Annotated in this window: 162 protein-coding genes, 2 tRNA genes and 1 pseudogene (2 of these 165 cut by a window edge); 94 read left to right on the plus strand and 71 right to left on the minus strand. The window is 48.4% G+C overall.

Annotated elements, in window-relative coordinates:
* The 10 genes from AC0L4K_RS19215 to AC0L4K_RS19260 form a co-directional block, all read right to left on the minus strand.
* Positions 1-68 carry the beginning of an acyl-CoA thioesterase gene (locus tag AC0L4K_RS19215; protein ID WP_417225661.1) on the minus strand. Its footprint begins 370 nt before the window's first position, so the window shows 68 of its 438 coding nt (coding positions 1-68); its start codon is at positions 66-68; its stop codon lies off the left edge, out of view.
* 11 nt (positions 69-79) lie between these two features.
* A complete protein-coding gene (locus AC0L4K_RS19220) occupies positions 80-1,240 on the minus strand; it encodes an iron-containing alcohol dehydrogenase (protein ID WP_473267575.1) in 1,161 nt (386 codons plus the stop codon).
* A complete protein-coding gene (locus tag AC0L4K_RS19225; protein ID WP_417225665.1) occupies positions 1,237-1,905 on the minus strand; it encodes an ATP-binding cassette domain-containing protein in 669 nt (222 codons plus the stop codon). Before AC0L4K_RS19225 ends, AC0L4K_RS19220 begins: the two co-directional genes overlap by 4 nt.
* A complete protein-coding gene (locus AC0L4K_RS19230; RefSeq protein ID WP_417225667.1) occupies positions 1,898-2,680 on the minus strand; it encodes an ABC transporter ATP-binding protein in 783 nt (260 codons plus the stop codon). Before AC0L4K_RS19230 ends, AC0L4K_RS19225 begins: the two co-directional genes overlap by 8 nt.
* Positions 2,677-3,615: a branched-chain amino acid ABC transporter permease gene (locus tag AC0L4K_RS19235; RefSeq protein WP_473267576.1), complete on the minus strand. Its 939-nt coding sequence runs from the start codon at positions 3,613-3,615 to the stop codon at positions 2,677-2,679. Before AC0L4K_RS19235 ends, AC0L4K_RS19230 begins: the two co-directional genes overlap by 4 nt.
* Before the next feature lies 1 nt (position 3,616).
* Positions 3,617-4,513 carry a branched-chain amino acid ABC transporter permease gene (locus AC0L4K_RS19240; protein ID WP_417225671.1) on the minus strand — a complete coding sequence of 299 codons (897 nt, stop codon included), beginning with the start codon at positions 4,511-4,513 and terminating at the stop codon, positions 3,617-3,619.
* A 74-nt stretch (positions 4,514-4,587) separates the two neighbouring features.
* Positions 4,588-5,877, minus strand: a complete 1,290-nt coding sequence (locus tag AC0L4K_RS19245; protein WP_473267577.1) for an ABC transporter substrate-binding protein — start codon at positions 5,875-5,877, stop codon at positions 4,588-4,590.
* Between the two features lie 464 nt (positions 5,878-6,341).
* Entirely contained in the window at positions 6,342-7,568 is a 1,227-nt protein-coding gene (locus AC0L4K_RS19250; RefSeq protein WP_473267578.1) for an ABC transporter substrate-binding protein, read from the minus strand.
* Complete coding sequence (locus AC0L4K_RS19255; RefSeq protein WP_417225677.1) at positions 7,565-8,920, minus strand: sigma-54-dependent transcriptional regulator; 1,356 nt, start codon at positions 8,918-8,920, stop codon at positions 7,565-7,567. The genes AC0L4K_RS19250 and AC0L4K_RS19255 overlap by 4 nt, the downstream gene beginning before the upstream one ends.
* Positions 8,917-10,665 carry a sensor histidine kinase gene (locus AC0L4K_RS19260; RefSeq protein ID WP_473267579.1) on the minus strand — a complete coding sequence of 583 codons (1,749 nt, stop codon included), beginning with the start codon at positions 10,663-10,665 and terminating at the stop codon, positions 8,917-8,919. Before AC0L4K_RS19260 ends, AC0L4K_RS19255 begins: the two co-directional genes overlap by 4 nt.
* A gap of 888 nt (positions 10,666-11,553) precedes the next feature.
* On the opposite strand from AC0L4K_RS19260, the gene AC0L4K_RS19265 reads away from it, so the two are divergent.
* The 6 genes from AC0L4K_RS19265 to cydX all read left to right on the plus strand — a co-directional run bounded on the left by AC0L4K_RS19265 (position 11,554) and on the right by cydX (position 19,457).
* Complete coding sequence (locus AC0L4K_RS19265; RefSeq protein WP_473267580.1) at positions 11,554-13,518, plus strand: TonB-dependent receptor plug domain-containing protein; 1,965 nt, start codon at positions 11,554-11,556, stop codon at positions 13,516-13,518.
* Entirely contained in the window at positions 13,515-14,096 is a 582-nt protein-coding gene (locus AC0L4K_RS19270; RefSeq protein ID WP_417225683.1) for a YfiR family protein, read from the plus strand. The genes AC0L4K_RS19265 and AC0L4K_RS19270 overlap by 4 nt, the downstream gene beginning before the upstream one ends.
* Before the next feature lie 5 nt (positions 14,097-14,101).
* Complete coding sequence (locus tag AC0L4K_RS19275) at positions 14,102-16,177, plus strand: bifunctional diguanylate cyclase/phosphodiesterase (RefSeq protein ID WP_417225685.1); 2,076 nt, start codon at positions 14,102-14,104, stop codon at positions 16,175-16,177.
* A gap of 460 nt (positions 16,178-16,637) precedes the next feature.
* A complete protein-coding gene (locus tag AC0L4K_RS19280; RefSeq protein WP_417225687.1) occupies positions 16,638-18,206 on the plus strand; it encodes a cytochrome ubiquinol oxidase subunit I in 1,569 nt (522 codons plus the stop codon).
* Positions 18,199-19,335: a cytochrome d ubiquinol oxidase subunit II gene (gene cydB / locus AC0L4K_RS19285; protein ID WP_417225689.1), complete on the plus strand. Its 1,137-nt coding sequence runs from the start codon at positions 18,199-18,201 to the stop codon at positions 19,333-19,335. Before AC0L4K_RS19280 ends, cydB begins: the two co-directional genes overlap by 8 nt.
* A 17-nt stretch (positions 19,336-19,352) precedes the next feature.
* Positions 19,353-19,457 carry a cytochrome bd-I oxidase subunit CydX gene (gene cydX, locus AC0L4K_RS19290; protein ID WP_417225691.1) on the plus strand — a complete coding sequence of 35 codons (105 nt, stop codon included), beginning with the start codon at positions 19,353-19,355 and terminating at the stop codon, positions 19,455-19,457.
* A 39-nt stretch (positions 19,458-19,496) separates the two neighbouring features.
* Here the strand turns inward: cydX and AC0L4K_RS19295 are convergent, their stop codons facing one another.
* Positions 19,497-20,813: a sigma-54 interaction domain-containing protein gene (locus AC0L4K_RS19295; protein WP_473267582.1), complete on the minus strand. Its 1,317-nt coding sequence runs from the start codon at positions 20,811-20,813 to the stop codon at positions 19,497-19,499.
* Positions 20,814-20,910: 97 nt separating this feature from the next.
* On the opposite strand from AC0L4K_RS19295, the gene cydD reads away from it, so the two are divergent.
* Positions 20,911-22,620, plus strand: a complete 1,710-nt coding sequence (cydD, locus tag AC0L4K_RS19300; protein ID WP_473267583.1) for a thiol reductant ABC exporter subunit CydD — start codon at positions 20,911-20,913, stop codon at positions 22,618-22,620.
* On the plus strand, positions 22,613-24,250 hold the full coding sequence (locus tag AC0L4K_RS19305) for an amino acid ABC transporter ATP-binding/permease protein (protein ID WP_473267584.1): 1,638 nt from the start codon (positions 22,613-22,615) through the stop codon (positions 24,248-24,250). Before cydD ends, AC0L4K_RS19305 begins: the two co-directional genes overlap by 8 nt.
* A 126-nt stretch (positions 24,251-24,376) precedes the next feature.
* Here AC0L4K_RS19305 and fusA read toward each other — a convergent pair whose 3' ends face one another.
* The 6 genes from fusA to AC0L4K_RS19335 all read right to left on the minus strand — a co-directional run bounded on the left by fusA (position 24,377) and on the right by AC0L4K_RS19335 (position 29,076).
* Positions 24,377-26,461 (minus strand): elongation factor G, encoded by a 2,085-nt coding sequence (gene fusA, locus AC0L4K_RS19310; RefSeq protein ID WP_417225699.1) that lies wholly within the window; start codon positions 26,459-26,461, stop codon positions 24,377-24,379.
* A 156-nt stretch (positions 26,462-26,617) separates the two neighbouring features.
* The gene (locus AC0L4K_RS19315; protein ID WP_473267585.1) at positions 26,618-27,181 is read right to left on the minus strand and encodes a phosphoribosyltransferase; all 564 of its coding nucleotides are present in this window, start codon (positions 27,179-27,181) and stop codon (positions 26,618-26,620) included.
* A gap of 182 nt (positions 27,182-27,363) precedes the next feature.
* On the minus strand, positions 27,364-27,804 hold the full coding sequence (locus AC0L4K_RS19320; protein ID WP_417225703.1) for a c-type cytochrome: 441 nt from the start codon (positions 27,802-27,804) through the stop codon (positions 27,364-27,366).
* Positions 27,785-28,264: a DUF411 domain-containing protein gene (locus tag AC0L4K_RS19325; RefSeq protein WP_473267586.1), complete on the minus strand. Its 480-nt coding sequence runs from the start codon at positions 28,262-28,264 to the stop codon at positions 27,785-27,787. The genes AC0L4K_RS19320 and AC0L4K_RS19325 overlap by 20 nt, the downstream gene beginning before the upstream one ends.
* On the minus strand, positions 28,261-28,680 hold the full coding sequence (gene cueR / locus AC0L4K_RS19330; protein ID WP_473267587.1) for a Cu(I)-responsive transcriptional regulator: 420 nt from the start codon (positions 28,678-28,680) through the stop codon (positions 28,261-28,263). The genes AC0L4K_RS19325 and cueR overlap by 4 nt, the downstream gene beginning before the upstream one ends.
* Before the next feature lie 48 nt (positions 28,681-28,728).
* On the minus strand, positions 28,729-29,076 hold the full coding sequence (locus tag AC0L4K_RS19335; protein WP_417225709.1) for a hypothetical protein: 348 nt from the start codon (positions 29,074-29,076) through the stop codon (positions 28,729-28,731).
* A 145-nt stretch (positions 29,077-29,221) separates the two neighbouring features.
* Between AC0L4K_RS19335 and AC0L4K_RS19340 the strand changes: the two genes are divergently transcribed.
* Entirely contained in the window at positions 29,222-31,438 is a 2,217-nt protein-coding gene (locus AC0L4K_RS19340; protein WP_473267589.1) for a heavy metal translocating P-type ATPase, read from the plus strand.
* A gap of 325 nt (positions 31,439-31,763) precedes the next feature.
* Here the strand turns inward: AC0L4K_RS19340 and nhaB are convergent, their stop codons facing one another.
* Entirely contained in the window at positions 31,764-33,272 is a 1,509-nt protein-coding gene (gene nhaB / locus AC0L4K_RS19345) for a sodium/proton antiporter NhaB (RefSeq protein ID WP_473267590.1), read from the minus strand.
* 261 nt (positions 33,273-33,533) lie between these two features.
* On the opposite strand from nhaB, the gene AC0L4K_RS19350 reads away from it, so the two are divergent.
* The 6 genes from AC0L4K_RS19350 (at position 33,534) to AC0L4K_RS19375 (ending at position 40,594) form a co-directional block, all read left to right on the plus strand.
* Positions 33,534-34,265, plus strand: coding sequence for a glutathione peroxidase (locus tag AC0L4K_RS19350; RefSeq protein WP_473267591.1), 732 nt, complete (start codon positions 33,534-33,536; stop codon positions 34,263-34,265).
* Positions 34,266-34,412: 147 nt separating this feature from the next.
* A complete protein-coding gene (locus tag AC0L4K_RS19355; protein ID WP_473267592.1) occupies positions 34,413-35,690 on the plus strand; it encodes an imelysin family protein in 1,278 nt (425 codons plus the stop codon).
* A 58-nt stretch (positions 35,691-35,748) separates the two neighbouring features.
* Positions 35,749-37,191, plus strand: coding sequence for a di-heme oxidoreductase family protein (locus AC0L4K_RS19360; protein WP_473267594.1), 1,443 nt, complete (start codon positions 35,749-35,751; stop codon positions 37,189-37,191).
* Positions 37,188-38,279: an imelysin family protein gene (locus tag AC0L4K_RS19365; protein ID WP_417225720.1), complete on the plus strand. Its 1,092-nt coding sequence runs from the start codon at positions 37,188-37,190 to the stop codon at positions 38,277-38,279. The genes AC0L4K_RS19360 and AC0L4K_RS19365 overlap by 4 nt, the downstream gene beginning before the upstream one ends.
* A complete protein-coding gene (locus tag AC0L4K_RS19370) occupies positions 38,269-39,396 on the plus strand; it encodes a DUF1513 domain-containing protein (protein ID WP_473269253.1) in 1,128 nt (375 codons plus the stop codon). The genes AC0L4K_RS19365 and AC0L4K_RS19370 overlap by 11 nt, the downstream gene beginning before the upstream one ends.
* Positions 39,397-39,505: 109 nt before the next feature.
* Positions 39,506-40,594, plus strand: coding sequence for an LbtU family siderophore porin (locus AC0L4K_RS19375; protein ID WP_417225724.1), 1,089 nt, complete (start codon positions 39,506-39,508; stop codon positions 40,592-40,594).
* Positions 40,595-40,658: 64 nt separating this feature from the next.
* On the opposite strand, the gene gcvA is transcribed toward AC0L4K_RS19375, so the two are convergent.
* Positions 40,659-41,552: a transcriptional regulator GcvA gene (gene gcvA / locus AC0L4K_RS19380; RefSeq protein WP_417225726.1), complete on the minus strand. Its 894-nt coding sequence runs from the start codon at positions 41,550-41,552 to the stop codon at positions 40,659-40,661.
* A gap of 230 nt (positions 41,553-41,782) precedes the next feature.
* Between gcvA and AC0L4K_RS19385 the strand changes: the two genes are divergently transcribed.
* Complete coding sequence (locus AC0L4K_RS19385; RefSeq protein WP_473267595.1) at positions 41,783-41,980, plus strand: RSP_7527 family protein; 198 nt, start codon at positions 41,783-41,785, stop codon at positions 41,978-41,980.
* A 331-nt stretch (positions 41,981-42,311) separates the two neighbouring features.
* On the opposite strand, the gene AC0L4K_RS19390 is transcribed toward AC0L4K_RS19385, so the two are convergent.
* The 3 genes from AC0L4K_RS19390 to znuA all read right to left on the minus strand — a co-directional run bounded on the left by AC0L4K_RS19390 (position 42,312) and on the right by znuA (position 43,647).
* A tRNA-Leu gene (locus tag AC0L4K_RS19390) sits at positions 42,312-42,398 on the minus strand.
* Between the two features lie 80 nt (positions 42,399-42,478).
* Positions 42,479-42,565, minus strand: a tRNA-Leu gene (locus tag AC0L4K_RS19395).
* Between the two features lie 71 nt (positions 42,566-42,636).
* Positions 42,637-43,647 carry a zinc ABC transporter substrate-binding protein ZnuA gene (gene znuA / locus AC0L4K_RS19400; RefSeq protein ID WP_473267596.1) on the minus strand — a complete coding sequence of 337 codons (1,011 nt, stop codon included), beginning with the start codon at positions 43,645-43,647 and terminating at the stop codon, positions 42,637-42,639.
* A gap of 88 nt (positions 43,648-43,735) precedes the next feature.
* Between znuA and AC0L4K_RS19405 the strand changes: the two genes are divergently transcribed.
* The 5 genes from AC0L4K_RS19405 (at position 43,736) to AC0L4K_RS19425 (ending at position 48,475) form a co-directional block, all read left to right on the plus strand.
* A complete protein-coding gene (locus AC0L4K_RS19405) occupies positions 43,736-44,230 on the plus strand; it encodes a Fur family transcriptional regulator (protein WP_417225731.1) in 495 nt (164 codons plus the stop codon).
* The gene (gene znuC, locus AC0L4K_RS19410) at positions 44,227-45,021 is read left to right on the plus strand and encodes a zinc ABC transporter ATP-binding protein ZnuC (protein ID WP_473267597.1); all 795 of its coding nucleotides are present in this window, start codon (positions 44,227-44,229) and stop codon (positions 45,019-45,021) included. The genes AC0L4K_RS19405 and znuC overlap by 4 nt, the downstream gene beginning before the upstream one ends.
* On the plus strand, positions 45,021-45,812 hold the full coding sequence (gene znuB, locus AC0L4K_RS19415) for a zinc ABC transporter permease subunit ZnuB (protein WP_417225735.1): 792 nt from the start codon (positions 45,021-45,023) through the stop codon (positions 45,810-45,812). The genes znuC and znuB overlap by 1 nt, the downstream gene beginning before the upstream one ends.
* Before the next feature lie 41 nt (positions 45,813-45,853).
* The gene (locus AC0L4K_RS19420; protein ID WP_473267599.1) at positions 45,854-47,140 is read left to right on the plus strand and encodes an MATE family efflux transporter; all 1,287 of its coding nucleotides are present in this window, start codon (positions 45,854-45,856) and stop codon (positions 47,138-47,140) included.
* Between the two features lie 237 nt (positions 47,141-47,377).
* The gene (locus AC0L4K_RS19425; protein WP_473267600.1) at positions 47,378-48,475 is read left to right on the plus strand and encodes a PQQ-dependent sugar dehydrogenase; all 1,098 of its coding nucleotides are present in this window, start codon (positions 47,378-47,380) and stop codon (positions 48,473-48,475) included.
* Between the two features lie 9 nt (positions 48,476-48,484).
* Here the strand turns inward: AC0L4K_RS19425 and AC0L4K_RS19430 are convergent, their stop codons facing one another.
* The 3 genes from AC0L4K_RS19430 to prlC form a co-directional block, all read right to left on the minus strand.
* The gene (locus AC0L4K_RS19430; RefSeq protein ID WP_417225741.1) at positions 48,485-49,072 is read right to left on the minus strand and encodes a DNA-3-methyladenine glycosylase I; all 588 of its coding nucleotides are present in this window, start codon (positions 49,070-49,072) and stop codon (positions 48,485-48,487) included.
* A 29-nt stretch (positions 49,073-49,101) separates the two neighbouring features.
* A complete protein-coding gene (locus AC0L4K_RS19435; RefSeq protein ID WP_417225743.1) occupies positions 49,102-49,359 on the minus strand; it encodes a YheV family putative zinc ribbon protein in 258 nt (85 codons plus the stop codon).
* 131 nt (positions 49,360-49,490) lie between these two features.
* Positions 49,491-51,524, minus strand: coding sequence for an oligopeptidase A (gene prlC, locus AC0L4K_RS19440; RefSeq protein WP_473267601.1), 2,034 nt, complete (start codon positions 51,522-51,524; stop codon positions 49,491-49,493).
* Between the two features lie 127 nt (positions 51,525-51,651).
* Here prlC and AC0L4K_RS19445 point away from each other — a divergent pair, with 127 nt between their 5' ends.
* Positions 51,652-52,188 carry a gamma carbonic anhydrase family protein gene (locus AC0L4K_RS19445; RefSeq protein WP_417225747.1) on the plus strand — a complete coding sequence of 179 codons (537 nt, stop codon included), beginning with the start codon at positions 51,652-51,654 and terminating at the stop codon, positions 52,186-52,188.
* A gap of 85 nt (positions 52,189-52,273) precedes the next feature.
* Here AC0L4K_RS19445 and AC0L4K_RS19450 read toward each other — a convergent pair whose 3' ends face one another.
* The 8 genes from AC0L4K_RS19450 to AC0L4K_RS19485 form a co-directional block, all read right to left on the minus strand.
* On the minus strand, positions 52,274-53,920 hold the full coding sequence (locus AC0L4K_RS19450) for a phosphoethanolamine transferase (protein WP_473267602.1): 1,647 nt from the start codon (positions 53,918-53,920) through the stop codon (positions 52,274-52,276).
* Positions 53,921-54,169: 249 nt separating this feature from the next.
* Entirely contained in the window at positions 54,170-56,545 is a 2,376-nt protein-coding gene (locus AC0L4K_RS19455; protein ID WP_417225751.1) for a Lon protease family protein, read from the minus strand.
* A gap of 83 nt (positions 56,546-56,628) precedes the next feature.
* Positions 56,629-57,465 carry a shikimate dehydrogenase gene (gene aroE / locus AC0L4K_RS19460; RefSeq protein WP_417225753.1) on the minus strand — a complete coding sequence of 279 codons (837 nt, stop codon included), beginning with the start codon at positions 57,463-57,465 and terminating at the stop codon, positions 56,629-56,631.
* A gap of 1 nt (position 57,466) precedes the next feature.
* Positions 57,467-58,381 (minus strand): oxygen-dependent coproporphyrinogen oxidase, encoded by a 915-nt coding sequence (hemF, locus tag AC0L4K_RS19465; RefSeq protein ID WP_417225755.1) that lies wholly within the window; start codon positions 58,379-58,381, stop codon positions 57,467-57,469.
* A gap of 53 nt (positions 58,382-58,434) precedes the next feature.
* Positions 58,435-58,992, minus strand: coding sequence for an L-threonylcarbamoyladenylate synthase type 1 TsaC (gene tsaC, locus AC0L4K_RS19470; protein ID WP_417225757.1), 558 nt, complete (start codon positions 58,990-58,992; stop codon positions 58,435-58,437).
* A 5-nt stretch (positions 58,993-58,997) separates the two neighbouring features.
* On the minus strand, positions 58,998-59,510 hold the full coding sequence (gene purE / locus AC0L4K_RS19475; protein ID WP_417225759.1) for a 5-(carboxyamino)imidazole ribonucleotide mutase: 513 nt from the start codon (positions 59,508-59,510) through the stop codon (positions 58,998-59,000).
* A 108-nt stretch (positions 59,511-59,618) separates the two neighbouring features.
* The gene (gene dprA / locus AC0L4K_RS19480) at positions 59,619-60,746 is read right to left on the minus strand and encodes a DNA-processing protein DprA (protein ID WP_417225761.1); all 1,128 of its coding nucleotides are present in this window, start codon (positions 60,744-60,746) and stop codon (positions 59,619-59,621) included.
* Positions 60,747-60,793: 47 nt separating this feature from the next.
* Entirely contained in the window at positions 60,794-61,837 is a 1,044-nt protein-coding gene (locus AC0L4K_RS19485; protein ID WP_417225763.1) for a LysM peptidoglycan-binding domain-containing protein, read from the minus strand.
* Positions 61,838-61,978: 141 nt separating this feature from the next.
* Here AC0L4K_RS19485 and def point away from each other — a divergent pair, with 141 nt between their 5' ends.
* From def to AC0L4K_RS19510, 5 genes and pseudogenes are all read left to right on the plus strand, one after another.
* A complete protein-coding gene (gene def, locus AC0L4K_RS19490; RefSeq protein WP_417225765.1) occupies positions 61,979-62,485 on the plus strand; it encodes a peptide deformylase in 507 nt (168 codons plus the stop codon).
* A 3-nt stretch (positions 62,486-62,488) separates the two neighbouring features.
* Positions 62,489-63,452, plus strand: a pseudogene (fmt, locus tag AC0L4K_RS19495) (methionyl-tRNA formyltransferase).
* Entirely contained in the window at positions 63,449-64,747 is a 1,299-nt protein-coding gene (rsmB, locus tag AC0L4K_RS19500) for a 16S rRNA (cytosine(967)-C(5))-methyltransferase RsmB (protein WP_473267604.1), read from the plus strand. Before fmt ends, rsmB begins: the two are co-directional and overlap by 4 nt.
* Positions 64,748-64,788: 41 nt before the next feature.
* Positions 64,789-66,165 (plus strand): Trk system potassium transporter TrkA, encoded by a 1,377-nt coding sequence (gene trkA / locus AC0L4K_RS19505; protein ID WP_417225770.1) that lies wholly within the window; start codon positions 64,789-64,791, stop codon positions 66,163-66,165.
* A 12-nt stretch (positions 66,166-66,177) separates the two neighbouring features.
* Positions 66,178-67,626, plus strand: coding sequence for a TrkH family potassium uptake protein (locus AC0L4K_RS19510; protein WP_417225772.1), 1,449 nt, complete (start codon positions 66,178-66,180; stop codon positions 67,624-67,626).
* Positions 67,627-67,698: 72 nt separating this feature from the next.
* Here AC0L4K_RS19510 and AC0L4K_RS19515 read toward each other — a convergent pair whose 3' ends face one another.
* On the minus strand, positions 67,699-68,583 hold the full coding sequence (locus tag AC0L4K_RS19515; protein ID WP_473267606.1) for a lysophospholipid acyltransferase family protein: 885 nt from the start codon (positions 68,581-68,583) through the stop codon (positions 67,699-67,701).
* A 265-nt stretch (positions 68,584-68,848) separates the two neighbouring features.
* Between AC0L4K_RS19515 and glyQ the strand changes: the two genes are divergently transcribed.
* From glyQ to AC0L4K_RS19540, 5 genes are all read left to right on the plus strand, one after another.
* Positions 68,849-69,823, plus strand: coding sequence for a glycine--tRNA ligase subunit alpha (glyQ, locus tag AC0L4K_RS19520; protein WP_473267607.1), 975 nt, complete (start codon positions 68,849-68,851; stop codon positions 69,821-69,823).
* Positions 69,823-71,913 carry a glycine--tRNA ligase subunit beta gene (glyS, locus tag AC0L4K_RS19525; RefSeq protein ID WP_473267609.1) on the plus strand — a complete coding sequence of 697 codons (2,091 nt, stop codon included), beginning with the start codon at positions 69,823-69,825 and terminating at the stop codon, positions 71,911-71,913. Before glyQ ends, glyS begins: the two co-directional genes overlap by 1 nt.
* Before the next feature lie 98 nt (positions 71,914-72,011).
* Entirely contained in the window at positions 72,012-72,572 is a 561-nt protein-coding gene (gene gmhB / locus AC0L4K_RS19530) for a D-glycero-beta-D-manno-heptose 1,7-bisphosphate 7-phosphatase (RefSeq protein ID WP_417225780.1), read from the plus strand.
* A 25-nt stretch (positions 72,573-72,597) separates the two neighbouring features.
* A complete protein-coding gene (locus AC0L4K_RS19535; protein ID WP_417225782.1) occupies positions 72,598-72,897 on the plus strand; it encodes a hypothetical protein in 300 nt (99 codons plus the stop codon).
* 510 nt (positions 72,898-73,407) lie between these two features.
* Entirely contained in the window at positions 73,408-74,436 is a 1,029-nt protein-coding gene (locus tag AC0L4K_RS19540; RefSeq protein ID WP_417225784.1) for a zinc transporter ZntB, read from the plus strand.
* Here the strand turns inward: AC0L4K_RS19540 and AC0L4K_RS19545 are convergent.
* The gene (locus AC0L4K_RS19545; RefSeq protein ID WP_417225786.1) at positions 74,433-75,587 is read right to left on the minus strand and encodes a DUF3095 family protein; all 1,155 of its coding nucleotides are present in this window, start codon (positions 75,585-75,587) and stop codon (positions 74,433-74,435) included. The two genes, AC0L4K_RS19540 and AC0L4K_RS19545, sit on opposite strands and share 4 nt — an antisense overlap.
* A 241-nt stretch (positions 75,588-75,828) precedes the next feature.
* On the minus strand, positions 75,829-76,581 hold the full coding sequence (locus AC0L4K_RS19550; protein WP_417225788.1) for a zinc ribbon domain-containing protein: 753 nt from the start codon (positions 76,579-76,581) through the stop codon (positions 75,829-75,831).
* Between the two features lie 374 nt (positions 76,582-76,955).
* Here AC0L4K_RS19550 and AC0L4K_RS19555 point away from each other — a divergent pair, with 374 nt between their 5' ends.
* Positions 76,956-77,702, plus strand: coding sequence for an MBL fold metallo-hydrolase (locus AC0L4K_RS19555; protein ID WP_473267610.1), 747 nt, complete (start codon positions 76,956-76,958; stop codon positions 77,700-77,702).
* 1 nt (position 77,703) lies between these two features.
* Complete coding sequence (locus AC0L4K_RS19560; protein ID WP_473267611.1) at positions 77,704-78,336, plus strand: hypothetical protein; 633 nt, start codon at positions 77,704-77,706, stop codon at positions 78,334-78,336.
* A gap of 137 nt (positions 78,337-78,473) precedes the next feature.
* On the opposite strand, the gene gyrB is transcribed toward AC0L4K_RS19560, so the two are convergent.
* The 4 genes from gyrB to dnaA are packed head-to-tail and all read right to left on the minus strand — an operon-like array spanning position 78,474 to position 84,736.
* The gene (gene gyrB, locus AC0L4K_RS19565) at positions 78,474-80,900 is read right to left on the minus strand and encodes a DNA topoisomerase (ATP-hydrolyzing) subunit B (RefSeq protein WP_473267613.1); all 2,427 of its coding nucleotides are present in this window, start codon (positions 80,898-80,900) and stop codon (positions 78,474-78,476) included.
* 18 nt (positions 80,901-80,918) lie between these two features.
* Positions 80,919-82,007, minus strand: coding sequence for a DNA replication/repair protein RecF (gene recF, locus AC0L4K_RS19570; RefSeq protein ID WP_417225794.1), 1,089 nt, complete (start codon positions 82,005-82,007; stop codon positions 80,919-80,921).
* Positions 82,008-82,049: 42 nt separating this feature from the next.
* Positions 82,050-83,153 carry a DNA polymerase III subunit beta gene (dnaN, locus tag AC0L4K_RS19575; RefSeq protein ID WP_473267614.1) on the minus strand — a complete coding sequence of 368 codons (1,104 nt, stop codon included), beginning with the start codon at positions 83,151-83,153 and terminating at the stop codon, positions 82,050-82,052.
* 29 nt (positions 83,154-83,182) lie between these two features.
* Positions 83,183-84,736: a chromosomal replication initiator protein DnaA gene (gene dnaA, locus AC0L4K_RS19580; RefSeq protein WP_473267615.1), complete on the minus strand. Its 1,554-nt coding sequence runs from the start codon at positions 84,734-84,736 to the stop codon at positions 83,183-83,185.
* 533 nt (positions 84,737-85,269) lie between these two features.
* On the opposite strand from dnaA, the gene rpmH reads away from it, so the two are divergent.
* The 9 genes from rpmH (at position 85,270) to AC0L4K_RS19625 (ending at position 93,108) form a co-directional block, all read left to right on the plus strand.
* Positions 85,270-85,404 carry a 50S ribosomal protein L34 gene (gene rpmH / locus AC0L4K_RS19585; RefSeq protein WP_091354204.1) on the plus strand — a complete coding sequence of 45 codons (135 nt, stop codon included), beginning with the start codon at positions 85,270-85,272 and terminating at the stop codon, positions 85,402-85,404.
* 23 nt (positions 85,405-85,427) lie between these two features.
* Positions 85,428-85,814, plus strand: coding sequence for a ribonuclease P protein component (gene rnpA / locus AC0L4K_RS19590; protein ID WP_417225800.1), 387 nt, complete (start codon positions 85,428-85,430; stop codon positions 85,812-85,814).
* An 18-nt stretch (positions 85,815-85,832) separates the two neighbouring features.
* Positions 85,833-87,506, plus strand: a complete 1,674-nt coding sequence (yidC, locus tag AC0L4K_RS19595; RefSeq protein WP_417225802.1) for a membrane protein insertase YidC — start codon at positions 85,833-85,835, stop codon at positions 87,504-87,506.
* Between the two features lie 199 nt (positions 87,507-87,705).
* Positions 87,706-89,073 carry a tRNA uridine-5-carboxymethylaminomethyl(34) synthesis GTPase MnmE gene (gene mnmE, locus AC0L4K_RS19600; protein ID WP_473269254.1) on the plus strand — a complete coding sequence of 456 codons (1,368 nt, stop codon included), beginning with the start codon at positions 87,706-87,708 and terminating at the stop codon, positions 89,071-89,073.
* Between the two features lie 397 nt (positions 89,074-89,470).
* Positions 89,471-89,857 carry an IS66-like element accessory protein TnpA gene (gene tnpA / locus AC0L4K_RS19605; RefSeq protein WP_473266753.1) on the plus strand — a complete coding sequence of 129 codons (387 nt, stop codon included), beginning with the start codon at positions 89,471-89,473 and terminating at the stop codon, positions 89,855-89,857.
* Complete coding sequence (gene tnpB, locus AC0L4K_RS19610; protein ID WP_473266752.1) at positions 89,854-90,201, plus strand: IS66 family insertion sequence element accessory protein TnpB; 348 nt, start codon at positions 89,854-89,856, stop codon at positions 90,199-90,201. The genes tnpA and tnpB overlap by 4 nt, the downstream gene beginning before the upstream one ends.
* Positions 90,202-90,252: 51 nt before the next feature.
* Positions 90,253-91,785: an IS66 family transposase gene (gene tnpC, locus AC0L4K_RS19615; protein ID WP_473266751.1), complete on the plus strand. Its 1,533-nt coding sequence runs from the start codon at positions 90,253-90,255 to the stop codon at positions 91,783-91,785.
* A gap of 143 nt (positions 91,786-91,928) precedes the next feature.
* On the plus strand, positions 91,929-92,270 hold the full coding sequence (locus tag AC0L4K_RS19620; protein WP_473267616.1) for a gamma-butyrobetaine hydroxylase-like domain-containing protein: 342 nt from the start codon (positions 91,929-91,931) through the stop codon (positions 92,268-92,270).
* A 112-nt stretch (positions 92,271-92,382) separates the two neighbouring features.
* Positions 92,383-93,108: a TauD/TfdA family dioxygenase gene (locus tag AC0L4K_RS19625; protein ID WP_473269255.1), complete on the plus strand. Its 726-nt coding sequence runs from the start codon at positions 92,383-92,385 to the stop codon at positions 93,106-93,108.
* 63 nt (positions 93,109-93,171) lie between these two features.
* Here the strand turns inward: AC0L4K_RS19625 and AC0L4K_RS19630 are convergent, their stop codons facing one another.
* The 5 genes from AC0L4K_RS19630 to AC0L4K_RS19650 all read right to left on the minus strand — a co-directional run bounded on the left by AC0L4K_RS19630 (position 93,172) and on the right by AC0L4K_RS19650 (position 99,089).
* Positions 93,172-94,167 carry a GlxA family transcriptional regulator gene (locus AC0L4K_RS19630; protein ID WP_473267617.1) on the minus strand — a complete coding sequence of 332 codons (996 nt, stop codon included), beginning with the start codon at positions 94,165-94,167 and terminating at the stop codon, positions 93,172-93,174.
* Between the two features lie 78 nt (positions 94,168-94,245).
* A complete protein-coding gene (locus AC0L4K_RS19635) occupies positions 94,246-95,907 on the minus strand; it encodes a BCCT family transporter (protein WP_473267619.1) in 1,662 nt (553 codons plus the stop codon).
* Positions 95,908-96,027: 120 nt separating this feature from the next.
* A complete protein-coding gene (locus tag AC0L4K_RS19640; RefSeq protein ID WP_215954027.1) occupies positions 96,028-96,999 on the minus strand; it encodes a 3-hydroxyacyl-CoA dehydrogenase NAD-binding domain-containing protein in 972 nt (323 codons plus the stop codon).
* Between the two features lie 21 nt (positions 97,000-97,020).
* The gene (locus AC0L4K_RS19645; RefSeq protein ID WP_215954100.1) at positions 97,021-97,911 is read right to left on the minus strand and encodes a beta-keto acid cleavage family enzyme; all 891 of its coding nucleotides are present in this window, start codon (positions 97,909-97,911) and stop codon (positions 97,021-97,023) included.
* 221 nt (positions 97,912-98,132) lie between these two features.
* Positions 98,133-99,089: a GlxA family transcriptional regulator gene (locus AC0L4K_RS19650; protein ID WP_473267621.1), complete on the minus strand. Its 957-nt coding sequence runs from the start codon at positions 99,087-99,089 to the stop codon at positions 98,133-98,135.
* A gap of 139 nt (positions 99,090-99,228) precedes the next feature.
* Here AC0L4K_RS19650 and AC0L4K_RS19655 point away from each other — a divergent pair, with 139 nt between their 5' ends.
* The 15 genes from AC0L4K_RS19655 (at position 99,229) to AC0L4K_RS19725 (ending at position 113,046) form a co-directional block, all read left to right on the plus strand.
* The gene (locus tag AC0L4K_RS19655) at positions 99,229-99,705 is read left to right on the plus strand and encodes a thioesterase family protein (protein ID WP_473267622.1); all 477 of its coding nucleotides are present in this window, start codon (positions 99,229-99,231) and stop codon (positions 99,703-99,705) included.
* A 498-nt stretch (positions 99,706-100,203) separates the two neighbouring features.
* Positions 100,204-100,641, plus strand: coding sequence for a thioredoxin TrxC (gene trxC, locus AC0L4K_RS19660; protein ID WP_473267623.1), 438 nt, complete (start codon positions 100,204-100,206; stop codon positions 100,639-100,641).
* 944 nt (positions 100,642-101,585) lie between these two features.
* Positions 101,586-103,475 carry a tRNA uridine-5-carboxymethylaminomethyl(34) synthesis enzyme MnmG gene (mnmG, locus tag AC0L4K_RS19665; protein WP_473267624.1) on the plus strand — a complete coding sequence of 630 codons (1,890 nt, stop codon included), beginning with the start codon at positions 101,586-101,588 and terminating at the stop codon, positions 103,473-103,475.
* Positions 103,475-104,101: a 16S rRNA (guanine(527)-N(7))-methyltransferase RsmG gene (rsmG, locus tag AC0L4K_RS19670; protein ID WP_417225812.1), complete on the plus strand. Its 627-nt coding sequence runs from the start codon at positions 103,475-103,477 to the stop codon at positions 104,099-104,101. The genes mnmG and rsmG overlap by 1 nt, the downstream gene beginning before the upstream one ends.
* A 2-nt stretch (positions 104,102-104,103) precedes the next feature.
* Positions 104,104-104,910, plus strand: coding sequence for a ParA family protein (locus AC0L4K_RS19675; RefSeq protein ID WP_417225814.1), 807 nt, complete (start codon positions 104,104-104,106; stop codon positions 104,908-104,910).
* A 3-nt stretch (positions 104,911-104,913) separates the two neighbouring features.
* Positions 104,914-105,795: a ParB/RepB/Spo0J family partition protein gene (locus AC0L4K_RS19680; protein WP_417225816.1), complete on the plus strand. Its 882-nt coding sequence runs from the start codon at positions 104,914-104,916 to the stop codon at positions 105,793-105,795.
* Between the two features lie 207 nt (positions 105,796-106,002).
* Positions 106,003-106,419, plus strand: coding sequence for an ATP synthase subunit I (locus tag AC0L4K_RS19685; RefSeq protein WP_417225818.1), 417 nt, complete (start codon positions 106,003-106,005; stop codon positions 106,417-106,419).
* A 15-nt stretch (positions 106,420-106,434) separates the two neighbouring features.
* Positions 106,435-107,277: a F0F1 ATP synthase subunit A gene (gene atpB / locus AC0L4K_RS19690; protein ID WP_417225820.1), complete on the plus strand. Its 843-nt coding sequence runs from the start codon at positions 106,435-106,437 to the stop codon at positions 107,275-107,277.
* Between the two features lie 89 nt (positions 107,278-107,366).
* Positions 107,367-107,591 carry a F0F1 ATP synthase subunit C gene (gene atpE, locus AC0L4K_RS19695; protein ID WP_425424959.1) on the plus strand — a complete coding sequence of 75 codons (225 nt, stop codon included), beginning with the start codon at positions 107,367-107,369 and terminating at the stop codon, positions 107,589-107,591.
* 63 nt (positions 107,592-107,654) lie between these two features.
* Positions 107,655-108,125: a F0F1 ATP synthase subunit B gene (locus tag AC0L4K_RS19700; protein ID WP_417225823.1), complete on the plus strand. Its 471-nt coding sequence runs from the start codon at positions 107,655-107,657 to the stop codon at positions 108,123-108,125.
* 12 nt (positions 108,126-108,137) lie between these two features.
* Positions 108,138-108,674 carry a F0F1 ATP synthase subunit delta gene (locus tag AC0L4K_RS19705; RefSeq protein ID WP_417225825.1) on the plus strand — a complete coding sequence of 179 codons (537 nt, stop codon included), beginning with the start codon at positions 108,138-108,140 and terminating at the stop codon, positions 108,672-108,674.
* Between the two features lie 15 nt (positions 108,675-108,689).
* Complete coding sequence (gene atpA / locus AC0L4K_RS19710) at positions 108,690-110,234, plus strand: F0F1 ATP synthase subunit alpha (RefSeq protein WP_417225827.1); 1,545 nt, start codon at positions 108,690-108,692, stop codon at positions 110,232-110,234.
* Between the two features lie 74 nt (positions 110,235-110,308).
* Positions 110,309-111,172 carry a F0F1 ATP synthase subunit gamma gene (gene atpG, locus AC0L4K_RS19715; protein ID WP_417225829.1) on the plus strand — a complete coding sequence of 288 codons (864 nt, stop codon included), beginning with the start codon at positions 110,309-110,311 and terminating at the stop codon, positions 111,170-111,172.
* Positions 111,173-111,209: 37 nt separating this feature from the next.
* Entirely contained in the window at positions 111,210-112,586 is a 1,377-nt protein-coding gene (gene atpD / locus AC0L4K_RS19720; RefSeq protein ID WP_417225831.1) for a F0F1 ATP synthase subunit beta, read from the plus strand.
* Positions 112,587-112,620: 34 nt separating this feature from the next.
* Positions 112,621-113,046 (plus strand): F0F1 ATP synthase subunit epsilon, encoded by a 426-nt coding sequence (locus AC0L4K_RS19725; RefSeq protein ID WP_417225832.1) that lies wholly within the window; start codon positions 112,621-112,623, stop codon positions 113,044-113,046.
* 135 nt (positions 113,047-113,181) lie between these two features.
* Here AC0L4K_RS19725 and AC0L4K_RS19730 read toward each other — a convergent pair whose 3' ends face one another.
* Positions 113,182-113,922 (minus strand): TrmB family transcriptional regulator, encoded by a 741-nt coding sequence (locus AC0L4K_RS19730; RefSeq protein ID WP_473267627.1) that lies wholly within the window; start codon positions 113,920-113,922, stop codon positions 113,182-113,184.
* Between the two features lie 138 nt (positions 113,923-114,060).
* Between AC0L4K_RS19730 and glmU the strand changes: the two genes are divergently transcribed.
* From glmU to AC0L4K_RS19800, 14 genes are all read left to right on the plus strand, one after another.
* Positions 114,061-115,452, plus strand: coding sequence for a bifunctional UDP-N-acetylglucosamine diphosphorylase/glucosamine-1-phosphate N-acetyltransferase GlmU (glmU, locus tag AC0L4K_RS19735; RefSeq protein ID WP_473267628.1), 1,392 nt, complete (start codon positions 114,061-114,063; stop codon positions 115,450-115,452).
* The gene (gene glmS / locus AC0L4K_RS19740; RefSeq protein ID WP_473267629.1) at positions 115,440-117,269 is read left to right on the plus strand and encodes a glutamine--fructose-6-phosphate transaminase (isomerizing); all 1,830 of its coding nucleotides are present in this window, start codon (positions 115,440-115,442) and stop codon (positions 117,267-117,269) included. Before glmU ends, glmS begins: the two co-directional genes overlap by 13 nt.
* A 447-nt stretch (positions 117,270-117,716) precedes the next feature.
* Positions 117,717-119,411 carry a hypothetical protein gene (locus tag AC0L4K_RS19745; protein WP_473267630.1) on the plus strand — a complete coding sequence of 565 codons (1,695 nt, stop codon included), beginning with the start codon at positions 117,717-117,719 and terminating at the stop codon, positions 119,409-119,411.
* Between the two features lie 5 nt (positions 119,412-119,416).
* A complete protein-coding gene (locus AC0L4K_RS19750; RefSeq protein WP_473267632.1) occupies positions 119,417-120,661 on the plus strand; it encodes a hypothetical protein in 1,245 nt (414 codons plus the stop codon).
* A 1-nt stretch (position 120,662) separates the two neighbouring features.
* Positions 120,663-122,966, plus strand: a complete 2,304-nt coding sequence (locus AC0L4K_RS19755; protein ID WP_473267633.1) for a hypothetical protein — start codon at positions 120,663-120,665, stop codon at positions 122,964-122,966.
* Between the two features lies 1 nt (position 122,967).
* Positions 122,968-123,897 carry a hypothetical protein gene (locus AC0L4K_RS19760; RefSeq protein WP_473267634.1) on the plus strand — a complete coding sequence of 310 codons (930 nt, stop codon included), beginning with the start codon at positions 122,968-122,970 and terminating at the stop codon, positions 123,895-123,897.
* A 4-nt stretch (positions 123,898-123,901) separates the two neighbouring features.
* Entirely contained in the window at positions 123,902-126,181 is a 2,280-nt protein-coding gene (locus AC0L4K_RS19765; RefSeq protein ID WP_473267635.1) for a hypothetical protein, read from the plus strand.
* The gene (locus tag AC0L4K_RS19770; protein ID WP_473267636.1) at positions 126,181-127,386 is read left to right on the plus strand and encodes a sulfotransferase family 2 domain-containing protein; all 1,206 of its coding nucleotides are present in this window, start codon (positions 126,181-126,183) and stop codon (positions 127,384-127,386) included. Before AC0L4K_RS19765 ends, AC0L4K_RS19770 begins: the two co-directional genes overlap by 1 nt.
* Positions 127,362-128,087, plus strand: coding sequence for a hypothetical protein (locus tag AC0L4K_RS19775; protein WP_473267637.1), 726 nt, complete (start codon positions 127,362-127,364; stop codon positions 128,085-128,087). The genes AC0L4K_RS19770 and AC0L4K_RS19775 overlap by 25 nt, the downstream gene beginning before the upstream one ends.
* A gap of 4 nt (positions 128,088-128,091) precedes the next feature.
* The gene (gene gmd, locus AC0L4K_RS19780; RefSeq protein ID WP_473267639.1) at positions 128,092-129,207 is read left to right on the plus strand and encodes a GDP-mannose 4,6-dehydratase; all 1,116 of its coding nucleotides are present in this window, start codon (positions 128,092-128,094) and stop codon (positions 129,205-129,207) included.
* A 110-nt stretch (positions 129,208-129,317) separates the two neighbouring features.
* Positions 129,318-130,277, plus strand: a complete 960-nt coding sequence (gene fcl, locus AC0L4K_RS19785) for a GDP-L-fucose synthase (protein ID WP_417225864.1) — start codon at positions 129,318-129,320, stop codon at positions 130,275-130,277.
* 43 nt (positions 130,278-130,320) lie between these two features.
* Entirely contained in the window at positions 130,321-130,773 is a 453-nt protein-coding gene (locus AC0L4K_RS19790; RefSeq protein ID WP_473267640.1) for a GDP-mannose mannosyl hydrolase, read from the plus strand.
* 96 nt (positions 130,774-130,869) lie between these two features.
* The gene (locus tag AC0L4K_RS19795; RefSeq protein WP_473267641.1) at positions 130,870-131,766 is read left to right on the plus strand and encodes a hypothetical protein; all 897 of its coding nucleotides are present in this window, start codon (positions 130,870-130,872) and stop codon (positions 131,764-131,766) included.
* Positions 131,767-132,090: 324 nt separating this feature from the next.
* Positions 132,091-134,397 carry a glycosyltransferase gene (locus AC0L4K_RS19800; protein ID WP_473267642.1) on the plus strand — a complete coding sequence of 769 codons (2,307 nt, stop codon included), beginning with the start codon at positions 132,091-132,093 and terminating at the stop codon, positions 134,395-134,397.
* 48 nt (positions 134,398-134,445) lie between these two features.
* Here AC0L4K_RS19800 and AC0L4K_RS19805 read toward each other — a convergent pair whose 3' ends face one another.
* Genes AC0L4K_RS19805 through AC0L4K_RS19815 form a run of 3 tightly spaced genes read right to left on the minus strand, consistent with a single transcriptional unit; the run spans position 134,446 to position 137,023 of the window.
* Positions 134,446-135,639 carry a YbfB/YjiJ family MFS transporter gene (locus AC0L4K_RS19805; RefSeq protein WP_473267643.1) on the minus strand — a complete coding sequence of 398 codons (1,194 nt, stop codon included), beginning with the start codon at positions 135,637-135,639 and terminating at the stop codon, positions 134,446-134,448.
* A 40-nt stretch (positions 135,640-135,679) separates the two neighbouring features.
* Positions 135,680-136,264, minus strand: a complete 585-nt coding sequence (locus tag AC0L4K_RS19810; protein WP_417225873.1) for a 2-hydroxychromene-2-carboxylate isomerase — start codon at positions 136,262-136,264, stop codon at positions 135,680-135,682.
* A gap of 27 nt (positions 136,265-136,291) precedes the next feature.
* Positions 136,292-137,023 (minus strand): SDR family oxidoreductase, encoded by a 732-nt coding sequence (locus tag AC0L4K_RS19815; protein WP_473267644.1) that lies wholly within the window; start codon positions 137,021-137,023, stop codon positions 136,292-136,294.
* Positions 137,024-137,129: 106 nt separating this feature from the next.
* Between AC0L4K_RS19815 and AC0L4K_RS19820 the strand changes: the two genes are divergently transcribed.
* Both AC0L4K_RS19820 and AC0L4K_RS19825 read left to right on the plus strand, forming a co-directional pair.
* The gene (locus AC0L4K_RS19820) at positions 137,130-138,002 is read left to right on the plus strand and encodes a LysR family transcriptional regulator (RefSeq protein ID WP_473267645.1); all 873 of its coding nucleotides are present in this window, start codon (positions 137,130-137,132) and stop codon (positions 138,000-138,002) included.
* 74 nt (positions 138,003-138,076) lie between these two features.
* Positions 138,077-138,655, plus strand: coding sequence for a TetR/AcrR family transcriptional regulator (locus AC0L4K_RS19825; protein ID WP_417225879.1), 579 nt, complete (start codon positions 138,077-138,079; stop codon positions 138,653-138,655).
* A 26-nt stretch (positions 138,656-138,681) separates the two neighbouring features.
* Here AC0L4K_RS19825 and AC0L4K_RS19830 read toward each other — a convergent pair whose 3' ends face one another.
* From AC0L4K_RS19830 to AC0L4K_RS19840, 3 genes are read right to left on the minus strand one after another with little or no spacing between them, the layout of a single operon-like run.
* Complete coding sequence (locus AC0L4K_RS19830; protein WP_473267646.1) at positions 138,682-140,442, minus strand: FAD-binding protein; 1,761 nt, start codon at positions 140,440-140,442, stop codon at positions 138,682-138,684.
* A 4-nt stretch (positions 140,443-140,446) separates the two neighbouring features.
* Positions 140,447-140,662: a 4Fe-4S dicluster domain-containing protein gene (locus AC0L4K_RS19835; RefSeq protein ID WP_473267647.1), complete on the minus strand. Its 216-nt coding sequence runs from the start codon at positions 140,660-140,662 to the stop codon at positions 140,447-140,449.
* A 24-nt stretch (positions 140,663-140,686) separates the two neighbouring features.
* A complete protein-coding gene (locus AC0L4K_RS19840; protein ID WP_473267648.1) occupies positions 140,687-142,069 on the minus strand; it encodes a ferredoxin reductase family protein in 1,383 nt (460 codons plus the stop codon).
* 277 nt (positions 142,070-142,346) lie between these two features.
* Between AC0L4K_RS19840 and AC0L4K_RS19845 the strand changes: the two genes are divergently transcribed.
* Positions 142,347-143,837 (plus strand): FMN-binding glutamate synthase family protein, encoded by a 1,491-nt coding sequence (locus AC0L4K_RS19845; RefSeq protein ID WP_473267649.1) that lies wholly within the window; start codon positions 142,347-142,349, stop codon positions 143,835-143,837.
* A 65-nt stretch (positions 143,838-143,902) separates the two neighbouring features.
* Here the strand turns inward: AC0L4K_RS19845 and AC0L4K_RS19850 are convergent, their stop codons facing one another.
* Complete coding sequence (locus AC0L4K_RS19850; protein ID WP_417225889.1) at positions 143,903-144,124, minus strand: PA3496 family putative envelope integrity protein; 222 nt, start codon at positions 144,122-144,124, stop codon at positions 143,903-143,905.
* 210 nt (positions 144,125-144,334) lie between these two features.
* Positions 144,335-145,216, minus strand: a complete 882-nt coding sequence (locus AC0L4K_RS19855; RefSeq protein ID WP_417225967.1) for a MurR/RpiR family transcriptional regulator — start codon at positions 145,214-145,216, stop codon at positions 144,335-144,337.
* Positions 145,217-145,454: 238 nt separating this feature from the next.
* Here AC0L4K_RS19855 and AC0L4K_RS19860 point away from each other — a divergent pair, with 238 nt between their 5' ends.
* Positions 145,455-146,582, plus strand: coding sequence for a TRAP transporter substrate-binding protein (locus AC0L4K_RS19860; protein ID WP_417225891.1), 1,128 nt, complete (start codon positions 145,455-145,457; stop codon positions 146,580-146,582).
* A gap of 69 nt (positions 146,583-146,651) precedes the next feature.
* Here the strand turns inward: AC0L4K_RS19860 and AC0L4K_RS19865 are convergent, their stop codons facing one another.
* Positions 146,652-148,031: a TRAP transporter large permease gene (locus AC0L4K_RS19865; RefSeq protein ID WP_417225893.1), complete on the minus strand. Its 1,380-nt coding sequence runs from the start codon at positions 148,029-148,031 to the stop codon at positions 146,652-146,654.
* A complete protein-coding gene (locus tag AC0L4K_RS19870) occupies positions 148,028-148,582 on the minus strand; it encodes a TRAP transporter small permease subunit (protein WP_417225895.1) in 555 nt (184 codons plus the stop codon). Before AC0L4K_RS19870 ends, AC0L4K_RS19865 begins: the two co-directional genes overlap by 4 nt.
* 192 nt (positions 148,583-148,774) lie before the next feature.
* On the opposite strand from AC0L4K_RS19870, the gene AC0L4K_RS19875 reads away from it, so the two are divergent.
* Genes AC0L4K_RS19875 through AC0L4K_RS19885 form a run of 3 tightly spaced genes read left to right on the plus strand, consistent with a single transcriptional unit; the run spans position 148,775 to position 150,085 of the window.
* The gene (locus tag AC0L4K_RS19875; RefSeq protein ID WP_417225897.1) at positions 148,775-149,371 is read left to right on the plus strand and encodes a YjaG family protein; all 597 of its coding nucleotides are present in this window, start codon (positions 148,775-148,777) and stop codon (positions 149,369-149,371) included.
* Entirely contained in the window at positions 149,371-149,631 is a 261-nt protein-coding gene (locus AC0L4K_RS19880; RefSeq protein WP_417225899.1) for a hypothetical protein, read from the plus strand. Before AC0L4K_RS19875 ends, AC0L4K_RS19880 begins: the two co-directional genes overlap by 1 nt.
* Before the next feature lie 16 nt (positions 149,632-149,647).
* On the plus strand, positions 149,648-150,085 hold the full coding sequence (locus AC0L4K_RS19885) for a hypothetical protein (protein WP_417225901.1): 438 nt from the start codon (positions 149,648-149,650) through the stop codon (positions 150,083-150,085).
* A gap of 37 nt (positions 150,086-150,122) precedes the next feature.
* Here AC0L4K_RS19885 and AC0L4K_RS19890 read toward each other — a convergent pair whose 3' ends face one another.
* Positions 150,123-151,055, minus strand: a complete 933-nt coding sequence (locus AC0L4K_RS19890; RefSeq protein WP_473267650.1) for an NADP-dependent oxidoreductase — start codon at positions 151,053-151,055, stop codon at positions 150,123-150,125.
* A gap of 141 nt (positions 151,056-151,196) precedes the next feature.
* Here AC0L4K_RS19890 and AC0L4K_RS19895 point away from each other — a divergent pair, with 141 nt between their 5' ends.
* On the plus strand, positions 151,197-151,421 hold the full coding sequence (locus tag AC0L4K_RS19895) for a hypothetical protein (RefSeq protein ID WP_417225905.1): 225 nt from the start codon (positions 151,197-151,199) through the stop codon (positions 151,419-151,421).
* 28 nt (positions 151,422-151,449) lie between these two features.
* Complete coding sequence (cysZ, locus tag AC0L4K_RS19900) at positions 151,450-152,241, plus strand: sulfate transporter CysZ (protein WP_417225907.1); 792 nt, start codon at positions 151,450-151,452, stop codon at positions 152,239-152,241.
* Positions 152,242-152,373: 132 nt separating this feature from the next.
* Here cysZ and phoR read toward each other — a convergent pair whose 3' ends face one another.
* The 4 genes from phoR to AC0L4K_RS19920 form a co-directional block, all read right to left on the minus strand.
* The gene (gene phoR, locus AC0L4K_RS19905) at positions 152,374-153,687 is read right to left on the minus strand and encodes a phosphate regulon sensor histidine kinase PhoR (RefSeq protein ID WP_417225909.1); all 1,314 of its coding nucleotides are present in this window, start codon (positions 153,685-153,687) and stop codon (positions 152,374-152,376) included.
* A gap of 9 nt (positions 153,688-153,696) precedes the next feature.
* Positions 153,697-154,392 carry a phosphate regulon transcriptional regulator PhoB gene (gene phoB / locus AC0L4K_RS19910; protein WP_417225911.1) on the minus strand — a complete coding sequence of 232 codons (696 nt, stop codon included), beginning with the start codon at positions 154,390-154,392 and terminating at the stop codon, positions 153,697-153,699.
* Between the two features lie 103 nt (positions 154,393-154,495).
* On the minus strand, positions 154,496-155,383 hold the full coding sequence (ubiA, locus tag AC0L4K_RS19915; protein ID WP_473267651.1) for a 4-hydroxybenzoate octaprenyltransferase: 888 nt from the start codon (positions 155,381-155,383) through the stop codon (positions 154,496-154,498).
* 16 nt (positions 155,384-155,399) lie between these two features.
* Positions 155,400-155,942 (minus strand): chorismate--pyruvate lyase family protein, encoded by a 543-nt coding sequence (locus tag AC0L4K_RS19920; RefSeq protein ID WP_417225915.1) that lies wholly within the window; start codon positions 155,940-155,942, stop codon positions 155,400-155,402.
* A gap of 90 nt (positions 155,943-156,032) precedes the next feature.
* Between AC0L4K_RS19920 and AC0L4K_RS19925 the strand changes: the two genes are divergently transcribed.
* Together AC0L4K_RS19925 and AC0L4K_RS19930 are read left to right on the plus strand one after the other, a co-directional pair.
* Positions 156,033-156,608, plus strand: a complete 576-nt coding sequence (locus tag AC0L4K_RS19925; RefSeq protein ID WP_417225917.1) for a DUF1415 domain-containing protein — start codon at positions 156,033-156,035, stop codon at positions 156,606-156,608.
* 252 nt (positions 156,609-156,860) lie between these two features.
* Positions 156,861-157,151, plus strand: coding sequence for a hypothetical protein (locus tag AC0L4K_RS19930; RefSeq protein ID WP_473267652.1), 291 nt, complete (start codon positions 156,861-156,863; stop codon positions 157,149-157,151).
* Positions 157,152-157,227: 76 nt separating this feature from the next.
* Here the strand turns inward: AC0L4K_RS19930 and phoU are convergent, their stop codons facing one another.
* The 5 genes from phoU to AC0L4K_RS19955 all read right to left on the minus strand — a co-directional run bounded on the left by phoU (position 157,228) and on the right by AC0L4K_RS19955 (position 163,968).
* Positions 157,228-157,962: a phosphate signaling complex protein PhoU gene (gene phoU, locus AC0L4K_RS19935; protein WP_417225921.1), complete on the minus strand. Its 735-nt coding sequence runs from the start codon at positions 157,960-157,962 to the stop codon at positions 157,228-157,230.
* A gap of 16 nt (positions 157,963-157,978) precedes the next feature.
* Complete coding sequence (gene pstB / locus AC0L4K_RS19940; RefSeq protein WP_417225923.1) at positions 157,979-158,812, minus strand: phosphate ABC transporter ATP-binding protein PstB; 834 nt, start codon at positions 158,810-158,812, stop codon at positions 157,979-157,981.
* A 24-nt stretch (positions 158,813-158,836) separates the two neighbouring features.
* The gene (gene pstA, locus AC0L4K_RS19945; RefSeq protein ID WP_473267653.1) at positions 158,837-160,525 is read right to left on the minus strand and encodes a phosphate ABC transporter permease PstA; all 1,689 of its coding nucleotides are present in this window, start codon (positions 160,523-160,525) and stop codon (positions 158,837-158,839) included.
* 26 nt (positions 160,526-160,551) lie between these two features.
* Entirely contained in the window at positions 160,552-162,828 is a 2,277-nt protein-coding gene (locus tag AC0L4K_RS19950) for an ABC transporter permease subunit (RefSeq protein WP_417225927.1), read from the minus strand.
* A 168-nt stretch (positions 162,829-162,996) separates the two neighbouring features.
* Entirely contained in the window at positions 162,997-163,968 is a 972-nt protein-coding gene (locus AC0L4K_RS19955; protein WP_417225929.1) for a PstS family phosphate ABC transporter substrate-binding protein, read from the minus strand.
* 216 nt (positions 163,969-164,184) lie between these two features.
* Between AC0L4K_RS19955 and AC0L4K_RS19960 the strand changes: the two genes are divergently transcribed.
* Positions 164,185-164,583: an acyl-CoA thioesterase gene (locus AC0L4K_RS19960; protein WP_417225931.1), complete on the plus strand. Its 399-nt coding sequence runs from the start codon at positions 164,185-164,187 to the stop codon at positions 164,581-164,583.
* A 34-nt stretch (positions 164,584-164,617) separates the two neighbouring features.
* Here AC0L4K_RS19960 and AC0L4K_RS19965 read toward each other — a convergent pair whose 3' ends face one another.
* The 4 genes from AC0L4K_RS19965 to AC0L4K_RS19980 all read right to left on the minus strand — a co-directional run bounded on the left by AC0L4K_RS19965 (position 164,618) and on the right by AC0L4K_RS19980 (position 169,613).
* A complete protein-coding gene (locus AC0L4K_RS19965) occupies positions 164,618-165,847 on the minus strand; it encodes a nucleoside recognition domain-containing protein (RefSeq protein ID WP_417225933.1) in 1,230 nt (409 codons plus the stop codon).
* Between the two features lie 114 nt (positions 165,848-165,961).
* Positions 165,962-168,178, minus strand: a complete 2,217-nt coding sequence (gene uvrD / locus AC0L4K_RS19970; RefSeq protein WP_473267655.1) for a DNA helicase II — start codon at positions 168,176-168,178, stop codon at positions 165,962-165,964.
* Between the two features lie 160 nt (positions 168,179-168,338).
* Complete coding sequence (locus AC0L4K_RS19975) at positions 168,339-169,292, minus strand: homoserine kinase (RefSeq protein WP_473267656.1); 954 nt, start codon at positions 169,290-169,292, stop codon at positions 168,339-168,341.
* Positions 169,293-169,325: 33 nt separating this feature from the next.
* Positions 169,326-169,613 carry a DUF2782 domain-containing protein gene (locus AC0L4K_RS19980; protein ID WP_417225939.1) on the minus strand — a complete coding sequence of 96 codons (288 nt, stop codon included), beginning with the start codon at positions 169,611-169,613 and terminating at the stop codon, positions 169,326-169,328.
* 117 nt (positions 169,614-169,730) lie between these two features.
* Here AC0L4K_RS19980 and polA point away from each other — a divergent pair, with 117 nt between their 5' ends.
* Positions 169,731-172,472 (plus strand): DNA polymerase I, encoded by a 2,742-nt coding sequence (gene polA, locus AC0L4K_RS19985; RefSeq protein ID WP_473267657.1) that lies wholly within the window; start codon positions 169,731-169,733, stop codon positions 172,470-172,472.
* 49 nt (positions 172,473-172,521) lie between these two features.
* Here polA and yihA read toward each other — a convergent pair whose 3' ends face one another.
* Positions 172,522-173,157, minus strand: coding sequence for a ribosome biogenesis GTP-binding protein YihA/YsxC (gene yihA, locus AC0L4K_RS19990; RefSeq protein WP_473267659.1), 636 nt, complete (start codon positions 173,155-173,157; stop codon positions 172,522-172,524).
* Between the two features lie 205 nt (positions 173,158-173,362).
* Between yihA and AC0L4K_RS19995 the strand changes: the two genes are divergently transcribed.
* From AC0L4K_RS19995 to tatC, 9 genes are all read left to right on the plus strand, one after another.
* Complete coding sequence (locus tag AC0L4K_RS19995) at positions 173,363-173,965, plus strand: c-type cytochrome (protein WP_417225945.1); 603 nt, start codon at positions 173,363-173,365, stop codon at positions 173,963-173,965.
* Between the two features lie 135 nt (positions 173,966-174,100).
* Positions 174,101-174,724: a thiol:disulfide interchange protein DsbA/DsbL gene (locus AC0L4K_RS20000; RefSeq protein WP_473267660.1), complete on the plus strand. Its 624-nt coding sequence runs from the start codon at positions 174,101-174,103 to the stop codon at positions 174,722-174,724.
* Between the two features lie 150 nt (positions 174,725-174,874).
* Positions 174,875-176,410 carry a GGDEF domain-containing protein gene (locus tag AC0L4K_RS20005; RefSeq protein WP_473267661.1) on the plus strand — a complete coding sequence of 512 codons (1,536 nt, stop codon included), beginning with the start codon at positions 174,875-174,877 and terminating at the stop codon, positions 176,408-176,410.
* A gap of 99 nt (positions 176,411-176,509) precedes the next feature.
* Positions 176,510-178,147 (plus strand): ubiquinone biosynthesis regulatory protein kinase UbiB, encoded by a 1,638-nt coding sequence (gene ubiB, locus AC0L4K_RS20010; protein WP_417225951.1) that lies wholly within the window; start codon positions 176,510-176,512, stop codon positions 178,145-178,147.
* Between the two features lie 104 nt (positions 178,148-178,251).
* Positions 178,252-178,641 carry a phosphoribosyl-AMP cyclohydrolase gene (gene hisI, locus AC0L4K_RS20015; RefSeq protein ID WP_473267663.1) on the plus strand — a complete coding sequence of 130 codons (390 nt, stop codon included), beginning with the start codon at positions 178,252-178,254 and terminating at the stop codon, positions 178,639-178,641.
* A gap of 8 nt (positions 178,642-178,649) precedes the next feature.
* Positions 178,650-178,985 (plus strand): phosphoribosyl-ATP diphosphatase, encoded by a 336-nt coding sequence (locus tag AC0L4K_RS20020; protein ID WP_473267665.1) that lies wholly within the window; start codon positions 178,650-178,652, stop codon positions 178,983-178,985.
* A 94-nt stretch (positions 178,986-179,079) separates the two neighbouring features.
* Positions 179,080-179,325 carry a Sec-independent protein translocase subunit TatA gene (tatA, locus tag AC0L4K_RS20025; protein WP_417225956.1) on the plus strand — a complete coding sequence of 82 codons (246 nt, stop codon included), beginning with the start codon at positions 179,080-179,082 and terminating at the stop codon, positions 179,323-179,325.
* Between the two features lie 17 nt (positions 179,326-179,342).
* Positions 179,343-179,720, plus strand: coding sequence for a Sec-independent protein translocase protein TatB (tatB, locus tag AC0L4K_RS20030; RefSeq protein WP_417225958.1), 378 nt, complete (start codon positions 179,343-179,345; stop codon positions 179,718-179,720).
* Positions 179,713-180,221 carry the 5' portion of a twin-arginine translocase subunit TatC gene (gene tatC / locus AC0L4K_RS20035; RefSeq protein ID WP_417225960.1) on the plus strand. It continues 244 nt past the right edge of the window, so 509 of the gene's 753 nt are visible here — the first part of the coding sequence; its start codon is at positions 179,713-179,715; the stop codon falls past the right edge of the window. The genes tatB and tatC overlap by 8 nt, the downstream gene beginning before the upstream one ends.

Consider the following 180,221-nt stretch of genomic DNA (forward strand, 5'->3'; position numbering starts at 1 on the left):
CAGCGAGTCGGAATGGTAATCATATGTGGATAATCACTACGGCTTTCTAACTTCGTTAAATCAGACATGTTATGTGCTCCTACCAAGCCGCTTGATAAATCGCCAAGGCATCATCGATGCTGACATTACGTGGATTATTGACCAGTAAGCGGGTCTGCTTCATTGCGTCCTCGGCTAATTGAGACAAGGCCGTTTGTGGAATATCGTAATCTCGCAAACGATCCTTAATACCCAGCGAGCGATTTAACTCAGTCAGTGCATCGATAAAGGCATTGCTTCTAGCCACACCGTCTTCTATCGCCCCTAGAGCAGGGAACACGAGTGGCGCCAAGGTCGCATAAAGATCCGCGCATACCGTCTGGTTAAAGCGCATCACGTGAGGTAACACCAGCGCATTGGTCAGCCCGTGAGAGAGGTGATAGATCCCGCCCAACGGATACGCCAGAGCATGTACCGCTGCCACCGGCGAGTTAGCAAATGCCTGACCGGCCAGCATCGAGCCCAGCAACATATTGGAACGGACCTCAAGATTACGGCCATCACTCACCGCCGCTTGGATATTACCGCCCAATAAGATCAACGCCTCTTTCGCCAGCGCATCGGAAATCAAGTTATGGTTGGGGTTATGTGAGGTATAAGCTTCTATTGCATGCACCATCGCATCCACGCCAGTGGTCGCCGTCACGATAGGCGGTAAGCCGAGCGTTAGCTCCGCATCCAGCAACGCTAGATCAGGCAACAGTTGATCCGATACAACTCCCTTCTTCTGGCCTTCACCCACAGTAATAATGGCCACCGCAGTCACTTCAGAACCCGTGCCCGCCGTGGTCGGAATCTGGATCAGCGGTAAGCGACGCCCCTTCACGAGGTTAACCCCATAAATAGCCGCTAGCTCTTCCTCGCCTTTAGCCAACAGGGCCACCAATTTAGCGACGTCCATAGATGAGCCACCACCTAACCCAATCACCCCATCAACACCGGCCGCCACGGCCTGAGCAGTCGCCGCCAAGACAATCGATTCAGCCGGATCAGCTTCCACCTCAGCGAAAATAACCGGCTCAACCCCGGCACTTTTAAGAGTGTCGATCACCGGCTGCAACAAACCCGCATTAACAATGCCCTGATCCGTCACCACCAACACGCGCGCACCAATCACCCGTTGGCAGATTTCGCCTAACTCGCTCGCGGCACCCGGTTGGCAAATAAACTGCTTAGGAAAATTAAACACAAAACTATTCATGCGACCGCTCCTTTAACCTGTTTCGGTGCTGACACGGCACCCCGTTCAATGGTGTAAACCTGATCCACTAGATCTGCCGAATGGCTGTAATCTGATTCGGAAAGCAACACCGTCAGCCCTTCATCTTTGAGGGTGTGTAAAACACTGGCTAAACGCCGAGATAACGCCGGCGCAACCCCTTCAAAGGGCTCATCTAAGAGCAACAGATGACTACCGCTCATCATCGCCCGCGCTAACGCCACCAGCTTCTGCTGTCCACCCGAAAGCTGCAGCGCTTTGCGATCCGCAAAAGCTTCGACTTCGGGCATCAGCTCATACACCCAAGCCAGGCGGGCTTGTGCTTCTGGTAGTTGGTTGGCCCAAGCAGGGATAAGGATATTTTCTTCAACCGTCAGAGTCGGCACTAGCTGGCGATCTTCGGGCATATAGCCCACTTTGGAACGAGCGCGAAAATGCGGTGCCAACGAGGTCATATCCTGACCCGCAATGGTGATGCTGCCGGAAGACGGCTGCAGCAGCCCCATCACCGTTCGCATCAACGTCGTTTTACCGGCACCATTGCGGCCAATCAGGCCAACGAGAACACCAGGTTCTATCGCCAGGCTCACATCACGTAAGATCGGTGTGCCGGCAATATAGGTATTGATAGATGAGAGCTTAAGCATGGGAGACCTCCCGCTGATAATCGATTTCCAGATGATGCCCAGTGACCAGTTCTTGCACTTTGGCATCGTCCATCACCTCGACCACCGGCCCATCTGCCAGCACTCGACCATCATAAAACGCGATTAAACGGGTCGAATAACGCGCGATGACCTCCATATCGTGCTCGACAAACAGCACCGCCGCGCCGGACTTGCGTACCGCACGCATAACGGTGTCCATCAGGTCGAACTTGTCGTCGATCGCCACCCCGGAGGTCGGTTCATCCAACAGCAGCACTTGCGGCTCTCGCAGCATCGCCAACGCGATATCCAGCAACTTGCGAACCCCTTGGGGAAGAGTGACAACCTTTTCGCTCAGATAATCGGCAATGCCATATTCCTGCAGCAACACTTGTGCCTGTTGAATGTTTTGTGTCGTCGCCAATGGCCGAATCATCGGCAGTACCGGATGCTGCATAATGCCGTAAGCGATCAAGACGTTATCCAGCACTGTCAATTCAGGGAACAACTGCGCCACCTGAAACGAACGGCAGATACCCGCTCGCATCACCTGTCGAGGATTTTTACCGACGATGCTTTTGCCCTTAAACAGGATGTCGCCACTGCTAGGCTGCAAATAACCGGTCACCATGTTAATAAAGGTCGTTTTACCCGCCCCGTTAGAGCCGATAACACCGACAATTTCACCGGGGTTGATACTGACATCAATATCCGCCGCAGCCGTTACCGCACCGAAGTTACGCGCCAAGGAGCGTGTTTCTAATAAAGCACTCATGAGGTTTTCCCCTTCGTCACCCGTTCAATCAGTGACCAAACACCCTTAGGCAAATAAAGAATGATCGCCAACAGCGCGATACCCAGAATCATCTGCCAGGTATACGGCGATATCTGGAACGCATAGGTGCGAATCAGCTCAAACAGCACCGCCCCCAGTACGGGCCCGGCAACATGTCCGGTGCCACCCATCAGCGCGATAAAGACAAACTCACCCGAGGTGGTCCAATAGGCCATTTCAGGATCGATATGACCGGCCGCCAGTGCGGTGATCGCACCTCCTAACCCCGCCATGGCGGCAGCGAGCAGGTATTTGATATAGATAATGCGTTTAACCGATGCGCCCAGATATTCAACCCGGATCTCATTCTCACGCACCGCCTCACCGACATAACCCATAGGTGAACGCAGGTAGTTCCACACAAACACGCCAACAATGGTCACCGCAACCACGGCCAAGCCGTAGGCCATCAAGGGTCCACTCTCACCGGTCGGCGTCCAGCCAAATAACAAAGGCGGCTTCACGTTGAAACCATCTGAGGATCCAAATGCCGAGCTCTTAACCAGCACCCCATAGAGAATCATTGAGAACGCCATCGAAAACATGGCAAAGAAAATATCCCGATAACGGCACAGTAGCAGGCCGATCACCGCCGCTAAGGCGACACAAACGATGACCGCAATGATCATCAGAAACAGGGCATTTTGCGTTTCCAGATACTCTCCTGCGATACCGACACAGTAAGCGCCGAGGCAGTAATAAAGCCCCTGTCCAAAGGACACTAGTCCCGCCTTCATTAGCAGTAGTAAACCCAGCACCACCAACCCTTTAGCTAATGCGAGGGTGAGCAAAAAAGTCAGCCAGCCGGGCATAAACATGCCCGCAGCTAAAGCCGCAGCACTGACACCCAGCACAAGCAACGTTGAATTTCTCATGTTAAATTTTCCTTGCAGTCGCGATGGCAAATAAGCCTTGAGGCCGGAAGGCAAGCACTAAGCCCATAACACCGTAGATAACGAACAACTCCGCATCGGGATACAGGTGAACCGCCGCAGAACGGGCCAGTCCGACAATCAATGCGCCGAGCAACGCGCCGCCGATACTGCCTAAACCACCAATAACCACCACGGCAAAGGCTAAAATAATGACCTCGACACCAATACCCGGCATGACTGAAATACCTGGCGCGGTAAGAGAGCCGGCCAGTGCACCCAGCACGGCACCGATCACAAAGGTAACGGAAAACATACGGGTCACATTAATGCCGAGAAAAGCAGCGGTATCGCGGTCATGGATGACGGCTTTTAACAGTTTTCCCTGACGGGTTTGATTTAACCCCCACCACAATAGGAAACCGATAGAAGCGGAAACAACGATCAGGGCAATGTCATAATTTGCGAATGAGATACCCGCCATTTTGGTGCGTCCCAACAACGTATAAGGTTGATAGGCAAAGTAAGCATCGACGCCCCAAATCAGCTTAATCACATCTTCCAACACCAGCAGAATGGCGTAAGTCACCAGAATCATGACCACTTCATCCCGACCATACATAATGCGCAGTAAACCCCGTTCAATAAGAATGCCCACCAGCATACCGCTGACAATGGCAGCGCCGAGCAGCATTAAATAAGCGCCCCAAGGGGGATAGCCACCGGCTAAATAGAAGCCGACTAAAGAAGCGCCAGCATAGGCACCGATGGCATAAAAACTACCATGGGCCATATTAAGAATTCGCATCACACCATAGATGAGCGTAAGGCCTGCTGCGATTACAAAAAGCCAGGAGGCGTAGATAACGCCATCCATCAACATCGCAATTACCAGTTTCATGGATATCGCTCCTGATTTACGAAAAGAACAAGAAAAGTGACCCAACAGCACAACGCTGCCGGGTCATAAGAAACTCAGTCACACTGAGCGCCAGGCATTCCTTTTTCGATCCATTCAATCGAAGACTCACCTTCCGGTGGATTCACACAGCTAGCCGCATAATGACGAACATCCGTTACCGCAGGTTGACCGTCTTTCTGCATATAGCGTCCATATACCATCTCCATGGTAGCCTGATGACCCTTACCCAGATTCATAGAGACAGTGCCGCCCGGACCTTCATATTCGAGGTATTCAAAAGCCGACACGACCTGTTCCGTTGTCGGTTTACCCTGCGCCTTTTCTGCCGCTTTCTCGGTCGCTAGCTTAAGGCCCAGAATACCCTGCACCATTTTGTAAGCCGGATAGGTCGGCGCGGTGTTAAAGCGCGCGATATACGCCTCACGGAACCAACGATTCAACGCCGTATCTGGCGCATAAATGCCGAATGGTCCACGACCACCCAAAATAGTGCCGTCCGGAATCTGATCCGCCAGACGATACATAGCGCTTTCACCGGTGGTCAGCAGTGCGGTCTGATCTTCAAACAGCCCCCGTGCCGAGCCTTGCAGTAAGAAGGCTTCCATATCACCGCCCCAGAAAGAGGAGTGAATCACCTCGGCAGAATTAACCATCAAGGCGGAAATTTCTGCACCATACTGGCCGGCATAAATTTTCGGAAACTGCTTGGTACTCACTTCAACGCCGGGGATTAGCTTATTCAATGAACCATTAAAATCGGCCCATGATTCATGACCAAATGAATAGTTCTGATTGATCCCAGAAACACTACTCAGCTCCGGATACATCTCTTTGATATAGAGCGAGGCAGCCACGTTATCCATCGTCGCGGTCGGCCCGGTACGGAACACATATTTGTAACTGTTCTCTTCAAATACCCGTGGGGTACCACAATCGAATAACACGGTTAACGTTTTTAACTCTTCCGCCACTGCCGGCACCGCCAAGCAATCGCCAGAGGAGATATACCCGATAACCGATTCAACGCCTTGGCGCTCAACTAAGTTACGCAGTTCAGAGGCTTGTTTGGTGGCTCCGCCCGCTTCATCGACATACACCGGTGCGATCGCACGACCGTTGATGCCCTTGAGGTTGTAAGGCGCCGGTAACTGACCCGCATTCAGCGTTTCTAACAACAGATCCGCCGCATTCTTCGCCGGGACCCCGAACGGCCCCGCAGCACCGCCCGACAGGAAGGTCACCAGACCTAACTTATATTCATCAGCCGCTAACACCGGCTGAGCCATAGCCGACGCGACAATTAATCCTGCCAGCGTGGACTTTTTAACAAAGGATGTGATCATTGAGTTTCGCCTTCTCTTGTTTTTATCAATTTCAGTAAGGGCTCTGTACAGACCATCAAAGAAAGGGTCATGAGCGCTGCCTGCACAGATTCGTTGTCTCGCCCTAACCATAGATAGCAAGCCATATGCCAAGAGAATTTATTTCTATAACACACTGTTTTAATTGAATTTTTTACACACTCAATTAACACTCTATCAAACGATGATCGAATGCCGCTCCAACGTGAGCGCAGCTGTTGAGCTGGAACCGATCAACGGCCGATCCACGCCAAGGGCACATAAATGAGGTGTAGAAGACTGTATTAAGAGCGCCTTAAAAAGCCGTTCAGACGTTTCATTGAAGTATCACGCTGAGGAGACAAACGTTAAGTGGGAGAGTTGATATAGCGCTATCAGGCAACACTCATCAGGCCCGCGAAGACTGCCCTGATGTAGGTAATAATGGTTTGGAGGGCAAACCCCGCCTAATCAACACTCTCTGGACGATAGATGACCCACTTACCCAACATCATCCGAGCGGGGGGATAGCGATCATCGGGGACGGTTTCGCCGATAGCAATAACCTGTTGTAATTGATGGTTGTCCGGATTCATAAACGAGCTAAACCCTGCCGGATCTTCCGGCAAACTAAGAGTCAGTTGGGTTAGTTTTTCTCGCACCACATCATCGCTGGCATCGGGACCGGCCAAACGTAACGCTTCTGAGATCGCCAGAATACCGGAGTAAGCCCCCTCGGCTGCATAAGAGGGGTAACGCCCCGTCAGTTCATAAAAACGCTTCACAAACCAACGATTATGCTCTGTCTCTGGCCAGTTATTGTGATGGCGGGAGGATAGAATCAGACCGGCGGGCATATTTTCCCCCAGCGCTGACAACACCTCATAATTACCACCAGTATCAAAATTGGCAAAACGAGCATGTTTAAAAAGCGAGGTCTGATTAGCTTGCTGGATAAACGCCACAAGATCCCCGCCCCAAAGGGAGTTCACCACTAAATCGACCTTTTTTTCGACCAGTGCTTCAAGATAATGAGAATAATCCGATTCATACAGCTTCGGCCAGAGCACCGTTTCAACGCGGTAACGCACCCTTTCCTTATCCAGCCATAAACGCAGATCTTTCCACGCCTGATAACCATAATCATAATCTGGGCCGATATAGGCTAAACGTATCGGTCTTTTGGCGCTTCCCCGGCCAAACGTTTTGCGGATATAGTTCGCCCCCGCCCGCATCGATTGTGCGGTGTTATTATTTACCCGAAAGTAAAATCGGTTCTGCTCGCCCTCGGTCAATCGCGATGAGGCATGATCCGTCCCAATAAAGAAAACCCCTTCCTCCTGTGCGACTTGTGCCACCTGCAAGGCAATCGATGAGTTAACCACCCCACAGATAAACCGCACCTTATTCTGACGGACAAAATTTTTCACTTGCCGCGCCGCTTTAGATGCCTTCGAGCTAGTATCGGAAAACAGCACCCGCAGAGGTGGACTCGCATATGGTTGCTGCTGTAGATGCTCAAACGCCAACTCAATGCCGGTGACACTATCCCGACCATATAACCCCCCTCGGCCACTCATAGGAAACAGACAGCCAACGGTTTCCTGCGCCTCAGCTTCGGACGCCCCAACCGATAACTCGGCGGCATCAACCGTGGCACTGAGTAACAGCAACATTAGCAGCCGAACGATCATGCCTCATTCTCCAGATTGAGCCGTTGTATCCGCCGCTTCAATGCATGCCGAGAGATCCCCAGCTTCTCGGCGGCGAGTCCTTTGCGCCAGTCAGACTCTTTCAGTGCATCTAAGATCAACTGTCGCTCATGATCTTCGACAGCTTCTCGATAATCCTCTTTAACATGTTGAATCCCCCGCTGCCCGCCATGAAACTCCACCGGCAACATCTCCACATCGATCCGTTTGCCTGGATAGAGAATCGTTAAACGCTCCATCAAATTCTTCAGTTCGCGAATATTGCCGGGCCAATCATACTTTTCTAGCAAGCCTAACACCGACTCATCCAACTGAATCGGCTCGCAGCCCTCCTGCTGGGCAAACAGCTCGCTAAAGTGCGTAACCAGCAAAGTAACGTCCCGATCCCGCTGTGACAGCCCGGGAATATCCACCGGCAGTACATTAAGCCGGTAAAATAGATCCGCACGAAAATGCCCATCATCGACATCCTCCTTGAGATTGCGATTGGTCGCCGCCACCACAAACACATTCGCTTGGCGTTCGCGCCCAGCCCCCACGGGCCGATAGTTTCGGTTCTCAAGAAAACTCAGCAACTTAGCCTGTAGATGCAGAGGAATCTCCCCGATTTCATCCAAAAACAACGTGCCGCCATCAGCTAGATCGATTAATCCAGCTCGGCGCTGATTCGCCCCGGTATAAGCTCCCCGTTCGGCGCCAAATAGCTCCGCTTCGATCAGCTGTTCCGGCAACGCCGCACAGTTCACCTCAATAAAGGGCGCGTTAGTGAAACGAATATCATGCAGTGCCCGGGCAACCAGCGCTTTGCCGGTGCCAGAGGGACCGGTAATCAACACGGTTTTACCCGAACTCTGGCCCACCCGCTCGATAGCCGTGCGCAATAGCGTCATCTCTTTACTGCTACCTACCAGTGGGCCAGTTTCAGTATTACGCTCTCGCAGAAAGCGAATCTCACGCAACATCCGAATGCGCTCGGTGCTTCGACGGATCAGCAACACCAACTCATCAACATCAAACGGCTTGGTAATGTAATCAATCGCCCCCTCTTTAACGGCCTTAACCGCCGAGCGGGTATCACCGTGGGCAGAGATCATGATCACCGGCAAATCGGGATACTGTGCTTTTAACTGCACCAGCACTTTAATACCGGAAATATCCGGCAACCCCAGATCCAGCAACACCACATCTGGCCCCAAGATTTTTGCCTGTTCAAGCCCTTCACTGCCACTGTACGCTCCGGTGACAACCATCCCTTCATCCCGTAATGAAAAGCCAATGCTGCGCACCAAGTTTCGCTCATCATCGATTACCAGAACCGAAATCGCATTGTTCATTCGTACTTCTCCTCAGAAGATGCCGTGGGCAGAAACACCGTCACCGTGGTGCCACTGGTATCAAGACTTTCGATGGTCATTCGCCCACCATTACTTTTAGCTAAAGTTGCACAGATCGCTAAACCTAAGCCGGTGCCGGCGGGTTTGGTCGTATAAAAAGGCTCCATAATATGTGCCTGAATCTCTTCTGGCATTCCCTGGCCATCATCACTAACAGATAATGCAACCTCATTGGCTAGTCGCAGCGCTCGCAACTGGATCGCGCTCCCCTTCACCGACATCGCCTCTAGGGCATTGATAATAAGGTTCATCAATACCTGACGGATATGGCCTTCATCGGCCCAAACAGCCAGCCCTTCAGGGCAGTCAACGGTTAATTGGATACCCTGATTACGGGCCGAGGCGCCAACCAGAATAACAATACTATTGAGCAGTTCTGCCGTGTCGATGCGACTCGCTAATGGATCTCGGGGGCGGGCAAAATTCAACAGATTCTCCAACACATCATTAACTCTGTCGATTTCCTCCTCGACGAGCGCCATCATCTCTTGATTTTCAGGGTCTTTTTCACGCCGAGACAACGCTGCAATAGTGGTACGAATAGTGGTTAGCGGGTTGCGAATATCGTGGGCAAGACCCGCCGCTAACTGGCCCAGTGTCGCTTGACGTTCGATGGCCAGTGTCGAGCGAATAAACGCCTTCAACTGAAGCCGCATTCGCTCGATAGCCTGCGTCAGACGCTGCATCTCAACCCCTTTAACAATTGTTACTGGGGTTTCTAGATTCCCTCGTGCCACTTTTTCAACGCTATCAATCAGACTTTCAACCTGTCGATTCAAGCGGCGGGAGATACTCATATGCAACCACAGGAGCCCGGCCACAGTGCACGCCATCAACAGCAGCAACCAATAGCGCATACCCTCCATTGGCGTCATCACTAGCTCAGGATCTTCTATGACATGCAGAATCCAGCCGGGCAAGAGTGTCCGTTGCTGTGTCGAACGATGGGTTATCGATACCGGCTGACCCACCACGTCGTAGACCTGATGATTACCCGCCTGCAGCAGCACCCGTACCGAACTGCCCTGCCCCAAGCCGCGAAACACCTCAGTCAGTGAATTGAAACGCAGCATCAGGCCGATACTGCCTTGGTTTTTTGTCTGTCGGTCGGCATTACTTGGCTGACGAAGAATCACCGCCGAGGGCCGTTCAATAGAGTAAGCCGATGGCCCAACCAACTCGACGTCTTCGAACTTATTTACATGCTTCAATGAGGCTTGCATCACCCGCTGCTCTTCAGGAAACGTCCAAGCGATCCGCCCCTGAGGATCAAAAAACACCACACCGTAAACACTTCCTGTATCAACCTGCAGGCGCAATAACCCCTCTAGCTCAGCCGAAATCGAGTGTCGGCCATCAAGGGTATAAAATTCAGGATTATCAAACTGGTCGGCCAACGCCTGTAGTTCAAACTTACGTTCGCGCAAGAAGACTCGAAATTCGTTTTGCTTCGCGGCAATCGGTGTGGATAGCTGCTCTTCTGTTAATCGTGTCACCAACTGTGAAAAGTAGGCGTCATATAGACCGGCAAAACCAACAAGGGGAACCAACGCCACCAGCAATGACAACCAGAGATATTTAGTCGCCAGACGGTTTTTGGACGTGCCCGGATGTGGCAGGTCATCGGCACTGCCACTACTGTCCTGTGACCCGATATGGCGGATCGAAAAATGATTATCACTCAAATGAGTTGCCTGTTGTCTGAACACTATTATTTTTATTAATAAAACACTTAAGCAAGAATGGAACCACACTCGAGCAATGTATAAAACACGCCTTAAATGGTACTTGAATAACCCATTAAGAGCGATAAACGCTCACAGAGAAGAATATCGTGATCGGAAGCCGCTCATAAACGTGGCCCATACGGCTCTCCTAAGCAAGCCCCATAAGTGATGTGCAAGATCTTCAATTTTAGCTCTTGTTACGCCATTTTCTTTGTTGCCCCATAAGTGATGTGCAAGATCTTCAATTCATATTCATCACCCTCTTCAGTGAGGGCCTCTGAGAAAATGGCGCGATGTACAAAAACGCGCTACTTGAACCCGTTAAGGAGATCAAGACTAAGACTATTGACCCCTAGGCTATCGATATTTACATCTCTCCTCTCGCCACTAAAAATATGGCGTAAAGAGCCCCATTAACAACGTGCCAGAGCAGCATTTAAAGTTAATAAGAATTATTCGCAAAAGTTAATAATAATCATAAGCCAACATAACCATCTGTTTTTAATGGATAAAATGATATAAAAAATTCTAAAACAAAGAGACAAAAAGGCGACACATAAAAGATATATCTGTGTATAGTTATAGAATCATAAAGACATATAAATATATGTAGCTTGCAGCCCATCAACTTCAAACGAGAGAGTTGGGCTGACCTAACGGATAATTGAAATCTAAGTGCAGAAATAATATTGGTATAGCGGTTCGTAACGGTACCTGCACCATCAGATTGACATTGTCATGATGTGTTCTGACAGTTTCACGAGAAAGGAGTCTCACGATCAACCAGCTACCTTAAAATAATAATATTGCCACCGCTTGAAGCTGGCTGCCTGTCCGGAAGTATACATGTCGAGAAACAGTGCGATACCACTGCTTATTTACTCAGCATTTTTGATCCCCAATCCTGCCTCTGCAGCTGCGCAAGACTTTAGTGACATGTCACTAAAGGAGCTGATGGCAATGGATGTTTTCACCTCAGCCTCACTAGTACCTACTCAGGCCAGCAAAGCCCCGGGAACGGTATACAACTTTAACCGGGATGATTTCCGCCGCTTTGGGGTTCGTCGTTTAGATGACCTCTTGCAGTTTGTGCCGGGGTTACAGCTTAACCAGTATCGTAAACGCCATCGTTCCATCTGGACCCGAGGCGTGCTGAATCGCTATAACGACAAGATGGTACTGATGGTTGATGGCGTCAGAAAACGCCACCTCTATTACAACGATTTCAGTCTGGGTGACAACCTCCCTCTCGATTACATCGACTCGGTTGAAATCATTCTCGGCCCGGCCTCTAGCCTCTACGGAGCCAACGCCTTCGCGGGAATTATCTCGGTAACCACCCGTGAGTTCAGTGACACGGAATACCTCGAGGCGGGTGTCGAAGTTGGCAACCATCAACGGCGTAAAGGTGGCGTACTCTATAACAGCAACAATCTACAGATATTCGCTAGCCAGCTACAACAAGATGCGCCCTTTAGTGCCGACAGAAAAACCTTTATTGGTGAGGATTCACTGCAGCCGCTCGATGAGGATTACACGAATATTCATATCAAAGCGCAGCCCTTCGCGGGATTAACCCTGCAACTGGATTACAACCGTAGTGAAACCCCCTTTCTCTTTATACCCAACAGTCAGAATGCATTTATCGATAGCGATAACCTCAGTCTCTCGGCGCATTATGAAATGGGCTCACTAGATGAGGGGCAGCTGCAAAGCACCTTTTACTATCAACAGAATAACGCCCGAGAATACGAACAGGAGAGACAAACACAAACGCTGGGATATGAGGAATATCAAAACGCCACCATGGCGGGCGCATCCCTGACGCTACTCCAGCAGTTTGAGCCTCACACCCTCGCTGGCGGCATCAGCTGGCAGTATGAGAAAGCAGAGCGCACCGATTACGCCCGACGTTTTCATTACAGCAGCTATTTTCTCGCCTTACCTGAAAACAACAACCTGCTCTCTGAACCCGGCATCACCAATAATGATGGCGCTCTATTTATCCAAGATATCTGGACTATCCACCCCAACCTCAGCCTAACCGCCGGCGTGCGATATGATTACTTCGAAAGATTTGGTGGTTATGTTAATCACCGGGAAGCCTTGGTCTACAGCGACAACCAGCATACTTGGAAGTTTCAATACGGCACGGCGATCCGCACGCCGGGGTTCCGCGAATACCTCAAAGTCTTGGAGCACACCAACTTTAAGCCTCCGGCACTCAATGCCGAACGTATCACACAAACAGAACTGGGTTATCTCTATCAGTGGGATCAGGCCAGCTTAAATATCAATCTGTTCAAAAGCCATATCGATGATTTTATTCAGGAGGAACCCACCCCGGACACTTTCGATGAGTACTTTATCAACAGCAGCTCGGTTTACCGAATGCAGGGCGTGGAATGGCTTCTCAACCTACGTCCAAGCCATAAACTCAATACCCGCTTAGGTCTCAGCTATCTCGAAACTGACATCGACGACGGTTCATTACCCTATTTAGCCAGTTGGAGTGGCAGCCTACAGGCCGATTATCAATTAACACCTAACCATCTTATCGGCGCCAGCATGATCTATAGCAGCAGCCGTAGCGATACGAATGGCTTTGCGGATAATGCCCAGAGCTTTACCACGGTTAACCTGTTTGGCTCTGGACGGCTGACCCACCAACTAGATTATTCACTGGGCATCGATAATCTGTTTAACAAGCACATTATGGACCCTGCAGCCGACTTCGGCGGCCATTACAACACTGAGCGAAGCGAAAGAGAGCTTTGGATTCGTCTCCAATGGAATCACGACCTCTTATGATCAACGCACTCCTAAGACTCAGGCTCAATCCCCGCTACGCGCTGTCGGCGACGCTACTGTTCACCTGTTTATTGTCGCCCGACCTAACCGCCGCCCCTAGCGACCCGCGGTTACAGCAGGTTAAAGCGGCTATCCTGTTCAATATCGCCCGCTTTGTCCGCTGGCCTGAACCGACTCTCGGCGACCCAAATTCAACGGCACTGACCCTATGCCATTATCATGAGAACACGCTCGCCTCAGCATCATCGGCCCTGATCGGCAAGCCTGTTCAACATCGTCACTTCGCCGAACGACACATCGAGTCATTAGATCAAGTTCAAGGCTGTGCTATTCTCTTTATTCCTTGGCATCAACTGAGTAGCTTTTCTGTCGATCAGGCGCACCATTCAGCGCTCCCGGTACTCACCGTTGCCGACCTCACAGAGGTCAGTGCCAGCCAAGTGGTCACATCAACGGCGGCGGTCAACCTAATCCGCCAAGATGCACGGATAAGTCTCGATATCTTTCTACCTGAATTACAACGTAGCGGGCTGACCATCAGCTCCGAAGTACTTAAATTAGCCAAAGTTAGGCGGTAATAACGGTGCCATTCTTTAAAACCCTCCCACTGCGTAAAAAGCTGATTTTACTATTACTGTTAATCAGTAGTACCGTACTCACCCTTGCCACGGCGGGCTTCGCCATCAATGATTGGTATGATTCCAAGCGGCAGGTAATCGAAAATCTCCGCTCGCAAGCCGATATCATCAGTAATAACTCCACCGCGGCGCTCACTTTCGGAGACTCCGATTCCGTTCGGATGACCCTTGAGTCACTGGAGAATGTCAAAAGTATCGTGCTGGCCGTCGTCTACGATGCTGATAAACAGATATTTGCCCAATACTCGCCCAATAATGCACCGATCCCGGCTCTGCCGGACGACCTCGAAGGTGACATCGACGGCGCACTTTACATTATTCGCCCAGTCAGCCTCGATCAGGAAACGGTCGGCTTCACCCTACTACTAACCGATCTTAGCTATCTAAAAAATCGGCAATTTGACCAGATCGGCATCGCCTTTGTGGTCTTCCTATTATCCCTGATCGTCGCCTTGCTGCTTTCCAGCGTGGCACAAAATATCATCACCCGACCGATTACCGAGCTCGCCAGTACCGCACGCAAAATCACCCGTACGCGAAACTATAAGCTTCGAGTCCGTAACCGCTCAGAAGACGAGATAGGCAGTCTCGCCACCGACTTCAACCGTATGCTGGAGCAGATTCAATCACGGGAGAACGAGCTCCAAGATGCCCGGCAACTCTTAGAAAATAAAGTCCGCCAACGTACCGCCGAACTACTGCGGCTCACAGAACAGCTGGAACACCAAGCATTTCACGACAACCTGACCGGCCTACCTAACCGTTCAACCTTCGATGACAAGCTCAACACGGCGATTAGTTATGCCAACCGTCAAGATGAACAACTGGCGGTCATGTTTCTCGATCTCGATCGTTTTAAGGATATTAATGACACCCTCGGCCACGATATGGGCGACCAGCTATTAATAGAGCTGTCATCACGACTGAAAAAATGCCTGCGAGGCAGCGACACTCTCGCCCGCTTTGGCGGCGATGAATTTGCAGTACTGACCCTTAACACTTCACAAAACCATGCCGCGGATATTGCCGCCAAGCTTATCGAAGAGATCAAAGAACCGGTTGTGATTGATGGTTTAAACCTACAGGTCACCACCAGTATCGGGGTCAGTATTTATCCACAAGACGGTCGGGATGCAACCACCCTTGTAAAGCATGCCGATACCGCTATGTATTCATCCAAGGCCGCTGGCCGAAACCAGTTTAGCTTCTTCGATAAGCAGATGAATATTCGCTCTGAACGACGCATACAGTTGGCGCAAAAACTCAGACACGCCATCGATAACAAGCTGTTTAAGGTTTACTACCAGCCCAAATGGTGTACTCGACGCTCGGCGATTGTCGGGGTCGAGGCACTGATTCGCTGGTTCGATGCAGAAGAAGGCGCGATCTCGCCCGAAGAGTTTATTCCGTTAGCCGAAGATCAGGGGCTGATCGGTCAGGTGGATCAATGGGTGATGAATAGATCCTGTGAGGATATTCTGCAGTTACGGCAGCGCTTCGGTAAAGAGATTCAGCTATCGGTTAACTTCTCTCCAGCCCACTTTATCCGCCGCGATCTATACAACCGTATTGCTAACGTTCTAAGCAACACCGGCTTTCCCGGCACGGCACTGGATCTTGAAGTGACCGAAACCGTGATGGCGACAGAGAATGATTCGCTGCTCGAACAACTCGATCAGATTCGCACCCTTGGAATAGAGATCTCCATCGATGACTTTGGCATCGCGTACTCCTCCCTCAGCCGATTAAAGCGGCTACCCCTGAACACCCTTAAAATAGATCGCTCTTTCATTCGCGATATCGGCAGTGACCAAGACGATGAGATGATCGTTAAAACCATTATCGATATGGCCCATAACCTTAATCTGAAAGTCGTTGCAGAGGGGGTCGAAACGGAAGAGCAGCTAGCCTTTGTGACCCAATATAACTGTGATCAGGTACAGGGGTTTCTCTTTAGCCGGCCGCTACCGTTAGATGAGCTTATCCAACTGATGGAAAAGCAAAATAGCGCCGAAGCATAAGAACCCACGTCAAAATGACAATAAAGTCATGCCCTGTGACAAATTGAAGCAGTTCCTTTATCAAGGCCTAAAAAGTGTCTATAGGCATACTGCTTTAGGGTTCTTTATGCTATATATGAAACATTAAGGCAGATTCTCAGCGTCGCTTTCTCCTCATTGAAGGCCGCTGATAAAACATTCACTGTCATATTTGTCTTAAAGCAACCTGCGACGCTATGCCACAGTCTTTTTTGTCATTTTTTGCGACATAATGACAAAAGTTGCGTAAACAGGCCTCTGCAATAGTTGGCCCCTTCATAATAAAAACATACAAAACAATATGTTAATTTATTTTTAGTCACTTGGTACAGCTTTTGCTGTAATTGACGCTATAGCTTGAGCGCTTAGGCCCTGACCTGATGTCCAGGACACTTAACGCTCTATTCGGCCGGGATGCCGAACTGATGAAGGTATTAACACTATGGTTTCTGAAACAGTTGTCGAACTATCGCGCTGGCAATTCGCCCTCACCGCGATGTATCACTTCCTCTTTGTACCCCTAACACTGGGGCTCTCATTCATGCTTGCGATCATGGAGTCGGTCTATGTTATGACCGGTAAACAGGTCTATAAAGACATGACGCGCTTCTGGGGCAAGTTGTTTGGTATCAACTTTGCGCTGGGCGTTACCACCGGACTCACAATGGAGTTTCAGTTTGGCACCAACTGGGCCTATTACTCCCATTATGTCGGCGATATCTTCGGTGCACCACTGGCCATTGAGGGGCTGATGGCTTTCTTTCTTGAGTCTACCTTTATCGGCCTGTTTTTCTTCGGCTGGGATCGACTCAACAAGGTTCAACACTTGGGGGTTACTTGGCTGGTCGCGATCGGTTCAAACTTCTCCGCCCTATGGATTTTGATCGCCAACGGCTGGATGCAAAACCCTGTGGGAGCCTACTTTAACTTTGAAACCATGCGCATGGAGATGGACAGCTTTGCTGATGTTATCTTCAACCCCGTCGCCCAGGTTAAGTTCGTCCACACCGTGTCTGCCGGTTATGTTACTGGAGCCATGTTCGTCCTCTCGATCAGCGCACTCTACCTACTGCGCAACCGTGATGTCGGCTTTGCCCGCCGCTCTTTTGCCATCGCGTCTGCATTCGGCTTAGCCTCCATTTTGTCAGTGATCCTTCTGGGTGACGAAAGTGGTTATGAAGTCGGTGAAGTACAGCAGGTTAAACTGGCGGCTATCGAAGCCGAGTGGGACACTCATCCAGCCCCTGCCCCGTTCACTCTGATTGGCCTGCCTAATCAGGAAGAACAAGTCACTGATTATGCGATACGCATCCCTTGGGTACTCGGCCTGATCGCCACCCGCTCATTGGACGAAGAGGTCACCGGGATAAAAGACCTGATAGCGATGAATGAAACACGTATCCGTAGCGGCATGGACGCTTACGACTTGCTGCAAGAGCTGCGTAACGGTAATGATACTCCGGCTAACCGGGAAGCCTTCAGCGCCATCAGTGATGATCTCGGCTATGGTCTATTACTGACTCGCTTTACCCCGAATGTCAGTGACGCTACAGAAGAACAGATCAAAGCTGCTGCACGGGATACCATCCCACAGGTTGCACCGATGTTCTGGACCTTCCGTATTATGGTGGCAGCCGGCGTTATTATGCTGTTCACCTTTGCCGCGGCCTTCTACTACACCGCCCGCCGTCGTGAGTATAAAACTCGCTGGCTGCTTAAACTGGCACTGTTCTGCCTACCGCTGCCGTGGATCGGCGTGGAAACCGGCTGGTTTATTGCCGAATTTGGCCGTCAGCCTTGGGCTATTGGTGAGATTCTACCCACCTATGTTGCGACATCAACACTCAGTGAAACAGATCTATGGCTTAGCATCGCTGGCTTTGCAGCACTTTACACCTTCTTCCTTTGTATTGAAGTTTTCCTGATGATCAAATATATACGCAAAGGCCCGAGTTCCTTGGAAACTGGCCGCTATCATCATGAACAACTAGGAGAAACTCAGCATGTTTGATTATGAAACTTTGCGCCTAGTCTGGTGGCTTTTAGTTGGCATCCTGCTGATCGGTTTTGCCGTCACCGATGGGTTTGATCTTGGGGTAGCGATGCTGCTGCCATTCTTAGGTAAAAGCGATACTGAACGACGGGTGATTATCAACACCATTGGACCACACTGGGATGGTAATCAAGTTTGGCTCATCACCGCAGGTGGTGCCATTTTTGCCGCTTGGCCACTGGTCTATGCAACTGCCTTCTCCGGCTTTTACTGGGCGATGTTATTAGTATTGTTCGCCCTGTTCTTTCGCCCTGTCGGTTTTGAGTACCGAAGCAAAATGCCGAGTGCTCGGTGGCGCAATAACTGGGATCTAGGTATCTGCTTGGGCTCCTTCGTACCCGCATTGGTCTTTGGTGTCGCTTTCGGCAACCTGTTCCAAGGTGTACCGTTCAGCTTTGACGAGTTGACCCGCTCCACCTATACCGGCTCGTTTTGGGCCTTGCTGAATCCCTTTGCCATCGTCTGTGGTTTGGTGAGTGTTGTGATGCTAGTACAACACGGTGCGGTCTGGTTGCAAATGCGCGCGGGTGGCGCTGTTCAGCAGCGTAGCCAATCCGTTGCAGCGCTATCGGGCGTGCTCCTCAGCGTTCTACTGTTAGTTGCCGGTTTCTGGTTATACACCGCGATCCCAGGCTTTAGCATTAGCAGCGAAGTGATCGGTGATGCTAGCTCAAATCCATTGAGTAAAACCGTTGTACAAAGTGCCAACTGGTTCGGTAATTTTGCCCAGTACCCACTGCTGTGGTGCTTACCATTGGCGGCCGTACTGCTGCCTTTAGTGACTAGTATGCTGGCCCGTGGTGGACGCTTTGGTGTGGCCTTCCTGAGTAGCTCACTGGGTATCTCGGCGATCATTCTATTAGCCGGGGTAACAATGTTTCCGTTTGTTATGCCATCGTCTACCGACATGGCAAGCAGCTTGACCCTCTGGGATGCAACATCAAGCAAGCTAACACTGGAAATTATGCTCTGGGTAGCACTGTTCTTCGTCCCCATCATTCTGATCTACACCACTTGGTGTTATGTCAAAATGTGGCGTCGAGTAGAACCTGAGTTTATTGAGCAGAACAATGTTTCTAACTACTAGTCTTAACGGAGAATAATATGTGGTATTTCGCCTGGATTCTCGGTGTTCTTCTGGCCTGCAGCTTCGGCATCATTAATGCGATGTGGCTAGAACACCAAGACGACACTGAAGAATCATCCTGATCAGTCAGCGTCATAAACGTCATGACTGGGGCAGTGACATCACTGCTCCAGTTTGCGATATAAGGTTCGTAAACTACAACCCGCAATCTCAGCAACCCGGCTCTTATCCGGATAGGTTTGCAGCAAGGTTTTAAGATATTGTTGTTCAACTTGCTCAATACTAAGACCCTTTAATGCCAGTTGAGTCAGCCCTTCGGATTTATGCGAGGTTGCCTCAGAAACCACCATTAAATTCAGACTACGCTGAATCACATCAACCCCGATCAGGTCATCATGACGCAAGACAACGGCCCGTTCGAGGATGTTTTTCAGCTCACGTATATTGCCCTTAAAGGGCTGCTGCGCCAGCAACTGCAAAGCCTCATCAGTGAGCCGCAGCGGGGTTTTATCCTCGATACGCAAGAGAATACTTTCCACCAACAACGGCAAATCTTCGCGGCGTTCAGACAGCGATGGCAAACGAATCGGAAAGGTACTAATACGATGAAACAGATCCTCCCGAAACTCGCCTCGCTCGACCATCAATTGCAGATCTTTATGAGTAGCGCACACCAGCCGGAAATCGGCAGCAACGGCCTTACTATCACCCACAGGACGGAAGGTTTTTGTCTCGATCAGGCGCAGCAATTTAACCTGCTGATGCAACGGTACATCGCCGACCTCATCGAGAAACAGGGTGCCACCGTGGGCCGATTGAACCAATCCGGTACGCGAATGGATCGCCCCCGTAAACGCCCCTTTCATATGACCAAACAGCTCGCTTTCAAACAGGCTGTCGGTGAGACCAGAACACTCCACGGTGACAAATGGCTTGCTCGCCCTTGGACTCGACGCATGCAGCGCCTGAGCGGCCAGCTCTTTACCTGCCCCGGAAGAGCCCATCAGCAGCACATTGGTATCGGTCTTACCAACCCGCTGAATCAAATCCACCAGCTCGTTAAATGCCCGGCTCCGGCCAATCATTTTATTGGCAATCGGTTCCGCGCTCACTTCCCGAATGGGCGTCATCAACTCGATAAAGTAGGCTTGCTCCTCATCATCGGTGATCGGAATGGTTTCAATGCCGACATGCTCTTTGCCCTGCGGCGTGTTATGAATATGCAGTACACTGGCCCGGTGACCGCTGTCACGGGCTTCCTGCATCGGACAGGTTTCACCTTCCAAATCACAGGGCCGTTGATAGCCATGGGAAAGAAAAAAACATTTGGCGGAGCTACGACCGTTCAAACTACCAAAACGAAAGTCATAGCTGGTATTGGTCGCCACCACATTGTAATCGGCATCGATCAAAACCGCAGGAGAACTGTAGCTATCCAACACATTACGCATGGTCCTCAACCAACTCGCTTTGGTCATCGCTATACTCCTTTTCCGTCAATTATGGCTAAAATATGCCAATAATGACAAGCACCTTCACACAATACCAGCTCCTTCGTAACAGAGGCCGCCATTGATGAGCCAGATCAATATCTCAATGCTACAGCAGTGTAGCGATGGTCAGCAGCTACTGCGACTGGCCGGAAAAATCAGCCGCCGAGAGAACCGTGGTTTAACTCTATTAGGCATGCTGCAAACCGCCACTACCATCGGCATCACCGCCCTGGTAGCCCTGCTGATCAACAGTGCCGTCTATGCCGCCGAGCCTATCACTTGGCAACCTCAGGCATGGCTATCACTGGCACTGTTATTAACGCTACGGGCACTGCTGCCGCTCTGGCAAACCCGCTTAGCGGATCGCGCCAGCATTAATGTGCGCAACCAATTACGCGGCCTCGTATTGCAGCACTGTGAGAGCTTACAGCTGCATGTTGAGCAACACTTCAGTCATGCCGAACTCAGCAATCTATTGAGCAATGAGATCGACAGTACCCGGGATTATTTTGCTGAATTTTTGCCCCAGCAACGGCTGGCAATGCTGGCACCCATCATGATTATACTGGCCTGCTTTTGGAGTGGCTGGCTCGTGCCGTTATTGTTAGCGCTTTCCGCCCCTTTGATTCCCCTGTTCATGATTATTGTGGGCCACAAAGCCGCCGATGCCAGCCGTCGCAACCTGACAGAGCTGACCCGGCTCGGTAATTTACTCTCAGACCGCATCAAAGGTATTTCTGCGTTACAACTCGCCAATCGCTGCCCAGAAGAGCAGCACAACCTCTTTCGCCAGTCAGAACAGTTTCGTCGCTCAACCATGCAAGTACTGCGGCTAGCATTCCTCTCCGGCACACTATTAGAATTCTTCAGCGCGATCAGCATCGCTATGGTAGCGGTGTATCTCGGATTACTTTATCTCGATAAATACCAAATCGGCATGTGGCAAGACAATCTCAACCTTAGCCACGGCATCTTCTTACTGATGTTAGCGCCGGAATTTTATCTACCGCTACGTCGTCTCGGCGCGCTCTATCATGCCCGCGCCGATGCCAGCAGTGTTGCCGACCATCTACTCAGACTGATGCAACTGCAACCGCCAGCCCAGCCTAACGACATAAGCACCTTACCCAGCGAAACGATCGATCAGATCGATCTTAAACAGCTGCACGTTGGCTACGGTGATATTGTTATTGGCAGCCACAGCTTTAGCCTTAAACGGGGACAGATGACGCTCTTAAACGGGCCATCCGGGGTGGGTAAAAGCACGCTCTTGGACACCCTTGCGGGCTTGCAACCTGCAATTAGCGGGCAGCTAGAGGTGAACCACAAGGCGCTCAATATTTTCAACAACCGTCACTGGCAACAGCACATCGGCTATATGACCCAACAGCCTGAGCTGCTGTTTGACAGCATTCGCAACAACCTCTGCCTAGGCCGACGCTTTACCGACGAACAGCTGTTCACGGCCCTTAGGCAGGCCCGTGCCGAGCATCTAGTGACGGCCCTAGCAACACAACTAGATTACCAAATCAGTGACAGCGGTGGTTTCCTCTCTGGCGGACAAGCACAGCGGATTGCCCTTGCACGGGTCTTTCTACATCAACCTGACCTCTTACTGCTAGACGAACCCACCGCGAATCTCGATCATGACAACGCCGTCGTCTTTATGGCTGGCTTGCGTCAATTCACTGATAACGGTGGCATCGTTCTTATCAGTAGCCACCGGGATGCAGCGGCGCAGTTTGATCAAATCATCAGTCTGACAGCAACTCCGGAGGCAACCCATGCCTAAACTCGTCAACCGTTACTTTCAGTTGCTATGGCAACAGCGCGGCATGGCTTCGCTGGGGCTGCTACTAGCGACCGTTACCGCCCTCTCGGGAATCGCCTTACTAGCGGTATCCGGCTGGTTTATCAGCGCCACCGCTTTAGCCGGCTTATCGCTAACCGCCGCCCATGGTTTTAACTATTTTGCCCCCGGAGCTGTCGTGCGCGGCTTATCGATTAGCCGCACCTTTGGTCGCTACGGTGAACGATTGGCCACCCATGAGGCCACTTTTCGGGTTATTTCGCACTTACGTAGCGATATGTTCGCCACTCTGGCTCAGCATAACTGGCAAGAACAGCCACTCAACAGTCATGAGGCCAGCGGTCGACTACTAGACGATATTCGTCATGCCGAAGCACTCTATCTCTCAGCATTAGTGCCGGGACTAGTGATGCTGCTCAGCAGTTTGCTTTATCTGGCCACCATTATGCTCTTTTTACCCACATTAGCGCTCTGGCTAACCCTGCCACTGCTGGTCTCAGTCGTGCTAGTGCCGCTGCTCTATCTACGCCGAGTGTTGCAGCCACAAAACAGCCTACATCAGCAACGCAATCAGCAATGGAGCGATGCTCACTCGCTGTTTAGCAATCTGCGGACCCTCATTCTATTTGATCGGCTCTCCCATCAGGGCGAGGCGCTAACCCACAGCGCTCATATTGCCGATACCACTGAGCAGCAAACCAGCCATGCCCGACAGCAAGTTCTGGTTATCAACCAGTTAGTCCATGCAGCTATGCTGTTATTAGTTTTATGGCAGGGACTCATCGGCTTAGCCGCTGGGCAATTAGAGGGGGCACTGGTGTTTATGCTGCTGTTACTGACTCTTGGCCTACAAGAAGTCCTCGTCACCGGTAGCAGCGCGCTGGCAGCCTTTGCACTGGGTTATAAAGCCTTGCAACGGATCGGCCAACTCAGTCCAAGTACGCCCCAGGCCGACCAACGTCAGTTCGTTGAGCCCCAAAGCACGCAAAAGAGCATCGCAGTAACAGCATTAGAATACCGCTACCCATCACGCCAAACTGCCACTCTATCGGGGCTTAACACCACGCTGAAGGCAAATAATTGGTATTGGCTGACGAGTCCTAGCGGGCATGGTAAAACCACCCTATTGCAGCTGCTAGCAGGGCAGCTACAGCCACAACAGGGGGAACTCCTCTATACCGGCTTAGCTCCTGAGCAGGTCGGTTTAATGCCGCAACAGATAAGTCTGCTACAAGGCTCACTGCGCTTTAATCTTTGCCTACACCATGACTTTAGTGAAGCGGCACTATGGCAGGCGCTGCAACTTGTGGAACTGGATAGCTGGGCCGAACAATTGCCAGATAAATTAGATACCTGGTTAGGTACAGGCGCTCAGCTGCCTTCCGGGGGTGAATTAAAACGTTTGGGGCTGGCCCGTTTGATCTTGCTTGATCCGCAGGTGCTGTTACTAGATGAACCGACCGCCGGGATTGATAGCGCGCGCAGTCGTCGAATTCTGCAGCGACTCCGACCGCGCTGGGCCAACCGTATTATTGTCATCAGCAGTCATGAGACGCAGCTGATGGCCGCCGAGGACCAGCCTTTAAGTCTTCCAGCCACTCACATCAGCTAACAAAAAAACCCGCCACGGCGGGTTTAGAGAAGCAAGCAGATCGCTTATTTTTACCGTATTTCAGATATCGCAGACACAAAAAAGGCCCGCACAATGCGGGCCTTCTCATATAACGCTCAGCAACAATTACTTGTTAGCTTTGCGCTCTTTCTCTTCAGCGATAACCTTATCAGCAACAGATGCTGGGCAAGCTGAGTAGTGCGCGAACTCCATAGAGAACTGACCACGACCAGAAGTCATAGTACGCAGGTGTCCGATATAACCGAACATCTCAGACAGAGGCACGTCAGCTTTAATACGTACGCCTGAACCCGCTGCTTCTTGACCAGAGATCATGCCGCGACGACGGTTAAGGTCACCGATAACATCACCTACGTGATCTTCAGGAGTGAACACGTCAACCTTCATGACAGGTTCCAGCAACTGTGGACCCGCTTTAGGCATAGACTGACGGAAAGCACCTTTAGCGGCGATTTCAAAGGCAATCGCAGAGGAGTCAACCGCGTGGAAGCCACCGTCATACAGTTCGATTTCAACGTCCAACACAGGGAAACCAGCCAGTGGGCCTGTTTCCATCATACTCTTGAAGCCCTTCTCGATAGCCGGGAAGAATTCTTTTGGTACGTTACCACCCACAACAGTCGATGCGAAGGTGAAGCCAGTGTTCTGCTCGCCCGGCTTGATGCGGTAATCAATCTTACCGTATTGACCTGAACCACCAGACTGTTTCTTGTGCGTGTAGCTGTCTTCGATCGCCTGAGTGATAGTCTCGCGGTAAGCAACCTGTGGCTGACCTACGATCAGTTCAACGCCGTATGTACGCTTCAGGATATCAACTTTGATATCCAAGTGCAGCTCGCCCATACCTTTCAGGATGGTTTCGCCAGAGTCTTCGTCAGTTTCAACGATGAAGGTAGGATCTTCTGCAACCATTTTACCGATCGCGATACCCATCTTCTCAGCACCACCTTTATCTTTAGGTGTTACTGCGATAGAGATTACTGGCTCAGGGAAGACCATCGCTTCAAGTGTACATTCGTGCTTAGGATCACACAGTGTGTGGCCTGTCTGTACGTTTTTCATACCAACAATCGCGATGATGTCACCGGCTTGAGCAGAATCAAGTTCTTTACGCTCATCGGCTTCCATTTCACACATACGACCAACACGTTCAGTTTTACCTGTGAACGAGTTCAGTATGGTGTCGCCTTTCTTCAATTTACCAGAGTAAATACGAATAAAGGTCAGAGCACCGAAACGGTCATCCATGATTTTGAATGCCAGTGCGCGGAAAGGCTCATCAACAGAAACAGTCGCAACTTCACCTGTTGGCTCACCGAACTCATCGGTCAGATCTTGTGGAATAACGTCAGTTGGGCTCGGCAGGTAATCAACAACCGCATCCAGAATCAGCTGGATACCTTTGTTCTTGAATGCAGAACCACAGTAAGTTGGGAAGAACGCCAGTTCACGAGTACCGGTACGGATGCAACGCTTGATATCTTCCATAGCAGGCTCTTCGCCGTCCATGTAAGCCATCATCAGGTCATCGTCTTGCTCTACAGCCGTTTCGATTAACTGTTCACGGTACATTTCAACATCTTCTACCATGTCGGCAGGTACGTCAGTAACTTCGAAGTTCTCTGGCAGGCCAGTATCATCCCAAACGTAAGCTTTACGTGTTAGCAGGTCAACCACACCCACGAAGTCTTCTTCACGGCCAATAGGCAGAACCATGATCAGTGGCTTAGCCGCCAATACATTTTCAACCTGGTCGACAACTTTATGGAAGTCAGCGCCCATACGGTCTAGCTTGTTAACGAAGATGATACGGGAAACGCCCGATTCATCAGCATAACGCCAGTTAGTTTCTGATTGAGGCTCAACACCACCAGAACCACAGAATACGCCGATGCCGCCATCCAGAACTTTCAGTGAACGATATACTTCAACCGTGAAGTCAACGTGCCCTGGGGTATCGATGATGTTCATGCGGTGATCTTTCCAGAAAGTGGTGATCGCCGCTGACTGGATAGTAATCCCCCGCTCAGCTTCTTGTTCCATGAAGTCAGTCGTGGACTCACCATCGTGAACCTCACCTGTCTTATGGATTTTACCTGTCAGCTTCAGGATACGTTCGGTCGTAGTAGTTTTACCCGCGTCTACGTGGGCGAAAATACCGATGTTACGGTAGTGTGATAAGTCAGACATTTCTTCACTCGAATGTTAGGGGCGTAAAATGCGCGGCATTATACCGCATATCATTGGCATTTGTAGATATTTTAAGCAAAGAATAATCCTCGCTGTGATATCAACGCTCAGGGTTTATTTTTGGGCATACGGATACTCTCTTCACAGCAAAGGCTGTCAGATGCCGTATTCCTCATAAATCTCTTTCAGACCCGGCTTATTGGCCAGTATCTCTTCCTTGTCCAACCCCTTAAGTTCATGGGGGAAAACCAGCCAACGGTCTGATTTATGCAGATAATAATCGGGTTCTAAATCGGTTCGATTATTAACTGGCTTGAACCAAGGTGTCGCAATCCGAATATCATGGGGTGCATTCAGACGGGCCTTGTCTTTTAGCGTATCGATAACCGCTTTAATACTCAGGCCTGTATCGAACACATCATCAACAATCAGCAATGAATCTGATTGATTGATGTTACGCACTAGATAATCCAACCCATGCACCCGCACCTCTTTTTCCCGGGTACCAATACCCGAATATGAAGAAGTACGAATAGCGATATGATCGGTATCGACACCCAGATGATCTAACAGTTCCTGTACTGCGATACCGACCGGAGTACCTCCGCGCCAAACACCCACAATAAAATCAGGACGGAAGCCACTATTATAGACCTCCAGAGCCAACCGGAAAGAATCTTCAAGCAGATCCTGTGCGCTCAGATATACTTTTTCAACCATCTCTTTATTCCATTTACCGGCCGATACGGACCTATGTATACAGGCCTATCAAAGCACCCGTTAAAAGTACCGAATTGTCGGCAAGACCCGCTACTGTACGTATTCTGACCAGTCCACGCAAGATCAACAGGGCGTTTTTATGTAAAAAGCAGGGGCCATTGAGATGGCCCTGCAGAATAGTGTTACCTCAACCCACCACGATCAAGCCATGCCTGATAGGTCGTTGTCGGCCATTGACTCTGGAAGAAGCTAATCAACGCTTCAATATCCGCATCTGACAGCTGGCCTGCAAAGCCGGGCATCGAACCGCCCAACGGCACACCGCCTTGCTGAATAGAGCGTTTTAGACCTTTAAGAGGATGATGCCACGCATGCCCCAAACCATTTAACGGCGGAGGCGGGTAGGTGCCATCCGCACCGAGTGTCTGCCAGTTCTGCGTGCCCTGGGCGCTAGCGCCATGACATTCGGCGCAATTATCGGCAAATAATGCTTTGCCAGTTGCGACCTGTGACGGGCTATACCAGCGTCCATCAACGGTGGCTTCCGTTTCACCACAACCGGTCAACAACGCCATACTCAACAGCAAAGCGGCCACGGTTCTATTAGTAATCGGCATATTCATGATAACTCCCGGCCCGGTTTTGCTCATCAATAGCGTAAACTGTAAAGGCATCTTTACGCGCTCCATCACTATCCATACCGGGACCTCCCGACGGCATTCCCGGCACTGTTAATAGGCGAATATGATTCTCCGTCGCCAGCAAACGTTTAATATCCTGTGCAGGCACATGCCCCTCAATCACCTTGCCATTCACTTCGGCGGTATGACAGGAGGCGCCATTGGCGGGCACCCCTAAACGTTGTTTATGGGGAGTCACATTACTGACAACCACATCATTGGCGGTAAAATTGTGCGCTTTTAAATGACTAATCCAGCCCTTGCAGCAACCACAACTGGCACTACGATAGACGTTAATAGAATAAGACTGCTCGGTTTTATCCTTCAGCCATACCGGATCAGCCCCATAAGCATGAACAGACAATCCCAGAAAACCAACCAAGGCCCATTGCATATAGTTCATGCTTTACCCCCACAGACAGGCTCGTCCGTCATACCATTCAATTGATTCAGAATCGGACATTCCGCTTGTTCATCGCCACGACACTCACTAACAGCAGTTTTCAATAAAGCCCGCATCTGCTGCAATGACTCAATCTGCTGATCGATCCGCTGGATCTGCTGCTCAGCTTTCTGCTTAACGCTAGCACTGGTGCGAGTGGGATCTTGAGACAGCGCAAACAGCGCGCGACTCTCATCGAGTGAGAACCCCAAATCCCGAGATCGCTTGATAAAACGGAGCATATCCAGTTGCTGCTCACTATAGATACGATAGCCGTTCGCGGCACGCGCAGCGGGAGGAATAACCCCCTGTTGTTCGTAAAAACGGATGGTTTTACTGGTCAGCCCCGTTGCCTCGGCTGCCTGAGAAATATTCATAATGCACTCCAACGATATTTAACCAAAAACGATTAACCTTACGGTGTATCAAGCAGGTAAAAGCATCGCGCGGGGAGGATGGTAGGGCGGAGGAGAAATAGCGGAAAAGTAGACCTCTGGTGCCCAGACAGGCACCGCGGTCATAAAGCGAGGCAGTTCAGTGGGCAAAACAAACACTGCAGCCGAAAATGCGCCACAGCAGTGTGACAGTGGTTCACAACAGCTCAGCTCATGCATGCCACAATCTTGTTCATCGTGGCGGCTTTGCTCATCCATCTCGACAGACATATGACAATCCGCTGATGCTTCAGCGACCATCCACACGGACGCCGTTGAGCCCGTCTGATTAAAGACCAGCACACTGAACAACAGAATTATGAACGCTCGATAGATCATCAATACAGACCGGTGTTTATCCAGATATCATGAATTTAAAATACAGATTCGCGCGTTCTTATAAAAAATGCAACTTCCGGTTGACCTTACAGTGACTGGAAGCTCTAACCTTAATGTTAGGTAAACACTGTGATGAGAGAACATCATGACGACAACACTGTTATTAGAGAACGTCACCTGTGCCGGGTGCGTTAAAAAAATTGAAAAAGGCATCAATGCACTTCCTAACGTCGAACAAGCCAGCGTCGACTTTCCCCAACGCCGCCTAAATGTCGAAGGCAGTATCAGCGGCCCGCAACTGATCGAGGTGCTGTCTGACATCGGCTATCGTGGCCGACTCGCCAGCAATGACGCGGATGACAGGGCCCGTCAAAAAGCCCAACAAGCGGCGCAATATAAGCAGTATATCCGCAATACGCTATTGGCATTAGGGCTTGGGGTTCCGCTAATGGTCGCCGGTTTGTTAATGGATGAAATGAGTGTCCGAACCCTTCAAGATCAACTGATTTGGGGCGTTGTCGGGCTACTAACGCTGATGATTTTACTGTTTCCTGGCCGACATTTCTTTACTGGCGCGTGGCACTCTCTGAAAAACGCCTCGGCCACCATGGACAGCCTGATCGCACTCGGTATCGGCTCTGCCTGGTTATTCTCAACCGCCGTGGTGCTGCTACCCGAGATGTTTCCAGAGGGTTCACGCCATCTGTATTACGAAGCCAGCGCCATGATTATTGGCTTGATCAATTTCGGCTTGGCGATGGAAATACGCGCCCGGGGCAAAACCTCTGAAGCGGTCGAGCGGCTGCTCAACCTACAGCCCAAAACGGCCCGAGTTATCCGTAACGAAAAAGAGATAGATCTACCGTTAGAACTGGTCGAAAGTGGCGACCGGCTGCGTATCCGCCCCGGTGAGCAGATCCCCGTCGATGCCATTGTAGAGGAGGGCAGTAGCCTGATTGATGAATCCATGCTCAGCGGAGAACCGCTACCGGTAAGCAAATCCAACGGCGATCAGGTCAGTGCCGGCACGTTAAATAAATCCGGCGCGCTCATTGTCAAAGCAGAGAAAGTCGGCAGCGACACCGCCTTAAGCCGCATTATTGAGATGGTAAAACAGGCTCAGGCGAGTAAACCGGCAATATCCCGACTCGCAGACACCGTGGCATCGATCTTTGTGCCGGTGGTGATACTCTGCAGCCTCGCCACCGCGCTTATCTGGTATATCTGGGGCCCACAACCCCCTCTAGCCTATATGTTGGTCACCTCGATGACCGTACTCATTATCGCCTGTCCCTGTGCTTTGGGTTTGGCGACACCGATGTCGGTCATGGTCGGAGTAGGGAAGGCTGCTGAATACGGTATTCTCATCCGCAATGGACAGGCCCTGCAGAGCGCTTCCCAACTGGATACGCTGGTGCTGGATAAAACCGGCACCATTACCGAAGGCGCACCGCAGGTGACCGATATTCTGACCGACCGAGCCGATATGCTGCAGCTAGCCGCGTCATTGGAAAGCACATCAGAGCATCCGCTAGCGGAGGCGATTGTACGCCACGCCAACGAGCAACAGATCCCCCTATTAGCGGTGGATAACTTTCAAGCCACCAGCGGTCGGGGAGCGATCGCCGATATCAATGGTATTAGCGTCAGCCTCGGCAATCAGGCTTGGATGCACCAACAGGACATCGGCTGTGCCAGCTACGAGCAGCAAGCAACGGCTTTCGCGGAACAAGCAAAAACACCGGTGTACGTTGCTCTTGATGGACAGATCGCGGGACTCTTAGCCATTGCCGACCCATTAAGAAAGGATTCTATTGCCGCCATTGCTCGCCTAAAAAAAGCCGGGTTGAAAGTCATTATGCTCACTGGCGATAATCCGCATACTGCCGCAGCGGTAGCCCGACAAGTAGGTGTGGATAACTTTATTGCTGGCGTTTTGCCACAAGATAAGGCCATCGAGATTGAGAAACTACAGCAAAACGATAATACCGTGGGCATGTGCGGCGATGGTATCAACGATGCGCCCGCTTTAGCACGGGCTGATGTTGGCTTTGCGATCGGTAATGGCACCGATGTCGCGATAGAAAGCGCCGATATGGTACTGCTTCGCAATAGCCTACACTCGGTAGCCGATGCCATTGAGCTCTCTCGGGCGACCCTGGGTAATATTCGTCAAAACCTGTTTGGTGCCTTTATCTACAACACTCTAGGCATTCCTATCGCCGCCGGTATTTTATTCCCCTTTACGGGTTTGCTGCTCAGCCCGGTTATCGCTGGGGCCGCTATGGCCTTCTCATCCGTCACCGTAGTGAGTAATGCCAACCGACTGCGCCTGTTCAAACCCTCTTCGGCCAAAACATAGAGAGATAAAACAGTCGCTAGCCTGTGCAACAAGACGATTTTCCACTTGTGCACAGGCTTTCAGGCTGATTTCAGCTAATCATTCGATAATGGTGACATAATGTCGGAGGATAGCCCCATGTGCAGCTCACCCAAAGCCAGTCACCAAAGCCATAGCAACACCACGTTGAGACCCATACAGTTAAACGGTCATCAGCAGGCAAATTTTGCCGCAAAAGCCAATGCGGCCTTCGAGCGTAGAGAACATCGACGTCTACAGCGTAACCAATCTCACAGCGTACCGGTGGATCAATCCTCTCGGCTGCAGCGACTGTGGCGTAAGTTATTCAGAGCAGATACCACACCGCCAACAGCCCGGTCACACTCAACACAATAGTGTAGGGCAGGGCCATGATGACCATTCGCATATAAGACAACCTAATCAGCGGCGCAACCGCCGAGGTTAACAGAAACAGAAACGCCGCCTGCCCATTCGGAGTGGCGACACTTGGTAGGTTGGTGCCGGTATTAATCGCCACTGCCAACGAATTAAAATGTGCCTGGCTGATACGCCCTGCAGCAAAGGCATCCGCCACCTCATTGATATAAACCGTAGCGACAAAAACATTATCGCTAATCGCCGACAGCAACCCATTCGCAATAAAAAACATCACCGGTTGATAACGCAAGTCTTGGGCTAATACGGCTTCAATCACCGGCGTAAACAAGTGCTGATCGTGAATCACCGACACAATGGTAAAAAACACCACCAGCAATGCGGTAAAGGGCAACGACTCTTCAAAAGCGTGCCCCAACTGATGCTCTTCCGTAATACCATTAAGACTGGTGAGCAAAACAATCACCGTTAAGCCAATTACCCCCACCTCCGCCAAATGGAAGGCTAGCGCTACAATCAGAAAGATAGCGACCGCAAACTGCATATAGAGTGCCGCTCGCTCTTTCATCCCCCAACGGGCATGGGCCTCATGATCATACTGTTTCAAAATATCGAACACCGGCTGGGGAATCCGTCCACCGTAACCAAACCAGCCGGTCTTTTCTAATATGACAGTCGTAAGTAAGCCGCAAAACAGAACTGGCATCGAAACAGGCGCCACATTAATGAAGAATTCGTTGAAGTACCAACCCATCTTCTCCCCAATCAACAGATTCTGTGGCTCACCCACCAAGGTGCTGACGCCTCCCAGCGCTGTACCCACGGCACCATGCATTAACAGGCTACGCAGAAACGCCCGAAACTCATCAAGTTCTAAGCGATGCTCTTCATGCAAAGCATCATCGTTCGATCGATCGCACTCCATACCGGGATGGCAACCAGAGACAACCCGATGGTAGATAGCATAAAAACCCACCGCCGAACTAATCAGCACGGCAGTTACGGTGAGCGCGTCCAGAAAGGCTGACAGTGCAGCACCCATCAGGGTAAATAACAGCGCCAAAGACGTTTTATTGCGTACATTCAGCAACAACTTAGTAAACACAAACAGCAGCATCCCTTTCATAAAATAGATGCCTGCCACCATAAACATCAACAACAAAATAACTGGTAGATTAGCGCTGATCTCCCGGTACACATGGGCAGGCTCTGATAGGTGTATCACCACCGCTTCTAGCGCCAACAACCCTCCCGGCTGCAGGGGGTAACACCTAAGCGCCATGGTTAGCGTAAAAATAAATTCAAAAATTAGCACCCAGCCACTGACGGCCGGCCCCATCAGCTCATTAATCAATGGATTAATGAAGAGAAAAATAACGATTAAATTTTTATACCATTCTGGTGAATTACCCAAAAAGTTGCTGTAAACCGCCGGTAGAAAAGAGCGTAAACTGTGCATAAATCTATAGCAGCATGACGAAGACCTGCTGCTCTCCCATGTCCATCTAAATTTTGTGGATATAGCTTAAATCAGCCGTACAGTGAATCGCCATGACAGAAAGCAGCTATCGGCTTATATTACCTGTCGCTTAACGTGTGAACGCTACGACAATTAGCTTTTAACTATCAGCTCTCTAAAATTAATTAATTTTATTAACTGAACGTCATTTGGCATTATCACCCTATTGAAAATTACTACCCCATTAGAGGAATGAAACACATGCTAACCAATAAAGAAGGCCAGAAAATCCCTCAGGTTACGTTCCACACCCAGCAGAACAATCAGTGGGTAGATGTCACCACTGACGAATTGTTCGCCGGTAAAAAAGTCATTATTTTTGCACTGCCGGGTGCCTTTACCCCGACTTGCTCAACCACACACTTACCCCGTTATAACGAGCTGCTTCCAGTATTTAAGCAGCAGGGTATCGACAGCATTATCTGTATCTCAGTCAACGACACCTTTGTTATGAATGCATGGCAGGCCGACCAAGGTGCTGAAAATATTACCTTTATTCCAGACGGTAATGGTGAGTTTGCTGCCGGTATGGATATGCTGGTCGATAAAGAAGAGATAGGCTTTGGCAAACGCAGCTGGCGCTATTCGATGCTAGTCGTTGACGGCGTCGTGGAAAAACAGTTTATCGAACCCGATCTGCCCGGCGATCCGTTCACCGTATCCGATGCCGACACCATGCTTAACTACATCAACCCAACCGCAGAACAGCCAAAACGGGTGAGTGTATTGACCAAACCGGGATGCCCACACTGCATCCGCGCGAAAAAGCTCTTGCAAGAAAAAGGCTTCCACTATGAGGAAGTAGAACTCGGTAGCCACGGTCTGAGCTACAGTTCATTAGCCGCCATCAGCGGTCAGGGAACGACACCGCAAATATTTATTGATGGCCAACGTATCGGCGGGGCCGATGAGCTGGAACAATACTTCGCGTAATTAAACCCCATATACCTAAGGTTAAAAGCCGGTGAATGCCGGCTTTTTTGCTCTTTATTTAAAATTTATTATCGCGCACGCCAACTTACTATTGCGAATCATTCTTATTTGCATTAGCATCCCCGCATCACGTAACGGAGTAACGTCATGCACCTTAAATCTTTTATCTCTGCCGCTATCGTCGCCGGGACGCTGTATTCCCCGATCGCCTTTTCTGCCGCGCCTGCACCCGCAGCCATCATTAACAACTATGCAGATATTGCCCTCGCTACCTATGAAGACGCGTTGTACAGTGCCCAAAACCTAAAACAGCGCATCAATGCTCTGCTGAAAGACCCTACGCCTGCTAGCCTAGCAGACGCCCGCACCGCTTGGGTTGCTGCGCGCGTACCTTATCAACAATCAGAGGCGTTCCGTTTTGGTAATAGCATCGTCGATGACTGGGAAGGCCGGGTCAATGCTTGGCCACTGGATGAAGGGTTAATCGACTATGTCGATACCAGCAAATACGGCAGCGAATCCGATGAAAATGAGCAATTCCGAGCCAATGTCATCGCCAATACCTCGTTACGTGTCGCCGGCGTTGATATTGATGCCACCCATATCACGCCCAAATTTATTGCTGAAACCCTGCATGAAGCCGATGGCATCGAAGCCAATGTTGCCAGTGGTTACCATGCGATTGAGTTTTTACTCTGGGGCCAAGATCTAAATGGCACAAACCCCGGCGCAGGTAATCGGCCAGCCAGCGACTATAGCCTAGACAACTGTACCGGCGGGCATTGCGATAGACGCCGCGACTACCTACAAGCTGCCACGGACCTTTTGATTACCGACCTGCAAGAGATGGTCGACAACTGGCAAGCCAATGGCGCAGCGCGTCAAGAACTGGCAACCAAAGAAGATAATGCCGCCATCGCCACCATTCTCACCGGCATTGGCAGTCTCGCTTATGGCGAACTGGCCGGCGAGCGTACCAAGCTAGGATTGATGCTCCATGACCCGGAAGAGGAGCATGATTGCTTCTCAGATAACACTCACTGGTCTCATTTTTATGATGCCAAAGGGATTCGCAACGTCTATCAGGGTCAATACTCCCGTATCGACGGCTCGGTGGTTTCCGGTCCAAGCCTGTCAGACTATGTTGCCGCCACCGCCGCGGTTGCCGATCAAAATATGCAAAACAAATTAGCCGCCACCGAAGCCGCCGCCCAAGCGATGGTCGATGCCGCCAGCCAAGGACAAACCTTTGATGTGCTGATTGGAGAAAATAATCCACAAGGTAATCAACTGGTGCAAGACTTCGTCGATTCGCTGACCGATGAGACCAAGGCCATTGAAAACATCATCGCCGTGTTAGAACTCGATGATATTGAACTGGAAGGATCGGATAGCCTAGACAACCCTGAAAAGGTAATGGAATAAGTCGATGGGGACAGCCTTTCCTCGACGCCGGCTAATCACCGCTGCGCTGATAATACCAATGCTAACGACGGCTTTACTAGCTGTCGCAGCAACGGCTAACGCAGGCACAGCAACCGAGCAGCCGGCAGTTTATAGCCCAGGAGAGGAGCGTCCCGGTGGGGACACCAGCCATAACAAGCCCCGTAACCGTCACGCTTTTAGTCAACCTTCAGCTAATATGAGCTTTGCCCAGCGGTTAAACTTTGGCCTCGGGGATAGCCTGTTCGATAAGGTCTGGGTGCCTTCCCCATCATCCACCACCGCCAGCGACGGCCTTGGGCCACTCTATAACGCTCGCTCATGCGATCAATGTCACCGACGCGACGGACGTGGACTTCCTCCCAGCGCCAACTGGCCGCAAGAACACGCAGTATCGCTGTTTCTACGCTTAAGCATTCCCCCGCAAACCCCGGAGCAACGCCAACAACTCGCACAGGGCACACTCGGAGTTATCCCCGAGCCTAACTACGGCGAGCAATTACAAAACCGAGCGATCAACGGACTCGATGGCGAAGGGCATATGCAGATTAGCTATCACGAAACCACCGTTACCCTAGCAGACGGAACACAGGTTAACCTGCGGCAGCCCAGCTATAGTATCGATGAACTGAGCTATGGGCCACTGCATCCACAGGTAATGTTGTCGCCTAGATTAGCCCCGCCGATGCTTGGTTTAGGGCTACTGGAAGCGATTCCTGCCAGTGCCATCCTCGCCAACAGTGACCCTGATGATCTAAACGATGATGGTATCTCCGGGCGCCCCAACTGGGTCTGGGATGAACAACAACAGCAAACGGTTATCGGTCGATTTGGCTGGAAAGCAGGTAACCCAAGTGTACTGCAACAAACCGTTAGCGCCTTGAGCGGTGATATCGGCATTGCCACGCCCTATCGACCATCCCCCTTCGGCGACTGCACACAGCATCAAAGCCGGTGCTTGCAACAGGCCGATGGTAATACTCCACAGCAGGATAATAGCGAAGCCTCAGCCGAACTGGTACAACACTTGGTGTTCTACACCCGTAACCTCGCACCACCGGTTCGCCCTACGGCCAAACAGCCTGAAATACTCAGGGGAAAAGCGATCTTTCAACGTAGCGGCTGCAGCAGCTGTCACCAGCCTCACTTTAATACCGGCCATCGAAGCGATCTTCAAGAACAATCTAATCAGCTTATCTGGCCTTACACCGACCTACTGTTACACGATATGGGTGAAGGTTTAGCCGATCACCGACCGGAATATAAAGCCACCGGACAAGAATGGAAAACCCCGCCTTTATGGGGCCTAGGACTGACAAAAGCCGTCAATGGCCATCGCTTCCTGCTCCATGACGGCCGCGCCCGGTCACTGCTGGAGGCCATTCTTTGGCACGGCGGTGAAGCCAGCCCCGCGCGACAGCAGGTCATTAATTTAGCAACATCAGAGCGACATGCGCTTATCACTTTTTTGGAGTCATTATGAACCAAGCCTCTTCTCCTTTGTGGCCAACCCTTTTAGGTGCTGCCGTTTTGCTAACATTTACCGGCGTACTGCACGCGGCACCGACCGAGCAACAGTGGCAAACGGTTAACCATGCGCTAGTCGATGAGCATATTATCCCTCGTTATCAACACCTCGCAGAGAGCAGCGCAGCACTGGCCACCCGTACTGAGCAACTGTGCCAACAACCGGATCAAGCGCACCTCAACGCCGCACAACAAGCCTTTCATCACACCATGGATGATTGGCAAGCTGTACAACATATTCAATTTGGCCCGATAGAAAACCTGATGCGTAATTTCAGTATGCAGTTCTGGCCGGATAAGAAAAACCTGATCGGCAAACAGTTAAACATACTCCTCGCCGAGCAAGATCCAGCCACTCTGAAAACCGATGCCCTATACAAAGCCAGTATCGGTGTTAAGGGGCTTCCGGCACTGGAACGCTTACTCTTTACGGGCCAACTGAGTGAGCTTGAGAACAACAGTTATCGCTGTCAGTTGACCAGCACCATTGCCGCCTATGTCGCAGAAAATAGCGCCGCGACAGTGACCGAATGGCAACAAGAGTACAGTGCTTCGGTGTTTAATGCCGGCAGTGAAGACAGCTACTATGACAACCATCAAGAAGCCGCCGTTGATATGCTCAAATCATTGGTTGAGCCGGTTGAAGCGATCCGCGACCAGAAAATACTTCGGCCACTGGATAACGGCGAAAAAGTGCGTCCCCGCCGCAGTGAATCTTGGCGCAGTGAACGTTCAATACGCAATATTCAGCTGAATATGGCTAGCCTGCAAAATCTCTATGCGGGTAACTCCCATAGCGTCGATAGCTTATTGCGCGAACAGGGTGCCGCCGCACAAGCCGACCAGATTAGCGCACTATTTAGCCATATCATCGGCCAACTGAAGAACGTTAAGGGGCCTTTAGCCACCAGCCTTTACCAAGCGGAAACCGTCACCCAGCTGCAACAGATCAGCACCGCTTTGAAACAACTGGATGCAGAGCTGAATGCCGCTATGCAAACACTCGATATTCAACTGGGATTCAATAGCCGTGATGGAGACTAATCGTCGTCGTTTCTGCCAACTGCTCGGCAGTGCGCTGTTATTGCCGTCACTACTACCGGCCGCGGCGCTGGCCGGTAATGCTGCGCCAACGGCCAAACCACTGTTCGCCTCAGCGGCACAAGACCGTGCCGGTGAATATCATCTTTATCTGATAAGCGAGCAGGGCGAAGTGCTATTCGACCATCTGCTACCGGGACGTGCACACCATACCGAAGCACACCCGAATCAGCCTTTGCTGGCCAGTATCGCCCGTCGCCCCGGCCGCTTTATCGATATTATCGATTATCAACAGCAGCGCTTGGTAAAACGTATTCTGGCAGAAGAGGGTCGACACTTTTTCGGCCACGGTATTTTCTCAGAAGATGGCCGCTGGTTAATCACCACCGAGAACGAGCTAAGTACAGGACAGGGTAGGGTGGTGATCCGCTCTTTAGTAGGCGATTATGCCGTGATTGCCGACTATCCCAGCCACGGAATCGGCCCCCATGAACTCGTTCAGCAACCTGGCAGCTCGGTATTGGTCGTTGCCAACGGCGGCATCTTGACCCACCCGGATCATGGCCGAGAAAAGCTTAATCTCGACAGCATGCAGCCCTCACTCGTGCGCCTAAACCTCAATACCGGCGAATTACTGGAACAACAGATGTTACCAGCCCAGCAGCATCAATTGAGTATCCGCCATATCGATACCACGGCACAGGGAAGCACCGCCATTGCGCTGCAATATCAAGGTAATATCGGCGATAACCCAGCGTTGGTGGCGATTCATCATCCGAACCAACCCATAACTCTGCTGCAAGCACCGGACGCGATCAATATAGCGATGAAAGGCTACTGTGGCAGCGTCCGCTGTGATCTTAGCGGTCGTTATGCGGCGGTATCCGCGCCACGGGGCGATCTGATTTCATTCTGGGATCTAGATCAACAAACATTTATCTCCTCGGTCAAGAGTCGAGATGGTTGTGGTCTGACCGCTACCACCAACCCGGCTGAGTTCATTATCAGTGCGGGTACCGGCCGCTGCATCCGCCATAACCTTGAAACCGGGAGTACCACCCGTATGCCACAGACCCTCAAGACCGCTTGGGATAATCACCTGACGACCGTGCAGCTCTGACGCTCCAGCACTAGCTAAACAAACCCAACTAACGCCTGCAAACAGACCAGAACTCAGCTTCTGTGTCTGTCTGCGGGTGCCTTTTAGCGCGCTGAATAAAGGAAACACCATGAAAAAGACATTACTAGCCTCACTAATCACCGTCGCAATCGCCACGGCTCCCAACGCACAGGCCGATGATATGCAGGCGGAACTAGCCATACTGAAACAACGTATTGCTCAACTGGAATCCCAATTGAGTAACACCATGGCCGAGCAAGCGACGGTCAAAAAAACCGTCCAGCAAGCTAGCGACAGCCCTATCACGGTCAGCGGAAGCGCCGAGTTTCTCGCCACCGGCTCTAACCTGCCTGATGACAGTACCGAAAGTGATCTGGATGTCGACAGTGTCGAACTGACCATCAATGCGGCAGTGAATGAATATATGACCTTGTCTACCACCCTGAAGTATGAAGATGACGGTGAAGATCAGGATTTTTTTGTCGATGAAGCGATTATCTCCATCAGCACTGCCGATAACCCTTGGTCACTGATCGCAGGACGTACCGCCACCCCATTCGCCGTAGTCAACGGCAATGCTTGGACAGACCCGCTGACAGATGATCTGACCGACAACACTGACGATTTGCTTTATATTGGCTTCGGTCAAGGTATTTTCAGTGCCGGCGGCTATCTGTTTAAAGGGCAGAGTGATGAAAGCAATGTCGAGAACCTAGGCCTAAACGCCGCCCTAACACTCGATAACGGCCTTGCCGTGGGTGTGGGCTACCTGAACAATATCCGCAACACCGACCCGTTCCAAGCAGATAGCTTAACCGATGGCGACAAAGTCAGCGCTTCACGTATTAACCTAAGTTATGAAATCGAAACCTTAGCGCTGTCTGCTGAATACCTAAAAACTGAGAGTTTTAAAGAGCTAGCAGGGCGCCCACAGGTGGCTGTTTGGCACCTCAGTGCCGATTATGGCACTCATATATTCGGTGCGCCGGGTAATCTATCATTGGGGTACAGTAAAACAGACGATGCCGAGCTATTGACCGACGGAGGGGACGCCCTCTTTGCCCAATCAAGAGTGACCTTGGGCGCATCCCGCGAGCTACACGAGAATGCCGAACTGATTGTCGAGTTGGTTAAAGAAGAGGATTACGCCGGTGACGATATCGATACACTGAACTTAGTGTTATCCACAAGCTTCTAAACATTATTAATCAACCTATCGCCCGGTGACATCAGCACCGGGCTTTTAGAGCCGGCCCCTACTTTTAGAAGGCGTCCTCGGTTAGCTCCATCACCTCAAGTAACCATTCGCGAAACATCCGCATTCCATAGGTTAATTGACGATCTTTCGGATATACCAGATAAAACGCCTTACCAGTCAATAATTCAATATCCACCGGCGCCACTAGCTGGCCATACTGCAGTTCACGGGTGATCAACGCCTTATCCGACAAGGCAATGCCTAATCCTTCCAACGCCGCGCCGAGAGCTAGCTGAGTACTGGAGAATGACAAGCCTTTCTCCTCCCCAGTCATGGCAATACCGGCCTTCTGCAATAGGCGCTGCCACTCATTCCTGCGACTGGTCACATGAATCAGGGTCTGCTTTTTCAAATCCGCGAGGGTCTCTATCTGATGCTCTTCCAACTTTCGAGGACTACAGACCGGCACCACAATCGAGCGATGTACTAGATGAACTTCAATATCGTCATCATCCGGTGGATCACCAAAGTAGACCGCCATATCCAGATCGGTATGGTCAAAATCGATACGGTTAACCGCGCCGGTACTCAGGCGCAACTCTACGTCGGGGTAAAGGGCTTGAAAGTCCTTAATACGGGGCATCAACCAACGGCTTAAAAAGGCCGGCGGGGCTTCAAAGGTGAGCGAACTGGTATTCGGCGCCGAGATTAAGCGTCGGGTGGCGGCATCCAATTCATCCAATGCGTGGGACACGGCGACCAAATATTTCTCACCGGCAACCGTAATCTGTACCTGACGTTTTTCACGCTGAAACAGCTTTAATCCAAGAAACTCTTCTAAGGATTTTATCTGATGACTAACCGCCGATGGCGTGACAAATAACTCATCAGCAGCCTTATTAAAACTGCCTAAACGCGCGGCAGACTCAAAACTACGTAAAGCATTTAAAGGGGGCAAGCGTCTGATAGGCACCTCAATAGGTGAATTTAATTCACACTTAAGCTGAAAAACTGTCGTTTGTTCTTTGGTCACTGCGACCTTAGTATAACCATCAACGCAATGATGATCCAACCGCAACACACTATATACATTGAATACGGATAAATACGAAAGCCTATTCAACAATGTCCAAGGTTGGAAAATCGAGTCACCAAGGTGACACATAAATGAATTTTATTGGTGATAATATGAAGACGACAGAATACGGTTTTAAAGTTGATACATTAGGTGATGTCGATACTGCATACTACATCCAGCAGGGTCGTGATGCTCGCAATGAATACATTGCTGAGCGTATGAACGCTTTGACTACTTGGCTAAAAAGCCTGAAGCCAGCGCGTCAGCAAAAGAGTTTTAACAGCACTCGTTCATTCGGGACCGTCTAGGTCTAAACGAGACTCCTTTGGGGCCACTTTATGTGGCCTTTTTTTATGCCTGCCAAATAGCCCCTCAATCTGATCGAATCCAATCGTAAATTACGATCACCTCCTATCGAGGCACTTACGCAAAACCAGCGCGAGCAGCAATAAGCCATCAGCTAACAACAGAGCAATAGCGTTGTACACATCGCGATTATGTGCGCCTTAGGCACGTTAACGCCAAGGGGGCAAGACAGAAATAGAGATAGCATTAATAACGTATAGCAGATATGTCTTTAATGACTGGATGAAGAACGATTGAAAGATAAAAGGAACAACATAAGGTCAGGTCATACGTTGGTGCAGATGGGGAGACTCGAACTCCCACGCCCTTTCGAGCACTAGCACCTGAAGCTAGCGTGTCTACCAATTCCACCACATCTGCAAATCAACTTACTACGTATAAGAGCGCCCTCTTGCTATGTGTATAGCGATCTCTTTCGAAGCTCAACTGCCCAAAGCAATTGGTGCAGATGGGGAGACTCGAACTCCCACGCCCTTGCGAGCACTAGCACCTGAAGCTAGCGTGTCTACCAATTCCACCACATCTGCTCCGAAAGAGGAGCGCATTATAAAGATGCCTTTTTCATTTGTGAAGTGCTCAACCCCACTTTTTTATGTTTTTATTGCTCTGACAGGCAGTTAGAGAAGCTATCCGCTAATGAATGCAGGTAATCGATGTATCCACCATGCTGTACTTCAATATCTATCGCCAAAGGATCGAGACGACCTACACGAATATCCAAGCCACGAATCAGGCTATCCACCACGGGGGCTTTAAACTGCGGCTCAACAAAAATACAACGGCCTTTGTCTGTTTCCAACGCTGAGCGAATCTCCGCCAACCGCCGAGCACCGGGCTTACGACCAGGATCAACGGTAAAATAGCCTAATTGGTTCAGATCATAGTGCTCGACGAACCCCGAAAAGGCATCATGAAAAACATAGAAACCAGCGTTATGAACGGGCTTAAGCTGCTGCTGTAATTGCTCATCAGCCTGCGCCAGACGGGCGGCAAAATCCTGATAAGCCTGCTCAAACAGCTCCGCTTTCTGTGGATACAGCACAGCTAATCGATCTTTAATTTTTTCCGCCGCTTCCAAGGCCAACTCCGGTGTCATCCAGAAATGCGGATCACCATCATGATGATGTTCATGCTCATCAGCGTGCTCACCTTCATGCTCATGAGCATCGTCATGGCTGTCTTCGTGTTCATGCTCGGCCATAAGATCGTGGTCATCATCGTGCTCGTCACCCTCCTCATGTTCGTGCTCTTTCCCATGTTCATCATGCTCACTCGGTTCTAGCAATGCGAGGGCAGGGCGTTCAAGCTGACTAACGGTTTTGGTTAAAAACAACTCCAGATCTTCACCACCCCAGATAAAGAGATCAGCCTCATGGATATCGGAGACGGAAGAGGGTTTTAAAGAGTAGTGATGTGGTGAACTACCCGGTGGCAAGAGCACACCAACTTCAGCCAAATCGCCTAACATATCCACGGCAATTAACTGAATCGGTTTAATGCTGGCGAGTACCTTGACTGGCTCGGCCTGTAGGGCAGGCATCCAACCAATTAAAAAACTGAATAAAAAGAGTGAGCTATAGCGAGCTAATCGGCTAAACAAAGAGGCCATGTGAATGCATTCCGGTTATAAAATTAAGCTGTCATTTAATGAGCGCAAAGTTATAATATAACAATTAATAGATCAACTGGTATTTTTTATGGCGTCTCAACACAGCCCCAATGTTGCCTATCAAACCAATCATGACCATAACCACTGCATCACAACAGCCCTCGAACACGCCCAGCAGGTGTGTAAGAACAATGGTCAACGGCTGACAAAAATTCGTGAACTGGTGCTGAAACTAATCTGGCAAAGCCACAAGCCTCTGGGGGCATATGACCTTTTGCCGGCACTGGCCAAAGCGGGCTTTAACTCTGCACCACCCACGGTTTACCGTGCCCTCGATTTTCTACAGGAGCAGGGGTTGGTTCACCGGCTAGCATCATTGAACAGCTTTATCGGCTGTACTCACCCAGGTCAGCAGCATCATGGTTACTTCCTCATCTGTTCCCTATGTGGCAATACCGCTGAAATGGAATCCCAAGAGTTACAGAGTAGTATTCTGCACTGCGCTAACGCGGCTGGTTTTTCAGTAGAACAAGAACAGGTCGAAATTTTAGGGCGCTGCCCCAACTGTCAGGAGTCCGCATGAGTCTGGTTGATGTCAACAACCTCAGTATTATCTACGGCGAGAATAGCGTTGTTAGCAATGTTTCCATGCAGCTAAGGCGTGGCGAGATCACCACCTTGATCGGCCCTAACGGCGCCGGTAAAACCACCTTAATCAAAGCTATTTTGGGATTAATTACCCCGAGTTCAGGTCAGATTACCCGTTCCGAAAGTTTGCAGATCGGTTATATGCCCCAGAAGCTACATATCGACCCAACCTTTCCGTTAACAGTAGAACGCTTCTTGAAAACCGCCGCGTTTTCCAGCACTCAAGACCGTTTACAAGCCCTAGAAGCGGTCGGTGCAGAGAAGTTACTAAAACAATCGGTACACAGCCTGTCCGGCGGAGAAACTCAACGTGTCATGTTGGCCCGCTCACTGCTACGCAAGCCAGACCTACTCGTACTCGACGAACCCGCACAGGGTGTCGATGTTAACGGGCAGATAGAGCTATATAACCTAATCGCTCAGATCCGTGATCGGTATGGCTGTGCCGTGCTGATGATCTCCCACGACCTGCATTTGGTTATGGCAGCCACCGATCAAGTGGTCTGCCTCAATCATCATATCTGCTGTTCAGGCCACCCGGCTCAGGTCAGTAACGACCCCTCCTATATTGAGTTATTTGGCATCCCCGGCGCTGAAAATTTAGCGTTTTATAGCCATCACCATAACCACCAGCATGATCGACGCGGTGAAATCATTAATGCTAAAACCGACATCTCAGAAATACCCGGAGAAAACCATTCGAGCCACTGCGGAGGTGATCACTGATGCCTGATTTTCTGCTCTTTGCTCTCGTTGGCGGCCTAGGTGTGGCTATGATTGCCGGCCCCCTCGGCGCATTTGTGGTTTGGCGCAGGATGGCCTATTTCGGCGATACCTTGGCGCATTCCGCACTGCTCGGCGTTGCCATGGGCGTTCTATTTGATCTTAATGTGAACCTTGCCGTGGTCAGTTGCTGCCTGCTGCTAGCCTTGATTCTTGTCAGCCTGCAACGACAGCATCTAGTGGCCACCGATACCCTGCTGGGTATTATGGCCCACAGCAGCCTATCTCTCGGTTTAGTGGCGATTGCATTGTTGGATGATGTGCGAGTGGACCTGATGGACTATCTGTTTGGTGACTTGCTCGCCATTTCACCGACCGATCTGTACTGGATCTACGGCGGGGGCTGTATCGTATTATTGCTGATCTGGCGACTCTGGAACTCACTCTTAGCCATCACCATCAATGAAGAGCTCGCTCAGGTCGAGGGGGTTCCCGTAGCACGCGTACGGCTGACCTTGATGCTCCTAATCGGCGTCGTCATTGCTATCGCCATGAAGGTCGTCGGGATTCTGCTGATCACATCGTTGCTGATTATTCCGGCGGCGAGCGCCAGACGGCTAGCTAACTCTCCGGAACAGATGGCCATCATTGCCAGCTTGCTAGGGATGGTTGCCGTGGTGCTGGGGCTATACGCGTCTTATCAATTTGATACCCCAGCAGGCCCCTCAGTGGTAGTCGCAGCACTGATTCAGTTTCTGCTGCTGTATTCGTTACCTTTTCGCCGTACCGTATGATTCACTACCTACAACGGGCACGCAAACAGGATCATCAACAGGTGTGGGCACTTGCCTGGCCAATGATTCTGTCCAACATTACCGTTCCCTTGCTTGGGTTAGTAGATACCGCCGTGATCGGCCATCTACCCGATCCGAAATATCTCGCCGCCGTGGCCGTTGGAGCGATGATCTTCTCGATTCTTTACTGGTCATTCGGTTTCCTACGCATGGGCACCACGGGGCTTACCGCTCAGGCTCTAGGTAATGAAGCACATGATCAAAGCCGGCTAGTATTGGCTCAATCGCTGGTGCTCGCAGGCCTAATCGGCCTAACCATTTTCATCCTGCAATACCCGCTGCTGGAAATTGCCCTTAATCTAATCGGCGCAGAACCTGCAGTCACCGTAGAAGCCCGTCTCTATGCTGAAATCAGAATCTTCGGTGCGCCCGCTGTTCTGGCTAATTACGCCTTATTAGGCTGGTTTTTAGGCAATCAAAACACCCGCATCCCGTTAATACTGCTCGTCATCACCAATCTGCTCAATATGTTGTTGGATCTGGTTGCCGTCTACGGACTTGATATGCATACCGATGGGGTCGCCTTGGCCACGGTTATCTCTGAATATGCCAGTCTACTGCTAGGCTGCTTTTTTATGCTGCGAATGCAGGCCCGATTGCCCGGCAAAACACCTTGGCTAAAGCTCAAGTTTGTTAGCAATTACTATCGCCTTATCAGCCTTAATCGCTATCTTTTTGTACGGACGCTAGCACTGTTATTAACTTTAGCGTTCTTTACCTCTCAAGGCGCTAAGCAGGGCAGCACCATACTCTCAGCTAACGCGGTATTACTGAACTTCTTTATGCTTATTTCGAATGGGCTGGATGGCTTTGCCCACGCAGCCGAAGCGCTCAGCGGTAAGTTTTATGGCGCCAAAGATAACCGCGGCTTTCACCGGATTATCTCGGCGACCCTTAGCTGGTCACTGATCACGGCGCTACTGTTCACGCTGTTCTTTTGGGTCGGCGGCAATTTTATTATCGCCTTACTAACGGATATTCCAGAGGTTAGGCAAACAGCCGCCATCTACCTACCCTGGGTGATCATACTCCCCTTGGTCGCAGTATGGAGCTTTCTGATCGATGGTGTATTTGTCGGCACCACTCAGGTTAAAGCAATGCAAAATACCATGTTAATCTCTGTGTTTCTGGTATTCGCACCGGTCTGGTACTTCTCTCAATCTTGGGGCAATAATGGCCTATGGCTGGCGTTTCTAAGCTTATTTGTGGCCAGAGGCGTAACCGGTGGCTATGTCTTTTTAAAAGAGTTTAAACCTGAGGATAAATAATGAAAGGCTGAACCGCTCGATACCTGTCATACATTAGATATACCTCCTTCTATCCCGTTCTTCTAATACCACCGAGTAACAAAGGTAAACATTCGACCTGAAGAACGGAATGATAAAAATGATCTTTCTAATAGGAAGATGTTGGCCATCTGCCTTTACGACTCTGATAAAGATGGCTAACGCCCTAATCCACGGCTATGTTTTCTTTGATGGATTAAACCTTCAAGGACTCATACCATGCGTCAGCTCGTCTCACTAGGCAGTCTAATACTCAGCCTAACGCTCTCTGCACCCAGCACTGCACTTCCTCTCGACCGCCTCAAGCTCGCCGAAGGCTATCAGCTGTCGGTCGTTGCAAAGATAAGTAACGCACGTCAGATGGCACTGGGAGAGCCTGGCAGTCTATTTGTAGGCAGTCGCCGAGCGGGCAAGGTTTACCGGCTGCGTGATACCGATGGGGATGGCATCTATGAGCAACGAGACGTTCTGCTGCAGGGCTTAAATATGCCCAGCGGCATCGCTTATCGTGACAGTCGCTTGTACATTGCCGCGGTTAACCAGTTATTACGCTTAAATAATGCCGATCGCGTCACGGCGCAAACGGCCAACACCGAGCTGATCACTAATCAATTACCCAACATTAGCCATCACGGCTGGAAATACCTCAAGTTTGGCCCTGACGGCGATCTCTACTTCAATCTGGGCGCCCCCTGTAATATCTGTCTCAGTGACGATCCGCGCTTTGCCTCCATTATGAAACTTAACCTCAGTAACAACACTCAAGCTATCGTCGCCCATGGCGTGCGTAATTCGGTTGGTTTTGCTTGGCACCCTGATACCCAGGAACTCTGGTTTACTGACAATGGTCGAGATAATCTCGGAGATGACCGCCCGGATGATGAGCTGAATCGGCTGACCGCACTTGGGCAGCATTTTGGCTACCCCTTTATCCATGCGGGAGACATTCCCGACCCTGACCTCTATCAGCAACAATCATTCAGTGCTTTTCAGCCGCCAGCATTAAAGCTCGGGGCACATGTTGCGCCCCTTGGTTTGACATTCTACCAAGGCGATCAATTTCCAAATAGCGATCAGAATACTCTATTTATCGCACAACACGGCTCATGGAACCGTAGCCAAAAAGTCGGTTACCGAGTGATAAAAGTGGATACATCGGTGACACCGCCCACTCAACAGGTCTTTATTGATGGTTGGCTAAACGGAGAGCAGGCTTGGGGGCGACCGGTCGATGTTCTGACCGATCGAGACGGCAGTCTATTGATTTCAGATGATGCTGCCGGGGTGATCTACCGGGTCAAATATCAACCCGAATGAGTCTCAATTTTAGAGTGAAAAGCCTTCCGCTAGCTCGCGGCAAGGCTGATAACGTAAGCAGTCGACCTCATGGTCATTGACCATCCCGGTCGCCTGCATATAGGCATAACAGATCGTCGGCCCAACAAATTTCATACCCGCTTTTTTTAGCGCTTTGCTCATCGCGCGTGACTGGTCAGTTTCTGCGGGCACCTCGGCATGACTGCGCCAGCTGTTCTGCAGCGGTTTGCCGTCAACAAACTGCCAAATGTAATTGGCAAAACTGCCATGCTTGGCGACCAGTTCAACAAACACCTGCGCGCTTTTGATAGAAGCCTCAACCTTCAAGCGATTACGTACAATACTAGGATCGAGCAACATCTGGTCGATCTTCGCCGCGGAAAATGCCGCCACCGTAGCGGGATCAAAGCCCTCATACTGACGACTATAACCCTCACGTTTTTGTAGAATGGTGCGCCAGCTTAAACCCGCCTGTGCGCCTTCGAGCACCAAAAACTCAAACAACGACTGATCATCGGTCTGTGGCACACCCCAGACTTCATCATGATAATGTTTTTCTAACTCGGTGGATGTTGCCCATGCACAGCGGTGACACATACCCACCTCCTTAGCTAATAACAAACGATTTAATGTTTAGTGGAACTCGGGTTCGATACGAAATTTAGCGGTTGTGCAGGTTCAAGCTCAACCTTACCACCCCGATTAACCCGGGTATCCAACTCACCTTTCGGCTGATCGGACCCATCCAGTGCCATCGTATCGCTAAAATCACACTGTACACATTCACGGTATTCATGGCTGTCATCGCGATACATTTTCAGCGTATCCATCTTGCCACAACGGGGACAAACCGCACCGGCAATAAAGCGTTTTACAATCGTCATATCTTTCTCACAGACTGGCTTAGCACAAAGGCATAGGGACGCCCCTATGCCTTGCATTATGGCCTTGATTATACCCTAAACGACAGCAGCGTCAGCCAAGTGCACTCACAACCCATTTATGGTTCACGGATCTAAGCGGTAATGCCCGAATGACGCAACAACGCCTCGACACTAGGCTCGCGCCCACGGAAGGCGACAAATAGCGCCATTGGTTCTTTAGAGCCGCCCATTTCGAGAATGTTTTCACGGAATGACTGACCCGTTTGCGGGTTAAAGACCCCTTCTTCCTCAAAGCGAGAGAACGCATCGGCAGACAAAACCTCCGCCCATTTATAACTGTAGTAGCCCGCCGCATAACCACCGGCAAAGATATGGCTAAAGCTATGCTGGAAGCGATTAAATTCAGGCGGTGTCACCACCGCCACTTGGCGGCGAATACGATCGAGTACGGTCTGAACTTTAGTGACACCCGCTTTATATTCCCGGTGTAGCTCAAAATCAAACAGTGACAGTTCAAGCTGTCGGACCATCATCATGCCCGATTGAAAGTTTTTCGCGGCCAGCATTTTATCCAACAGGACCTTAGGTAGGGTGTCGCCGGTCTTATAATGCCCGGAAATTAACGCCAACGCTTCAGGCTCATAACACCAGTTTTCGAGGAACTGACTAGGCAGCTCGACCGCATCCCAAGCAACCCCATTAATACCGCTCACATCGGCGTACTCGATGCGGGTAAGCATATGGTGCAAACCATGACCAAACTCGTGGAAGAGGGTAGTCACCTCATTATGCGTTAACAGTGCTGGCTCATCACCCACCGGTGGATTGAAGTTACATACCAGATAAGCGGCCGGCAGCTGTAAGACACCCTGATCGATCCGCCGCACACGGCAATCATCCATCCAAGCACCACCGCGCTTTTTCGCCCGGGCGAATGGATCCAAGAAGAAACGAGCGATCACCTCACCTGCACGACTCACACTGAATAAGCGAGCATCTTTATGCCAACGGTCAAACTCTGTTACTTCTTCAATCTCGATATCAAACAATTTACCAGTGATCTGGAACAGCCCTTCTAGCACCTTCGGCATCGGGAAGTAGGGACGCAACTCCTCCTGCGAAATCGCATAACGGGCCTGTTTTAGCTTCTCGCCATAGTAGGTAAGATCCCAAGATTGCAGCTCCGGTTCACCGAACTCTTCTAGGGCAAAATCCTGTAGTTCTTGATACTCTTTTTCCGCCTGCGGTTTACTCATCTGAGCAAGATCATTCAAGAAGCTAACCACCTGTTCCGGCGTATCGGCCATTTTGGTTGCCAGGCTGTAAGCTGCATAGTTATCAAAACCAAGCAACTGGGCCAGCTCAGCCCGCAATGCCAAAATGTCCGTCATTATCTGGCTATTATCCCACTGACCCGCATTGGGCCCTCTGTCAGATGCGCGGGTGGCGAAGGCTTCATACAACTCACGGCGCAGCTCACGGTTATCCGCGTAGGTAATCACGGCAAAATAGGAGGGGAAATCTAAAGTGACCAACCAACCCTCTTCACCTTTCGTCTGGGCTAACTGCTTAGCCGCCGCTAAGGCACTATCGGGTAATCCGGCCAACTCTGTCTCATCACTGATCAATTTACTCCAGCCATCGGTAGCATCCATGACGTTTTCAGAGAACTTCGTGGTCAGCTCGGACAGTTTTTGCTGCAACTCGCCATACCGCTGCTTCTCGTCCGCGCCAAGCGCGATACCCGACAGACGAAAGTCCCTCAGAGTATTGTCGATAACCTTGCGTTGAGCCTCATCCAAATCACCATACGCATCACTGTTCGCTAGGGCTTCATAGGCTTCAAATAGCCCCTGATGCTGACCCATTTCGGTCCAGAACTGAGATAGCTTCGGCAAACAGGCATTGTAAGCGTCACGCAGCTCATCACTGTTGACCACCGCATTCAAATGGGACACCGGCGACCACGCTTTAGCCAGCCGATCATGGCTTTCTTCCAATGGCACCACTAAATTATTCCAATCGGGTGCGCCCTGATTGTCCAACACCTCGGCTACCACCGCGCGACAATCGGCCAATAACTGATCGACTGCGGGCTCAACATGTTCCGGCTTTATCTCAGAAAATGGCGGCAACAGATGGTTTTGCAGCAACGGGTTAGACATAGAAAACTCCTGTACAGGGATATAAATAACAACACTAGTTACTAAATGGGGGAGCAATTAGCTATTTTCAATCACTCAACAGCGTTTATTATATAAGCCACACAACGCATCCGACGGAGAGAAGCAGATGAGTATCCGAAGCTATCAGGGCATCACCCCACAACTGGGTCATAACACCTTTGTCGATCCAACGGCGATCGTACTCGGGGATGTCGTGCTCGGTGATGATGTTTCAGTCTGGCCCTTAACGGTGATTCGCGGAGATATGCACCGTATTCGCATCGGCGATCGCACCAGTGTTCAAGACGGTTCGGTGCTACATATTACCCATGCGGGCCCCTTTAACCCTGATGGTTTCCCGCTACTGATTGGCGATGATGTCACCATCGGCCATCAGGCGATGCTCCACGGCTGCACCATCGGCAACCGTGTTCTGGTTGGTATGGGCGCGATGGTCATGGACGGCGCGATCGTCGAAGATGAGGTCATCATTGGGGCGGGCAGCCTAGTGCCGCCAGGTAAAACCCTCAAAAGTGGTCATCTGTACGTTGGCCGCCCCGTCAAAGAGGTGAGACCGCTCACCGAAAAAGAGCTGAGTTTCTTTACCTATACCGCGGGGAACTATGTAAAACTTAAAGATAAACATCTGGCAGAAAAGTATTAACCGGTAACTCGGTTGCCTTGCTCGAAAAAGATAGGCGAGGTATCTGCTTTTCTTTTTCGAGCCACGCCTGTAAGCCTTAGCCTACTTATTGATCCGGGCGATGCGCCGCACTTTTTAACTGTTCATAATCAAGCCCATAAATAATACGCGGCCTAGGCTTATATTGATCAGAGAAAAGGCTTTTCGTGTTATCGATAAGATCACTCTCAATGCCCATCATATCGAGGGCAAAATAAAAGAAACTATCCAGCATTGCCGGCGCAGATTCATTCTGTTTGAGCTGATTCACTCGGCCGCTACGGCTAGAGCTAAAATGATCTGACAGCCATATAACGAACGGTACTTCCACCATGTTCGAGGTGACATTATCAGGGCCGTGGCCTTTGAAGTCGGTAGTGTCGAACACCTCTTCACCATGATCCGCCGTGTACGTCAGGCTATAAAACCCGTTCTCAAGCTGTGCTTGCTCGGTAAGCTTCTCGATAGCGGAATCGATAATCCAATCATTGAATAGAATGGAGTTATCGTAACTGTCGATATAACCTTTCTGGGCGTCAGAAAGCGCATCTTGATAGCCAAAATAGGGGGCGCTATTAAATAGGGAAAAACCTTCAGGGTAGCGTTTGTCATATCTTAAATGGCTACCCATCAGATGAATAAATATGGCTTTTTTCGGTGCTTTTGACGCAATAGCCTGATCGAGCTTGGGCAATACATGGCTATCGAAGCGGTCGATTTCATTGCCATAAAACTCATTACTGATAAATATCGTATGTTTAGCCTGGTGCCCAATGGCCGAGTATGTGCCTCTAAGGGGCTGTTGGTTTGAGATCCACCAAGTTTCGAACCCAGCCAGATTTGCGGCATCAACCACACTCAGAGAGTCAGTATAATCTTGATGATCTAAGCTATCGGCGCTGGTAAGCGTCATTCTTAATGAGGGCAGCGTCTGGGCATAATTAGACACCACATTATCGAAGAGAAGCAGATCGTCTCTTCGGCCCAGCGCGGGGTTTGTTTCCCTTGGATAGCCATAGAGAGACATATGGGTACGACTAGCAGATTCGCCAATAATAAACACATAGGTCTGCGGCAGATCTTCATTATTGGTAAAGGTATATGGCGTATCCTTAGCTAACTGCTCACGCTGCTTAATTTGGTTGTCTAGCGACAAACTGCCCTTCAAAAACTCAGGATAGGCCCCGACAATACCGGGTAAACGCTTAGAATACTTATGCTTTATAACGATGCCATCAACAATCAAAACGCCAAACAGAATAAAAAAACCAACGGCTAGCAACTTATGTTTTTTCTTCTCGCTTAAACCAGGAGCAATAAAATGTTTTAGCAGCAAAAAACTAATGACCAGATAAGTAAGAATGATCACCAGTGAAAAGATCGAGAAGTATGACTGGATAAATTCAAACGCTTCTGAGGCATTCGTTTGGGCTATTGCCTCTACCGAAGTTGTGGTGAATATACCTTTAAATTCAATAGCATAAGAAATATCAACGATTCCGGTGAGAGTAAATAAACCACCCAATAAGATAAACGGAAGGCGAAAAGTGATCAGGTACGCCAGCGCCCACAGCATGATTAGCCAACCAACACGGTTTATTAGCTCTCTTTCACTGTATTCGACAAAGATAAATTCGATGACAAACGGAAAAACCAGAATAAAAAGAAAAGTAATCGCGGGATGCGAAGACCACCCTTTTAACTTTACGTCCATGAGTTAAAGCCTAGAGAATATATGTGCGAGGGGTCGTATTCTAATAACGTAGAGTTGACCCATAATGGGCTGATTTTATTTTGATTACAGTAATATTACAACATCGTTAAGGAACGATATTCATCGTTTATGCGCGAAAACGCAGGCTTCATTAACTAAGTCGCTATGGACTATTTTGCTTAGTCACACCATTCACACCGAGGAATTGGGTAGCGCGACGGCTGGCCATCAACGCCCCCTTTACCGAAGTTACGCCTTAGCTTTGGCGATCTCACGAAGGCGTTTAACCACCTGAGCATTAACCGAACGCTGGGTGAAAGAGCCATCTTCTTTCAATTGACCCGCCTTGCGGCCCATAAGTAGTTCTAAGCATTGATCCACCGTGGCAACCCCGTGAATACAGAATTGACCTTCCGCCACCGCATCAACGACTTCACGCTTAAGCATCAGGTTGCGAATGTTGGCTTTGGGAATAATAACCCCTTGAGTACCACTGAGACCTCGGGTTTTACATAGATTGAAAAAGCCCTCAATCTTCTCGTTTACACCACCGATGGCTTGTACTTCACCGTATTGGTTGATCGAGCCGGTAATGGCGAACTGTTGTTTGATAGGAATATCAGTAAGCGCAGAGATCAGTGTACAAACCTCGGCCATTGAAGCGCTGTCGCCATCAACATAACCATAGGACTGTTCCAATGCGATACTCGCAGACAAAGTTAACGGAAAATCTTTGGCGTATTTATGCCCCAAATAACCGGACAGAATCAGCACTCCTTTTGAGTGTATCGGCTGGCCCAGCGTGACTTCCCGTTCAATATCAACAATCCCCCGATTGCCCGGATGTACGGTAACGGTAATCCGCGCCGGAAAACCGAATGACACATCACCCACGCCCAGTACCGTCAAACCGTTGGTGCGACCGGAAGCCTCACCATCAGTATCGATCAAGACCGTTTTATTAAGAATGCTGTCGAGAATCTTCGATGAGATACGGCTGGTACGGCGCTCTTTCGCCTGCAACGCCATTTCTACGTGCTGGTCATTGATGATATCGTCTCGATTGCGAATACGCTTGTAATCCGCCTCACAGAGCAGGTCCACCAGCTCGCCAACGTGAGCCGATAACAGTTCCTGATCTTCAGTCAATCGCGAGCTATGCTCCACCAAGCGGGCGACCGCCTGCCGATTCAACGGTGCCAACCCCTCTTCATCCGCGAGGGTTTTCATCAACCGAGCATAATTACGGATAGTCGCGGGTTCACGTTTTACATCCTCATCGAAATCCACCACCACCCGGAACATTTTCTCAAAATCGTGATCCAGTTCCTGCAACAGGTAGTAGGTTTCCCGAGTACCGATCAACACCACTTTAACGTTCAAAGGAATCGGCTGGGGCGCCAGTGTAATAGTGCCCATACCGGTCATCTCTGACATCGGGTTTTCAATGCGGATCTCATGGGATTTTAACGCCCGCTTGAGGGCCCCGTAGACAAAGGGCTGTTCCAGAAGTTTTTCTGACTCCAACACCAGGTAGCCGCCATTAGCATGGTGCAGAGCACCGGCACGAATCAACTGAAAGTTTGTGCTTAATGCCCCCATCTCAGAGTTGTATTCGATACGGCCAAACAGATTATCGTAGGTCGGATGGGTTTCATAAACCACCGGAGCGCCTTTGGTTTTCTGGTTGTCCACCAGCATATTAACGCCAAAGGTATTTTCCATATATTGCCGTCGGGCAAGATCGGTGCGCGCCTCATTAGGCTTATCTTCTTCGATAATATCCAGGGCATTTTTTACTAAATTAGATTCCAACTGACTTAGATAATCAGGCACCCCAGAAAAATTATGGTATTTCTCACGTAATGGCTGAATCAGAGGGGCCACTGCATTACGGGCAGTTTCACGGTCTAACACCTTCATTTTATCACCGGCTTCGCGACGCCATTTCGGCATGCTTGCCAGCTCTTCATTGAGGTATTCTTCTAGCTTGGCGATATTACGAGTAAATTCATCACGAATATCTTCCGGCAATTGAGAAAAAGCCGCTTCATCCATCCCTTGGCCTTCAGACACCGGCGTGAAGCCGATGCTACCCGCATCCCGATACACGGCGATACTGTGTTCGCGGGCTTGGCTATCGACCTTTTCTATTGCTTGATCATAGAGACGATTAAAATCACGCTCGACCTTACTTTTCTTACGCTGATAGGCAGGGCTTTCAAAGGCCGCAGGCAGCTCAGTGAGAATACCTTCAATAAGATGTTTGATATCCCGCTTAATGATCCAACCCTTACCTGCAGGTAGCTGAATCACCAGTGGATTACGGTTTTCTTCAAAATTATTGAGATAGCACCAATCACTGGTTTTTTTCACTTCTTTTTTAGCAATCGCACGGATGCTTTCGATAGCAAAGGAAAACCGGCCGGTATGAGGATTGCCCATGACAAACATATTATAACCGGGGCGCTTCATGCCGATGCCGAACTCCATCGCTTCGACGGCACGTTCTTGGCCAAAAAAGCCAGCATAGGGTTCAAGGGTTTCAGTTGTTTTGAAAGGCAGCAACTCAGTGTTGCAGTGCCGATACAGCTGGTCGGGGGAGAGGCGGGTCTCTTTTTCCATAACGGATCATTCCTGCGACTGGAGTTGACACCTCTGTTATAACCCGATGAGAAACTCCGCGCAAGGAACGATTGTCATACGACTTACTTCGCTAGGAGCTGATGTCTAAGCTCTTGAATTAATTCGGAAGTATCAGGACGTACACCGCGCCATATGGAAAATGACTCGGCCGCTTGCTCTACCAGCATCCCCAAACCGTCGATCGCTTTTGCCGCGCCATGGGCCTTAGCCCAACGATTGAAAGGGGTAATCTCCGCGCCGTACATCATATCGTAGCACCAAGCACCATCACGTAGCAGATCATCAGGCAACGGAGGCACTTCACCCTGTAAGCTAGCCGCGGTACCGTTAATAACGAGATCAAACTGCTGCCCCTGTAATTCGGCAAAGCTGCACACCTCGATATGACCTAGAGCGCCAAACAGTTCAGCTAATGCCTCTGCCCGGGCAACGGTGCGGTTGGCGATAACTAATCGTGCGGGTTGATGAGCAAGAATAGGCTCTAAGACACCCCGTACAGCCCCACCAGCGCCGAGGATCAGTAGGTCTTTGCCACGAATCTCGCCACCGTTATTACGCCTGATATCCGCCACTAAACCAAGCCCGTCAGTGTTATCACCACACAATTGACCAGCAGCATTACGGTAAAGTGTATTAACAGCACCCGCCAATTTGGCCCGCTCAGAATGCCACTCGGCTTTTTGCCAAGCCTGCTCCTTAAATGGGACGGTGATATTCAAGCCTTTGCCATCACTTTCTGGTGATAAAAAGTTATCCACAGCCTGATTGAAGCCATCTTCCGGCACCAGCACAGAGTGGTACTCTAAATCCTGATCCAGCTGTTGCGCAAAAGCCTTGTGGATAAGTGGCGACTTAGAGTGTTTGATCGGATTACCAAATACCGCATAACGATCCGTCATATTAATCCTCCAACCAGTTCTGCGGTTTAAGGTAATAGGTATAGAGTTCTGCTTCTTCGGAGTCAGGCTCCGGTTTCCAATCATAACCCCAACGCACTTCGGGAGGCATCGACATCAGAATAGACTCCGTCCGCCCACCGGATTGCAGACCGAACAGTGTTCCGCGGTCAAAGACCAAATTGAATTCAACATAACGACCCCGACGGTGCAGCTGAAAGTCTCGCTGAGGTTCGCCATAAGGTATATTTTTACGTTTTTCGACAATCGGACAATAGGCAGGAGCGTAAGCATCGCCAATCGAGCGCATCAACGCAAAGCAGGTGTCAAAATCCGGCTCGCTCAGATCATCAAAGAATAAACCGCCAATACCGCGGGGCTCATCACGGTGCTTAAGATAGAAATAGTCATCGCACCATGCTTTATAACGGGGATAAACATCTGCGCCAAAGGGATCACAGGCATCTTTGGCGGCCTGATGCCAAGCGCGACAATCTTCTTTATAACCGTAATAGGGGGTTAAATCAAAACCGCCACCAAACCACCAAACCGGCTCTTCACCCTCTTTTTCAGCAATAAAAAAGCGCACATTAGCGTGTGATGTTGGTACATAGGGATTATGAGGATGAATAACGAGGGAAACGCCCATCGCCTGAAAAGTACGACCCGCTAATTCAGGACGGTGTGCCGTCGCAGAACCGGGAAGTTTATCGCCAAACACATGAGAGAAGTTAACACCGCCTTTTTCAACAACAGCACCATCCACCATCACCCGTGTCCGACCACCGCCGCCAGCTTCACGCTGCCAACTATCTTCGACAAAGCTAGCCAGACCATCGACTTTTTCTAGCTGCGCACAAATGTTATCCTGCAGGTTCAGCAGATACTCTTTTACCGCACTGATATCAGGTGCTGACATACTCTCTCCTTTTACTTAACAACAGAGTTAGTCATCACCTACTGCTGCTCGAATTAACGTCTTACGGGCTTATCGCTGTCCAAACGGAAAATCTTTGTTGGCCGGCTGAGGGCACCGAGTTTACCTGGCACGATAACATCCACTTTATCTTTAAAGTGAATACTCACTTTTATTTTATCCCTTGCAGGATCTCGATCTGAATAATTTGCCGATGTCGACACAATAACTGATCCGAAGGCATCACAAAGATTTTTCACTTGATAGTGATCACTTACTCTCACGGCAACTGAGGCATGATCACCCTTAACCCAGTAGGGAATAAGATTATCAGGGTCGGGCAAAATCCACGTCACCGGGCCAGGCCAAGAAGCCACCACGCGCGCGTGCTCTTCTGGCGTAAGATTGTCCAGCAAAGGCTTAATCTGATCAACCGTAGAGGCGACCAAAATTAAGCCTTTCTGAACGGGCCGACGTTTAATTGCCAGTAACCGATACACGGCCGACTCATTGAAAGGGTCACAACCGAGCCCCCAAACCGCTTCGGTCGGGTAGGCGATAACACCTCCTTGATGCATCGCCCTGACGGCCTGACGAATATGCCACCAGCCCATATCGATCAGATCTCGCCGTTAGCCAGTCTTTCTTGCAACGCCTTATCTTTTGCAATGACGGCATCGGTATTAGCTTGACGATCGGCTTTAATTCGCTCGGCCAGCGCGGGATCTTGCACCGCAACGATCTGAGACGCCAAATAAGCTGCATTTTTAGCGCCCGCTTTACCGATTGCTACGGTTGCAACGGGAATGCCACCTGGCATCTGTACCGTCGACAACAGCGCATCGAGACCGTCGAGTGAAGATTCAATTGGCACACCAATAACAGGCTTGGTGGTATTCGCCGCAACCGCACCGGCGAGGTGAGCAGCCATACCGGCAGCGCAGATAAAGGCAACCGCGCCACGTTGATCAGCATCCTTGACATAATCATGGGTTTGTATTGGTGTACGGTGAGCTGAGCTTACCTTCATTTCAAAGGGAACTTCCAGCGCACGCAGCACATCAGCCGCAGCCTTCATAGTTGGTAGATCGGAGTCAGACCCCATTAAAATAGCAACAAATGGTTTAGTCATGATTACCTTCGGAATTTATTAAATTAGTCGGGAAACGTGGCAAATTACGCTAAAAGTTTAGAACATTCAACCACGTAAAAAGACAGGTTTTACGTAGCTAACGGGGATTCAGATCAACCGTTGATAACCATCAGGGGTATTTTCAATATAACCCACTAATTCCATGGCCACCAGCTGTGGTAATAGGGTCGCTGCAGGTATTCCCGTGATACCGATTAACTGCTCCAGCGACACTAACTGATAACCCATTTGATCCAATAACTTAGCCTCGCTATCATTCAATTTTATCGACTCAGCCTCCGGCCGTTTTTCAGCATAACAGTAGCTACCTAGCAGGCTCGCCAGTGGCTCAATAATCTGCGCACTGGTTTCAACCAACGTAGCGCCTTCACGAATTAAATCGTGGCAACCGTGGCTCTGAGGGTTATTCAACGCCCCCGGAAGGGCAAATACTTCCCGCCCTTGCTCTAGCGCCAACCGGGCGGTAATCAACGAACCACTACGACGAGCGGCCTCAATGACTAACACGCCGGCACTCAGACCACTAATAATGCGATTGCGGCGGGGGAAATTATGCGCCAATGGAGGCATCTCTAAAGGGTATTCTGAGACCAGTGCGCCCCCTTGCTTAACAAGGTCCATCGCTAAGGCTTGATGCTGGCGTGGATAGATATTACTTAACCCTGAACCGAGTACCGCCACCGTTGGTTTTGCTAAATCGACCGCCGCTTGGTGGGCCGCCCCATCAATACCCCGAGCCAGACCACTGGTAATGGTAATACCCGCCGCGGTTAAATCCCGAGCGAAAGCACCACTCAACGCTATGCCATTACGGCTAGCAGAACGGCTGCCGACAATTGCTAACTGAGGAAGGTGTAAAACGGTTGGATCACCGCTGACATAAAGTAGTAACGGCGGGTCTGCAATCTCTTTAAGCAGTTGAGGGTAATTCTCACAACGATAACTGATTACGTGGTTTTCGGATGGCTCCAACCAGCGATCGATGCTCTGTAGATATTCAGGATCGGGCCAGTCACCTGCCTGGAAGGCTTTGATATGTTGGAAGGTTTTGGCGGGTAATTTTAATGATCTTAGCTGTTCATGCGGCCAATACAGCAGTGAGCGATCGCCTGCTGCACACTCAGGCGTACGTTGCTGTAACAACCGATGCAAAACCCCGGCACCAACGCCGGGAAGTTCTGCTAAGGCAATCCACTCTCTAAAATATTCCTGCATGGACACTCCTTGTCCAGCGGCACATCTACGATGTTAACGGCCTAGAATTACTCTGGGCTGTGAACCTCGTCACCGATAGAGACCACATCGGTCGCTTTCAGTATCAGTGCATAGCTGACCTTGTCATACGCTTTGAAAATCATCATCAAGCCTGATTTTTCCGATGGCAGGGTGATCACCTCTTTGGTGAGCGGGTCTTTCAACACCTCACCAGCACGGAAAATAGTTAACACATGGCCTGGGGAAAGCCCTTCACGAGCCCCTTGGTTAATAGCAACCACATCAAATTGTCCCGCCTGACGCACACCGCGTAACACGGCAAGAATACGTCCATTGATATCTTCTTCAGGGGCTTTAGGGTAGAAGATCGACTGAATCGATTCTTTCGGGCTAGGGTAAACACGATCCAATGCTGAAACTTCTTCTCTGGTTTTACGCAGATCCAGCGTGATGATGTCGGCTTTCTTGTTCGCCACCACCGCATCGCCAATTTTAAACATCTCGTATCCTAGGTGCTCTTGCGTCACAGGATCGATATATTCCTTGGCTGGGCGATAAATATTCTGACGCGTATAATCACCGACGAGCGCTCCTCGAGCATACACCCGATCGCCTGCACCGGCGACAATACGCTGCGTTGTGCCACCCACAATATAGGGTGCCGCCGTCAGCTCATCACTATCCATCACGATATTATCGGACAGAAAGCTAATGATGTCTTTAAGGGGAATTGCCGGAATCGCGTCTTTGAGGCGGGTCACCTTAGCTTTAGGGCTCAACCGGGTGATGCCATCATTAATGACGAGGCGGGGCTGTCCATCAACCCATTTCAGGGTTAGCACATCGCCAGGGTAGATAAGGTGTGGATTCTCAATCTGCTGATTGTAACCCCACAGCTGGGGCCACTTCCAAGGAGTCTTCAGGAACATCCCTGAAATATCCCAAAGCGTATCACCCTTAACGACCACATAAGTTTTCGGATAATTGTCCTGCAACGCTAGGGTATCTTTACGAACCTCGGCCTGAACCGGGGTTACTAATGCAATACATACCACCAGAGCGCCCAGAAAACCTGCTACCAGTTGTTTCATTATTTAATCCTTGTCTCCAGACCGCCATGTTTTTGAAAGTCTATAACAGTATCGGCAATACATTGTGTATCTATATCAGTATAATAGGAAGATTATTGATTCTAGCGCTCTTTTTTTCAACCTTTTTGTTTTCAAGCGACCATGTCATTACTTCCAATACTCGAATTTCCTGATCCACGCCTGCGCACAATTGCTGAGCCGGTTACCGAATTTAACGATGAACTGCGCATACTGGTCAAAGATATGTTTGAAACCATGTATGACGCACCCGGTATCGGCCTAGCTGCAACGCAGGTTAACGTTCACCAGCGTATCATTACTATAGATACCTCTGAAGAGAAAGATAACCCTCTGGTGGTTATTAATCCGCAAATAGAGGTGCTGGCTGAAGAAACAGAACGCATGCAAGAGGGCTGCCTATCAGTGCCAGGCTTCTATGAAGATGTTGTTCGGCCTAATAAAATTCGTCTGATTGCTCAGAACGAGTTCGGTGAAGAATACACCCTCGAAGCCGATGATTTGCTGGCGGTCTGTATTCAACACGAGATAGACCACCTTGAAGGCAAGCTGTTTGTCGATTACCTCTCTCCCTTGAAACGTAATCGAATCCGCAGCAAACTGGATAAACTTCACCGTCAGAAGGTCTGAAGTATGTCAGATACAGCCAAACCACTGCGTATCCTGTTTGCCGGTACGCCAGATTTCGCCGCGTCAAGTTTACAGGCACTACTCGATGCCGGTCATAACGTCATCGGCGTCTACACCCAGCCCGACCGACCTGCCGGACGTGGCCGAAAGCTAACCCCTAGCCCGGTAAAAAAAGTCGCGCTCGAAAATAATCTTCCTGTTTATCAACCACTTAATTTCAAACAAGAAGATGACCGACAACAGCTGGCCTCATTGCAGGCCGACCTAATGGTGGTTGTGGCTTACGGGCTATTACTACCTAAAGCAGTGCTTGAAGCGCCCTCGCTAGGCTGTATCAACGTACACGCATCATTGCTGCCGCGCTGGCGGGGCGCCGCACCTATTCACCGCGCACTCTTGGCGGGCGATCAGGAAACAGGCGTCACCATTATGCAGATGGATGAAGGACTGGATACCGGTGCGATGCTCCTGAAACGCACCTGCCCAATCCATTCAACCGACACCAGCGGTGAACTACATGACCGTTTGGCCAACATCGGTGCACAGGCTTTATTAGAAAGCCTGCCGAGTATTGCTGACCGCACTATCGAGCATGAAGTGCAGGATAATAGCCTGGCCTGCTATGCCCATAAGCTGGAAAAAGCCGAAGGGCTGATCGACTGGCAGAAACCGGCCAGCGAGATCGCCCGACAGGTGAAGGGGCTTTCTCCATGGCCCGTTGCGTTCACCACCCTAAACGGTGAGACGCTGCGCGTTTGGTATGCCGAAACCAGTGAAGCAACCAGCGACGCCCCCCGGCACAGTGGTTGGCTGTGATAAAAAAGCGATTATGGTCGCCAGCGGTAACGGCATTGTACGACTACTAAAGATCCAACTACCCGGCAGTAAAGCGATGGACACCAGCGCTGTACTGAACTCGAAGAAAGAACTCTTCAGTAACGGAACGGCGCTAGGTCTCAGCGAATGAACATCCGTGCCATTGCTGCTCGCGCCCTAGGGCCTGTTATCGGCCGTAAAGAGTCGCTGAATACTGCACTCCCCAGAGCACTACAGCAGTGCTTAGAGGGCGATAGAGCGCTACTACAACAGATCTGTTATGGCACAATGCGCTCACTCCCTCGACTATCCTGCCTCGCCCAGCAACTGCTCAAGAAACCTTTCAAACCTCAAGATCAAGATCTTCACGCGTTGGTATTACTGGGTTTCTATCAGCTACTCGAGATGCGGGTGCCGGCCCATGCCGCGATCAGCGAAACCGTGGAAGCCGCAGCGCAGCTCAACAAAGGCTGGGCAAAAGGGTTGCTAAATGCACTACTGCGCAACCTACAGCGGGAACAGGAAACGCTTTTTGAACAATTAGCCGAGCAGCCTGAATTTCATTACAACCATCCCCAGTGGATGATCTCCAAGCTAGAGCATAATTGGCCGGACAATTGGCAAGATATTCTGATTCAGAATAACCAACAGCCACCGATGACGCTCAGGGTTAATCAGCAGAAAACCAGCCGCGACGCCTATCTTCAAGAGCTGCATGATGCCGATATAACCGCATCCGCCACCCCTTATTCTGCGGTTGGCATACAGTTGGATAGCCCGGTTGATGTCGCCATACTCCCAGGCTTTGCCTACGGCTATGTCAGCGTTCAGGATGAAGCCGCGCAGCTCAGTAGCGCACTGCTGGACCTGCAACCCGGTCAACGGGTTCTAGACGCCTGCGCCGCACCAGGCGGGAAACTTTGCCATATTCTTGAGCACCAAGCATCGCTCGAACAGGTTACTGCGATCGAACTGGAGGCCAACAGAGCCACGCGTATCGAAGAAAACCTCAGCCGTCTTAATCTTGATGCTCAGGTGATTATTGCAGATGCTGCTACCAATTCATGGTGGGATGGGATTCAATATGACCGCATACTGGTTGATGCCCCTTGCTCAGCAGCGGGCGTCATCCGTCGCAACCCAGATATCAAGCACTTACGTCAAAGCGAAGATATTAAAGCGCTGGCGGAGATACAGTTATCGATTTTAAAAAACTGCTGGCAGCTACTAAAACCCGGCGGTCGACTACTGTATGCTACGTGCTCAGTCTTTCCTCAGGAAAATGAACGGGTCGTGGAACGTTTTAGCAAGATACACATGGATGCACGCCACCTTCCGATTGATGCGGAATGGGGCACCGAGCGGCCATTTGGCCGCCAGCTTTTCCCACAGCCGCAAGGACATGATGGCTTTTATTATGCAGTACTGTTAAAAGATCAGAATTAGGACGGGCGATCCCTGCCATCTGATCGGAGAGTTATTAATATATGAAAATTATTATTCTTGGAGCAGGGCAGGTCGGCGGCACACTCGCCGAAAATCTTGCCAGTGAAGCGAACGACATAACGATTGTCGATACTGACTTTACCCGGCTAAGGGAACTCCAAGACCGCTTGGATATCCGCACGGTCGAAGGCAAAGCCTCACACCCCTCTATTCTTGAGCAGGCTGGGGCGCGCGATGCCGATATGCTGATCGCCGTGACCAATAGCGATGAAGTCAATATGATCGCCTGCCAAATAGCCCAAACCCTTTATAACACACCGACTAAAATAGCCCGTGTTCGAGAGCATGATTATCTGCTTAAAAACAAAGCAATCTTCACGGACAAATCGATCCCTATCGATGTTTTGATTAGTCCGGAAGAACTCGTCACCAAACATGTACGTCGCCTAATCGAACACCCAGGCGCACTACAGGTGCTCGACTTCACCGACGGTATCGCTCAGCTCGTGGCGGTTAAAGCCTATTACGGTGGCCCACTGGTTGGTCGGGAAATATCTTATCTTCGCTCCCATATGCCCGCCGTAGAAACCCGTGTAGCAGCAATCTTCCGCAAAGATAGGCCGATCATTCCGAAGGGCGAAACCGTTATTGAGGCGGATGATGAGGTCTTCTTTATCGCCGCTAAGAAAGATATTCGTTCCGTGATGAGCGAGCTACGCCGACTCGATCGCCCCTATAAACGGATCATCATTGCCGGCGGCGGTAATATTGGCGCACGGTTAGCGCAAAACATCGAAGATAAATATCAGGTTAAAATCATTGAACGTGATATTCGCCGTTGCAACAGCCTAGCCAAACGATTGGATAACACCATCGTGCTGCAAGGTAGCGCTTCTGATAAAGAGCTGTTGCTGGAAGAGAATATCGAAGACACCGATGTATTCTGCGCACTAACCAATGATGATGAAGCCAACATCATGGCGTCAATGCTCGCCAAACGACTTGGCGCACGCACCGTCATGACCCTGATTAACAATCCAGCCTATGTCGACCTTGTGCAGGGCGGGGTTATTGATATCGCCATATCTCCCCAACAAACCACCATCGGCAGCCTACTCACCCACGTTCGCCGAGGCGATGTCGCAGCGGTTCACTCATTGCGACGCGGTGCTGCAGAGGCTCTTGAAGCGGTTGCTCATGGCGATAAGCGCACCTCAAAAGTTGTCGGCAAAACGATCGAAGAAATCGATCTTCCTGCCGGCACCACCATCGGCGCCATCGTCCGTAACGATGAGTTCCTTATCGCCCACGACGATATTGTCGTTGAAAATGGCGACCACGTGATTCTATTCCTAGTTGATAAACGTAAGATTAGTGAAGTCGAGCGCCTGTTCCAGGTTGGCCTTGGCTTCTTCTGATCGGAGACAATCATGCATTACCGGGTAATCCTCCGAATCCTCGGCCTGCTGCTGATGATATTCAGCATCACCATGCTGCCACCGCTAGCCATCTCTTATGGCTATCAGGACGGCTCTCACACGGCCTTTATCTTCGGTTTTATCATCACACTACTCACCGGCTTCATCATTTGGGCGCCGGTTTATCGGGTGCGAGAAGACCTCAGAACCCGTGACGGCTTTCTCATCACGGTATTATTCTGGGTGGTGCTCGGGCTCTTTGGTGCGATCCCTTTTATGCTCTCGGAAGACCCAGGGCTATCGGTGGTCGATTCGGTCTTTGAATCACTTTCGGGGTTAACGACCACCGGGGCGACGGTGATGACCGGTATTGATGCGCTGCCAAAATCGATCCTATTTTATCGCCAACAACTGCAGTGGCTTGGTGGTATGGGGATTATCGTCTTAGCAGTGGCCATTCTGCCAATGCTCGGCATCGGCGGCATGCAGCTCTACCGTGCCGAAACACCGGGGCCGGTAAAAGACCGCAAGCTCACCCCGCGGATCACAGAAACCGCCAAAGCGCTCTGGTATATCTATCTCTCACTTACCGTCGCTTGCGCACTGGGATATTGGCTGGCAGGTATGACCCTGTTTGATGCGGTGGCCCATAGCTTCTCCACCGTCGCTATCGGAGGCTTCTCGACCCATGATGCCAGCATCGGCTATTTTGACAGCCCCCTAATAGAGGCTATCTGTACCTTCTTTATGGTGATGTCTGCAGTTAACTTCGGACTGCATTTCTTTGCTTGGCGACAACGCTCGATCAGTCACTACTTCCAAGATCCGGAGTTCAAACTCTACCTCACCATCCTCTTTAGCATTACCTGCCTATCGGCCATCGTGTTAATAACAACCCAAACTTATCCGCCCGGCGAGTCAATTCGCAAAGCGATATTTGAGGTTGTTTCGATTGCTACCACCACCGGATTTGCTACAGCAGACTTTGCTAAATGGCCCGTCATGTTACCATTCTTACTCTTTATGGCAGCTTTCGCGGGCGGCTGTGCAGCCTCCACCGGCGGCGGCATGAAGGTAATACGAGTGTTACTGATTCTGAAACAGGGCCAACGAGAGATACGCCGCCTCATACATCCAAATGCGGTGATCCCGGTTAAGCTCGGCCGCGAACCGATTCCCGATAGAATCCTTGAAGCCGTATGGGGGTTCTTTTCGGTGTATATGATAGTCTTCGTGTTAATGCTGATCATCCTGCTCGGCACAGGTCTCGATCAGGTAACCGCATGGTCAGCGGTAGGCGCCACACTGAATAACTTAGGCCCAGGACTGGGTGAAGTAGAAACCCATTACGGCGATATCAATGAGCCCGCCAAGTGGGTGCTGACCTTTGCCATGCTACTGGGTCGACTAGAAGTATTCACCTTACTCGTACTCTTCACGCCCGCTTTCTGGAAACGTTAGCGGTTGATAACTTAAATTAACGCAACAAAAAAGGGGCTTTCAATACGCCCCTTTTTTACACTCCACGCTCTATCAATAGCGCCTAGAACCATCAGCACAATGCTGGAAGCGTTTATATTCCCACTGATACTGCTCGGGTATTTGACGCACACAGGACTCAACAGCTGCATTCATTGCCGTCGCGGAAACCAATAGATCCTTATCATTTATCTGTTCCGGGGCGCGCTGGAAAAAGATCTCGAAGCCCTCACCATTCGGCAATCGTTTAGCATAGGCCGAGATCACAACGGCACCTGTCTGTGCTGCCAGTTGCGGCAACAATTTCATTGAGTAAGCCTCTTGACCAAAGAAGGGGGCAAATACTCCACTACCGCTATCAGCTTCTTGGTCTGGGAGTACGCCCAGTAACTCACCCGCCTTTAATGCTTTCATCGCCATACGCACGCCACGAACATTGGCAGGGGCAAGCTTTGAGCCTACCCGCGCACGCTTCTTCTTAATCAACCGATCCATCAACTCAATTTTAGGTGGGCGATACATCGATGTCATCGGTGATTGAGTGCTCAGATAAAGCCCTAGCACTTCCCAGTTACCCAGATGAGGCGCAATCAGAATAACGCCTTTACCTGTCGCCAACGCCTCCGTCAAAATCTCTTTATCATGTATCTTACGAATTTTCTTAATGACACGATCAGGGCTCCAGATCCAAGCCATTCCCATCTCACCCGCAAGCCGACCGGTTTCGATAAGGCTCTGCTCCACCAAAGCATTTTTAGCCGCACTGTCTAATTCAGGAAAGCAGAGATCAATATTCGTTTGAGTAATTTTATAACTCTTACCCTGCTTGCTATAGGCTCGCCGCCCCAGCCATTTACCAATCTTTTGCGCTAACGAGAAGGGCAGAACAGCAAGCAGATATAACACAGCAACAGAGAGCCAACCTTTAAGATGTTTCACGTGGAACCCTTCTATACATCAAAACAACAGACACACCCCAAAGCAGAGCACCTAACGCTGCAATTATATAATAGCGCCTCGACAAATGACCAACCCTGAGAGCAACGCAAGACAGATACCCGCAAACTTAAGATAAAGATTCACTCAAGGCCCGCTGAGGACTCCACAATAAGGCAGAAAAACAGCCCCATTGTTACATGCGCCCGATCCTACTGCCGCTATTTCGTGTATAATTCCGCTCTATTTTTGTACAAACAGATTCATAATGGTGATCTCAGTGACAGATAAAGCGAGACCGGATGCCAGCACCTTTCAAGGGCTGATCCTGGCACTGCAAGAGTATTGGTCAGAGCAGGGCTGTGTAATAGTGCAACCACTGGATATGGAAGTTGGCGCAGGCACCTTCCATCCATCAACTTTTCTGCGCGCTATCGGTCCCGAAACTTGGAACTCCGCATACGTGCAACCAAGTCGCCGTCCTACCGATGGACGCTATGGCGAAAACCCAAACAGACTACAGCACTACTATCAATTCCAAGTAGTCATGAAACCCTCTCCCGACAACATCCAGGAACTATACCTTGGCTCGCTCGAGCGCATGGGTCTGGACCTGAATATCCACGATGTTCGTTTCGTCGAAGACAACTGGGAATCACCAACACTGGGCGCTTGGGGTCTAGGCTGGGAAGTATGGCTCAACGGCATGGAAGTGACACAGTTCACTTACTTCCAACAGGCGGGTGGTATTGAATGCTACCCAGTCACCGGCGAAATCACTTACGGCCTAGAACGTATCGCGATGTACCTTCAGGATGTCGAAAGCGTTTACGATCTGGTCTGGTCTTACAATCCTGATGGCACGCCTGCTACCTACGGCGATGTTTTCCATCAGAATGAAGTTGAGCAATCCACCTACAACTTTGAACACGCCGATGTGCCCCAGCTATTCAAAAGCTTTGATCACCACGAAGCTGAATGCAATAAGTTACTGGCGCTGGACACACCACTGCCACTGCCTGCCTATGAGCAGGTACTGAAGGCATCCCACACCTTTAACCTGCTAGATGCACGACACGCCATCTCAGTCACCGAACGTCAGCGTTACATCCTTCGGGTACGCACACTGGCACGCGGCGTTGCACTGGCGTATTTCAATACTCGAAAAGGGCTTGGTTTCCCACTGGCCGAAGAGAGCATCCGCAACGAAGTATTAGCCGCCTGCGAAGAGGAGAGCAAGTAATGACTGATTCCGTTAACCGTCAGGACTTTCTGTTCGAACTCGGCACCGAAGAGCTTCCACCGAAGGCGCTGAAAACCCTTTCAGCCGCCTTAGAAAAAGAAGTGGTCGCTGGCATTAAAGAGCTATTTGGCAAACAAGCCGAAACACTTTTTACCGATACTCGAGTCAATTCCTACGCAGCACCACGCCGCCTTGCATTGCTGATCAACAACCTGGCCGACGAAATCCCTAGCAGCACTTTTCAGATGCAAGGGCCGCCAGCACGTATCGCCTTTGACGAGCAGGGCGCTCCATCAAAAGCGCTGTCAGGCTTCGCGCGCAAGTGTGGCACTGAGGTCGAAAACCTAAAAGAGGTCGACGGCAAAATGTGCTTCAGCCAATCCTTACCGGCCAAAGCCATTGCCAACGAACTGCCTGCGATCATCGAAACCGCGCTCGGCAAGCTACCAATTCCAAAACGGATGCGCTGGGGTGCTTCACGCACAGAGTTCGTTCGCCCTGTTAAATGGCTAGTTATGCTCATGGGCGATCAGGTAATTGAGTGTGAGATTCTCGGGCTCAAAGCGGATCGCAATACTCGAGGCCATCGCTTCCATCACAACCACCAAATCGAACTCAATCAAGCCAACGAATATCTAGAAAATCTAGAAAGCGTGGGCATGGTGATTGCTGACTTCCAAGAGCGTCGCGAAAAAATTCGCGCCCAAGTCGAAGCAGAAGGTGCCTCCGTGCACGGTATCGCTCAGATTGATGAAGACCTGCTGGACGAAGTTACTGCGCTTAATGAGTGGCCTGTTGCACTGACAGGGCGCTTCGACGAACGCTTCCTAGAAGTGCCCGCCGAAGCACTGATTTCATCCATGAAAGAGCATCAAAAATATTTCCACCTGACCGACAACAACGGTCAACTGATGCCATTCTTCATTACCATAGCCAACATCGAATCCACCGATCCAGCGCAAGTAATCTCGGGTAACGAGAAGGTTATTCGACCTCGTCTTGCCGACGCAGCCTTCTTCTTTGAAACGGATAAGAAGCGCACCCTCGAGTCACGCATCGAAGATCTGAAGTCTATCGTCTTCCAAAAAGAGCTTGGCACACTGCATGACAAAGCGGTTCGCGTTGCCGTGCTCGCCAAACATATTGCCGCTCAGCTAGGGCAAGATGAAGCCAAAGCAGAACGTGCCGCGATGCTGGCGAAGACCGATCTGATGACCGACATGGTCTATGAGTTCACCGATCTTCAGGGGTTAATGGGTTATCACTACGCCCTAAACGATGGCGAAGACGAGGGCGTTGCTCTGGCACAAAACGAGCAATATATGCCTCGCTTTGCTGGCGACGAACTGCCACAAAGCGAGCCAGGCATCGCCGTTGCGTTAGCCGATCGCCTAGATACGCTAACCGGCTTGTTCGGTATTAACCAACCACCGACAGGATCAAAAGACCCCTTTGCACTGCGTCGCGCATCACTGGGTGTCTTGCGTATTATTGTCGAACGCCAACTAAATCTGGATCTAGAAGATCTGATTCAAGTAGCCGCCAACAACTATCAAAACCTGCCTGCAGAAGAAGGGCTGGTCACGCGCATCACCGACTTTATGTTGGAACGCTTCCGTGCTTGGTATGACGATGAAGGCATCGCCATTGAAGCCTACTTGGCCGTTCATGCTCTACGCCCAACTCGACCACTAGAGTTTAATCAGCGGGTACAGGCTGTTAGTCACTTCCGCACGCTAAGCGAAGCTGACGCCCTTGCAGCCGCCAACAAACGCGTCTCCAACATCTTGAGCAAGCAAGACGCTAGCGTCGCTGACAAAGTGTCTGATGCGCTGCTACAGGAAGATGCCGAGAAAGCATTGGCTAAAGCCGTAGCTGAAAAGACCGTTCAATTGGCGCCGTTGTTTGCACAAGGCAACTTCAAAGAAGTGCTTGAGCAACTGGCGGAGCTACGTCCCGTTGTCGATAAGTTCTTTGACGAAGTGATGGTAATGGCGGATGATGAAGCAGTCAGAAATAACCGCCTGGCTCTGCTTAAGCAGCTACGCAATCTGTTCCTCGGGGTTGCCGATATATCTGCCCTTAGCTAAACACTAAGGATCGTTTAGCGCAGCCAGAAAAGCCGGTTATCAAACCGGCTTTTTTATATCTGATATTTATCAATCTAAGCAACGAGATTACTCAGCCAGTGAACAAGTTAGTCATCTTAGATCGCGACGGCGTGATCAACTACGATTCCGATAACTACATCAAAACAGCCGGAGAGTGGCGACCACTTCCCGGTAGCATCGAAGCTATCGCCAGACTCACCAAAGCCGGATTCGATGTCTGTATAGCCACAAACCAGTCCGGCCTTGCCCGGGGATATTTTGATATTACTGAGCTCCATAAGATGCATCGCAAGATGACTCAGTTAGTAGAAGAGCAGGGCGGGCGCATCATTAAGATTGAGTTTTGCCCGCACTCGCCAGAAGACAATTGCTATTGCCGCAAACCCAAGCCTGGCCTTTATCAGCATATCCTTAGCTGCTATCCCGATATTAACCCCGCCCATGTTTTTACGGTAGGGGATTCTCTACGCGATTTGCAGGCATCGATAGAAGCGGGCTGCCCACCCATTTTAGTACGTACCGGCAAAGGCGAACGCACAATTAGCAAGGGCGGAATTCCAGACAACACGATCATCGTGGATGATCTGGAAGCCGCTGCACTCCATATTATCTACTCAAAAAACGCCATTGCAGACTAAAACGTTTCACGTGGAACATTGAGATATGGCAAACAAACCTGACGCTCAAACAGCAATGCGCATACTGATTTCGGACATCCGTGCAGGCATCCCTTTCGATACTCCAATGGAAGAACTATGTAATGGCCCCTGCACGGGCTGCTCGAAAAAGTTGCTAGATTTTCTCGATACCCAACTCGAAGAAAAAGAAACCGAGATCAACAGCGGACATATTCCAGCCCTCGGGGAGCTCAATCGACTGAAGAAAACCGCGCTAAAGGTGCGCACAACGCTGATTAAAAACGGACTGATAAAGGACGTTATCATCGACACCAAGCAGACATGAAATTGGCGCAATAGGCTGCTCATCCATTAGAGCATGGCTGAACAATCCGCCTCGCCAATCTGACAGACAAGGGTAATTAAGCATCACGCACTAAGCGATAAGGAACCGCTTAAACATACCAGCCTGCCATACTCGTCGACACTGAGATCAAGTTTGCTGGGATGGCTTTAACGCGAATATCAGACAATTCCCAACCCGTTAGCGAGGAACCTAGGAGAACGGCCGAATGGGACGTGAGCGGCTTGTGATGTTGCTGAAACGATGCAGTTCATACACCAAGTCAATGCATCAATCCGAACAACAGTGCCAAGCTAACATAGCCCAGCATTGCCCCCTAAAAAAGCGCCTAACCAACCCGGTGCTTTAATAACGAAATCGTTTATGCCGTCGCCATCTATAGTGATTTTTAGCAAGCCCCTTAACCTGAGCGGGAAGGGCATGCCCTCGGAGAACTGAGATCGAGCCAAGCAATATTATATTACTGCTCTCTGAAACCACCTTGGTGGTGCTATGCTGTTAACGGTCGGGCTAACCGATTTTTTATCACAGTTAAGGGCCTATATAGATATGGGATGTTCCGGATTAGTTTATGGTTATTGTTTGGATGGTCAGGGTGGCGGCCAGGTTATTAAGCCGGAAGATGTGGCCGATACCTTACCGACAGATCAGCTAACATGGCTTCATTTTGATTACACCCACGCGGATACCCAACAATGGATAACCGAACACAGCCAGCTCGATCAGGTGGTCATTGATGCCCTGCTAACCGAGGAGAGTCGGCCACGTTCAACACAGGTAGGTGACGGGCTGCTAATCGCGTTACGAGGAGTCAACGTTAGCCCCGATTCCGACCCTGAAGACATGGTCGGCATTCGCATCTGGATCGATAAACAGCGCATTATCAGCACCCGCCGTCGTCATATGCTGGCGGCAAAAGATATGGTTGAAGCGTTGGCCGCAGGCATTGGCCCAACCAGCCCCGGTGATTTTCTGGCGATGCTTTCAGCCGCGCTCATGGTGCGTATGCAGGACACGATTAACGACACTGAAGACGCCGTCGACTCCATCGAAGAAGAGCTAGTTAGCTCCAGTAGCTATGACCTAAGAAACAAAATTTCGGCTGTACGGCGAGTAGTCATCTCGTTGCGTCGCTATCTTGCACCACAAAGAGATGCGCTATTACAGATGCATCAAACTCGAGTACCCTGGATAACCGAGGGAGACCGACAGCAATTACGAGAAGTCACCGATACGCTTATCCGCTATATCGAAGATCTCGATTCAGCTCGGGATCGTGCGGCGGTGGCTCAAGAAGAACTATCCAACCGCCTGGCGGAACAGATGAATAGTCGTATGTATCTGCTGTCGTTAGTGGCAGCGGTATTTCTACCGCTGGGATTCTTCACCGGCTTACTGGGGATCAATGTTGGAGGAATGCCCGGAGCAGAAAACCCCTGGGCTTTCTGGATCGTCAGCGGCTTTATGTCAATCACCGTGGCGATTCAGGTTTGGCTCTTTAAACGTAAAAATTGGTTTTAAACGGCTACTCTAGCCAGCCTAGCGCTAAGGGCTTTCTTTAGCATCTTAGCCGCTAGGGCATAACCACCATCCGTCCCATCAACAAAATGTAGATGGCCACCATCAGTCATACTTTCAACATAACAGGTCATCTGCGCAGCGTCAGACACCTGTATGCCATAGAAAACCTGGCCTGCTAGACTAGCCGAATGCAAATACTGCTCTATTGCCTGATACTCATCCATGGAACAGTTCAGCACCATTCTCAACGTGTCATCAAACTTTTTGAAATCACAATGCAGCGGCGTGTGTTCGATATATTGCTTGGCGCTGGGTATCAGCTTAAATAGACCCAAATTGAAGAATGGCACCGCCATAAAGATGGCTAAAACCTCTTTAATAAAAGCGCGGTTAAAGCCAACATCAGAGATCTTAATCTGCCGTTTTAGGTTTGCTAGCACAGAATAGTAACGGGCATTTTCCATCCGTACTGGGTTCGCATTTTCAAAAGAACCGAGAATACGCTTAAGCTGAGTAATGACTTCAGGCAGCACCCGATTATCGTCCTCAACCGGCTGGATCAAGATCGACAACGTCACCCCCTTACCCGAAGGAATCGGTTTCCAACGACAGGTCAAACCCGAAAAAACCTCCGCACTCTCAAACCGTGCTGCCGGCTCACAACGAAACTCAAGCTCCGTTTTCACCAAGGTCTCGGCCAAGGAAATACCACCCCCTTTAAACATGGCCTGTGCAAACCCAATGCCCGACACATACTTAGCAACCTGTAACTCTTTACCCCTCGAACGCAGCTCTTTTACCGACACCATCCCCGTATGAAGTTCTAAATTAAAAATCTCTTTGGCGTAATAACTCAGTGACTGCAACACCTTAAGTGTTGCCTCGCGCAGGCTTTTGTTAATTAACACCACCGCGCCATCACCGCCAAAAATAAACGGCAGGTCATGATCAACTAAATTGAGATGAGCCGTAATCGCCGCCGCACCAATAAAATTAACATCGCGATAATTACCTTGCTCTATCGCTTCGGTTGACCCGCGCACATCGACTACTGATACATACCAATCATCGGGCACAGAACAATAGACGCTGTCATCAACAAGCTGAGAGATATCCGTAAAGCCGGATAACTGACAATAAAAGTCTTCCATCGGTGAGCGCCATTACATCATGAGAAGGCACCATCTTCGGTGAGAAGAGCAGGGCAGACAAGCGCTATACCCACCACTTTGTTGATTGCCGATAACGAATTGATAAAGAACTTAGACTAGATGGGAATAACTTGAGGGGTATAAATGCAGCTAAATGAATCGCTGACTGACATACGCGTAACGAAAAAACGCATACTCAAACTACTAGGCTAGGTATGCGCTTAGATACATTTAATCGATGTTAGCAGTTTTCAATCGCACTAGTTAGCTGCTGAATGACCTTTTTAATATCACCCGCTTTCGTATATAGCACCATCTTCGCACCACCCACTCCCGTAATGGTGAGTGCAGCCTTACGAGATAAAAAGCCGAAACACAGCAGTGCGCCTCCGACGATATAGAGTACAGGAACGTTGTACTGATCTGCTGCCACAAGCGCGCCGACGCCAATTAAATAGAGCCATATATGGCTGAAATATGACGCTTGGCTAAACTCAGCAATCCTTACTGGGTTAATAGAGAAGTGCATATCCTGGAAAAAATTGCGGCCTTGATACACCACTAATTTGTTAGGATCGACGACCTGATGATAACGCTGAGTCACCTTATCCATATCTTCATCAACGTCTGTTACATTACCCGTGCTCGCAATTCTTCCGGCATCCGTGTGAATAAAGGCCAGCACAAAGAAACCCACAACGGTAACCCCAACAGCTAAAGGCCACTCCATCTTTAACCAAGCATAAACAACCACAGCGAGTATCGGTACGCCAATTAAAAGATAAACCCAGTTACGGGTTTTTAAACAAGAGAGTGCGGCAATTTCAGCCAGCACTAAATTAGCGCCACCGGCTTTAAAGATCTCCGCTTTTTCTGTTTTAACCGCTTCAGTAACAACAGCCTGAGTGGCCGTTAGCGGATGACCGCAGGATGGACACGCAACAGCAGCATCTGAAATCTGTTTACCGCACTCGTAACAAGCGACTAAAGCCATAACTTTTCCTTAAAATAATGTTACCCAATGATGGGGATATAAACCTCATCAACGTAGCAGTTTGTGCACTGCGGAACAATATCCCATGAAGGGGAGAACAAGATAAATTAGGAAGACTTACGCCTACTTGCGTTACGTCACTGTTTTTATAAGATCAAACCAAACAGGAGCAAAGGATAGCAGCAATAGCTGCCAGCGATTAAGTCATAACTTAACCGGACCGGCAGCCACCAATCTATGTTCGTTATTGCAATCAAAGCACCGATAGCGATAATCAAGTACAGATCTGACTGACTTAGGGCGGCCTCGATCTGCAGCTAAGTGCCTCTTTTCCTAATAGCCTCACCCATATAATTTCATAAACAGAAAAATAGATGACCAAGCAATCAGGATCAAACACACCGAATAGTTTCAGTCTACTGGTGCTAGGCGTTGCCGGCGGGGCAGGCCATGTTTACAACGGCAGTTGCAGCAGTAGTTTTGTTATTCTAAAAAATGACCAGCCTATCTGCCTTGTCGATCTAGGCTTGGGGGTTACCCGCACACTCAGTAGCTATGGCTACACACTGCCCGACACTCTCATTATCACCCATAACCACACCGACCATGCCGGTGAGTTACCCGTGGTTCTGCGAGTTGAAGCGGCACAACAACGACTACTTAATATTGTCGCCGCCGCGCCGGTATCAGAAAGACTTCAACAGCACCGTATGGCCGAACACGCCGAACTTTTTCAACCGGCCGAGCTGGCCAACTGGTTAACGGCTCAAGTCGATACCCCGATGCCACTGACCGATGAACTGGATATCACCTTTCATACCGCCAAGCACTCGGAGCTCTGTTATGGTTTCGTGATCTATCGTGATGGCGCTCCGCTAATCGGCTATACCGGCGACAGTGGTTATTGCGCCGAGTTATATGAAACAGTGGCGGGTTGTCGCGTTTCAATCTTTGATGCTCGCCCCAAAGGAAATCTCTGGCACGCAGGCCTTGATGAGGTAGCACCTTTTTTGACCGAACAGGCTTATATTATCGGCCATGATCTCGATGCCGAGCAGATCCCAACAGACAGTCAACTGTTAAAGCCCGGCCAGCTAATTACAATCCCAGAGAGCGATTAAGATGCCATTTGCAGAGCTTGCTAAGCTAATTATTCAAGGCATCTATATGTTGTCCCCTTATTGTTGGGCCGACAGTTATCTCAAAAAGCGAGAGTTCCGTTTTCAGCAGGGCAGCGAAGAACAGAAAAAGTGGCGCCGTTGGCGGTTATTGATATCTGAAAAATACATTGTCTACTGGTTATTCGCCGCCATCGCACTGTTTATTTTAACCCCGATATTGCCTCAGTGGACGGCGGGGTTATTGCTGCTCAGAGCCTTGGGCATCATCAACAAGGAGCTCGGCGTCATTCTATTTGGCACCTGTAAGATAACCGAAGGCACAATGGTGGCTGCCTCGGGCAGAGTGATCGTGCTGGGATTGGTCAACTTTCTAACCGGCATGTTCCTCTTTGTTAGCGCCTATGCGCTGATCTGTTCCTTTGAAGCGATACCTGCCTACACCGAACGCAGTCTACCTCTGTGGGCATTGATACAGGGAATGAGTGTGCAATTTACCCTCTCCAACGCCTTCCCACCGGCCGATCTATTAACCTGGTTTATCACCCTGTTCCACAGCGGTTTCTGCTTTATGTTTGGCACCATCGTAATCTCGATGTTTGTTTCACTGCTAAATATTCAGCCGTTGCACAAATAAACATACGGTCTAGAGTTAGGTTAGGAATTAGTCGCTAGCGATGTAAGAAGACATCGGTAAGCTCCTTAAACACAGCAGGTACAAAAAAGCAGCCATTTGGCTGCTTTTTTATTCACGCTAAATCAGAAACCCATCCATCAAATATCCAAGTTAGACACGTTCAGGGCGTTGGTTTCGATGAAATCACGACGCGGTTCTACTTCATCGCCCATCAGGGTAGTGAAGAGTAGATCGGCGGCGATAGCATCATCGATGGTAACCCGCAGCATACGACGCTGCTCAGGGTCCATGGTGGTTTCCCAAAGCTGTTCCGGGTTCATTTCACCCAGTCCTTTATAACGCTGGATGTAGTAGCCACGCTTGGACTGTTCCATCAGCCAGTTAAGGCCGGTGGTGAACTCAGTGGTAGCCAGTGTCCGTTCGCCACGTTTAAAGTAGGCGGTTTCTTCTAGCAGACCGTCAAGCGTGTCACCTAGGTTAGTCAGCGCAGCATAGTCTTTCGATTCAAAGAAAGACTGATCGAAGGTGTAGTTATGGCTCACACCGTGCTGAACTACGTTGACGTTCGGCAGATAGATACCTTGGCGCTCCGGATCTTCCGCGGCGGAAGAGGTGAACACATCACCACCGTCTAAGGTGTCTCCTAGGCCATCACAGACCTTATCGATCCACTCGGCAACGGTTTGTTCATCACTTAGATCAGCTAAAGATAGACGCGGGGTATAAACCATCTGACGCAAAATCTGTTCTGGATAGAGACGTGACAAGCGCGCTAGCATCTTATCGACGGCACGATAGCGATTGACGATCTCTTCAAGGCCCGTACCGCTAATGGGGGGAGCATCGGCATTGACGTGCATGGAGGCGCCTTCTAGCGCGCCCTGAAGCAGGTAGTTTTCCAGCGCATCATCATCTTTCAGATATTGCTCTTGCTTACCTTTCTTGATCTTGTAGAGCGGTGGCTGAGCAATAAATACATGCCCACGTTCGATGATCTCAGGCATCTGCCGGAAGAAGAAGGTCAGCAGCAGGGTACGGATGTGTGATCCATCTACGTCGGCATCGGTCATGATGATAATAGAATGATAACGCAGCTTATCCGGATTGAACTCTTCTCGGCCAATACCCGTGCCGAGCGCCGTGATCAGTGTGCCAACTTCGGCAGACGCCAGCATCTTATCGAAGCGGGCTTTTTCGACGTTGAGGATTTTACCTTTGAGCGGCAGAATCGCTTGAGATTTACGGTTACGACCTTGCTTGGCAGAACCGCCAGCGGAGTCACCCTCCACCAAGTATATTTCAGAAAGCGCGGGGTCTTTCTCTTGGCAATCGGCGAGTTTTCCGGGTAAGCCGGCAATATCCAGCGCGCCTTTACGGCGGGTCATTTCACGGGCTTTACGGGCCGCTTCACGGGCGCGGGCGGCATCGATCATCTTCGAGACAACCGCTTTAGCATCCTGTGGGTTTTCTTGCAGGTAGTCGTTTAACTGCTCATACATCGCTTGCTCAACCGCGGTTTTCACCTCGGATGACACCAATTTATCCTTGGTTTGCGATGAGAACTTAGGATCGGGTACTTTTACTGAAACGATCGCGGTCAAACCTTCACGGCAGTCATCGCCGGTGGTTGACGCTTTACCGTTTTTATTGAGCTTTTCCGCTTCAATATAGTTGTTCAACGCACGGGTAAGGGCGGTTCGGAAACCCGCCAGGTGAGTACCACCATCCCGTTGGGGAATATTGTTGGTAAAGGCGTGGATACTTTCTTGATAGCTATCATTCCACTGCATCGCCACTTCAACGCCGACACCATTGTCGTGCATAACGTTAACGTGGAACATCTTGTTCGCTGGGGTTTTGTTGGTATTCAGGTAATCAACAAATGAACTCAGGCCGCCTTCATAGGCAAACAGCTCTTCATCACCGCTGCGCTCATCCTTCAAGCGAATAGCAACACCGGAGTTGAGGAAGGAGAGTTCCCGCAGGCGTTTCGCGAGGATATCGAACTTAAATTCTAACTGGTTGTGGAAGGTATCTTCAGACGGCCAAAAACGCACTGAGGTACCGGAGGTTTCGGTTTGACCAACAACTTTCAACGGCTCATCTGGCACACCGTGACGGTAGGTTTGTTCAAACATTTCACCACGACGGCGAATCGTCAACCTAAGTTCAGCGGAGAGGGCGTTAACCACCGATACACCCACACCGTGCAAACCACCGGATACTTTGTAGGAATTATCATCAAACTTACCGCCGGCATGCAAGACGGTCATGATCACTTCGGCAGCGGAAACGCCTTCCTCTTCGTGCAACTCGGTGGGAATACCCCGGCCATTATCCGAAACCGTCACACTGTTATCCGGGTGGATAACGACTTTGATTTCGCTACAGTGGCCAGCCAGGGCTTCATCGATTGAGTTATCCACAATCTCGAAAACCATATGATGCAGACCAGTACCATCGTCGGTGTCGCCTATATACATTCCCGGGCGTTTACGAACCGCATCCAGCCCTTTTAGGACTTTAATACTGGAAGAATCGTATTCCTGATTTTCGCCGCTCATTCAGATCTCCTGGCTGTATTACTGAGTGCTAAACGCACCCTCTTGTATATTGAAAAAACGTAACTCGGCCTGGTCTGACCAGTAACCGGTGAGCGCATCTTTATCAACACTGGTGATAAAACATTGGCTCGACGTCTTTTCTAAATAATTACAGAACAGTCGGCTATGTTGCTGATCAAGCTCTGACGGAAGGTCATCAATCAGATAGATGCAGGCACGACTATTCAACTTGTAAAATAAAACGCCCTGCGCCAACTTGAGGCTGCTCACCACTATTTTCTTTTGGCCCCGTGAGAGGCGTTCTGAAGCGGTGTGGCCATCAACTTTAAGACGCAGGTCAGCCCGTTGTGGTCCGGCACTGGTATAACCCTGACGCAGGTCGCGTTCAAAATTATCATCCAACACCTGATCCAGGCCGCGTTTTTTATCCCATCCGGGACTAAAACTTAGATCGATGCTGACGCCTTCAAGCAGGTCAGCAAGGATCAGATCAAATTCAGGTTTTAACGCTTCAATATACAGTTCGCGAAGCGTATTTAACTGTTCGGCATAGGTTATAAATTCTTGGTCCCAGACCGCCCGAATGCGTTGCTCGATTTTACCATATTTCAGCAAAGAATTTCGTTGTTTTAATACCCGCCTAAATCCCCGCCAAAGCCTTATAAATTCTGGATTTGAATGGAACGAGCCCCAGTCTAAAAACTGCCGTCTAACGGCGGGGCTACCCTCCAAAATCATAAAGGTTTCGGCGTTAATCACTTGGATCGGTAATAGCTCTGCCAAGGTGGTGATATCGATGTTATTTCCGGCATAGCGGATACGACAATCACTCTCTAGATTGCGTTCGACACCTAACGGCTGACTGGCACCACTGCCCATCGCATCCACCTGAGCAAACACGGTACATTGCTGCTCACCACTCTGAATCAAGTGGTTTAGCTTATTGGTACGAAATGAGCGGCATAGCCCGAGCATATGGATCGCTTCAAGCACACTGCTTTTGCCGCTGCCATTGGGGCCGTGAATGATATTAATACCGGATGACGGGCGCAGGCTAAGCTCGCTCAGGTTGCGAACCGCGCGAATATTCAGTTGGGTTATTGGCATATAAGGAGGGTATAAGAAGGGGCCTGAGGCCCCCTGACAGGATTACATCCGCATCGGCATAACAACATAGAGAGAGTTGGCATCATCGAGCCCCTCAATCAACGCGCTGCTGTTTGAGTCGGCTAGGGTGAAACGTACCACCTCAGAGCTAACGATCGATAACACATCCAACAGATAGTTAACGTTAAAACCAATTTCCAGAGTATCGCCTTCATAATCGACGGCAACGGTTTCTTCCGCTTCTTCCTGTTCTGGGTTATTCGCCATCACCTGCAGGTAGCCGCTGGTCAGCGATAAACGCACACCACGGTATTTCTCATTGGATAGAATCGCGATACGGCTAAAAACCTGACGCAGTTCTTGACGGGTGCCCAACATAAACTTGTCGCCACCTTGAGGAATAACCCGCTGATAATCCGGAAACTTGCCGTCAACCAGCTTAGAGGTAAAGGTAAAATCACCGGCATGGGCACGGATATGATTAGCACCCACCACCAGTTTTACCTGATCATCACCACTCTGCAGCAGGCGAGCCAGCTCAAGGATACCTTTACGTGGCACGATAAACTGATGATTCGCCGGACCGTTAGTGTCGACTTCAGCCACACTGGTCGCCAGACGGTGACCATCGGTTGAAACCGCCCGCAGGCTATTTTCGGTAATCTCTAGCAACATACCGTTAAGGTAGTAACGTACGTCCTGCTGCGCCATCGAGAAGCCGGTCTGGTCAATCAGATGACGTAACTGGCTTTGCAGTACATTAAGCTCGAATGACTCAGGGCTATCCTCAACATTCGGAAACTCAGCCGCGGGCAGGGTAGAGAGAGTAAAACGGCTGCGTCCCGCCTTGATGACCATTTTCTGGCCTGTCAGTGTCAGCTCTATTTGGGCTGAATCTGGCAGAGATTTACAGATATCCATCAGCTTGCGGGCTGGAACGGTGATCGAACCCGCTTCAGCTGGCTCATCCAACTGTACCCGGCCAACCAGCTCAACTTCCAGATCGGTACCGGTCATCGACAACTGATCACCTTCAGCGACCAGCAGGATATTGGAAAGCACTGGCAGAGTCTGACGACGTTCCACAACCCCTGCAACCAACTGCAACGGCTTAATTAGCGCTTCTCGCGAAATAACAAATTTCATCTTTTGCTACCCTTAATTGATCAGACTGTTTACGCCGTCAGATGACGCAATAAGTTCTGATAATCCTCTCTTATATCCGTATCGGTCTCACGCAGCGAAGCTACTTTACGACAACCATGCAGAACTGTTGTGTGATCTCGCCCACCAAAAGCGTCGCCAATCTCAGGTAAACTGTGATTGGTCAGCTCTTTCGACAGGGTCATAGCAACCTGCCTTGGCCGGGCCACAGAACGACTACGTCGTTTCGAAAGCAGGTCCGATACTTTGATCTTATAATAATCGGCGACAACCCGCTGAATATTATCAATACTAACCTGTTTATCCTGCAATGCCAGCAGGTCTTTCAGTGATTCTTTAATAAAAGGCGTGGTTATTGCGTTTCCGGTGAAGTGAGCATTCGCAATCACTCGCTTCAGCGCCCCTTCAAGCTCCCGCACGTTGGAGCGAATCTTTTGTGCCAAGAAGAAAGCCGCATCATCCGGTAAACGCACCTGAGCTTCTTCGGCTTTTTTCATCAAAATCGCCACCCGGGTTTCCAGCTCCGGTGGTTCAATCGCCACCGTTAAGCCCCAACCAAAGCGGGATTTAAGCCGTTCTTCAACACCGTTAATCTCTTTCGGATAACGGTCACTGGTCAGGATCATCTGCTGACCACCCTCTAACAGTGCGTTAAAGGTGTGGAAAAACTCTTCTTGCGAACGCTCTTTACCGGCAAAGAACTGAATATCATCGATCAATAATGCATCGACCGAGCGGTAATAACGTTTAAAGTCATTGATAGCGTTCAACTGCAACGCCTTCACCATATCGGCAACAAAACGTTCAGAGTGTAGATAAACGATCTTCGCCTTAGGATTACGCTGCAACATCTCCATACCCACCGCATGCATCAAGTGGGTTTTACCCAAACCAACGCCTCCGTAGATAAACAGTGGGTTATAAGAACCACCAGGGTTATCCGCCACCTGTTGCGCCGCCGCCAGTGCTAACTGGTTCGACTTACCCTGAACAAAGGAGTTAAAGGTAAATGACTGATTAAGATTTGATTGGTGACGCACACTGCCTTCAACGTCCACATTACGTGAAGGTGAGCCAGACATAGTCGTCGGCGCAACCGGTTCACGGTGGTTAATCGGTTGAAAGCTGCTGTCATCTATCGCCAGCTGATAGGGTGGGTTTTCTTCGATCGGTGCAGGGTTGGCCGGTTGAGCCGCGCGGGTATTGCGGGCCGGAGGCGCTGATGAGAAAGATTCTGCATCGGCAAAATGACTATCAGCACGACGCGCTGGCGCTGGCGGCGGTGCAGGGCGAACCGGTCGTTGTGAAAAACCACCGGCCCGACCAGCAATATCAATACTGACCGAGCCAGCAATATCACCACTAACCGCATTGACTACTTCAGTGATCCGTTTAAGGTATTTATCGCTCACCCAATCTTTAACAAAACGATTAGGCGCCAGCAGTACCAAACCGGTCTCAGACTCTGAAGACACCTTCAGCGGTCTAATCCAAGTATTGTATTGTTGTGAGGGGAACTCAGCCTGTAGATTTTGAAGACACTGTTCCCACAACTCAGCCGGCATAGCTAGTCCTTAAACATTCTCTAGTTTCACCCGATGAGAGTGAACGAGAATAAGATCGAATACGTAAAAAATATCAGCAGATAATACCTTGTAACAGCCCGCTTATCCACAGTTAGAATCAATCTGTTGCTAATTCTTTTTTCGTCTGTTTTTCAATCAGTTAGCCTACAATCCAGATATTATGCGGGAAACAGAGCGATCGTTTAAAAACTATCCAGATCTTAAATACAGTTAATATTCAGACCTATCAACAAGCTATATGTTTAATTTAAAACAATTTTATCGACTTAATCACAAATTATTGTGCATATCTGAATAAATTCATAAGCCGCTTATAACCCTCTATGCCTACTTATATATAGATAACTTCTATTTAGCCTTGAATAGCGATTTAGATCAGCTTTTTTAACTTTATTGCCAGTTATGGTTTGCAATGCAGAAATGTTTTCCCTATAATTTCGCGTCTGTTTTTGACCGTGGGATTCAGCCAACCTTACTGATACCACCACACTGTATGTTAGTAGGACTGACCAATGAAAAGAACATTTCAACCAAGTAACCTTAAGCGTAAACGCACTCACGGTTTTCGTGCTCGTATGGCAACTAAAAACGGCCGCGCTGTGATTAACCGTCGTCGTGCAAAAGGCCGTAAGCGTCTGTCAGCATAATTTTTGCCTGTCAGGCTCTCTGAATGAATGAATTCAGCTATCCCCGCCAGTTGAGACTTTTGACTGGTGGGGATTTTAAACAGGTATTCAGCCGAGCCAGCCTCAAGGTGTCAGATAAGCATCTGTTGATCCTTGCACGTCCAAACGAGCTAGAGCATTCCCGCGTTGGCTTTGTCTTCTCCAAAAAAAATATCCGTTTAGCTGTTAATCGTAACCGCGTTCGGCGTATTATTCGCGAGTCTTTCCGTCTTAATCAGCATAAGCTACCCAATGTTGATATCGTCATCCTGGCCAGACCAGGTCTTGGAGATATTGATAACAGCGAAGTTCAAGCGCTTATTACACGCAGCTGGAACAGACTGATTGGCCGGGCCAAGGCAAAATCCGATAAAACAAAATCAAACTCATAACTGAATGGTCCAGAAACCATGGATGTACAGCGCATTATATTGATCGCAGCACTGGCAATAATCTCTTATATGCTAGTGCTTCAGTGGAACCAGGACTACGGGGTTAAACCTGTACCGGTTGCTCAGGCCGAATCTGTTTCAGCTTACCAATCAAAAGCTGAAACAGTCGCCAGTAATGAAGGCAGTGATCTGCCAACAACAGAAAGTGCAGTGTCTGCCAATACTGATCTGCCCGAAGCAAAAGCGCTCGCAACCACAGCACAACAGCAACTGGTTTCTATTAAGACCGATGTGCTTGAACTGCTGATCGATACCAAAGGTGGCGACATCATTGAACTGGCTCTGCCAAAACACAAAGCAGCGCTGGATAATGATCAACCGTTTGTCTTGCTAGAGCAGAACGGTAACCGTACCTATGTTTCTCAAAGCGGCTTGATTGGTAAGAATGGCCTCGATGCTAGCCCTGAGGGTCGCCCACAGTACACTACCGCGGAAAACAGTTATCAACTTGATGGTGAAGAACTGGTTGTTGATCTGGTGCATACCGGTGATGATGGCGTTGTGGTCACTAAGCGCTTCCGTTTCACTGCGGGTAGCTACAAGATTGAACAGGATTTTCTGGTCACCAACGGCTCTAGCGAAAGCTGGCAGGCAAAACTGTTTGGCCAGATCAAACGCGACGGTTCAAAAGACCCTTCTCAAACTACCAGTATGGGTATGCAAGCCTTCCTCGGTGCTGTTTTCTCAACCGCTGATGAGCATTATGAGAAAGTAACTTTCGATGATATGCAGGAAGCCAACATCAAGAAAGTCAGCCAAGATGGTTGGGTCGCCATGTCACAGCATTACTTCCTGAGTGCTTGGATTCCAGATGCTGGTGCTGAATACAGCTATAGTAGCCGCGTTAGTAACGGTAACTATATTGCCGGTTTTGTTTCACCTGAGTTTAGCGTTGCACCAGGCGAAAGCAAAACAGTTAAAGCCAACTTTTATGCCGGTCCTAAAGATACTGACCTATTAGAACAGGCCGCTCCTAACCTAGAGTTGACCGTTGATTATGGCATTCTCTGGTTTATCGCTACACCGCTAGCCTGGTTGCTAAAAGCCATTCATGGGTTTGTAGGCAACTGGGGTGTCGCCATCATCTTTATCACTATCGTTGTTAAAGCGCTGTTGTTCCAAGTGAACGCCAAAGCCTTTAAATCGATGGCGAAGATGCGTAAGTTTGGTCCTGAGATGACCCGTCTGAAAGAGCTTCACGGTGATGACCGTCAGAAGATGTCTCAGGCGATGATGGAGCTATACAAGAAAGAGAAGATCAACCCGCTTGGCGGCTGTCTTCCTATCGTGGCGCAGATGCCGGTGTTTATCGCTCTGTATTGGGTATTGATGGAATCGGTTGAGCTACGTCATGCGCCATTCGCATTGTGGATCAATGACCTGTCGGTAATGGACCCTTACTTCATGCTGCCTATCCTGATGGGGGCGACTATGTTTATTCAGCAGTTGCTGAACCCAACGCCTCCGGACCCTATGCAGGCGAAGATTATGAAGATGCTACCGATCGTCTTCACCTTCTTCTTCCTATGGTTCCCAGCAGGTTTGGTTCTGTACTGGTTGGTAAACAACATTCTGTCGATCACTCAGCAGTATATAATCAACAAGCAAATTGAAGGTGAAGGCACTAAGTGAGTCTTCACTAACAAATAGAAAAGGTCTCTTCGGAGGCCTTTTTTTATGCTCGTCGCTGACGATTATTGCTGCTATCAAACCACTAAGCTGGCTTTTTCGAGCTACACAAGTCACATTTTTGTGACGTTCGAGCTAGGGCGCTTATATGCTAAAATCCCTAGCTGCGAATATACTGCTTAATCATTTTTCCGAGGTTCCGATGACGCTGATTAACCAAGACACCATTGCCGCTCAGGCGACTCCTCCCGGACGCGGAGGCGTGGGTATTGTGCGCGTCTCAGGCAAACTGGCCGCGACAATTGCAGAGCAGGTAGTCGGCTTCATCCCCAAACCTCGATATGCCCATTACGGGCCATTTTATGATGCCGATAAGCATGAGTTGGATCAGGGCCTAGCGCTCTATTTTCCCGGACCTAACTCCTTTACGGGGGAAGATGTACTCGAACTACAGGGCCATGGCGGCCCGATTATTATGGATTTTATCCTCCGTCGCGTCGTCGAATGTGGTGCCCGACTAGCCAACCCCGGTGAGTTTTCCGAACGTGCCTTCCTCAATGACAAACTCGACCTCACTCAGGCGGAAGCGATCGCCGATTTGATCGATTCGAGCTCAGAACAGGCCGCCCGTTGTGCCCTTAAATCACTTCAGGGAGCCTTCTCCGAGCGTATTCATCAACTTGTGGAAGCGCTGACACAACTGCGTATCTATGTTGAAGCGGCAATCGATTTTCCCGAAGAGGAGATCGATTTTCTCGCCGATGGCAAAGTGGCGGGGGATCTACAACAGATCATCGATAAACTATTGGAAGTTAAACAGGAAGCTCGTCAAGGTAGTCTTATCCGTGAAGGGATGAATGTGGTCATTGCAGGCCGGCCTAATGCGGGTAAATCCAGCCTATTAAACGCTCTAGCGGGTAAAGAATCGGCCATCGTCACCGATATTGCCGGCACCACTCGGGATGTCTTACGCGAACATATTCATATCGACGGTATGCCACTGCATATCATCGATACCGCCGGTTTACGGGATTCCCCTGATGAAGTAGAGCGGATCGGTATCAGCCGTGCTTGGGATGAAATTCAGAAAGCCGACCGCGTACTGTTAATGGTCGATGGCAGTACCACGGCTACCGATGATCCACAACAGATCTGGCCCGAGTTCGTCAGTCGCTTAGACAATCAAAGCAAAATCACCGTTATCCGCAATAAATGCGACCTAACGTCAGAAGATCCAGTTATCGGTGAGCATGATGGACATACTTTGATATCACTATCAGCCAAGGCCGATATCGGGGTTAACAACCTACGCCAGCACCTCAAAGACTGCATGGGTTATGCAAGCACGACAGAGGGAGGCTTCCTCGCTAGACGCCGCCATATCGATGCGCTCAACCGCGCAGAGAGCCTATTATTAACCGGACAAGAGCAGCTTATCTATGGCGGTGCAGGGGAGTTATTAGCAGAAGATCTACGCGAGGCTCAGCACCATCTGAGTGAGATTACCGGCGAATTTAGCTCTGATGACCTTTTAGGTAGGATTTTCAGTTCGTTTTGTATCGGGAAGTAAACCGAACCAAGGCTTGTTTTAACGATCGATAACAAGCCTTGGGCTTTAAAAACGGACCTTTCAATAACGACCAACAGCAGTACGCAAAAATATTACTTATCAACGATTTTCTGACTTAAAAACCCTATTAACCCACTCAATATCGTTATTTTTTATCTACTCTGCGCAGCTGAATCTCTATTGATAATCGATAAGAAGAGGGTCGTTAACAGCGATAGACTAATCAATATTATCTGTGGCCAACTAAAAACAGGGAAAAGCATCACTTAGCTTTTCTGCATAAGTACATTAAGCATTAATACGTAACTTTGATTAAAAGTAAGCGTCGACTGCTCACACGTTGCCTGAAAATAAGTGAGATGCGAAGTTCCCATTTAAAAATAGATGGGAACGTAACATGCATAAATCCACACTACCGCCACGACGTCGATATTCCCCCGAACTGAAACTCAAGATAGTTCATGAAGCGATTACAGGCCCTGAGTCTAAGGCGGCGATTGCGCGTGAATATGACATCAACGCAAATATGTTGTCGAACTGGATTAGAGAGTTTCGGAACGAGGCTCGCTGGGTTAAGAAAGCAAACTCGCCCATGATACCTATGATTGTTGTTGATGATTCAACTGATCAGCACGCGCCAAATCACCAACCATGTGCGCAGACACCAGAGTCGACACGGCCCTCTATGTCAGTTATGAGTATCCGGTTTAACTCAGGCCATCAGCTCAATTTGAGTAATCCGACGGATACCCAGCTCGGTCAGATCTTGAGGGCACTGGTATGATGGGGTTACCTTCAGGTACACGTGTTTGGCTGATCGCCGGTCATACGGATATGCGCAAAGGCTTTGATGGTCTTGCTGGTGTTGTCCAATATCAGATTGATAAAGATCCCTTTTCAGGGCAGCTCTTTGTGTTCAGAGGAAGGCGTGGTGACCGGATCAAAGTGCTCTGGTGGGACGGTCAAGGACTCTGCCTGTTTTATAAGCGTCTTGAACAGGGCCGATTCGTTTGGCCTCAGGCGAAAAATGGCGTTATTCACCTATCGACTGCGCAGCTCTCTATGCTGCTCGAAGGGATAGACTGGAGAGCTCCCAAACGTACTAATCGACCACATTTGTCTGCTTGAAAATCTAATAAATACGCGGATTTCAGAGGGTATTCTGATAAAATATACCTCATGAAAATGACCGCTGATTCCCTGCCCAATGATCCTGAACTGCTCAAGCAGATAGTGCTTTCTATGCAGCAGAATCTGACGGTGGAGCGGACCCGAAATGAGCATCTTGAGCTACGTCTTGCTGCGCTGCTTCGGAACCGTTTTGGCCGTTCCAGTGAACGCACGGATAGTACTGATCAGCTTGATCTTCTGATCGAAGATACCGAAACAGCGATCGCTCAGATATCGCCAAACTCCACAGTGTCTGCGCGGTCATCTTCCACCTCGCGCGGCCGTAAACGCTTTAGCGAATCACTCCCGCGTGAAGAGCGCCGTCATGAACCCGCAAGCTGTCACTGTCCTGACTGTGGAGGGAAGATGAAACTAATCGGGGAAGACCTCTCTGAGATGCTGCACGTGGTGCCGGAACAGTATGTGGTTCTGCAACAGGTTCGCCCTAAGTATGGCTGTAGTGCTTGCGATCAGATCGCTCAAGCACCTGCGCAAGAACGCGTCATTGATAAAGGGATCGCCTCGGCTGCACTGATCGCTCAGGTCATCGTTGATAAATACGCAGATCACTTGCCACTCTATCGTCAGGAAGGACGCTTCAAGCGTTCAGATATCGAACTGGATCGTTCGACGTTAGCGGGTTGGGTTGGCCGTGCCGGTGCGCTGTTAGAGCCCTTGGTGCAGGCCATCCGCACGCATGTGATGTCAGCACACAAACTCCATGCGGATGATACAACGGCACCAACGCTCAAGCCCGGAAATAACAAAACCCTAACGGGGCGCTACTGGAACTACGTACGAGATGATCGTCCCTGGGGAGGCGATGCAGCGCCTGCTGTTTGGTTCCAGTACAGTACCACCCGGTCAGGAAAAGAACCTGCCGCTCACTTGAAGGGTTATCGCGGGATCATCCAGACTGATGCTTATGCGGGTTATAACCTTGCCGTTCAGTCCGGCATCACGCGAGCGGGTTGCTGGGCTCATGTCCGCAGAAAGTTCTTCGAGCTTGCTGAATCGACAAAAAGCCCTGTTGCGCTGGAAGCCGTTGAACGAATAAACGCGTTGTATCAGGTTGAAAAACAGATCAAGGGTAAGCCGCCGGATGAACGGCAATATGATAGGCAGAAAAATGCCAAACCTTTGATGGATGATCTGTATACCTGGTTAGATCAGACCCTTCGACAATGCTCTAAAGGCTCGGCTTTGGGACGAGCGATCAACTATGCTCGCAAACAATGGGATAGCCTGACGCGGTATCTTGATGATGGCCGTATAGAAATAGACAACAACGCCGCTGAGCGGGCTATTCGCCCACTAGCGCTGGGGCGGAAGAATCACCTATTCGCCGGTTCTGAGGATGGAGGGCATTATGGTGCTGCGCTTTATAGCATCATGGGCACAGCGAAGCTCAACGGTATCGACCCAAAGGCTTACCTGACAGCCGTGCTAAAACGGATCAACAATACCAAGACCACAGATATTGAAAGTCTGCTGCCTTGGAATATCAATCTCAATGACTCTCAGGTAACCGAAGCGATCTAGGGTGTGAGCAGTCTACGCTTACGATTAAAACGCCGTTTATATATAAAAACAAGTCGATTGCGTATCACAGACAATGCTTTACCTCGGTATAAGATAATTCCACGATTACATAAAAAAACGTCGAATCTTATTAGGATAGTCTAATGCAGTCACTTGATAACACTTTAGAAATAGCATCCTTTACCCCCTATCATATTAAACAACTCCCTATCGACGTGAGCCTCAATGATGCGTCACTGACGATTACATGGGATGATGATCATAAGAGTGAGTTTCACTATTTATGGTTACGTGATAATTGTCATTGCTCCAAATGCATTGCTCAACTCACCAGAGAGCAAATGTTTGAAATCTGTGATGTCCCTCTAGAGATAAAACCGGCTGAAGCCTATATATCTGATGAACATCGGTTAGTTATTACATGGGATCATCAAGCACATATCAGCCACTTCCACCCTGGTTGGTTACGAGAGCCATTGCTATAGTGAAGCGAGTCTACAAGCCAAACAGTGGCAGCCAAAGATATGGGACAAAGCGCGTATTCAGGCAGAACTGCCTAAGCATCAAGCCAAAGAGATCCTAGAAGATGACCCATCGCTGCTTAACTGGTTAAGAGAGCTAAGAGATTACGGCCTTACGCTTGTCGAACAAGTCTCAACCGAACCCAATTCTTTAGTTAACGTGGCTAACCGAATTTCATTTATTCGTGAAACTAATTTTGGCACCATTTTTAATGTGCAAGCAAAGGCCGATGCCAACAGTGCAGCTTATACCGATTTACGACTTCCCCTGCACACCGACTTACCAACGAGAGAACTACAACCCGGCCTACAGTTTCTGCATTGCTTAGTGAATGATGCTGAAGGAGGGGAGTCCATTCTGATTGATGGCTTCAAAATTGCTCAACACATGAAAGAACATTACCCAGATGACTTTCACAGCCTGAGCACCTTCCCGATGTCGTTTTACAATAAAGACAAGCTCACTGACTATCGCTTTCGAGGCACGGCCATCGTGACAGATAGTAATAATGAAGTCGTAGAGGTCCGCTTAGCCAACTTTTTGAGAGGCCCTATCGATGTGCCTGCCCATCAAACAGTTCCTCTCTATCAAGCTTACCGACGCTTCATTGCCTTAACTCGAGACCCTCAGTTTCAATTCTTTTACCGCCTGAATGCCGGTGACCTCATTGTGTTTGATAACCGTCGTGTATTGCACGCGCGCAACGCCTTTAATTTAGAAAAAGGGCACCGACATCTGCAAGGTTGTTATATTGATCGCGATGAATTGCTCTCGCGTATCCGTGTGCTAGAAAGAGAATAACGGCCACTTAATAGCAATCAATCTTCAAGGTTGTTCCCAATTCTGGGAGCTCAACCTTGAAGATTATTTAATCATCGAACGATATTTAGACGCGGTCATGCCGTAATGCTCTTTGTAACGACAACTAAAGTGAGCCGTTGAACTAAAACCTGTGGCCAACGCAATTTCTGTCACGCTTAAACTGCTGTCTGACAATAAATGTTTACCATGTTCAACACGTAAACCTAAATAGTAAGCAGCAGGGGTGCACTTAAAATATTGCATAAACAGACGCTCTAACTGCCGACTGGAAATACAGAGAAGAATCGATATCTCTTTCGTCGTCAGCGGGTTTTCAATATTTTCAGACATTAGTTTCAATGCCTTAAGAACTTTTGGATGATGAATATTCATTCTTTTCATCCAATCCATTTTTTGGTTATCCGAGCGGTTGCGCATGCCATTCTTAATCAATTGATCGCATACTAATTTAGCTAAATCAGAGCCGCCGTATTCAGCAATAAGATAGAGCACCATATCGCTGGCCGCCGTACCTCCCGCACAGGTCATGTAATTTCCATCGATCTCAAATAACTCATGGGTTACCTCAATTTGGGGATACCTTTCCTGAAACGAGGGTAGCGCCTCCCAATGGAGAGTGACTTTGCGATGATCTAGCAATCTAGCCTTTGCTAATAGATAACAACCGGTATCTAAAGCGCCAATGATGCCACCTTGATGCTGTAGCGTTCTGAGCCATTGAATCGTTCTCTCATTGATATGGCGTTCCGGGTGAAAACTGGCATTAACAAACAGATTACGGGGTGCGCTAACTTGCTGAAAATGATGACTCGGTTGCAACGCCATACCGTTGCTGGCCGTCACTAATTCGCCATCATCACTTAAGCATTGCCAACGAAAAACCTCTTTTTCGAGTAAACGGTTAGCAATACGTAACGGCTCAATCGCCGATAATAAGGACACCATTGCGTACTCTGGTAAGAGCAAAAACGATAATGTAAAAGCACCGTCATCATCAGCCACTAATGTCGATAATGCGATTGGAGAATCACTATCCATACCTTTATCTCACATCAAAAAATACGACACGCGAAAATCACGTGTCGTATTGGCTAAAACCGATCAAGCTCGATCCAATCAATCTAATACAGCTTGCGATTCCACTAGTTTTTTTGGCTCAGTCAGTAAGGATTTTAAGACCCCTAACGTCATGATAATGATGATAAAACTTAAGGGTAGAGCAGCCGCTATATTAGCCGTTTGCAGGGCGCTTAGCCCTCCCGCCACCAGCAAGGCAGCAGCCACAAAACCAATGACGATACCCCAAAAAATACGGAATGCTTTGGGTGGCTCTTCATTACCTAAAGACAGAATAGTCGTTAATACCAATGTACCGGAATCTGATGACGTTACGAACCAGCTCATTAACAAGAAGACCATCATAGCTGAGACAAGCCAACCCACCGATCCATCACCGAAAATACCATCGGAACTAGCAAATAAAGCCGCAGGCAAGTTCCACGCATTTACCAGATCAATAATCCCAGCGGTACCAACACCGTTATCGGCAGCCAACTCTTGATAGAGCGCTGTGCCGCCAAAAATACCTAACCAGACAAAGATAATAACGGTCGGCACTAACAACACACCGATCACAAACTCTCTCATGGTACGGCCACGTGAAATACGCGCAATAAACAAACCAACAAAAGGAGCCCAAGCTAGCCACCAGCCCCAATAAAAGACAGTCCAGCCATTTTGCCACTTCGCTGGGCCTTCTTCTTCAGGAAACCAAAGCCCCATAGGCACAAAGTTAACTAAATAATCACCCAAAGAATCCATAAAGATGCCGACTAACCAACTCGTTGGTCCTCCGAATAAGAAGAATGCGACCACCACAAGGGAGATAATAATGTTCCATTGGGAAATAATGCGAATACCTTTACCCACACCCGATAAAGCAGACAGGATCGAGATAATGGAAATGATAACAATTAAAACCAACTGTGTGGTCAAGCCAGAATCAATGCCAATCAGTCGCTCTAAACCAACCGACATTTGACTGACGCCTAAGCCCAAGGATGTCGCGACACCAAAGACACAGCCTAACACGCCGAATATATCCACCGCATGGCCTATGGGCCCATAAATACGATCGCCAATAAAGGGATACAAAGAAGAACGTAATGCGAGCGGTAGTTTTTTACGGTAGGCAAAGTAGGCTAACGACATTCCAACAATCACATAGACGGCCCAACCATGGAACCCCCAGTGAAAGAATGTCACTCTTAATGCATCGACAGCACGTTCATAACCCATTTCCCCAGCACCGGCTAGGTCGGCATAAGGATTATTGGGATAACCAAAAGCGCCGCTGTTATCGAGGTAAAAAATAGGTTCAGCGACACCAAAAAACAAGATACCGATACCGATACCCGCTGAAAACAACATTGAAAACCAAGCAAAATTACTAAAATCTGGACGACTGTCGTCGTCTCCTAAGCGAACACTACCGAAACGACTAAAGACAACAAACGCACACATGGCAATCAAGAAGACGATGGTTACCATGTAATACCAACCAAAAGTCACTTCAATCCATGTTCGAATCGTGCCAAAAAGCGATCCCGCTAGCTCCGTATTCGTTCCAGTAAACAGTACAAATAGCAGGACTAGCAGGGTAGACGAAATTGTCATACCTTTATGCATGCCTTTAAAAAGGCCATGTTTTGCTAATGTATCCGATTTAAACACCCCTGATTCAGATGATTCAAAACCGGATTTAAGATTAGACGACATAAGCGTATTCTCCGTTTTTATAGTGAGGCTTTTTGTGATTTATTTTCTGTTTATAACAACGTACCTTTGTCGAGAGCATCCTTGCTTGTAAAACATCCCATAACGGAAAAGTCCGCTAACTTAACGCTTAATACCTTTTTCTTCGCGGTATTCGTTGAGTGTCTGCATAATGCGAATTAAACAATCATCTCGTTCTTGAATAAGCTCATTAATCGAGGCACCGTTTGCCTGCGTTAAACAACCTTCAACCATGTCATCTTTAAGTTTTTGTGTTAATTTCGGCGCTTTCAGACGGGTCCAAGGCTCTTCTAAGGACTCTTCAAAATGATCCAATAAATGTGCCATTCCCCCCTGTCCACCGCCGAGATGATACGTCAAACAATGACCCATGATTGCCCAACGTAAGCCAGGTCCATAAGCGATCGCCTTATCGATGTCTTCCACAGAACATTCGTTATTCGCCACCATATGTAGCGCTTCTCGCCACAACGCTTCCTGTAGGCGGTTACCAATGAAGCCCGGCAGCTCTTTATCCATTTTAGCGACTTGTTTTTCAGTGAATTCATAAAATTCAGCCGTCCAATCCACGACGTCCTGACTGGTGCGTTCGCCACCACAGACTTCACAAAAAGGCACTAAGTAGGGCGGGTTAAACGGGTGTCCAACCACAAAACGTTCTGGTTGAAGTTCAAGATTAACCGCCATATCCGTCATAGCAAAACCCGAGGTGCTCGAAATAATAACCACCTCCGGTGGCGCAATTCGATCAAGCTCGGCGAATAATTGCCGTTTCGCATCCAATTTTTCTGGCGTACTTTCTTGAATCACTTGGACGCTGTTAGCCAGCTCTTCTAGTGAATCAACAAAGCGTAAATTCTGTTTGCTGGCACCTTCTCGAAGGCCTAATTTGGTGATGGTAGGCCAGATATGGTCAACCATCGCTAATAGCTTTTCTTCGGAATTTGGGCCTGGATCATAAGCAACAACTTCCATGCCCATGCGTAAGTAATGCAGTGCCCACGCACCACCGATCACTCCCGTACCAATGACGCCTACTTTTGTTACTTCGTTTGGATTAGGACGAGCCATCATTCATCTCCTACACTTTAAATATTATTGAATGCCACTTAGGCCAAGTTTTTCACGAGCTTCGGTCGGATTAAGAATACGAGCACCCATGTTTTCAATAATATTGACTGAACGTTCAACCAACTGACCGTTGGTCGCAAGCACGCCTTTTCCTAGATACAAATTATCTTCTAACCCAACGCGTACATGGCCACCTAATAACGCCGATTGTGCAACCCAAGGCAATTGGTTGCGGCCTAATGCAAAGGCGGTCCAATTTGTATTCGCCGGTAGCATATCAACCATCCCTTTTAGCAAAGCAAAGTTGGGTGGTGTTCCCCAAGGAATGCCTTGGCACAACTGGAACATAGCATTGTCGTCCAATAGGCCTTCTTTCATCATTTGTAGGGCGAACCAAAGGTTGCCGGTATCAAAAATTTCTAGCTCAACGGTGACCCCTAATTCTTGAATACGAGCGGCACCAATGCGCAGCATCTCGGGCGTCGACACATAGACTAGATTGCTATCACCAAAATTTAAGGAACCACAATCTAAGGTACAAATTTCAGGTTTCAACTGTTCAATATGTACCAAACGTTCATGAGCACCGACTAAATCAGTATCCTGAGTAAAAGCCGTCGGGTTCTCATCTGGGCCGATATAGAGATCACCACCCATGCCTGCCGTTAAGTTAATAACGATGTCGCAGCTAGAGGCTCTTAATCGCTCACAAACTTCGGCGTACAGCTCAACACGTCTAGAGCCTTGAGTCGTCTCAGGATCTCGTACATGGATATGAGCAATAGCCGCTCCGGCATTCCAAGCTTCAATAGCAGAATTGGCTATTTGCTCAGGCGTCACAGGGACATGTTTATTACGTTCTGCGGTATCCGCTGCACCATTTATAGCGCAAGTGATAATGACGTCTTGATTCATCATTCAAAGCTCTTTTATAAGTTCAATACACACTAAAGCGACGCTACTGTGATCGCTCTAACCATCAACAGGTATAAAAGTTACAGATTAAATGAGTTCAACTTTGTCTAAAGACGATGATTCTTAGCTGAAAAAAACAGCATTGACCAAGTAACACGCTAAATAACACCTAAAGATAAAGCCCGAAGATCTAGCAGCTGAATAGGTGAATGAACAAACCGTTAGCGTTCATCGCTGGGTTTTTTACAAAAGGTCTGTTGATAGCTACGGGTAAAATGGGACAGCGAAATGAAGCCACATGCCATCGCAATCGAGGTCACACTGCTTCTGGTTTGCTGTAACATCCAACGGGCTTTTTCTAGTCTTAGGTTGCGATAGAAAGACTTTGGCGTCTGCTGTAGATGACTCTTAAATAGACGCTCTAACTCCCGGCCCGAAATGCCGAGATGGTCGGCAAGCTCCGTTATTAACAGGGGCTCTTCAATATTTTGCTCCATTAGCTGCACGGCTTCGATTAAATGAGGATTGCGAGTATCTAATCGTAATTGCATCGAACGGCGCTGCGGCTCCGTATGAGCTCTTTCATGGGTATAGACCAACGCATCCGCGACCTGTGAGGCTAATGCTTTACCATACTGGGTCGAGACCAAATAAAGCATCATATCTAATCCAGACAGCGCCCCAGGGCAAGAAAAGCGTTTTCGATCTATGACGAGTAACTCTTGAATAAAAGTTACTTTTGGAAAAGTCTGCGATGCACTTTCATGGTTCTCCCAATGTATGGTGGTTCGGTAACCATCTAATACGCCCGCAGCCGCGGCAATATAAGCTCCCGTATCTTGGCAGCCAATGTCCGCACCAAAGTTATTCTGCTGTCGAATAAAACCGAGTAAAGCCGCCGTTTTCGACAACCAAGGATCACGTCCCGAGCAAATAATCAGCGTTTCACATTTATCGACGTCCTTAATGCTCACATTGGTCATAATCTCTATATTGTCACTGCTACGAATCAAGCCTCCGGATTCAGACACGAGAAACCATTCGTACAGATCATCATCACTAGTCCCGTTCGCATGCCGTAAAGGACCTAACATGGAGGTTAGGCCAAACAATGAAAAACCCGGAAGCAATAAAAAATGGATTTTTTGTGGCCCAGCCTTTAATCGATCACCAAACACCTAGCCCCCTCGTATTTACAGACTGAGCTTAATTTCAGTCTATAAAAATCAATTAGTATGCGATTTTAGTCAATTCTATTTAACATTACATTTTATGATTGGCCACTGAACTCCCACTTCTTACTGTTTAGGAATCATAATGTCGCAACTGATAAATTTATTTGAAAGTGATGTACTCACGGATTGGATAGACTATAACGGTCATATGAACGATGCCTACTATGTCGTCGCTTTTAGTCAAGCTATTGACGCTTTTATGGTTCACATTGGCCTAGATGAACCTTTTCGAGCAGAGCATCAGGTTTCTATCTACACCCTACAAAGCATGGTGCAGTATTTAAAGGAAGTGAGTGAAGGTGAACCTCTTATCATCAAAGGCCAGTTGCTCGAGAGTGACAACAAAAAATTACGTCTCTATATGACCATATTCCATGGTCAAACCCATGACGAACTAGCCACAATGGAAACCTTACTGCTTCACATGAATATGGAACTTCATCGAGCGGCACCGTTTCTACCTGTCACCCAGGCCATTGTCGATAACATTCAAGCATCTCATAATGAACTGGAAACACCCGTCACAGCGGGCAAAGGAATTAGCTTAAAACGTAAGTGAGACCTCGGTATTAAAAGCGCTCCAAACACGAATGAGCGCTTTACTTGCTACACCGCTGAACAGTATCAGCTCTGAAACGCATACAATATTTCGCCTAAAACAGGTAAACCCTTTTTTACCTACTCGTCGAATGCAGCCGCTCAAGCTCAAATGACACCGATATCACTAACCATAAGCCGTCTATGACTAGGGAATAACCTCTAGACTCAGCTGTCCATATCGCTAATGCAAGCTGGTGGCTAATCCCGTCCACCTCTGATAGAAACAGAGTAAACTCACACAAAATAATCCAAAACGTTAACACTAATGCCAAGCAAACCGGTTGAACCCGATGCTTAGCATTTCTACGTTGGCTCTTTATCGATAAGAAATACGCTACCCTGACATGTGATTTCGGAGTAAAGTCTTATATAGCACATTGCTAATATGAGTAACCTATTGAGAAAAACCGCTCGATAGGCTAGATCACTAAGTACGTTTAGTTAGTAAGGACTCACCATGACTACCAGTATCTGCTGTCCCAACTGTTCAGCCACCAATAATGTTCCCACCGCCAGGCTCAGTGATGGTCCCAAATGTGGTAAGTGTAAACAACCGCTGTTTAAAGGAGCCACCACGGCGCTAACCGCCGCTAATTATCAAAGCATGATTAGCCGTAATGATATCCCTGTTTTAGTCGATTGCTGGGCCAGTTGGTGTGGACCCTGTCAGCAATTTGGACCGGTATTTGAACAGGCGGCAGGGCAGTTTGAACCTAAACTGAGGCTCGTTAAACTCGATACCGAAGCCGAGCAAAGCATCGGTGCTCAACTACAGATTCGTTCGATCCCGACCCTAATCCTGTTTCGCCAGGGTAAAGAGGTCGCTAGAGTCAGTGGCGCACTCCCGTTAGGGCAGCTTAAACAGTGGTTAATACAAAATGGGGTCGATCTTTGATCGCCCCTAAAAAAATCCACTTATCCACCATAAATCCGGCGCAACCAGATTCGCTTCGTACACGGCTAGTTACCCACAGCTTATAGCCATCTTCATCCCGGCACTCGTCTAAGCACCTTCCCCTAAAGTTACAAACAGTTCTAAAAAACAGAATATTGACTATTTATCTATATTTATCAATAAGTTATATATAACACTTTATTAACACTTTATAATTACTCACAGCGAACTGTGGATAGCCTATGGATTAAGGGTCAATAAAGTGTGTAGATCCGGTGCTTATCTAATAACAATATTCACAATACTTTTTATACTGAATCGATCAAGCCTAAGTGCCGATACCTGGATTCAAGTATCTAGATTAAAGTAAGCTATTGTTACTAAAGATATTTATCTTCAAAAAGGGCAAGTTAATGTCATTGATCAACTTTAAGAAGCTTTATTAGTTATCCGCAACAAAGATATCCTTACTTAAGAAGTTAACAGTGGATCTGATGGATTTAACAGCCCCTCAATTTTATCCACTAAACCCTGTGTGTAATCTGTATAACTACCGGGGAGTAACCGGTTGATGAAGCTGTGCATAATATCCCCTGTGCATAAAGAGCCTAGTTACGCACAGCTCTGTGACACCCTATCCAGCGGTTAATCGCAGTTATACAACAGGGTTTTATTGACTTTAAGTATTTGAAATATATATAGATATACTGGTTATCAACTGAAAGTAGCCTGCTTAATAATAACCATAAAAATAAAAAACATATCTTAAGAACATATTTAATTAATATATAAAAAAGCGTTAAAAAAGAAACTGATTAAAAGGTGTTCAAAGTTTAACCATTTCTATATTGACCCCTTAGGTTTATACTTAGCGCCTTTTTCTGAGCCACTGCCTATCGGCATAAAAATTCAGGCTCTCTTTAATTAAATGATGAGGTTAAGCAGTGGACTATCCTGACCACTTTGATGTGATTGTAATTGGTGGTGGCCATGCCGGAACGGAGGCCGCTCTCGCAGCTGCACGCACAGGTGTTAAAACACTTCTGTTAACCCACAACATAGAAACCCTGGGACAGATGTCTTGTAATCCAGCCATTGGTGGCATTGGTAAAAGTCATCTGGTTAAAGAGATTGATGCGTTAGGTGGAGCGATGGCCATCGCCACTGACAAAGGTGGCATTCAATTTCGGACCCTTAACTCCCGTAAAGGACCAGCCGTACGAGCGACCCGTGCTCAAGCTGACCGTATTCTGTATAAAGCGGCGATTCGCGAGATTCTCGAAAATCAGCCCAATCTGCAATTGTTCCAACAAGCAGCGGATGATCTGATTGTCGAAGGTGATACCGTCAAAGGGGTTGTCACTCAAGCGGGGCTGCGTTTCTTTGCCAAAAGCATTGTTTTAACCGTGGGTACCTTCCTCGGTGGTAAAATTCATATCGGCTTAGATAATTACTCCGGTGGTCGGGCAGGTGATCCACCATCAATTGCCTTAGCAGATCGTTTACGAGAACTGCCTTTACGGGTCGACCGATTAAAAACCGGAACGCCACCACGTATTGATGCTCGCAGTGTTGATTTTAGTTTGTTGCAAGAGCAGCCCGGCGATACACCCACACCGGTTATGTCGTTTATGGGATCACTGACGGATCATCCACGGCAGATTAGCTGTTTTATTACTCACACCAATGAACGCACCCATGACATTCTGCGTTCAGGATTAGATCGCTCACCGATGTACACAGGTGTTATCGATGGTGTTGGCCCACGCTACTGTCCTTCGGTCGAAGATAAGATTGTTCGCTTTGCGGATAAGACCAGTCATCAGGTCTTTGTCGAACCAGAAGGCTTAACGACCCATGAGCTTTACCCGAATGGTATATCGACCAGTTTGCCCTTTGATATTCAGCTGGCGGCGGTGCGGTCGATCAAAGGGTTTGAACATGCTTTTATCACCCGACCAGGCTATGCGATTGAATATGATTTCTTTAATCCGCAGGATCTAAAGCACACCTTAGAGACCAAAGTGATCAATGGTCTCTATTTTGCCGGTCAGATCAACGGTACAACCGGTTATGAAGAAGCCGGTGCTCAGGGGTTACTCGCGGGTGTTAACGCCTCCCTGCGTGCTCAGGAGAAGGATCAGTGGTATCCACGACGTGATGAAGCCTATCTCGGAGTGCTGGTTGATGATCTGATTACCATGGGCACCTCAGAACCTTATCGTATGTTTACCAGCCGGGCGGAATATCGATTGATTCTGCGGGAAGACAATGCGGATTTACGCTTGACCGAAAAAGGCCGCGAATTGGGCTTGGTCAATGATGAGCGCTGGCAGCGTTTCTGCGATAAGCGTGAAGCGGTTGAATTGGAGAACCAGCGTCTCAAGGAAACGTGGATACAACCAGGCACTCCCGAAGCGGCAGTGTTGAATGCCAAGTTACAGCAGCCGATTAACCGTGAATATAATCTTAAAGACTTGGTTAAGCGTCCAGAGCTGAACTATACCTCGGTAGCAGGTTTAAAAGGCACACCGGTAGCGGATCCTCAAGTGGCTGAGCAGGTTGAGATTCAGATCAAGTATGCCGGCTACATCGATCGACAAAAAGAGGACATCGAAAAGGTACGGCGTCAGGAAGATACGCTGTTGCCGCTCGATTTTGATTATGCCTCGGTTGGTGGTTTGTCCAACGAGTTGACCTCCAAGCTCGAGCAAGTCAGGCCCGAAAGTATTGCGCAAGCAGCACGGATTCAGGGTATGACACCTGCAGCGATCTCGTTGTTATTGATTCACTTGAAGAAAAAGCAGATGACCCAGAAGAAGGCGCTGAATTGATGCCGCAGTACCGTAATCTACTCGAACAACAGTGCCAACAGATCGATCTTCAACTCAGCGATGAGCAATACGAGCAATTGCTGAAATACCATGCGTTGCTGGTTAAATGGAATAAAACCTTTAACCTTACGGCGGTGCGTTCACCTGAAGAGATGATTAGCCGACATCTGATCGATAGTCTCAGTGTGTTGCCCTATATCGATGTTGAACGTTTGATTGATGTTGGCAGTGGACCTGGCTTGCCGGGAATTCCGTTGGCGATTTGTCGTCCCGATCTACCGATTACACTGCTTGACAGTAATATCAAAAAAAGTCGGTTTCAATTTCAGGCCAAAGCCGAACTCGGTTTAGACAATGTCGATGTAATTCATGAACGGGTTGAAAAATATACGCCAGATGTTCTCTTTGACGGGGTGATATCAAGGGCGTTTGCGTCATTGCAGGATATGCTGCATTGGACCTCACATCTATGTGCCAGTGAAGGTGTTTTTCTTGCAATGAAAGGGATGTATCCTGTTGAGGAGATCGAGTTATTACCCGAGTCTATTAATCTGCGTCAGAGTGTACGGCTGAATGTGCCGGGTACCGAAGGCGAGCGACATCTGCTGATGTTAGGGAGAACTTGAACGTGACCAAAATATTAACCATCACCAACCAAAAAGGTGGCGTGGGCAAAACGACGACCTGCGTTAACTTGGCCGCTTCGTTAGCGGTCACCAAGAAACGGGTGCTGATGATTGATATGGACCCTCAGGGTAACGCGACAATGGGGAGCGGTGTCGATAAGCATAATCTGAAAAATTCAGTTTATGAGGTGCTTATCGGTGAAGCGACCATGGAAGAATCCATTATCAAGGGCGCACCCGCCGGCTATGACTTGGTCGGCGCGAATGGCGATCTGACGGCCGCTGAAGTGGAACTGTTACAGTTACCACGGCGTGAATTCAGAATGAAGATGGCGTTAGAAAAAGTTAAAGCGAATTACGATTTTATTCTGATTGATAATCCGCCTTCGCTTAATCTACTCACCGTTAACGCGTTGGCAGCATCGAGTGGCGTAATTATTCCGATGCAATGTGAATATTATGCCCTGGAAGGTATCAGTTCGTTGGTCGGCACCATCAATAAGATTAATAAACGCTTAAACCCCTCATTGAAAATCGAGGGCATTCTACGCACCATGTTCGACCCGCGGATGAGTCTGACTAAAGATGTTTCTGATCACTTGGTCGAATATTTTGGTGATCAGGTTTACCGCACGGTTATTCCCCGTAACGTTCGCTTGGCCGAAGCCCCCAGCCATGGGTTGCCGGCGTTGATGTACGATAAAAACTCGCGGGGCTCAATCGCTTATCTGGCATTGGCGGGTGAACTGATTCGTAAGTCGAATCAAAATGATAAAAAACAGGCAGATACACAGGAACAGGAAGACTGATTGATGGCGGCTAAAAAGCGTGGTTTAGGACGGGGGCTGGATGCTCTGTTATCAACCGGTACTAATTATGCAGAGGAAGCTGTAACAGAGGCCACACAGAACGGTACCGATGGTTATTGCTTGATGTCGGTTGATCAGATTCAGCGGGGTAAATATCAACCACGTCGCGATCTAGAACCTCAGGCACTGGAAGAGTTGGCGAATTCTATTCGTGCCCAAGGGGTTATGCAGCCGATAGTGGTGCGTCCTATCGCCGATAACCTCTATGAAATTATTGCGGGCGAACGTCGCTGGCGTGCGAGTCAGATGGCTGGCTTAGAGACGATTCCTGCGATTATTCGTGATGTGCCTGATGAAGCGGCGATTGCGATGGCGCTGATTGAAAACATTCAGCGGGAAAATCTGAATCCCATGGAAGAAGCGATCGCCCTCGATCGCCTGAAAATGGAATTTGAACTGACCCAGCAAGAAGTCGCGGATGCGGTTGGTAAATCCCGTTCGTCGGTGACTAACCTGTTACGTTTGATGCATCTCACCGATGAGGTGAAGAAGATGCTAGAGTACGGTGATCTGGAAATGGGTCATGCGCGTGCGCTGTTGGGTATGGATGGCGAAGATCAAATTGTGGCGGCGAAAGAAGTCGTTGGTAAAAATATGTCGGTTCGGCAGACGGAAGATCTGGTGCGCAAGCTGCAGCAGAAGAAAACCGAACCAGCCCAAACACCCAAAAAACCAGATCCTCTGCTGAAAGACCTATCAGATTCTCTTTCGAGTCGACTGAACAGCAAAGTTTCCATCAGTGAAAACGCGGCAGGCAAAGGTAAAATTACCATCGCTTATGAAAACCGTGAAAAATTTGATGCAATCATGAAAGCCCTTAAATAAAAAAGGTTTTTTTGACCGGTATTGTGCCTAGAGATACCGATATTAGGGTATTTACTTAGTTCTTCGTCTCTGCCGGTCTAATACAAAAGTGCAAATCGAGCTGAATCGTGTTGAAGCAGAGGCATTAAGCCCCTATAATGCGCTGGCTGTTGAGGGTATCTATCAAGGCCCTGAACTGCAGATGACGGAAACTGAGGTTGTATTGATATGAGAAACGGGCACCGGAAACCTGGCGTTCATGCTCGTATCGCCTTGCAACAATTTAGAAAAGTCTTCTTGATTCAAGTAGTTAGTATGATAGTGATTGCTGGAGTATCACTATCGCATAGCGTGAGTGCAGCATACTCATCCCTTTGTGGAGGTATGATTTTTTTACTGCCCAGTTATGTGTTCGCTTGGCGAGCACTGATTGCGAAACAAGCAAAAAATACTCCTGGCGCTGTTATTGCACAGCTATATACGAGTGAAATATGGAAAATGGGCTTATCCATCGCACTCTTCTCTGCGGTGTTTATCCTGATTCAACCTCTGAATCCATTTTCCTTATTTGGCACTTATATATGGCTTCAGCTGGCCGGTTTTGTCGCCCAGTTGAAGTTAAATAACAGATTCTTAAAACTTTGAATGAGAGAGATAGTAATGGCTAGTGAAATGACTTCCTCAGCCTATATTTCCCACCACCTGACGAACTGGACGTTTGGTGTGCACCCTGAAAGTGGTTTGGGCTTTGCTCATACTGCTCAGGAAGCAGCAGAAATGGGATTTTGGGCAATTCACGTAGATACAATGCTGTGGTCTGTAGGTTTGGGCCTGTTTTTTATCTGGATGTTCCGCAAAGTTGCTAAAACAGTAACCTCCGGTGTTCCAGGCAGCACACAGAACTTCGTTGAAGTGATCATCGAGTTCGTTGAAGATAATGTAAGCAGTATTTTCCACTACAAAAATGCGTTAATTGCCCCGTTGGCACTGACTATTTTTGTTTGGGTCTTCCTGATGAATACCATGGATTTGATCCCCGTTGACTGGATTCCTTTCCTGACTCAGAAGATCGGTGAAGCGTTTGGCGCGGATCCACATCACGTCTATATGAAGGTCGTACCGACTACGGACATCAACGCTACCTTAGGTATGGCGATTGCAGTGTTCGGTTTGATTCTGTTCTACAGTATCAAAATGAAGGGTTTAGGTGGTTTCCTTGGCGAACTGGCTTTCCAGCCGCTGGGTAAATGGATGCTACCTTTCAACTTGTTCCTGGAGATCGTAGGCCTGTTGGCTAAGCCAGTATCACTGGCGCTGCGACTGTTCGGTAACATGTATGCAGGTGAGATGATCTTTATCCTGATCGCTCTGCTGCCGTTCTGGGCGCAATGGCTGCTGTCTGTGCCATGGGCGATCTTCCACATTCTGGTAATTACGCTGCAGGCGTTCATCTTCATGGTTCTGACGATTGTCTATCTGGCCATGGCGCATGAAGACCACTAAGTAGTTGTAATAACTGAATAATTAAACGATTTCTTTTTAAATATTAACTTAAACTTTAGCAATTAAAAATCGGAGAAAAACTGATGGAAATGGCATTGCTGTACATCGCTGGTGCACTGATGATGGGTCTGGGGGCTGTAGGCGCCGCTGTAGGTATCGGCATCTTAGGTGGTAAGTTCCTTGAAGGTGCTGCTCGTCAGCCTGAACTGATCCCACTGTTACGTACTCAATTCTTCATCGTAATGGGTCTGGTTGATGCCGTACCTATGATCGGTGTTGGTCTGGGTCTGTACGTACTGTTCGCTGTTGCATAAGTAGAGCTACATACGTCCCTTTATGGGTAACTACTTTTTAAGACAACCGCGAGAGGTAATGGCGTGAATATCAATCTAACCATCTTTGGTCAGATCATTGCATTTGCCTTCTTCGTTGTATTTTGTATGAAATACGTTTGGCCACCAATTACTGGTGCGCTGGCAGAACGTAAGAAGAAAATTGCAGAAGGTCTGGACGCTGCCGACCGCGCTCAACGTGATTTAGAACTGGCTCAAGAAAAAGCCATGTCTGATATGCGTAAGAGCAAGGAAGAAGCAGCCGCCATCATTGAACAGGCTAATAAGCGAGCTAACCAGATCGTTGATGAAGCTAAAGAGAAAGCACGTGAAGAGGCAGCTCGCCTTGTCACAGCTGCTCAAGCTGAAATCGATCAGGAAGCAAATCGTGCCAAAGAAGTTCTACGTGCTGAGGTTGCTGCTCTTGTAGTAGCTGGTGCTGAGAAAATTCTTGAAGCGTCTGTTGACGCTAATGCGCACGCACAGCTTGTTGAAAAACTAGCTGCTGAGCTTTAAGCGAGGTTTACGATGGCTGAACTCAATACAGTCGCTCGGCCTTATACCAAAGCCGCTTTCGAGTACGCTGTGGATAAGGGTAATCTTGACCTGTGGTCTACCATGCTAGCAACTGCTTCTGCAGTCGCTCAGCATGAGACGATGAAACTGGTTCTGGGTAACCCTGGTCTTACTAGCGAACAGAAAGCTGAAGCAATGAACTCTGTCTGCGAAGAGCAGATGGATCAGTCAACGAAGAACTTTATCTCTTTGTTGGCCGAAAATCAGCGCTTGGCTTTGTTACCAGAGATCTCTGCGCAGTTTGAACAGTTGAAAGCTAATCAACAGCATTCTGTTGAAGTAAGCGTGACAACTGCCTTTGATCTGGGCGAGCAGCAGCAACAAAAATTAACTCAGGCACTGAGCTCCAAGCTGGGCCGCGAAGTGAGTCTGACTTCCGAAGTGGACAAGTCCATTATCGGCGGTGTGATCGTTCGAACCGATGATATGGTTATCGACGGCTCTATTCGTGCTCGACTGGCTAAGCTAGCCGAAGCAATGAACTCCTGAGTGTGAGGATTAAACATGCAGCAACTGAATCCATCTGAGATCAGCGAGATTCTTAAGAGCCGCATCGAGAAACTTGATGTCTCTTCTGAAGCCCGTAATGAAGGTACTATCGTCAGCGTTTCTGACGGTATTATCTTGATTCACGGCCTGGCTGACGTAATGTACGGGGAAATGATCGAATTCCCTGGCGGTATCTACGGTATGGCGCTCAACCTTGAGCGTGACTCTGTAGGTGCTGTAGTACTGGGTGACTATCAGGGTCTGGTAGAAGGTATGACCGCGCGTTGTACTGGCCGTATCCTGGAAGTACCTGTTGGTCCGGAACTGCAGGGTCGTGTAGTAGACGCCCTGGGTAACCCGATCGACGGTAAAGGCCCAATTGAAACTAAACTGACTGAGCCTGTAGAAAAGGTTGCACCTGGTGTAATCGAACGTCAATCAGTTGATCAGCCAGTGCAAACTGGTCTGAAATCTATTGATGCCATGGTGCCAATCGGCCGTGGTCAGCGTGAGCTGATCATCGGTGACCGTCAGATTGGTAAATCTGCGATCGCGATTGACGCTATCATCAACCAAAAAGGCACTGGTGTTAAATGTGTCTACGTTGCGATCGGACAGAAGCAGTCCACTATTGCCAACGTAGTACGTAAGCTGGAAGAGCACGGCGCAATGGAACATACCATTGTTGTTGCTGCTGGTGCATCTGATCCTGCAGCAATGCAGTTTCTGGCGCCTTATGCTGGTTGTTCTATGGGTGAATATTACCGTGACCGCGGTGAAGACGCTCTGATCGTATACGATGATTTGACTAAACAAGCTTGGGCTTACCGTCAAATCTCCCTGCTGCTGCGCCGCCCACCAGGCCGTGAAGCATACCCAGGTGACGTATTCTATCTTCACTCCCGTTTGCTGGAACGTGCTGCGCGCGTTAACCCAACTTATGTTGAGAAATTTACCAACGGTGAAGTTAAGGGCAAAACTGGTTCCTTGACTGCACTGCCAGTAATCGAGACACAAGGTGGTGACGTATCTGCATTCGTACCAACTAACGTTATCTCCATCACTGATGGTCAGATCTTCCTGGAAGCGGACCTGTTTAACTCAGGTGTTCGTCCAGCGATCAACGCTGGTCTGTCTGTATCCCGTGTAGGTGGTGCAGCTCAGACTAAGATCATCAAGAAGCTGGGTGGTGGTGTTCGTTTGGCTCTGGCTCAGTATCGTGAGCTGGCGGCATTCGCTCAGTTTGCATCGGATCTGGATGATGCGACCCGTGCTCAACTTGAGCATGGTCAGCGCGTAACCGAGCTGATGAAGCAGATGCAGTACTCCCCAATGTCAGTTGCTGACATGGGTCTGAGTCTGTTCGCTGCGAACGAAGGCTTCCTGAACGATATCGACCTGAACAAGATCCTTGATTTTGAAGCGTCCCTGATCGCTTATTTCAACAGCGAGTATGCTGATGTAATGGGTAAGATCAACGAAAGTGGCGATTACAATGATGAGATCGCGTCTCAGTTCAAGGCTGGTATCGAAAAGTTCAAATCTACCCAAACTTGGTAATAGCTCATTAGAGTGGGGGTCTGTGTAAGCAATTATGCAGGCCTGAACTAAGTAAAGGTTTAATAGGTGGAACTATGGCAGCCGGAAAAGAGATAAAGACGCAGATAAGCAGTATTCAGGGCACACGTAAGATTACCAGCGCTATGGAAATGGTGGCTGCATCTAAAATGCGTAAAGCTCAGGATCGCATGCAGGAAAGCCGTCCTTACGCCCGGAATATCCGCAGCGTAATTCAGCACCTGGCGAAATCCAATCCTGAATATAAGCATCTGTATCTGCAACAGCGCGAAGTAAAGCGTGTCGGTTTCATTGTTGTAGCAACCGACCGTGGTCTCTGCGGTGGCTTGAACATTAATGCGTTCAAAGCAGCGATTGCCAAGATGCAAGAGTTCAAAAACCAGAATGTCGAAATGGACATCTGTGCATTGGGCTCTAAGTCTGTAAGCTTCTTTAAAACCTATGGCGGTAATGTAACCGCAGCGAAATCTGGATTGGGTGATAAGCCTGAAATAGCTGAGCTGATTGGTACCGTCAAAGTGATGCTAGATGCTTACGACGAAGGCAAGCTGGATATGCTGTTTGTTGTATCTAACGAATTCGTTAATACGATGACACAGCAGCCACAAGTAGAGCAGATTCTTCCGCTGAAAGCAGAAGACGATGATGACCGTCTTAACCATCACTGGGATTACATCTACGAACCTGATGCACGCGAGTTGTTGAACGGCTTGCTGGTTCGTTATATTGAGTCCCTGGTCTATCAGGCGGTGGTTGAGAACAATGCCTGTGAACAGGCAGCACGAATGCTGGCGATGAAGAATGCAACCGACAACGCCGGTGACCTAATCGATGAGCTGCAAATGGTTTATAACAAGGCTCGTCAAGCGGCGATTACTCAGGAAATCTCTGAAATCGTAAGTGGTGCTGCTGCTGTATAAGGCAGTTAACAGGTTTAAATGTTAAGAGGATCCGAACATGAGTAGCGGACGTATTGTTCAGATTATCGGCGCAGTTGTCGACGTGGAATTCCCACGTGACAGCGTACCGAAAATCTATGATGCACTGACTGTTGAGTCTAAAGGACTCACACTTGAAGTTCAGCAGCAGCTGGGTGATGGTGTTGTACGTGCAATCGCTATGGGTCAGACGGAAGGCGTGAGCCGTGGTCTGGACGTAGTTAACACTGGTGCGCCAGTTTCTGTACCTGTTGGTACAGCAACACTGGGTCGTATCATGGATGTATTGGGTAACCCAATCGATGAGTGTGGACCTATTGGTGAAGAAGAGCGTATGCCTATTCACCGTAAGGCACCTTCTTATGCTGACCAAGCGGCTTCTAACGAGCTGCTGGAAACCGGCATCAAGGTAATCGATCTGGTATGCCCATTTGCGAAGGGCGGTAAAGTTGGTCTGTTTGGTGGTGCCGGTGTAGGTAAAACCGTAAACATGATGGAACTGATCCGTAACATCGCGATCGAGCACTCTGGCTTCTCCGTATTTGCGGGTGTAGGTGAGCGTACTCGTGAAGGTAACGATTTCTACTACGAGATGAAAGAATCCAACGTATTGGATAAAGTATCTCTGGTATATGGTCAGATGAATGAGCCTCCAGGTAACCGTCTGCGTGTAGCGCTGACAGGCCTGACAATGGCAGAAAAATTCCGTGACGAAGGTCGTGACGTACTGTTGTTTGTTGACAACATCTATCGTTACACACTGGCAGGAACAGAAGTATCTGCACTGCTGGGTCGTATGCCTTCAGCGGTAGGTTATCAGCCAACACTGGCGGAAGAGATGGGTGTTCTTCAGGAACGTATCACCTCGACTAAGACGGGTTCTATCACGTCTATCCAAGCGGTATACGTACCTGCGGATGACTTGACCGATCCATCACCAGCAACGACGTTCTCACACCTTGATGCAACAGTTGTACTGTCTCGTCAAATTGCTGAGCTGGGTATCTATCCTGCGGTTGATCCATTGGATTCTACCTCACGTCAGCTGGATCCACTGGTTATCGGCCAAGAGCATTATGATACTGCTCGTCAGGTTCAGGGTGTACTGCAGCGCTATAAAGAGCTGAAAGACATCATTGCGATCCTGGGTATGGACGAACTGTCTGAAGAAGATAAGCAGGTAGTAACGCGCGCTCGTAAGATTCAGCGCTTCCTGTCTCAGCCATTCTTCGTAGCTGAAGTATTCACCGGTTCTCCAGGTAAGTACGTTTCCCTGAAAGACACCATCAGCGCGTTCAAGGGCATCCTTGCAGGCGACTATGATAGTCTGCCAGAGCAAGCGTTCTACATGGTTGGCGGAATCGACGAAGTGGTTGAAAAAGCTAAGAGCATGTAAATGCGCTTAGTTAACCTTTTAAAAGGATAACAACATGGCTATGACTGTTCATTGTGACATCGTAAGTGCTGAAGAAGAGATCTTCTCTGGTCTTATCGAGTTCGTTTCAGTGACAGGTAGCCTGGGTGATCTGGGTATTTACCCAGGTCACGCTCCGCTTCTGTCGGAACTGAAACCAGGTCCTGTAGAGCTAAGGAAACAGGGTGGTGAGCAGGAGATTTTCTACGTTTCTGGTGGGTTCATCGAAGTTCAGCCACACAAAGTCTCTGTCCTAGCGGACGTTGCACTGCGTGCGGGTGACATCAATGAAGCCGCTGCAGAAGAAGCGAAGAAACATGCTGAACATGTGATGGCTGATAAGAGTAGCGAACTGGATTATTCCCGTGCGACTGCTCAGTTGGCCGAAGCTGCAGCTCAACTGCGTACTATTCAGCAGATTCGTAAGAAGATGGGTAAATAACCCCGCCTTACTTAACTGCTACTCGAATAAAAAAGCGACCTTAGGGTCGCTTTTTTTTGCCAAGAATTGAGTAGCGTTACTCATCGCTTGAACGCCATACAACAGTGTTAATAAGCACAGATTTTGCACTATCCCTTAAAGTAGACTCCACAAGGTATCAAAGATAATCTTTTGGGCGGTGGCTACCTCTTTGGATTCAATCACCACGGCAGTGGGGTAGTTGGCTGAAGCTAGGGAAATAATCGCACACTTGGGCGGATAAACAGCGATATAAGCCGCATCGACTTTACCCTCAGTTTTAATCCACTTTCGTTCACTCAGTTCAGCGTCTTCGCCACCTTCGCCAATGGCGATCACTTTTACCTCGATACCTTTCAAAATTCGTTGAGAGGTAAAGTTAGGGAAAGGCCGGTACAGGTGATTACGAATAGGCTTTGACGAAAACACGGAATAGCGTTTGGGTTGCTGAGTTTCAACGGTATTGAGAATATCCCGGAGTACCTGTTCGATACCACTATCGCCTTCATAATAACTAACATTAGCGGTGTTAAAGTCAGGCATCAGATGATGCAACTCAGGCACAACCTTGGTTTTCAACTGATCAATCGCTGAATTTAGGGAATGACGGCGCTCTTCCGCTAATTGTAATAGCACCTCGGGCTCTCGAGCGCTGAATAAGCGACGTTTACCTTTGGGGAGATAGGTGACAATACCTTTCTGCTGCATCTCTTTCAGGCAGTCGTAGGAGGTGCCTCGGTTAATGCCTGCTTTTTCGGCTATTGTCCGGATGGCACTTGGCCCAAGCGAGAGCAATGCTCGGTAAAGAGTGATTTCGCGCTTACTCAGACCAAGCAATTCAAACAGTTCATCATTCATAATTGTCAATTTTTCTCTGACATTTTATATTGCATATAAGACCAGTTAGATTAAAGTTCTGTTAAATCACCTTTTGTGTCAACAGCTACAGAGCATCATATTGGATTGCGGCTGTAATTAACTAGGGAAGTCACCGCTTTGAACACCCTTGATATCGTTATTCTGGCTGCAGGTCAGGGTAGCCGGATGAAGTCATCTTTACCAAAAGTACTACATAGCATTGGTGGAAAGTCGATGTTACAGCATGTGATCGATAATAGCCGGTCACTAAATAATGCGAACATCCATGTTGTGGTCGGACATGGTGCAGAGCACGTTAAGACTGCTTTGTCAGGTCAAAATGTACAGTTTGCCTTGCAGGCAGAACAGCTAGGCACGGGACATGCGGTTGCTCAAGCGATGCCTAATATCACCGATCATGGGGTGGTGCTGGTGCTTTATGGTGATGTGCCGCTTACCCAAACAGAAACCATGGCTGAGTTAGTTAAGATTGCTGAACGTGGTCAGTTTGGTTTATTGACAGTTAATCTCGATGATCCGACCGGTTATGGTCGTATTGTGCGCAGTGATGCTGGCGATGTGGTTGCCATTGTTGAGCATAAGGATGCCAGTGAAGCACAACGGGCCATCCGTGAAGTGAATACTGGAATTTTGGCGTTACCAGCAGCGTTGCTGAACGACTGGATACCTCAATTGTCCTCTAATAATGCTCAAGGGGAGTACTACCTAACCGATATTATTGCGATGGCTGCTGAACAAGGCGTGCGCATTCAGGCGATTCAACCGGCGACCGAGCAAGAGGTTCAAGGTGTTAATAACCGCCTGCAACAGGCTGCACTTGAGCGTTGGTACCAGCGGGGCCGGGCTGAAGCGCTAATGCTAGAAGGGGTTTCTCTGGCAGATCCGGCGCGGCTTGATGTGCGTGGTGAAGTGAGTGTTGGCCATGATGTAACTATCGATATCAATGTCATTCTCGAAGGCAAAGTGGCTATTGGCGATAACGTCACCATTGAAGCTAACTGCATCATAAAAGATTCCATTATTGGCTCCGGTAGCCATATCAAAGCGAACTCAATGCTGGAGCAAGCGGTGGTTGCTGATCACTGTGATATAGGCCCTTTTGCTCGGTTACGGCCCGGTAGTCAGCTAGCAAATTACGCTAAAGTGGGTAATTTTGTTGAAACCAAAAAAGCCTTTATCGGCGAAGGCAGTAAAGTGAGTCATCTGAGCTATATCGGTGATGCGCAAATTGGAGCCGAGGTGAATATTGGTGCGGGCACGATTACCTGTAACTATGACGGGGTGAATAAGTCGATTACCGAGATTGGCGATGGGGCTTTTATCGGTTCAAATAGCGCATTAGTGGCGCCAGTTAAAATTGGCCCAGGTGCTACGGTGGGCGCTGGATCAACTATCACCAAAACGGTCGAAGCTGACCAGTTGGCACTGACCCGGGCAAAACAGTCAAATCTGAATAACTGGCAGCGTCCGGTTAAAAAGCGTAAGGAAGCAGAATTATGTGTGGAATAGTAGGGGCTATCGCTGGCCGGAACATTTCAGCGATTCTGCTGGAAGGTCTTAAACGACTAGAATATCGGGGTTATGATTCTGCCGGTATGGCGGTATTAAACAGTACAACGGGACAGCTCGATCACCTCAAACGGGTGGGCAAAGTTGCACAGTTGGAAGCTGCGTTAGCGACTTCATCATTGCCGGGCTATCTGGGAATAGCCCATACTCGCTGGGCAACTCATGGCAAACCCGAGCAGCGCAATGCCCACCCGCACCTGTCTGACAATCGTATCGCGGTGGTTCATAACGGTATTATCGAAAACTATACGGCACTGAAAGATGAGCTGAGTGCAGCCGGCTATGAGTTTCTGTCTGATACCGATACCGAGGTGGTCACCCATCTGATTCATCGAGAAGTCGCCGCTGGTAAAGCGCTAAAAGAAGCGTTACAGATAAGCTTAACTCGTTTAGATGGCGCCTATGCCCTCGCAGTGATTGACCAACAGCAACCGGATCTATTATTGGCAACCCGTATGGGCAGCCCATTAGTCATTGGTGTAGGTGTCGAGGAAAACTTTATTGCTTCAGACCCTTTAGCACTGCTGCAGGTGACCGATCGTTTTATCTATCTGGAAGAGGGGGATCTAGCTGTTATCAGCCGTTCCGAAATTGATATCGAAAATGCCGCTGGTGAAGTGGTACAGCGCGATATACAGCGCTTTGAACACGGCCATGACGCTGCCGATAAAGGTGAATATCGTCACTATATGCTCAAAGAGATCTATGAGCAGCCTAAAGTCATCCGCAATGCTCTTGAAGGGCGTATCCACCAAGGGCATGTGTTGGAGCAGGTGTTTGGTAGTGATGCTTCAGCATTATTTGATCAGGTGAAAATGGTACAGATCGTCGCTTGCGGCACCAGTTATAACGCTGGTGTTGTCGCGCGTTACTGGATCGAAAAATTGGTCGGTATTCCCTGCATGGTCGAGGTTGCCAGTGAATTTCGTTATCGTAAAACCGTCTGCATGCCCGGCACACTATTTATTACGATCTCCCAGTCCGGTGAAACGGCCGATACACTGTCAGCTTTAAGAGAAGCAAAAGAACAGGATTATGTTGGCTTTCTGGCTATTTGTAATGTTGCTGGTAGCTCTTTGGTGCGCGAATCCGATCTGGCGATTATGACCAATGCGGGCCCTGAGATCGGTGTGGCCTCAACCAAAGCCTTCACCAGTCAGTTAGTGGTGTTGATGCTGACGACCTTAGTCTTGGGACGTCGCTATGGCTTAGAGGGGGAAACCGATTTTGTAACGCAACTGGAGCAGTTGGCCGGATTGACAGAACAGGTGCTAGCGCTAGATGGACAGATCCAGAAGATGGCTGAGCACTTTGTCGATAAACACCATGCCCTGTTTTTAGGGCGGGGAACCATTTATCCTGTGGCAGTTGAAGGCGCTCTAAAGCTTAAAGAGATCTCCTATATTCATGCCGAAGCTTATCCTGCGGGTGAGCTAAAACACGGCCCTCTGGCGCTGGTAGACGAAGATATGCCGGTGGTTGCTGTAGCTCCGAATAACTCATTACTCGAAAAACTGCAGGCGAACCTAGAAGAGGTACGCGCACGGGGTGGCAAATTGTTCCTCTTTGCCGATTCCAAAGCCCAGGTAAAACCGGGGAATGACCTAGAACTAATCACCCTACCGGATGTTCCGACCGTCATGGCACCGATCATCTATTCAATCCCGTTACAGTTACTGGCATACTATGTTGCCGTGCTGAAAGGCACCGATGTGGATCAGCCTCGTAACTTGGCTAAGTCAGTAACGGTGGAGTAAGAACAAGCGTGATGGTTTGTTAGCGAAAACCTGTGACAGTCATCACGCATCTGTTTATGTATGAACTAACACCTTCACACCCTGACCATCACCTAGGGTGACTTAAGCCGAAGTGTCTATCGGCTCTTATCAATCGACGCCAAAAGAGCTAAAAGTTAGCGAGATGTCAATTTAATGAGCAATAGCTGTGTTTTCTGTGGCTAAATTTTGTTTAAATTAGCATCATATAGTCTAAATTTTGGCAGCAGACTTTTTTGAAAGTCGTACTTAATCCAAGCTACATGGTACGAGTTAGGTGTTTCTTTTACTGTAAAGTTTATTACTGACATCAATAGTCGGGTTAAATCATCGCCGATGTGAATGAAAAATACAGTTTTCGTTTTCTTGTATACAGGGCAGTATAGAGGCAGCTAAGCCTTTTAGTTTGATTAATGTAGGAAGCAATAGATGAAAGAACTGGTTTTAAACACGATTAGTACCCTCCATTACGAAATGCTGGCACAAGCTTTTAGTTCTCAGGGCCTTACAGTTGTTGAACGTGATAACAAACGTTCCCGAACGAAAGAATTAGTGTTCTATTGCTCACCTGAAGCCTACCTCTTAGCGTCTAAGCTCAGCGTGGCTGAACCAAAGTCTGATGATGAGCTTCTAGCTGAATGGCAAGAGCAAACAGAAGAGCAGATGGACTATGTTCTATCTAACGCTAAAGAATGCTATTTGATTGATTTCGACTACGCTCTGAGTGATCAAGACTCATTTATTCAGTTTTTAAAATGCAGTGTAGATATTGAAATTTCAGCTTTTTCTGCTTTGGTTACAGATAAGCCTGCACTTGTAGAGCAGTGCTTGCTGCTGATTGATGACGATATACAGCAAGAAACGTACGAAGATATAATTTCCGCGGCTGATTTCTACAAAAAAACTGAAGATTCAACTCCTAAAGCTAGATTGCATGCGCTCATTGGCGAGTTACAGCAGCAAAACGAAGATGTTTTATTAAAAAATAAAGAGCACATAGCAGTAAGCCATCTTCTTCAAGAAGAAAATGCAAAGCTGCACGAGGAGTTGGAAACAAGTGTTGAGCGCATAACAGAATTAGATAGAGATAAAATAGCACTGCTAGCTGAAAATGAAGCGTTGTTATCTCAGTATGAAAGTCTTAAAAATCAATACGATCAACAAGAAAAAGATAACGCCAAGCTGCAAGCACTGCATCAACAGCTAAAAAGTAATACTGAATTGAGCTTATTACAGATAGCGCAATTGCAAGAGGAGCTGGAAGCGAGCACTAGCAGTAATACAGAATTAAAGGGTGCCAACGAAAGAGCGTTGGCTGAGAAAGCCACGCTGTTATCTCAGTATGAAAGCCTTAAAGAGCAACACGCCCAGCAACAAACGGAAAATAAAAAGCTTCACGACCTGCAGCAGCAACTTGAAAGTGATAATGAGTTGGGGTTGTTGCAGATAACACAACTACAAGAAGAACTGGAAATAAGCTTTGTCAGTAATAAAGGGTTGGAAGAGCAGAATAAAGCGCTATTGTCAGAAAAAGAAAAGCTTGAAACTCAGCTTCATCAACAAAAAGAAAACAACAGTCGTTTAGATAAAGAATTAAAAACGATCGCTTCTAATAATGTCGATCTAAAAGGTATCAATGAAATAGCGTTGTCCGAGAAAGCGTCGCTGTTATCTCAGTATGAGAGTCTTAAAAAACAATACGATCAGCAACAGGCGAACAATACTAAGCTGCAAATTCTGAAGCAACAGCAGGAAAGTAATACGGAGTTGGATTTGCTGCAGATAACGCAGCTGCAAGAAGAGTTAGAAGTTTATGTGACTAAAGATTCAGAGGTTAGGGCGAGCAATAAAGAGCTTGTTATTGAAAAAGAACAGATAAAAGCAGCGCTAGATCAAAAGCAAGATGAATTAATGCAGCTATATAATAAATACGCTGCGCTGGAAACAGATAATGAACTAGGATTGCTACAAATAGCGCAACTGCAAGAAGAGCTCGAATTTTATTATATGAAACTACAAGGAAGTGGTACTGCTCAGTTTAGAGACAAAAGTGCTCAACCTCGTGTATCAGTAATACAGCAAAGCCTTCAGTTAGCCCAGCACTTAAAAAATAAATGTGCTTAATACTGATGAATACAAGTGTTAAGCAAGAACTGGTTATTCTTGATCCGGGCTTAAGAGAGTTTGGTGGACATCATCCTGCCATGATAGAAGAGCTTGGGTCTTCCTCTGCAATAGCACAAAAAAATATAAAAATTACCGTATATGCGAACCAAGAGTGCGGTGAAGATTTGCGCGTTAGACTGACTAAAAATAAAGTCAATATAATACCCTTTTTTAAAAGTGACTTTTATCATTATTTTTATACTAATGAAAAACTTTCATATTACAATCATTATATAAAGACACTAGCGAACGAATATTATCAGGCAATGTGCTGTTTCGAATGTAAAACAGTTACTTTTTTATATCACACACTAAATTGGGAGCATGCTTCAGCACTTTCTTTAGCTATCGGTTTATATCAAAAAAGAGGTGGCCAGAATCATCAACATATTGTTTGCTTAATGTATAACCCTTCCTTTATGGGTGATTATGGTGATATAGATAAAAGTCGATACTTGAAATTCCACCTTGGTTTTAGCGCATTATCTAAACTTTCTAATGTGTCATTACATGCGGCTGAATATGAGCTGACAAAAAATTATCAAGCGATGCTTGCCCAAGTGATAGATTGGCATCCTTGTGGTTTATTATCAGCTCAATATATTGAAGAGATTAACGATAATAGAAATACTAAAAATAAAATCTTAATTTATATTGGTGATGCAAAGCAAAATAAAGGTTTTTTAGTGTTGCCTAACTTACTTAAACAATTGATGGAAACCATCTCTGATCCTAATAGCCAGTTTGTAATACAATATACCATTACGAATGATAGTAAAGAACTAGCAGATGCTGATGCAGCACTTTTAACACTGCAGAAAAAAGACAGTAGAGTTGCTTTATATAGGCATTTCTTAAGTGCTGAAGAGATGCATCAGTTATGGCTTAATACCGCTCATATAGTACTCAATTATGATGAGTCAGCTTATCGGTATCAGAGTTCTGGCGTGTTATGGTTGGCCGCTGCATATAAAGTTAATTTATATTTAATGACCAATACCTGGTTAAACAGAGAAGCCAAAAGATTAGATTGTAATTATTACGAATGTAAAAATATAAAGCAATTAACGCAATGTTTAAGCGATAACATTAAATATATTAAACATAAAAATATTGAAATACATGATGGTAGTGAATATTCACAAAGATTATTTTCAGATTTAGGTGAGTGGCTAGTAGAAAAATTAACCACTACGAGAGGCAACTAACGTGAAACAGTTAATCAATACTTATTTAAACGGTACGCTCGGGCAAATTATATATGCGGGTGTCGGTAAAGCCTCGACATTAGAATGGTTACTGGCTTTAGATTTCAAATCACTTAAGCTGATAGAGCCCATAGCGGTCACGGCGAAAAGACGTGAAAAAAGGTACGGTGGTAAAAAAGTAGAAGTGATACATGCCGCTTTAAGTTCAGTAACAGGTAGCGCTGATTTCACTGTTATGCAGCCTGAAAAATATAGTTCGTTAAAGCAAGAGATAAATCTTCGGCATATATTAAAAAATAGTCAAGTTAAAGCGGTTCAGCCAATTAAAACAATCGGATTATCTAACCTTATCGAACAGACTCAACTGTCTAAAGATGAGAATAATGTCTTGATCCTAAACATTAATGGTTTAGAGCGTGAATGTTTAGAAAGTACGGCTGTGGAAGCTATCACTCAGTTTTCTACATTGATTATTCAAATAGAAACTCAAGGAATATATACACAAGATAGTCATATTGATAGGCAGTTAAAAGCTTTATTGAGGCCGTTAGGCTTTTATTTTGAAGATATTAAGCCAGAAAATACAATTTTTACAAACTTAGTATTTAAAAGAGATGATTTGTTTTTAAAACAGACCGCTAGGATACAAGATGAGCTTCATCAGACGGTAAGTGCTAATCAAGCGTTAAAAGTTCAGTTTGATCAGTTGAGTGCTGAGCGTGAATCATTAGTAGCCAGTCTTAAAGCACAGAAACATACACTTGAAGATAGTGAAGGCAAGCAGGCGCAGCAACAGGCAGAAACTGAGAAGCGACAAGCGGAACTATCGGCACAAGTTACTGAAGCAACAGCTAAGACTAAGCAGTTGGAAGTTCAATTAGCCGAACGCACTCAGCAACGTGATGAGCAAAACAAGCAGCGACAAGAGCATAAGGCACAAGCGGAAAGCATTAAGTCCCAGTTAGACCAAGTAAGTGCTGAATGTGAATCGCTAACTGCTAGCCTTAATCACCAACAGGCGGAAGCGGATAAGCAAAATGCGGAACTGTCGGCACAAGTTGCCGAAGCAGACGCTAAGGCTAAGCTGCTGGAAGCTCAATTAGCCGAACGCACTCAGCAGCGTGATGAGCAAAACAAGCATCATCAAGAGTATAAGAAGCGAGCAGAAAGCTTTAAGGCTCAGTTAGAGGAAGTGAGCGCTGAACGTGAATCGTTGGTAGCCAGCCTTAATACCAGAGAACAAGAGTTAGAAGAAAGTAAAACTAAACTAGCGCATCAACAAGCAGAAGCTGATAAGCATAAAGCGGAACTGTCGGTACAAGTTGCTGAAGCAGCGGCTAAGGCTAAGCAGTTTGAAGCCCAATTAGCCGAACGAACACAACAGCGTGACCAGCAAGCTGAATACCAACAGAAAAACAAACAGTGGGCAGAAAGCCTAAAAGTCCAACTTGAAAAAGTTCAATCAGAACACGGCAACGCCATTGCTGAGAAAATGGGTAAGCTAGAAGAAACACAAGCCGTATTAGAAGAAAAAGAGTCGCAACTCAATACTCTACAAGCCGAGCTAGAAAAGCAAAAGGCTGAGCATACAGCAGTACAAGCGGCTCTGACTGATGCGCAAAAGGCTCTAGAAGAAAACCAGGCTAGGTTGAACAACAAACAAGGTGAGTTAGACAAGTGTATTCAGCAGCGTGATGAGCAAAACAAGCAGCGAGAAGAGCATAAGGCACAAGCGGAAAGCTTAAAGGCCCAGTTAGATCAAGTGAGCGCTGAACGTGAATCGTTGACGGCAAGTCTTAGTACAAGCCAACAAGCGCTAGAAGAAGATAAAGTTAAACTAGCTCAGCAACAGGCAGAAGCAGATAAGCAAAAAGCCGAACTATCTGCACAAGTTACTGAAGCAACAGCTAAGACTAAACAGTTGGAGGCTCAATTAGCCGAACGCACTCAGCAGTGTGATGAGCAAGCCGGGCAATACCAAAATCACAAAAAATTGGCCGAAAGCCTCAAGGTACAGCTAGAACAAGCGCAACTGAACTTTGAAGAAGAAAGTAAAGAGCTAAAAGTAGATCTAAAGGAGATGAAACGGTCGGCTAGTCTTGGTCAGAAAATGTTGGCAAAAGCCCAAATAGACCTAGATGATCTGAGAGAAAAGTACGCGGTTAAAGTCACGTCAGAGCAAGAGTTAATCAGCTTGGTTAAGGAGCTTAAAGAAAAGCTCACGTTAGCGTCTAAATACTACTTTCAGCTGCAAAAAGAGCACCCGGAATTGTTAGCCTCACAAAGTAATACTGAGGTGTTATAACATGCCTTCTAGTTTTGAGCTTTTTAAGCAACAAATTGACGGTGCCGTGGCACTGATAGAGCAAACAGATACGTTTGAGCTAAATGACATTAATGTCCCTACTTCTTTTGAAGGATTAGTAGATACTCAATCTTTATTATCCCGTTGTGAAGCTGTATGCAAAGAATATGAGGAGGAAAAACCCACTATCCGCATTATTCATCATTTGGCCTGCAGTGGTGGAAGTTTAATTTCAAAGTGTTTATCTGCACTGCCAAATGTGTATCTGTTAAGTGAGGTTCACCCTTTTACTGAATTGGGGCTTGATAAAGAAAAGCCTAAATATTCACCAACGGATTTAATATCACTTAGTCATTATGGTGGTGTACCGCAGCATAAGGAATTAGCAGGTCAGTTATTTAAACAGTCTATTGATACTATTTATGAGCATGTTGAAAAGCGTGGCGGGGTTTTGGTTCTAAGAGATCACACTCACGCAGATTACTGCACAAATGTTGAGATACCAGAGAAAAGCACTTTAGTGAGCTTGCTTGAAGACGATTATAATGTTGAGTCTATATTGACTATTCGAGATCCTATTGATTCGTATAATTCACTGATCAAAAACGGTTGGGTACACTTTTCACCTGGGGATTTTGATGAGTACTGCCGACGTATTCTCGTTATGCTTGAGCGGTTTGAATCAGATCAAATTTTTATGTATGAGGAATTTGTTGCGCAACCTCAAGACATCACTAAAAAAATAGCTGAACGCTTAGTTTTGACTTTCGATGATAGTTTTGAAGATATTTTTAGTTGTTTTAAAGTCACTGGAGATAGCGGGAGAAGTGCTGATGTTATAAGTAAAAGAGATCGAGTTGATAATTTATCCAGAGATATGGTTAAGTCTTCTCATTATAAAACTATTTCGTCAATCTTAGGTATCGGTTAAGTTTATGTTATATAAAAAATTTAGTTTAATAAAAACAGCGATTGATGATGAGAACTATCAGCTCGCTAATAGTAAAATTCAAAGTCTAAAGACGGAAAATTTTAGTCAAAGCGCTACCGCTCTTTATCAAGCACTATTAAGTCGAATTCCAAAAGAGTTTTCCATATTACCTGCTGATACTAACCATAAAATAAATGAATTTTATGATGTTGATCACCAAGAAATATTGCCTGGTATCAGTATAGTTAGTTGTTGTATGAATCGTAATGAGAATCTAGTTAAGTCACTGGAAACTTGGATTAAATTAGATGTTGATGAAATAATTATTGTTGATTGGTCTTCAGATATACCCGTTCTCGAAAGTATTAAGCACTTCGATGATCCTAGAATCAAAGTGTTACGCGTAAACGATGAAGATAAATGGATTTTAACTTACGGCTTTAATGTTGGTTTACGCTTTGCTAAATATTCCAAGATTTATAAGTTTGATGCTGATATTTCTGTTCAGTCTGACTTTTTAGAGCTAAATAATATAAAAAGTAATCAATATATAAGAGGCTTCTGGAAACTTGCTATTGATGAAGGCCTTGATTCTCAAGTTTATGTTAATGGTTCTTTTGGTGCCTATAAAGATAACTTAAAGTCAATTGGTTATTATAATGAACTAATTCGAACTTATGGTTGGGATGATTCTGATCTTTATGAAAGATTGTCTACGCAGTGTGGGTTAGAAACAGTATATCTAAAATTTAACTCTCTTGTTCACTTAGAGCAGAAAGAGGAGGAGCGTACGGCACATCAAAGTATTATAAATGAAAATTTCTTAGGTGTTATAAAATCTACGGAGTTTAATAATCATAAAAATAAATTTATTGGTAGAAATACAGACTACTGGAATATCGATCGACTACAAAATTATAAGTTAAATAGAGTCGATGATACTTATTATGAGCTTAGTCGTGTTAGTCAACATATATCACTAGCTCCTCATATACTAGAAAATGCAAACAACTATGCTTCTTTACATTATTTATGGAATCGAAAGCCTGAAATTATATCAAAATCGACAAATCAGATTGATCTGGCAGATTTTGTTTATCAAGAATATCTTAATAAAGTTAATTTTTCTGTCACAGAAAATGCGCTGATTGACAAAGGTGTTTTTTATAGTGGAATATACGGAAGTTATGATGAGTTTATAGAGGATAAGCTGAAATCAGCAGAAAAAGTACATCGTAATATTTATACGTTTGCAGTTGGCTCAGTGTTTGAACATAAACGAGTAGGGCATTATGGGCAATACGTAGAGATGATCATAGCTCCATTTAATATAATCGAAGAGATTGTTAATTATCAATATAAGCTAGGCTATGAGGTTGATCTAGGTAATCTTAAATCGGTTACCGTACATGAATTTAATGAAGCCTTTAATGCACACTCTAAGCCTATGGTGTATGTTGATGCACAGCATGGTTTAGGGAATAGACTTCGTGCAATTGGCTCAGCAGCAGCCATTGCAAAATCATTAGGACGTGAATTAGTGATTGTATGGCAAGCTGATCATCATTGTGAGTGTGAATTTAGTGATCTTTTTGACTACAGTGGCCTTGTTATTTCACAATCCTTCACAAGTGAAGCCTATCAATATATGGATGTTTATAACTATATGGAGATTGAGCCTGGAGCTTGTAAAGATAAACCGGTAACACCAACTCAAGGACAAGACCTTTATCTCAGAGCCGCCTATACCTTTGTCCATACAGCTAGCCATTGGGAGGCAGAAAATGAATTTATTAAATCTTTGACGCCTTCTAAAGAAGTACAAAGTTTGATAGAGGAGTTCGAAGTTGATGGATACATAGCCGCTCATATTCGTATGGAGGCGGGTGAAGGGCTTGATCATAATACATATGACTCAGTAGAAAATTGGACGCAAGAAGGCCATGACAAGCTTCACTACTGGCGTGAGAAAAGCCACTACTCTGCCTTTTTGAAACGCATAGACCAATTAATTGAAGAGGATAGTGATGTACAACTATTTGTGGCCACAGACCTTCAAGAAACCTATGATATATTCCAAAAATACTATGGTGATCGGCTGGTATACTTAAAACGCAATGTATTTGATCGATCAAAAGAGCAGATTATCTACGCACTGGCAGATGTGCTTATTTTAAGTAGATGCAGCAAGTTGCTTGGTAGTTCATGGAGTTCTTTTAGTGAGATTGCGATGCGTATTTCAGAAAATTATTCATCTATTGAGATGAGTGGAGAGGATTTTTGATGAGTGTTTTGTATTCAAATTTTATCGTGAATGAAAAGAATAAAGTGATATTTTCATATATTCCTAAAGTGGCATGCAGCAATTGGAAAGGGATTATGCGTTCACTAAATGGGGCGGAAAATTATTTAGAATCAACTTTTGCTCACGACAGAGAAAAAAGTGGTTTGATTTATTTGTCTAATATCAGTAAAAAAGAACCTTACTTATTAGGTGATGAGTATACTCGAGTCGCTTTTGTACGTGATCCATATACTAGAGTTTTATCGGCTTATTTAAATAAAGTAGAGTCTCGAATTGGAAAGGTATTAGATGAAAGTGATCATTTCTCAAGGGTTTATAAAGATATTGATGATTTCAGGAGGGAGAATTTAGACATTAAGAAATATCCAGTAGTTTCTTTCTTAGTCTTTCTTAAATGGCTTAAATTTTCAAATTCAATTTATATATATGATGAGCATTGGAAACTACAGTCGCTTTTATTAGATATTGATAATGTAAAATTTCATAGAATAGGGAAGTTTGAAGATTTAAGTGATATTGCTGATGAGTTTATCAAGGTTTTGGGTGCTAAAGTTCCATTTCCGTCACAAAAGGATATTAAATTTTCGCCTACCAAAGCAGGATCTAAAATTGAAAAATACTATAACGGAGAATGTTATGCTTTAGTTAATGATATTTATAAGGCAGATTTTTACAATTTTGATTATAGTTTAAGTTTGGAAACTAGTAGGCCTGAAATTACAGATTTTAAATTTAATGATGTAAATGCAAGAAAAATATATTTTGGTGAAGGTACTCATGTGCTTGATTGCCCAATAGAGCTTGATAGTTTTGAAGAAATCTCTGGCGCAGGCAAAAACCAAACTATACTAAAAGTAGTGGGATCGTTTGTTGGGCCTTTTATTCGTACTAAAAGACTGGATGAGAATATAGATAAAGCATCCTGGTTTTATGAAGATGGTGTACCTGTTCGTTTTACAATTTCTAATATAACGATAGACTTATCTGATTGGAATCCACCAGAAGATCTTGATAATAAATTAAAGTTTTCGCGATATAAAATGGCTAGTATAGGGTTGTATGGTAAATGTTATTCAGTCAATAATGTTTCAATAATAAACTCTCCTGGTGATGCTTTTCTATCTTTATGTTCTCTACAGGGAGGAAAAAAGATTTTTATATGGACTCTCCCGAGTCACACATAGATAGACTCGAAATTGTAGGGGCTAAAGGTAACGGTTTTGTTTTTGCAGGTCCACATGACTCCTTAATTAAGGAGGTCATCACATCTCATACAAAACAAAAAGGGGTATATATTTTAAGTGATGAAAGGTTTTCAGGCGCTTGTGATATTGACTTTATCCATGCATATGCTTCTGATGATATTGCGATTGATGTTAGCACGAAAATAAAGGCTCGTTTCTTGCAAGGCGATACTGGTCGTAATGCTGGGGTGAGACTTTCAGGCTCTAATAAAACAATTGTAGGGACGATTGAGTCTTTTAAAACACGTGGAAATGAAAATGACTTTTCTGTTAATATAGCATGTTCTGAAGCTCAGATTGGTGTTGTTAGAATTCGAGCGGATGCAGGTGCGAGTGGTCTAAAATTGAGTGGCAGTGGTAATCATATCGGCTCTCTTCATTTGGATTCATCTAAAAAACATAATGATTTTCGTCATCTTTCTATTTCTGACACATGTCTACCTATTCTAGTTTCAGGCAATCAAAATACGATAGAAAACGGTAGGATTTTTTATGGCTCTTTGCCTGTCTTAGATACATTAGTAGAAAATACTAAAAGATTTACGTGTAGTTTAACTGCTATTGGAAAAAAATCTGAGGTTTTCTACGATGATAGAAAATTTGAATTTTCAGATATTAAAATAAAACATTATGGAGTTTAAGTTAGTGAAAAAAGCACTTATTACCGGTGTAACCGGCCAGGATGGCTCCTATTTAGCGGAGCTTTTGTTAGAAAAAGGTTATGAGGTTCACGGTATTAAGCGTCGTGCTTCCTCATTTAATACGCAGCGTGTCGATCATATCTACGAAGATGTGCATATTGAAAATGCTCGCTTTAAGCTGCATTACGGTGATTTAACGGATTCGTCTAATCTGATTCGTATTATGCGTGAAGTAGAGCCTGATGAGGTTTATAACCTGGGAGCGCAGTCTCATGTTGCCGTTTCTTTTGAGGCGCCTGAGTACACAGCTGATGTCGATGCGATGGGCACATTGCGACTCTTAGAAGCGATTCGTTTTTTAGGTTTAGAGAAAAAAACCAAGTTTTATCAAGCGTCTACCTCAGAACTTTACGGTGAAGTGCAGGAAATTCCGCAGAAAGAAACCACGCCTTTTCACCCTCGTTCCCCTTATGCTGTGGCTAAAATGTATGCCTACTGGATTGCGGTTAACTACCGTGAATCCTATGGTATCTATGCCTGTAACGGTATTTTGTTTAACCATGAATCTCCTCGTCGTGGTGAAACATTCGTAACTCGTAAGATCACCCGTGCGATTGCCAATATTGCTCAAGGTATCGAAAGCTGCCTCTACTTAGGCAACATGGATGCTCTGCGTGACTGGGGCCATGCGAAGGACTATGTCCGCATGCAATGGTTGATGTTACAACAGGATCAGCCTGAAGATTTTGTTATTGCGACCGGTAAACAGATCTCTGTACGTGAATTTGTGCGTATGTCTGCAGCTGAAGCGGGTATTACCCTTGAATTCTCTGGCGAAGGAATTGACGAAATCGCTACGGTTACCGCTGTGTCAGGCGATAACGCGCCGGGTGTGACTGTTGGGGATGTTATCGTTAAGGTTGACCCTCGTTACTTCCGTCCTGCAGAGGTTGAAACACTGCTAGGTGACCCTACTAAGGCAAAAGAAAAGCTTGGTTGGGTACCCGAAATTACGGTTGAAGAGATGTGTGCTGAAATGGTTCAACATGACCTTGGTAAAGCTAAGCAGCACGCTTTGCTTAAGAAGCACGGATTTGATGTTGCTTTAGCGAAAGAGTGATTCCGTATTAGGTTTTCACTGGTATTGCACATAGCTAAATAGGTTATGTGCTTTTTTGCATTCTGTTGTAGTGGAACTCTTTGCTGTAATAAGCGTTTTTAGAGGTTTTTATGAAGAAAATATTTGTCGCTGGCCATCGTGGTATGGTCGGTTCTGCCATTGTTCGACAGTTACAAGCCCGCGGTGATGTAACAGTGGTCACACGTACGCGTTCTGAACTTGATTTAACCTCTCAGGCCGATGTCGCAGCGTTTTTTTCCGAGGAGAGTATCGATCAGGTGTACCTTGCTGCGGCTAAGGTGGGTGGTATCCATGCGAATAACACTTATCCTGCCGAGTTTATTTATGAAAACCTGATGATGGAGTGCAATATTATTAACTCAGCGTATCAGGCTGGGGTTAAGAAGTTGCTGTTTTTAGGGTCGAGCTGTATTTATCCTAAATTAGCTGAGCAACCGATGCGCGAGACAGCGTTACTAACGGGCACCTTGGAAGAAACCAATGAACCCTATGCTATTGCTAAAATTGCCGGTATTAAGTTGTGTGAATCCTACAACCGTCAGTATGGTGTTGATTATCGTAGTGTGATGCCGACTAATTTGTATGGTCCACAAGATAATTTCCACCCCGAAAACTCCCATGTTATTCCTGCTTTATTGCGCCGTTTTCATGAAGCTAAGTTGCGTGGTGATAGCGAAGTGGTTGCGTGGGGTAGTGGTAAGCCAATGCGAGAGTTTTTGCATGTCGATGATATGGCGGCGGCGTCTATTCATGTGATGGAGCTGGATAAAACGACCTACGATGCGAATACTGAGCCGATGTTGAGTCATATCAATGTGGGAACAGGTGTTGACTGTACTATTCGTGAGTTGGTTGAAACTGTTGCCAAGGTTACCGGTTTTAGTGGTGCTATTACCTTTGACGCCACTAAACCTGATGGTGCTCCACGTAAACTGATGAATGTTGATCGTCTGGCATCCCTAGGTTGGAAGTATAGCTATAACCTTGAAGATGGCTTAACAGATGCCTATCAATGGTTTTTAGATAATCAAGATAACTTCCGCGGCTAGTTGTTTTCTCGCTAGCTCATGTATTCGTTTACTTAGGCGTGTTATGTATTTAGATCAAGCAACTTTTACGACTATTATTGAATCTACCCCGTTAATTTCTATCGATTTAGTTGTGGAAAATGCGGCTGGCGAGGTGCTTCTTGGGTTACGTAATAACAAGCCTGCTCAGGGGTTTTGGTTCGTTCCTGGTGGACGCGTCCTGAAGAATGAAACCCTAGACTGTGCGTTTCACCGGCTGTGTCAAGAAGAGCTGGGTATTGAGCTAGCGCGTCAGCAAGCCGATTTTTTAGGCCCATTTGAGCATTTTTACGACGATTGTGTGTTTGATGACGCGATATCGACACATTATGTGGTACTAGGTTACAGGTTACACTTAGATCTTGTTATCGATGCTTTGCCACAACAGCAGCATAATCAGTATGCTTGGTTTGCTCAGGATGAGATGCTGCAGAGTGACAAAGTACATGTGCACAGCAAATGGTACTTGGATAAATAAAGAGTAAAACTATAGAGAGTTTTATTAAAGCTCTTCTTTTATTGATATTATAGTGTCTATGTGAGTGATTTAAGGTAGGGATAGACCGGAATTGTTATGCTGAAAAAATTCGCAAAAAAAATAGTCAACAATCGAGATAGACTTGACGGCTACCGTTATCACTTTGATGTGCTGAGTTCCGATCTTATTGCTGGCTGGGCATTTAAACAAGGCAACGAAAGCCATACACCCGCTATTGAAGTGCGTTCCGGAAATACTGTTTTATGGACGGCGGAAGCAAATACCTTTCGAGAAGACCTTCTTCAAGCGGGTTTTGGCTCTGGGCAGTATGGTTTTTCCATTGTACCTAACTTATCCGCTGTTTCGTCATCGGTGACGAGTGTTGATCTGTATATTGATGGTCATTGTGTTCACAAGGGGGTTCCTTTAGAGGTAGCTTCTAGCGGATTAGAGCGTTATCAAGTCAGTCTCGATGAGGCTTCGGTTGACGAGATTCGAGGCTGGGTGTTTAAAGAAGGTGAGCAGAACTACCGGGCAAAGGTCGAGGCACGTTGTGGTGATGTGGTGGTGGCTTCTGGTTTGGCGGGTGATTTTCGTCAGGACCTTTTAGATGCCAACATCGGCGATGGCCATTATGCTTTCTCGCTTATTCCTCGTTTAGATAAGTTCCCAAGTGCAGAGTGTGAGTGCAGGCTCTTTATCGATGGGGAGAAAGCGAAAGTTGAACCCTTTAGCTTGTCAGCAGACCCTGATGTCATTGCTGAAGCGTTACATAAAGCCAAGTTTGCTGATGAAATCACCGACTTCACTGATAATGTTGATGCAACACTGTCTAAGTTAAAACAGGACGTTATTGCGATTAATCATGCTGCTGAAAATGATGATTTCGCTGTTAGTGGGCAGTTGCAGGTTGCGATGCAGAGTATTGCAGAGCTCTCGGTGAGAGTTAAAACGATTGAGCAAGTGCTGATTAAACACTTTCCTGCAAAATAACGGGCTTGATCAGCCGCTATATGGATATTGCCTGTGCCTTCTCCTCAGGAACACCAAGCAACAATAACAGGGGCTATCGATGATTTCACATCGGGCATCTTATCGGGTTGGGTATTAGACTCCTCTTCTCCGTTACAGCCACAGCCTTTTTTTGTTGAAGTTGATGGCCAGATTGTCACCGATGCGATAGCACACTGCCATCGTGCAGATCTTATTGATCAGGGCTTTGAGAGTGGTAAGCATGGTTTTTCGATTGACCTGGAACTTACTTATGATCAAGTAAGCGGTAAGTTAATTCGGTTATTAGATAAAAACCATCAGCCGGTGAGTGGTGCTGAGTATCAGGTTACTCAAGGAGGCCTGGTCACTTTTGAGTTTATCTCACTGCATGCACACTGCTTTGAATACCGCGTTAGTTGCGAACAGGACATCCCTGAAACGCAACTGTCTCTTCGCTATGGTGATGCCTGTATTGCACTAATGACTGTTACTTTATGTAAAGGTAGCAATTCAATACAGCTATCCGCTCCTTTAGGGGTCCTTGACGGCTTTAATGACAGTTTTTCTATAGAGCTTGCCGGCTTTCCTGCACCGGTTTGGCGGGCGAAACGGTTAGAACCATTAATAGAATCTCATGTACCAGCCGTTTCCCACGTCGACTCATCGGCGTCTTCTTTTCTCGAGCGAATGCGGCATGAAGCATTATATTTACACTGTAAAAATAGCACTGACAAAAATCGTTTAGATAGCGCTTTATCGGCATATCGTTTCTTGCTCGGTGAAGTTGCTGATATCTGTTTGAGCCATTCCCGTCAGGCAAATATTGACGTGAGTGTCTTTATTGTTGCTGCCGACGGTTCAAGTGTTGACCGTATTCTTCACTCCCTTGCGTCAATGATATTTTCATACAGCGAATGTGCATTCGAGTTTATTTTTGTTACGACTGCAAAGCAGAAAACAGTGCTCGTTGATCGCTTGGCGTGCCATCAGGTTGAGTGCAGTTACCTGTGCGTGACAGATTTTAAGTCATTTGGTGCGTTATATTCGCGCCTCGGCTGTCTGGCTCGTGGTAAGTATTCAGTGATAGTGAACCAACCTGTAGAAGTTCTTTCTTCTTGGCTTGATGAGTTAATCGAGCCTTTTGAGCAGTCAACAAGTTCGCCTGATGTGACGACGGTTCAGACTATTTCAGCCACTGGTGATGTATTAATACCGGCCTCTTTTTTGGATATCAATGGTCAATATTGGAGTACCGAACAGCGGGTTAGTTTTTCCCATCCTGCGGTCAGTTTTCGCCGTAAAATGAGCAGTAACGTCACGTCCGTTTGGTGTGTGAGGTCATCTCTTTTAGCTGATGCGGATTGTTCGTCCAATGAGACTAGTGCATTGACATCATTGGATGTTAATAGCTTATCCTCGACGAGGAGTAAGGGCTTAAATATTGCTTATATTCCTCAGTCGAAGGTGATATCAATTGCACCGTTAGATAAAACAATATCTGTTATGGGCTCTAAGCAGGAGGCGAAAAAAAGAGTTTTATTGATTGATCATGCACTGCCTTCAGTCAACGAAGATGCTGGCTCTTATGCTGCGGTTCAAGAGATAAAGCTGATTCAGTCATTAGGCTATGAGGTGATCTTTGCTGTTGCTAAGACGGCCTCTTACAATGATAAAGCATCGTCTTTGCAGCGTTTAGGGGTGGAGGTTGTTTACCGTCCATTCTTCACTACCTTCGAAGCTGTTCTCCATCATTATGTGGATGATATCTGTGCTGTTTATATTACTCGATATAGTGTGGCAGAGCAGGTTCTACCGCTGCTTAAACGAATCAACGCCTTACTACCGGTTATCTTTAATAACGCAGATCTACACTTTTTGCGTGAGCTGCGTGAAGCATTGAACCTGAGTGACCCACAAAAGATTCAGCAAGCAATGTTAACTCGGGATGCTGAATTAGCGGTCATGGATAAAGTAGATGCCATACTGTCTTATAATGATACCGAGCATGCGGTAATTACTTCTCACCTTTTAGAGTCTCAAAAAATACATACCTGCCCTTGGGTGTTAGAAGAGAAAAGTGAAGGGTTACCCTTTGCAAGCAGGCAGGGGATCGCGTTTCTTGGCGGCTATCGGCATACCCCTAATGTTGAAGCCGTTACTTTCTTTGTCGAAAAAGTCATACCCTTGTTAGCAAAAAAAGCCCCAGATATTGTTTTTTATGTGTATGGCAGTCATATGCCAGAAGGTTTTGAGCCGTTGGCGTGCGCTAATGTTCGGTTGATTGGTTTTGTTGAGAATCTCGATGATCTATATCACCAGCATCGAATTTTTGTCGCGCCACTACTATCTGGAGCAGGCATTAAAGGTAAAGTGTTAGAGTCTTTAGCTTATGGCTTGCCAACGGTCTTATCTTCCGTGGCTGCCGAGGGAATAGGTTTAACGCATAATATAACCACGCTATTGGCTGAAACGGCCGAAGAGTGGTGCGATGAAATTATTCGGTTATATCATGACGAGCCCCTGTGGCAGCGTATCTCAGCAAACCAGAAAATAGTCGCACAGGATCAGTTTTCATTTTCAGCGGGGCAAAAGAAAATGCAGTCGATCTTTTCGTCCGTCGGATTGGTATAACCGTCGTTAACGCATCCGACTAAAATCTGCATTCCCTCCTTCTATATCTTAGCTAACTACTTTGAGTTGTGGCTGCTGCATGGGGTCTCGTGTCTTGAGCATCCATAAAAGTAGGCTGCCAAATGCCATAATCAGTGCCGCTAAATACACCGCGTGGGTATAGTCTCCACTTTGCTCCGCTAAGATGCCGGCCATTGCGGGGGCGATGATCTGTGCACTACCGAAGGATAGCGTCATCTTGCCCATCATTTTTGCCGGTTGGGTGGGGTAATAGCGCCCGGCCATGGTGAGTACGAGACAGACCATGCCGACAAAGGTGCCACCAAACAGCACTGCACCAATCATGGTGAAGAGTAAGTTGGCTTCGATGACGGGCAGCAATATACCAATGACTTGAAGTATGCTGGCGCAGACCAGCGCATTTAATATGCCGATCCGCCGTGCCAGCATATCCCAGGCGATGGCGCTGGGGGTTGCGGCTAGCCCTATGACAAGGAAAGCCCAGGTTCCTTGACCTTCTAGACCGGGTAAGCGATTGATAATGGCGACGATAAAGGTCGCGCTGATCACATAGCCAACACCGGCACAAAAGTAGGCGATCTGAAATATGCGCATAAATGATTGACTAGGTGGTGTATCGACCAGTGCTTGGCCGCTATTGGTTTGCGTGGTTTGGTCCGCAGGAGGTAACCAAAGCCATGCGGGTATGATGACCAGTGTGCCGATCAGTGTAAGCAGGAGCCACTGCTGGCTCCAGTCGAAGTAGGGATGCATCAGTTCGACCGCGATTGAGCAGAGAACGATGCCTAGACCGACACCGCAAAAATGGATGCCGAGCTCGCTACGATAATTGTGACGCATTAACCAGTTGAGGATCAGTCCGGCACTGAAGAGTATGCCACCAGCGCAACTTAATCCGGCAATAAACCTAAATAGCGCCCAGAGCCAGATATTTTCAGTTAAGCCCATACCCGCCGTTGTGATTAAGGCGACCACTAAGCTGATGCGGTAGAGGCGATCCCTTAACACTAAGTTGCTGATCATTGCGGTGACGAGGGCGCCACATAGATACCCCAAGTAATTGATCGCCGCTAACCAGCCACCAGCCGCTATTCCAAGCCCGGCTTGTTCCTGCATGAGAGGGAGCAGCGGAGTAAATGAGAAGCGGCCTATCCCCATGGTCAGTATCAGGCCGAGGATGCCGGCACAGAGTACTTTGATACGTTGTGTTTGGGTGCTCATGATACTTCCTTAGGGATAATGGCGCTGTTTAGTGGTGCGATTAAGAGAGGGCTTTTTCGACCCATTCCAGCCGGTCTTGGCCGAAAAACAGCTCATCTTCAACATATAGGCTGGGTGCGCCAAAGACGCCGCGATCGGTTGCTGCGCTAGTGGCGTCGATTAAGGCGGTTTTGCATGTCGGCTCGGCAATCGCAGCCATGACGACGGAGGCATCAAAACCGGCGCTGCTTAATACCTCTGCTAGCACCTCCTTCGAGGATAAATCTTTACCTTCCACCCAAGCGGCGGTAAACATCGCCTGGTTGTACGCTTCAATAGCGTTATTGGCGAGCGCCCAGAAGGCGCCGCGCATTGCATTCACGGTGCTGAACGGGAAATGGGGATTGAGTTGATAGGGCACCTGATAATGATCGGCATAGCGTTGCATATCTTTTTTCACCCAAGCCCACTTAGCGGGGATAGTGATTGGGCTGATATTCTCGCTGGTTTTAAAGACGCCGCCTAAGAGGATGGGCTTGTAATTAACCTGGGCGCCGGTGCGTTCACAGAGTCCTTCAAGCTGGCTCCAAGCAAGGTAGGAGGCTACGCTGATATAGTCATAATAAAAATCGATGGTTTTAGTCATGTTGTCTGCCTTTTTAGTTTAGTGTGCTTACCAGGATTCAGCGAACGGACGGGCATCCTGTTCGAAAGTCCAAGCGCTAGGTGGTTGGTTGTGTAGTTGCCAGTATATTTCTGCTAAATCATCTGGTTGGATGATGCCGTCATCGCCTTTACTGGCATAGAGGTCCGGCAAGTATTGCGCCGTGGCTGGATTTTTTATCAGGCCGTCGATAATGATATGGGCGACATGGATCCCCTGAGGCCCCAGTTCTCTGGCCATACTCTGTGCGAGGGCGCGCAGTGCATGTTTGCCTCCGGCAAAGGCCGCAAAACCACTGTTACCACGAACGCTGGCGGATGCGCCGGTGAATAGAATCGTACCCTGTTGGCGGAGCAGCATTTTTTTCGCCAGTTCACGGCCGAAAAGAAAACCAGCAAAGGCGCACATCTCCCACACTTTGCGATAGATACGGCTGCTAGTTTCGGTAATGCCATAACGCACATTACCGCCAACATTAAACACGGCAACCCGAATTGGACCGAGTTCAGACTCTATTTGCTCGACGAGCGCGATAACCTGTTGCTCGTCGCGGGCATCGGAATGGAATGCGGTGGCGCTACTACCTAGAGCCTCAAGCTCGGCGAGTAAAGGGTTTAGATCACCTCGACGACGGGTCACGACTAGGTGAAAGCCTTCTCGGGCAAAACGTCGGGCAATTGCTGACCCTAAATGATCGCCGGCACCCACAATCAGTGCGATAGGTCTGTCGGTTGTGGTCATCGTTAGCCTCTGATGAGTGTGATGATGGGATAGTAAAAGCCTAGTCGTTCTCGTATGATAAATAAAATCGATTATATCTATAGTTATCATAATTAGAGGTTATGTTATGGAGCTGCAACAGCTGCGCTGTTTTCTCGCGGTAGCCGAGTTAGAGAGTTTTACTCGTGGGGCAAAACGGGCTTTTGTGTCTCAACCGGCGCTATCCGCTTCGATTTCAAAGTTAGAAGCAGAGCTGGGGTTGAAGTTATTTACCCGGAATAAGCGCAATGTGGTGTTAACACCGGCGGGCCATGTATTGTTGAAACGGGCGAAGCGCATTGTCGAGGAGTGTGCCCGGGCGAAAGATGAGTTGAAACACCATGATGTGCAACGGATGTTGCGATTAGGTGTGGTGAATACCTTATCGATCAGCCATGTTGCCCGTTTAATCGAACAATACCGCCGGCAAAACCCCAATTTACGATTGACGGTGTTTGATGCTACCGATGTCGAGATGGAGCAGTTAGCGCAGGCTGGGCGTATCGATATGGCGCTGACATTGTTACAGGAGCGGCCTGATAGTCGGCCAATATTTAAGTATTCGACGGCTTTGTTTTCCGAGCCTTACCGGGTGGCAATGGCGAGTGACCATCACCTGAGCCAATCACCTTCGATTAGCTTCGCCGATTTAGAGAATGAACCCTTTATTGCACGCTCTCATTGTGAGTATCGGCGGGTTTTTCAACAACTGATTAAAGCCAGTGGTGTACGCTTGAATATTGCTTATGTGACCAATCAGGATGATCGGGCGCTAAAGCTGGTGGAAGAGGGGGTGGGTGTAGCGCTAATCCCTGAGCACTATAGCTCCCCCGGTATTGTTAAACGGCCCTTGAGTGATGTCGCGGCGCTAAGGACCGTTGGTTTTGAGTGGGGAGAGTCCGATAATCTCGATGAAGTTGATCAGTTGGTTGCATTTGCGAGTACGGCGCGCTGGCCATGAACGATCGCTCAGATTGTGTTGAACGACCGCTCAGGTTATAATCGACAGCATACTCAACAGAGGTCGTAACCCCGGTGACAAACTTAAAATATGATCGTCAGGACGCTATCGAAAAAGCGACTGATCTGTTTTGGGCAAAAGGTTTTCATGCCACGTCTATGCGTAATATCCAGCAAGCGATCGATATGCGGCCGGGCAGCATTTACGCCTGCTTCGGCAGTAAAGAAGGTTTGTTTAAGGATACTCTGCACCACTATGCACAGATGAGCCGACAGCGACTGCAAGAGTGCGTTGCGGCGTCATCCTCACCCTTGGAGGGCTTGAAACGCTTTGTTCGGGATGCAGTCACCGGGTGTAATATCTCGGCCCCAAGCGGCATGTGTATGTTGGCGAAAACGATCTCGGAGCTGTCCAGCGATAACGCCGAATTGCTGCTCGAGGCAAAACAGTTGCTGCAGAGCGTTGAAGCGGCTTTAGCCGCGCTATTGCGAGAGGCTCAAGTTCAGGGCGAAGTCAGTCGTTTGAAAACCCCTGAGAGTATGGCTCGTTACCTGCAAGTGCAATTGATGGGCTTACGGGTTTATAGCAGTGCCAACAAGGATCAGCAGCAGATAGAAATACTTATCGAGGATGTATTTGATAGTCTGCGTTAAACCCCGTTAGCAATGGCTAGCCTGAATTAGGCAAATTCAGGCCATTTATCAAAGTGTTGTTTTTCCAGCTGCATTTCACCTTTATCGTCTTTATAAAGATTGATCCAAGCTTGCCAATGCTCGTTATCAATTTCAGGATAGTCCAGCCGGTAATGGCTACAGCGGCTTTCGGTGCGCATGAGTGATGCTTTCAGCTTCATCTCCGCCGTGATGATCATATTCATGGTTTCATGGGCAAGGCGTAGATGATGTCGGTCAGCGGCCATCAGCATTGGGCCGTGATGTTCTTTCAGTTCTTCAATATAAGCCAGCGCTGCCTGCATCATGCGCTCTTTTTTAATGTACAACACAAAGTTAGGAATCATCACGCTTTGTAGTACTTGGGTGACCCATGCAGGACTATAGCCCGTTTCGCGTTTTAACGGCGCGAGAATCTCCGCTTTGGTTTGTGCTATTTTTTCTGCGGGTATTGATATCGGAGTCACCGACTGACTCGCCTTCGCCGCCGCTTCACCCGCGATTGCCCCTTGGATAGCCGAGCCTGCCATCGAACTACCGATTTGCGTATAGATACCGCCGGACATATAGGAGCCTAAGGCATCGCCTGCCGCCCATAAACCGGGAATAGAGCTTAAGCCAGTTGCATCGATCGGCACGAGACCTTCAGATTTGTGAATCGCCATCCCTGCTGTTGAGCCACCTACCGATTCACTCCCCATGCCGGGCGGGCCCTTGGGTTTATCACTACCAAATAGGGCTGACAGGCCTCTGGTTTTTGGCGCTTCAGGCGGCGGACCTGCTTGGCGGAAGGCTTCGGGTACGTATGGGCCTGCAGGAACATTCGTTGTTTTTTCTTCTGATTTATTCCCTGGCCCCATACTCACCGGCCCACCATTAACATGGGCGCTGTAGTTCATATCGACGCCTAGGTGGTGATTAACCTGTTCTGAAGTGGTGCTGGGTAACTCTTCTATCTGCCCATGCCAATTATCATAAGAAGAGCCTGAGTTTTTAGCCGAGGCGGGGTGACCATCATTCCACTCCTTCCCAGTGATCCTCGCGCCAATGTTGTAAGCCATAATAGTGCCATCATGGGTGAGATCACATAAAGGGAAACCGTTGGCCTTAAAACCGCCAGAACCGGTGCAGAGCACGATGGTCTTGGCGGAAAAAGTGAAAATCTTATTTTCATCCAGACTAAACCCGGATGCACCAACAACCCGGCCCTGCTGTTTGTGCAGGTGGGTCATCATGATGCGTTCCATGGTTGGAATCTGGCGTTCACGCATGGGTTTGGAAAAACTTTCAAAACATAGCGGTGAGTCGAAGAAGCCCCACTCTTTTAGCTCGGCGACCCGGTCGGCTGAATGTTCTAAAAGCTGACGAGTAAAGACCGGATTATTGGTACCAATCGCTGAATCAGCTACTTTAGCGAGGTATTCATCCGGCGTCATGGTGGCGTTATCTTTATCATAACTAAAAACGCCTTTACCGAAAGGAGTGAGTCCTGAGCTACCTAAACGGCCTTTTGAAACCATTAACACTCGGGCACCGGCATCATGGGCTTTAACCGCCGCAAAGAGCCCAGCAATACCGCTGCCAATGACTAACACATCGGTTTCTAGTTGCTCTTCTGTAAAGCTGTCGGCATCAATGTTGGGCTGATTTCTGGTGGGAGGTTCCAGCGGTGGCATGCTGGGTATATTACCCGCGAAAGCTGCAGCACCAAGCGTCGTGCCGGCGATACCGATAAATGCTCGGCGGCTAAGTTGAGTCGTATCTGACACGGGATTACCTCCAAGAAACAACGACAGGGATCGATTTTTCCGGTGTAATGCTAATCGCATCGACCGGGCAGTAAAGGCGGCATAAATGACAGATCTGACAATCTTCAGGGTAAGCGATGTAAGCCTTTTGCTGTTCATGATCGAACTGTATAACGTCGGTTGGACAGGTCTGAACACAGGTCTTACAGCCTATGCAGCCTGCTATTTCACTAATGGGCATATTGGTGCGCTCCTAAACCTATGGTTAAAACGACAGCTGCTCGTAATGGATAGTGGCGCGGGGTATCTGTAATGCCTTGAGGCTCTTATTGACCGCGGTAATCATCGGTTTTGGCCCGCATAAATAGACGCCCCAGTCGCGCGGCACTGCGATATTGATGACTTGTTCAATACAGGCCTGATCGATAACGCCTTGGTAGATATCACCGTCACCTGTTGTTGTGGCACAAGCTAACTGTTGTTTGAAGTTAGGCATGGTTTGTTCTAAGCGTTTGATCTCGTTCTGTAGCACCATTTGATCCGGGCGGTTATTGCCGTAGATTAATCGAATCGGTCGCGGATCGTTTGCTTGGGCTAAACCGCGTAACAGGCTTAACATGGGACCGATACCCGCACCGCCTGCGATTAATACGATCGCTTTTGCGTTAGCAGATTCTGCCAAACTAATGCTGCCGTAAGGGCCATCGACATAGACATCTTGGCCCACCTTGAGGGTATTCAGTTTTGAGGTGTAGTCACCTAAATTACGAATAATAAAGGAGACTTTCGGGAGATCTGCCTGACATGAAGCAATCGAAAATGGATGCTCATTGACGCCGCCACTGTGCTGGCTGGTGTTTAACCAAACAAATTGACCCGGGGAAAAGCTAAAATCTGCCGCACCTTTTTTCTCGATGGTGACCTGCCAATCGGTACGGCTAAGCTGAGTGACATCAAGTAGTTTAAAAGGCTGAGCCCGCAGTGCTAAGGGTTTAATAAAATAGTTGTGCAATACCATCACCACCGATAGACCACAGAGCACCCACCAAATAAGTTTAAAACTTGCCTGAAACTGACCATGACTGCCGATGGTTGTTACATGCAGTGTGGCGAGTATGGCGATGGCCACAAAACCTAACATATGGGTAAAACGCCAAGTTTCGTAACGCATCTGCAGGCTATCTTTACAGATTGCGGTCAGTATCCAGATAAGCAGACCGACCCAAGCAATAATGCCGGTTAGCATGGCGGGCGCAGTGACAACGGAAATAAGGCTGTGCATGCCATCAGCGAAAGACAGGCTAAAGCGGGGCGCCAGAATCAGTATTGGATGCAGCAGAAAAATAATGCCCAGCCATTGGCCGACCTGTTTATGCCGCGAGATGTTCCAGTCAATATTTGTAAACAGGGTTATTTGCTTTAGGCGGCTGGCTAACGGAAATTGCAGATAAAAGGCCATCATCGCCAACATATTGATGACCATCAGTGTGGTCGCATAGATCCCTTGCTGCGCCATATTCAGGCTGAAGGTGGCTAAAAATGGCAGGGACATTAAGCAAAGGTAGCCTAAGGCTAGCCGACGCTGACGGCTCAATTTTAAGGGTAGCCGTTGGCTAGGCTTGCCGAGTAGGGTTGATTGAAGGCTCATAATGGTTATCCAACGGATGATCAGGACGTCTATTAGGTGTTACACCGGGTTGTTGTTCGCATTGGGTGCTGTTGCTGTACTGCTTTATCTTGATGGTAAGGTGCAAAAGCGCTAAAACCATGCACATAATGTGGATAAAGTAAGGATGTTGGCAGCGCCAAGCGTTTGTTCGCATTAGAAAATGCCCGTTGCTGCCATAGGCAATGCCGGCGGAACAGGATAGGATTGGCGCGGTGGCATCTCGGTATGCCGACAGAGACTAACAAGGAGTGCAAACATGATTGATCCCGTCAGTAGCTTTGCGATTAATTTCGTAGCAATTCTGGGCGGCATCCTGCTGTTGATTGTCGTTGGAGGGCTGATTACAGGGCTGGTTATTTATCAGATTGATAAAAATCAGACGAAGCAGACCATCCGCCGAAACTATCCGCTGTTTGGCCGTTTCCGTTATGTATTTGAACATCTAGGCGAGTTCTTTCGGCAGTATTTCTTTGCGATGGATCGCGAAGAGATGCCATTTAATCGGGCGCAGCGCAGCTGGTGTTACCGGGCGGCGAAGAATATTGATAACACCATCGCCTTTGGTTCTAGTCGTGATTTGCGCACCCCCGGAACGTACTACTTTCTTAACTGTCCATTTCCGACCTTGGAAGAGGATGCCGTCAAGAACCAGCCATTGCAGATCGGGCCTTTTTGTCGCGAACCATACGATGCCAAGTCCTTTTTTAATATTTCCGGGATGAGCTTTGGGGCGATTTCTAAGCCTGCGATTCAGGCGCTTTCGAATGGCGCGCGGGAAGCCGGCTGTTGGATGAACACCGGCGAAGGAGGCTTGTCGCCTTACCACCTCGAAGGAGGCTGTGACATCGTCTGTCAGATTGGTACCGCTAAATATGGTATGCGTGATGACAAAGGCTTTTTGAGCGACGAAAAGCTCAGAGAGAAGGCCGCCTATAAGCAGGTGCGGATGTTTGAGATTAAGCTCAGCCAAGGCGCTAAACCCGGTAAAGGCGGAATGCTACCGGGGGCCAAAGTCACGGCTGAAATCGGTGCTATTCGCGGCATACCCGAAGGGGTCGCTTCGATCAGCCCAAACCGTCATGTCGAGGTTGATTCCGCCGACGACCTGCTGGATATGGTTAGCCATATTCGCGAAGTCACCGGTAAACCGGTCGGCTTTAAGTTAGTGCTAGGATCTACCGCTTGGTTAGATGAGTTTTGTCAACGGGTGGTTGCCCGGGGGCTGGAGCAAGCGCCGGATTTTATCACTCTCGATAGCAGTGATGGTGGCACCGGTGCGGCACCGATGCCGTTGATGGACAGTGTTGGTCTGCCATTACGAGAGAGTCTGCCAATTTTGGTGGATAAATTGGTTAAGTATGGCTTGCGTGAACGTGTGCGAGTGATCGCGTCAGGTAAGTGTATTAACCCGACAGATGTGGCCGCGGCCCTATGTATGGGCGCGGATTTCTGTGTCAGTGCTCGAGGCTTTATGTTTGCCCTCGGTTGTATTCAAGCATTACAGTGTAATAAGAATACCTGCCCGACAGGGATTACCACCCATAATAAAGATCTGCAGCGGGGCTTAGTGCCCGAAGATAAAGCGGTGCGAGTGACTCACTATCATAATAATATGGTTAAAGAGTTGGAGATGATCGCGCACTCCTGTGGCGTGCCAGAGCCGCGCAAGCTAAAACGTAAGCATGCAGCGATGGTGGTCGACAGTGGCCGGTCAGTACCGTTAGATGTTCTCTACCCGGAGATCTAAATCTCAAGCGCTTAAAAAAGCCTGCACTCATGTTGCGGGCTTTTTTATAGCGTGTCTATGTGAGGTTAGCGCTCGTCAAATCCTAGGTCATCAAACCAACGTTCGTCGTTAATTTGATATTCGAGTTCTTTTCGTTGTTTGCGTTCTTCGATGGCGCGTCTAACGGATAAGCTTTTTTCGCTGGCTTTTTTTTGTTGAGCTTGTCGCTCTGTTTCTTCAATACCGACGATGATATCGAAGATTTTAGTTTGAATTTCGTTTAAGTCCTGATCTTTTCGTATAAGCATCGCAATGACTCCTACACCTTCTGCAAAGCTTACCTGAAAGCCGTTTAAGCAAAGAGGCTAACAGGCCTTTGAGCAATTCTGATTAACAGGGAATCTCTTTTTTATAACACTGAAAAGAGAATATCAATAAATTATAGGCCTAAGGGTAGGCACTAACGGATACTGATTTTGCCGTACAACTGTTACAGAAATAGGAAAAAGCGGGCCGATTTATTCTTCAGGTTTGCGCAGTGGCAGGCGTTTATCGTTCTGGCGCAGGCTTTTAAGGCTGCGTTTGATGGTCTTGAGGTGATCCAGCAAGCCCGGTCCGAGCTTCATCGCAACACCGACGGCCAGCACATCAATGACCACTAGATGAACCACGCGGGATGACATCAGGGTACTGAGGTCTTTATCTTCTTCTAGGTCAATATGGATAGCGATGCTAGCTAAGTCAGACAGCGGGGTGTTACTCGGGCAGAGGGTGATGACGGTGACGCCAGCATCTTTGACGAGTTTGACCGCGTGCAGTAGATCTTTTGTCCGACCTGTTTGGGAGATGGCGATTACCACATCACTTTCGGTCAGTGTTGTGGCTGAGATCATCTGCATATGTGGATCTGAATAGGCGGATGCGGCAATTTTTAATCGGTGAAACTTATGTTGTGCATCATTACAGACTGGGGCCGAGGCGCCGAAGCCGTAGAGTTCTAACCGGTTAGTGCTGGCAATAGCGTTAATAGCTTCTTCTAGGGTGTTCGCATCGAGTTCTTCTCTGACCCGCATCATATTGCCGACGGTCGAGTCGAAAATCTTCTGCTTAAACTCACTGACCGTATCTTTCGTATTAAGAGAGAATTGCTCAAAGTTAGCGTTGCTCGCAAGCCCCTGGGCCAGAGTCAGTTTGAAATCCTGAAAACCGTCGTAATTCAGCGCACGACAAAAACGTACCACGGTCGGCTCACTCACATTCGCTTCTGAGGCTAGATCGACAATCCGCATATGAATAACGTCGGAAGGGTTCTCCAAGACGTAATCAGCAACTTTTTGTTCTGATTTTCGCAGGCTGGATTTAGCATCAGCGATAGATTTAAGTAGATTAAGCGACTGCAAGCTGGTTTCCGTTTTCTGGTTAGGCATAACGGCACGAGTATATCAGTAAATCCGTTCAATAGAATAAATGCTGTTGTCATTCGTACAGCATTTTGAATTTGGTAAACATTTACAGGGGGTTGCTTACTATTTGAAATTGCAGCAGATATCACTTGATGCTATGTTCAGAGGGTTATAAATATAAATACAATAATTATCGACAGCTATATAGCTACAATGACGAATAGGGAGAAGCCTTGTGAAACGTCGTGAGATTGTCAAAGTCCTCGGTCTTGGGGTTGCTGCTGCAGGCCTAGCCGCGTGCACGGAAGAGAAAAAAACGGAGGCTGCGGATTGTGCTCAGCCCGCAGCGTCAGCTGCACCGGAAAAGCCGGAAACCATTGAGTGGAAAATGGTAACGACTTGGCCGAAAAACTTCCCAGGTTTGGGAACAGGCGCTAATTACCTCGCTGATCTGATTGATCAGATGAGTGGCGGCCGGATTAAAGTTAAAGTTTATGGCGCCAAAGAGCTGGTGGGCGCACTGGAAATCTTCGATGCGGTTTCCCGTGGTACGGCAGAGATGGGCCACGGTGCTTCCTATTATTGGAAAGGTAAGACACGTGCCGCGCAATTCTTTGCGGCGGTACCTTTCGGCCTGACTGCTCAAGAGATGAACTCTTGGTTGTATCATGGCGGGGGTATGGAACTCTGGGAAGAAGTCTATGCTGAGTTTGGCCTGATCCCGGGTGCTGCGGGTAATACTGGGGTACAGATGGGTGGCTGGTTTAACCGTGAGATCAATGGTGTAGAAGATCTGAAAGGTCTGAAAATGCGGATGCCAGGTCTTGGTGGCGAAGTGCTTAAGCGTGCTGGTGGTACACCAGTACTGCTACCCGGTGGCGAGATTTTCCCATCGCTGCAATCGGGTGCGATTGATGCAACTGAGTGGGTAGGCCCTTACAACGATTTGGCCTTCGGTTTGCACAAAGCGGCTAAGTATTACTACTATCCTGGCTGGCATGAGCCTGGCACCACATTGGAGTGCTTCCTTAATAAAGAAGCCTTTGAAAAACTGCCAGCCGATCTGCAGGTTATTGTACGTAATGCGCTGCGGATTGCTAACCAAGATATGCTGGCTGACTTCACGGCCAAGAACAACCAGGCCTTGCAGCAGTTGGTCAATGAGCACGGTGTTGAACTGCGCCAGTTCCCTGACGACGTGCTTAAAGAGATCAGAGCGCTGTCTGATCAGGTTGTTTCTGAAGAAGCCGCTAAAGATCCGATGTCACAGAAAGTATTCGACTCTTTCGTTAAGTTCCGTGAACAGGCGATTAAGTGGCATGCAGTATCTGAGCAGTCTTACCTGAACGCCCGTACGTTGTAACTATTGGGTAAAGGTTAGGTAATAAAAAAACCCGCAATTTGCGGGTTTTTTTGGTTTTGAATTTACGGTTTAACCGTAAACCAGCGTTGGCAACCAAGTTGCGAGGGCTGGCCATTGCGCCAGTGCCATCAAGGCCACCAGTTGGATCATGATAAAGGGTATAACCCCTTTGTAGATCTGCATGGTTGAAATGCTTTCTGGTGCGACTCCTCGGAGGTAGAACAGAGCAAAACCAAACGGCGGCGTCAGGAATGACGTTTGCAGGTTAAGCGCGATCATTACGCCGAGCCAGACAGGATCGAGTCCCATAGCTAGCAGGATAGGAGCCACGATAGGCACAACCACGAAGGTGATCTCGATAAAGTCGAGGAAGAAACCTAGTAGGAAGATAACCAACATCACCAGTGCGACTGCGCCAAATATGCCACCCGGCAAGTCGGTTAGGAAGTCACGCACTAGGTCGTCACCGCCAAAACCACGGAACACTAGCGAAAAGATCGAAGCACCGACCAAGATGATAAACACCATGGAGCTCACTTGAGTGGTGGTGCGCATCACTTGCTTTAAAATTGATAGCGTAAAGCAGCGTCGTGCCATCGCCAGCAGTATGGCACCTAGTGCCCCCACGGAAGCGGCTTCTGTTGGCGTTGCCCAACCACCAAGAATCGATCCCAACACTAAGCCAACGAGAAACACGGGTGGCAGTAGCGCAAAGATGACTCGCTGAAACATGTTGTCGACTTTGTCCCGTTCTTCTTTTGGAATAGCGGGGACGGTCTCAGGGTGAAAGATCGCTTTGAAGACCAGATACGCAATATAAGCACAGACCAGTAAAAGGCCGGGGATCAGCGCACCGAGGAACAGATCGCCGACCGTAACGGTCTTGGGTGAGTAAATACCTTGCTCTAGCTGTGCCTGTTGGTAAGCCGAGGAGATAACATCACCTAACAGCACCAGCACGATAGAAGGGGGGATTATCTGCCCAAGCGTACCAGAGGCGCAGATAGTGCCGGTAGCGACACCGGGATCATATCCACGGCGGAGCATGGTCGGCAACGAGAGCAGCCCCATTGTTACCACGGTTGCACCGACAATACCGGTACTGGCAGCGAGCAACATGCCAACAACGGTCACGGAGATGCCTAAGCCGCCACGAATAGGGCCAAACAATGTGGCCATGGTATCGAGTAAGTCTTCTGCGATTTTAGATTTCTCTAGCATCACGCCCATGAAGACAAACAGTGGCACGGCGATCAGCACCGAGTTATTCATAATGCCGAACAGACGGTTAGGTACCGCCTCTAGGAAGCTGGCTTCAAAGTGGCCGGTCATAATGCCGATTGCCGCAAAGATCAGACCGGTGCCGGCGAGTGAATAGGCAACGGAGTAGCCAAGTAGCAAAACAAAGATTGCGCCTAAAAACAGCAGTAATGGCAGAAATTCAATCATATTGGATGCTCCTGAGAATCCACTTCGGTCAGATGTGCTTGTCCGGTCAGTACCAGAATATTACGCCCGAGTTCAGCGGTTCCTTGTAGGATCATCAGTACAGGCATGAGGAGTAGGGTTGTTTTCAGAAGGTATACCGCTTCAATACCCCCCGCTTCTTGTGAGCCTTCGAGGGTATGCCAAGAGAACGTTACGTAATCCCAGGAGATCCAGAAGATAAACACCGAAACCGGCAAGAGCAGCACGAGAACACCGATGATATTGATCACTGCTTTGCCACGTTCACCCAATGGCCGATAGAAAATATCGACACGAACATGTCCATCATGTTTGAGGGTGTAGCCTGCCCCGAGCAGAAAAACGAGGCTGTGCATGTAGATGATTGATTCTTGTAACGGGATGTTGCCAACATTTAAAACATAACGCATCACCACGACGATGAAGGTCACCAGGACCATCAGCAATGTTAGCCAGGCAATACTGCGCCCGGTCCATTCGCTGAAACAGTCTAGGCCCTTGACGAGGGTCGCGAGAGGATTCTTATTATTCATGGTTTGTCTTCCACTAAGAACTTGCTTTTCAGGAGTGAGTATACAATAAAAAAACGAATTGAATCAGAGGATTAATATTTGTTCGTTGGAATAAAATCTCCATGCCTTTGGCGAGGGGGAATCCTGCATAACTGCTGCAAAATGATTTCGGCGCTGTACAATAGGAAGAAATTTAGTTCTGGAGTTTATCTGATGTCACAATGGTCACTGGAAAATGAGCTTAAAGCACTCGACGGTTGGCAGTTGAGCGCTTTTTCGGTTGCTGTCACAGAGCGCATGTTTCCTAACTTTGCGCTGTTTTCAACCTTGCTTGATTTTGGTGATCGTCATCAGGTGCGTAGCATCCTCGATGGGGTGTGGAATAAGCTGGGTAATACCGGTGCGGCGATGAATTTTGAGGTTCAGCAGAGCAATGTTGAAGCCAATATGCCAGATCTTGATGTCTTTGATATGTATGGCGCCTCACCGGCATTGGATGCGATGGTGGCCTTGTATTCCACGATTAACTGTCTGTTAGAACCTAATCGCACTGAAGCGGCTAACGTAGGTAATTTGTCACTGGAATGTGTTGCTACCTTTATTGAGGTGACTGCCGATGCGGATATGTCCGATGAAGAGTTGCTTCGGTATATCAGCCACCACGATATGATGCTGCAGGAAGAGAGCTTTCAAGAAGATGTGATTAACCGTCTTAGCGCCGCTAAAAATGCGAATGCGGGATTGATCAGCGAGTTGAAAAAACTTGCGGCGAATGACGGCGTTAGTAACATTGGGGTCAGTGAAGAATAATGCTGCGCTTGGGTTTATTGCTATTGATTCTGCCGGGGGTGGTGTTGATGGGGGTTTTTTGGTCGGAGCTGAGCGAGGTTAATGCTTGTTTATCCGCCGGAGGTTCCTATGATTATTTGGCCGCTGTCTGCGATATGAGTCATCAACATCCGTTTGTCCCTTTTGCTGCTCGTAACCCTCTGTTTGTTAATTTAACCATGCTGGCTTCGGCGGCCGGTTTTTGTTGCTGTCTGTTTGGGCTATATGTCCGGGGCCGCTAAATAAAAGGATTTTCCGATGATGCGACGTTTTTGGTTAGGCCTGTTGCTGGCCATTATTGTGGGTATTTTCTATAGCTGGCTGAATGCACCTGAATGGCTAGAAGGCTGGAACCAAGAGCATCAAGAGATGGTCAATCAACAGCGTCAGGCAGGCATCGCGGCCAGTGAGCAGACCGATCAGCAGGGCTGTGTTGAAAAAGCTCTGCAGCGGGTTGAGCATTGTGATGATTCTGAATACCGCTGTACTGTTGGCGGCGGTACCTTCTTTAAAGCCTGCTGGCAAAACAGTCAGCCTTCGGCGGTTGTTTGCGAGGGCATCCCTCCTTACCACGAAAAGGCCACTGAGGATGATAAAGCCTGGGTAAAAGACCGCTGTATAGAACAGGGTTTGTTAGCGAAGGGTTGTCGGTTGATCTTGCGTCAGCAACAGCAGCTTTGTAGTGCTCAACAATAGTGCCAAGGCGGGGTAAACCGCCTTAGCCTAGCATACCTTAGAAGGTTAGAATCAGCTTGCCGCACACATGGCCGCTTTGACTCAGGGCAAAGGCTTCGGCGGCTTTTTCCAGTGGAAAACTTTCACCGATGTGCAACTTGAGGTGTTCATCGGCCACCAGCTCCCCAATTTTAGTCAACTGTTCAGCGGACGGCTCGCAGCGGATCGGTTCAACCCGACGTCGTTGTGCAGTGCCTGCTGCGATCACTTGATCTTTAGTGACTGAAGGCAGGGTTACCAGTACCCCATCGGGCTTGAGACAGGGCAGGGCTTCAATACCCGTTTCTCCGCCAACACAGTCGATAATCAAATCCATACTGTTGGTATAGTCACTCAGGCTTTGATGATGGTAATCAATGGCCCGCCCGCAGCCCAGTGCCGCGAGAAATTCATGATTACGTAAGGACGCCGTGCCGGACACATGAGCGCCAGCCCACTTAGCCAGCTGTACTGCGAGATGGCCAACGCCTCCGGCGGCGCCTAATATCAATACCTGCTGGCCCGCTTTTAGGTCGCCTTTATCAAACAGTGCTTGCCATGCGGTTAGGCTGGCGGTTGGCAAACCTCCTGCGGTTGTGAGATCAACGGCATCGGGTAGCCTCGCTATCTGCTCTGCCGGGGCGGCAATATATTCGGCATAGCAGCCGGCCGGTTGCGGGAAACGGATCATGCCAAACACCGCTTCACCCTCTTTGAAATCAGTATCGCTAGGGTCTGCGATAACGCCCGAGAACTCCCAGCCGGGAATAAAGGGCAACTCCCCAATAAAACTACTGGCACCGCCACCGGAGCAGGTTTTCCAGTCAATTGGGTTAACGCCAGCCGCTGCTGTTTTAATCAGTACTTCGCCAGAAGCGGGCTGTGGTCGGGATTGTTTACTGTAAATAAGCTCATCAAGGCCGCCAAACTGATGTATTGATATCGTATGCATAAGGTCTCCGGTGAGTGTTAGGTATTCAATGCTTACAGCAGGTTTTTGTATTCACATAAAGTTATAGGCTAAAGCCGCCACTAATGCAGTCTATTTCTGTTAATCTTAGCGCCTCGGATAGCAATTTATGGTGATAAGAAAATGACTCTGGCGGTGTTGGAACAGCTGTTAATGATGGTTGGTCTTGGTGTGTTTCTGGTGTCACTGATACTCTATGTACTGCGAACCAGCGATATTAAATCGATACTGGTGTTCTGGCAGGCAACCATCAAGTTTACTAAACGAGAGTTTATGATTAACCGTATCGGTTTATCATTGATGTTGCTGGCGGTGATTGTGCGTTTTTATAACCACTTTTTTGCCTGATTCGGATGTTTAAGTCATAGAGGAAAAGATGAAAGGAAATCCGTTACGTGGCGCAAACTTTTTATTGCGTGGGTTGGCGATGTTGCCACAAAAGGGGATTCGACACTTTGTCCTGATCCCTTTATTAATCAATATTTTTCTTTTTACCGGCGCGATCTGGCTGTTATTTGATCAGATGGGCTATTGGATCGATTATCTGCTCAGTGCGATCTTACCGGATTGGGATTGGCTGCAGTTTTTGCGCTATTTGTTATGGCCATTGATTGCCGGGCTGGTACTGATCTTGGTGTATTACAGCTTTAGCGTGGTGGCGAATATTATAGCGGCACCGTTTAATGGCATCTTGTCAGAGAAGGTCGAGCAACAGCTACGCGGTGTGACCGTGACTGACTCAGGGTGGCAAGAGATCTTAGCGCTAATACCGCGCACGGTTGCCCGAGAACTTTCTAAGCTACTCTATTACCTGCCGCGGTTACTGTTTTTGATTATCTTGGCCTTTATTCCCGTACTGGGTATGGTTGCGCCTATTTTGTTATTTTTGTTTGGCTGCTGGATGATGGCGATTCAGTATTGCGATTACCCAATGGATAACAATAAAGTGAGCTTTCGGGCGATGAAAGATTCCCTTAAACAGCGTCGTCTAACGTCAGTAGGATTCGGTGGATTGGTTTCTTTTGGCATGATGATCCCTCTGCTTAACTTGCTGATTATGCCTGCGGCGGTGGTGGGGGCGACTATTTTCTGGGTTGAAGAATATACCAACGGTAGTGAAATAGACCTGAGTGGTCTGACGGGCCAAGAGCGATTAGGTAAACGCTAATCCGTTGGGTTGATGACTGCTTTTAACTGGGGCTGAAGCACTTATCTTGGGTGCTGAAGTCGACGGATGCTTTAACTAAAAACGCACTTCATTTTGAAGTGCGTTTTTAGTTTCTGGCAGATAAATGGAGTGTTAATCGGTTTCAACTGCTTCAGCATTAGCGGGAATGATCAGTTCGTTCGGGAAGTGGCAAGTGAAGGTGCTGCCTTTACCTAATTGGCTGCTAATGGTGAGCTTACCACCATGCCTAAGCATCACGTGTTTGACGATCGCGAGGCCTAAGCCGGTGCCGCCACTGTCGGATGAGCGACTTTCATCTACCCGGTAAAAGCGTTCCTGTAATCGAGGCAGGTGGATGCTGTCGATACCGGGGCCATTATCCTGCACGGTGAAGTGGCCACCCTCTTTATCGGTCCACCAGCGCAGTTTAATCGCGCCTTTCGCCGGAGTGTAGCGCACCGCATTGAAGACCAAATTAGAGATCGCGCTATAAACCTCGGACTCCTGACCTAACAGTGTGCTGCTGTGTTCTAACTCCAGAGTGATGGATTGATCTTTCTCCTGTCCGAGGGCCAGCGCATCTTCCCGAATACGGGTGACGATAGCATGGAGAGGGATCGGTAATTCATCGGCTACATGGGCGCTAGTTTCCAAGCGCGATAACAGCAGCAGATCCGCGACGAGGTTTTCCATCCGCCGAGATTGGCTCTCCATCTGGCTCAGGCCGCGCTGTAGTGGGCGTGGTAGGTCTTGATCGAGAAAGGTCTCAAGATAGCCACGGATAACAGTGAGGGGTGTGCGCAGCTCGTGAGAGGCGTTGGCGACGAAATCTTGACGGGTTTGTTCCAGCTGTTTAAGGCGGGTGATATCCCGAGCAACGAGTATACGATCCCCGGCACCGAAACGAGTAATGCGATATTCGAGCACCATATCTTTCTGAATCGGCGACGTTAGCTGCAGCGGATCGTCGTACATGTTTTTACGGTAATAACGCACAAAACGCGGATCGCGTAATAGGTTCATCACCGAGCGGCCTCGATCGGTTTGAGCTTTCATACCGAGTAGCTTTTCGGCGGCTCGGTTCCACCATTCTAAGTGGTTTTGCGCATCGATAATCACGATGGCATCACTCAGGGCGGCGGATGATTGTTGGAAGCGGTGGATGACGTTGCGTAGCGCTTGGGTCCGTGACAGCTGACGCTTTTGGTCTCTGGACAGCTCATCGAACAGTTCGCCCCAGTAACCTCGGCTTTCGGGGACATCGGTATGGTCGATGCGCATGAGCCACTGCTGTAGGCGATTAAACTGTTTAACCTGATAGAGGCCCCAGCCTAGCAGCGCCACTGCGAGTGTCCATCCTGGGTAACCGATAACAAAGCCAACCACTAAGCTAACCGTTGCGGTGAGCGCAAGATTGCTGGCTATTGAATGGCTGGAATTGTACATCAGTCAGTCTCAGGCGGTCTGTGATGAAAAACGATAACCCGTGCCGCGAACGGTTTGGATTAGATAATCATGGCGTTCGCTGAGCGCCTTACGCAGCCGACGGATATGAACATCAACGGTACGCTCTTCGACATAGACGTTGCCACCCCACACCAGATCAAGTAGTTGGCTACGAGTGTAGGCGCGATCTTGATGGGTCATGAAAAACTGTAGTAAACGGAATTCCGTTGGCCCAAGTTCCAGTGGTTTAAGTTCGGAGCTGACGCGATGGGACACCGGATCTAGGGTGAGATCATCAACCGTAATCGGCTCTTCGATACCTTTTGGCGTGGTGCGGCGCAGGACGGTTTTTAGCCGGGCAACCAGTTCCCGGGGAGAGAACGGCTTGGTGATATAGTCATCGATGCCGGTTTCCAGTCCTTGGATCTTATTATCTTCATCGGTTTTAGCGGTCAGCATGATGATGGGAATATCCGCCGTCATCTCATCTTTACGCAGTCGCCGTGCGAATTCGATCCCGCTAATACCGGGCATCATCCAATCCAGCAATACCATATCTGGCTTACAATCGACGATCATTGGATGCGCGGCTTGCGCAGAATCCGCTTCGACACAATCGTATCCAGCCATTTCGAGTGCAACAGCGATCATCTCGCGAATCGGAGCCTCGTCATCAACAATCAGAACGCGTTTACCCGACGTCATGACCAATCACCTCATTTATTTATAATGTATTAAGACGGTCATTAGATTATGAAACTGTTACAGAAATATGACAAAGTCGCCTAGGTGGCAAGAGTATTTGTTTTTAAATGGTTAGATAATGCAGAAATAGACCGATAAAAACTGCCATCCCAGCGTAATTATTGTTGAGAAAGGCGGTAAAACAAGCTTCCCGCTGACGCTCTCTGATGAGGTATTGTTGATAGACAAATAGTCCCGCCATCACCATCACTCCGAGATAAAACCAGATCGATAGCTGTAATTGCGCCCCTAGCATAAGTAAAATAGTGAGGGTGAGTAGCTGCAATATGCCGATAATCACTTTATCCATATCACCGAATAAGACGGCGGTGGATTTAACCCCGATTCGAACATCATCGTCCCTATCGACCATGGCATACATGGTGTCATAGACCACGGTCCAGATAACCGCTGCGGTATAAATCAGCCAACTGATAACGGGTACTTCTCCGAGGGTCGCGCTAAAGGCCATGGGCACCGCCCACGAAAACGCCATACCCAAAACCACCTGCGGTAGATGGGTATAGCGTTTCATAAAGGGATAGCAAAACGCTAGGAAAACGGCGCCTACCGATAGATAGATAGTGATGGTATTGGTAAACAGCACCAGTGCAAAAGACGCCAGCAGTAGCGCAACAAACAGTATCAAGGCTTCTTTGGCAGAGATTCGCCCGGCAGGTAGCGGGCGTTGTGCGGTACGCTTTACGTGAGCATCAATATTGCGGTCGGCAAAATCATTAATGACACAGCCTGCTGAACGCATCAGGAAGGTTCCCAAGATAAAAATAAACAGCAAACTGTATGAAGGAACCCCCTCAGCGGCAATCCACAGAGCCCAGAGAGCCGGCCACAGCAGCAGAAAGCTGCCGATCGGTTTGCTAATTCGCATAAGGTCGCCACAGGCTTTCAGCTTCTGCCAAGTGAGGCGGGTGTTTTGAGTACCGGGTTGCATCGTTAATGATCCATCGTTATTTGTGCTGATAGTTTACCTGTTGTAGGGCGGGCAGGAAAACCTCGGCCACCAGAAGTGGCTTATTTGACAGATAAAACACTGAACGGCGTGCCCAAGCTATTTCGCCATCACTGAGTTGTAGGCGACTGATCTCCAAAGGATCTCGTTTCATGGTGGGGTCACGAAATAAGACGCTACCCAACGACCGAGACCCCAGGGTGTGAAGTTTGCGCTGTTTACCGGTGAGAGTGGAGGCCGGGATAATCGTGCGGGCAAACACCCAGGGGTGGTTATGACCGAGTAATTGCACTTCGCGAATCAAGACTTTCTGCCGCGTGGAGATCTTTAATGCAAGTGCTTCCATACGGCTAGGACGCCCCCAATATTGGCGTAGCACATTGACTTTAAAATCGCCGTCACTGGCGTGAATTAGATGCTGTGTCAATGATCCCCGGTCTAGTAACCATTTACGCCAGATACGAGGCGCAGCGGTCGTTGCAGGGCGATTAAATGCATACCAGCGAGTATCAAAACGGTTTTGATTGAGAGCAACGGGCACGATAATTTCTCAGCAAAAAAATTGGCCGTATAGTACCCTAACAGGATGTAAAAGTATCGGTTTCACATGGCTCAGGATTAAATGAAAGGTATGGTTAAAACGCCCCCGCGTTATTCAGCAGAACAGGTAGAACAGATGACCCGTGAGTGGGTTGAGAGCATGGTTGTCGGTTTAAACCTTTGCCCCTTCGCCGCTCCAGTGGTGAAAGATAACTCGCTGCGATATGCGGTAACGGCAGCCCAGGAAGGGGAGGCGCTAGTAGCGGCTTTCTTAGCTGAAGTCGAACAGCTACAGGCGAGCGATGAGCAAACGATTTCTACGACGCTGTTCATCGTCCCTGAGGGGCTAGGCGATTTTTATCAGTACCTAGATCATCTTCACCTGTTTGAAGACTTATTGCAGCAGGCAGGCTTAGAAGGCGTGTTACAGCTGGCGAGCTTTCATCCGGGCTATCTGTTTGCCGGTGTGCCTGAAGACGACTTAAGCCATTGGAGTAACCGCTCACCTTGGCCAACCTTCCATATTATTCGAGAAGCGGAGATGAGCCGGGCATTGGCCCACTATCCTAACCCCGAGCAGATTCCTGAACGTAATATCAAACGTCTAAGGGCGTTAGGGCGGGAGGCGCTGATCGAGCGTTTTCCCCCGTTTGCTGATTATTGTTAGTCTCTGCGTTGGTTTACTTTTCGCTGTTTCAGATGAGGGTGCAGCGCCCTCATTGGGCATCTTTCTCGCCCCGGAACTAGGTTCACTTTCTTCTTAGCTAATAACCACATTATTAGTACAACAACTATATCAATTACGTTAGAATTTCTAATTAGCCACTGCACCTGATATTAGGTGCGGTGGTTATAAATAATAAAGCTCTGCGAGATAAGTTGTACGCTGAATAATTGATAATAAGTATAGGGTGAAGGCGTGCCAATTGATCTAAAGCGGGGACCCCAGGGAAAGCTGGGGAAGCGTCCTTATTCGCGTAAAGCGGGTGAAGCTGTTTGTGATATGAAGGGTGATCTATGGGATTTAGATGCTGTTTTTTTAAGTTTAATGAAGCAGCTGATACCCGGGTGGTGTGGCGGAGGCGTTCCGTCTGAGGTCATGTCTGAGTTAAAAAATACCGGTAAACTGCAGGCAAAAGGATTGTTGCTCACCGCTGCGCCGATTCATGGTGGCAAGATCGGTTTGCGTATATGTGCCTTCGAGGACTAAGCGCAGATCAGGTAGCGGCAGGTAGAAGGGAAAGGCAGCCGGTCGGCTGCCTTTTTAGTTTTTCGTCTGGTCGAATTTATTTTTTCTGCTCGACTTCACGTACCGTACGTTTAATCTCTTTCAAGCTGCTATGGCGCACATCCGTGCCGCTTACCAGATAGATGAGATGTTCAGCCATATTGCGGGCATGATCGCCAATCCGTTCAATACTGCGCAAGATCCACATGACATTCATGATGCTGGTGATGTAACGGGGGTCTTCCATCATGTAGGTCATCAGCGAGCGCATCGCGGTGCGATATTCTGAATCAACCTCTTTATCCTGCTTAGCAACCTTATAGGCCATCTCCGCGTCGCTGCGAGCAAAGGCTGTGAGGCAGTTTTGTAACATATCACGCACCAAGTTGCCGATATGTCGGACTTCTTGGAAACCGCGAACATTTTTGCCATCGTTGGCCAGCTCTATCGCATAACGACAGATGCGACTGGTTTCGTCGCCGATGCGTTCTAGATCGCTAACCGCCTTACTGACGGAGATAATCAGCCGTAGATCGGCTGCTGCGGGTTGGCGACGTGCGATGATCAAGGTGCACTGCTCATCGATCATCATCTCCATATCATTGATCGCTTGGTCGCTTTTACGGGCTTGCTCTGCCTGTTCGGTATCGCCCGATACTAATGCGTTGACGGCATCGCTCAACTGACGTTCAACGAGGCCTCCCATGGTTAGCAATTCGGTGCGGATCTGCTCCAGCTCTTCATTGAAGCTCTGGGAGATGTGATTGCTATGACGGTCCTGTTCGTAACTCACTATACTTCTCCCCTAATTAACCGTAACGACCAGTAATATAGTCTTCTGTTTGTTTCTTTTCTGGATTGGTAAACAGACGGTCTGTTACCCCAAATTCGATCAGATCGCCCATATACATGAAGGCGGTGTAATCGGATACCCGTGCCGCCTGCTGCATGTTGTGGGTAACGATCACGATGGTGAAGTCTTTCTTCAGCTCATTGATCAGCTCTTCGATCTTCAGTGTGGAGATCGGGTCCAGTGCGGATGCCGGCTCATCGAGCAACAATACTTCTGGCTTCACCGCGATAGTACGGGCGATCACCAGACGTTGCTGCTGGCCACCGGACATCCCGAGGGCGCTCTCGTGTAGGCGGTCTTTGACCTCGTCCCACAGAGCGGCTGATTTCAATGCCCATTCAACGGTTTCATCGATGACGCGTTTTTTGTTAATACCCTGAATACGCAAGCCGTAGGCAACATTTTCGTAGATGCTTTTCGGGAACGGATTGGGCTTTTGAAACACCATACCGACACGCCGGCGAAGATCAGCAACATCGACGCCACGTTCATAGATGTTTTGTCCATATAGGCTCATCTGGCCTTCGATACGACAGCTATCAACCAGATCGTTCATCCGGTTAAAGCAGCGTAGCAGGGTGGATTTACCACAACCGGATGGGCCGATAAAGGCGGTCACTCGGTTTTTAGGGATATCCATCGATACACCGTGCAGGGCACGCTTCTCGCCATAGAAAAGCTCGAGATCGCGTACTGTCAGGGCAATGGTCTCATCTTCAAGACGCAAACTCTGATTCTGGCGCTGCAGCGCGGAAATATCGATTGAATGGGTCTTAGCTTCCATAGTCATCATTAAACCTATCTAGTATTCGGCTTACATCTCAAGCGCTTTGTATTTTTCGCGTAAATGGTTACGGATCGCAATAGCTGACATATTCAGCAGCGCAATAACCAAAACCAGTAGCATGGCGGTGGCATATACCAACGGTCGTGCTGCCTCAACATTGGGGCTCTGGAAACCAACATCATAGATGTGGAAACCCAGGTGCATAAATTTCTGATCCAAGTGGATGAATGGGTAGTTACCATCCAGTGGTAGGCTAGGTGCTAGTTTCACAACCCCTACCAGCATTAACGGAGCCACTTCACCGGCGGCGCGGGCAATCGCCAAGATAACACCGGTCATCATCGCAGGGCTTGCCATTGGCAACACCACTTTCATCAGTGTTTCAAACTTGGTGGCGCCGAGCGCTAAGCTGCCTTCTCGGAGCGCTCTAGGGATACGGCTGAGGCCCTCTTCTGTTGCCACAATGACCACCGGCACGGTTAGTAGTGCGAGGGTCAGTGAGGCCCACATCAAGCCCGGTGTACCAAAGGTTGGCGCAGGTTTGGCGGCGGCGAAAAATAGGTCATCAATATTGCCACCCAAGAAGTAGACAAAGAAGCCTAGACCAAATACACCATAGACGATTGATGGGACGCCGGCTAGGTTGTTGACCGCAATGCGGATGAGTCGGGTGATAAAGCCCTGTTTGGCATATTCGCGCAGATAAACCGCCGCGATCACACCAAATGGGGTCACTAGCAAGGACATCAGCAACACCATCATTACGGTGCCGAAGATCGCCGGGAAGATGCCACCTTCGGTATTGGCTTCGCGGGGCTCATCACTGACAAACTCCCACAACTTAGACGCATAATGGGCGATTTTCTGTCCCGTATGCATGGCGTTCGGACGGAAGATTCGCACGATCTTAGCCAATTGAACCTCAACCACCTTGCCGCCGGCTACTTCAGCGGTTAAGGAGTCTCGGTTAATCTGTGCATACAGATCCAACAAGCGCTGTTGCATGCCTTCATAGGCCACATCTAACTCTTTACGGCGCTTATTAATAACATCGTAAGGGGCTTGGTCAGTCACATTATCGAGCTGTAGGCCTCGCTCTTTCAGGCGCAGTCGCTCTAACTCATAGTTGATCGCACCGATTTCGTGCTTCTCAATGGCGAGAATATCTTCATGAATCTGCAGCGCCCGTGCAACGCGCTTATCCAACTCATCCCACAGAGCGAGATATTCAGCCGATTGGTCATAGCCATCGAAACGTACAACCTCTTCCCCGGACTCTTTGAGTGAACGTAAGTAACCATAGAGGTTACCCCACTCGCGACGCTCGGCGGTGAATAGCATTTCCGGCTTCGATTGATCAGATAGGAAGTGTTCCAGCGCCCAACTAAAATCAGAGCCGTAGATATCACGGTTACCGACTTTCAGTAGATGGCGGGTCGAAAACTCACTGTCGTCCGGGATTTTAATACCCGCTTCAATCAGCTGTTTGGTGAGTACTTCATTGGTTTCGACAACCTCACCGATGATGGTTTTTGATTGGCCATCGACGGTATAAGTCGCTTGAACAATGTTAGCCGGCCAGAAGTGACTTAGGCCACGCACGGCAATCAGCCCCAGCAGACCGACCACCATAATAAGACAGATGGCAACCGCTCCGGCATTCATCCATACCCAGGGTGAACCGGATTTAAACCATTCTTTTACTGAGATGTTCATATCTGTTATTTCCTCAACAGCTCAGGTTACAGGGAGCCATATTTATTGCGTAGCCGCTGACGTATCACTTCTGCCATGGTGTTGACGGCAAAGGTGAACATAAACAGCACAAAGGCGGCTAAGAAGAGAATGCGGTAGTGAGTACTGCCGACCTCTGACTCGGGCATTTCAACGGCGATATTGGCCGCTAGGGTACGCATCCCTTCAAATATATTGGCATCCATAATAGGCGTGTTACCGGTGGCCATCAGTACGATCATGGTTTCACCAACGGCTCGGCCCATACCGATCATCACGGCAGAGAAGATACCAGGACTGGCGGTTGGCATGACCACTCGTGTCAGGGTTTGCCACGGTGTCGCTCCCAGTGCCAGTGAGCCGTAGCTCAGGTGTTTCGGCACTGCAAAGATGGCATCTTCGGTGATAGAGAAGATCGTCGGGATGACGGCAAAGCCCATGGCGATACCGATAACCAGAGCATTACGCTGGTCATAGGCGATACCGAGATCATTGGTTAGCCAGTGACGCATGTTGCCGTCAAAGAGCGCGAGTTCTATCGAGGGACTAATGGAGATACTCAGCCATGTGGCCAGCATGATCACCGGGATCAATAGCAGAGCATCCCAGCCGTCTGGTACTAGCCAGCGAAGCTTTTTCGGCATCTGTGCCCAGCCGTAGGCAAAGGCCAGCACAGCGATGGGTATCAGCAAGATAGTGACAAAGATGCCGGGTAGGTTCTCCTCCATAAAAGGTGCTAGCCAGAGGCCCGCCAAAAAGCCGAGGATGACCGTAGGCAGTGCTTCCATCAATTCGATGAACGGTTTTACCTTACGGCGCAGTGACGGCACCATGAAGTAAGCGGTATAGATAGCGCCACAGATCGCCAGCGGGGTGGCCAGAATCATCGCATAGAAGGCGGCTTTCAGGGTGCCGAAGGCCAATGGCATCAAGCTGAATTTGGGTTCGAAGTCATTGTTGGCGGCAGAAGATTGCCATACATATTTCGGCTCTTCGTAGCCTTCATACCAGACCTTACCCCACAGCGAACTCCAAGAAACCTCTGGATGTTCGTTGTCGATATGCAGCAGTGTTAGCTTGCCATCCTCTTCGATCAGCGCCGCATTGGCGCGGGGCGCGAGGGTGATCATGGAGGTGTTGGCTTGGGCTACTTTCTCGGCTAGTACATTGACGTTGGCGGTGGTGTTATAGAGTCGCAGTTCACCGGCCGCATCAATGGTAGCGAAACCCTTGCGGCGGTGCTCGATGGCAAGATCTATGACGGCGCTACTACCGGTGTCGAAGGAGCGGATTTTAGTCATCTGCCATTCGCCCGTGTCATCACGTACCAGAAACCATTGTGAAACGTGTCCTTCCGCATTACCTAGCAGCAGTGCGTTCCCACCGAGCAGCAGATCAAAGGTCGTGATCTTGCTAGATGAGGCTTGCAATACCTGAGTAATAATGGGGGCATCTTGATTGCGCAGGCTTACGACGGCCATCTTGCCGCTTTCTCCGGCCACGAATAACCAAGCAAGGTCTGGCATAAGCAGCATCTTTTTGATCTTAATACCGAGGTCGGGCAGTTTCGTGGTGGATTGTTCTAGTTCGACATCACCGGTAAACATATTCTCGGTTTGTGAGATAAAGACCGCTTGTAGGTTTTCTTGATTACCGCCGATGAGTGCATAGCTACCTTCGCTACCGCTCACGGTGAGCTGTTCCAGTGCCGTTGATGCCACATCGATAGGCTGCTCACCCAGAGGGTAGGTAATATTTGGCAGAATAACGCGCTTACCATCGGGGTAGGTCGACTTGTAGGTGTGCTTGAAGACCAGTGCTTGACCATTACTCAGTCCTAGCGCAAACATATGGCTGTTCTCTGAGACCATAGCAAAGCTAGTAATGCTGGTGTTGGCCGGTAGGGGGGCGGGGATGTTTTTAATCACCTCACCGGAAGTGGTACTGAAAAATACCATCTCACCCAGGTCGGTCACCCGTAGGCCGATCTCAGCTTGCTCCTCCATGGCCATATACAGGGTTTTACCTGCGCCTGGCACTGCATAGGGTTCGACAACTTGATCGTTATGTTTCCATGGCTGAACTTCTGCCGAACGAAACATCGGAACTACTTCATAGAGAAGATAGAAAAAGATCAAAAGGATTGCGATGATGACACTGACGCCACCTAGACCGATGCCAACGCTGGCCACCTTGTCCTTGAGTGCCCGGAGTTTGCGTCCACGGCGGGCAGCCGGGGTATCAAAATCCAGATCAGGAATAACGGAGCTGTTCTCTATACTCATGACAAATTTCTACAATGATAAAAGTGATGGCGTCAAGATAAACGCAATTGATGACAGAAATGTTACAGGGCTGTAATAAAACCTGTAGACATAAAAAAGGAGCCCCAAAGGACTCCTGTTTAGATGGCTTCAAGCGGGCCCACTGTTAGGCCCGGAACCAAGACTGTTTTATAGGCCGAGGTCTTTCATCTGCTTTTCAACCAGAGAGGCTGGCAGAGGGATGTAACCGTCTTTAACAACCACTTCTTGACCGACTTTAGCCAGAACCATTTTCAGGAACTCACGCTCGAGTGGTGCCAGATCTTGGCCAGGCTTCTTGTTAACGTAAACATACAGAGCACGTGCCAGTGGGTAAGAACCGTTCAGTGCGTTTTCTGGTGAGGCATCAACGAAAGGCATACCGGCTTTCTTAGTCAGTGGTACAGCGCGAACAGATGATGTTTTATAACCGATACCTGAGTAACCAATACCGTTCAGTGAGGTTGAAACAGACTGTACAACAGAGGCTGACCCTGGCTGTTCGTTAACGTTGTCGCGGTAATCACCTTTACACAGGGCTTTCTTCTTGAAGTAACCGTAAGTACCGGATACTGAGTTACGACCGAAGATCTGGAAGCCTTGCGTGGCGATCGAACCGGTAGCACCAACGTCACCCCATTTGTTCACTTCTTGAGGCAGACCACATTTGCGGGTAGAGGAGAAAATAGCATCTACCTGAGGGATCGTCAGACCTGCGATAGCGTTATCTTTGTTGACGAAAACGGCCAGCGCATCGATAGCAACAGCAACAGGGGTTGGCTTATAACCAAATTTCTTTTCAAATGCGCCCAGTTCTTTGTCTTTCATCTTACGAGACATTGGACCGATGTTTGAAGTGCCTTCAGTCAGCGCTGGTGGTGCAGTAGAAGAGCCTGCAGCCTGAATCTGAACATTGACGTTAGGGTAGTTACGTTTGAACTCTTCAGCCCACATGGTCATCAGGTTAGCCAGTGTATCTGAACCAACAGAAGACAGGTTACCGGAAACGCCAGATGCTTTAGTGTAAGTTGGCAGGTTCGGATCCAGCAGGTCAGATGCGGATGCAGTCATGCATGTTGTTGCTAGGGCAACGGCTGCAAAAATTTTCTTCATTGGTTTCATTACAAGCTCCACAGAGTATGGTTTGAATTCGCTTTTAAAACGTTCAGTGTTAATTCGATGATGGAAATATAAGCGGCTTGTGTGACAGAGATGTGACAACGGCAAACATTTTCGCCATCGGAAACGTAATCGGGCATATTTTAGCTAGACCTATGTCGGGTAGTTAATAGTAAAATACGCGCTGATAAAAATAACCTGATCCGGAACTGACCTGATATGAATACCAATAAGACATTGCTCAAACCCGAAGGCGAACTAAGCCTGCGCTGCCCTGCCTCGGGTGCGGCGGCTAACATGTTTGGCGATGTATATGGTGGCTGGGTTGCATCTCAGGCGGTGCTAGCGGCTGAAATTCGCGCGGCTGAAGCGGCCGAAGGGCGGGTCGCAACGGTTTCTATTGGTGCCATGAGTTTTATGGCCCCGGTGCTTGAGGGCACTATTCTGAGTTTTTACACCCGGATCAAAGAGCAGGGCACTAGCTCATTACGTATCAATGTTGAGGTGTGGGGCTGTTGTCCTGATGGCCGCGACCTGCGTAAAGTGTCTGAAACTGAATGCGTGCAGGTGGCTATTGATGGTCATGGGCATATTCGGGCACTCGACTTCGGTCATTAATTGACACCTCTCGAGTTGTTGGTGTGCGGTTTTCTTAGCCAAAGAACCAGTAACCCACCAAGATAGCGCTGATAATGCCCACTAAGTCGGCGGTGAGTCCGCAACTGAGTGCATGACGGGTATGACGAATACCGACTGAGCCGAAATAAACGGCAAGCACGTAAAAGGTGGTTTCCGTTGAGCCTTGAATAATCGCGGCTACCCGTCCGGCAAATGAATCGACGCCATGAGTATTGATGGTGTCGAGCATCATCGCACGGGCTCCCGAACCACTCAGCGGTTTCATCAGTGCGGTAGGTAGTGCATCGACAAAGCGGGTATCGATCCCGAGCAGCGAGATCCCTTCGCGCAATAACCAGATCGCCCCATCCATTACGCCGCTGGCGCGAAATACGCCGATCGCTACCAGCATCGCCAAAAGGTAGGGGATAATCATGATAGCTACCGAGAATCCTTCCTTGGCGCCTTCCACAAAGGTTTCGTAGATATTCACCCCTTTCAGGTGGGCGGCACCGAGAAAGCAGATAATGGCGCTGAAAATCATCAGATTACCGATCAAGGAAGACTGTTGTTGCAACTCGGTCACCGTCAGGGTGGCGAAATAGCCAATAAACGCGAGCAGTAGGGCAAAAAAGCCTCCAAGGTAGAGCAGGGTTACTCGTTCCCAGAGACGAATTTTTTGTACCCATGCCACCGCCAATAAACCGGCCAGTGTGGAGCTACAGGTAGCGATTAGAATAGGAATAAAGACGGAAGTGGGATCGGTTGCCCCTTGCTGGGCTCGATAGAGAAATACGGTGATGGGAAACAGGGTCACCGACGAGGTGTTGAGTACCAGAAACAGAATCTGAGCATCGGTGGCACGGCTTTTATCAGGATTCAGTCGCTGTAGGTCTTGCATCGCCTTGAGCCCGAGCGGGGTGGCGGCATTATCTAGTCCGAGCATATTGGCCGACAGATTCATGGTCATTGAACCGATTGCTGGGTCACCTTTGGGAACTTCGGGCATCAAGCGCGTAAACAGAGGACTAAGGCCATTGGCTAGCTTGGTGATTAAACCGGCCGCTTCGGCTAGTTTCATAATGCCTAGCCAGAAGGCTAAGGTACCAATCAGCCCCAGCGCCAGCTCAACCGATAATTTGGACATATCAAAGGTTGATTGCACCATCCGTTGAAAAACCGCAGCATCGCCGCCAACCAGCCATTGATATAAACCCCCGACAAAGGCCAACAGAAAAAATCCAAGCCAAATTCTGTGTAACATTCCGCTTCCTCTCAGACTGTTTCACAATAGAGTAGCGATGCTTGGGTCAGGAAGCAAAACGGCAGTAGGCTAAACCGTGTATTAACGGTTGTCCCTTAAATCAGGATAAGTCCCTTACATCGCTTGAAGATTAGCGTATCCCACTACTAGCCACTTACTGCCTTCCGAATCGAAATTGACCTGTACTCGGGCTTTTGCTCCTGAGCCTTCATAATTAACCACAATGCCGTCGCCAAAAATAGCGTGTGATACCCGTTGGCCTAGGACAATTTGAGTATCCGGCACTTCGGCGTTATTAAACATTGCGGGTCGCTGTTGCTGGCGGGCGGTGACCGGCCGGCTGACACTGGCATTTAAGCGCACCTCTTCTAAGCAGTTGTCCGGAATCTCACGGATAAAGCGGGAAGGGCGGTTAAAGGTTTCGTTGCCGTGGAGGCGGCGGGATTCCGCATAGGTGATATAGAGTTTCTGCATTGCCCGAGTGATGCCCACATAGCAGAGCCGGCGTTCCTCTTCGAGTCGATCGCCTTCTTCGAGTGACATCTTGTGGGGAAACAGCCCTTCTTCCATACCGGCCAAGAAGACCAGTGGGAATTCCAATCCTTTGGCGGAGTGTAGGGTCATTAATTGTACTGAGTCTTGATGTTCTTCGGCTTGCGCTTCGCCAGCGTCTAAGGCTGCGTCATCAAGGAAGGCGGTCAGTGGGGTACTGTTTTCATTACCCTCTTTATCCGGTTGCCAAGTGGATAGGTATTGCCGTGCCGCACTGATCAATTCCTCAAGGTTTTCGATGCGTGCCTGTGCCTTTTCACCTTTCTCTTTGAGGTGATGGTCGATCAATCCTGACTTTTGAATGGCGTGCTCGGTCTGTTCATGCAGATCGGTGCCTTCGGTGTCTTGTGCAATCTGGTTGACCAGATCGATAAAGGCTTGCAGCGCATTGGCGGCCCGTGCCGTCAGTTTATTTAGCTCGATCACTTCATTGGCGGCGCGCCACATGGAGATACCTTCGGTGCGGGCGTGTAGACGAATCTCTTCGATCGTTTTACCGCCAATACCGCGAGTCGGGACGTTAATCACCCGTTCCATCGCCGTATCATCTTCGCGATTGCTGACTAAGCGTAGATAGGCCAGCGCGTTTTTGATCTCTAACCGGTCATAGAATCGTTGGCCGCCATAGATGCGGTAGGGCATGCCCGCTCGAATAAGTGATTCCTCAAGTACCCGTGACTGTGCGTTTGAGCGATACAGAATGGCGCTTTCGCTGCGCAAGTTGCCTTTTTTAACCCAGTTGTCGATCTGATCAACGATAAACCGAGCTTCATCTTGTTCATTAAAGGCGGCATAAAGAGAGATCTGCTCACCATCGGGTTGATCGGTGTGTAGCTCTTTGCCTAAGCGGCCTTGGTTATTACGGATAACATCGTTGGCGGCTTGCAAAATGGTGTTGGTGGAGCGGTAGTTCTGCTCCAGTTTAACCACCATCGTATCTTTGAAATCCTGATTAAAGCGTTGGATATTTTCAATCTTTGCGCCGCGCCAGCCATAAATGGACTGGTCATCATCGCCCACGGCCATCAGTTTTTCAGGCTTGGGTTTACGAGGGTCGAGGGGTTGGCAGAGTAGTTTTAGCCAAGCATATTGAATCGAGTTGGTATCTTGAAACTCGTCCACCAGAATATAGCGAAAACGGTCTTGGTAGTGTTCTAGCAATGAGGGGTTATGATCGCGCAATAGTTCGAGGGAGCGTAGTAATAGCTCACCAAAATCGACCATGCCGCCGCGATCACAGGCGTCTTCATAGGCCGCATAAACGTTCACCATGACCTGTGCGTGAGGGTCTCCACCGGCATCAATATGCCGAGCTCGCAGGCCTTCATCTTTCTGGGCGTTGATGTACCACTGAAATTGACGGGCAGGCCAACGGCTGTCGTCCAGATTCATCTCTTTGGCCAACCGTTTAATCAGACGTAACTGGTCATCAGAATCCATAATCTGGAAATTCTGCATCAGCCCCGCATCATGCCAGTGGGCGCGAAGTATCCGGTGAGCCAAGCCATGGAAGGTACCGACCCACATACCGCTGGGGTTCAGCCCCATCAGCTCCTGAATCCGACCGCGCATCTCTTTCGCTGCCTTATTGGTGAAGGTAACCGCCATAATGGAATAAGGCGAAAGCCCCTCGGTCTGCACCAACCAGGCGATTCTGTGCACCAGCACCCGGGTTTTGCCGGAACCGGCACCGGCCAACACGAGCATATTGCAGACTGGCGCAGAGACGGCTTCCCGCTGGGCTTCATTGAGTGAATCAAGTAGGTGAGATACGTCCATAGGATTTCTTCAGATAGCTGTATAAATATTCAGTGGGATTATAGCGACCAGAACGGCCAGTGGCTATTAAAAGCCGCAAGCGGCTGAGGCGTAGGAAAGAGAAACCATGTTTACTCGGTCTGGTAACTGCTGATTTCTCTTTGCATACGTCAGGTCTTCCTTAAGGTAGTTTGGCAGGGTGGTCGATGCGGTATTGCAGTATCCGTTTAAACGCTTGGGGATCTTTAATCTTCTGCGTTGAGTTTGGATCTAATGCCGGAATCAGTCGTGAGAGCCAGAAACGCATAGCAGCGGTGCGCACTAGTTGTGGCCAGGCTAAGTATTCATTGTCTTCAAATGGGCGCACGGCGGCATAGGCGTTTAATAGTGCGTTTTCGCGTTCAGCGTCAATAGAGCCGTCGACATTGACGCACCAGTCATTAGCAACAATCGCCAGATCAAATAACAGGTAGCCGCTGCAAGCGTTATAGATGTCCAGAATAGCGCTGAGCTGATCACCCTGAAATAGTGCGTTATCGAAGAATAAGTCCCCGTGAATCACCCCCTGTGGCAGTTGCCAAGGTTGCTCTCGTAACTGATCAAACAGACTGACTTCATGACGTAATAAAGTCGCCTCATCATCTGCGAGTTTGTTAGCGATATGTTGCGACTCTCGACGCCACCAGAAGACCCCACGATGGGCTTGCCGTTGCAGGTAGAAATCGCGGCCGGCTTGATGAAACTCGCCGAGAGCGGTGCCAATTTGGCGACAATGGGCGGGCGTCAGGGATTCTACATGTTGACCAGGCAGCCGAGGTTGCAGCAGCGCGGGCCGGTTATGTAGTGTTTTTAAGGCGATCCCATTGGTGTCTTTATAGGGAAAAGGTACCGGGCATCCTCGATCTGCCAACCAGGTGGTCAGCTCGACAAAATAGGGCATCTCTTCTTGGCTAAGCTCTTCAAAGAGAGTGAGTACATACTCCTCTTCTATGCCGCTATCATTCAGGAGTGTGACAAAATAGTTGGTGTTCTCAATACCACCGTCTATGCCTTGAAAGTCTACCAGCTGACCCCGCTGGAAATCCTGTAACAGGTTTTCCAGGTCAGTCCGGCTAATATTGGTGTATACAGCCATAATTACGCTTCGTTAGTTACTGCTTATAAAGAATTACCAGCTGAATATAATCCATTTCGGTAACATCAGAGTTGAGTCTTCAAAGCGTTGAAACTCACCATCATCCTGAGGGACCAGGTAATAGGTTTTGCCGATCACTGGCTTAACTTTGATCTCTTTGAGCTTACCGTTGATGCGATATTCATAATAGGTGGCTTTTTGTCCGTGACGAATGGTGACAACCGGCTCGTTGTCATCAAACTCAGGCAGCACATCTGCATTGGCTGTTGGCACCATCAAAAATGAGCAAAGCAGAGTTAATAGCAACACTATTTTTTTCATAACCACTCCATGAACTGGGGTCGCCTCTTCTGTGTCAGAGGCTAATCTAATATGATGGTGCCTTTCGGACACCAAACCCGATAACAATATCCCCTGACGGACAATGACTGCAATACCATGACCGCAAATACTTCCCCTATTATATTAGTCGATGGCTCTTCATACCTGTACCGGGCTTTTTTTGCTGCCCAGCAGGCCGATATGCGTACCTCTGAAGGGGTTCCAACCGGAGCCGTCAGGCTGGTCACCAGTATGTTGCGCAGCCTGATTAAACAGTACCCCGATAGCCCGGTTGCCGTAGTCTTTGATGCCAAAGGTAAAACCTTTCGCGATGAGATCTATCCTGAGTATAAGGCGCAGCGTCCGTCGATGCCCGATGACCTACGCACCCAGATCGAGCCTATTCATAAAATTGTCCGCGCGATGGGCTTTCCGCTGATCTCTGTTGAGGGGGTCGAGGCCGATGATGTGATCGGTACTTTAGCCCGTGAAGCGAGCGCTAAAGGGCTGAATACGATTATCTCTACCGGTGATAAAGATATGGCGCAGCTGGTGGATCCGCATGTTAGTTTGATCAACACCATGAATGATTCCCATATGGATATTGCCGGAGTGAATGAGAAGTTTGGCATTCCGCCGGAGCTGATTATCGATTATCTGGCCTTGATGGGCGATAAAGTCGATAACATTCCCGGTGTTCCTGGGGTTGGTGAAAAAACGGCGTTGGCGTTATTGCAGGGAATTGGCGGTATTAACGACCTGTATGCCAACCTCGATAAAATTGCCGCACTGGGCTTTCGCGGTTCTAAAACCATGGCTAAAAAATTGGAAGAAAACCGCGAAGCGGCCGAACTTTCTTACCTGTTAGCGACCATTAAAACCGACCTTGAACTTGAATGCGGTATCGAAGATATACCGCTGCCGGTGGCGGATAATGAGCAACTGCAGGCGTTATTTCAGCAGTGTGAGTTTCGCACTTGGGTCAGTGACTTAGGTGCAGCCGCCGCGGATGATGCGCGGGCGGTGGAAAATGAAGCACAACTGCCGGATGAGATAGTCTATGAAACGATTCTCGATCAGGAAAGCTTTGACCGCTGGTTTAAGGTGTTAGAGTCTGCCGAGTTGTTTGCGTTTGATACCGAGACCGATAGCCTTAATTATATGGAAGCCAACCTGATTGGTGTGTCGTTTTCAGTGGAGCCGGGCCATGCCGCCTATCTGCCGGTAGCACATGATTATATGGGCGCGCCGGCTCAGTTGGATCGTAATGCTGTGCTACAGCAGCTCAAGCCTCTGCTCGAGAGCGAGACTCACAAGAAAGTGGGGCAGCATATTAAATATGATATGAATGTGCTGGCGCGTTACGATATTACGCTGCAAGGGGTCGCCTTCGATACAATGCTGGAATCCTATGCGCTGAACTCTACGGCAACGCGCCACAATATGGACGCTATGGCGGATTTCTATCTGGGTGTGAAGACCGTTAAATTCGAAGATATCGCCGGCAAAGGCAAGAAGCAGCTGACCTTCAATCAGATCGAAATGGAGCAAGCCGGGCCTTATGCCGCTGAAGATGCCGATATTACCCTGCGTCTTCATCGACAGCTCAGCGATAAATTAGCGCAGGATCCCGCGTTGGAGCAGGTGTTTGCGGATATTGAGTTACCGCTGATTCCGGTATTGGCGCGGATGGAACAGCAGGGCGCTATGGTGGATGCAACGCAGCTAGCGATCCAGAGCCGAGAGCATGGTGTTCGTTTGGCCGAGCTAGAAGCCAAGGCGCATGAACTGGCGGGCGGGCCGTTTAATTTAAGTTCGCCAAAACAGCTGCAAGAAATTCTCTTTGAGCAACAAAAACTGCCGGTGCTTAAAAAAACGCCAAAAGGGGCTCCGTCTACGGCAGAAGAGGTGTTGCAGGAATTGGCTCTGGATTATCCATTGCCAAAAATGATTATCGAGCATCGCAGCTTGAGTAAGTTGAAAAGCACCTATACCGATAAGCTACCGCAGATGATCAATCCTGCTACTGGACGTATACACACCTCTTATCATCAGGCGGTGACTGCGACGGGGCGTCTGTCTTCGTCTGACCCTAATTTGCAGAACATTCCGATCCGTTCAACCGAAGGGCGGCGCATCCGTCAGGCCTTTGTTGCTCCTGAGGGCTATAAGCTGGTGGCCGCGGATTACTCTCAGATTGAGTTGCGGATTATGGCCCATCTGTCACAGGACAAAGGCCTACTGAGCGCCTTTGCACAGGGTGAAGATGTTCATAAGGCAACCGCGGCGGAAGTGTTTGGTGTCGAGCTAGAAAACGTCAGTACCGATCAGCGCCGCAGCGCCAAGGCGATCAACTTCGGTCTGATCTACGGAATGTCGGCCTTTGGTTTGGCCAAACAGTTGGGCATTGGACGGAATGAAGCGCAAACCTATATCGATCATTATTTTGCTACCTACCCGGGCGTGCAGCGCTATATGGATGATATCCGTCTACAGGCAGCCGAGAAGGGTTATGTTGAAACCTTGTTTGGTCGACGTCTCTATCTGCCAGAAATTAAAGCCAGTAATGGTATGCGCCGTCAGGCTGCTGAACGCACGGCAATCAATGCGCCGATGCAAGGCACGGCGGCGGATATTATTAAAAAGGCGATGGTTGCTGTCGATCAGTGGTTGCAGAACAGTGATACCGGTGTGCGGATGATCATGCAGGTACACGATGAATTGATTCTAGAAGTGCCTGAGGCGCTGGTGGACGAGGTATCGGCTCAACTGGTTGAGCTGATGCAGGGTGCCGCTAATCTGGATGTGCCACTGCTCGTGGAAGCGGGTGTGGGTGATAACTGGGATGAGGCTCACTGAGCCGAGTGGTGGAGGGCTCAGTACCGCAATGCGGCACTGAGCTTTTTGTTTATTCCGCTTCTGAACTGTCTTCTTGGTCGCCTAATAGCCAATGATTAAGATGTTCGCGCAGTTGATCAACCCCGGTGGTTTTCAATGCCGAGAATGTTTGTATGCTGAGCAGCGCGTTATTTTTAACATCTAACGCTTGCTTCATTTTTAACAGTGCATTTTGCGCTGCGCCTCGGTTTAATTTATCAGCTTTAGTCAACAGAATGTGTAACGGCATCTCTGCTTCGCTACACCATTCAATCATCATCTGATCGAACTCTTTCAGCGGATGGCGAATATCGACCATTAATACCACGCCCCGTAAGCAGTCACGATTTTGTAGATAATCATTCAAATGCTTCTGCCAATGCTCTTTCATGGCGATAGGCACTTTGGCATAACCGTAGCCGGGTAGATCGACAATTCGCACGTCTTCAATATTGGTATCGAAGAAGTTTATCAGTTGGGTTCGACCAGGGGTTTTACTGGTACGCGCCAGTTTAGCATTGGTTAATGTATTGATGGCGCTGGACTTGCCTGCATTGGAACGACCGGCAAATGCGACCTCGGCGCCGGTGTCTTCAGGACACTGGCTGAGTTTGCTGGCGCTAGTGTTAAAGCGGGTCATATGGTATTGAATTTGAGGTAAAGACATATACTTTTTGCCTATCAGCCTGCTAATGCAGACATTTATCGTTCCAGTTTGTGTGGATATTAGGTTATAATCTCGCCGGAATTCTACCTGTGGCTGGAATATTACACCAGTCCGGGTGTTGGTTCGGTAGCCCTGTTTCAATCTGATTAGCTTCAGATTGCGGCAGAAACCGTTAGCAATCTATAGCAAGAGTCTGGGTTAGTCGATGAATAAACTACTGATCGCCATACTGGCAAGCGTGAGTATCATAAGTGTTGCACATGCGGCGGGAGATGCTGCTGCAGGGCAAAGTAAAACAGCAGTCTGTGGTGCATGTCATGCGCCTGATGGCAATAGTGCTGTGGGCAACTTTCCTAAGCTGGCAGGCCAGAATGAGCGTTACCTGCTTAAACAACTGCAGGATATTAAAGCTGGCAACCGTCAGGTTGTTGAAATGACAGGTCTTCTGACCAACCTGAACGATCAGGATCTAGCCGATATTGCGGCTTATTTTGCATCGAAGAATATGCAAATTGGCGCTGCTAAAGCAGATCTGGTTGAAGCGGGTGAAAAAATCTATCGTGCCGGCGTTGCATCTAAAGGTATTGCTGCTTGTACCGCATGCCACGGTGTTGAAGGTAAAGGTATTGCGAGCGCGGGTTACCCTCAACTGGGTGGACAGCATGCACAATATGTCGAAACTCAGCTGAAGAACTTCCGCGTAGGGGCACGTAATAACGACCCTCAAGCGATGATGAGTACTATCGCCGCTAAGCTAAGCGATAAAGAAATTCAGGCTGTTGCAAGTTATATCCAGGGTTTGAATTAAGTTAAATTCAGCTCTGAGTCAGGAAAGGCAGCGTAAGCTGCCTTTTTTATTGCAAAATTTATTTGCGGCAAGGATGAACTTGACGCATATTGGCCGGTCTTATAAGACTGAATTTCTCAAAGGTTGGATACAGATATGTTGAAAAAGCTCGCTATTGGGTTAGTTATTGCCCTGACCGCAGTCATGGCTCAAGCTGAAGAATATAAGGCCGGCGTTAACTATGAAGTGATTGCCATGCCCGTGCCGACGGCAGATAAAACTAAGGTTGAAGTCGTTGAGGCGTTTGGTTATCTGTGCCCTCACTGTGCTCGTTTTGAGCCCATGTTGCATAGCTGGACCAACCAGTTACCTGCTGATGTAAATTTTGCCCGTGTGCCGGTGGTTTTCTCTCGGTCTTGGGAGCCGTTAGCGCGAGCGTATTATTCATCAGAACTTCTTAATGATCTGGATAAAACCCATCAAGCTACGTTTACGGCTTTGCATAACGAACGTCGTCGTTTTAATAGCCTAGAAGCTCTCGCCGATTTCTACGCTGAATTGGGTGTTGATAAGGATAAATTCATTAAAATGAATCAGTCTTTTGCCGTCAATATGCGTATGAATCAGGGTGCGTCAAAGTTGAAGGGTTATGGTATTCAAAGCGTTCCGACGTTGATCGTAAACGGCAAATACCGTGTTACCGCGGACAAGGCCGGTGGTCATGCAGGCATGCTTAAAGTGGCTGAATATCTGATCGAACAGGAGAAACTTGCTCAGTAAGCGCAAGTTTGTGTCGAAAAAGCTGCCGTGTGCAGCTTTTTTTTGCTTATTTTGGCGTTAACGGGTGGCTCAGGGCTGGCTTGTCAGGCGGTAACTGACATAACATTGAAGAAAAGTGTTTTTCGATTGGCCGGTTTGCAAGGATAAGGGATGGAACAGGACGACTGGAAAGAACGTTACAAATCACTATCTGAGCAGATGGATACACTTCAGGCTCAGCTTGAAGGTCAATCGATTCAGCATCTGGTTTCACAGATGGCGGTTGCGCTTGATGGTCAGTCAGCGATGCTCGATCGTTCACTTAATACCTTATGCGAACAGTTTAAAGTTAATCCGTTAGGTAAGCCTGACACGGTTCGTTTGGTTGAGAAGCAGCTTCGAGGCTTGGATATCGAACAGCAGCAGTATAGAAGTGAGCTATTACTCGGGCTGCATAAATGGATTTATCAGCTTCGTCTGAATTTAACGACCGATACAAGCAAACAACGCTTAAGCCAGCTAGAGGACGGTTTAGAACCGTTCACCGGAACTCTCTCCCCTTTGTCAAAAATCATTAATGATTTGGTCGAACTTCAAGACCCTATTTTAACGGATGACTTTAACCGCGGCCGTCAGCAGGGTGTGCTGGAAGACCTAGGGCATGAAGACGAAGAATTGCTCCAAAAAATAGGTGTTGAGCTGCTGAGCCTGATCTCGGGTTTGAATATCCCTCAAGGGGAGATGTCGCTGGCGCGTGAATTGATTAGTCGAATTGAGCGGGGCGTTACCCTCAGTGGGCTTTCGAGTATTGTCCAGGATTTGGTTGGGCTTGTGGCGCGATTCAGTGCCTATAATGGTGCTGAATTTGAGAACTATCTGCAAAATCTTACTGGTCAGTTGTCCGAAGTGCAGGCTTATGTTGAGGCAAGTCAGAAAGATGAGTTGGCAACCGAAGAGGTTATACAGCTAAGCAACGGCATTCAGCAGGATGTGCAAACAATTCAGCAGGTGATGCAAGAGTCTAAAGATCTGCAGCAGCTCAAGAGTGATGTGTCCTCTCAGTTATTGAATATTGTCAAATCGGTGGCTCAGTTTAAAGAGAAAGAGGAGCATCGAGAAAAGCGTCTGTATGATCGTTATTTGCAATTACAGCATCGCTTTGAACAGATGGAAGAGCAGACGCACCAGATGAAGGTGCACGTTGAGTCAGAGCGGCATAAGGCGATGACTGACTCGCTCACGGCTCTGCCCAATCGTGCTGGCTATGATGAGCAGCTGACTGCGGAGTTTGAGCGCTGGAAACGTTATGGTCAGCCTTTTTCGTTAGCAGTCGCTGATCTTGACCTTTTTAAGCGTATCAATGATACCTATGGTCATCAAGCCGGTGATAAAGTGCTGCGTCTCGTTGCTGGTATTCTTACCCAACAAAGTCGGTCGACTGACTTTGTCGCCCGTTACGGAGGCGAAGAGTTTATTATCCTGATGCCGGGTACTACCGCTAAGCAAGCCGTGATGGCAGTCGATAAAATACGTCAGGCGATTGCTAAAAGTCCGTTTAATTTTCACGGTGAGCCGGTTCAAATTACGCTTTCTTTGGGGCTGACAGAAGTGCAAGCCGAGGACTCGATCGATAACCTATTTGGCCGGGCAGATAAAGCGCTCTATACGGCAAAACGTAAGGGTCGAAATCGTATTGAGCTAGGTTAACCTTTTGCTTGTCGGTGTGATGCAGCTCTTTACCTTCGCTGCCGAAGTGGGCAATATGCCTGCCTTATTCCAGAATAACTACCACGGAACATAACAGCGGTGCGACGTTTACTCCGAATTTTCAAAATTGCCCGGGTTTTTGCACGATATCGGCTTGATACCTTTTTCGAGCAGATCAATCTGCATTGGTATGCCCGTCTGCTCTTAAAGCTCATGCTCTGGCGTTACTTTATTCCCGTGGGGCCTCGCTCTCAGGGTGAACGGTTGCGGTTGGCATTAGAGGAGCTAGGGCCGATCTTTATTAAGTTTGGTCAGATGCTTTCCACTCGTCGGGATCTATTGTCGGATGATCTGGCTCAGGAACTGAAAAAGTTACAGGATCAAGTGCCGCCGTTTGCCAGCGCCTACTCGCAGCAGCTTATCGAGACCGCTTTAAATGCACCAGTAGAAGAGATCTTTGCCGAGTTTAATCCAGAGCCTATGGCTTCGGCTTCGGTAGCGCAGGTGCATGAGGCGCTGCTCTATAACGGTGAAGAGGTGGTGGTGAAAGTTATTCGCCCCGGTATTGGCAAAACCATTAAAAAAGATATGGCTCTGCTCTATACCCTGGCGCGACTGGTTGAAACACTTTGGGCGGAAGGTCGCAGGCTGAAACCGGTCGAGGTGGTTGCTGATTATGAAAATACTATCTTTGATGAGTTAGATTTGCGTAAAGAAGCGGCGAATGGATCACAGATTCGGCGTAATTTTGAAAACTCTCCTATCCTTTACGTGCCTGAAATCTACTGGGACCTGACCCGTCAAAACGTTCTCGTGATGGAGCGTATCCATGGTATTCCGGTTGCTGATATCGAACAGTTGAAAGCACAGAATACCGATATGAAAAAGCTGGCGGAACAAGGCGTGGAAATCTTTTTCACCCAGGTGTTTCGGGATAGTTTCTTTCATGCGGACATGCACCCCGGGAATATTTTTGTCTCTCGTGAAAACCCTTCATCACCACAATATATCGCCGTTGATTTTGGAATTGTAGGCTCTTTGTCACCGGAAGATCAAAGTTATTTGGCACGTAACTTTTTAGCTTTTTTTCAGCGCGACTATCGTCAGGTTGCGCAATTGCATATTGATTCTGGCTGGGTGCCTGCGGATACCAATGTGCAGTCATTTGAAACGGCTATTCGTAGTGTCTGCGAGCCTATCTTCGAAAAACCGCTAAAAGATATCTCCTTTGGCATGGTGTTAATGGGCTTATTCCAAACGGCCCGCCGTTTCAATATGGAAGTTCAGCCGCAACTAGTACTGCTGCAGAAAACTTTGTTGAATATCGAAGGGCTGGGGCGGCAACTCTATCCCGAGCTTGATTTATGGGAAACTGGTCAGCCATTTTTAGAGCGTTGGATGAAAGAGCGAATGGGGCCAAAAGCGGCTTATCGTTCTATTAAGCAGCAAGCACCCGACTGGCTTGAGAAGATGCCGCATTTGCCGCAGTTAGCTTATGACGCACTGAGCCAATTAAAGAACATGGACGACAGTCGGCGACGGGATATGCTTGCCATGAGCGTTGCTCGGCAGGAGTTACAGCAGCAAAGCAATCATAAGTGGCGCTGGGTTGGCTTGATCTGTCTGGCGGTTGCGGCTGGTTTTTCATTGGATGATCCGTTATTCGCCGTTCGAGAATTGCCGGCTATTAGTTGGTTATTGGGCGGTGTTGGCGCTGTATTATTACTGCGTCATTGAATTGAAACATTAAACAATTACCCTTCGACCTCCCGTATTTCGGGGATAGTAGTGTTGTAGGGGATCAGGTATCCTTGCCTGCTTATATGATAAAGAATACTAATATGTCTGAACCCTGGTTAGAACGGATTAAATGGAACAGTGATGGCCTTGTGCCTGCGATTGCTCAGGATTATGCTTCGGGCAAGGTGTTGATGGTTGCGTGGATGAACCGTGAAGCGCTGGCGCTGACGGTGCAAGAGAAGCGAGCTATTTATTGGTCCCGTTCGCGGCAAAAACTATGGCGCAAGGGCGAAGAGTCCGGTCACGTCCAGCAGTTGCATGATCTCCGCCTTGACTGCGACGATGATGTTATTTTGCTTAGTGTAGAACAGCTAGGCGGTATCGCTTGCCATACCGGACGTGAGCACTGCTTTTTTAAAACCCTGAAAGAGGGCGAGTGGGTGGCGGTTGAGCCTGTTCTGAAAGACCCAAACACGATTTACAATAAGTAAGGCCTGCTATGAGTGATGTATTGACACAGTTGGGCGATATTCTCGAACAACGCAAATCAGCAACCACGGAAAAATCCTATGTAGCGAGCCTGCATGCTAAAGGGTTGAATAAAATTCTGGAAAAGGTGGGTGAAGAAGCCACTGAAACTATTCTGGCGGCGAAAGATGCCCAAGTAAGTGGCGATAATGATGATGTCATTTATGAAACCGCTGATTTGTGGTTTCATACGCTAGTTGCTTTGTCCCACTTGGGTGAACGTCCCGAATCTGTGATAAATGAATTGGCACGTCGTTTCGATATGTCCGGTTTAGAAGAGAAAGCGTCAAGGTCTGACCAAGCATAAGCTCGATGTGTCCAGGCAGACACATCAATGGCTAATCTGAAATAATTTAACGGGCGGTATAGGCTGTCCATGTCGTAATACGGAGAACAACAATATGTTAGGTGGTATTAGTCTTTGGCAGTTGGCTATTCTGTTGGTAATCGTTGTACTGCTATTTGGTACTAAGAAATTACGTAATCTGGGCGGAGACTTAGGTGGCGCAGTAAAGGGTTTCAAAAAAGCCATGAACGAAGAGCCTAAAGAAGACGATAAAAAGATTGAAAGTGATGCCGACTTTGCTGAGTCAGATAAGGCCGCAGTGAAAGAGCAGAGCAAAGAAGAGCCCAAAGCTGACAAGTAACCGACAGGTAGCTGTAAATGTTTGATATCGGTTTTGCTGAGCTGCTCATTATAGCGGTCGTAGGGTTGGTTGTGTTGGGGCCTGAAAAGCTTCCGGTTGCTGTTCGGACTGTTGGACTGTGGGTGAGCAAAGCAAAGCGAACCCTCAGTGGTATACAGTCTGAGATTAGTGAAGAGTTGCGCCTTGATGAAATGAGGCGGCAGGTCGCGATACAAAAAGATGAGCTTGATCGAGAGCTCAATGAAATGCGTACCCCGTCTTCAGCCGAAAGTGTTGCTCATCAATCCTCGAAAGCCGATAGCGCGCCGAGCCTTGACAGTAGCCCGAATCAGGCAGAAAACGAGCCAAATATCGAAGTAGCGCCTGAACAGGAAAAGACCAAGGCCAATGATTGATCCTAACCAGCCCGATGATGAGCAGCCAATAGTCTCTCATCTTGTAGAACTGCGTACTCGACTGATGCGTGCGTTATTAGCGATACTGGTTCTATTCCTCTGTCTGTTTTACTTTGCCAATAACCTTTATGAAGTCGTATCTGCACCACTAACGGCACTGCTGCCCAGCGGTACCAGCATGATAGCGACCGATGTGACATCCCCCTTTTTCGCTCCTTTTAAGTTAACCTTGGTGTTATCTATCTTTTTGGCAATGCCGGTTATTCTGCATCAAGTTTGGGGGTTTATCTCACCTGGGTTATATAAGCATGAGAAACGCTTAGCGGTACCGTTATTAGCATCGAGTATTGTTTTGTTTTATTCGGGCATCGCTTTTGCTTACTTTGTCGTATTTCCGTTGATCTTTGGTTTCTTTACCAGTGTCGGGCCCGAGAATGTAGCCGTGATGACGGATATCAGCAGTTATCTTAATTTTGTTCTGAAGATTTTCTTTGCCTTTGG

Source organism: Amphritea sp. GJ51-11 (assembly GCF_055808735.1).

Excerpts from the sequence above, each read along its gene's own strand:
- AC0L4K_RS19220 (WP_473267575.1), bottom strand. The coding sequence starts at position 1,240 with ATGAATAGTTTTGTGTTTAATTTTCCTAAGCAGTTTATTTGCCAACCG.
- AC0L4K_RS19225 (WP_417225665.1), bottom strand. The coding sequence starts at position 1,905 with ATGCTTAAGCTCTCATCTATCAATACCTATATTGCCGGCACACCGATC.
- AC0L4K_RS19230 (WP_417225667.1), bottom strand. The coding sequence starts at position 2,680 with ATGAGTGCTTTATTAGAAACACGCTCCTTGGCGCGTAACTTCGGTGCG.
- AC0L4K_RS19235 (WP_473267576.1), bottom strand. The coding sequence starts at position 3,615 with ATGAGAAATTCAACGTTGCTTGTGCTGGGTGTCAGTGCTGCGGCTTTA.
- AC0L4K_RS19240 (WP_417225671.1), bottom strand. The coding sequence starts at position 4,513 with ATGAAACTGGTAATTGCGATGTTGATGGATGGCGTTATCTACGCCTCC.
- AC0L4K_RS19245 (WP_473267577.1), bottom strand. The coding sequence starts at position 5,877 with ATGATCACATCCTTTGTTAAAAAGTCCACGCTGGCAGGATTAATTGTC.
- AC0L4K_RS19250 (WP_473267578.1), bottom strand. The coding sequence starts at position 7,568 with ATGATCGTTCGGCTGCTAATGTTGCTGTTACTCAGTGCCACGGTTGAT.
- AC0L4K_RS19255 (WP_417225677.1), bottom strand. The coding sequence starts at position 8,920 with ATGAACAATGCGATTTCGGTTCTGGTAATCGATGATGAGCGAAACTTG.
- AC0L4K_RS19265 (WP_473267580.1), top strand. The coding sequence starts at position 11,554 with ATGTCGAGAAACAGTGCGATACCACTGCTTATTTACTCAGCATTTTTG.
- AC0L4K_RS19270 (WP_417225683.1), top strand. The coding sequence starts at position 13,515 with ATGATCAACGCACTCCTAAGACTCAGGCTCAATCCCCGCTACGCGCTG.
- AC0L4K_RS19280 (WP_417225687.1), top strand. The coding sequence starts at position 16,638 with ATGGTTTCTGAAACAGTTGTCGAACTATCGCGCTGGCAATTCGCCCTC.
- cydB (WP_417225689.1), top strand. The coding sequence starts at position 18,199 with ATGTTTGATTATGAAACTTTGCGCCTAGTCTGGTGGCTTTTAGTTGGC.
- cydX (WP_417225691.1), top strand. The coding sequence starts at position 19,353 with ATGTGGTATTTCGCCTGGATTCTCGGTGTTCTTCTGGCCTGCAGCTTC.
- AC0L4K_RS19295 (WP_473267582.1), bottom strand. The coding sequence starts at position 20,813 with ATGACCAAAGCGAGTTGGTTGAGGACCATGCGTAATGTGTTGGATAGC.
- cydD (WP_473267583.1), top strand. The coding sequence starts at position 20,911 with ATGAGCCAGATCAATATCTCAATGCTACAGCAGTGTAGCGATGGTCAG.
- AC0L4K_RS19305 (WP_473267584.1), top strand. The coding sequence starts at position 22,613 with ATGCCTAAACTCGTCAACCGTTACTTTCAGTTGCTATGGCAACAGCGC.
- fusA (WP_417225699.1), bottom strand. The coding sequence starts at position 26,461 with ATGTCTGACTTATCACACTACCGTAACATCGGTATTTTCGCCCACGTA.
- AC0L4K_RS19315 (WP_473267585.1), bottom strand. The coding sequence starts at position 27,181 with ATGGTTGAAAAAGTATATCTGAGCGCACAGGATCTGCTTGAAGATTCT.
- AC0L4K_RS19320 (WP_417225703.1), bottom strand. The coding sequence starts at position 27,804 with ATGAATATGCCGATTACTAATAGAACCGTGGCCGCTTTGCTGTTGAGT.
- AC0L4K_RS19325 (WP_473267586.1), bottom strand. The coding sequence starts at position 28,264 with ATGAACTATATGCAATGGGCCTTGGTTGGTTTTCTGGGATTGTCTGTT.
- cueR (WP_473267587.1), bottom strand. The coding sequence starts at position 28,680 with ATGAATATTTCTCAGGCAGCCGAGGCAACGGGGCTGACCAGTAAAACC.
- AC0L4K_RS19335 (WP_417225709.1), bottom strand. The coding sequence starts at position 29,076 with ATGATCTATCGAGCGTTCATAATTCTGTTGTTCAGTGTGCTGGTCTTT.
- AC0L4K_RS19340 (WP_473267589.1), top strand. The coding sequence starts at position 29,222 with ATGACGACAACACTGTTATTAGAGAACGTCACCTGTGCCGGGTGCGTT.
- nhaB (WP_473267590.1), bottom strand. The coding sequence starts at position 33,272 with ATGCACAGTTTACGCTCTTTTCTACCGGCGGTTTACAGCAACTTTTTG.
- AC0L4K_RS19350 (WP_473267591.1), top strand. The coding sequence starts at position 33,534 with ATGCTAACCAATAAAGAAGGCCAGAAAATCCCTCAGGTTACGTTCCAC.
- AC0L4K_RS19355 (WP_473267592.1), top strand. The coding sequence starts at position 34,413 with ATGCACCTTAAATCTTTTATCTCTGCCGCTATCGTCGCCGGGACGCTG.
- AC0L4K_RS19360 (WP_473267594.1), top strand. The coding sequence starts at position 35,749 with ATGCTAACGACGGCTTTACTAGCTGTCGCAGCAACGGCTAACGCAGGC.
- AC0L4K_RS19365 (WP_417225720.1), top strand. The coding sequence starts at position 37,188 with ATGAACCAAGCCTCTTCTCCTTTGTGGCCAACCCTTTTAGGTGCTGCC.
- AC0L4K_RS19370 (WP_473269253.1), top strand. The coding sequence starts at position 38,269 with ATGGAGACTAATCGTCGTCGTTTCTGCCAACTGCTCGGCAGTGCGCTG.
- AC0L4K_RS19375 (WP_417225724.1), top strand. The coding sequence starts at position 39,506 with ATGAAAAAGACATTACTAGCCTCACTAATCACCGTCGCAATCGCCACG.
- AC0L4K_RS19385 (WP_473267595.1), top strand. The coding sequence starts at position 41,783 with ATGAAGACGACAGAATACGGTTTTAAAGTTGATACATTAGGTGATGTC.
- znuA (WP_473267596.1), bottom strand. The coding sequence starts at position 43,647 with ATGGCCTCTTTGTTTAGCCGATTAGCTCGCTATAGCTCACTCTTTTTA.
- AC0L4K_RS19405 (WP_417225731.1), top strand. The coding sequence starts at position 43,736 with ATGGCGTCTCAACACAGCCCCAATGTTGCCTATCAAACCAATCATGAC.
- znuC (WP_473267597.1), top strand. The coding sequence starts at position 44,227 with ATGAGTCTGGTTGATGTCAACAACCTCAGTATTATCTACGGCGAGAAT.
- znuB (WP_417225735.1), top strand. The coding sequence starts at position 45,021 with ATGCCTGATTTTCTGCTCTTTGCTCTCGTTGGCGGCCTAGGTGTGGCT.
- AC0L4K_RS19425 (WP_473267600.1), top strand. The coding sequence starts at position 47,378 with ATGCGTCAGCTCGTCTCACTAGGCAGTCTAATACTCAGCCTAACGCTC.
- AC0L4K_RS19430 (WP_417225741.1), bottom strand. The coding sequence starts at position 49,072 with ATGTGTCACCGCTGTGCATGGGCAACATCCACCGAGTTAGAAAAACAT.
- AC0L4K_RS19435 (WP_417225743.1), bottom strand. The coding sequence starts at position 49,359 with ATGACGATTGTAAAACGCTTTATTGCCGGTGCGGTTTGTCCCCGTTGT.
- prlC (WP_473267601.1), bottom strand. The coding sequence starts at position 51,524 with ATGTCTAACCCGTTGCTGCAAAACCATCTGTTGCCGCCATTTTCTGAG.
- AC0L4K_RS19445 (WP_417225747.1), top strand. The coding sequence starts at position 51,652 with ATGAGTATCCGAAGCTATCAGGGCATCACCCCACAACTGGGTCATAAC.
- AC0L4K_RS19450 (WP_473267602.1), bottom strand. The coding sequence starts at position 53,920 with ATGGACGTAAAGTTAAAAGGGTGGTCTTCGCATCCCGCGATTACTTTT.
- AC0L4K_RS19455 (WP_417225751.1), bottom strand. The coding sequence starts at position 56,545 with ATGGAAAAAGAGACCCGCCTCTCCCCCGACCAGCTGTATCGGCACTGC.
- aroE (WP_417225753.1), bottom strand. The coding sequence starts at position 57,465 with ATGACGGATCGTTATGCGGTATTTGGTAATCCGATCAAACACTCTAAG.
- hemF (WP_417225755.1), bottom strand. The coding sequence starts at position 58,381 with ATGTCAGCACCTGATATCAGTGCGGTAAAAGAGTATCTGCTGAACCTG.
- tsaC (WP_417225757.1), bottom strand. The coding sequence starts at position 58,992 with ATGGGCTGGTGGCATATTCGTCAGGCCGTCAGGGCGATGCATCAAGGA.
- purE (WP_417225759.1), bottom strand. The coding sequence starts at position 59,510 with ATGACTAAACCATTTGTTGCTATTTTAATGGGGTCTGACTCCGATCTA.
- dprA (WP_417225761.1), bottom strand. The coding sequence starts at position 60,746 with ATGCAGGAATATTTTAGAGAGTGGATTGCCTTAGCAGAACTTCCCGGC.
- AC0L4K_RS19485 (WP_417225763.1), bottom strand. The coding sequence starts at position 61,837 with ATGAAACAACTGGTAGCAGGTTTTCTGGGCGCTCTGGTGGTATGTATT.
- def (WP_417225765.1), top strand. The coding sequence starts at position 61,979 with ATGTCATTACTTCCAATACTCGAATTTCCTGATCCACGCCTGCGCACA.
- rsmB (WP_473267604.1), top strand. The coding sequence starts at position 63,449 with ATGAACATCCGTGCCATTGCTGCTCGCGCCCTAGGGCCTGTTATCGGC.
- trkA (WP_417225770.1), top strand. The coding sequence starts at position 64,789 with ATGAAAATTATTATTCTTGGAGCAGGGCAGGTCGGCGGCACACTCGCC.
- AC0L4K_RS19510 (WP_417225772.1), top strand. The coding sequence starts at position 66,178 with ATGCATTACCGGGTAATCCTCCGAATCCTCGGCCTGCTGCTGATGATA.
- glyQ (WP_473267607.1), top strand. The coding sequence starts at position 68,849 with ATGGTGATCTCAGTGACAGATAAAGCGAGACCGGATGCCAGCACCTTT.
- glyS (WP_473267609.1), top strand. The coding sequence starts at position 69,823 with ATGACTGATTCCGTTAACCGTCAGGACTTTCTGTTCGAACTCGGCACC.
- AC0L4K_RS19535 (WP_417225782.1), top strand. The coding sequence starts at position 72,598 with ATGGCAAACAAACCTGACGCTCAAACAGCAATGCGCATACTGATTTCG.
- AC0L4K_RS19540 (WP_417225784.1), top strand. The coding sequence starts at position 73,408 with ATGCTGTTAACGGTCGGGCTAACCGATTTTTTATCACAGTTAAGGGCC.
- AC0L4K_RS19545 (WP_417225786.1), bottom strand. The coding sequence starts at position 75,587 with ATGGAAGACTTTTATTGTCAGTTATCCGGCTTTACGGATATCTCTCAG.
- AC0L4K_RS19550 (WP_417225788.1), bottom strand. The coding sequence starts at position 76,581 with ATGGCTTTAGTCGCTTGTTACGAGTGCGGTAAACAGATTTCAGATGCT.
- AC0L4K_RS19555 (WP_473267610.1), top strand. The coding sequence starts at position 76,956 with ATGACCAAGCAATCAGGATCAAACACACCGAATAGTTTCAGTCTACTG.
- AC0L4K_RS19560 (WP_473267611.1), top strand. The coding sequence starts at position 77,704 with ATGCCATTTGCAGAGCTTGCTAAGCTAATTATTCAAGGCATCTATATG.
- gyrB (WP_473267613.1), bottom strand. The coding sequence starts at position 80,900 with ATGAGCGGCGAAAATCAGGAATACGATTCTTCCAGTATTAAAGTCCTA.
- recF (WP_417225794.1), bottom strand. The coding sequence starts at position 82,007 with ATGCCAATAACCCAACTGAATATTCGCGCGGTTCGCAACCTGAGCGAG.
- dnaN (WP_473267614.1), bottom strand. The coding sequence starts at position 83,153 with ATGAAATTTGTTATTTCGCGAGAAGCGCTAATTAAGCCGTTGCAGTTG.
- dnaA (WP_473267615.1), bottom strand. The coding sequence starts at position 84,736 with ATGCCGGCTGAGTTGTGGGAACAGTGTCTTCAAAATCTACAGGCTGAG.
- rpmH (WP_091354204.1), top strand. The coding sequence starts at position 85,270 with ATGAAAAGAACATTTCAACCAAGTAACCTTAAGCGTAAACGCACTCAC.
- rnpA (WP_417225800.1), top strand. The coding sequence starts at position 85,428 with ATGAATGAATTCAGCTATCCCCGCCAGTTGAGACTTTTGACTGGTGGG.
- yidC (WP_417225802.1), top strand. The coding sequence starts at position 85,833 with ATGGATGTACAGCGCATTATATTGATCGCAGCACTGGCAATAATCTCT.
- mnmE (WP_473269254.1), top strand. The coding sequence starts at position 87,706 with ATGACGCTGATTAACCAAGACACCATTGCCGCTCAGGCGACTCCTCCC.
- tnpA (WP_473266753.1), top strand. The coding sequence starts at position 89,471 with ATGCATAAATCCACACTACCGCCACGACGTCGATATTCCCCCGAACTG.
- tnpB (WP_473266752.1), top strand. The coding sequence starts at position 89,854 with ATGATGGGGTTACCTTCAGGTACACGTGTTTGGCTGATCGCCGGTCAT.
- tnpC (WP_473266751.1), top strand. The coding sequence starts at position 90,253 with ATGAAAATGACCGCTGATTCCCTGCCCAATGATCCTGAACTGCTCAAG.
- AC0L4K_RS19620 (WP_473267616.1), top strand. The coding sequence starts at position 91,929 with ATGCAGTCACTTGATAACACTTTAGAAATAGCATCCTTTACCCCCTAT.
- AC0L4K_RS19630 (WP_473267617.1), bottom strand. The coding sequence starts at position 94,167 with ATGGATAGTGATTCTCCAATCGCATTATCGACATTAGTGGCTGATGAT.
- AC0L4K_RS19635 (WP_473267619.1), bottom strand. The coding sequence starts at position 95,907 with ATGTCGTCTAATCTTAAATCCGGTTTTGAATCATCTGAATCAGGGGTG.
- AC0L4K_RS19640 (WP_215954027.1), bottom strand. The coding sequence starts at position 96,999 with ATGATGGCTCGTCCTAATCCAAACGAAGTAACAAAAGTAGGCGTCATT.
- AC0L4K_RS19645 (WP_215954100.1), bottom strand. The coding sequence starts at position 97,911 with ATGAATCAAGACGTCATTATCACTTGCGCTATAAATGGTGCAGCGGAT.
- AC0L4K_RS19655 (WP_473267622.1), top strand. The coding sequence starts at position 99,229 with ATGTCGCAACTGATAAATTTATTTGAAAGTGATGTACTCACGGATTGG.
- trxC (WP_473267623.1), top strand. The coding sequence starts at position 100,204 with ATGACTACCAGTATCTGCTGTCCCAACTGTTCAGCCACCAATAATGTT.
- rsmG (WP_417225812.1), top strand. The coding sequence starts at position 103,475 with ATGCCGCAGTACCGTAATCTACTCGAACAACAGTGCCAACAGATCGAT.
- AC0L4K_RS19680 (WP_417225816.1), top strand. The coding sequence starts at position 104,914 with ATGGCGGCTAAAAAGCGTGGTTTAGGACGGGGGCTGGATGCTCTGTTA.
- AC0L4K_RS19685 (WP_417225818.1), top strand. The coding sequence starts at position 106,003 with ATGAGAAACGGGCACCGGAAACCTGGCGTTCATGCTCGTATCGCCTTG.
- atpB (WP_417225820.1), top strand. The coding sequence starts at position 106,435 with ATGGCTAGTGAAATGACTTCCTCAGCCTATATTTCCCACCACCTGACG.
- atpE (WP_425424959.1), top strand. The coding sequence starts at position 107,367 with ATGGCATTGCTGTACATCGCTGGTGCACTGATGATGGGTCTGGGGGCT.
- AC0L4K_RS19705 (WP_417225825.1), top strand. The coding sequence starts at position 108,138 with ATGGCTGAACTCAATACAGTCGCTCGGCCTTATACCAAAGCCGCTTTC.
- atpA (WP_417225827.1), top strand. The coding sequence starts at position 108,690 with ATGCAGCAACTGAATCCATCTGAGATCAGCGAGATTCTTAAGAGCCGC.
- atpG (WP_417225829.1), top strand. The coding sequence starts at position 110,309 with ATGGCAGCCGGAAAAGAGATAAAGACGCAGATAAGCAGTATTCAGGGC.
- atpD (WP_417225831.1), top strand. The coding sequence starts at position 111,210 with ATGAGTAGCGGACGTATTGTTCAGATTATCGGCGCAGTTGTCGACGTG.
- AC0L4K_RS19725 (WP_417225832.1), top strand. The coding sequence starts at position 112,621 with ATGGCTATGACTGTTCATTGTGACATCGTAAGTGCTGAAGAAGAGATC.
- AC0L4K_RS19730 (WP_473267627.1), bottom strand. The coding sequence starts at position 113,922 with ATGAATGATGAACTGTTTGAATTGCTTGGTCTGAGTAAGCGCGAAATC.
- glmS (WP_473267629.1), top strand. The coding sequence starts at position 115,440 with ATGTGTGGAATAGTAGGGGCTATCGCTGGCCGGAACATTTCAGCGATT.
- AC0L4K_RS19745 (WP_473267630.1), top strand. The coding sequence starts at position 117,717 with ATGAAAGAACTGGTTTTAAACACGATTAGTACCCTCCATTACGAAATG.
- AC0L4K_RS19750 (WP_473267632.1), top strand. The coding sequence starts at position 119,417 with ATGAATACAAGTGTTAAGCAAGAACTGGTTATTCTTGATCCGGGCTTA.
- AC0L4K_RS19760 (WP_473267634.1), top strand. The coding sequence starts at position 122,968 with ATGCCTTCTAGTTTTGAGCTTTTTAAGCAACAAATTGACGGTGCCGTG.
- AC0L4K_RS19765 (WP_473267635.1), top strand. The coding sequence starts at position 123,902 with ATGTTATATAAAAAATTTAGTTTAATAAAAACAGCGATTGATGATGAG.
- AC0L4K_RS19770 (WP_473267636.1), top strand. The coding sequence starts at position 126,181 with ATGAGTGTTTTGTATTCAAATTTTATCGTGAATGAAAAGAATAAAGTG.
- AC0L4K_RS19775 (WP_473267637.1), top strand. The coding sequence starts at position 127,362 with ATGGACTCTCCCGAGTCACACATAGATAGACTCGAAATTGTAGGGGCT.
- fcl (WP_417225864.1), top strand. The coding sequence starts at position 129,318 with ATGAAGAAAATATTTGTCGCTGGCCATCGTGGTATGGTCGGTTCTGCC.
- AC0L4K_RS19790 (WP_473267640.1), top strand. The coding sequence starts at position 130,321 with ATGTATTTAGATCAAGCAACTTTTACGACTATTATTGAATCTACCCCG.
- AC0L4K_RS19795 (WP_473267641.1), top strand. The coding sequence starts at position 130,870 with ATGCTGAAAAAATTCGCAAAAAAAATAGTCAACAATCGAGATAGACTT.
- AC0L4K_RS19805 (WP_473267643.1), bottom strand. The coding sequence starts at position 135,639 with ATGAGCACCCAAACACAACGTATCAAAGTACTCTGTGCCGGCATCCTC.
- AC0L4K_RS19810 (WP_417225873.1), bottom strand. The coding sequence starts at position 136,264 with ATGACTAAAACCATCGATTTTTATTATGACTATATCAGCGTAGCCTCC.
- AC0L4K_RS19815 (WP_473267644.1), bottom strand. The coding sequence starts at position 137,023 with ATGACCACAACCGACAGACCTATCGCACTGATTGTGGGTGCCGGCGAT.
- AC0L4K_RS19820 (WP_473267645.1), top strand. The coding sequence starts at position 137,130 with ATGGAGCTGCAACAGCTGCGCTGTTTTCTCGCGGTAGCCGAGTTAGAG.
- AC0L4K_RS19835 (WP_473267647.1), bottom strand. The coding sequence starts at position 140,662 with ATGCCCATTAGTGAAATAGCAGGCTGCATAGGCTGTAAGACCTGTGTT.
- AC0L4K_RS19840 (WP_473267648.1), bottom strand. The coding sequence starts at position 142,069 with ATGAGCCTTCAATCAACCCTACTCGGCAAGCCTAGCCAACGGCTACCC.
- AC0L4K_RS19845 (WP_473267649.1), top strand. The coding sequence starts at position 142,347 with ATGATTGATCCCGTCAGTAGCTTTGCGATTAATTTCGTAGCAATTCTG.
- AC0L4K_RS19850 (WP_417225889.1), bottom strand. The coding sequence starts at position 144,124 with ATGCTTATACGAAAAGATCAGGACTTAAACGAAATTCAAACTAAAATC.
- AC0L4K_RS19865 (WP_417225893.1), bottom strand. The coding sequence starts at position 148,031 with ATGATTGAATTTCTGCCATTACTGCTGTTTTTAGGCGCAATCTTTGTT.
- AC0L4K_RS19870 (WP_417225895.1), bottom strand. The coding sequence starts at position 148,582 with ATGAATAATAAGAATCCTCTCGCGACCCTCGTCAAGGGCCTAGACTGT.
- AC0L4K_RS19875 (WP_417225897.1), top strand. The coding sequence starts at position 148,775 with ATGTCACAATGGTCACTGGAAAATGAGCTTAAAGCACTCGACGGTTGG.
- AC0L4K_RS19880 (WP_417225899.1), top strand. The coding sequence starts at position 149,371 with ATGCTGCGCTTGGGTTTATTGCTATTGATTCTGCCGGGGGTGGTGTTG.
- AC0L4K_RS19885 (WP_417225901.1), top strand. The coding sequence starts at position 149,648 with ATGATGCGACGTTTTTGGTTAGGCCTGTTGCTGGCCATTATTGTGGGT.
- AC0L4K_RS19890 (WP_473267650.1), bottom strand. The coding sequence starts at position 151,055 with ATGCATACGATATCAATACATCAGTTTGGCGGCCTTGATGAGCTTATT.
- AC0L4K_RS19895 (WP_417225905.1), top strand. The coding sequence starts at position 151,197 with ATGACTCTGGCGGTGTTGGAACAGCTGTTAATGATGGTTGGTCTTGGT.
- cysZ (WP_417225907.1), top strand. The coding sequence starts at position 151,450 with ATGAAAGGAAATCCGTTACGTGGCGCAAACTTTTTATTGCGTGGGTTG.
- phoR (WP_417225909.1), bottom strand. The coding sequence starts at position 153,687 with ATGTACAATTCCAGCCATTCAATAGCCAGCAATCTTGCGCTCACCGCA.
- phoB (WP_417225911.1), bottom strand. The coding sequence starts at position 154,392 with ATGACGTCGGGTAAACGCGTTCTGATTGTTGATGACGAGGCTCCGATT.
- ubiA (WP_473267651.1), bottom strand. The coding sequence starts at position 155,383 with ATGCAACCCGGTACTCAAAACACCCGCCTCACTTGGCAGAAGCTGAAA.
- AC0L4K_RS19925 (WP_417225917.1), top strand. The coding sequence starts at position 156,033 with ATGGTTAAAACGCCCCCGCGTTATTCAGCAGAACAGGTAGAACAGATG.
- pstB (WP_417225923.1), bottom strand. The coding sequence starts at position 158,812 with ATGACTATGGAAGCTAAGACCCATTCAATCGATATTTCCGCGCTGCAG.
- pstA (WP_473267653.1), bottom strand. The coding sequence starts at position 160,525 with ATGAACATCTCAGTAAAAGAATGGTTTAAATCCGGTTCACCCTGGGTA.
- AC0L4K_RS19950 (WP_417225927.1), bottom strand. The coding sequence starts at position 162,828 with ATGAGTATAGAGAACAGCTCCGTTATTCCTGATCTGGATTTTGATACC.
- AC0L4K_RS19955 (WP_417225929.1), bottom strand. The coding sequence starts at position 163,968 with ATGAAACCAATGAAGAAAATTTTTGCAGCCGTTGCCCTAGCAACAACA.
- AC0L4K_RS19960 (WP_417225931.1), top strand. The coding sequence starts at position 164,185 with ATGAATACCAATAAGACATTGCTCAAACCCGAAGGCGAACTAAGCCTG.
- AC0L4K_RS19965 (WP_417225933.1), bottom strand. The coding sequence starts at position 165,847 with ATGTTACACAGAATTTGGCTTGGATTTTTTCTGTTGGCCTTTGTCGGG.
- uvrD (WP_473267655.1), bottom strand. The coding sequence starts at position 168,178 with ATGGACGTATCTCACCTACTTGATTCACTCAATGAAGCCCAGCGGGAA.
- AC0L4K_RS19975 (WP_473267656.1), bottom strand. The coding sequence starts at position 169,292 with ATGGCTGTATACACCAATATTAGCCGGACTGACCTGGAAAACCTGTTA.
- AC0L4K_RS19980 (WP_417225939.1), bottom strand. The coding sequence starts at position 169,613 with ATGAAAAAAATAGTGTTGCTATTAACTCTGCTTTGCTCATTTTTGATG.
- polA (WP_473267657.1), top strand. The coding sequence starts at position 169,731 with ATGACCGCAAATACTTCCCCTATTATATTAGTCGATGGCTCTTCATAC.
- yihA (WP_473267659.1), bottom strand. The coding sequence starts at position 173,157 with ATGTCTTTACCTCAAATTCAATACCATATGACCCGCTTTAACACTAGC.
- AC0L4K_RS19995 (WP_417225945.1), top strand. The coding sequence starts at position 173,363 with ATGAATAAACTACTGATCGCCATACTGGCAAGCGTGAGTATCATAAGT.
- AC0L4K_RS20000 (WP_473267660.1), top strand. The coding sequence starts at position 174,101 with ATGTTGAAAAAGCTCGCTATTGGGTTAGTTATTGCCCTGACCGCAGTC.
- AC0L4K_RS20005 (WP_473267661.1), top strand. The coding sequence starts at position 174,875 with ATGGAACAGGACGACTGGAAAGAACGTTACAAATCACTATCTGAGCAG.
- hisI (WP_473267663.1), top strand. The coding sequence starts at position 178,252 with ATGTCTGAACCCTGGTTAGAACGGATTAAATGGAACAGTGATGGCCTT.
- AC0L4K_RS20020 (WP_473267665.1), top strand. The coding sequence starts at position 178,650 with ATGAGTGATGTATTGACACAGTTGGGCGATATTCTCGAACAACGCAAA.
- tatA (WP_417225956.1), top strand. The coding sequence starts at position 179,080 with ATGTTAGGTGGTATTAGTCTTTGGCAGTTGGCTATTCTGTTGGTAATC.
- tatB (WP_417225958.1), top strand. The coding sequence starts at position 179,343 with ATGTTTGATATCGGTTTTGCTGAGCTGCTCATTATAGCGGTCGTAGGG.